The following is a 170,763-nucleotide window of genomic DNA, read 5'->3' as shown; positions in this document are numbered from 1 at the left end:
TAATCAATAAGCAAATGAACCAGAGCCTCCAGTAATCAAACCGCTCTAAATAACCCATTTCATTTGATGACGGACAGTCGTACTTCTTCGCAAAGCTGCCGCTCGGATCGAATGCCCATACAATAGCCAACAAGCAATATACGGATCATCAGTTCAGGATCAACAGATGGTCGGCCAGTTGAACTGTAAAACGACCCAAGGTGCTGGCGAATATCAGCGAGATCAACAAACCGATCAATCGAGCGCAACATATGATCTGCTGGAACATGTTACACAAGGCAAAACTCGTAAAACAGCGCCGACTGTGCTTCTTGTCTTGGACCCATCATCAATTCAATCCCCCAATTCACTACAGAAATTGAATAAGCCTTCCGAGCTCAAAGCAATAAGTGTTTTTCAACAGAATGGGCCCATTGCGGCCATTCGCCAAATGGCTCCCCAAAGTCCACACGAGGCTCTCTTGATCGGCGGAAGAGCCCCGTACAAATTGGGATCACCACAATTGTTAAGCTACTCAATCAAAAGCAACGCGTCATCCGCTAGTGACACCAGTTTACCACCGCAAATTGTGGCGACAGGTTTGGGAACTGTACCATGAGCATCGACGAGTAAGATGTCTGCTCGCTTTCCATTGTCCAAGGTGCCTCGGTCGGCGAGCCCCATTGCTTTAGCGGGGTTTTTACTGATCAGCGCCCATGCGTCGCCAAGCGAGATATCGTTCTCAGCGACCAATTTAAATGCCGCTTGTAACAATGAAGGATAGTGGTAGTCCGATGCCAAGATACTGCATAAACCGTTTTTGATCATTTCAGTGGCGTTCAGTGCCCCGTTATGACTTCCACCGCGCACAACGTTTGGTGCCCCAAATACAGTGTGCTCGCCTGCCTCCTTAGCTTCATTTAAAGCCTCCATTGTCATTGGGAATTCTGCGACCTTCCCGCCAAGCGATCGGTAAAATGTTCGATCCTGTTTGGTTACATCATCATGAGAAAGAATGGCGGTGTTTTGCTCGCGAGCCACTAGTGCCAGCCTTTCAACCGCGCGGGGAACCTCTTCCTTTTTTGCGGCGACCTCGTAAACTCTAGCAACATAGTCTTCGGGCGAGAGATTGCACCGCGCGGCCCACCCGGCGAGTTTTTCTTTGTTGCCCGCCTCCACGCGCTTTATTGTGGATGTCGTATGATCGTTAAATGCGAGAGCTGGAGTCGGTTGTTCACACAACCACCCTTCAACATCTGCAACGGCGTTAAGCGCAAAAGTCTCCCAACGGAGCTGAGCGCGATGATCAACTGAAAACCCTGCTCGCATTGACTTGATGGCCGTCATAAACTGTCGAGCGTTGTTAAGAGAACGCAATCCTGGTTCCCACGAAATGGTCAATCCATGGAAAGCGGTGGTGATACCATTGGACGCTAGCTGTAAATCTGTATCTTGCATGGCCAGTTGCAGATCAAAACTTACACCTGAGCGGGGCATGATCTGGCGTTCAAACGCATCACCATGGACGTCGACAATGCCGGGCAAAACATAAAGGTCTGTTGCATCAAGAATTAGACCGTTAGCAGCATCGGCACAATCCGATGATGCGATAAATCCGTTGTCGACAAAGACATCGTGTTTCGCCAATTGACCGTTTTGCAAGACATTGCCGTTTTTGACGATGATGGGCCGCATTTTCTTACTATTTTTCATTTGATCACGTTCATGTTTGGTGCGGCCAACGTTTTGAATTTCGCCGCGTGTGGAACACTCGCAATCCAGATCGCATTGTTAATTGTCATTCGGATGACATATCTCTGTTCTTTTTCTGAGACAATAAATTGCTATCCCCCCGACATCGAAGAAAAACATTCAGGGAGATAGATATGTTTCGTTCATTGGTTGCGGGCGCGTTGCTCGCGGTAACGTCAAATGTTGCATTCGCAGCGGACATCACATTTGCAGTTACAGACGTTGAAGGACTTGAGCAGCTTCAACAAGAGTTTGGTGCTGTTGAAGCAGCATTGGAAAAATCTACTGGTTTCGATATCGAATTGATCCCCGTGAGCTCACGTACTGCGGCTGTAGAAGCGATGAATTCTGGTCAAGTGAATTTCGTTTTGACAGGTCCGGCAGAATATGTGGTGATGAAAGAGCTCACCGACGCGCAGATCGTTGTGGCGTGGCAACGCCCCGACTATTTTGGCCAAATCGTTGTGCTTGCTGAAGGCGAGATTGCCACAGCGCAAGACCTTAAAGGCAAGATTGTTTCATTTGGTTCTGTTGGTTCGACATCTCAACAGCTTGGGCCAGCTCAAGCCCTTGCAGATTTGGGTCTTCAGTATGGCACGGACTATGACGCGCAAATCATCCAGCGAAATGTTGCCATTGAAGCGCTTATTCGCGGTGATATTGCAGCGATCGGCATGAATTTTGGACATTTGCATAAAGCACGCGAAGCATATCCTGAGGTAGCGTTTAAAGTGGTTGCACGTGGCCCAGATTTGCCAAACGACATTTTGGTCGCTTCTGCAGACGTTGACGCAGAGGTCTTAGAAAAAGTGAAAAAAGCATTCGTTGAAGACGGCGCTGCGATTATGGAAGCGGTACTCAAAGGCGAAGATAACGACAAGTACGCCGGTGGATTCTTCCTCCCCTCAGTAAATGACGCTGATTATGATTACGTCCGTTCAATGTACGGGACAATTGGTGTCGACGGCTTTTCAAACTTTGTTGGCGACTAACATGCATCGTCCAAACTTTGGGAAAACGCTATGTCGATAATGGACATATATGAAAATTCAGCTGGGCGCGAACGTATCGCGCCCGGCCCTTATCTTAAGCGTCATCAGGATGTTGGTGAGACTGCGCTGATTTCGGCGCAAAATCTTTCGAAGCGATACGGGAACTCGAGCGATATCTTTTCTAACCTCAATGTTCAGATATCTTCGGGGGAGACTGTAGCGCTTATCGGGTCAAACGGCGCGGGAAAGTCGACGTTGTTGAAATGCTTAATCGGACTTCTACCGCACAGTGCAGGCAGCGTTTCCGTTTTTGACGAAACATTTACTTCAGCTCCAAACGCGGCTCAAGCCCGCAAAATCCGCAGCGAAATAGGCTTTGTGTTTCAAAAACATTGTCTTGTTTCCCGGGCGACTGCTTTGACAAACGTAGTGCATGGATTGCTTGGCCGCCAAGGCAGTTGGCGCGGCTGGCATCAAATGATTGCCACCACCAGCTGGCGCAATCAAGCTTTAGAAGCCCTTGATTCAGTAAACTTGATCCACAAAGCAAATGAACGTGTCGATCAGCTTTCTGGCGGGCAAGCGCAACGTGTCGCGATTGCTCGGGCGCTCGTGCGTAAACCAAAACTATTTATCGCCGACGAGCCCGCCGCCAGTCTTGATCCGAAGTCTGGGCACGATGTGATGCAGCGATTTGTCGATTTAGCCAAGGCAAACAACATCACGCTGATGTTCACTTCACACAACATGCAGCACGCGTTGCAATATGCGGATCGCATAATTGCGCTTAAGGCAGGTCATATCCTTCTTGACCAAAAGAGTGACGACCTTACCGCACAAGATCTAAAGGTGGTTTTTGATGGTTGAGAAAACTACTGAACGCCGCATGCAAATTCCGCAAATTGATCGCGTGGGAAAAATCTCCGCGCTTCAATTTACGCTTTGGGTTGTTGTTGGCGCACTGATTTTCAGCTCCATTTACTCGGTGAGCCCATCGCCGCAGCGCATTGTTGATGGCGCACCGCGATTGGCGAGCCTTATGGGACGGATGTTTCCGCCTGAAACCGATCCGCAGTTTTTGCGCCGCGTATTTTGGCGTTTGCTGGAAACGATGCAAATTGCGATTGCCGGCACAGCGCTGGGAGTAGTGCTGAGCTTACCCATTGGATGGATGAGCGCTCGTGGAATTTCCCCGCTTCAGCCGCTGACATTTTTGTTCAAAGCGCTGATTTCGTTTTTCCGTACGGTGCCTGATCTGGTGTGGGCACTTATCTTTGTGATCACTGTTGGTCTGGGTGCTGTTGCTGGCACAATGACCATCATGGTCGACACAATTGGGTTTTGTGGACGTTTTTTTGCCGAAGCCATGGAAGATGCGGATAAAGAACCCCAAGAGGCGCTTGGAGCTATCGGCGCTTCAAAATTCTCAATCCTGTGTGGTGCTGTATTACCTGATGCGATGCCGTCCTTGATCAACACGACGTTGTTTGCCCTGGAAAAAGCGGTACGCTCATCAGTCGTTTTAGGTTTGGTTGGCGCGGGTGGTATCGGGCAAGAACTCAAATCTTCTTTCGATCTATTTCAATATCGTAAAGCGGCGGCGATCATGCTGGCGATCTTTATCATCGTGCTTTTGATGGAGTGGCTAACCGACCGTCTGCGACGTTCGCTGAACTAATCGATTGAGCAAAAAAGTTCTTTGCGGCGTTTTGCTGTGAATTAAACTCAAAGAAAATGGTTTTTGAAAATGTCTAACATTGGGTTCAGTATTGGCCACTTTGGTCAGCAGGGTGATCTTGATGCGTTATCGCGCAAGATTGGTACGCTGGTTGAGATGGGTGCTAGTATTTGTGAGTTAAACGCTTCAAGCCTTGATGTTGTTTCTGATTGTCGACTGATGCCACAGCGAGTTGTGGCACTTCGAAGCGCACTTGGGCAACACAAAACGGCATATTCTTTGCATGCTCCGATTGCCATAAATTTGATGGATGAAACGCATATCGACCTGCATATGCGTGCAGCCCATGCAAGTTTAGACCTTGCTGATGCATGTGGGTCAAACATTGTAGTGATGCATCCGGGCAGAACGCACCCCGGCGTGTGGGTGGATCGGGCGGCGGAATTATTGCGACGCGAAGCGGAAAAACTCGCGCGATTAGCAGAACGTGCGCAACAGCTGGGTTTGGTGATTGCCTATGAGAACCTCAATCCCAACCGGCATAATATCGCAGGAACAGAAACCTCATACGCGCTCGATCTCAATGCACTGGCGCAGCAGGTCAAAACTGTCGACCACCCGGCTTTGAAAGTGTGTTTTGATGTAAGTCATGCGATGCAAGGAGCTGTGCTTCAAGGTTATGACTTGCTGGATCAACTGCCAAATCTGGCCCCGTTTATTTGTCATATCCATTTCTCTGACGCGACGGGCATACCTGCGACAATTCAATGGAACAATGATGGGGAACGCTTGTTTTTTGGCATTGGTGATATGCATGCAGCACCGGGATTTGGGTTGCTTGACTTTGATGCAATTGCAGACGCGCTCGACGTCAGGCACGCACCCAATATTGTGATTGAATTGAAAGAAAATCACTTCCTGCACTCCGGCCAACATGCGTTTGATGTTGCACAACATTTTGCCAAGCGCTTGGCAAATAAACAATCCCCTCCACACCAATAGGTCCCAAACATTTGTGCCGATCCGAGGCAATTCTGTCCGCTCCGTCACATTAGTGTAGTGCACAAACAGTATGATCAATTCATCCGAACGAATTTGAGATTTTTAGATGAACTCGAAATGGCTAGATGTGCGAAATGCGTTGGATGTCGAAATCGCCAACGGCATCTTAAAACCCGGAGAGCGATTGCCGACTGAGCCGCAATTAGTGGCGCGATTTGATGCTGGGCGACATTCCATACGTCGCGCGCTGGCCGCTTTGGCGGTTGAGGGCAAAGTGCGCACGCATCAAGGTAGCGGCACGTATGTCGAAACGCCCGAACTCATAAGATACGTGATTGGGCGGCGAACAAGGTTTAGGCAAAATCTCATGCAGCAAGGCCTTGCACCAGGTGGTAAATTGCTAGGTCATAGCACTATTTTGGCATCGAAAAAAATTGCGTGGGCGCTAGGCATAGAACCTGATGATCCGGTGTACTGTTTCGAAAGACTGAAAACAGCAGACAATATTCCCGTTGCATTTGTTACCTCTTACAAATCGGTGAAAATGTTTCCCGACTTCATAAATCGCCGCGCTCAATTTAGTTCCGTCACGGAGACATATAAGAGCTACGGCATTGATGATTATGTGCGATCTGAGACAGCCATTTACACACGGCAAGCACGTGCGAACGAAGCAACTCCTTTGGCGCAGCATCCGCAAATGCCGGTGATGATCGTTACCGCTACCGACACTAAATTGGATGGCATACCGATCAGCCATTCACAAGTGGCGTGGGCTGGAGCCCGCGTCAGGTTTACCTTTGAATCGGAACCCGAAAACAATCCATCGGAGGCAAATGATGGCTGATCAACAGTCTCGTCATTCACAAATTCTGGGTATTTTGGCCCGCGCAGAAAGCGCAACATTAAAGAGTTTTGCGGAAGAAATCTTGGCCGAATTTATCGATGTTGAAGTGGTGCAAAACCGCACAGGCCTCGTGATGTTGCCAATGCAAGACACCGTAGAGGGCACTTCGTTTCATCTTGGCGAAGTGTTGGTGAGCGAGGCACACATTAAGGCGCTGGAGCTGGAAGGTTATGGCATGAGGAAGGGCCGCGACTTGGAAGCTTCGATGGCCATGGCCGTTGTCGATTTGGCGTGGCAAGCGAAATTGAAAACTGACCGCATCGAAGCGTTTATCGACACTCAAGCCAATCAACTTGCTCAAGCTGATGACGAGCAAATGCGTGCTGTTGAAGCAACGCGTGTGAATATGGAGACATTTTAGATGGCTGCTCCTCTGCGAAACGATGAAGAGATTGTTGCAAATTCGGCCTTTGATGCGCTGCTCAACGCAACGTCTCGACCGGGTGAGAAATACCCACTGCCAAACCAGGGTGAACACAGCATCATTATTGCTTTGCTTGACCGCGAATGCACTGTGTACGCAACCGATGCGGAAGTGAAAGCGCAAATAGTCGAAGCTGGCGCACAACTGGTACCAATTGAGCTGGCTGACTTTGTGTTTTGCACCGCGTCGGAAGTCGAGAAATTCATTCCGCACTTGCGAACTGGTTCGGATGCCTACCCTGATGATGGGGCAACGCTTATCATCAGAGCGTCAGCACAGACAGGCGCAAAAATAACACTCTCTGGTCCAGGTGTGCCGGGCAAAATTCAACTCATGGACTGGAATATTGGGCGCACCGCTTGGCGACGTCGCGATGAGTATGTTCGTTATCCGATGGGTTTTGACATGGTGGTTGTTTGCGACAATCACGTTTGGGCAATTCCACGTTCAACAGAAATAAAGGCAGAATAGATGGCCTATGTGGCAACGCGCGGCGGTGAGCACGCAATTGAGCAATCCGAACGGATGTTCCGGGAAGAGCTGGGAGACATTACGCTAGAGAAAGTAGCAAATGTGAGGGACACACTGCCCTACCTCGTCGATCGGGTTATGGGGGAAGCATCTTTGTATGATCGGGACATTGCTGCGCTTGCCTTAGCGCAAGCAGGTGGCGAGTTGCATGAGGCTGTGCTTTTGTTGCGGGCCTGGAGAACCACACAGCCCAGAATTACAATTGCATCACCTGTAACCCAAGGTGGTACGCATGTTTTGCGGCGCATATCGGCGGCCTTTAAAGACATTCCGGGCGGGCAAGTGCTTGGTCCATCGCTGGATTATTCACACCGTTTGCTTGCGACTGAAGTTTTAACTGGCGAAGATTACCAACCAGATCCCGTAGAGCGAGCTGTAAAGCCAGCACCGCGATATCAACCAAGCGTAAGCGCATGGTTGGCTGAACAAGAGCTGGTGGAACCGGCGGGCAATGATGATACAGCTGCAGACGACATTCCCGATCTTACGCGCGAACCACTTTTGTTTCCGGCGAAGAGAGCGCATCGATTGCAAAGCTTAGCACGTGCCGACACGGGTGGTGTATTGGCGCTGGGATATTCCGCCATGCGTGGATATGGGCAAGCGCATCCAACTGTGAACGAGTTACGCCTTTGCGAAGCTGAAGTTGAAGTAAAACATCCCTCAGGCACCAAATTCAGTGTTGGCCGGGTGAAGATTAGTCAAGCGGAAGTCGTCTCAAAGGCAAAAGGGAGCAAACTTGAACGTGGGTTTTCTGCGACCTTTGGATGGAATGAAGTGAAATGCATTGCTGCTGCGACACTCGATTTGAATGCTGACGGTGCCGAAAAAAACTCAGCTGTTGAGGAGGAGTTCTTCCTTTATCACACAGAAGGGGTCGAGAGCTCGGGCTTCTGCATTCACTTCAAGCTGCCCCACTATGTGACATTCCAGTCGAGCCTTGATGCGATGCGTGATGCAAAAAAACAAAAATATGAGCCCAAAATGGAGGCCGCGGAATGAACCTCAAATCACTCAGCAAGCCTTGGGAAGCTGTGAGCTATGGTTTTCTTGATGCCTCAGCGAAAAGAGAAATTCGTCGAAAAACCCTAAAGGCGGTCGCTGTGCCTGGCTGCCAAATGCCATATGCGAGCCGCGAAGTGCCAATGGCACGTGGATGGGGTACAGGTGGGTTGCAAATATCGCTAACGCTGATGAACCCCAACACTGTCGTAAAAGTTATTGACCAAGGTGCAGATGACAGCGTCAACGCAGCGTCAATCCGTAAATTCTTGACCCGAGTGACAGACGCAAAGTCCACTTGGGACACCCTTGAAGCCACATTGATTCAATCTCGTCATCGGGTGCCGGAAGAAAAACTGACCCGCGATCAAGTTCTTGTGCTGCAGGTGCCTAACCCCGAGCCTTTGCGATCAGTTGAACCCAATATGTCTATAGCCCGTCAAATGCACGCAGATGCGGACTACAGCCGCATGTGGCTGCAGTTATATGAGCAAATTGTTCGTTCGGGCCGTGTAATGCAAGGCGCAAGCTATCCATCAATGGTCAATGGCCGCCATGTAATGACGCCATCCCCAATTCCACGTTGGGATGTGCCCAAGCTAAATATGGCCGAGAACTTGACCATACTTTCTGCTGGCCGGGAGAAGCGCGTTTTTGCCGTGCCGCCGCACACAAAAGTCGAACCACTTGTGTTTTCAGACGTGCCTTATAAGGTCGAGGATCACCATGATTTGGTTTGTGAGCGGTCGTCACTGCGTGGCTTTTTTATGAATGAAATACCAAATGATGATGGATCGTCCTCATTTGAAGTTTCTGACAGCAATTTGGGCATCAAAAAGCTGAACGAGGCTGAGAGCACTTCGGCATCAATCGGTGAAACCTGGTATAAAGACGGGAGTTGGCAACAATGACATATCCGATCCCAATTACATTGGACGCCCCGAAACTTGTTTCAGACGCCCCTGTTTTGACCATGCGCAATATTGCGAAAACATACGGCGATGTGGTTGCCGTCGACAATGTTGATGCTATCGCCTATCGCGGCGAAGTGCTCGGCATTGTTGGTGAAAGTGGGTCGGGTAAGTCGACTCTTTTGCGGATGATGAACCTACAAGAGCGGCCTGATGAAGGTATCTATCAGCTCGAGATCAAAAGCGATGAACCAAATTTGTTTGAACTTGATCGGTTTGCTCAATTGCAGATCCGATCACGCCATATTGGCATCGTTTATCAGAACCCCCATCAAGGGTTGCTGATGAACCACTCAAGTTCGGGCAACGTCGCCGAGCGGTTGCTTATTGCAGGGGAGCGGCGGTTTGCAGTGCTGCGCGAAAAGGCCAGTGATGCCTTGGCGTCTAGCGAGTTCCCACTTGCGCGTATGGATGCGCCGCCCATCGAATTGTCGGGCGGTATGCAACAACGTGTGCAACTAGCAAAGGCCATTGCCCTTGAACCAGAGTTATTGTTGCTGGATGAGCCCACAACAGGCTTGGACGTTTCGGTGCAGGCTCTAGTGCTCGATACCCTTAAAAAATTGCAGCAACAACGAAAAATTACGATGGTAATCGTCAGCCATGATTTGGGTGTCATACGCACGATGGCTGACCGCGTTATGGTTATGAAATCGGGGAAAGTTGTTGAGCAAGGGTTAGTCGATCAAGTTTTCCAAGACCCGCAACACGCATATACGCAGCAATTGGTTCACGCGAAACTGTAGGTGATATATGGTACAACCAGTCCTTAAAATTAAGGGGCTCGCAAAGAGCTTCCAAATGCACCACCTCGATAGTCAGCTTTATGCATTTTCCGATGTGGACTTCACCCTAAATGCTGGCGAATTTGTGCTTTTGAAAGGCGCGAATGGCGTTGGAAAATCAACAATGTTGCGCACAATTTACAGAACCTATTTGCCGGTTGCCGGTGAAGTTTTGTTTTCGTCAAGGCGGGGTGAGATCGATCTGGCGCGGGCAGCAGATGTTGATGTTGCCTTGTTACGGACCGAGGAAATTGGGTTTGTGACGCAGTTTTTGGTGGCAAGACCTCGCGTTGCTGCGGAAGAGATTGTTGCCGAACCGCTTATTCTGCATGGTATTGAGCGATTAAAGGCAATTGAGGAAGCACGGCATTGGCTGGATGTGTTTGGCGTGAAGGAAAAGCTTTGGCGAGCCTATCCAACGACATTTTCTGGCGGTGAACAGCAAAAGGTCAATTTAGCGCGGGCTCTCATTTTGCCGCGGCGATTGCTGTTGCTGGACGAACCCACTGCGTCTTTGGATGCAGGAGCACGGACGGCACTTACGAAGCGGTTGGCTGAACTCAAATCTCAAAATGTGGCGATGATCGGCGTATTCCATCATCCCGGTGACGTGGCCGACCTCGTGGACCGCACCATCGACCTTTCGGTAGAAGTTAAAGACCAAAATATGGAGCCAACACATGTGGCTGTCTGATTTAAACATCGTAATGTTTGACCGCGTCATTGAGCGCGGTTCGGTGAAGATTGAAAATGGGCTGATTTCTGAAATAAGCGATAAGCCTGTCGCTGGCGGCTTTGCCGGTGATGGCCTGACGTTGATGCCGGGCTTCATTGATATGCACGGCGACATGATCGAGCGTGAACTTGAGCCTCGTCCGCGTGTTGACATGCCAACAGAAATTGCGTTCCGGGAGCTGGATCGCCGTTTGGCCGGAGCAGGTGTGATCACCGCCTATGCGGCCGTGTCGTTTACCTCTGGTGCTGCGGACGGGCAAATGCGGTCTTTCGAGCACACAGGCAATGTGATCCGTCAACTACACGCTGTGCGTGATCAATTACGGGTCGACCATCGCGTTCATGCACGTTTCGATATCACTTTTGAGAACGCATTTTCTGTGATCAAAACCCTCATCGAAGATAAAGCGCTTGATCTCGTGTCGCTGATGGATCACACGCCGGGACAGGGACAATATCGAAATATTGAACGTCATATTAGCCATGTTGCGCATATGCGGGGCATTTCTCGAGATGAAGCGCAAGCGTTGGTTGAACGCAAAATTGAGGACCGTCAGCAACCAGCGGACGTGCTGGCGACAACGCTTCACCAAATCTCCGAGCTTTGCCATGCCAACAAAGTGATTTTGGCGAGCCACGATGACGATACGGTGGAAAAAGTCTCGCTTATGCATTCTTTAGGCGTAGCGATTTCAGAATTCCCTGTCGACATCGTCGCGGCAAAAGAAGCACACGCCTGCGGTTTGGCAAACGCAATGGGCGCTCCAAATGCGCTGCGCGGGCAATCTTATTCGGGCAACTTGTCTGCGCGTGAAGCACATAGCGCTGGCGTGCTAGATATTTTGGCATCTGACTATCACCCCAGCTCTATCCTGCCGGCAATTCTGATTATGGCGGAAACCGATCCTGATGGTTTGTCGGGTTCTGTCCGGTTGGCAACTTCAAATCCTGCCAAAGCGCTGAAATTGAGCGATCGCGGAGTGATCGAAGTGGGGAAACGCGCTGACTTGGTCATCGCTGAAACCAGTTCGATGGGGCATGTCGTAACCAGCATGCGCGGCGGGCATGTCGTATATTCTGATGGTTTGATGCAATTAGGACGAGCCGCATAAAACTGGCGTCGAACGAATTGCTAAAATTCGTTCGACGTTTTGACATAAGTTTTACAATTCTGCGCAATTAGCGTCATTTGCAACTGCTAAACATCTTTCAACTCATTCGGACGAACTCGCCGATTGAACTGGGAGAATGTGATGAGCACTTTGAAAATTGCGGGACTAAGCAAGCACTTCGGATCAACAAAAGCCGTAGACGAAATAAATCTAGAAATCGATAGCGGTGAATTTGTTGGTGTGATTGGCCGATCAGGCGCGGGAAAATCCACATTACTTCGCCTCATCAACAGGCTAATTGAGCCAACCGCTGGTTCAGTTTCATTTGATGACGTGAACATCACCGAACTTCGTAGCAAAGAGCTGCGCCAGTGGCGCCGCAATTGCGCGATGATCTTTCAGCAATTCAATTTGGTAGACCGCTTGGACGTTATCACAAACGTTCTGGTTGGACGCATTTCTGAACATGGTATTTTGTCATCGACCACAATGCGGTTTTCAGACGAAGAGCGTACCATGGCAGTGAAAGCGCTTGATCGATTGGACATGATACCGTTTGCCCTTCAAAGGGCAGGCACGCTTTCTGGTGGACAGCAACAGCGCGTCGCGATCGCTCGTGCTTTGGTCCAAAATCCACGTATTATGCTCGCGGACGAACCAATCGCCTCTCTAGATCCGGGCAATGCGACCCGCGTGATGGATGCACTGCGCACCATCAATGAGGAAGACAAACTGACCGTTCTCGTCAACCTTCACACATTGGACACAGCCCGCGAATATTGCAGCAGGATTATTGCGATGCGCCAAGGGCAAGTCATGTTTGATGGCCCCGCTCAGCAGCTCACAGACGCTGTGGTGCGCGAGATTTATGGCGCAGACGGCTTGGAAGAAATCAACGAGGCCGTGACCTCAACGTCAATACAGAACCGCCCTCAGGTTGCTGCATAACTCTAACCCAAACCTATATCCTATCAGGAGACTAATATGAAGTTGCTCACCACCACGGCGCTTTTGGCGTTGATGACCTTCCCTGCCATGGCAGACACTTGGAAAGACGATTATCAAGTTGTCAAATTTGGTATTCTTTCTGGCGAAAACGAGCAAGATCGTCTTGAGCGCAATGAGCCTCTTCGTGCTTACTTGGAAAATAAACTTGGCATCGAAGTAGAGATCTTTACTGCTGGCAACTATGACGGCGTGATCCAAGCAATTTCTGCTGACCAAATTGAAATTGCACGCTTTGGTTCATCTTCATATGCCGCCGCATACACAGCAACAAATGGCAGTGTTGTTCCAACATTGACAACTTTGAAGCAAGATGGTGCAACCGGCTATTACTCAATCGTGGTAACACGTTGCGATAGCGGCATCAAAAGCCTTGAGGATGCCAAAGGCAAAGTTCATGCGTTCGCCGACCCAGACAGCACTTCAGGATACGCTGTTCCTTATTTCAACATGGTCAACAAAGAAGGTTTTAAACCTGAAGACCATTTCGGCACGGTGACATTCTCCGGTTCACACGAAGCTGGCGTAAATGGTGTTGTGAACGGTGCCTTTGATACAGCAGCGACTTGGTGGAACAATGAAGGCGCTGGCGTTTATCAGCGAATGGAAGCTAAAGGCATGATCGACGAAGGCGTTGTGTGCAAGATCTGGGAAAGCCCAGAAATCACATCTGGCCCATGGACGTTCCGTGCAAATCTACCTCAGGAAATGATCGCCGACGTTTCTGCGGCTATCCAAGCGTTCCCAAGCGAAGACCCTGAAGGCTATAAGCTTTACTCAGGTTGGACAGAAGACGACGCCAATCCAGCTGTTGGTTTCCAGACAGTAGACCATGATCGCTATCAGTGGATTGTTGATATGCGCCAGTGGATCAAAGAGCAACGCCGCAAAGGTTAATCACTTTGCGTTTAATCTTGGGCAAGGCCAAATGGCCTTGTCCGCTTCAATGGTGGATGAACAGTGACATTGCAAGCAACCGCTGAACACAAGGCTTCGCCGGATATGTCTAGTATAGACAAATTTGAAGAAGACTTTGCAGCAAACCGAAAACGTATGCGTTTAAGCTGGGCCCTTGGTTCGCTGATATTTATTGCACTATTTATGCTGACCGCTTGGATCGGCGATTTTTTCAAATATACGCAAGTCACAACGCCAAGCGGCGCGCGCGAGTGGCAGTGGATAATTTCTTCTGGCTTGCCTCGCCTTGGCGAATATATTGTTCAAACATTGCCCGACATAAGCTGGGCAACATTTGGCGCTGATATGTCGACTTGGTTTTGGCGCTGGCCCGTTTGGATGATGTTGCTGCTTGAAACCATACTGATTGCATTTATGGCGACGATATTGGGTGTTGTGGGTGGTTTTATCCTTTCATTTCCAGCGTCACGAAACCTTACCCCAAACAAATGGGTGTTGTGGGTGTCCCGTCGTTACTTGGAGTTCGCCCGGACAGTGCCGGAATTGGTTTGGGCCCTAATATTTGTTTTTTGTTTTTCAGTTGGCCCCATGGCTGGCGTGTTGGCAATTGCTTTGCATGCAACCGGATCGTTGGGCAAACTCTATTCTGAGGTCAATGAAAACATCGATATGCGCCCCTTGGAAGGGGTCAAAGCTGCAGGCGGCAGCTGGTTCGATCAAATTCGATATGGCGCCGTGCCACAGGTATTGCCCAACATTATCAGTTATACATTGCTACGCTTTGAAATAAACGTGCGCGCCTCCTCAATCATTGGATATGTAGGCGCTGGCGGCCTGGGCCAAGAGTTCCGAACGGCCATGAGTTTTCAAGAATATACCGACCTTTCAGCGCTTTTCGTGATCATTTTCTTCACGGTTGTGGTCATTGACTACCTTTCCGAAAAACTGCGCCACCGCGTGATTGGCATGGGAGAACGCACATGAATATGACCCAAAACGAAGTGCAAGCCTTTAAAGCCAAATATCCTGACATCTACCAACCGCCATTAAAAACGCGCGTCCTTAGAATATCGGTATGGGCTGGGATAATTGGCCTGTTCGTTTATTGCTTGATTGCTTTTGACTTTTCGCCCATGCGCATCTGGGTTGGGTTTGAACGTTTGGGACGGGTGATCAGCTTTATGTTTCCACCCTACATTTGGACAAGTTGGACAGAATTCGCACCGATTTTTGAAGGTCTTTTGGAAACCTTAGCAATCGCGTTCCTGGGCACAGTGTTGGGGGCCGTAATAGCGTTTCCGCTGTCGTTCTTAGGCGCCAAGAACATCAACAAAATTCCGTTTTTACGGCTAGGTGTGCGACGTGGATATGACATTATCCGGGCATTCGAAACATTGATTTTGGCTCTTATATTTATCCGTGCATTTGGATTGGGGCCGTTGCCCGGTATTCTGGCCATGGCCGTTTCGGAAATTGGCACATTTGCCAAACTGTTCTCAGAAGCTATTGAAAACACGTCCGAAAAGCCAACAGATGGGGTGAAGGCCGCGGGCGGTTCACGCTTCCAACTCGTGCGTTTCGGCATCATGCCTCAAGTTAGCCCGGTGATCATTTCTATTCTGCTCTACAACTTTGAATCAAACGTGCGTTCTGGCACCATTTTGGGCATTGTCGGGGCAGGTGGGATCGGCTTCCTCCTGTCAGACAGGATATCGGCTTACAAATGGGACGAAGCCTGGTCGATCATCTTTTTGATCATCGCCATGGTTTATGTGATCGACTGGATTAGCTCAAAGATTCGCAAAAGAATTATTGGCGAATTTGAAGAAGTAAAATAGAGAATTTTGCTGTCTCGGCAATGAATTGAACCGAACTCCCCGTCAGTAAATGTGACAGCAAGTTGAGCAAGAAAAGTTTAGTGATCGTTGTAATGAAATGCCCGTTTGCAGTTAGATTGTAATACAAACTGTCGGTGAAAAGTTCTCGCACAGATTTGAAATTTGATTGCTTGCGAGCAGAAGCGAACTTCTTCTTCTCGCCGGTTCTCGTCATCAAGAGCCTGCCACACCGCTCCCAAATTACTAGGGTCTGAACTCAATTCAATTTGTTGATTTAGTTTAACAAATCAGATTCAAGACCTCCAGATATGGAGGTTTTGATGGCACGATTTGATTTAAGTGAAGAGGAGTGGGTGGTTATTGGTCCTCTTCTTCCCAAACAAGGGCGCGGTCCTGATCGCAAGGATGACCGACAAATACTGAATGGTATTTTCTATATTTTGAGAACTGGCGCACCTTGGCGTGATTTACCTGAACGCTATGGCCCGCGAACCACAGTTTACAATCGCTATATAAGATGGGGTGAGCGCGGCGTCTGGCGAGGAATATTCGAAGCGTTCGCTCAAGAATGTGAGGATGTTCTGATCTTCATTGATGCTTCCATAGTTAAGGCTCACCGCGCAGCGGCGGGGTCAAAAAAGGGGAGCTGGTAGAAGGCATTGGTCGCTCACGCGGCGGTCGCACAAGTAAGGTTCACGCGGCTGTAGATGCCAAAGGACGCCCGTTTCGGCTGGAAATCAGCGGTGGCCAGCTTCATGACAGTCAGATGATAAATGCTTTTCTTAATTGGGAAATTCCACCGTTGGCCATTGTTGCTGACAAGGCTTACGGCAGCGCAAAAATCAGGCAACAGATTGCCGATGAAGGGGCATTGGCGGTTATTCCTTCAAAGAGCAACGCTCGTATTCCAATTCACCACGACAAAAATCTCTATGCCATGCGCAACATTGTTGAACGGTTCTTTTGCAAAATGAAAGACATGCGAAGGCTGGCAACCCGCTTCGAAAAGAAAGCCATAAACTTCTTATCTATGGTACAACTCTTTGCAATCAAGTGTTGGCTGAATTGAGTCCAGACCCTAGCTTTGTGTTCTAGTGGCGCAGTTGAGCCTTGCGACTGGACTTGCACTGCAAAGGAAGCATGCATGCTCTTAGGTTACGGCAAGTCGATTGCACGGGACAAAGCCGAACACGCTGTTGGTGATTTAATTAAAACAGTGCAGCCAACACAAAACTTAGTCGCCCTCGTCAAAGTGATGTTTAGGAATGCATGGAATCAGCGCCACGAACAAACTGATGCACTGGTGGCTTCCATTAAAGATCAAACAAAGAAACTGGATCAACAAATTGACGCGATTGTAGAGCGTCTAATGACAACCTCGAACAGCACAGTTATTGCGCGATATGAGCAAAAGATCGAAGAACTCGAAAGCGACAAAGCCCGATTTGTTGATCAAATCACGCACATCAAGCGTCCAAAACAAGACAGCTATAATGAAAAACTAGAACTCCCGCTGCAAATCATCACAAAGCCTTGGAAACTCTGGGTTTCTGGCAACATCAACTTGCGTCGATTGGTGCTGAAACTGGTCTTTGCAGACCGTCTTGAGTATGACCGAAAATTGGGAGCTAGAACTCCCCTTTTAACCTTACCCTTCAAGGCTTTGAGCATGGTTCAAGGAGGTGTTTCTAAAAATGGTGCCGGTTGAGAGACTTGAACTCCCGACCCTCTGATTACAAATCAGATGCTCTACCAACTGAGCTAAACCGGCAACGCGCGCTTGATACATCGTCACAGCAGCTGACGCAAGCATGATTTTTGCAAAAGTCGCAAATTTTTTCCCTATGTGAATTCTAATAGAACCATTTGCAAAAATTTGGGGCTTTCCCAATACCTTAGGAGTGTGGCACGGTGAACTCTCGGCCAGTAATTTATTCGTTCGGAGCAATTAGGTGCCAGCACTTTCGACCAACAAAATCTCCTTCGTTTCGTCTGGCACACCGCAGTCAACTGCGGCCAAAGCGGAGCTGATCGCCAAATATGGTGATTACCCCCCTGTGGAAGCAGATGTCATCGTTGCCCTTGGCGGCGACGGATTTATGTTGGAAACGCTGCACACGGTAATGGACCGTCAAATCCCGGTTTACGGGATGAATTTCGGCTCCGTTGGCTTCATGATGAACGACTTTGACATCGAAGGTCTTACACAACGGCTAGAACGCGCCGAACCGACACAAATTCATCCGCTAAGAATGACAGCAACAACAAAACAGGGCGAAACCCACACAGCGCTAGCGCTCAACGAAGTGTCGCTTCTGCGCAAGTCCTACCAAGCTGCCAAAATTGAAATTCTTGTCGACGGAAAAACCCGAATCGACGAGTTGATTTGTGATGGGGTACTTGTCGCTACACCTGCAGGTTCAACGGCTTACAACCTATCGGCTCAAGGGCCAATATTGCCGATTGAGGCCCCTCTTCTCGCGCTGACACCAATATCACCATTCCGGCCGCGACGCTGGCGTGGTGCCATTCTTTCCAATCGTGCTGAAGTGACATTTCGAATTCGAGAAATCGACAAAAGACCTGTCAACGCAGTCGCCGATAGCCTAGAAATAGTTGATGTGCTCGAAGTGCAGATTTCAGAATCACGTACACACGTCGTAACCCTGCTATTTGACCCAGGCCATAGTCTTGATGAGCGGATTTTAAACGAGCAATTCGACTATTAAAGTCAGGCAGCAGGCAACGCCAATTGTTGAGCAATCTCTTCATCCCGAAGATGGGTGATTTTAATGGCGACGTCACTGTCTGCCTCGTTGCAAAAACTTGCCATCACACCCCGTGCAGCTTCGCGCGCTAAGGCAACATTTTGCTCATTGAGATAGCCAAACACCGTTTCTAAGCTGTCCGGTATATTGCCTTCATGATCATCGATCAGCGCACTAATAAGTTGTGAAACTACAAAATGACGTCCAGCAACATCAACCTCAAGATCGGCCTCGCGCGCAAGAATAGTCAACCGCGCCATAAGATTGCGCAAAGAAGGCTCAAATCCACACCTTGTGTAAAGTGCATGCAGCGCTCGGCGTGTGCCTGAATGCAAGATACCATCCGCTTTTTGCGTTGGCAGTTCTGCAAGCACCGCAAGGGCGGTGACAAAAAACTGTGTTCGACCATTCACAATTGCATTTATCAAAAGGCGCGGCGTCAAACGCTCTGATTGGTAAAGCGCGTAAACATAATCGAACTGCTCAGCGCTCGGTTCACCAGCCACCAAACCAGTGGTTGCCTTGTCCAATTGGTCACGCATAAGCCGGTTGAGCCGTCGCTTTTGAATGGTGCCCTTCACAATGCGCGCGCCCATGAGGGCATCCGTTATTCGTTCCGTCAGCAAAAATCGTCCGGCAATCGGTAAGTCATTGCGGGCCAACAATAGCCCACGCATGGGCGCGTCATCACACCAGCGATCCGCCAGTTCGATCACAAGATCGGGCGGCAATACAAGGTCCAAACGCCCTAACAGCAGCTCATCGATTTGACGACATTGTTGATTGGCCAGAGCATTGCAAAGTTTTTCACCAACATTCGCCCTCGCCAGAATGGCTTCTGCGACGCGCACCGCATCCTTGCTGATAAGAGCAACCAAGTCGCCATCCAACAGGACGGGTGAGAACTGCACAACGGCGGCCGCAATAATTGGCTCATCTTGCGCCAATGCAAACATCAATGGGCGTGGGGCATTTGGGGAGCGCAATAATTCGTACGCCAAAGCGGCCCGAACTTTTACCGAACTATCATCCAAGAAACTTAAAACCGCAGCGTAAAGCGCGGCCTGCTCATCTGCAGGCCCTTCATGCTCTAGATAAGCACGCGCCGCAATTCTTGCAGCCTGTCCGCGTTCCTCACTATGGGGGGATTGCGACAATGAATGATACTCATGAAATCCAAGCACGCTAGCGCCTTTACACAACACAAAGAAAACTAAGGCGAGCTTACCCGCGAAGGTTTAATGAAGCGTTCACCATAAAATTTCGCGATTTTAGTTGCTATAGAACCGAGAGAAAAACGACTGCGTTCGCGCCGCCAAATCTTCTTCAACCACCTTATCCTGCTCTTTTAATGCAGGCGGCCCAATTCGACTGGGTAAAGCATCAGCGGCCGGCGTACGGTAAAGAGATTCAAAAGGCGTGACCGGTTTTTTTGCATTGCCAACGGAAAACGGTCCCGTGGGTGCAACTGCCATTTGTTGCGCTGCAAAGGCCGCAGAGCTTTGTGCGGCTTGTGATGGCCCCAACTCTTGGTGCTTGGCCACAAGTACTTGATAAACTTGCTTGATCGTCCGAGGTCGACCACCTTCATAAAAGATAGATTTGTTGGCTTTTGCCTGTGAGGGAAAGCGCTCTGCAGCAATAGAATTGGGTTGGCTTAAACCAAGGTCAAAGAACTTTTCAGCACCCCGCGCGCCCATAAAGTGCGCAATATACAATTCACCAGGTGATGGCATCCGACCAAATTTTTCTTGCAAATATTGCCCGTTACGCCGGGTAAATGCTGCCGCCAAATCCGCAGACATTTCCGGGTTTTCGCGAAGGGACAAAATGCCAGCCTTCAGCTTATTGTCGCGAACTTCGTATCCGTCCGATGTGCGCTCAATTTTATCCGCAATCGAGCCATACCCAAGCTTGGGACCCTCTTCTTTGATGACCTCCAGCCAAGTGCCCTCAATAAACTGAAATAGACCAACAGCACTCGATGTCTTGGCCTTGGCTTCCGGATTGAGCGAACTTTCACGCATTGCCGTTTGCAGCAAATAGTCAAAATCCACACCATTCTTGTCCCCGGCCTTAGATAAAGCCTGAGTAAGATGGAGGGGCACTTGAACCGGCTTTACACCAGACATGATATTTTCAACTTTTGTAGCATTGGATCAACTTTAACAAAGCATAAACGTCGTTAAACAATTGTTAACCACGCCAATATTGTACAACATCTTCCACTGCGGGGCGTGGCCGTTCTTGTGGCGCAACGGTTGGCGTACCAATGTGGATAAAGCCTGCAAAATACTCGTCGGTTTTCGCACCCAAAATTTTGGCTGCATCCACATCAAATGCAAACCACCTTGTAACCCAATGGGCAGCAAATCCTAGCGCATTTGCCCCGTGCAATAAATTGAAGCAAACACAACCTGCCGACAGTTCCTGTTCAATTTTTGGCACCTTTGCATGCAATTTTGCGGTTGAAATAACCCCAATGGTCAGTGGCGCTGGCAAAAACCGATTACGTTCTGCATCCAAAAGCTCGTTTGGAGTTTCAGGATTACGTTGCAACATCAGCTCGGCCAATTTCTCACCGGCTTTTGCACGCTCAGCCCCGGCAATAACAACAAGACGCCATGGCACAATCTTCCCGTGATCCGGAACCCGCGTTGCAATTTCAAATAGTTCGGCCAATTGGCTTTCGCTTGGTCCGGGTTCGGCCAAAAACGACGCGGTTATTGACCGGCGCGTCTTCAAATAATCCACAAGCTGGCGGTTTTCGCTCATTTGTTACTTCAAACCTCACACAATTTTGAAAATATCAACTGTTTATGCCATAGCTTAGCCGCAAACTAAATCCAAACAGGATTGAAATATGATTGTGAGTTGGTCAGCCAACTCTTTATCAGGTTTTAATTGCAAGCGCGGCGCACATGAACAACAAAATTTGGCTAGCAATCAGTGTTTTAACACTCGTTTTCGGTGTACCCTCTTATGCACAAGAAAGCGCACCCGTGCCTCCCACCAGGCCCGAAACATTCGACAATTCAAATAGTTCTACGTCAAATCCGAATCAGGACATCACCGCGCCGACCGCTGGGGACGCGACAGACCCTAAAAATAATTCAATGCCACAACAACCAAAAGGCGACCCACAACCCGTCAGCATTAGTGCGCGGGTTGCTGAGGATGGCCCATTCATTCCAAACGGAGTGGAGTGGCGGATTTATTCGATATTGCCCAATGAAAACGGTGAGCTTGAGCTTATTACACGCTCCAAAGATGCAACAGCCAGTTTCGGCTTAGCGCCCGGCGATTATATTGCACATGCTTCGTTTGGCAGAGCTCAGGCATCCGACACGATCAATGTTGTTGAAGGCCCCAATCAAATTGAACTCATTTTGAACGCTGGCGGGCTACAACTAAATGCAGCGGTCACCGGAGATATCTCCATTCCCAACCGATGGCTCCGTTTTACGGTTTACGCGGATAGCGCCGAAGGCGGACAGAGAATCGTTGCCCAGTCGGTTGCTCCGGGCAAAGTGCTGCACCTAAATTCTGGAACCTATAGCGTGGTTTCCCATTTCGGCGACGTCAACGCGACGGCCAAAGCAGATCTGCGCGTTGAACCCGGCCAACTCACATCCGCCACGCTTTATCATAAAGCCGCATTGGCAACGTTTAAACTTGTGTCAGAGCCGGGTGGCGAAGCGATTGCAGATACCGAATGGACCATTAAAACACCAGACGGTGTGACCATTCACGAAGAGAAAAACGCATTCCCACAAACAGTGTTGGAACAAGGCGAATACATCTTGATCGCCAAATTGGGTACGCGCGTTTTTAATCGCGAGTTCGAAATTGTTCCCGGCCTGCCCCGCGAAATCGAAATGCTGGTGATTTCAAACTGATCCAATCAGTTATGCACCGCGTATATGGTTCAACTGCGGGAGCAAAAATAATGAAAAAACTCAACATTTTCACAGCATTTTTAGTCGTTCTTCTAACATTTTCAGGTACGGCACTTGCTGGTCAATTTCCATCAATCAGCGCTAAAAACCTGAACGAAGTCAAAATGAATTTACCTGGCGACTTCGGAGCACGTCGTTCAATCGTAATGATTGCCTATTCGCAAAAACAACAAGATGACGTCAATACATGGCTACCGTTTTTGCAGCAGGCTGCAAAAAAATCAGGTGTTAAATTTTATGAGACACCGGTGATTTCATCGGGCTATGGATTGATGAGCGGCTTTATCAATAACGGCATGCGCTCTGGCATTACCAGCAAATCCACGCGCGCCAAGACCATCACGCTTTTTACCAATGTGGGCACATTTAACCGCAAAATTGGCGTTAGCGGCACCAACACCATTCATGCGGTGGTGATCGACAAAAATGGCAAGGTACTTGAAACGGTAAGCGGCACTTATTCCAAGGCAAAAGGCCAAAAAATAAACGCCGCCTTATAAAGTAAGCTCATTCAAAAATTGCTAGCGTAGGTCTGGCGGGGTTCCCTCTTCCACCAAACTAGCAATCGCGTCCTCGACGGGCATGACCTTTTGGCCTTGTTCCCCCAAGCGGCGAACGGAAACTGTACCTTCGTTTGCCTCGCGCTCGCCGAGGACTAGAATTGCCGGCACTTTGTTCGTCGAATGCTCACGCACTTTGTAGTTGATCTTTTCGTTGCGGAAATCGGTTTCAACCCGAATGCCTGCAGCTTTTAGCTTTTCAACAACCGCCAAGGCTGCCGGGTCCACATCGGAAATGATGGTGGCAACCACAGCTTGGGTCGGTGCCAACCACATCGGCATCCGCCCCGCATGGTTTTCAATCAAAATCCCAATGAACCGTTCCAACGTACCCAGTACGGCGCGGTGCAACATCACTGGTACCTGACGAGAGCTGTCCTCAGCAATATATGAAGCACCCAGACGTTCAGGCAACACAAAGTCGAGTTGCAACGTACCACACTGCCAAGACCGACCAATCGCGTCTTTTAGGTGGAATTCTAGTTTTGGCCCATAAAACGCGCCATCGCCTTCTGCAATTTCAAATTCACGACCAGTGGCACGCAATGCATCGCCAAGGCCCTTTTCCGCTAAGTCCCAAACATCGTCGGTCCCCGCCCGCATTTCAGGTCGGGTCGCCAACAAGATTTTGACTTCGGTAAAGCCCATATCCTCATAGACAGAATCAAGCAACGCGCAGAACGCTTCGGTTTCAGAAGTCACCTGATCTTCACGACAGAAAATGTGACCATCATCTTGGGTCATCTGACGCACACGCATCAAGCCATGCAACGCGCCATGCGCCTCGTTCCGGTGACAACACCCAAACTCGGCCATCCGCAACGGCAAATCACGGTATGATTTAATGCCCTGATTGAAAATCTGGATATGGGCTGGGCAATTCATTGGCTTTAGCGCCAACAATTTTGCGTCCTGTTCTACTTCCAAATGCTCAGAATCAGATGAAAACTCAATATCAGGCACCACAAACATGTCTTCGCGGAACTTTGACCAGTGGCCGGATTTTTCCCAAAGCTTGCTGTCCATCAATTGCGGTGTTTTCACCTCGCCATAACCAGCATTGCCCACCTTACGGCGGATATATTGTTCCATCTGGTTATAGATGGTGAAGCCTTTTGGGTGCCAAAACACTGAACCTTGGGCTTCTTCTTGCAAATGGAACAAGTCCATTTCCTTGCCCAATTTCCGGTGATCGCGCTTTTCTGCTTCTTCAATCATATGAAGATATGCATCAAGCTGCTTTTGGTTTGCCCAAGCCGTGCCATAAATACGTGACAACATCTTATTGTTGCTGTCGCCGCGCCAATAAGCACCAGCCACTTTGGTCAGTTTAAACGCAACGCCGATGTCTTTTGTTGTGCGCATATGCGGCCCACGACAAACATCCATCCATTGGCCTTGCTTGTAGATTTTGACATCTTCATCAGCCGCAATCGCGTCGATCAGCTCAACTTTGTACTCTTCGCCCTTGGCCTTAAATACGCGTTTTGCTTCATCGCGATCCCAAACTTCTCTGGTGAACTCAGCACCACGTTCAATAATCTGGCGCATCTTCTTTTCGATGACGACAAAATCTTGCTCTGTGAAATGCTGGTCGCGTGCAAAATCGTAATAGAACCCGTTCTCGATTGACGGTCCAATTGTTACCTGTGTGTCAGGCCACAACTCTTGTACAGCTTCCGCGAGTACGTGCGCGCAGTCGTGCCGGATAAGTTCCAGCGCGGCTTCGTCATCACGCAACACAAACTCAATTGTGCCGTCTTTTTCAAACGGTTGCGCCAGATCAACAATCTCGCCTTCCACCCGCATCGCGACCGTCTTTTTCGCCAGCGATTTTGAAATGGAATTTACGATGGTGGTGCCGGTGGTACCTGCAGGATATTCCCGAACAGCACCATCAGGAAACGACACATTGACCATGATCTTTCTCCACTTCAATCAATATCGCCACGCCAGCATTATTGCTGTGTGATCGGTCAGAAAAGTTGCTTTAACATGTTTTAGAATTATTTCCAGCGCCCAAATCGCCAAGGCGCGTACCAACGGCCAATTGAGGGCAAATTTTCTGGAATTGGGTCAAATCCATCACTGCCACCGGGCCGGCAGCGATAGATTCTAGCGGCGCCAATCCAACCACCCGGCCAAAAGCCATACTTTTTTATGGCTTCTAGGGTGAACTCCGAACAGGTTGGCGCATGACGACAGGTGCGGCCGGTAAAGGCGGAAAGACTGTAGCGATAGATAAGAATAAGCCCGATTGCCGCCCATCTGAATGGAAAGTCAATGACTGTGCCAACCAATTTGAGCATTATACAACGCGCTCTTTTTGCTGAGCTTCATATTGATCAATCGCATCCACAACCGCTTCGAACACGAGCAATGTTGATGTATGACGTGGCTTATAGTCTTTCACAGGCTCCAAATATTTCAAATCTTCCCACTTTTCGGTCGGCGGAGGACCATCCTCTTTTAGCATGGCAATCATTTGCGTTCGAACGGCGCGCAGCTCATCAATACTGGACCCGATAATTTGCTGGGCGACAATTGAGGCAGACGTTTGCCCCAATGCGCAGGCATTCACTTCATGCGCATAGTCAACGATATGGTCGTTTTCTATCGCCAATTGCACATCAATGCTGGACCCGCAAATGCGCGAAACGCGCCGCGCTTCAGCGTCCGGCGCCACCAGTGGCGTCGTTTGCGGCAAATTACCCGCTAGTTCCAAAATTCTGTCGCTGTAAATCTGATTTATGCTCATCAATTCGCCATCACAAAATGGGTATGCACTTGTTTATTGTCACACCATTACCTTATATAGGGCGAGAAGTGAGAAACACCAATGCTCGGTAATTTCGTTTAAGGCGTTACGAAATTGTAAACCGTTCAGCCGTTGTGTGCGTATTAAAGGTCGACGCCACCAGGAGATCACCATGGATGCGACCGCCAAACCATTAAAACCAGCTATTGACGTACAAGTTCAAAAAGATCGCCCTTCTCGCGCAGAAGCGGAAGCCGCGGTACGCACCCTAATTGCGTGGGCCGGAGATGACCCAAAGCGGGAGGGGCTTTTAGATACCCCTGGGCGCGTTGTGCGTGCATATGAAGAACTGTTCCAAGGCTACACCCAAGATCCCCTTGAAACCCTAAGCCGTACCTTTGATGAAGTGGGCGGATATGATGACATTGTGTTCGTCAAAGACATTCCGTTTTTCTCACATTGTGAGCATCATATGGTGCCGTTTGTCGGCAAAGCACACATTGCGTATTTACCGACCGATGGCGTTGTTGGCTTGTCAAAGCTTGCCCGCGTAACTGACGTTTTTGCAAAACGCCTACAGACCCAAGAAACACTGACCGCACAAATCATTGATGCCATAAATGAAGCGCTTAACCCGCGTGGCGCTGCCGTGATGCTTGAAGCAGAACACATGTGCATGTCCCTTAGAGGCGTGAAAAAACATGGCGCTTCCACTGTAACTCAACGCTTTACGGGTGTTTTCGCAGAAGAAATGATGGAGCAACAACGTTTCTTCTCCCTCCTGAATATGGGTAAAAGCTAGTTGCGCTTACCCATTTAGATTGCCGGAAAACAATGGCTGAATTTAACGACCAAACGACGCTGACCAAATCTGAAATTGAGGCGGGGGACATTTTTGCCCCTCGTTTCGACAATAACGGCCTAATTCTCGCTGTCACATGCGACGCGCAGACCAACGAAGTTTTGATGGCCGCCTATATGAACGAACAAGCGATCAGCCTGACGTTAGAAACCGGTTTCGTGCATTATTTTTCACGCTCGCGCCAAAGTCTTTGGAAAAAAGGCGAAAGTTCCGGCGAACTACAGCAATTGGTCGAAATGCGCACCGATTGTGATCAGGATATTCTGCAAATTCTGGCTCTTCAAACCGGCACCGGCGCTGCCTGCCATACCGGGCGAAAATCTTGTCTCTACCGTAAAGTTGTTGTTGAAAACGGCAAAGCTAAGTTAGCTGACCTTGGTATGCAGCCACTGTTCGATCCCAAGGACGTTTACAACAAATAATTGCTAAAACGCGCGGTGTTCTAACCACGCCACCATGAAGTAACCAGCTACAAATCCACCCAGGTGCGCTTGCCATGCCACAGAGCCGTCAACGCCCATTAAACCGGGTGCAACCCCGAAAACTACGTTTAATACCAGCCAGAAGCCCGCGAAGCCAAACGCCCGTTTGTTCTTAACTATTTCGATCAAACTCGCCAGTTTTCGACCCACCACAACGACCTCACCGGTCTCAGGGTTTAGTCTTGTTTGGGGTGGTTGAAACACGAAACGAGTCGCCCCGCCAATAAAGGCAGATACCGCGCCAGATGCCCCAATCAACACTGAAAATCCACCACCAGACATCGCAGCGAAAACAAGCGCGCCAACCGCCGAGCCAAACAGAAAAACCGCAATAAATCCAATATTGCCATATCGCTGTGCGACAGGACTGCCAAAAACCACCAGCCACGCTATATTGAAGATCAAATGTTGCCACCCAACATGCAAAAAAGCGTGTGAAAACAAAGAGTAATACCGCGCGAACTCGCCACCGCGAAGCTCCACAGGTAACAAATCGCGCTGGGTAATATATCCGAACTGCACGAAGAGCAGATCATAAGAATCAGCACTCAACATCAACGTCGCAGCAAGATGAATGAGAAACAGCAATCCAACGGTTATCGTCACGATAAACGGCAAATTGAATGCTGGCGGCTGCCCTTGTGGTTTTTGCGGGTCGTTTTGCTCGGGTGGGAAATTCATGTGTGCTCCTTATTTCACCCTTATGCCCGTTCTTTTTGGTTTTTTCCACAGCCGTCGTCCGCGTTAACCTTAATAAAGCTTTAAGGGCGATTTTTCCTGCCAAATGGTTCAGGTTGGTGAAGCAAATCTTAAAAGCCTAAACGAACTGATCGTCGATGAAACGGCGCCGGACAATTTGAATGCGGGGAATATGACTGACATGCAAATGCAAAGCACGCAGCGGTTGTACAATTATTGGAACGAACTACGTGGTACGCGCAGCGCACCGGAGCGTCGTGACGTCGATCCAACAAAGATACGCAATGCACTAGCAAATACCTTTATTTTGGAAGCCTCCCCCGACCACGACACATTTAATTTCCGTCTGGCTGGCTCCCATATCTGTTCGACCTATTGTCGCGAGCTAAAAAACCGATCATTCATCGATTTGTGGCACCGCCGCGACAAGGATGCGATTGAAACGCTGATCAAGGCTGTAACAGATGATCACGCGGCGGCATTGGTAACGTTTAACGGCACCAGCCAGCACAACGCCCAACTGACATTTGAAACAATTTTGCTTCCCCTTCGTCACAATGGGTCAACCAACAAAAGAATTATCGGCTCCATTACAGCATTTGAAGAACCATTATGGTTTGGCACTCAGCCCATCATGGAACAGCGGATCACCGGCTTACGCTTGATCTGGCCAGACGACCAAAAATCCGAGTTTTCCGGGCGAGACCTCAGCACTGACGTTGATTTTCATGACAGCGAAGATGTCATCGATATTCGTTCAAACTATGGTCAGTCATCAACAGTATTTGGTTTAAGTGCGCGACGTTATGCTCACCTTTCAGTAATTGACGGCGGCAAACGGTAAAAAATTACTTAGTCCCTTACATTCGGTTAACCAACCCGATGCTATCTTTGCCGACATCACAAATAGGTCGGCGAAGACTTTATGCATACTCAGGCTCTAAATTCCGAACCGTCATCAACTCAACCGCACACCGAACCTGCGCGGTTTCAAAGCGTCAAAGTTTCATTGCTGGGTCGCTACATGTTGGCTGACCGCCGTGAATTTCCTTGCCAAGTTGTTGAAATGTCGCCGGGCGACGCCCATGTCATTGCGCCGGAATTGGGCAATATTGGCGAGCGGGTTGTTGCCTATATCGACCATTTAGGTCGTATCGAGGGCGAAATCACCGATATGATTGATGGCGGATTTGTCATCAACGTCAACGCATCTCCTCGCAAACGCGAAAAATTTGCAGCACAACTAACTTGGTTTGCAAATAAAGATATTCTAAATCTGCCAGAAGATCGCCGTCACGAGCGGCAGGTGCCCGATATTCGCCATTCACGCATCATCTTAGAAGATGGTCGCAATTACAAATGTAAGATTATCGATATTTCACTATCTGGCGCGGCTGTCGAAATTGACGTCAAGCCTGCAATGGGTACACCCATCACCATTGGGCGCATGCGCGCGCGGGTCATTCGACACTTTGACGATGGCATCGCGGTTGAGTTTTCTTCCGTGCAAGAAATATTCACCGTCGTTCAGGCAAGCCTTCGATCTGAATAGTTCTATATATAATACAGTTCAAACCAAAGTCGCCCGCACAATCATGCGGGCTTTTTTGTGTGCGCCGCCAGCACATGCTTAATAAGGCCTAAATCTAACCCCTTGATTTTGAATAAAAGTCTCCCGTTTTATTTTTCAAGCCCGAAATTTTCGATCTCCATAGTGATCCTCGTCAGGGAGATTACAAATGGAAAATTTCAAACGGGTACTTCGCAATATGATGATCGGCGCAACATTGGTTGCTGCCCTTACATCAACAGCACAGGCGATTTCATCAAATGAGGCATTCGTTGCCGAAGTAAGCGAAACATCAATTCCAATGGGTCATGCACAATTTTGCAAGTCGCACCCAATTGAATGTAAACAAAATGCTAAGCTCGTTTCTTACGAAACGCTCACTCAAGGCAAATGGCAGAAACTTTTGGACGTAAATGCCAAGTTCAACGCAGAAATTCAGCCAATAAATGATATCGATCTATACCAAACCGTTGAGTTTTGGACATACCCAAAAGGTTTTGGTGATTGTGAAGATTATGTATTGGCTAAACGCAAAGCCCTAATCCAAGCAGGTTGGGCACCAAGCACTCTTCTTGTAACCGTTGTTAAACAGAAGTCAGGTGAAGGCCACGCCGTTCTTACAGTACGTACAGATCGTGGCGACCTTATCTTGGACAACCAGAACGGTCTCATCAAAGTATGGAGCGAAACACCATACTCATACATCAAACGTCAGTCTCAGGTTCATGCCGGTCGCTGGATGGAGCTAGCAGACAACAGATCAATCGTTCTTGCGAGCAACTAAGCTTCAGTACGATTTCAAGAAATTTCGGCCAATTTTCCAACCCTGACACCGGCCGGAACACAAAGACCAGCTTTCCCCGAAGCTGGTCTTTGGCTATTTTGGGCGGTATGTTAGTCCTCTGACCCATCCAAAATCTAGGCAGCCTGATGCAACCGATATTTGAAACTGAACGACTTATTGTGCGTCCACGCACCAAAGATGATTTAGAAGCGTGCTTGGCGATGGATCGTGATCCACTTGTGACCAAGTTTATCCCTGGCCCATGGGCAGTTCCTGACGAACATTTGGCGTTCGTTTTGGCCAGAATGAATGAAAACTATCCTGCTGGAATGGGTTATTGGGCAGTCACCGAAAAAATCGCACCAGACAATTTTCTGGGATGGATTATGCTGGTGCCCTGTGACGCTGAAAATGAAGGCGAAATCGGCTGGCGTTTCATCCGTCAAAGTTGGGGACTTGGCTACGCGACAGAAGCTGCTGAGCCGGTGTTGCGCTACGCCCTACAAACCTTAAAACTTTCAAACATCATTGCAGAAATCGATGCTGAAAATCATGGATCAAGAAAAGTTGCGCAAAAAATCGGGTTGCACACGACAGACCCAAGTAACGCCGACCTATTTCAGATCGGCGCAAAAACAGTCTGAAGCTCATTATGCTGGTTTAAGCGCTTTAAGGTAATGCTGACCGCGCTCAACATAATTCGCCGCGTGCGCGATACGGTCGGAAAATGTCGCCTCGTCCAGTGTTTTACGCACTTTTCCAGGCATACCTAACACCATAGAAAACGGCGGGATTTGCTGCCCTTCGGTCACAACGGCACCAGCACCAACAATCGAGCCACGTCCGATAACACTGCCGTTCATGATGGTTGCCCCCATACCGACCAACACGCCCTCTTCCAACACGCATCCGTGTAAAATGGCACGATGCCCAACGGTGCAATTATCACCGATGATACAAGGGTAGCCGGGGTCAGTGTGTAGAACGCTCAGATCTTGAATGTTGGCGTTCTCCCCAATGACGATTGGTTCATTGTCGCCACGCAATACCGCACCAAACCAGATATTTGACTTCGACTTCGCAACAACATTACCGATTAGGTCCGCGCTTTGCGCGACGAAAACGTCATCTGCCAGCTGAGGGACGATACCGTCAAATTCATAAAGCATGGATCAAAAGCCCAACACGCCCATATAGAACCAAAGTACCCCGAGCCCGATCACGAAGCTCCAACCAAATGCGATAAAGGCTGACAATAGAGCTTGGCTCATTTGCATGCCACCGGCACTGTCCCGGCTCCATCCCATATGCAGCATGATAAAAGGTCCGCAAACAAAACTCATCGAAAGATGAGCAATAGTGACAAAAACATTGTCACCGTCAAATCGCAGCGCTGCCTGTTGCTTCCAAACCGATTGGTAGAAATAGGTCGATGCACCAGCGAAGGCGATGCCTACTCCAATGATGTAAAGTGCTATCAAAAACTCGTTTGTCACTTCTATCCCTTGAATCGCTCGATGTTTACGTTTTGTTAAACATATTTCTGCGTCTATCATTTGTCACGTACGACTCATGAGAATGGTTAACACGCCAAATCGGGAAAAAATGCCAAATCAGAGCAACCAAAAATCTAAAAACTCACTATTTTCCAACATCTTAGGAATGATGGTGGTTTTGGCTCTTGCAGGTATTTTGATCGTATATGTCATGGAATATTTTGAAAAAAAATCCGCCAAATCCGACAATCAGGCAAATACAGAAATTTCGTTTTCAATTGCGGCGGCCGAAATGCAAGCGCCAAGTCAATGGATGCTGACCAACTTTGGTCCCGATGAAACCGTATTCAGTTCTGTAGATATGGAAATTCCCATCAGGCTTGATGGCGTAGAACACCAAATCAGCGTGACATTATTGCCAAGCTCTAAAGCCGCGCCCAGTGCCTATTTGTTGGATACGCTGTACATTCATAAATTCGACAATGCCGCATCGGGGCAATCCTATGGGCTCATCATCAAAAAACTGAAAGATGAAGCCGGATTTGAAGATGAGGAAATTTGGTATGATGCGCTAAGCGCTAGACCATTTGTCGCAAAGTGCCTCAATGAAGGCAATGCTCAGCTGAAAAGCAAGAATTGCATTACAACTATATTGGTCAATAAGCGCGTGTCCGCGCTTATAAAATTTGAACAAGGCCTGATGCCCCAGTGGCGCACATTCTCAGCAGCAATTAGCGAAAAGCTAAACCTGCTAAACAAACGCCCCTAAAGCCGGTCTTTATGCGTATTCTTCTAGATCAATATCAAGAATTGCCATTTGGAAATTAAACGAACGCTCGCCTTCGTCTTCATCCAAATACATCACACCGATAAACTCTTCGCCCAGATAAACCTCAGCAGAATCAGTCTTTTTCGGCCGCACACGAACTTCAAACGCCGGATTGGCGAATTTGGCCCGCAAATATTTCGTTAGATTTTCAATTTCTTCTTTTGTCATTTTTGACCACCGCTTTTGGCGTTAAACATTACAGGCGAACCTATCAAGATCGCGCCTTCGCTCAACCGCTAGATTGGTTTTCCCCATCTTAGCTGAATTTTTGATTCTCTTGGTGAAATGCCTTGCGCCATTCCCCATCTCGCTCGATCCAAAGCACCAAGCACACATTCTCATTACCGTGATTATCGGTGCGGTTATACGCTAAACAACAGCTATCATTCGATCCGAAATAGCCCCACAAACGCACAATGTTCTGCTTTTTTGTTGTAACCAAATCAGCACAATATTCAGCTCTGGCTAAAGTGCTACCTCTTGCATCAAAGCTGACAAAGTCGGTAGCTAAGGCACAATTGGTAAGATCCGAACTTGCAGTTTGCAACGCTTCTTCACGCTGCCAAATTTGCGCCAACATGTCCTGTTGGCTGGCTGACAATTCAGTCTTTTTGGCTTGGGCTATCATCGACAATCATCTGGTCCATTCTGGATGCAGGTTGAGCACAACCGGCTTCTCCCACAACCTTTGCAGGAACCCCAGCTACAGTCGTCTTAGCAGGCACATCCTTTAGAACTACTGAACCCGCAGCAACGCGCGCGCAATCGCCAATAGAAATGTTGCCCAAAATCTTCGCACCAGCACCAATCATCACGCCACACCCGATTTTTGGGTGGCGGTTGCCATCTTCTTTGCCCGTTCCACCAAGGGTTACCGCATGCAAGAGTGATACATCGTTACCCACTCGAGCCGTCTCGCCGATCACCAATCCCGTTGCGTGATCCACCATAATGCCGCGACCAATTTTTGCAGCCGGGTGAATATCAACCTGGAAAACCTGCGACGCTCGACTTTGCAGATATCGCGCGAAATCTCGCCTACCCGAATGCCAAAGCGCATGGGCAAAACGATAAGTCTGAATGGCCTGGAAGCCTTTGAAAAACAACACTGGATCGATCAAACGATTGCATGCCGGGTCACGCTCAAGTGTAGCGGCCAAGTCAGAGCGAATGGCTTCCACAACTTCAGGCTTCTCGCGCAGAACATCAAAAAATGCACGCCGAATAATTGCGGCAGGCATATCACGATGGTCCAGCAATTCAGACGTTCTATAGACAATTGCCTCTTCAACCCGCTCGTGGTTGAGAACGTTGGCGATAACAAAACCAGAAAAAGCTGGCTCATTGGCCATCATTTTCTCTGCGTCACCGCAAATTGCATTCCAAATCGGGTCAACAATTGTTGGTTTTTGTGATTGCAAAATTGTTTCGGCCATCGCTGGTCTCCAAATCCGTCTCAACTCTATATAGGCGTGATTGTGCCCAAATCTATATTCCGCTCAACTAAACGGCGTAATGCTGTTCAAAGAACGATAGCACAGCTTTCTTAAACTGTTTATCCCCGGTCGCGCGCATGTGATCACGACCTTCTATTACGAAAGCCTCACCGTTCTTCATCAACGCCGCCAACGGCTCTGGCCTGCCACCAACTTCATCTTCGCTACCGACGGCAACAAGAACTGGCATTTGAATGGCGCTGACTTCAGCTTCGGTGATTTTTTGACGCGATGAGCCCATACAGGCGGCCAGCGCTTTGCGGTCGCTTTTTGTGTGATCAGCAAAGACCCGAAACATCCGCCCTGTTTTGTCGGTTACGTCTTCAAGTCGAGGGGCCATAAGCGCTTCAACAATAACACCAGAAGAAGACATGCCAACTGTCATGTTTTCGCCCAAACCGCCGAACACGGCGCATTTGACCAGTTCCGGTGCGGTCATGCTGACATAGGCACAAATTCGCGCGCCCATGGAATATCCCATAATCGCAACATCTTTGACGCCCAAAAACTTGATCAGATTTACCGAATCTTTGGCCATCTCGCTCGAGGGATAAGCCTCAGAATCATATATCTTTTCGGACTTGCCGTGACCGCGATTATCAATCGTGACAACGCGATACCCTGCACTGACCAATTCTTCAGTCCATCCCGTATCAACCCAGTTGATTTTGCCGTTCGACCCAAAGCCGTGGACCAACAAGATTGTAGGGCCCTCACCATAGATAGAATAAGCGATTTCGTAGCCTTCAGATTGAAAGTGCGGCATTTTGGCCTCTATTTAGTTGCATTTAGGGGGCTCAATATCAGCAAAATGTGTTTTGGCAAATTGTCATCTTGATCCACAACAGGTATACGCTGTTAAAGGCATTGAGTTCGGATCTAGTTCCCTCTTCCTGTCACGAGACCATTTTTGAAAAAACGAGAGCAATATGGCACACGGCACAACACCACATTATCACAACGCAATGGGCATCCAAAAAATCGAAATTGGGTCCAAAGAGTTCAAATGTGTTGGCGCACTGCCACCATTCGATCATCCCCACATCTTTTTGGATATGGGCCAAGATAATGACATCGTATGCCCTTACTGCTCAACACATTACATCCATAATGGTAATCTTGGCGCCGCAGCTTCTTCTCCTAAAGAAGCCGTTTTCGACGCTCAGAAGGCATAGAAAACGAGGACTAAATGAGCCCCAATAAAGCAATTTCAATTAATGGGGCTGGCATTGCCGGGCTGACATTGGCCATCGCGCTGGCCAAATTCGGTTTTCGTGTGGTCGTCGCTGAGCAACAGTCAGAAATTTCAGAATTTGGTGCCGGGTTGCAAATCAGCCCCAACGCTCGGCGTGCTCTTAATGCCTTGGGCCTGAGTGAGCTAATCGGCGAAAAGAGCTTTGAGCCCGCTGGCATTGATATTTATAGCCACGGCAAGCCAAACCCAATTGCTGAGGTTACATTGGGCAAGTTTGCCGCTGATCGATATGACGGTACGCCCTACGCTGTCATGCACCGCGCAGATCTAGCCCAACAGCTTTACAAAGCTACCAAGAGCTTCCCCAATATCGAAGTCTTATTCGGCGTGACCAACACGCGGGTTGAAGATATTGGTGATGGCGTGTCGGTCATCATCGAACGAGAGGGCCATTCACCCTACCCCGTTACAGCCCGCGCCCACATTGGCGCAGATGGTGTTCGGTCCCACACGCGCATCGATATGCTAGGGGGCAAGCGTCCGCAATATTCTGGCTATGTCGCTTGGCGCGCAATGGCTGACTTTGATCAACTGAGCAAAATTGTTTCCACAGAACGCTCGTCGCTTTTCTGGGGACCAGACTACCACATGGTCGTCTACCCGCTGGCCGAACGTAAGCAGTTCAACGTCGCGCTATTCACTGAGTTTTCGTTGCCGCTTGAAGACAGCGACACGCCAGAAATTAGCAACAAATCGTTACGTAAAAACAGCATCTTAGCACGAATTTTAGAATCAATTTCTGATCCATGGACCGCTTGGCCCCTGTTTAGCGTGAAGACTTCAACTTGGTATAAAGGCAATGTCGCAATTTTGGGAGATGCAGCCCACGCGATGCTGCCTTTTCAAGCGCAAGGCGCCGCAATGGCAATTGAAGATGCAGCTTTACTCGCTGCAATTTTTGCGTCCGATGCGGACAACAAAACCGCTTTTGAAAAATGGCAATCCCTGCGCAAACCGCGCGCCGACGCAATTCAAGACGTGTCGCAAAAAAATGCTTACATCTTCCATTTATCCCCACCCCTAAGTTGGGGTAGAGACTTCGTCGTGTCAGGCAAAAATGCCGATGCACATTTGAAGCGACTTGACTGGATTTATAAGCACGACCCGTTCGAAGGCATGGTGGGTCCAACTTCATAAAAGCGGACTTTTGTCCTATTTAGTATCGTTTTGTACCGTAATTGTCGCGGAACGTTTCAGCACAAACGCGATACAATCCCGATACATTCATGCTTTAGTTTCAATTTACCCCTTAAACAAAGCACTTGCTATTCCCATATCGGGCGTGTCAATTGCGACGATAATCAAAGACGAATTTGGACGATAATGACTGGTGTGAAAAACCCCCGCCTGGCGCTGATCTTTATTTTGGTCACTGTGTTTATCGATATTTTGGGCCTTGGGATCATCGTTCCGGTTTTGCCTGATTTGTTGGAAGAACTGACAGCCGAAAAAGTATCAAGCGCCGCTGCATATGGTGGGTTCTTGATTGCTGCTTACGCGTTGATGCAATTCATATTTTCACCAATCTTGGGCAACCTATCTGATCGATTTGGCCGCCGCCCAATTCTCCTCGCCTCCCTGTTTGGCCTAACCCTTGATTACTTATTGATGGGGTTTGCACCGACCATTATGTGGCTTTTCATCGGTCGCATCGTCGCCGGCATTATGGGCGCAGCGGTCTCCACCGCTACGGCCTATATCGCTGACATTTCGGAAAAAGAAAAACGAGCCCAAAATTTCGGCCTTATCGGCGCAGCGTTTGGAGCGGGGTTTATCATTGGCCCGGCGATCGGTGGCCAACTTGGCGAAATCGGCACCCGAGTGCCCTTCTTTGCCGCAGCTGGAATTGCCTTCCTGAACTTCGTTTATGGGTACTTCATCCTTCCTGAAAGCTTGGGTATGCGCAAGCGCCGTCGGTTTGACGCCAAACGCGCTAACCCATTGGGAATGCTGATTTCTCTCAAGAAATTTCCTTACATCCTTTCCTTCTTGGCTGTCCTAATGTGCTTTTCGTTCGCGCTACAATCATACCAAAGCATTTGGAGTTTCTTTGCGAAAGAACGCTTCAGCTGGACAAGCGGCCAAATCGGCCTTTCTGTTTCTGCCTTTGGTGTCATGTTTGTCGTTGTTCAAGCCATTCTCATCCGGCCAGCGATAAAATGGTTTGGCGAAACATGGTCCGTCGCATTTGGACTGTGTTTTGCAATGATTGGCTATTTCGGTTTGGCATTCGTTGATACGACCATTGCGCTGTACGCATTTTTGGTGCCTGGCGCCCTTGGCGGCCTCGTCGTGCCCAGCCTAAACGGCATCATGTCGAACGGCGTTACAGACAACGCGCAAGGTGAATTGCAAGGCGGGGTAAATGCCATTAATTCCATGACCGCGTTCGTTGCGCCAATTGTTTTGACGCAACTGTTCGCCTATTTCAGCCACTCCCCCAACGCACCGATGTATTTCCCCGGCGTTCCGTTTTTCGCCTCAGGGCTAGCCATTATCGTGGGCGTTATTATCTTCTCGCAAGCAGTGGTTCGAGCAGGTCTTTTAAGCAAACCAAAGCTTGGCAACAAAGACCTCTAGTGCGCTGTTTAAGCTGACCATTTTTCATAAATGAGATTGGCGACCATCAAATCAAGATGTGCGCCACCACCATTTTTGAAAACTGTAATCTCATCATCAGTTTTGCGCCCAACATCTTTGCTCTGCGCAAAATCATAATAGTCCGCCAGCACATCACTTTCGCTGATTACGCCATCGGCAAGCGGAATGGCCAACTCGCCAATATCGTGGATGGTGGTTTCGCGCGAATCGACGAATAAGCGGCCCTTGCGCAACAATTCATCGTCCGCCTCGCGCATATCCAAGCGAAACGCGCCGATTAAATCCACATGGGTTCCGGCTTGCACCCATTCACCCAAAATGACAGGGCTGCGTGCCATTGTGGCAGACGTGACAATGTCAGCCTCCCCCAAAGCGACGGCTAAATCTGTAGCAACTTCGCAATTCTTGTGGTCTGCCAACGCTTTCGCATTCTCTAAATTTCGGCTCCAGATTTTGATGGTTTCAAGTTCTGGAAAAACTTCGCGATAGGCATCGACCAATGAAGCTGCAACGATACCGGAACCGACCACCAAAAGGCATTTAGCATTCTTGCGCGCCAACAATCGCGCACCCAAAACACTGTCGCCAGCCGTTTTCCATTTCGTCACCAACTGCCCGTCAATCAAAGCTTTGATCGCACCGGTTTCATCATCAAACAACACCACAACCGCCTCAATTGTCGGCATTGGCGGCGTTCTTTGCGCGTTTGAAGGATAAATTGTCACTGACTTGAGCGCCAGCCCGAGCCCGTCGATCCATGCAGCACGATTGAGCATGGATTGTTCGCCGCGCTCCAGCGCAAGATCGCCTAACCGTGCCTTGGCATTTTGATGGCCAGCATAGATAGCGTCCGCCACGTCGCTCCAACTCAGTTTGGCGTCAACATCTTCAATAGAAATGAACGGGATGTGCATGATCTGCTCCTCATAACTTGGTCTAAGTCGAAACCAAGCGGTCCCTAAATGCAAGCCACATTTGGGCAATAGGCCAGATTTGGATACATTATCCGGCCACTAAATTAAAAAGCCCGACTGCGTATAAAGCAGCCGGGCCAAATCAATTTCATAAAAACAATTTTGGAGAAGAAGCCTAAGCGCGGCCAAACTCGTCTTCTAAGCGAACAATATCATCTTCACCCAAGTAGGAACCTGTTTGAACTTCAACCAATTCAAGCAAAATTTTACCCTTATTCTCCAAACGATGCACAGCGCCCAGCGGAATATAGACTGATTGGTTCTCGCTTAGAGTTTGCACGCTGTCATCAATTGTGACTTCAGCAGTACCACTTACCACAACCCAATGTTCGGACCGGTGATGATGCTTCTGCAATGAAAGCTTTTTACCTGGCTTCACAAACAAGCGTTTCACCTGAAAACGATTGCCAACCACTAAAGAAGAATAACCTCCCCAAGGGCGGTAGCAAGTCCGGTGCGTTTCGGTCAACGGCGCGGTGCGTGCATCGCTGCGCAACACCTTAACAAGCTTGCCAACTTCTTGCGCGTCACTTAAAGCGCCAACAAAAACAGCGTCTTCACTAACGATAACCGCAACATCATCAAGTCCATTGACGGTGACTTGGCCAACCTCAGAATAAACAAGCGAGTTTTTGGTTTTCGACAGCATCACGTCGCCAACAGCAACATTGCCTTCGCTGTCTTGATCGCTGGCTTTCCACACAGCGTCCCAGCTGCCAAGGTCAGACCATTCGATCGCTGCTGGTACAACAGCGGCCTTTTTTGTTTTCTCAAAAATGGCATAGTCGATTGAAATATCGGGGGCTTTGGCAAAATGTGCTTCGTTAAGACGCACAAAATCCAAATCCTTGTCCGCATTCTCAACCGCAGGGCCAACTGCCGCCGCAACTTCAGGGGCCAAGGCCTCAAATTCAGCAATCATCACATCGCGGTCAAACAAAAAGCTGCCCGAATTCCAAAAATGCTGACCACCAGCCACAAGCTGTTCGGCAGTTGCCAGATCAGGTTTTTCCACAAACTTAGCGACCTTGTGACCACCTTCGCTCAACGCTTCGCCTTGTTCGATATAGCCATAACCGGTTGCCGGTTCAGTTGGTTTGATCCCAAAGGTCACCAAATAACCAGCCGCAGCCACTTTAGCGGCTTCTTCAACGGCAGCATGATAATTTTCGCCGTCAATAATGCGATGATCGGAGGCAAGTGCGTAGATTAATTTGTCTTCGCTCTCAATGTGATCAAGATATTTGGTCGCCGCTAGAATAGCCGCAGAAGTGTTGCGCGCAATCGGTTCAAGCAAAATCGCGCCAAGTTCCATGCCCATTTCCTGCGCCTGCTCGGCCACTAGAAAACGATATTCCGCATTGGTGATGATCACAGGCGCGGCAAATTTATCGCTGTCGCTGACACGTTTTAGCGTTTGCTGAAAAAGGCTATCGCTGCCCGCAAGGTTTAAAAACTGTTTTGGCCGTGATGAACGGGAAATCGGCCATAGCCGTGTCCCTTTACCACCTGCCATAATTACCGGAACAATGCGCCCTACTTCACCGGACATCAAAGCCACTCCAAGTTCAAAAATAAAGTTACGAGATAAGGCTTTTTGCCCATCATTGCAAATATCAAATCATAACAGGTTGGTGCGGCCACATTTGCGCGACGCACTTCAACCCGTTTCAACAAACTTAGCCATTGAAATGGTGATGAATTTATGACAAACCGTCGCCTATTGCATGCATCATGCAAAATGCGGACGTGGTGAAATTGGTATACACAAGGGACTTAAAATCCCTCGCCTTAATCGGCTTACGGGTTCAAGTCCCGTCGTCCGCACCAAACCACTAGATACTTTGACAAACCACCATTTTGCACGTCTAGTTGCTGACAACCTGTGAGGACTTATGCCAAATTTAGTCGTACTAGCCGCTTTTGATAAAAATGAAGAAGGCGAACTTGTTGCTGCGTTTGATCCTATGCAAATGCCGAGTGAAGGAAGTGCAATCTCCAAAGCCAAGAAAATCGCAGACGACCATGATGGTGTTATCGCGTGGTCCAGATCGGCTGACCCGATGATGGGTGACTATGGTGAATCTGTGGAACTGTTCAAGTCAGGTGAAGTGCCGGATTTAGAGTAGGGTTTATGGGCGAAACGTACCAAAATTTCGCCGCATAACCCACGCAATAAGCGCAATACCTAGTCGTCAGCGCCGTCCTTGATAGGCGGAGCGTAAGACACATCCATGTCCCATGGGAAATAGATCCAGGTGTCTTGGGACACTTCGGTGACAAAGCTATCCACCAAATCACGCGCCAAAGGCTTGGCATAAACTGTTGCGAAATGGGCATTGGGCAACATTGCGCGAACAGCCCTTCCGGTTTTACCCGTGTCAACCAAATCGTCGACAATCAAAACTTTGGTGTCTGCGCCGGTATCCAGCGCAATGATGTTGTCGGCAATGCGCTTAAGAACAACAAGATCGCCCTGATCTTTATTGTCGTAAGACGCAATGGAAACGCTTTCGATAACGCGAATGCCCAATTCGCGGGCAATAATCGCTGCTGGCACCAAACCGCCACGGGTGATGCAAACGATGGCATCGAATGGCCCCTCAGCGTTCAAACGCCAAGCAAGCGCACGCGAATCGCGATGGAATTGATCCCATGATACGGGGAAGGATTTGTTTTGCGGTGCGCTCATGGTTTAGCCCTTTAGATCTTTAGTTTTTGCAGCGTTGCCGCGTCTATTATGTCCCGCACCTTTTGTGTCGCTTCAGCTAAAAGCGCTTCATCTGAAGACCGCAACACAATTTGCGTCATGTATTTATCTAACCCCATTTGAGGGTAAGAGCCGATTTTGACCGTTGGGTAAGCATTTTGCAATGCCGCAAGTGGCTCTGAAAGCGAACTTTCCCCAACTTGAGAATCGCAGGAGGCGCTAAAGACCTCAATTCCCGTTTCAAGTTTAGGCGCAATCGCGTTCAACATGCCTTGCATAATCTTTGGAACACCAGCCATCACAAACACATTTTCCATGTGGATGCCCGGCGCACCTGAAACCGTATTTGCAATCAACTCACCGCCCTCAGGTATGCGCGCCATGCGCAAACGTCCTTCGTTCATAGGATAGTCGGCAAATCGGTCCTGCATCATCTTGATTGCGTGGTCATCAACATTCAATTCGACACCAAACGCATGCGCCACAGCGTCAGCGGTAATGTCGTCATGGGTGGGGCCAATGCCGCCAGTGGTGAATATGTACGTATATTTCACCCGCATCGCATTTATCGCGTCGGCAATTTCTTCAATTTCATCCGCCACGATTCGCGCTTCACACAATTCAATATTCATCTCGGCGCAAAAATCGGCCACGGTGCCAATATTTTGGTCCTTCGTACGCCCGGACAATATTTCGTCGCCAACAACAAGCATTCCCGCTGTTACACGTTTTTCAGATTGATTTGTGCTCATGTTTATCCCATTCCTTGCTTGACTGAATGGCCGAGCCAATCAACAATTGCAAGCCTAATCTAAATTGTGGCTAATGTCTGGAGGCCTGACTTGCGCTTACCTACTCCGCTGCTGCGTGGCACATTGATCAAGCGCTATAAGCGTTTCCTTGCGGACATTACGCTTGAAACTGGTGAAGAGATCACTGCCCACTGCGCAAACCCAGGTGCGATGCTGGGATTGAATATGCCCGGTTTACCCGTTTACATTTCAAAATCTGACAACCCGAAACGAAAACTGCAATATTCTTTGGAACTGGTGGAACTGCCAACCGGCTTGGTCGGCATCAATACGTCTTACCCAAACAAAATTATTGGTGAAGCCCTCAAGAGCAAACTGATCCCAGAATTGGGTGAATATGCGTCTTTTAAAGCCGAAGTTAAATATGGAGAGAACTCGCGGGTGGATTTTTTGCTGGATGAGCAATCGACACATAAAACATATTTGGAAGTCAAAAATGTCCACTTGTCGCTAGGAAACGCGTTGGCACAATTTCCAGACTGCGAAACAGATCGCGGCGTTAAGCACTTGAAAGAATTGTCAAATATGGTGGAGCAAGGTCATCGCGCGATCAATCTATATCTCGTGCAACGCACAGATTGTGACCGGTTTTCTTTCGCGCCCGATTTGGCACCCAAATATGCTGCGGCAGCATTAGCAGCTCAAAACGCAGGGGTTGAATTTTTGTGTTATGATTGCGACATAAATGTTGAAGAAATTTGCATCTCATCAAGGCTTCCAATTTTGTTGCCTACAAGCTAATTTGCGCCCAAATTAAGTTGAGAGAACTATGGTCACCTATTCTACAGCAAAACCAAATCAAAAGCGCACCCCGGGCATTATCCCCCTCCATACTGAGGAAGGTTTTGAAGGTATGCGCAAAGCCGGTGCCCTAGCAGCCCAGGCACTTGATCTGATGTACGAACACGCCCAACCCGGCGTTACAACGGCAGAACTAGATCGCATCGCCTACGAGTTTGCAAAAGACAATGGCGCAGTGCCAGCGACGTTGAATTATCGCGGCTATCGCCATTCAATTTGCACCAGCATCAACCATGTGGTGTGCCACGGCATTCCAAACGGCAAGCAGCTTAAAGGCGGCGACATCGTCAATATCGACATAACCTTGATTGTTGATGGTTGGCACGGTGACACCAGCCGTATGTACCCGATTGGCGATATTTCGCGCAAAGCGGAGCGCTTAATCGAAGTGACCTATGAAAGTTTGGCCCGCGCACTTGCTGTGGCGAAACCCGGCAACACGACAGGCGATATCGGCGCGGCCATTCAGGAATATGCTGAGGGCGAACGCACTTCTGTGGTGCGCGATTTTGTGGGACATGGTTTGGGCCGACTGTTCCATGACGAGCCCAACATTTTGCATTTCGGCACCCCGGGCAGCGGCGCAGAACTGAAACCTGGCATGATTTTCACCATTGAGCCGATGATCAATTTGGGACGTCAACACGTTAAAGTGCTAGCTGATGGCTGGACCGCCGTGACGCGAGACCGCACACTTTCAGCACAATGTGAGCATTCAATTGGCATTACAGAAAATGGGTGTGAGATCTTCACCCAAAGCCCAAATGGCCTTTTCAATCCAATGGAAGCCCGCACCAAATGAATGATGGGCAAAAGCCATCGGGCTTGAAGAATACTGAAGGGTTTTCAGAAAGCCCGCAGCCGCATTATCACGGCCATCGCGACAGGTTGCGGGCGCGGTTTCAGTCTTCAGGCGCACAGGACTTACAAGACTACGAGCTACTAGAGCTTTTGTTGTTCCGTATTTTGCCGCGCCGCGACACGAAACCAATCGCCAAAGCATTGATTGATCGGTTTGGAAGTTTTGCCGGTGTGCTGTCAGCTTCGCCACAAATGTTGCAAGAAGTCGATGGGTTGGGGCCAAACGCAGTGGTCGACCTCAAAGTGATCCAAGCCGCAGCGCAACGTTTCTCGAAATCAAAACTGCCCGAACGACCAACATTGGGATCGTGGACTGAACTGCTGGAATATTGCCACACCCAAATGGCATATGAAGACAAAGAACAGTTTCGGATTTTGTTTCTCGACAAGAAAAACAAGCTAATCGCAGACGAAGTTCAGCAGGTTGGCACTGTCGATCACACGCCAGTATATCCGCGTGAAGTGATCAAAAGGTCTTTAGAACATTCCGCTACTGCGCTGATATTGTTACACAATCATCCATCTGGAGATCCGACCCCATCAGGCGCCGACATTCAAATGACCCGCGCCATTGATGAAATCGCAAAGCCGTTGGGCATCACAGTGCATGACCACATTATCATCGCTAAAGACGGTCATGCCTCAATGCGAGGCCTTAAGCTTTTTTGATCAATTAGGTCCGCAAGATCGGGGGTAAAATGCCGCGAACGGATTTGTAAAAGTTAAATAGCGTCTTGTTGGTTTTCACCGCATATTTGGTTTTTTGCAAGACGGTCTGCAAAGCCATAAAGCCCCATCCGACGACAGTGCGTGGAATAAAACGATTGCACACAGGCTGTAATTCGTTGCACCAGCGTCGCTTCTCGTCAGACTCTCCAACACCGATATCCACCATTGTGTAGCCGTTTTCTTGATCCAGCTCGCTTTTCAAAATTTCAAGCAGACATTGATTACCGGGAGATCCCACCATGACTTCCTCGTCGGTACTCATGGATGAAATCAACATGAACAAATCTTTGCCATGCGCAATGCAATATCGAGATGCGATAAGCTCATCATCAAGGTAAAGCGCATAAAAAATTGGAGTTACCGACCGCGCCTTCTTAAATACGTCAAAATAGGACTTGCGAACTGTTTCGTCGGCAAATGGATTTTCAATATCCAACTGTTCAAAACGCTTGCGCTTTTGCTCAAACATCTGCGTCAGAGCAAGTTTCACCTCAGCAGGTTTTTCCAACTTAACCAGCTTAACTTCGCCCAAAGCGTCTAACTTTTGGCGGTGTTGTTTGTCCCGTCGACGGCGCTTACGATCCCGTTGTGATTTATCCGCTTCTTCCCAACCTTCAAATTTCGACCGGTAAACGTAATCACAAACAGGCTTATTGCCCTGCCCTTCAAACGCTTCAAATTCCACTTTTTCACCGGTCGGAATGCCGGGTAGGTAAACCGCATCAGAAGGTGGCAATGCTTGCAACAATTCTCGCCAAAAGCGCTGGCGTTTTTCGTCGCTCAATTTCGCCATTATCGGTTGGTTGATCAATGGTGCGTTACACGCCACATGCGAGCCAACAAACCATGTCAATACCGTAGCACCAAGACGACGTGTAACCAAAAGAGGCAGCACGACAAATGGTTGTTTGTCAAAATAGGCTGTAACGAAAAACTGTTTTTGTTTGGGGATTTCGTGTTGCTCAATCCATGAACGGACAAAATCAAAGCTCTGACCAGGCGATTGCAAACCAAACCGCTCCAACGCACGCCATTGCGGCTCGACGTCATTTATGTCTGAAGTGACAGTAAACATCGGTTTCCACACTGAAAGTTGCCCCTCTGGCATCACATCAGAATTCAACTGGTTGCGGGTCTCGGCCAAAATCAAATTTCTGCTCCACGAATAATCTGGGGCAACCTTGCAAAATAAACATTAAAAACAACACAAACTCTAGCAAACTTCGTGATGAATGGTTCGACCAATACGATATAGGGTTAATACTAACCAAAATTCTGCAGTATCGGGAACGTCTCCAGCAGCCAAAAACTGATGCGGGTAAAATCGCCAGTTAAAAACAGAATGCCGGTGACCACCAAAAATCCACCCATAATTTTTTCGACTAAACCAAGGTTTTTCTTGAACTTTGCGAAGAAATTCATGAACGGTCGCACGGCTAAAGCAGCCAAAAAGAATGGCACACCCAACCCAAGCGAATAGACAGCCAATAGGCCAGCCCCTTGCCATGCGGTTTCTGAATTTGCAGCAACCGGCAAAATCGCTGCCAGAATTGGGCCAATACATGGGGTCCACCCCAGCGCGAATGCCAGGCCAAGCAGATAGCCACCAAGCGGTCCAGATGCCTTTGATGGGCCTTCAAACCGGGCTTGGCGATAAAGAAATGGGAGCCTAAAGAGCCCAAGAAAATGCAACCCCATCACGATAATCGCGATGCCAGCGAGCGAGGTGAGCCACGTTAATGACGAACGCAAAAGCTCGCCAAACAGCGTCGCCGTCGCGCCCAACCCGACAAATATGGTTGAAAAGCCAAGAATGAAGAAAAGAGACGTCAAAACCGTGCGCCACCAAACAGCGCTGCCGGTGCTTCCTTCTTTGCGTAATTCCTCAAATGTCGTGCCGCCCATATAGCTGAGATAAGGGGGCACCAGCGGCAACACACAAGGCGACAAAAAGCTGAGAACGCCAGCACCAAAAATAACAGGTATACTAAGAGAAATCATAAGAACTCCATTCCAACCCTGTAATGCATCATCAATTCTATACAGGCAACCACCTCACTGTCGCACTCAAGCGAATGTGAATCTTGTTGAGAATCATCAATTTTAACTGTTTTGAGGCCGATTGGCCTCTGTTTGGCCATTGGAGCAATTGGCAGCACCAAAAACATGTGCTAACTCGCGCCGAACAAACCCCGTTAAGAACTGGACCTAAGCGATGACCGACTTGCCCATCAAGATCGCCCCTTCCATCCTTTCAGCTGACTTTGCACGCCTTGGCGATGAGGTAAAAGCAATTGACGATGCGGGATGTGATTGGGTTCATATCGACATTATGGATGGCCATTTTGTACCTAACATTTCATTCGGTCCAATCGTTATTGATGCCATTCGCCCCGTCACCAAAAAGTTCTTCGACGTTCATTTGATGATCGCGCCAACAGATATGTATCTGGAAGCATTTGCCAAGGCTGGTGCAGACGCCATCTCTGTTCATGCCGAAGCAGGCCCTCATCTAGATCGCTCGTTACAGGCCATCCGCAATCTTGGCAAAAAAGCAGGTGTGGCGCTTAATCCAGCGACCCCGGTTTCAGCCATCGAGAACGTGCTTGACCGTATCGACTTGATTGTCTTGATGAGCGTAAACCCCGGATTTGGCGGCCAAGCTTTCATTCCCCAAACGCTTGAAAAACTTCGCCAAGCAAAGGCGTTGGTCGGCAACCGTCCAATTGACATTGAAGTTGATGGCGGTGTAACTGAGGACAATGCTGAACAAATCGCAGCAGCCGGTGCAAATGTGCTTGTCGCAGGATCATCGGTCTATAAAGGAAATGTCCCGTCCACTTATGGTCCGCGCATTGAAGCAATTCGAAACGCGGCGAATAAAGGCCGCGCGTAAGGACATTAAATTGACGATCGCGAACACAACGCGCAACGCGCTCTATTTCATCTTTTTTACCCAACCCATCATTCTGGGCGCATGGCTGCCCCGTATTCCTGAAGTTCAGGAAAAGCTGATGCTTAGCCCCGCTGAGCTGGCCATGTCTTTGATCGGCGCGCCCGTTGGCACACTTTTTGTGTTGCTGTTTGCCGGTAAAATCGGCGATGCGTTGGGGGCAAAAAAGACAATGGCAATATTCTACCCATTGTTTTTTATTGCGATGTTTTTGCCGTTTCTCGCCCCAAGCCAATTCACGCTCGCCGTCGCCTTGGCGGCGTTTGGTTCAAGCATTTCAATTCTTGAATTGGGCATGAATATTTCTGCAGATCAGGTCGAAAAGCATCACGATAAATTGGTGATGAGCAAGGCACATGGCTTGTGGAGCTTCGGCCTTATGGCGGGGACCCTAATCGGTGCTGGCGCGGCGACGCTGGCTGTCGATCCGCTCATCGTCAATGTTGGACTGACCATTTTGTTTTTACCCACAGCATATTTTGCAATAAACAAATTATCGATTCCCAACCATCAAAAGCCAGTAAAATCAGAGAAGCGCACAGGCTTTGCAATGCCGCACCCTATATTGCTGGCGATATGTGCATTTACATTTGGCACAACGCTGGTTGAAGGTGCGGTTGCCGATTGGGCTGCTATTTTTATGCGCGACGCGCAAAATGCAGGGCCAGGGCTTTCCGGCCTCGCCCTTACTGTCTTCACACTTATTGTTGCTGTTACCCGCTTGTCAGGTGACCGACTGCGTAAAATCCTCAGCACAGAAAAACTTGCTTTTGGGTTGGCATTTGTTGGGCTAGCTGGTGTCGCGACAGTATATTTCTCGCCCAACATATTTGTTGCCTTTATCGGTTTTGGCATGATCGGCTTGGGCGCATCGCTTGCCTTCCCGCTTGCCGTTAGCGCCGCCGCAAATGCACCAGGGCGCTCAGTTGCGAGCAATGTCGCAACCCTAACATTTTTAGCCCTCACCGGCTTTTTGGTCGGCCCTATCAGCATCGGCTTCATCGCGGAATACACGAACATCCGCGTTGGCCTGCTTGTTCTGGGTCCAGCGCTAATGCTCAGCGCTCTCTTAGCCTTCTCATTGAAACCAAATCCATCCACGCCGACAAACGAAAGCCCTGCATCATGATCCCTCGCTATTCCCGCAAGCAAATGACTGATATTTGGTCACCTGAATCAAAGTTCAAAATTTGGTTTGATATTGAAGCCCATGCCGCCAGCGCCCAAGTCAAACAAGGCGTGGTGCCGCAAGAGGCGGCGGACGTCATCTGGGCAAAAGGCAAAGACGCGCAGTTCGATGTGGATCGGATCGACGAGATCGAGCGCGAAGTCAAACATGACGTCATCGCATTCCTGACCCACCTAGCGGAAATCGTTGGCCCAGAGGCCCGTTTCGTTCACCAAGGCATGACATCGTCGGATGTGCTGGACACATGCTTTAATGTTCAGCTGGTCAAGGCAACTGACTTGTTGCTTGAGGACATGGACAAGCTGCTCGCCGCCCTTAAAAAACGCGCCTTCGAGCATAAAATGACCATCACCATTGGCCGCAGCCATGGCATTCACGCAGAGCCAACAACTTTTGGCATTAAGCTGGCCCAAGCATATGCTGAGTTTGATCGTTGCAAAAAGCGCTTGATCAATGCCCGTGAAGAAATCTCAACATGTGCGATCTCCGGTGCCATCGGCACATTCGCCAATATCGACCCAAGCGTTGAAGAATATGTGGCGGAGCAAATGGGATTGTCTGCCGAGCCTGTTTCAACCCAAGTGATCCCGCGTGATCGCCACGCCATGTATTTCGCCACACTGGGCGTGGTTGCGTCGTCAATTGAACGCCTAGCGGTTGAAGTGCGTCATCTCCAACGCACCGAAGTTTTGGAAGCCGAAGAGTTCTTCTCTAAGGGACAAAAAGGCTCGTCAGCCATGCCCCATAAACGCAATCCAATTCTAACGGAAAATCTGACCGGGTTGGCGCGGATCGTTCGTATGGCCGTCACTCCAGCAATGGAAAACGTTGCCCTTTGGCACGAGCGCGACATCTCGCATTCTTCCGTTGAGCGGATGATCGGCCCAGACGCGACAGTGACGCTTGACTTCGCGCTCGTGCGCCTAACCAACGTCATTGAAAACCTGCTGGTTTATCCAGAAACCATGAAAGCGAACATGGACAAGCTTGGCGGTTTGCACAACTCACAGCGTGTATTGTTGGCCCTCACCCAAGCTGGCATGTCGCGTGAAGACAGCTATAGCGCCGTCCAGCGCAACGCGATGAAAGTTTGGCGCGGCGAAGGCGAATTCGCTGCCTTCCTAAAAGCTGACGAAGACGTTTCTGCATCACTTACAGACGCACAGATCGACGATATGTTCGACGATGCCTATCACATGAAACATGTGGACACGATTTTCACACGGGTATTCGGCGAAGCTTAAACTAAGTAGGCACGAACCAATATGACCGTCACACCTTGGTGTGGCGGTTTTTTTGCGCCCAAATTGCGCCCGTTCTCACGCTACGCAATTTGCTTGACGAATCCTGTGTTGCAACGCCTAACTCTTTTAAATCCCAGTTGAAGGAATGAAACTTGCCCGCACGCGACGTTTTTCTTGCCACACTTGTTGTCGCAATTTGGGGACTGAATTTTGTTGCGATAAAATTGGGTGTGCAGGAGGTCCCGCCCCTATTCCTTACCGGTTTACGGTTTTTGTTTGCCGCAATCCCCCTCGTGTTTTTCGTCAAAAAACCAGCCACGAATTTGCGCTCCATAATCGCCTATGGCCTGTGCTTAGGGGCCATTCAGTTTGGGCTGTTGTTCTTCGCCATAAAGCTGGGTATGAGCGCGTCACTGTCGTCAGTCGCCATGCAGCTTCAGGCGTTCTTCACCATCGGCATTGCATTCGTTGTCCTAAAAGAAGTGCCCAAACCTTGGCAGATTGTAGGCGCAATTATTGCATTTTTGGGCATTGCGATCATGGGCAGCGAGCAAGCGGCCAACGCACAGCTGGTTCCGTTTACAATGCTGATCATTGGCGCGCTGTTTTGGGGCATTTCGAACATCATCGCTAAAAAGGCTGGGCAAATCGACATGTTCAGTTTTGTCATTTGGACCAGCTTGGTGCCGCCAATTCCTTTGTTTGCCATGTCGTGGTTGGTCGAAGATCAAACCGCCATTTTAAACACCTTTACCAACCCGACATTGATCGGCACAGGCGCGATAATATTCCTCGCCTACCCGGCAACAATTTTCGGGTTTGGAATTTGGAACCAATTGCTCAAAAAGCATCCGGCAAGCCTAGTGGCACCATTTTCATTGCTGGTGCCGATTTTCGGCATCCTTTCTGGCTTCTTGATTTTGGGGGAAACAATGTCTCCCCTCGCAATCATTGGCGGCGCGGTTATTTTTGCGGGTCTGTTACTCAATGTATTTGGTGGGCGTATTTTTGCCCGCCGAGCCAACAAAAGTACTTAGGCGACTTGCGCGAATGAGCCCATAATATCTGGCCATCCAGTTGGTGCCGAAAGATCGCTGCGCACGGTCTGTGCAGTTTCCCCATATCGATCCAACTCAGAATGGGTAAGGCGAACGGCACAGCCATCCCCTGATGGTTCGAACGTCAACAAAAGCTCGGTATATGTGTCTGGGTCAAAATTCCATTCAGCATCCAGATGCCAAGCTAACGAGATACTTTTACCTAGTACAAAGCTCAGTACACGTCCCCACTCACAGCGCTGTTCACCGCAAACTTCATACCAACTGCCGCCTTCTTTCAATTCCATGACAAGGCCAGTCCTTGGGTTATCGCCGATCGAATGAGCTAAAGGCCAAAATTTATGCATTTGCTCAACAAAGAATTGAAATGCTTCGTGTGGTGATTTTTTAGTTGTTACATCAACGACTATGGGTTCAATCATATTTACTTTCCTCATCCTTGTCTGCTGCTTCAGCAAAATTGTGCATTGTCTGTGTCCAATAACGGTCTAGCCAGTTCCTCAACTCACCTAATGCTTGAGGGTTGGCCGAATAAATTCGCTGACGGCCAACCTTTTTCCCACACACCAAGCCTGCGTCATCCAACAGTTTTAAGTGTTGGGAAACCGCTGGCCTAGTCACCGGCAATCGGTCCGCGATTTCTTGCACGCCCTGCTGCTTTGCAGACACGATTTCAAAAATCGTGCGACGCGTCGGATCACCAAGGGCCATCCACATTTGATTTGATTGTTCTGTGTTTAATTCGTAAGTCATTACTAACCGTTAGTATTTACTTACGCATATGTCAAGCAACTTTCTGTTTGGTGTATTCTCAATTTTGCTTGCGCAGGTGTCACAAATTATGCACCAAAGGCAGTATGAAAATATCAGAAGCAGACATATTGATCATCCCCGGATATCAGGGTTCACCCGAAGGCCATTGGCAACATGGTTGGGTTCAAAAAATGGCTAATGCACGATTTGTCGAACAGGAAAACTGGAACAAACCAGATAAAGACAAATGGGTCGAAAACATTTTGCAAGCCATCATGATGGCGACCCGGCCAGTTGTTTTGGTTGGCCACTCTCTGGGCAATATTGCAATTGCCCATACAGCTAAGAAGCTCGTCGACACTAAAGTTGTCGGTGCATTGCTTGTCGCAGCGCCAGACCTAGATCGCAAAAAAGGCATACCAAAGCAAATCATGGGCTTTGCGCCAATTCCACGCGATCCATTGCCTTTTCCCTCAACGCTAATTGCATCTTCAAACGATCCGTTTTGCGAAGTCGAAGCGTCGGCAGAAATGGCAGCCGCTTGGGGCTCTGCCTTTAACAATGCGGGCGAACTCGGCCATGTTAATCCAAGCGCTGGTTTTGGTCCTTGGCCCGAAGGCCTTATGGCATTCGCCAACCTGATGAAAAAAATCTAAGCCGATGCGCTAATTGGTGCGTGCTGGCCATTGGGTGTGGTGACCATCAATTACATAAGTATGGCTGTGGCGCACCGCCTCATGCATGTGTGGATGTTTGTGGGGCTCCGGCCCCTCCCATCCCTCGTGGACATGTTGATGGTGTGGTCCGTGATAGTGCAAATGATCGTGATAAAGCTCATCATGCTGATGCAGAATTTGTGTTGGCTCATCGGTTTGCCAAGTCTGCTGCGACCAGAACATCATCACCAAGGACACCACAGCAAACAGCATAAACGCAAATTGGAAACCAAATTCGTTCGCCAGCCACCCGGCCAGTGGATAACTCACCAACCAACAGGCGTGGCTTAATGTGAACTGGGCGGCAAAAAGCTTTGGTAAATCCTCGTCGTTTGCCGAACGTCGCAGCACCCGCCCCGCGGGCGTTTGCACCAGTGAATAGCCTATGCCCAAAACAAACCATGTTAAAAGTAGCAGTTCGAACTGGCCCACATACGCGCCAAGCAAAAGCATAATGCCCAGCAACCATCCGCCACGCCGCATAATTGCCTGATCACCCAATCGGCTTACCAATCGTGGCACCATAAGCGCCGCAACAAGCGAGCCCAGCCCAAACGCGCCCATCGCGATGGCAACCATGCTCTCATCACCACCAAACTGCACACGCACCAAAACAATCGTATTGACGATCACCATTGCGCCAGCAGCGGAAACCACAAAAAACATGGCCAACATCCCCCGAAGGCGGGGCGTCTTTCGGTAAATTTTGAAACCTTGGGAAATCTTGTCTTTCACACTCAAGGCTTTGTCTTGCATGTCAATTATTTTCGGCAAAGTTGCTGACATCACCAATCCAGCCGAAATGACAAATGCACCCGCATTCGCGACAAAGAAAATGTCAAAACTCACGAACAACAGCAGCGCTGCTGCAATTGTCGGGCTTAATAGATTTTCCAAATCATAAGCCAAACGCGCCATGCTCAGCGCCTTGGTGTAATCTTCCTCATCTTTAAACAATTGAGGAATAATCGATTGAAAGGTCGGGGTAAATCCAGCCGAACAAGCATTGAGCACAAAGATCAAAACATAAATCTGCCACTCAAACACCACGAATGGCAAAAACAGCACACAGGCCGCACGGGCCAAATCCAATATGACCAAAAGCCGTTTTCGTCCCTCGGGCCTTACGAGGCCACCAACAACAGGCGCAAAAAATATATAGGCAATCATTTTGATTGCCAGCGCGGTGCCCAACACCAACCCGGCACGATCTCCCGCGATTTCAAATGCCAGCAAGGCCAATGCAATGGTGGTCAGACCAGTGCCCGCCAGAGCAATCAACTGGGCGCCGAACAGTTTTCTAAATGTCACATTTTGAAAGATCGCCATATAGCGCCCAAACTACCTTCACGTTTCTTGCGATGTCAGCACAGCGCAAAACAAAACGCAAAAGAAATGCAATATACTCGAAAGGAAATTTGTAGGCCGAACAGGCAATCTATGCCGCACTTACGATGCAACAACGCTAGTACATCTGATTGGCAACGCGGCCCCCGAAATACAGGGGCCGCGCTGAGTTTTACATTTTTGCTTTAACGTAACTGCGCATACCAAGGTAAAGGCTAACGCACATTGCTAACAGCACAATGGTGAACGGGAAGCCCGTTGAAACGGCCATTGCTTGCAACCCAGTAAGCGCACTTTTACCACCCACAAGTAGCAGTGTTGCCGCGACGACACCTTCAAAGACACACCAGAAAACACGTTGAGGAACTGGCGCGCCAGTCTTACCACCTGCTGTGATCGTGTCGATAACCAGCGAACCGGAGTCCGACGACGTCACAAAGAACACCAGTACGAGCATAATGCCCAATAGCGACGTCACAGAAGCAAGCGGCAATTGTTCAAGCATAACGAAGAGCTTGAGCTCTTGCGCAACACCAAGCACAGGGGCAGCAGCATCGGCCATCACTTGCGACACAGCCGTACCACCAAATGCACCCATCCAAATAACACTGGCCAGCATCGGGATGATGATAACACAAGCTAGGAATTCACGCACTGTGCGACCCCGCGAAACCCGCGCAATAAACATGCCGACAAATGGTGACCAGGAGATCCACCAAGCCCAGTAAAACGCCGTCCAGCCCTGTGAGAAGTTCGCATCTTCGCGTCCGAACGGATTAGAAAGCGGGATGATTTCGCGGGCGTACGCAATACCACCAGAGATGATCGTTTCAATGATGAGCATCGTCGGCCCAACAATGATGATGAACAACAGCAATAGAACAGCCAGGCCAATATTGATCTCAGACAAGATCTTAACCCCGCCATCAAGGCCACGGATCACTGAGATGGTTGCCAATGCGGTAATAATCGAAATGAGCACGATCTTAGCAATATTACCAGTGCCCCAGCCAAACAAGAAGTTGAAACCAGCCAATGCTTGCTCTGTCCCGAAGCCAAGCGAAGTCGCCAAACCGAACAAGGTTGCGAACACCGCAAGGATATCGATGACATGGCCCGGCCAGCCCCACACTCGCTCGCCCAAAATTGGGTAAAACGCGGAACGCAAAGTCAACGGCAAGCCATTGTTAAAGCTGAAGAACGCTAACGAAAGCGCGACGACGGCATAAATTGACCATGGGTGAAGTCCCCAGTGGAAAATGGTTGCAGCCATACCAAGATCACGCGCGGCAATTGCATCACCAGCTGCGCCGCCAAGCGGTGCCCAGTCGGCGCGACTACCAGCTTCCATTGTTGTTCCGCCAATGGAAGAGGCAAAATGCGACATGGGTTCTGAAACACCAAAGAACATAAGGCCAATGCCCATGCCCGCAGCAAACAGCATCGCGAACCAACCCAGATAGCTATAATCCGGTCGCGCCTCTTTGCCGCCCAGACGGATTTTGCCCATGGGTGAAACCATAAGGAACAGGCAGAAAAGCACAAATATGTTCGCTGCGCTGAGGAAGAACCAGTCAAATGTTGATGTAAGGAATGGGCGCAGCCATCCAAAAAATTCGGTGGCTTGGCCTTGCAACATCAGCGTGATGATAACGAAGGCGACGATGGCAACACTTGAAATGGCAAAGACTGGATTGTGGATATCAAAGCCAAATGGCCTCACATTGTCCTGCCCGATTTCAAAGTCAGTTTCAACGGGATGAGGCACATCCACGTTTTGGTCGTTAGGTGTATCAGTCAAGAATTCTCCTCACAGAATCGGCCTTAGCCCGTTAAGGCCGGGCTTTTCATTTAGCGATTCAATTATTGTTTTGCGGGGTATCCGCTATGCAACATGGTAGCAGGCTAGCTTATAAAAGCAACCGAGCGGCCGTTAGGGCGACTTAGCGATCATTTTGATCGCCACTGAAACAGATACAAAGATTGCTTCGCACTCAAAGCTGGATCGCTGTTTCTTCTTTTGCGGTCCGGATGACGATCATCGTGAAAAAGCGAGCAACATTGTTCTGATCGCGGAATAGATCGTCACAAAGCGCGTCGAATTCTTCCATGTCCTTCAAACGAAGCATCAAAACGACATCCGTTGCGCCGGTAACAGCATAGGCATGCGAAACAGCCTCTTGCGTGACCGCCGTGTCTAAAAAACGACGCATATGCTGTTCGCCGTGCAATTTCAGTTCCACCGTAACCATGGCCTTGATCAAGCGTTGTGCCTTCACGGGGTTTAGGATCGCGACAATTCGCTCGATTATGCCTGATTTGTGCAACCGCTGAACACGGCGCAAGCAAGTCGAGGGTGACAAGCCAACCTCATCCGCCATATCAACATTGGTGCGCGAAGCGTCGCGCTGCATAAGATTTAAGATTTTCCGGTCGATGCGATCCATTTTGCAAGTATATCCGCAATCAGTCGCCTTGCAATAAAATTGCAAACAAGCGCAATCTTTGACCACAAATTCGAACATGGTCGGGATAGGTGTTTGAGGCAACCCGAACGGAGCCCCGAATGGCAATTTTGACGACGATCTTTCGCAACACAAAGCAATCACTTGAAATCTATTGGATGCTCGTGCGGGTCATGGTGCCAATCATGATCATAACCGAACTTTTGTGGCGGATGGGTGCGATCAAGGCCGTAGCGCCCACCTTTGCACCCGTCATGAATTTGGTAGGGCTGCCCTCAGAACTCGGCCTTGTTTGGATGACCGCAATGCTTGTCGGCATTTGGGGTGCCATTCCCATAATTTTCACCCTCGTTCCAGTATCGTCCCTGTCTGGAGCGGATGTAACGGTATTCTCGGCACTCATCCTGTTCGCCCATGGGTTGCCTATGGAGCAAAAGATCATTCAGATGGCAGGTCCAGGCATGATCACAACCACAGTGCTGCGCGTCTTGGGTGGCCTGATCTACGCCTTCGTGCTGCACCATATCCTTGCCGCAACAGGCTGGTTGTCAGCGCCAGTTAACCCGGCTTGGATTCCGATGAGCGCCACACCTGATTGGATCGAGTTTTTCCGGGGTCTTATGGAAACCATGATCTGGATGCTTATCATCCTTGTCGGACTGTCTTGGGGCCTCGAACTCCTCAAAGTAACCGGCGTGCTGGCCTTGTTGATGAAGTCACTTTCGCCGTTTTTAAGGATTGCTGGCATTAAAGGCGAAGCTGGGCATCTCACCGCAGTCGGATTGTTTTTGGGAATTTCCTATGGCGCAGGCCTTCTCATCCGGGAAGCACAGTCGGGCACCGTCTCACCACGGCAGGTATTTCTATCATGTGTGTTCATGGGCTTCGCGCATAGCGTAATTGAAGACACCATTCTCGTGATATCAATTGGCGCTGATGTTTATGGCGTTCTTGCCGGTCGGCTCGTATTTGCCATCGTCGCCACTGCAGCAATTTCCATTCTGCTTCGTCATGTGTCTGACAAAACGTTCTTCACCTGCATGTTTAGGCAAAGAGACAATACGCTTCAACGCAAGGACGAGCAGTTACAACCAAGTCACAAAAAAGGCCCCGCCAAAGACGGGGCCTAAAAACTCGATCAGCAATTGAGCGACTAGTTGGTCGCTTTGACCTGCTCTTCAGCCTCAACGTATAGGCTTCTCATTTTCGCTCGAAGGTCATCGTCAGACATTGCCACATTTTTCGCATCGAAATCGCCGCGAACTTTGCGGAAAACGTCTTCGTCACCTGCTTCTTCAAAGTCAGATGCGATGACCGCTGCCGCATACGCGTCAATTTCAGACGCAGCAGAAATACCCATTTGCCCGGCAGCCCATTGACCCAACAGCTTGTTGCGTCGCGCTTCAATTTTAAACTTCAGCGCTTCGTCATGCGCATATCTGGCTTCTTCAGCCTTTTTACGATCATCAAGTCCGGACATATGTTGGTCTCCGATTAAAAGGATGAAGCCCAATGGCCTCGTTACAAACGAAATAGTGCGAATGGGCGAATAAATCAACGATACAAAGTTCGATTTCGCCCTCAATTATAGTTCAAATGTCCAAATTCGTCTTGATTGGTGTCAATTTCTTTGGATCACAGCCCTCAGCATCAACCATTCGGCGATAAATCTCTTGCTTTTTTGCCCCAAAAAGGCGCAATAAGCGGACAAAGCTTCAATCCTGATCAGAATCACGGGGAACCAGATGAACCGTCGTCGCAAAATTTACGAGGGCAAGGCCAAAACTCTATATGAGGGCCCTGAACCCGGCACACTTGTGCAACATTTTAAAGACGATGCCACCGCTGGAAATGGCGCCAAGCATGAAGTCATTGAAGGCAAAGGCGTTCTGAACAATCGAATTTCAGAACACATCTTCACGAAATTGAATGAGTTGGGCATACCGACCCATTTTGTGCGCCGCATGAATATGCGCGAGCAATTGATCCGTGAAGTCGAAATTATCCCAGTTGAGGTTGTCGTGCGCAACGTGGCCGCAGGATCGATCTGCCCACGACTTGGCTTGGAATCAGGTACACGCCTGCCCCGTTCCATCATCGAATTCTACTATAAAGACGATGCATTGAACGATCCTATCGTTTCTGAAGAACACATCACAGCGTTTGGTTGGGCCAACCCACAAGAGCTTGATGACATCATGACACTCGCCGTGCGGGTCAATGATTTTCTTTCTGGTCTCTTCATGGGCGCCGGCATTCAGCTTGTTGATTTCAAAATTGAATGTGGTCGCCTTTATCAAGACGACACAATGCGCATTGTTTTGGCGGATGAAATTTCCCCAGACAATTGCCGCTTGTGGGACGTAAAAACCAAAGAAAAACTGGACAAAGATGTTTTCCGTCAGGGAACAGGCAGTCTTGTGGACAGCTACCGCGAAGTCGCGCGTCGACTTGGCATTCTTGTTGAAACAGACAATGCTTTGACCACTGGCCCACGTTTGGTGAAATAACGGGCCTTTTTCCTATGGCCTTGGAGCCACTAAATAAATTGAATGGTTAGAACAATGAACGCACGTGTTTTTGTTACGTTGAAAAATGGTGTCTTGGACCCACAGGGTAAGGCAATTGAAGGTGCATTGGGCAGCTTGGGTTTTGATGGTGTTGACGGTGTCCGCCAGGGTAAAATCTTTGACCTGAATGTGAACGCATCATCCAAAGAAGAAGCCGAAGCTAAAATTGTGAAAATGTGCGAAAAACTGCTTGCCAACACAGTGATTGAAAACTATTCAATCGAGCTGCGGGATTAATTTCCACTTTTTTGCCACATTTGGCGGAACCTTTCAGTTATCAAATCGTTAACTTGCCAAGATATGAACACAATTCAATCTTGAGCAACGAGGACACTATGCTTAAATCAATCGCACTATCCATTATGTTTTTTCTCGCCATGGGTGTGTGGGTTGGCGCTTACGCGTCTTTGCCAGTTTAGCCCCACGCAAGTCGACAGCGTAAGGTTTACGAACAACTTTACGCATTTACACTAATAATTAATCACCCTTTACGAAAATCGCCAAGATCGCATTCTCGTGATCGTTCCATTCATTCAAATCTGGTAAATTGACCTCAACGCATTAGTATTGAGGAGCGTTAGAATGAGCCAGAGCCAACGTCTTGATTGGGTTGATGCCGCCAAAGGCATATCAATTCTTTTGGTTGTAATGTTGTACGCCACCAATAGCGCAGGTGAAGCCACCAACAATATTGGTGCGTTACACTATGTCATTGGATTTGCGACACCATTCCGTATGCCTGAGTTCTTTTTGATCTCCGGCTTGTTCCTCGCCAGTGTTATTGCCCGTCCATGGGCAAAATTCGCGGACCGTCGCGCCGTGCATTATTTATACTTCTATGTGCTGTGGGCCATCATTCACATCGTGCTTAAAGTGGGCATAGCATCACGCGACCCCGGAATGGCGCTAGAGGCTTTAGGGTGGGCCGTAATTCAGCCTTATGGCGTGTTGTGGTTCATCTATGTTTTGGCACTGACCAGCCTTGCAACCAAAGTTCTTATGGAATTGCGCATCCCGCACTGGCTCGCATTTGCAGGCGCTGCGGCTCTTAACTTGGCGCAACTGGATACGCAAAGTTACGCGCTCGACCAATTCGCGCGCTACTATGTGTTCTTTTACGCAGGCTATGCATTCGCCCCGTTCATTTTCAATGTCGTTGACAAAGCGATGAACGCGCCCAAAGCTGCACTGGCTATCTTGGCCATTTGGGCACTTGCAAATGGCGCATTGGTTTTCACGCCCGGCTTCGTCGCCGAACCGGGACACTTCACCATGGGATTGGCAGAAATACCGGTCATCAAAATTGTACTAGCGCTTATCGGAACGCTCGCCTTATGCGTTGGCGCAGGATTGCTCACCAAAGTAAAATGGATGGGCTGGCTCAGCTATATTGGCAAACGTTCGTTGGTCATTTATGTGGCATTCGTTTTACCGATGGGAATTGCCCGCACCATTTTGGTCAAGTTCAATTTAGTGACGGACACGACACTATTGAGCATCGTTACAATGCTCATCGCATTAATCACCCCATTGATCGCTTATTGGGTTGTGCAGAAGATCAATTTCGGACATTTCTTGTTCACCCGCCCAGCGTGGGCAAGCTTGCCGCAAAGCCGCTCAAAACCTGACCAACCAATCAAATATGGTTCGCCAGCTGAATAAGCACACAAGAAAACGTCACAAACTATAAAAAAGAGGCTCAGTTCAACACTGGGCCTCTTGCTTTTTGCCCTCAAATTCCGTCAAAGAAAGGCAATTCTCAGCGCCATCGATAAGATGCGCAGCTGATTGGTACAGCACGCACACCCAATGGGGACTGAACATGAAATCAGCTGTCATTCTCTTTCCCGGTCTAAACCGCGACCGAGATATGCTAACCGCACTTGAAAACATTACTGGAACCAAGCCCCATGCGATCTGGCATGGCGAAGCGGATATTCCAAAGGTCGATTTGGTTGTGATCCCCGGCGGATTTTCATATGGCGATTATTTGCGTGCTGGCGCAATCGCCGCACGCTCACCAGCCCTTAAAGCGGTTAAAAAACACGCCGATGCTGGCGGCCTAACTTTGGGTGTTTGCAACGGCTTTCAAATTCTCACTGAAGCCGGGCTTCTTCCCGGCGCGTTGATGCGCAACCGAGACTTGAAGTTTTTGTGCAAAACGATTCATTTAAAAGCAGAAAATACCATCAGCGCGTTCACCAACCAATATGCTGATCATCCCGTCGTGCCCTGCCCCATTGCCCACCATGATGGCAATTACACAATTGACCCAGACGGGCTAAAACAACTTCAAGACCAAGACCGCATTGCTTTCCGCTATTGCGACGCCGACGGCAACACCAGTGTCGCAGCAAATCCAAATGGCTCCATCGACAATATTGCTGGAATAATGAACGAGCGCGGCAATGTGCTCGGCATGATGCCTCATCCTGAAAACTTGATCGAAAATGCACATGGCGGCATTCAAGGCCGCTACATCTTTGACAGCCTTGTAAAAGCGGTGGCTTAAATGTTGAAAAATCAAGATATCGAAATCACCAAAGACTTGATCGCAGAACACGGCATCAATGATGAAGAATATGCCAAAATTCTTGAGCTGATCGGTCGCGAGCCGACTTACACTGAGCTTGGCATTTTCTCGGCCATGTGGAACGAGCACTGTTCTTACAAGTCATCAAAACTTTGGCTTAAAACGCTGCCCACCAAAGGCGAGCGCGTTATCCACGGGCCGGGCGAAAATGCCGGTGTTGTCGACATTGGTGACGGCCAAGCGGTGGTTTTCAAAATGGAAAGCCACAACCACCCTTCGTTCATTGAACCATACCAAGGCGCAGCAACTGGCGTTGGCGGCATTTTGCGCGACGTGTTCACTATGGGTGCGCGACCGATTGCGGCCATGAACGCTTTGCGTTTCGGCGCACCGGAGCACGAAAAAACACGCCACCTTGTGTCTGGCGTTGTTGAGGGTGTCGGCGGATATGGCAACTCATTCGGCGTGCCCACCGTTGGCGGCGAAGTTGAATTCGATGCGCGTTACAATGGCAACATCCTCGTGAATGCCTTTGCGGCTGGCTTGCTCGATACCGATAAAATCTTCTTATGCGCTGCTAAAGGCGTAGGGCTCCCCATCGTTTATCTTGGCGCGAAAACCGGACGCGATGGCGTTGGTGGCGCGACGATGGCATCTGCCGAATTTGGCGATGACATTGATGAGAAACGCCCAACTGTTCAAGTGGGTGATCCATTCACAGAAAAATGCCTGCTTGAAGCTTGCCTTGAACTGATGGACACCGGCGCGGTGATCGCCATTCAAGACATGGGCGCGGCTGGCCTCACCTGTTCTGCGGTGGAAATGGGCGCGCAAGGCAATCTCGGGGTTGAACTGAACCTCAACGATGTGCCAACACGCGAAGAGAACATGACGCCCTATGAGATGATGCTCTCAGAAAGCCAAGAGCGTATGCTCATGGTGCTTGACCCAGCAAAAGAAGATGTGGCCAAAGCCGTCTTCACCAAGTGGGAGTTGGATTTCGCCATCGTTGGTAAAACAACCGACGATTTGCGCTTCCGCTGCATTCATGACGGTATTGAAGTGGCGAACTTGCCAATCAAAGATCTTGGCGATGAAGCCCCTGAATATGATCGTCCACGGTCTGAATACCCTGCGCCGCCAGCGCTTGGCGATGTTCCAGCCGATCTAGACATTGAAAAATCACTGCTTACCCTTATTGGCAATGCAAATGGTGCCTCCCGTCGTTGGGTTTGGGAACAATATGATACGCTCATCCAAGGTAACTCCGTGCAACTTCCGGGTGGCGACGCGGGTGTTGTGCGTGTTGAAGGTGCTGACGGCAAAAAGGCCCTCGCCTTTTCCGTTGATGTAACGCCACGCTATTGCGAAGCAAATCCACGCGAAGGCGGCAAGCAAGCCGTTGCGGAATGCTGGCGAAATCTTTGCGCCGTCGGTTCGCTTCCATTGGCATCAACTGACAACTTGAATTTTGGCAATCCAGAAAAGCCAGAAATCATGGAACAGTTCGCCCAATCCATTCTCGGCATTGGCGATGCGTGTCGCGCGCTCGACTTCCCAATCGTTTCAGGCAACGTGTCACTTTACAACGAAACAAATGGCATCGGCATTTTGCCAACACCTGCAATTGGCGGCGTTGGCTTGATGGCCGACTGGTCAAAAATGATGACTCAAGACTTCAAAATGCAAGGAGATGTCATTCTTTTAGTTGGTAAAAATGGGACCCACCTCGGCCAATCCGCCTTGTTGCGCGATTGCCTTGACCGGGTTGAAGGCGATGCACCAGCCGTTGATTTGGAAGAAGAAGCCAAAAACGGCGCGTTCGTACGCAACCTGATCGACGACGAATTGCTGACAGCGTCGCATGATTTGTCCGACGGTGGCTTGGTCGTTGCACTCGCCGAAATGGCAATTGCTGGCAATATCGGCGCAAAAGTGGACGCAGCGACAAGCCTTGAAAATCTGTTCGGTGAAGACCAAGCACGCTATTGCATCACCGCAAAATCTGCTAATATCGACTCAATTCTGGCAAGCGCTTCAAAGCAAGGTGTAACAATCACCAAGCTTGGAACCGTGGGCGGCGATCACCTAACGGTGGGCGACGCTGTTAGTCTGAAAATTGATGATATGCGTGCGGCGCATGAAAGTTGGTTCCCTGACTATATGGCAGTGGAAGCGGCCGAGTAGCCGGACGAAACCAAAAGGAATTGGCATAAACATGTCTATTGGTACCGCAGAAATTGAACGTTTGATCACTGACGCTATTCCGGGCGCGAATGTACACGCCGAAACCGACGACGGCCATCACTATACAGCCACCGTGGTCGCAGATGCATTCAAAGGCAAATCACGCGTGCAGCAACACCAAATGGTCAATGCCGCCCTTAAGGCAGTGCTAGACGATGGCTCACTGCACGCCCTAGCGCTTAAAACCAACGCACCGGAATAATTCGGTGCGCACTGTCTTATTCGATGTGGATGGGGTGCTTATTCATTCGATGTTTCACCCCGATCCAGCCAAACGCCGGGTTTGGAGTGAGCATATCGAAATGGATTTCGGGATTGATCGCGACATTTTCAATCAATTTTTCCGATTTGAAAACTTTGCACCCATTATCCGAGGTGATCGACCCCTCGTTGAAGCTCTGGACGAATTCCTGCCCAGCATAGGCGCAAAAATCGATAGTCTTGACCTCATCGCCTATTGGTTTGAAAATGATACGCCCTTAAACTACACGCTTCTGCAAGGCATTAAGCGTCTGCAAAGAAGCGCCGACGTGCAGGTGCATCTGGCGACGAACCAAGAACATTTACGCGCTTTCCATCTTTGGCGCGAACTGCGGTTCAACCATATCTTTGACCGAATTTTTTATGCCGCACGCCTCAGGGCGGTAAAGCCTGAAGATAATTTCTTCATACGCGTAAATGAAAAGCTCGGCCCACAATCTGAAGAACCATTATTCTTTGACGACAGCCAAAAGAATATCGATGCGGCCAAGCAACACGGTTGGGACGCTGTGCTGTTTGAAACCGAATCTGACTTCTTCAACCATCCTTGGATCAAAGAACAATTGTCATGAAACACATCATGAACCCTTGGGACAACGGCGTCATCATCCGTCCTTGGGACGAAGAAGATAGTGCTGCCATGGCCGACATCCATCGCCGCGCGATATTGGCGACCACGGATGAGTTACTCACCCAAACCCAGCGTGAAAGTTGGGCCCATGGCTTGGATGGAAATGGTTATGTAGAGAGTGCAAAAAAGGGCGAGATTTTCACCGTCGCAGTAGACGAAAACGACAAACCGTTGGCCTTTTGCGGCTACCGGAATAATGAACTCTATGGCCTATTCGTTGATCCCGACCACCAAGGCAAAAATATCGCTAGCCGCCTCATGTCCCGCGCCATTGCCAATCTACTCCAGTCACGCCCAGAAAAACTTGTGCTTGAATCTAGCCTGGCCGCAGCAATGTTTTACGAAACCCGTGGGTTTAACATCATTGGTGAACGCACCGTGGATACCCGTGGGGGTGGCACCATGCCTGTTTTGGATATGGAAACCGACCCAATCGAATATTCGACCGATATAGGACCACATACTGGACGTGAATTAGAACTGATGCTTAAGGGCGAAAAGCGGCTCGCTTGGTTTCAAGATATGGACCCGATCGAAGCCTTTGCCCCCCACGTTGAAGCAGGCATCATTTGTCGATTTGAGTGGCATGACTGGACCAAAAACTTCTATTTAACGCAGAAAGACCACTTGCCAACAAACGTGATCTGGCCAGAACCTGCATTTTACTTTCTTCCCGGTGAGGAAAACCGAGTAGAAGAATTTATGGAAATTCGCGCAGACTACGAAGTAGACGGACCCGGATGGCACCTTCAGCGAGAGCGTCGCATCGGCGAGTTGTTGGACTATCCAGAACAAGCAATTCAAGCGTTCATTGCCCAAGTGCAATTACAAGCAAAAAATGGTGATGCCATCATTCTCGACAATTGAACGCCGATATTCTAAATAGTGGACAAACACTTTCACATTTAGTGTGTTCACATTTAGTGTGCGGCCCCTTCCGGCCACTACAAGAAGACCCAAAGGACATTTACTATGAGCGACATCAACGCATTCATCGACGAGCAGATAAAAAACAATGATGTATTTTTGTTTATGAAGGGCTCACCTGACTTTCCGCAGTGTGGCTTCTCTGGCCAAGTTGTGCAAATCATGAGCTATCTTGGTGTGGAATATGCAAGCGCGAACGTGCTGGAAAGCGACGAGCTGCGCGACGGCATTAAGGCCTACACAAATTGGCCAACCATCCCTCAGCTTTACGTTAAAGGCGAGTTTGTTGGCGGGTGCGACATTATTCGTGAGATGTTCCAAGCTGGCGAATTGCAAACCCACCTCACTACGAACGGCATCGCCGTAAAAGAAGCGAGCTAATTAATGTCACGTCACTGGACCGTTTATCTTTCTGGCGAAATTCACTCGGATTGGCGTGAAACCATTGAGGCTGGCGCACAAGCTGCTGGCCTCGCGGTTTCATTTACATCCGCAAACACCGATCACGCTTCAAGCGATGATTGCGGCGTGGCGATTATGGGCGCAGAAGACAAAAAGTTTTGGCACGACCACAAAGGCGCAAAACTAAACGCCATCCGCACCCGCACATTGATCGAAGAAGCAGACTTGGTGATTGTGCGGTTCGGCGACAAATACAAACAGTGGAACGCTGCATTTGATGCAGGCTTTGCCGCTGCAAATGGCACGCCACTGGTCATCATGCATGGTGAAGACCACCAACATGCATTGAAGGAAGTTGATGCGGCGGCCCTAGCCGTGATCGAAACGCCTCAACAAGCAATCCAAATTCTCGCCTACGTCATCAACGGCGATATGCCAAAAAATAAATAAATTAGATATCGGCGGGCTTGTGTTTAACATGTCCGCCAATCATCCTCATGGCACCCCATCCACCAAGGCGATCTGCCATGCGCATAAATCCAAAAACCAACAAAGTTGAATTCATAATTCTTATCGCTCTATTGATGGCCCTGAACGCGGTTGCCATTGATATTATGCTGCCTGCCCTGCCCATTATTGGAGCGGAACTAGGCGCAGCGAGCGCAAATGATCAGCAATTTGTCCTTACGCTTTATTTGGCTGGGTTTGGCATAAGCCAACTGTTTTATGGGCCTCTTTCTGATTCTATTGGGCGTCGTCCAACGGTCTTCATCGGTATCGTCCTTTTTATGATCCCTGTCGCAGCTGCGCCTTGGGCACCCGATTTCACATGGCTATTGGCATTGCGCTTCATCCAAGGGCTTGGCGCCGGGGCCTCGAGGGTCATAGCAATGGCCATTGTGCGTGACAGTTTTGAAGGTCGTGCGATGGCTCAGATCATGTCATTCATCATGATGATCTTCATGGCTATGCCAATTATCGCCCCTAGCCTTGGCCAAGCCATCATCTTGGTCACAACCTGGCATTTCACATTCCTATTTATGGCTATGATGGCGATCATAACTTTAACGTGGGCCTATTTTCGATTGCCAGAAACACTACCCGACGCTCAAAGAAGTCCGTTTTCATTCAAACCGATAATGCGCAATTTCGGCCTCGTACTTCGCACGAAATATTCAATCGCCCTCACATTCGCCAATATGTTCTTGCTTGGAACGTTGCTGGGATTTTTGGGTATTTCGCCCTTAATCTATCTCGACATCTACAATCTTGGGCCGATCTATCCGTTGATGATTGCACTCACCGCATCAAATTTGGCCATAGCATCGCTGATCAACGCCCGGATTGTCGTGAAATTTGGACCTGAGCGGATTGCCTTTATCGCCAATTGCGGCTTTGTCATTCTCGCCTCCATTTGGGCCATCGCAGCCTGGCAGATGACTACACTTCCACTTTGGCTATTTGTTGGGCTTCACCAACCAATCATGCTTTGCTTTGGTTTTGCAGGCACCAACCAAATTACTGCTGCCATGCAGCCCTTGGGCAAAGTCGCAGGAACAGCGTCATCAACCATTGGTTTTTTCCAAACAGCAGGTGGCGCACTTGTGGGCGCGAGCATCGGGTATTTTTATGATGGTAGCATTTTGCCGGTTTGTTTGGGATTTGTTGTCTGCGGCTTGCTTTCGCTTGCCCTGATGCAACTTGCAAAATCAGCGCCCCAACCAAAACAATCAGCGGCTCAAGCGAAATAAACGTCACCCACCCAAATAGCAATCGGCACGGTGAGGAATGAAACGACCGTTTGCACGGTCAATGTCGCAGAATATAGCCCTGCATCGCCGCCCATTTTCTTGGCCAAGACATAGCCGTTCATCGCAGCAGGTACAGAAGCCAAAATCAGCAACACCTGTGCTGACATACCGTTGAGGCCAAATATGAAGCAAAGCGTGCCAGTTAAAATCGGCACCCCCAACAAACGACCAAGCACCCCCGCCCACATTTCCTTGCTGGGGCTCAGCGCGGCTTTCAAACTTAGCCCAGCACCCAGCGCCAACAGGCTTAGCCCAAGCGCTGCCTTCCCCAGCAAATCAGCCATGGTGATAATTGGCTTCCACACGGGAACACCCGTCAAGCTGATCAGCAATCCAATAATTGCGGCTAAAAAGATGGGGTTTTTAAAAACCGTCAGCATAACGTGCTTCAAGCTGAACGATTTTCCGTCAGCAAACGCCACCAGAACAACAATGTTGACGAACTGATTAATCGGCACCAGAACCGCAAATGATAACGCGATTACCGCCGCACCAGCATCGCCAAATAGCTCCAGTACAATTGCTAAGGCAATGAAGCCATGATATCGGCTAACGGTTTGAAAAATGGTCGTATATTGTGGGTTCTTCGTTCCCCAAAACCGCACCAAAACTGGGCGTATCGCCAACAGCACCATCGTTGTTAAAAACACCGCCAACAACATGACAATGGAAACGGCGCCCAATTCGATTTGGCTGAAATCCGCATTGATCATGGTGCTGGCCAAAAGAGCGGGAAACAATATCCAAAAACACAGTTCGTCGACGATCTGCCATTTGTCCGCCGCAACAAAATTACTTTTGCGCAAGCCAAATCCAAGCATAACAATCGCAAAGATGGGCAGGATATTTTCAAAAGCGGTAAGCATAGGGAACCTTGATCATTAGAAGACCATCAAAGATGCGGGAAATCCCACCGCTACGCTGATCCCCTGCATGTGTCAAACCAATTGGTCAAACCTATTGCAAATCTCGTTTCCAACTGACATTGTTTGAAAAAATGATTATTGATGTCCGCCGCAATTCTTTGGCCCGACAATCACCAAAAATTTTAAAACCCACGGTCTGCAGCCTCTTTTCGTGGCTGAGATTTATTCCACACCGGAGAATGCATGAAATTCGCGAAGCTGAATATCCAAGATAACCGTTTTGAATTTATCGCCCTTGCGGCCCTTGTGATGGCGCTAAACGCGTTGGCGATTGATATTATGTTGCCCGCACTCCCCGAAATTGGGGACGCTATTGCGGTCGCCAGCGAAAACCACCGGCAATATGTAATTACCAGCTTTCTTATCGGGTTTGGCATCAGCCAACTGTTTTTTGGGCCACTATGCGATGCGATTGGGCGTCGGCGGACGTTCTTCATCGGCGTTGTCATTTACATCATCGCAGCTCTGCTGGGTTCGATGACTGAAAGCTTTACCGCAATGATCGCCATGCGGATCATTCAGGGCGTTGGCGCGGGTGCAACCCGTGTTGTCGCCCTTTCAATGGTGCGCGATAGCTTCGCTGGCCGGGCCATGGCGGAAGTCATGTCCTTAATTATGATGGTCTTTATGGTCATGCCGGTCTTAGCGCCAGCGTTTGGCCAATTGATCATTTTGGTGGGCCCTTGGCAGTGGATTTATCTCGCGATGGTGGTCATCGCCACTTTTACACTGGTTTGGGTCGCTGTCCGATTGCCAGAAACACTGAAACCGGAAAACCGTCGAGCCTTTCGCCCGACTATCATTGTGGAGGGTTTTCGCTTGGTCTTCACCAACCGGTCCGCCCTGATGTATGGCGTTGCCAACATGGTGAAAATTGGTGCGCTCTTTGGGTTTTTGACCGCATCTCAGCAAATTTATGGCGAATTGTATGGCTTGGGCGCCCTGTTCCCGGTAGCGTTTGGGTTCATCGCAATTGTCATGGCTAGCGCTTCGTTTTTTAACTCACGATATGTTGGCCGTTTTGGCATGCGGCTTCTTTCGCATTCTGCCCTGATCGGTTTTGTCGGGCTGAGTGCAATTTGGTCAGCTTTCGCCTATTGTGACGCCCTTCCCCTTTGGTTGTTCATTGCGTTGCAAGCGCCCATTATGTTCCTGTTTGGACTAACTGGCACCAACTTCAATTCGCTTGCCATGGAGCCATTGGGTAAAGTTGCGGGCACTGCTGCGTCAGTATTTGGATTTATGCAAACCGCTGGTGGTGCCCTGCTTGGCAGCATTATTGGCCAGTCATATAACGGAACTGTGCTGCCAATCGCCCTTGGATACCTCGTGTGCGGTGCGATCAGTTTGGTCTTCGTACTTATTGCTGAAAATGGCACTTTATTCCAAGCGCAACACGACCCCATATGATTTGCTAATGAGGCAATCAGATAAATTCATTTGTCGCCTGCGCCGCACAGAGGCAAGCTGATGCATAAGTCATTTGATGGGGATCAATAAGTGAGCAACACAAAATCAGCGGTTTCAACTGCCTTGCCAGTTATCATTGTTGCCGGCTGCATAATCGCCATGGCATCTTTTGGCGTCCGCTCAACGTTTGGGCTTTTTACGCTTCCTGTCACCGCAGAATTTGGCTGGGGCCGGGAAGTTTATGGCCTTGCCTTGGCTGTTCAAAACCTTGTTTGGGGGCTGATGCAGCCCATCGCCGGGGGCATGGCCGACAGATACGGCACGGCCAAAACCCTGTCGCTTGGCGCGCTGATATATGCAGCAGGTCTTTTGTTGATGGCGACCGGTGGATCAGAAGCTAGTCTTTATCTTGGTGGTGGCGTTCTTGCTGGCATTGGTATTGGTACAGCTTCATTCGCTGTGGTTATGGCTGCATTTGGCCGAGCCGTTCCCGCTGAAAAACGAAGCTTCGTCTTCGGCATTGCAACCGCCGCATCATCTGCAGGACAATTTGTGTTCGCCCCAATCGGCCAACAATTCATCAACGGGTTTGGTTGGCAGACCACGCTGATTTATTTCGCAGCCATACTAATGCTCATCCTGCCTCTGTCGTTTGCGTTGAGAGGAAAAACCGAACATGCCGAGGGTGACACCGAAGACATGTCGGTTGTCGAAACATTGCGTCGCGCGTTTAAGCACCGCTCTTACAATCTGCTGGTGGCTGGCTTTTTCGTGTGCGGTTTCTATCTCGCATTTGTGACCGTGCATATGCCAGCTTATTTGGTGCAATGCGGGCTTTCACCTGATGTTGGCAGCTGGGCTCTTGCCCTTATCGGCCTCTTCAACATTGTAGGGTCACTAACGTCGGGCTATTTGGGCGGCAAAGTGCCCAAACAGTTCCTATTGGCGTCAATTTATCTTTCGCGAGTTGTTGTAACCGGCCTCTTTTTGCTTATTCCCGTTAGCGAAGTCTCTGCCTATATATTTGCTGCATTTACTGGCCTTTTATGGCTCGCAACGGTGCCGCCGACAGCGGCCCTCGTATCCGGATTTTTCGGACCCAAATATATGGGTATGCTCTACGGCTTCGCGTTCCTTTCACACCAAGTCGGCTCGTTCTTTGGTGTTTGGCTTGGCGGCGTTGTTTTCGATCGCACCGGCTCATATGACCTTGTTTGGTATTTGGGCATATTGCTTGGCTTGGCCGCAACAGCTCTGCATATTCCAATTAGCGAGAAACGCTCAGATCGCTTTAAGGCGATGGCCCCGGCAGAATAGGTCAATCAGACTTTGCGGTTAACCCTGCAAAGTCAAACAACGTATGATCTAGCATATGCGACGGGTTGATGTTGGCCAGGGCTGACATCATCCGGTCTTTACGCCCGGGATCTGCTTTTTCCATATCAACCAGCATTTTTTTCATCATCACCCGCTGCAATCCGTCTTGCGAACCACAAAGGTTGCACGGGATAATCGGGAACTTCATGTAATCTGAGAACTTTTGTAAGTCTTCTTCGGCGCAAAAACTGAGAGGGCGAAGCAGTGTTAAGTCACCCTCGTCATTCAACAACTTTGGTGGCATCGCAGCCAATCGACCTCCATGAAACATATTCATCAAAAATGTTTCTAAAATATCGTCCCGATGATGGCCCAACACCAGCGCAGAACAACCCTTCTCCCGCGCCACGCGATATAGGTTTCCACGGCGCAACCGCGAACATAGGCCGCAATAAGTCGCGCCAGTTGGCACCTTTTCTTTCACCAAGGAATAGGTGTCTTTATACTCGATATGGTGTTCCACCCCCAGCGAACTTAGATAGTTCGGCAATATTTCCTTGGGGAACCCGGGCTGACCCTGGTCCAAATTGCAGGCGATCAGTTCAACCGGCAACTCGCCGCGCGCCTTCAAATCCAGTAATATGGCCAATAAACCATATGAGTCTTTTCCGCCAGAAAGTGCGACTAGCCATTTAGCCCCTGGCTCAACCATACCGAACAACCGCATCGCTTCGCTGGTTTGGCGCAGCAACCGTTTGCGCAATTTCTTGAACGTCACACCATTCGGCATGGCCTGAAATATAGGCTGTGAGGTGCTAGAAGCTATAGGTGCTTGTTCGTTCACGAAGTATCCATCCCATGGTTAGGCGCAGCGTTAGCGTTTTTACCTCGAAAAAGAAAGAGTTTAGCCGCAATTTGCCAGCACCAAACAACCAGTCGCCCATCTCACCAATTCAATCAAACTACTCACAATCACGTATAACGACTTGCAACTTAACGAATGTGAATGAAATATGACAGCGAGAACATATATGATGGGGGAGTCGCTTTATGTTTCGTTCTTTTTTTCCAATGCCAAAGATATTCTTTGGTTCGGCTGTCGTTTGGGCCGCTGTTTGCGTTTTGATCTGGTATGCACTGGGCAGTCAGTTACAAGCATTGATCAGCCTTGATCCGGTTCTAACACCCGACGCGGGTGAAGATGCTGCGCCATTCTTGACCAATCAGAAGGTATGGCTCTACCAATTCATCACAATGGCCACTTACGGCTTTTGCCTTCCATGGTTCTTTATCGACCGCAACAAGTGGTTCTGGTGGTCCGTCGTTGGAACTGCGACGATTGTTTTAGTTCTCTTTGCGCAAGTTCAGGTTAGCGCTTGGCTCAACGACTGGTACGGTTCTTTTTACAACCAAATCCAACAAGCGTTGGCGGAACCTGGATCCGTTTCTATCGAAAAGTTTTACGGTGATTTGATACCGGTTGCCTATATTCTATTACCCAACATCGCTGTGGCGGTTCTAATTGCGTTCTTCACCGGTCATTATATCTTTCGATGGCGCACAGCGATGAATTTTTACTACATGGAGTATTGGCAGGACGTTCGGACTGTTGAGGGCGCATCTCAGCGTGTGCAAGAAGATACAATGCGATTTGCATCTAGCGTGGAAGACTTGGGCGCAGATTTTGTTGGCTCTCTTATGACACTTGCAGTGTTTTTGCCCATTTTATGGACTTTATCCCAACAAGTTGCAGAACTGCCTGTACTGGGGGAAGTTTCAGGTTCTTTAGTTTGGGTCGCAATCGTCTCAGCGGCATTTGGCACCGTTTTGCTAGCAGCCGTTGGCTTCAAATTGCCAGGCTTGGAATTCAACAACCAAAAAGTTGAAGCGGCATATCGCAAGGAGCTAGTTTACGGCGAAGACAGTGCTGAATATGCAGAACCGAAAAAAGTTGCCGATCTGTTCGGCGATGTGCGTAAAAACTATTTCAGGCTCTATTTCCACTACATGTATTTCAATGTTGCGAGATATCTATATCTGCAAGGTGCCAATTTTTTCCCGCTAATCGCACTAGGCCCCTCAATAGCAAAGGGCGTCATCACGTTTGGCGTTCTTCAGCAAGTCTTCAACGCTTTCGGTAGAGTAGAAAACTCGTTTCAGTATCTTGCCAATTCGTGGACACAGATTATTCGATTGATTTCCGTCTACCAACGTCTTCGCAAGTTCGAAAAAGAAATTCCTCGTTGATCGAACGACACCGCAAACAAAAAGGCCGCCCAGTGGGCGGCCTTTTCAAATTCTCTAGTGTGTTTTCGTCTCGATTAACGAGAGTAGAATTCCACAACCAAGTTTGGTTCCATTTGAACCGGATATGGCACATCTGACAATGTTGGGACGCGTGTGATTGTTGCAGTCATTTTTTCATGGCTGTAATCAACATAATCGGGCACATCGCGCTCAGCCAATTGTGTTGCTTCCAACACAAATGCAAGCTGCTTTGATTTCTCGCGAATTTCAACAACATCACCAACGTTCAAACGGTAAGATGGAATGTTCACCTTTTTGCCGTTAACAAGAACATGGCCGTGGTTCACAAACTGACGTGCCGCAAAAACGGTAGCAACAAATTTGGCACGGTATACAACCGCATCCAAACGACGCTCCAAAAGACCAATCAGCAATTCACCTGTATCACCGCGTTGGCGTGTAGCTTCGCCATAAACACGTTTGAATGATTTTTCGGTAAGGTTGCCGTAATAGCCTTTTAGCTTTTGCTTAGCGCGCAATTGTAGACCGAAATCGCTCAATTTACCTTTACGGCGTTGGCCGTGCTGGCCTGGGCCATATTCACGACGGTTTACTGGGCTCTTAGGGCGACCCCAGATGTTTTCGCCGAGGCGACGGTCAATTTTATACTTCTGCGAATGGCGTTTTGTCATCGCTTGTCCTTTTCATTTTCTCTTTAAAGACAGCGCCCTCCTTTGATTTGCTAAACCTTTGATTCAACAAATCCGACAGACTGTGCGAAAAACACTTCAAGCCGTTTCCGGCTGGCCAAATCACTTTGACCAATATGAAAACCGACAGTCTCGGGTGCCCTTGATCAACCCATGGATTCATCAAGTGGTGCGGATTTAGACCGCCCTGCCCGTGAAGTCAATGATTATCAGCGGTTTTGGCCCATATTCAGCGTCATTTTTTACCCAACAAATCAGGCCGTCAAAATATTTTTTGCCTCCTATTGCATTTTCCTGTTGCCATTCCGATTTGGTGTGGTACTACTGTAGCACACTAAGTGAGTGAGACACATGAAGCAATGGAATGAAACACAGCCGATCTTTATTCAAATCAGAACACGTATTGGCGCGCTGATCTTGAATAAAACAGCAAAAGAGGACGAAGCACTGCCATCCGTTCGGCAGATCGCGACGGACCTTTCAGTCAATCCACTAACCGTCACCAAAGCCTATCAATCTCTTGTTGAATTGGGCGTCGTAGAAAAAAGAAGAGGTTTGGGCATGTTTGTTGCACAAGGGGCGCGAGAAATTTTGCTAAAGCACGAACGCGAAAAATTTCTGACCGAAGAATGGCCACGCATCGTCATCCAAATCAAGGCACTCGACCTTGACCTAAAAGAATTATTGAAAGAAGGGGCATAATAATGAGTAACCCTACTCCCCTGGTTAAAGCCAACGGACTGCGTAAAGGCTTTGGCAAACAAGAAATCCTACACGGGTTGGATTTTGAAATTCAGCCGGGCCGTATTGTGGGTCTAATTGGTCACAATGGTGCCGGTAAAACAACAACATTGAACGCACTTTTAGGTCTCACTTCATTTGAAGGCGAAATCACCGTCTTGGGCAAAAACCCATACGCAGAGCGCGCTGCATTGATGAATGAAGTTGCATTCATCTCAGATGTTGCGAGCCTGCCACGTTTCTTCCGCGTTCGCGAACTCTTCGACATGCTCGACGACATACATCCAAATTTTTCGAGGGAAAAAGCAAATGGATTTCTTCACGGAACAGACATACGCGCTGACGCAAAGATTAAAAATCTATCAAAAGGTATGGTCGCTCAGTTGCACCTTGCTATCGTCATGGCGATCGATGCTCGGCTTCTAGTCTTGGATGAGCCAACACTTGGCTTGGACATCACCTACCGCAAGCGTTTTTATAAAAGACTGCTTGAAGACTATATGAACGAAGACCGCACGCTCCTCATCACCACCCACCAAGTGGATGAAATCGAGTTTATGCTGACGGACCTAATGTTTATCCGAGACGGACATTTGGTGCTCGACAGCCCCATGGAAGATGTGGGTGAGCGCTACGCTCAACTTGTTGTTGGACCTGATAATTTGGCAGAAGCGAAAAAGCTCAAACCAATTTTTGAGGAAAGCAAATTCGGACAAGACATCCTGATATTTGATGGTGTTGATGCCGACAAACTAGACGCGTTGGGCCAAGTCAGTATCCCAACAGTTTCAGACCTATTCGTGGCGCTCATGCAACGCGAGACCGCTCACCAAGGAGAAATGATATGAGATCTTGGGTCGCACTCGTTAAACGAGAATTTCTAGAACACCGTGGTGCATTTTTATTCGCACCAGCCATCATTACACTAGTTGTAACAATCGTACTTGCCGTCTCGGTTATATTCAACCAAACCGGCATTGCAGCTGAAACTGAAATGCCGCTCGGCCTAAAACTCTATGAAGCCATGTATATGGGCATATTCGCGGCGTGGGCTTTTTACTTTTTCATCGCGCTGTTTTTCTATTTTTCTGATGCATTCCATGCAGACCGTCGAAACAACTCCATGTTGTTTTGGAAATCCATGCCAAAAACTGACTTGGAAATTCTAAGCTCCAAGGTCGTCGCAGGTTATACAATCATGCCTTTGGCGATTGGTGTCTGGATCATGGTGACCGGCCTTATTGGGTTTGTTTTTGCTAACGTAATCGGCATGCTCACAATATTCTACACAGCACCAGGTCCGCTTGAAGCGCTAAATAGCTACATGCAAATCACCATTGCCGGTGCCGTCTATTTGCTCATTGCTTTGTTCTGGTACGCCCCAATTATCGGCTGGGCAGCATTCTTGGGCACATTGTTTAAACGTTGGAGTATGCCGCTATTCTTCGTCATCCCAGGTTTGGCTGTACTGCTTGAACGCGTGATCAATATTCGTGACCTTGCCTATGAAAGCCAAATCCTAAAATTCATCCTGTTCCGCTTGGAAATGATTGGTGAAGAGCCTAATGATTTCGATCCAGAAGTATGGATTTTTAACCCGAACTCAGTTTCTGCGCTCGAACTTATCCAGTACGGAATTTCGCAAGTTGACTGGCTACAGATGGCTATCGGTGTCGCGATGTTGGCAGGTTTTGTTTACCTCGCCTCAGAATATCGCCGCCGCATAACTGACGCCTAATCGGCAACCAGTTCAAATCTAGAGGACGCCCTATTCGGCGTCCTTTTTTTGTTGGTATTTGGATTGATCCCGTTTTGGATTTTCACGTTCATGCCGCCGGTCCAGCGCCGCCACAACACCGCGAAAAGTTCTGACTTCCTGAATATTCATTTGCGCGCGGGCAAACATTGCCCGCATATTCGCCACCATCGATGGGCGCTTACCCGGCGTTTTAAAGAAATTCACCCGGTCCAGCGCACCTTCAAGGTGCTCCATCAAACCAATCAGGTCCTGTCGGGTCGCAGGCTGCCCCACATCTCCGTTAAATGGCAAATCACCAGCCCCATCAAACGCCCGTCGCCATTCATAGGCGAGAACCAACACCGCCTGAGCGATGTTCAGGGATGCAAATGCGGGTTCAACCGGCAAAGTGACGATTTTATCGCAAAGCGCGACCTCGTCATTATTTAGGCCCCACCGCTCACGACCAAACAGAATGCCAATTTTTTCATTGTTCTTGATTGGCGAAACCATTTCATCAGCGGCCATATCAGGACCAATAACTGGCTTATACATATCTCGCGAACGGGCGGTCGTTGCATAACAACGGGTTAAATCAGCAATCGCGTCCTCAACAGTGTCGAACACCTGAACACGATCAATCACATGGTTCGCTTTTGCTGCAGCAGAACGCGCCTTCTCGCTGGGCCAGCCGTCCCGTGGGTTAACAAGGCGCATGTCCCACAAACCAAAATTCGCCATCGCGCGCGCAGCGGTGCCAATATTTTCGCCCAATTGCGGCTCACATAATATGATCGCCGGGCCAGGTTTTAGGTCCAAGCCTTTTGTGCTGTCTGTGCCTGCCAATTTATCGCTCCATTCATTGGTCGAGATGAATGGGGCAATCGGGATAAAAGATCAAGCCAATTGATTATTTGGCGAGTTCTAGCCACTCTCGTTGCAAAATGGCGTAAATCAGCAACTCGTCCCATTCGCCCTTAAAGAGCGCTTGTTCTTTAAAGTGCGCTTCCCGCCGCATACCGAGCTTCTCCATCAATTTCCATGACGATGTGTTCACCGCTGAACATTTTGCTTCAATTCTGTGCAAGTTGGCCTCTTTGAACGCGGCATCCATAAGGGCGGAGGCAGCCTCGAACGCATAGCCCTTACCTTGAAATCTGGGGTTAAACACATAGCCAATTTCACCTTGCCGGGCTTCAACATTCCTAGAAAACAACAGCAGTTCACCCATCATCTCGCCGGTTTCTTTGAGTTCGACATGCAGGAATAACGGAAGCCCTTCAGGGGTAAATTCAGTGAACCCCATTCGTCGCTCCATAGAAGCTTCAATTTCTTGCCGACTACGAGGCTCGTATGGCAAATATCGGCAAACATCCGCGTCCTGGCTATATTCCATCAACGCGTCGACATCATCCAGTTGTGGCAAACGCAGAACCAAACGTTCGGTTTCAATTGGCAGTTGGATCGGTAAATTCATTTATTCAAATATCCACGTTCAGTTTTATGTTGCATCAACGCCAATTGCTCGGCAAGCTGAGCATATGAGTAACCAAGAGATCGAAACATCTTGCGCGTGTGGCGCAATAAAAATAAAAATTTCCGGTGAGCCGCGCACCACAATGTTGTGCGCGTGCAAAGACTGTCAAAAGGCAAGTGGCACCGGCCATACGGCCCTCGCCCTTTATCCCGATGAGATTACTCAAATTTCTGGGGAAACCAAGTCCTTTTCTGTGGTCGCCGACAGTGGCTCTAATGTGCAACGTCATTTTTGCCCCAATTGCGGCACGCCTATTTTTGGGGTAACCGACCGCGTGCCTGGCCACAAACTATTGCCAGCCGGATTGCTCTCCGACACCGACGTTTCTTACCAACCAAATTCGATGATTTTTGCGCAAACCCTCAAAAATTGGGACTTTGTGCATCCGCAATTGCCACAGTTTCAAAAGTACAAAGAGAAGTAGATATACCTGATGCTAAAAACCGGCCAATGCTTGTGCGGCGCTGTAACGTTTGAAGTTGAAGCTGACCCCGTTAGGATGGCGCAATGTCATTGCAACGCCTGTCGAAGAGCAACCGGTACGGGACATGTTGTGCATGCCTTCTTTAAGAAAGGTGACGTTAAAATTTCAGGCACAACGAAATCCCACAAATCCGTTTCAGATTCGGGTAACACCCGCACCCGACATTTTTGCCCGGAATGTGGCTCACGTCTGTTCGCAGAAAATGCCAAAACACCGGGAGCCATTGGCGTATCAGTGGGGGCATTCGACGAGTCTGACTGGTTCAAGCCAGAAGTTATTCTGTATAATTCCTTGCGCAAGAAATGGGACATAATCGACGAGAAAATCGAAAAGCATGAGTTTATGTAAATGACCGAAGAACGCGAAGCCCTAGCCACCCGCATCCGGCAGGTGATTGGCGAAGACCCCAACGTAACAGAAAAGAATATGTTCGGCGGCATCGCCTTTATGCTCAATGGCAATATGCTAGTCGGGCCCCACAAAGACGGCACCCTAATGGCCCGCGTCGGCCCAGACCGTTATGAAGAAGCACTGGCCCGCCCCGGTGCCAGCGTTATGGATTTTACGGGCAAGGTGATGAAGGGCTTTGTGCATGTGGCGCCCGACGCCATTGATGACGACAAATCACTCGCAAATTGGATAGCCTTGGCGACAGAGTTTGTTGGCGCTCTGCCGCCGAAATAGAGCTATAAACCAGCGTTACACTTCACCATCATATTCGCCGCGTGCGGGATAGTTGTTGGCAATCGCAAAATCCAGCGCACCGAGCAGTTCTTTGAAATTTGGACGCACAAACGGCATCGTTTGCACAATACTGAAATAAAGCGATTGATCCGGCGAAACCAGAAACACGCCCGGCTCTGAAAACAAGTCAGGTTCTTCAACACCAATCGACGTTTTCCCCCGCGAAGTTGAGATGAAAAGCCCCCAGTCTTTAGCGTCGGCCAGCGAAACGCCATAACCAAACCGCAAATTCTTACTTTCGATCTTGTCGGCCATCATGCGCGTCCGGTCTTCTTTGTCCGAACTAATGGCAACGATATTTACGCCACGTTCTGCAAATTCAGGCACCAACCGATCTAGCTCGGTAAGATATTTTGCGCAAATAGGACAATGATAACCGCGATAAAAACACACCAACGTGCCGCGCTCGCCTTTTTCTGCCTCAAGGTCAAATTGTCCATGATCTAGCGTTGCAACGCTCAGGTTCGGCGTTTTCTGTCTCGGCATCAACATATCTATCTCCTTACAAGTGTTGCACTTCGAAAGTGTTCCACTTTCCAAGTGTTGCATCCAGCAATAGCAGACGATAAAGTCGCATTGGTCTTAATTTTCCAACCAAAGAGCCGAAATGTCCAAACTTGACCGCTTAAGTTCCTTGCTTGATCACTTTCGCCTGCGTGCAGAACCAGTGCCCCTATCCGCCTCCAACCTTGCAGCGTTTCATGATCGCGACACAAAGCAAAAATTGCTGGAATTCACCCCACGCAATAAGGGCATTGATCCGAAAGGCCGCGAAATCTTGTTTTCGCTCCATATTGATTTTGGCAGCGAAACCAATCCTTTGCGCACAGCTCTTCCCCATCAGGTGTTAGAACATATTGTGGCCGATGACGATCTGGAAAATCTCATTTCCCTGTTGTCCCTAGAGCACAACGCGAACCGCTGCGGGTCTGGTGCCGTGCTGAGCCGTTTGGGTGAGGTTTTGGTTGTGCGCATTTTACGCCTGCAAATTGACCGGGGTGCCACAACACCTGGGCTTTTGGCAGGCTTAGCAAACCCACGCATTAGCACCGCAATTGTAGCCATGCATGAAAAACCCGGCAAGCCTTGGCAAAATGCCGATTTGGCTGCGGTTGCTGGCCTATCACACAGCCGATTTAAACAATTATTCTCGTCCCTTGTGGGCGAAACACCTGCCGGATACCTGCGACGATGGCGGCTTATGCTTGCCCGAATGGACATAGAAAGAGGCGAGCGCGTAGATCGCGTTGCAAACCGATATGGCTATAAAGCACCCGATGCATTTTCACGCGCCTATCGAAAGCAATTTGGCACCCGTCCAAAAGTAACGGCAATCGCTACGCGGTAAACCTCACCTTACCGATATAGGGCAAATTACGATTTCGTTGTGCATAATCAATGCCATAGCCAACCACAAATTCATCCGGAATTTCAAAGCCAGTCCAAGTCGCTTTAACATCAACTTCACGGCGGGTAGGCTTGTCGAGCAACGCACAAACTTCAAGTCTCTTGGGTTTGCGCGAATTCAGCATACCCAAAACGTGGGTCAGCGTGTGCCCAGTATCAACGATGTCCTCAACAACCAGCACATCACGGCCTTCAATCTCACCACGTAGGTCTTTTAAAATACGAACCTCACGGGACGATTCTGTGCTGTTGCCGTAAGATGAGGCCTCTAAAAAATCAACCTCGACAGGCAATTCGAGTTCGCGAACCAAATCAGAAATGAACACAAATGAGCCACGCAACAGACCAACAACAATCAGTTTGTCGGTACCCGCAAATGTATGCTCGATTTCCGACGCCAACGCTTCAACCCGCGCCGCAATGGATTTGGCAGAGATCATCTGATCAATGACGTAATTTGAATGGTCCATGGTGCCCCTCTTACTCAAAAAGAGCTTAGCAGAGCAACTCGATAAGTCACCAACCTAGACAAACGATCCACAACCAGATTGCCGTCCCATTGGCCGGTTAAAAACTGATCCCGGCGCATGGCCGGGATGGTGCGGGGGCTATCGCTTTAAGTGACAGCCCACCCCCGAATATTTCCCACCGTTCGACTTGGCATTGCATCACGCGCAAATCGTTCATTCTGCACAGCCCCACACTGGGCCGCCCCGCACTTGATGCGAGGTCCACTAACTTCTGCCGCACTTAGGAGACCTTACTAAAAATCAAACTGGCGTTAACCCCGCCAAACCCAAAGCCATTGGAAAGAACGTGCTTCACGTCCCATTCCGTTGGCTTGTTTGGCGACAGTTCAAACCTATCCGCTGCCGGGTCCGGGTCATCAATGTTCATCCCAGCAGGCACCACATTGTCACGAAGTGCCAAAATTGAATAGATCGCTTCAATGGCCCCAGCCGCACCCAACAAATGGCCAATCGACGATTTTGTCGAGGTGACAGGTAAATCTTTGCCCCGTCCGTCAAACACCGCCGAAATGCCTGCAATTTCAGCAGCATCACCCACAGGCGTCGAGGTACTATGCGCATTGATATAGCTGATATCCTTTGGCTCCAAATCGGCCATCCGAAGGGCCTGTTTCATCGCGCGTTGTCCGCCCTCACCGTCTGGTGAAGAAGCGGTCAAATGAAAGGCATCCCCTGTCGTGCCATATCCAGACACGATGGCTAAAGGCGTGGCACCACGTTTTTGTGCATGGCTTAAACGCTCAAGCACCAGCACTGCAGAGCCTTCAGACAAAACAAATCCCGCATGCCCTGTATCAAAGGGTCGCGACGCCCGCTCTGGTTCATCATTAAACGTGGTAACCAACGCTTTGGCCGCACCAAACCCACCGATGGAGACCGGATCGACACATGCCTCCGCGCCTCCACAAACTGCAACATCTGCTTCACCACTTAAAATCAAACGCATGCCATCGCCAATCGCTTGCGCAGATGCTGCACATGCGGTTACCGGCGCACCAATTGGCCCTTTGAGCTGATGCAAAATTGAAATGTGCCCTGCCGCGAGATTTGCGAGGAACGACGGCACAACGAATGGAGATAACCGACGTGGGCCACGCGTATCAATAACTCTGGTGGCAGCGGTCATTGCCGGAAACCCGCCAACGCCCGTCGCGATAATCGTAGCGCTACGCTCTTTTTCTTCGTCAGTTTGTGGTGCCCATCCAGCTTGCCCCAGCGCTTCATTGGCCGCCGCAATTCCATATTGAATAAAGATATCCATTTTTTTGATGTCTTTGGGCGTTATGTGGTCTTCTGCACTAAAGCCGTGAATATCATCGGCTTTGGCGGGCACTGTGCCCGCGATCTTTGCCCCAAATGGCTCCGTATCAAACCGGGTATGTCGAACAATACCGCTTTTGCCAGCCAGCAAGCGCTTCCAATTCACATCCACACCAACGCCCAATGGGGTGACTGCGCCCATGCCCGTTACAACGATTGGGTCTGCGCCCGCTCTCAAATGTGTCATTGTTAATCCCATCTTGATTTCAAATTTATTGCCAGCACACGACGTCAAAAATCAACGTCGCACGCCAACTCATTTCATTAGGCAGTAGAAATTCTCTCGCAAACACACAGTGTTACCGATAAAAATTGTATTCGCGCCATCATAAGACATCACCGCTAGAAAGTTCGGCCGTGATGCGGCGTAAAATATCCAGAGCTTGGCTAACCTCTTCCGGGCTCACGCGTTTAAAAGCGATATGCTGCGCCTCGCGCCAGTAAGGCGTCATCTCTGACATGAGGTTCATTCCCGCATCGGTCAACTCAACAACCCGCGCATTGCCCTTTTTCGCCCTTACAAGTTTCACCAGTCTCTTTTTTTCCAGCAGCGCCAAATTTCTCGTCAACGTCGTGCGCTCAATCGCTAAGAACTCAGCCAAAGCAGAAACCGAATTGTGATCGGTACCCACGAGCGAGGCCATCAACGAAAATTGCTCGGTGGAAACATCAAACGCACGCATATGCTCTGCAAAGCGCCGGGTCATTACCCGAGCCGCAGCACGCGTATTTCGCAACAAGCATTTTTCAATTTCAGACTCCATATCAAAAAGGTAGTGTGTATCTACACAATGTCAAGACTATAGTCGCACCCCAATAGTTACCACCAAGCAATCCACCCAATTCATGACCAGCACTTTGCGTTTCTTCAATGTAGTGCTATAGGGGCTGCGAATGCCTGTACCCCACATACAGGCCTCCCCATTCAACCAACGCTTCGCGGAGTATCCCATGGACAAAATCAAGGTAGCGAACCCAATCGTCGAGCTAGACGGCGACGAGATGACACGGATCATCTGGCAGTTCATCAAAGACAAACTCATCCACCCTTATCTTGATGTGGATCTCCACTATTACGATTTGGGTATTGAAGCGCGTGACGCCACAGATGATCAAATCACTGTTGACGCAGCGAACGCGATCAAAAAACATGGCGTTGGCGTAAAATGCGCGACAATCACGCCAGACGAAGACCGGGTTGAAGAATTCGGCCTTAAGCGTATGTATCGCTCGCCAAACGGCACCATCCGTAACATCCTTGGTGGTGTTATTTTCCGCGAGCCTATCATTTGTAAAAACGTGCCGCGTTTGGTCCCAGGTTGGACACAGCCAATTATTGTTGGCCGTCATGCTTTTGGTGATCAGTACCGCGCCACAGATTTCAAATTCCCAGGCAAAGGCAAGCTATCCATCAAATTTGTTGGTGATGATGGCGCTGAAATCGAACATGAAGTGTTCGACGCGCCAAGTTCAGGCGTTGCTATGGCAATGTACAACTTGGATGATTCAATCAAAGACTTCGCCCGCGCTAGTTTGAACTACGCATTGCAACGCGGCGTGCCTTGCTACCTTTCAACCAAGAACACCATTTTGAAAGTCTATGACGGCCGCTTCAAAGATTTGTTCCAAGAAATCTTTGATGCAGAATTTGCTGATGCATATGCTGAAAAGAAAATCTGGTACGAACACCGCTTGATCGACGACATGGTTGCATCTGCTCTTAAGTGGTCTGGTGGCTATGTTTGGGCATGTAAAAACTATGATGGCGACGTTCAGTCAGACATCGTTGCGCAAGGCTTTGGATCTTTGGGTCTTATGACTTCTGTTTTGATGTCACCAGACGGCAAAACGGTTGAATCTGAAGCGGCACACGGCACAGTGACACGTCACTATCGCCAGCACCAAAAAGGTGAAGCAACGTCAACCAACTCAACGGCTTCAATCTTTGCATGGACTCGTGGCCTCGCCCACCGTGCGAAATTGGACGACAATGCTGCATTGGCTAAATTCGCCACGACGCTTGAAGAAACTGTGATCAACACAATTGAGAGCGGTGGCATGACAAAAGACTTGGCGCTACTTGTTGGCCCTGAGCAAGAATGGCTCACCACTATCGGCTTCCTAGAAGCGATTGACGCAAACTTGCAAAAAGCGATGAGCTAACCCTCATCCCTTTTTTGAAATGATAAAACCGTTCGTACATTGTGCGGGCGGTTTTTTTATTCCGGCAATAATCGTTTTTGCGCCAGTTCCTCAAAATCTTTTTTCAAATGAGGGTTTCGGCTAAGCAGCTGATTAAACTCGTGGGCATCTAGTTCCAACAAATCGCAAACTGTGTTGGTCTTTGCCCAAAGCTTATTAGAGTCTTTGGCCAACAAAGCCGTTTCGCCAAAATGATCGCCTGGCCCAAGCAACAAACTGCGACCGCCGGTTTTGACTTGAACCTCACCTACAACCACAAAAAACATAGCATCCGTAACATCACCATCTCGAACAATTGTCGTGCCGCGACTAACATGGCGTGATTTCAGTATGTTCATAATTTCCGCAATCTCAGCTGCCTCCAACTGCGCGAACATCGGGACTTTTGAAAGCATGTTCCACGTCACAACAAAGTTGCGTTGATTGACTTCCATGGCAAACCCGGAGGACAAAATGCCAACTGGTAAAGCAAAAACCCCAACACCAAAAATCATCACTAAGCCAGCAAACAACTTCCCATAGGGTGTAATCGGCGTCACGTCGCCATATCCAATGGTGGTCAGCGTCGCCATCGCCCACCACATGGCTGATGGAATGTCGCCAAACTGTTCTGGCTGTGCGCTACCTTCAATCGCATACATGCCAGATGCAGAAACCAACATCAGCGCAATCAAAATCAATAAAACACCAGTTAGTGAGCGCGCCTCTCTGCGTAAAACCCGACCAAACAATTGGAAAGCGGAAGAGTATCGCGCAATGCGCAGGAACCGCAGCATACTCAGAACGCGTAAAATTCGCAGGTCCAATCCGTTTTGGAAGCTAAAGTAGAATGGCAATATGGCAACCAAATCTATAAGGGCCATCGGCGTGAGCATGTAGCGTAACCGCCCCCATAGCGGATGCCCATTGCGGCGCAATGGGTGCTCGACAGAAACCCAAACCCTTGCGACATATTCCAATGAAAATACAAAAATTGATCCGTAGAGGACAACGTCTAGCACCGCCCCGAATTGCGTACGAAAACTCTCCACCGTTCCCATTACAAAAGCAAAAGCATTGAGAAAAATTAGGGAAACGATGATCACATCGCTAATAGTAGATGCACGATCACCACCCGCCGACGGCTCCAAAATTTCAAATATTCTACGCCGCCAATATAAGATCCCAGTACGTTGCATCTATCCAACCTTGTTCATTCACGCCATTATGCAGATCAAACTGCTAACATCAGGTTGCTCGGCTAAGTCTTTCACCCGGTTACCGCTTCGCAGATATGAGGTAAGAGAATGCAAATTCAAAATGCCCAATGCCTATGTGGCGAAATTCAAATTGCGGCGAGCCAACTGCCGATCCACACAACAATCTGCCACTGTAAAATGTGTCAGCGCTCAACTGGCTCCGCATATCTACTTGAACCGATATTCATGCGCGAAAGCATAAAGACTGTCAGCGGCACTCCAAAAATCTACACGCACATTTCTGATCTCAGCAACTTGGCACTCAACATCAATTTCTGTGGAACTTGCGGCACAAAACTATTTCAAACATTCGAACGCTTCCCAGAAGTCGTCGGCGTTTTTGGCGGCACGTTTGATGATCCCGATTGGTATGCGCGAACAAAGGACAACGCGCGACATATCTTTACCAGGTCCGCGCTTAAGGGCGACATTTTACCCAGCGGTTTCCCATTATATGACCAGCACACATCCGACCCGACCACTGGGAAGAAGCACCAGCCCAACATTTTAACGGAACACACATTGGTCGAATAACCAATTTCAAGTGCGCCAAATCAACATTCTTCGAAAAACTGACGCTTGAAATCGCGCAAGGGACCGCCATATGAACATTTATAAGCAAGCATCATGAGCCACAAAGCGTTACGAGGAAATATGAAAAACCAAACAATTGCCGCTACCATCTCTGTTCCATTACTCATTGCAGGCATGGTTGTAGCCAACGCCGAAGAACGAAAATTATATGAGTTTTCCGGTTTTAGTTTTGTGGAAGTACATGAGGGTATCGACGTCAACATTGTCCAAGGCGATACATTTTCTGTAGAATCGATAGCCAACAAGCAAAGTCACCTTGATAAGCTAAAAATCACCCATCGAAGCGACAGGTTAATTATTGAGCAAAAGACCGACTGGAGCATTTTGGGTCTTCTTTCGATTGTAGACAATTGGAACAAAGAACTTCAGGTCAACGTCGTCATGCCTAAACTTGTTGAAGCAGAATCCAATTCTGGCTCCGACTTACATATCGAAGGGTTTAACGAGAAGCGGCTGACACTATCAGCAAAATCTGGATCAGACTTGGTCGCCAAAGGCCTAACTGTCGATCAATTGTATTTGGAGGGAGCAAGCGGGGCGAATTTAACCGCCGAAGGCACCTGTACTGAATTAAACGCTGAAGCTTCCTCAGGTGCAGATGTTTTGGCCAAGGCAGTGACCTGCGAAACGGGGCAAGTTGAAGTCTCAAGCGGCGCAGATATGAGCGTGACAATTTCAGGACATGTAAAAGCTGATGCTGTGGCTGGCGGCACGGTAACCGTCCAAGGGAATCCAAAGACCCAAGACATTGAAGAACAAGCAGGCGGCGATGTAATCATCGTGCGGTAAAGCCTCATATTTGCCCAATTCAATATTTAACCTCCCACAAAAGCAGTGTGGGAGGCTGAACTGAAAAAACGTATTCTATTTCCAGTTCTTGTCATCGCTGGCCTTTGGGCATGGAACAGTTCTCTGCTGGCGACGCCTCCAGAAAACCCGCAAGCAAAATTACTCAGCCATCGTGGGGTTCACCAAACTTTCAATCGAGAAAACCTGAAAAACGATACCTGCACCGCACAGCGTATCTATGAGCCAACCCACGACTATGTTGAAAATACCGTTCTCTCATCAAAAGAAGCGTTTCGCGTTGGCGCAAATGTCGTTGAAATCGACATCCACCTCACTAAAGACAACAAGTTTGCGGTTTTTCATGACTGGACTTTAGACTGTAGAACCAATGGCAACGGTCCTTTGCGCTCAAAAACCTTGGTCGAACTTCAACAGTTAGATGTTGGTTACGGTTACACCGCAGATGAAGGCGCAACATATCCACTGCGTGGTCTTTATGTCGGCGTAATGCCAGAGCTGGAGGTATTTTTAACTCGCTTCCCAGACCAAAAATTTCTGATCAATTTCAAAAGCAATGACCGAGCCGAAGGCGAGGCGTTAGTTCAGTTTTTCAACGAACGTCCCAATCTTAAAACCCAGCTATTTGGCGTTTATGGTGGCGCACGCCCAACCGATCTTGTGGTCAAAAACCTGCCGGGCACCAAGGGTTATACGAAACCTCAAATCAAAAACTGCTTGGTACAATATGCGGCCGTAGGCTGGTCTGGCTATGTGCCTGCGGAATGTCAAAAGAGTTTTGTTATCGTTCCGGCCAACTTCGCGTGGGCGCTTTGGGGATGGCCTAACCGTTTCCAACAACGAATGGCAGATGCAGGCTCGACAGTAATACTTTTGGGCACGACCAGCATCAACGCAATCGGATCAACCGGCATCGACGCGGTTGAGCAACTCGGCATGGTGCCAAAAGATTTTGATGGGTATGTATGGACCAATCGCATTGAATCAATTGGTCCATATTTCAAATCAGTCGCTGACTAGCCAGCAATCGCGGAACGAATTGCATCGATCGCCGCACTCGCTTTCGCCCCGTCAGGTCCACCGCCCTGCGCCATATCCGGACGACCTCCGCCGCCCTTGCCGCCAACGGCTTCAACGCCAACTTTGACAAAATCAACAGCGCTGAACTTGTCTTTCAAATCATCAGTAACCCCAACCGCGATCCCGGCTTTGCCATCCTCGGAAACACCGGCAATCGCAACAATACCAGACTTTATCTGGTCTTTGCCCTGATCAACCAGCCCACGCAATTCGCGAGTTGGGATACCCTCGACAACACGACCCACAAAGGCAATGCCGCCAATATCTTCTGGTCCGGCTTCGCCTTCAGCGCCACCACCCATCGCGAGTTTCTGGCGCGCTTCGGTTAGCTGTTTTTCAAGTTGCTTGCGCTCTTCAATCAATGCATCAACCCGAGCAGCTGCATCACGCGGCGCAACTTTTAAACGTTCAGCAATGTCTTTCACTGTTCGCTCTTGATCAGAAAGATAAGTGCGAGCGCCATCTGCTGTCAGCGCCTCAAGACGGCGAACGCCAGAGGCAACGGCGCTTTCTTGCACCACTTTCACCAAGCCAATTTCACCCGTGTGGCGCACATGTGTGCCCCCGCAAAGCTCCATCGAATAGGTTGAGCCAGCTTTGTCACCTTCGACGGCTGTACCCATGGAAACAACCCGAACCTCGTCACCGTACTTTTCGCCGAACAGTGCCATCGCGCCTGCTTCTCTCGCGTCATCAACACCCATCAGGCGGGTTTCAACAGGCGAGTTTTGCAAGATGATGGCGTTGGCAATCCGTTCGATATTGGCAATTTCTTCTTGGCTAACCGACTTGGTATGCGAAAAGTCAAACCGTAACCTGTCCGGCGCAACCAATGATCCTTTTTGGGCAACATGGGTGCCCAAAGTTTCACGCAATGCTTCATGCAACAGATGTGTCGCAGAGTGGTTTGCTCGGATAGCACCACGTCGTTTGGTATCTACGCGCAAGTCAACTGCATCACCGAGCTTGAGCGTGCCGGAATTGACTTTGATCGCGTGCGCAAACACTTTGCCCACATGTTTTGTCGTGTTGGTTATGTCAGCGTCAAAGGCCTCTGTTACCGCTTTCCCGCGGTCGCCAGTTTGGCCACCACTCTCTGCATAAAACGGAGTTTGATTGACAACCAAAAGACCTTCATCACCGGCATTCAACTCAGCGACCTGCGCGCCATCTTTTACAATTGCGGTGACTTCGCCTTCGGCACGTTCGTGCTCATATCCTAAAAATTCCGTGGTGCCTGCTTTGTCAGCAATTTCAAACCAAATCGTTTCGTTCGCCGCATCGCCGGAGCCGCTCCAATTGGCGCGTGCTTCTGCCTTTTGCGCTTGCATGGCCGCATCAAACCCGGCTTGGTCGACCTCAATGCCGCGTTGTCGCAATGCGTCTTGCGTCAAATCAAGCGGGAAACCATAAGTGTCGTAAAGTTTAAAGGCCGTTTGTCCCTCAAGCACATCGCCTTTAGCCAGCTCCGCGCTTTCATCTTCAAGGATAGAAAGCCCACGGCTAAGGGTTTTTAAGAAACGCTCTTCCTCTAACCGTACAGTTTCGGCGATCATCTGTTCACCCTGCACCAACTCGGGATAGGCCTGACCCATTTCACGCACCAGCGAAGGCACCACAGAGTGAATTACCGGCTTGTCAGTTCCCAACAAAGTCGCATGGCGCATCGCTCGGCGCATAATGCGGCGCAGCACGTAGCCTCGCCCTTCGTTGGAAGGCAGCACACCTTCGGCGATCAAAAATGACATGGAACGCAGATGATCAGCAATCACGCGGCGGCTTTGGTCACCTTTATCGCCAATATCAGTGTTGGTCGCATTTGCCACCGCACCAATAAGCGTTTTAAACATGTCTGTTTCATAATTGTCGTGCGTACCCTGAAGAAGCGCGGCAAAGCGTTCTAGGCCCATACCTGTATCAATGGAAGGGTTCGGCAAGTTGGTACGTTCACCACTCGCATGCTGCTCATATTGCATGAACACCAAGTTCCAGATCTCAATGAACCGGTCGCCATCTTCTTCTGCAGACCCAGGAGGACCCCCCCAAATATGGTCGCCATGATCATAAAAGATTTCTGAAGATGGCCCACATGGGCCAGTATCACCCATCGACCAAAAATTGTCAGCCGTCGCAATGCGGATAATTTTGTCGTCAGGCAGACCAGCGATCTTTTTCCAAAGGTCAAATGCCTCATCATCGTCGTGATAGACTGTCACCAGCAATTTATCGACAGGTAGTTGATATTCCTTGGTGATCAAGTTCCACGCCAATTCGATAGCGTTTTCCTTGAAGTAATCCCCGAATGAGAAGTTACCCATCATCTCAAAGAAAGTGTGGTGGCGCGCTGTAAAACCCACATTGTCCAAATCATTGTGCTTGCCACCAGCCCTCACGCACTTTTGAGCTGAGGTTGCTGTCGTGTAGGGGCGTTTTTCAAGACCGGTAAATACGTTTTTGAATGGCACCATACCCGAATTGGTAAACATCAGGGTCGGGTCATTCTGTGGCACCAAGGGTCCAGACGCAACTTCTGCGTGTCCATTTTGCTTGAAATAGTCGATGAACTTCGAGCGGATTTGGTTGACGCTACTCATAATGCCTGCCGGATGGTTGAGCGCCTCAAAACAGTTGAGGCTGTTGACGTTTTTGCCGTTTTACATGGCGCAATCCCCCATGTCTAGCTTGTCAAAGAAACGACATCAACAACAACAAACAAAAGCGCCGACCAAGGGCCGACGCTTTGCGTGAGGAATATTCTAAACAGGCGCAAAGTTGTATATAAAATGACAACTTAGTGCGTGTGTTTTACTTCTTGTCCACGTCAATCAGTGTTGGATCATCATCACTTTCAACGCTGAGCACTGGCTCCACCATATTGTCTGTCGAAAGCCCGGCGCTTTCGCGCACGCCTGCTTCTATTTCGAATGCGAGATGCGGGTTATCCTTTAGGAACTGCCGCGAGTTCTCCCGGCCCTGCCCCAAACGCTCACTATTATATGAGAACCAAGAGCCAGATTTCTCAACAATCCCGGCCTTCACACCCAAATCGAGCAACTCACCAGTTTTGGAAATGCCTTCGCCATACATGATGTCGAATTCGACTTGGCGGAAAGGCGGCGCGAGTTTGTTTTTCACAACCTTCACACGCGTCTGGTTACCAACAACTTCGTCACGATCTTTAATCGCACCAATGCGGCGGATGTCCAAACGAACTGAAGCATAAAATTTAAGCGCATTACCACCAGATGTCGTTTCAGGAGAACCGAACATCACACCGATTTTCATCCGGATTTGGTTGATGAACAGAACCATGGTTTTTGAGCGAGAAATAGACCCTGTCAATTTACGCATAGCTTGGCTCATCAAACGAGCTTGCAAGCCCGGAAGTGAATCACCCATTTCGCCTTCAAGTTCTGCTTTAGGCGTAAGCGCTGCAACAGAATCGATAACCAAAAGATCAATCGCACCAGACCGCACCAATGTGTCGGTAATTTCTAATGCCTGTTCACCGGTATCTGGCTGCGATATCAGTAATTCATCGATATTGACGCCAAGTTTGCGCGCATAAATCGGGTCAAGCGCATGTTCAGCATCAACGAAGGCACAAATGCCCCCGGCTTTTTGTGCTTCTGCAATAGCGTGAAGCGCCAAAGTGGTTTTACCTGAGCTTTCAGGGCCAAAAACCTCAACAATACGACCACGCGGCAAACCGCCAATGCCCAATGCAATATCGAGCCCCAAGGAGCCAGTCGGCACGGATTCAACTTCAATGGCTGAGTTCTCACCCAGCTTCATGATTGAACCCTTACCAAAATTCCGCTCGATCTGCGATAGTGCAGCTTCCAGCGCTTTGTTCTTATCCATAGAACCCCCCTCGACAACACGAAGTTGAGAATTAGCCATTACCTTCTCCTTATTCCAAAACCAACGTCGTCATGCAATGCGTCGGGACAATCTATTTCATTATTTTGTACTATATTTGTTCTCATATATCGAAAGAAATGTCAAGAGGCATAACTCATTGATATAGAATAACATATTTCCATTCATTCTATCTTTGTTCTTAGTTCTGGCAAGTTACTGGCTGAACATATGCGACTCGTCGCGAATGAAATCCATGAAGCAAACCCACTATTTGGCTTGAAACAACTAGAATCACCCTTATATGAGAACGATCATTCTAATAATTTATGGCGCAGGAACAGTATGAAAACTGAACGACTAAACGGATTAGGTTTGGCCAGATTTTTGGCCTTTGCGGGCATGGCAATCGTGAATTTCAAGGTCGTTATGCAAACGCCTGAGATCATATATTCTGGATTTTTGACTGAAGCGCTCATTTTGTTGGAGGGAAAAGCGGCGGCCGTTTTTGTTGTTTTAGCAGGTGTAGGCATCACACTTGCAGCGCGTAATTCAGCACAGCCCAGTTTTCAAATCACGATGCTAAAACGAGCGGTCTTTTTGCTGGCTATCGGCCTGATCAACTTGTCTATCTTTGATGCAGACATCATTCACTATTACGCATTTTATTTTGCACTCGGCATTTGGCTTTTGCCGCTTGGCACAATGTCGCTATTGGGCGTCACAGTTCTCATTATTCTGGCATTCCCTGCACTCAATCTCTTCCTCAACTATGACGTGGGATGGAACTGGAAAGACCTGAGCTATTCCGGGCTTTGGACATGGGAAGGTTTCATACGCAACCTTTTCTTCAATGGCTGGCATCCGATTGTCCCTTGGTTGGGTTTCTTCAGCTTCGGTGTGTTCCTAGCAAAAATTGATTTGTCGCTGCGCATTAACGCCATCCGTCTGACCGTCACGGGCATCATGTTTTTGGCGATAATCCCGATGATCAGCGTGCAGACCATATCCGTACTAACGCCAATTCTTGGTTCTGACCTGTCGCAAATGTTCGCGACAAGCCCCATTCCGCCCGGCCCGTTTTATATGTTGAATGGCATTGGTGCGGCGATGTTTGTGATCGGTGTTTGTCTATTGGTGCCCGAAGTTGCGTATAAAAATCCGCTCATGCGCACACTAAGCCAAACCGGACAGCAAACCCTCACGCTGTATTTTGCTCACATTTTGATCGGGATGAGCATCTTAGAAACGTTCAAGCTTACGGGCACCTCAAATCACGTGATGGCGCTCTGGTTTGCTCTTGAGTTTGTCGGACTGTCCGTGCTGTTCGTCTACTTTTGGCGCAAACGGTTTAAACGCGGCCCGTTGGAAGAATTGATGCGGCGCACGACGGGATAAGTAAAAACCAACAACTGTGGTGGCGGCTACTCGCCGGCACCACTCAATACGGTTTTTACTTTTTGCGCCAATTGTTTCAGCGAAAATGGCTTGGCTAGGAAATCAACGCTGCTATCGTCTTCAAGCCCCTTGCGAATGTTCTCTTCGGCATAACCGGAAACAAAAATCACCTTAATCTCAGGGTACCGCTCGCGCATATGGGTTAGTAATGTTGGGCCGTCCATTTCCGGCATCACCACGTCAGAAATCAACAATTCAACTTCGCCATCTATCTCTTCAAGCACCTCAAGGGCTTCGACACCACTATCCGCTTCATGCACCACATATCCCGCAGACGCCAACGCCCTAGAGGCAAATGCGCGGACGCTGTCCTCATCTTCAACGATAAGAATACGTTCTTTGCCCGTAAGGTCACGCACCACCTTAGGTTTAGCGGTCGGTTCATGCTCCACCACAGGTTCGGGTTTTTGCATATAACGCGGTAGGAATATTTTGAACGTCGTACCCATACCAACTTCGGTGTCGGCATAAATAAAGCCACCCGTTTGCTTCACAATTCCATAAACGGTGGAAAGACCTAGGCCGGTGCCTTTACCGATGTCTTTTGTGGTGAAAAACGGCTCAAAAATCTTTTCCAGCACTTCTTGTGGAATACCGGTTCCCGTATCGGCGACCTCGACCAACACATAGTCAGCCGCTGGCATACCCCGATAATCAAAGGTCGCGGCTTCTGCTTCTTCAACATTGCGCGTACGAATTTTAACGTCGCCACCTTCCGGCATCGCATCTCGGGCATTGACCACCAGGTTGATCACCACCTGTTCGAGCTGGATATGATCCGCCCGTACCGGCCAAATATGGGGCGCATGGTCAACTGAGAGGTTGATGCTATCGCCAATCAAACGTTTGAACAGCACCGTAAGATCATCAACCAAAAGCGATACTTCCAGCACTTCCAATCGCAATGTTTGGCGACGGGAAAACGCCAACAATTGACGCACTAAACCAGCTGCGCGATTTGCGTTTTGCTTGATTTCCATCGTGTCTTTAAACGAAGGATCATTTGGTCGTAAATTAAGCAGCAACAGATCGGAAAACCCGATCACCGCTGTTAGAATGTTGTTCAGATCGTGCGCAATACCGCCAGCAAGTTGGCCCACAGCCTGCATTTTCTGGCTCTGCGCAAATTGCTGCTCCAGCACCCGTTGCTCAGTAGTATCCAGCGCATAAACAATCACACGTTCATCACTGTCATCGCCATCCGCAATGCCGGTGACGTAAAGCCGCACGCTGCGATCTTCGTTGGCGGATAGGATCGTATCAACCGGCTCAATCAGCGCCTGATTAGATTTCGCAGCTTCCAGCGCCACAGAAAACTTAGCCTGTGTTTCAGGGCTCAATAAGGCTGTTAGAGGCAAACCCTCCGTAACTTTTTCGCCATGCTCATTGCCGAACGTGCGCATAAAGGGCGCGTTGGTGCGCACCACTTTTCCGTCACCATCAAGCCCAGCAATGGCGAATGGCGTATCGTTGAAGAATCTTGAAAACCGGACCTCAGCATTACGAAGCTCTTCAGATGCATCAACACCGGGTGACCGGTCGAGCACCAACGTTCGCGTTTCGCCCAAATCCCCTTCGGCAAGCCTTGCCGCACGGTGCAGCAATCGCACAGGCAAGTTGGTGCCATCACGTTTAACCAAATCAATATCAATGATTTCAGTTTTGATCTGCCCGTCACTTCGCCCCCCGAGCAGAAGCCCAGATCCATCGCCGCGAACAATTTCTGACAGACTTAGGGCGCCGACATCAAATTCGGCCAAATCATAGCCCAGCCAATTCGCTAATGTGGCATTGAGATATTGTAGTTTTCCGCGCCCATCAGTTGAAAAGAAACCAGCCGGTGCATGATCAAGATAATCGATCGCTTTTTGCAGCTCCAAAAAGATGCTTTCTTGCCGTTCTCTGTCGCGGGAAATGTCTTCAACTGACCATAAAACCAGTTTCTTGCCGTTCGTTCCGTCAACTTCAGGCAAACCATGCACAGACACGCGATACCAAACAGGGCCGTTCTTTGCCTCACCGATTGTCGGTCCATCAGTTAGCCGGATATCTTCAACCGCGCGACGGCCATCCTGTGCAGCGCGCGACAATCGATAGATCGCTTCGCTCGCTTCCGCAGCACTTGCGAAAAGCCGAGGCACGCTCACAACAGAATTCCGATCAAGGCCTGAAATCAGCTCGCCATAAGCGGCGTTCGCATAGATAATTCGGCCCTCACGGTCGGCAACAACCGCGCCATATTCCAAACTATCGACAATCGCACTTTGTAGCGCAGGTCCGTCATTTGTCTGCGAGAGTTTAAACAGTCCCGCCGCCAAACCGAACAAACAGAACACGCCAATTACCGCAAGAATGCCCAAAACCAATAAAAGCGTATCAGACGAAATCTGACTGCCATAAACCGAGTAGGTCACCGCAAGTCCGACAAAGAGAGCGGACAGCAAAATGACGCGTAAAACACCAGTCCCTCCAAGCCGTGCGCTTGTTGTAGGTTGTGGATAACTATCTTGTGTCAGCGGTGTCATGGACATTGACCTGCCCCTATTTGTTTTGCACTTCAACTTCGTGCTCATCTACGCCAGAATCGCGGTTTAGTTTTGTTCAAATAACATCATCAAACCAGCCCGATTCAAGCGACCTTTAAGACATTATTCATTAATTCACCGCTTAGCGCAGCAACTTTTCGCGTTTTCAGGATTTAAGTTTTTTGTGTCACGATTTGTTGGAGCTCCAAGATCGAGATTTACGCAACTGCATCACGTACCCAATGACTTGTGCCACGGCTTTAAAATGCTCTGCGGGAACCGGTTCTTCGATTTCAATGCTCGCATGTAAGGCGCGGGCCAAAGGTGGGTTTTCAACAATTGGAATTTCATGCTCGCCAGCAATTTCACGAATTTTTAGGGCAACAGCATCCATGCCTTTAGCCACACAAACCGGTGCTGGCATGCCTTGCTCGTATTTTAAGGCGATCGCATAGTGCGTCGGGTTGGTGATCACAACACTTGCTTCGGGCACTTCCGCCATCATGCGGGAACGTCCACGCTCGGCACGCAACTGACGGATTTTGGCTTTCACTTTAGGATCGCCTTCCATCTGTTTGTATTCGTCGCGCACTTCCTTGATGGTCATCTTTTGTTTTTCCCACCACTTGTTGCGCTGATAGAGAAAATCAAGGCCCGCAATTACAGTAAGAACCGCCAGCGTACCAAGAACGATCTTGATGCCCAGTTCCTGAAACACCGGCAAAATCATCGATGGATCTGCGGTGATGATCGTATCTAGCCGATCTCGCTCCGGCCACATCACCCAAAACATAATCAAAGAAACAATGGTCAGCTTAATAAGTCCCTTGCCAAAATTGACGAGGGCCTCACTTGAAAACAAACGCTTTGCCCCAGCGAGAGGCGAAACTTTGGAAAATTTCGGCTTTATCGGATCAAGCGACCAAACGGGCCGATGCTGTGCAAGGTTTGCAGCCAACGCGAAAAGCGCCATGATAAGCAGCGGTACAATCGCAACAATCAGCACGGTGCCGGAAAGGTTTTGCCAAAAGGTCGCAAATGCTGGACCACCGACTTCAACCAAGTCAGCATTGGCGAAAATAGTCTTTAGCTGCGCAGTCAGATTTGAAGCAGTAATCGGCGCCATCATCGAAAACACCAACGCTGTGCCCACCATCATGAACCAAGTCGTTACCTCTTGGCTTTTAGCGACGTCGCCTCGCTTGTGCGCATCTTCGAGCTTTTTGTCGGAGGGGTCCTCGGTTTTCTCGGACTTATCCGGTTGATCAGCCATAAATGCGCCCTACCCGATCAGCTTGAGCAAAAACTGCTCAATATGTTCCATGTACCAACTCATCATCATGGTGAGCAGGAATACAAACAGTAAAAGGCCAATACCAATATTTGCGGGCATGGCGATAAAGAAAACCTGCAATTGCGGCATTAGACGCGCAAGCAGGCCGAGGCCAAAGTAAAACACCAGCCCAAAAATAATAAACGGCGCGGCCATTTGCACCCCGACGACAAAACTACTCGCGATAACCCCAACTGCCATATCGGCAGCATCTTTGAGATCAAACCCGGCACCAGGCGCAAAAAGAGTGTAACTTTCATAAATCGCTGCCAGCACAAGATGGTGCAGATCCAGGGCAAATATTAAAGCAATGCCCAGAACAGCAATAAAATTACCAAAAATAGCGCCCTGCACACCGCCTTGCGTTGGATCTGCAGTTTGGGCAAACGAAAGGCCGGTTTGAAACGCGATGACGGTACCAGCTACCTGCGCGGCAGACATCAAGAGCCGCGTAACGCCGCCAATGATCAAGCCAACAGCGATCTCTGAAAACAACAGTGCAAGCGCCGGGTAAAACGTGACGGTTTGAGTTGGGTAGTTTTTCGAAATCAGCGGGTACATGATAAATGTAAATGTAAGGGCCACCGTCAGCCGCATACGCATGGGCATCCGTTGAGAACTGAACCCCGGCATCAACATCAACATTGTGCCCAGCCGTGCAAATATCAAAATGTAAATCAGGGCTGTTTGCGGGAGCCAGTCAATGCTCATGGTTTAACCACCTGAAATGATTAAATCAGCTATCCGATTCATATAGCCATCCATCATCGACCCCATAAAGGGGAGCAGTAAGATCATGGTGATGAAAATGGCCAAAATCTTTGGCACGAAGACCAATGTCATTTCTTGGATTTGCGTGAGCGCTTGAAACAGCGCAATCACAACGCCAACCACAAGACCAACAATCATCAAAGGTGATGAAACATAGATCAATGTCCAAATGCCGTCCTGTGCCACGTCGAGCACTTGTGCGCCGGTCATTTTTTAGTCTCCGCTTTCAACATGGAATGGCCGTTAAATCGGCATCCGCATTATCTCTTCATAGGCGCTGATTACCCGGTCACGAATCGTTACCATGGTTTCAAGCGCAACTTCAGTTTCCGAGATTGCGGTCACGACATCAACCACGCTGGCCTTTCCATCAACAAGATCCATTGCTTTTTGGTCGGTGGCTCGGCCAGTTTCAAGCACACTACCCATGGAATCAGCAACCAACTTGCTAAAGTCTTGCCCACCAGTTGTATCGTCCATGCCCATGCTTGGCGCAGATTTGGCAGCATGGTCCATAAGTTTAGTTGCGCTAGCATAGGCGTTAGACGCCGCTGAAAACGGTACGCTCATATTTATTCCCCAGTTTACTTTAAATGCTGGCCGTTCCGTTCCCCAACGAAATGACCAACGATTGGCTCTCCGCTATTGCGTGTTATCCACGCAAAATGTCCAACGTGCCGCCAAGCATCGCCCGCGACGTCGAAATTACATTCAAATTCGCTTCGTAGGTGCGCTGCGCTTCGCGCATATCCATCGTTTCAATCAGTGAATTCACATTCGGATAAAGCACATATCCGCGCTCGTTCGCTGCTGGATGACCCGGCTCATAGCGGCTTTGAAAGTCGCTCATGTCATAACCAACTTTGCCGATTTTGACTTCGTGCGCGGAAAGATCGCGATTATAAACGGCTTGAAACGTGGGTACACGACGACGATATGGATCTGCCCCCGGCTCCTTCGCCGCTGAACTGGAGTTCGCCATGTTCTCTGCGATAATGCGCATCCGCGCCGATTGAGCATGAAGGCCCGTCGCAGCAATTTTTAGCGAGTTCATGAAGTCAGTCATATTTTACTCCTCAGCCCGTTTGTTAAAACGCGCATTATGCCTTGCCCAAAGCTGTTCGAATGAGCTTGATCGAACGTTTGTATAGGACGGTGGCAGCCTGATATTCCATCTGGTTGCCGGCGACTTTCATCATTTCATCCTCAAGCACAACTCGGTTGCCCTCGGGGGTAATTTCAAAACTGTTCAGTTTGCGTTCGCCAAACTTACCGGCGCCCTGCCCCTCAACATTGAAATGCTGTGAGTTCGTCGATTTGGTGGTCACATTCGACATTTGCAAAGAGTTAACCTGATCAGAAAAAGCAAATGGCGTTAGATCACGACCCCGGTATCCCGGTGTTTCCGCGTTCGCAACATTCTCCGCCAGCAATGACTGGCGCGTCTGGTGCCATTTCATCTTTTGACTAAGCGCTTCAAACAGCGGTAACTTGGCAATCGACATATTCTCACCTTTCTACAGCTAGGCAGATATTGCCGCCCATTTGGTTAACGCCCTATTAACGATATCTTTCATATTGCGAAATTACCCCTATTTCAGCCTTGCCCTAGCCGTATTTGCTTGTATAGCTGTGCCCGAAAACGTAATTTTGAGACATTCTGGCGCACCGACGTCATTTTAACGTCAGTATGGGGACGACGAAGCAATGGGCTTTATCAACGAACTTTTGGGCAATGTAGACAATAATGTTTGGGTTCTAGCGGGTGGTTTAGCGATAACTGTCGTTGCTATTATCCTGGTGGTTTGGCTACTCAAATTCGCGTTCAACGCCAGCCGAAACGGCTTGGGTGGACGCATCAAACGACTAGGTGTCGTCAGTACTGCAGCCGTGGACAACAAACGCCAATTGGTGATTATTCGTCGAGACAATAAAGAACATTTGATCATGATTGGCGGCCCAACCGACGTCGTGATCGAAACGGGCATCAACCCGGACGAAACCGTTTCGCAAAAAGTGCCCAATAAACGCGCGGTATCAACTGGCGAAGTTACCACCGCTCCAAAGAAGCAAACGCGTGTTGAACCTGTTCCAGCGCAAGCCGCCCCAAAAAGCCCTCAGCCCGTAACAGCGAGCCAACCTAGCCAAGAGCGGCAACAACCAATGCCGCGCCCAACGCCACGGATTGTGCCATCGCCCGAGCCTAAAAACGTTGTACTCGACCCCGAAACAAACGTTACGGCGATTGAAAAACTACGTGAACTCGGCAAATCCACACCAGAATCAACTGTTTCAACTTTGCGATATCCGGGCATTTTGCGACCGGTTACCCGCCATAAAGGCGTGGATAGAAATGAGTTGGACGAAATTAATACCGACCAAGCCAACGACTCAGATAAATTGACTGTTCAAGAAGCACCCAAAATTGATGTGGTGCAAGGAGCAGACAGTGGCAAGGATGACACCAAAGACGCGCCTAAAAAACGCGGTGGTAAGCCAGCCAAAGGCGAATAGTCAACGCATTGACGTTGCCTATGTCTGCGCAACACTAAAAAGCTGTTTTAAGCTATCTGTTGTCTGTTTTGGTGTTCTGCTTGTCGGATCATTATTGGCATACCCTGCTTTTGCGCAGGATATTTCGGTTGATTTCAACGATCAGAACACGCTGACAGAACGTGCCGTCCAGCTTATCGGCCTTATAACGGTTCTCTCGCTTGCCCCTTCCATCCTTGTGATGGTGACCTCGTTTACGCGTATCGTGGTGGTGCTTTCGCTGCTGAGAACGGCGATTGGATTGCAAACTGCGCCACCAAACTCGGTGATGATCTCGCTGGCGCTCTTTCTCACAGCCTTCGTTATGGCACCCACTTTGCAACAGTCATATGATGACGGTATTGAGCCCGTCATTAGTGGCCAATTGCAAATTGAAGAAGCATTCCCCCTCGCCGCTGCGCCAGTTCATGAGTTTATGCGCCAGCATGTGCGCGATAAGGACGTACAACTGTTCCTAGACCTCACCGAGGGCGAAATCCCTCAAAATCCTGAGGACTTGGAACTCACAATTCTTGTGCCAGCTTTCATGATATCTGAATTGCGCCGCGCATTCGAAATCGGCTTTTTGCTCTTCGTGCCGTTTATCGTTATCGATATGGTTGTCGCCTCGGTGCTCATGTCCATGGGTATGATGATGCTGCCACCGATTGTGATTTCGCTGCCGTTTAAACTGATCTTTTTCGTGCTGGTGGACGGATGGCATCTGGTCGCCGGATCACTGATCAGAAGTTTCGGCTAAAGCACGTCGGGCTGTGGTGCCAATGCGCCTGTTTCGACGTACTGGGTTTTATAAGCGTTCAAGAACGAATTGAGCGAGTCGATGTCTGCGATCTGACGCGCTAGCTTTTTAAACTCAGTGGTGCCGTACGCGGTTTTTCCTGTCACAAACTCAAATATCGGCCATTCAGGCGTTTCTGACATCCGACCAGAATATTTTGCCCGCAACCTCGTCAAGCCGATCTCATCGCTCGCAAGAGTGTAGGCGACAGCAGCTTTGACCAAGTGATTTCGCACGCCCGTGGATAGAGTGCCTTCCGGTAATCCGTCGGAATAAACACGTTCCAGCATTTCCCCGGCTTCCCGATACCGACGGCCAGCCCAATGCGCATCAACTTCAAGCAAGTTCGCATCGCGGCCTTCCAATCCCCGTAAAATATCAACTGCTAATTCATCACGTCCGGCATCAATCAACGCCCTGGCTTCCAAGATACGTCTCTGCCGCTCAAGCGTTGGCACCAAATTGGCCAGCCGCGTCTTGTAAAGCGTTTTAAGAGCCAAGTCTGGGCGATGGTCCGCAATCTGAATAATCGCTAAGTCGGCTGAAATTTTTGCACGCGCGACCCCTTCCAAACGATTGTCGATCTGGTATTCCAGCAATCCTGCAGCCTGCTCCAACAAATCAACCTTGACCAAGCGACGTGCAAGATTTCGGATCATCTCGTCGCCTTTCGCGCCAACCGGTGCCAACTGGCGGAAGTCATAAAACAACGCCAATGCAGCAATAGGGTCCAATCGATCCGCTTCACCGTTCAAATAAAGGTTTGCAAAAACCTGTGTCGCTTCTTCATAAAGCGCGGTTTCGTCCGGCGTGTCCTGGTATTCAGCAGCCATGAGCAACAGGGTTTCAAACCCACCACGATAGTCGCTCGTACGGAATTGGAATTGGCCCAGCATATGCTGAATTTTCGCAGACAACCTGCCGCCACGCCAAATCAAAGACTGATTTTCCAGCGTTTGTTTCGCCTTCTCAACATCAATACGCTTGGTCTTGTCCAAAATGAGCAATGTACGATAAACGGCTTCAGCATGGGTCGGACGAACATCGGCTGTCATCACCCCACCGTACGTATCCAGCGCCTCTTCATAGCGCTCTTCAATCTCGTCAATCCGCCCACTAAGCAAATCAAATAGGCTTAGGTCCTCTTTGCTCAGGCTTGCAAAATCAATGCCACCCAAATAGCGCACAGCGAGACTGGCATCGTTTTCCTCAATTGCAGCGCGAGCCGCCGAGAAAAAGAACTCATTTTGCACCCATCTCGGATAGTCTGTAACCGCATCCTCGGACTTCAATGCACTCACCCGTGCAACATCATACTCACCCCGTTGAACGCGGGCAATTGTTTGCCAAATAAGTGAATCGGTTGAATCTGCAACGCTGTCGTCTAGCAATTGCTCCAGCCCATCATCCGGGCGATGCGCCAACACGCTCGCCGCACCATTCGCAATTTTAGTACGTTCCAGCAATGCAGGTCGCTTGGTGCTTTCCAACATGAAACCCGTTACACCCAGCGCTTCGTGGGCTAGACCCTCAGACAGATAAAACCGAGCCAATTCAAGCCGCGCAACCTCAAGACTTGGTCCTTCCAACTCCGCAGCGCGATTTGAAATTTCTTCAAACTTTTCTCTATATTGCTGAGGGTTATGCACATCAAAACCAACAAGATCCAAATAACCAATTCGGTTTTCCGTTGGTTGGTTGCTACCGTTGCCTCGGTTTTCATAACCGAGCGAAAGCTGCAACTTATCCTTCGCATCGATAACAATCCGGTTTTCTTCAATGCTAACAAATAGCTCATCGTGATAGGGCTTTAGAACGAACCCGTGAACCGCTTTTAGCGCTTTAAAATCCACATATTCCAAGTCGCGAACAAGAGCTCGTGACGGGGGATAAGCCGTAACCACATGCAGCAAATCGCCAACATTGGGGTCTCGAATTTGGTGAACGCGACCTGGCCGCTCAATATCTGCGACAATCCGCACCCGTCCCGCCGGTGTGGTTTTTTGCGATAAGGTCATCGGTTCAGTTGGCGCAATCAAAATATCGCCCAATGACAATACCCAAGACCGCCCCTCAGAGCCCAATGTCGCTAACCGCTCAGCATTCATATTCAAGCGTACAACTTGCGTGTCACCAGCGCTATCAACTTCAACAGCATCAGCAATGCCCCCCAACATCGCCATATCCGCAGGTTGCGAAATTTTGACATGAGTATCAAAGACCATCCAAACCGCGCCACCACGCTTATAAACGGCTGCGGGGGTATCTTGTTCAAACGGGAAAATCAGTCGTACGGTTCCACCGATACGATTGATAAATGGCGTAATTTCATTTTGCCGTGATTTGGAAGGACCACGTTCCAACAAGCTATCCTGCACGACCTCGGCAGAAGCTTCTTTGGGCTCTTCAATTGCCAATTCCAAATCTTTAGGAATGAGCCCATCCACCAGATCCGTCAGCGGAACGCTTATATCTTCGTTGTTGGAAAAATCTAAATCCAACGTATATCGACGTTTTTCTTCGTTGAAAAATCGAGGGTCAACTTCTTCAGCCAGTGCAAAATTCAATATCAAACCATCATCAGAAATGATTTTTGAAATACCGGTAATTTCTGGCGGCAGATCAGATTCGAATTCGTATAGATCTATGTCAATCGGCCATTCAAACTTCACACTCGCCGTGCGGTCTTCAACGCTATACTCAGCCTCAGTCGGCATTGACCAGTCAAAAACCAGACGCGAAAATGTTGGATGACGACCAAGCCGTATGTCCAATGTGGGTTTTGATTCTCTAGCAATTTTTGCTTTACGCCGCCGCTCAGCCATCAGCGATGCTTGCTCAGCACGCAATGCCAGCTCTTTTACCACTTCTTCGGGTAAAGCTGGGTCCAACCCCGTCCAATTTGGCGGGATAAGGTCCAAAAACAGCCGCTCGCCAGCTTCTATTTTGTTAATTCTGAAGTCGCGCTTCAACCCAAACCGTATCCCTTTCCTGTCAGGATCAAGCCTTGCAACTGCGATATAGTCGCCCAAAAACTCTGTAACATCAGGAAGTTGGGTTTCAATCGGTGCAGAAAACTCAAGCGCCATAACACCAGCCGTTATTGTGACGGTGTATGAGGGTAAATTAAGCCGATCTTCAAAGCGAACAATCAGGCGACCAAACCCCGTCTGACCTTGAGCAATCAGTTCAACACGTTCAGAACGCTGTTGCGCGAAGCCAGGTGTAGCCAAGACAATGCAAAGCACCACCAGCCCCAAGAAGCCGATGATGCTGCGTAGATCAGAATTTCTTCGCGCATTTCTCTTGATCATAAACCACATTGGGTCCCGATATTCCACAATGTCTAAACTACCGTGGTTGGCTTAACGGCGCCTTACCAAATCGGTAAGCTATTGCCCCACGATTTGTGGCAATTGCTCGCCCGCATTGCCAACAGAGGTTTGACTAAATTCAGACAGGTTTGGATTTGCAAGATTGAGCGTAAGCGCCTCGGCTTTTTCGGCTTCCATTGCCGCCATAACAGGCGCAAATTTCCTCGGATTCATCATCTGCACCATGCGCACCAATACCCGCATATCAAGCCGGTTGAAAATCCGCGCTGAATCTTTGGGCTTCATGCTTTCATAAGTGGCCACAAGCGATTTGAATTGATCGGCTTCTTGGCCCTCTTTTTGTTCAACTAAAGCCGAAATTCGGGATTCAATTTCCTGCAATTCTTTCGCTCTTGTTTCCAACCGAAGTTCAGCCGCTCGGATAATGGCTTCTTGAACCGCCAATTGCTCTTCGCGAATATCAAGCTGTTTGCGTCGCTCGCTTAACCGTTCCAAAAACTCAAGCTCGGTGTTCGAAACGCCGGTTCTCTCGCTCAGCTTTTCAATTCGACCTTCTTTGTTGATCGTAATGGGTTCGCCGTCTTTCGGGCGGTTAGGATTTAGAGCCGCATCTGTTGCGCCCATAACGGCATCATCCCCCTCCGCCATCTCTTCAACGGGTTCGGGCTCCATTTCCACCTCACCGGCACCAACTTCGTCTGCAAGTGCATTTTCAGTCTCTTGCGCCAGAGCGGCCCGATTCCCAAGGATATATAAATCGCCGGAAACAAGTCCAAAAAGCTTAAAGAGCAGCAGCGCCGACGCTGCCACCATGACGATGGGTAGAAGACGAACAGAATTCACGCAGCTTCTCCATCACGTCGCGATATCTGATCCAATTGATCAAGAGCGGCTCTCGCTTTAATTGGTCGTGCCGCAGGTTCCGGCGATGCTTTGCGCGCAGTTTGCGCGATCATTGCAAGCTTGTGCATAACGGATTGACCAGCATTTACGTGATGGGCCAACTCAATCGAAAAGCTTTCCGCTTCGCTTAGCCGCGTATGGATCATACCATCGCATTCAATAGCGGTTTGCCGTAGCTGTGTAATCGCGCCATTTGCCTGATCGGTTGCCCGAACAAGGTCAGTAATCATTGTCTGCAAAGCCGTACGGTCTGCCCGTAACCGTTTCAGACGGATATTCAAGATGTAGCAATATCCAACGGTAACGACCAACAGGATCGCAACAGCCGCCTCAACCAGTAAACCCAATGTAAAACTGCTCATGCCTGTGATCTTTCTTGTTCGTCCATAGCTTCAAATACGCTCATTGTTACTTTTGGTGGATTGAGTGGGCGCGTTACGCGCACCGATACATTTTTACCAATATGCCCCATCACCCCCTCGGTCATGATGACATCACCACACTTTAGGGAAACAGGGTCATTTGGCGTCCGCTCAAACATCAATGTGTCACCCACCTTGAGGCTAAGCATTTCGGACAAGGGCAATTCCCATTCATGCAAAACAGCCTCGATATCCGTTTCTGCCGCAAAAATTTCGGATGCAAGGTGCCCTTCCCAAATCGGATCACGGCCGAACTTCTCGCCCATGAACATTTGCAGCAATTGTTCGCGGATCGGTTCGATGGTCGCATAGGGCAACAAAATTTCGACTTTACCACCGCGGTCATCCATATCGATGCGCAGTTCGATCAAAATCGCAGCATTCGCAGGGCGCGCAATCGCGGCAAAGCGCGGATTGGTTTCCATCCTTTCCACGGAGAAACTAACAGGCGTCAAAGGCTCAAACGCCTTGTGCATGTCCTCTAGAATCAATTCGATCATCCGGTTGGTCAACGACATCTCGATCGTGGTATAGGGACGCCCCTCCACCCGAATTGTGTTTGTGCCACGACGACCACCGAGCAACACATCAATCATTGAATAAATCAGGTTACTCTCAACCGTCATCAGCCCAAAATTGTCCCATTCCTCGGCCTTAATCACCGTCAAAATGGCCGGTAGCGGAATGGAATTCAAATAGTCGCCAAATCGAACCGAAGTGATACTGTCTAAAGACACTTCAACATTATCAGACGTAAAATTGCGCAAGGTTGTGGTCGTCAAACGCACGAGGCGGTCGAACACAATCTCCAACATGGGCAGACGTTCATAGGACACCAGTGCCGAGTTGATCAGCGCCTGAACGCCTGTTAACTCGCCTAGTCCTAGATCAGCACTATCAAAGCCAAGCAGGTTATCAATTTCGTCTTGGTTCAGAATACGATCAGCGGCGGCGCTGTCATCACTGTCGTCGCCGCCTTCAATCATCGCAGCCCACTCAGCAGCAGCGGTCTCGCCATCATCAACGGCTTCTATCGTATCTGCAGTTTTGTCGTCGTCGCCGATGCCGAACTCTTTTAGGAGGTCGTCTGTCTCACTGCCTGACATATTGATAAACCCTCCCTATTGAACCAGAATTTCTTTGAAAACGATGCTTTCCACCTGTGTGGGGAAAAGGGACAGATTTACCCGTCGTCGCAATTCTTCTTTAAGGCGGTAAATACCTGCCGAACCATCCAAGTCCGCTTTGCGCAATTCACGCAAATAGACCTGAAACGTATCCAAAACCCGCGGCATTAGGGCTTCCACATTTGGCACCATCGCCTCATCGGCCAACTCCAACGCCACCACGACCTTCAAAAACAGGTCTTTTGACTCGCCTTTGGAGTTCAAATTCACCGTGATCGTGGGCAGATCATAAAAGAAGGTCTGGCGCACTTGCTGTGTTTGCTCTGACGCAGTCTCATCACCACCACCTGAAAACAATAAAAAATAGGCTGCAGCGCCACCACCAAGCAGCAAAACAACGGCGGCTCCAATGATAACCATCATTGGCGGGCCCTTCTTCTTGCCCTCGTCGCCGTCTTCTCCATCAATGTCTAGGGCTGTATCGTCTGCCATATTCTCACTCTGTAGGTGCTGCGCAGTTTGCACAAAGTCATCACTATGATCCACGTAACGATGAGAAGGTTAACGAAGCGTTACCGTTTGCCAACTAGCAGGCAATATTTGCCGGGTCATTTTTACCCTACAGAACACGAATGCATGACCGAAATTCAAACAATTTGAAATAAAGTTATATAAATCAATAAGTTAATAGTTGGCACGATCCTCGCATTATACAATGCAGACGAAAAGCTTGGGGAAGTTGCTCGTTGAACAAAATTGGGGAGATCGTGCAATATGGAAAATGCACAGCTCATAGGCTTATCAAGACAAATTGCGCTACAGCGGCAGCTGGATGTCGTCGCCAACAATATGGCGAACATCAATACCACTGGGTTCAAGAATGTTGATATTCTATTTGAAGAATACATCATGCCGACAGCACGGCATAACGACTTTAAAGCCATGGACCAACAGCTATCCTACACACAGGACTGGGCGACCATTGGCGACTTTTCTGCTGGCTCCATTGAACTAACAGGCAACGAACTGGACATGGCAATCCAGGGTCAAGGTTTCTTTACTGTTCAAACGCCAGACGGTGATCGATACACACGCAACGGCGCTTTTCAATTGAACCAGCGCGGCGAATTGGTCACCGCAGAAGGATTTCCAGTTCTTGCAGATGGCGGATTTTTGACCTTTGGCCCTGAAGAAACGGGCATCACCATTTCAAAGGACGGACGTGTTTCATCATCAGCTGGCGCCAAGGGCGTCATGCGGATTGCGGAATTTGAAAACACCCAAGATTTGGAACGTGTTGGCGACACTATGTTTGCTGGCGAGAACCCGATTTTCGATAATCCGTCCAGCCTCGTCCACATGGCCATCGAACGCTCAAACGTTTCCGGTGTTTCAGAAATGACTGAAATGATCCGCGTAACCCGCGCTTACACCTCAATGGCCAGTCTTCAACAAAAACAAGACGAATTGCGCCGCACGGCCATTAAACGTCTTGGCGATCTAAACGCTTAACGCACTGTCCCCCGCGAAAGGAACATAAAATGAAAGCTTTATATACCGCATCAACCGGGATGGCCGCTCAAGAGCGTAATGTTGAGGTTATCTCAAACAACATCGCCAACATGCGAACCACCGGCTACAAACGCCAGCGCGCCGATTTTCAAGATTTGCTTTATCAAGTCTATCGCCGCTCCGGCTCACAAACATCAGAAGCAGGAACGCAGCTACCAACCGGCGTTGAAATCGGTTCCGGTGTTAAAACGGGTGCAACCCCCCGTATTATGAGCCAAGGCAGCGTCGCCCCAACGGAAAAAGAATTAGACCTTGCCATTCGAGGCGAAGGGTTCTTTTCCATCTCACTACCCGACGGCCGCACAGGTTATACCCGCGACGGCTCGTTCGAGCGTGATTCACAGGGCCAGTTGGTCACGATTGAGGGCTACCAAGTGCAGCCAGGGATCACAATTCCAGCAACTGCCCGGTCGGTCTCTATTTCCGCAGATGGTGTTGTAGAGGCCTATCTTGACCAAGAATCAAGCCCCACAGCCATAGGCCAAATCCAACTCTCTCGGTTCGTGAATAAAGCGGGCTTGGAAGGTATTGGTGACAACCTTTATGTCGAAACTGCAGGCAGTGGCGCAGCACAAACTGGCGTTGCAAATGCGGATGGCTTCGGCAACTTGCTACAGGGCCACCTTGAGTTGGCAAACGTGAATGCCGTAACCGAAATTGCTGATTTGATCGCTGCCCAGCGGGCTTATGAAATGAATGCCCGCGTTATTTCTGGTGCCGATGAAATGCTTCAAGCAACAGCGCAACTCCGTTAGGGATTTGATTAAAATGATCAATCAATGCAAAGCGCTTTTCACTGGTCTTGTTTTTGCGGCCCTTAGCTCCACCATTGTAGTTGCAGCTCCGGTCCTCAAACCATCAATTATGGTGAACACGAAAATCGTCACGATCGGTGACATGTTTGAAGATGCGGGTCGTTTAGCTGAAACAGGTTTATTTATGAGCCCAGCACCGGGCACAGTTGGCGCTGTTCCTATAGCTTCCATTAAACTGGCAGCCCAGCGCGCCGGCTTGGAGAACTTTGACACGAAAGGCATTTCCCATGTTCGTGTTGAACGATCTGGTATGCCGATTAATATCGAGTTTTTGAGCGATCTGTTTGGCCAAGAAATCAACATACTCGGTTTGCTTGGCGAGGACCAAGAAGTTGTATTTTCGCCCTATCGTGGTTTGGAGCCAGTGTTCGCCGATCCGTCTGTTGCAACACCGATCACTCTATTGGACTTTGACTACCAGCCCCAAACAGGCGTTGTTTCGGCTCGATTGGCATTGGCAGGCCATCAACAACCGCTCAACATTAACGGCAAAATTGAAATTTCAGCCCCTGCGGCGCATTTACGCCGAACAATGGCCCGGGGCGAAATCGTCGACATCAACGACATCGAGTTCTTGTCGGTGCCAGTTCGCTTCTCTCAAGCGCAAGGCGACCTTCAACTTTCTGAACTGTTGGGAAAAAGTCTTACACGCTCAGTACGAGGCGGCAGCTTAATCCGTCGCAGCGACCTTTCAGAACCCGTATTGATCCAGCGCAACGACATGGTGACAATCCTTTATCGTCACGGTTCTCTTCGACTTACCGTAAAGGGCCAAGCGCTGAATTCAGCTACAGAAAACCAAGTTATTTCCGTCCTCAATCTCATGTCAAAAAAGACAGTTCAGGGCATCGCAACCGGCGCTGGAACAGTCGTTATCTCAAACGATCCAACCCACATCGCAAGCCGGTAAGTTAGGAGCCTTAAAATGAAAATGTTCAAAATCATCACCCTTATTGCATTAGCTGCTGGTCTATCTGCCTGTACAACGGCAAACCGTTTAGCCAATATTGGCAAAGCACCAGCCCTAACTTCAATCGAAAACCCTAGAGCGCAAGCAGGCTACAAACCAGTTAGCATGCCAATGCCAGAGCCAGAACGTGTTGCATATTCGCCGAACTCACTGTTCATTTCCGGCACACGCGGCTTTTTCAAAGACCAACGCGCCAGCAAAGTCGGTGACATCCTAACCGTGCGCGTTACAATTTCGGACAAAGCACAGTTTTCCAACAAGTCTGCCCGTTCACGTTCAAGTTCGAACGATGCAGGTGCAAGTGGTGTTGTCGGCTCTTTGTTCGGTGGCTTGGCGCCAGGGGTTAATCCATCTGCAGCAATCGGTCTGAAATCTGGCGTGACAGACAGCGGCAACGGATCAGTTGATCGGTCTGAAAATCTTGAAACACAAGTTGCAGCGGTCGTTATTCAAGTTCTGCCAAATGGCAACCTTGTGATCGAAGGCCGACAAGAAGTGCGCGTGAACTTTGAAGTGCGCGACCTGATTGTAGCGGGCATAGTTCGGCCAGAAGATATCGGCGCCGCGAACACCATACCTTCCACTAAGATTGCCCAAGCGCGCATTTCCTACGGCGGACGCGGTCAGATCACCGATGTTCAGCAACCGCGCTATGGCCAACAATTCATGGAAGCCATTCTACCGTTCTAACCAACAAAAGGGTCTAGACCCTAAGATTGCCAATCGATTTCCCCAATTTGTCGATTGGCTCTCCCCAGAAGGGCACGGCTTTCCCCAATTTGCCGTGCCCTTCTCTATTTTTAAGCATTTGATCTTGCTGCTATTTGGAAAAGTTAAAAATCAACACGCCACCAACAATCGCCACACCGCCAATAAGCAGCGACAGGCTTATCTCTTCTCCCAGAACCAGAATACCAAGGCTGGAGCCAACAAAAGCAATGATGGGTCCGATTTGGCTGAGATAAACTGCACCGGCAATTTTCTGCAATAAGAAATAAAACGCAAATCCCACCGCAAATATCAGAATTTGCAGCACCAACGACTGTGTCATCGCAATACTTGGATTGACCGCAATCGGCGCGCCCAGAAACACGACGATAAGAACAGCAAACAAACCTGCAAAGATCAACATAAGTGGGGCCAATGCATAGGGTGAAGCCCCTTTCGGCCACGCCCAAGATCGATAAATGTTCCCCAGCGCTAAAAAGACCGGCCCTAACATCGCGACCAACACCCAAAATGGCGACGGTCCTGCACCTGTCAGTTTACCTACGCTGAGGGCCAACGCACCAACAAGCGCTATGACGACGCCGCCTGCGCGAGAAATCGCGAACCGCTCAGTTCGAATGATTACGCTGAAAATATACGTTAAGACCGCCGAAAACGCAGTGACCAACGCAACAAACCCAGCCCCCACATGCACAACAGCCAAAAAGAAAAATATGTTGGGCAAGGCAAACATAAGACCGCTAACCAATGAATAGGCGAGCACAGGCCGCGTAAAATCCATACGCACCCCAAACAACCGCAATCCAGCCATCATCAACAAACCACCAGCTGTTGCTGAAAGGGCTAGGAAGGTGATGGGATGCCAGCCTGCCAATATAGCGACCTTGCCATTAACAGTAGTGCCGCCAAAAAAACTTCCCACAATCACCAATAAGGTGAAAGGAAGCAAAGGCTTAAAATCAAAACTGCGATTTGAAATGTCATCAACATTTGCCGACGCACCACCAACCGCACCATGCTTGATACTTTCCTTGGTGGCCGCCAACGTGATATGGCCGGTCATAATATTCTCCAAATATCTTATTGGATTATATCTTTATATAAAGTATCTTAATGTCAAGATAAATTGAGGGATTATGGACCGCGCTCAACTCGCCGCCGAACAATGGCAAAAAGAATGGCCTGAAATCAACAACTTACCTATGCTCACCTTGGGGCGACTAACGGAATTGTCAGGTCGCATTATGCAAGACGAAATTGAACCATTGTTCAGTCAACACGGCCTTCACCCGGGCGAATTCGATGTTTTAGCCACATTGCGACGCTCAGGTGCGCCCTACGCCCTCACCCCAACCCAACTCTATGAAGCAACGATGGTATCCTCGGGCGGTATGACCAATCGGCTCGACCGACTTGAACGGTCCGGCTTCGTGGAACGCCAAAAAAACCCCAATGATAGACGCGGCACCCTGGTCGCTCTAACGAAAAGCGGGTTTGAGAAAATGAGCGAGCTTGTCCCCATTCATGTGGCAAATGAAGAACGCATTCTTTCGTCCCTAACCACAGCTGAAATCGAACAGCTAAATGCGCTCACCGCAAAACTGCTTGATGGTCTTGGCCGTGTTAGTCTTGGCCTTAATGGTCTTGGCAAATGATATAACTATTTCAGAATATGCCGTTTTTGGGAAAGTTCCGCCAACAGCGGATCAATATGGGAAGAAAACTCATCTTTTCGAGCCAACTTGATCTGCTGCAACACCTGCATCGCATGTTCTGCCGTAAATCTTTCGAAATAACGTCCTGCGTCTAACCCGTCAGCCCACACATTTGACAATCGCCGGTTGATATATTCCTCAACCATATATTGTTGCTGCTGTATAGATTTCGCAAATGTGCCCAAATTCCAAGCCATCTTGAGGGCATACAGATCAACCCCTGCTTTACGCGTACCGGTTAGGCCAAACTGCTGGGTATATTGTCGGCTTTTTGCTTCAAATTTTTGCGGCGCATAATCATATGTCACATCCTGCCAACCAAGGCCGCGCAACGTCGCAACAAGCCCACTTGGGGTAACACGTTCTTGAAACTCAAGCCCAAATCTGTTGGAATCTGCCAGTACTTTTAAAACGAGATCAGAGCAAGAAAGCCACTCTTTAATCTGCTTGGCGTTGCTGTCACGCGGGCCTCGGCCTACGCCCAAAAACCGCCGTAAGCCGTATTTCGACTCGATATACCGCCACGCTTTCATCATTGATTCAGCACCAAACGCCGTTTCTGGAGCACTAAGACCAGGCGCGCGCAGCACCAGAAAATCACGATATCTATTGTGGCTGTTGTAACAAAGGTCGATCACCGGCACGAACCGAACACCACCTGGATGCACCATGTCGGTGTAATAGCCCTTTACCGCACGCGGATAAGCTTCAATGGCGGTCAGTTCAGACCCAACAAGCGCACAATGCGTGAATTTTTGCGGTGAAGCAAAAGCATCAAGGTCAAAGAGATGTTGAACCGCAACATTGACCCCGGACTTAACCCCATATGAACGATAAAAAACCACGTCATAGGGTTGAGAAACAGGCCAAAGTCGCTCTTTCTCAACCTCCCTAAGTGCAGGAAGTTCATATTGTTCTTTATGCATAATTACTGGACCAACCAAGGCTGCAAAGCCTTTCCAAACGCAAATACTGTAGCCCAGTATGCGCCAGAACACATTCAATTTGCAACAAATTGCAAAAAGATTGCTTAATCAGCCAAAACAGCGATGGTCTTAACGATCAGTCGTCGCGGTAAACTTTTTCTCGGCGTTCGTGCTTTTCTTGCGCTTCAAGGCTCATCGTTGCGATAGGTCTTGCATCCAGACGCGCCAAGCCAATCGGCTCTCCCGTCACTTCGCAATACCCGTAAGATTTATCATCAACGCGAGACAAAGCCGCATCAATTTTCGAAATCAACTTGCGTTGACGATCTCGGGTTCGCAACTCTAGCGCACGATCACTCTCAGAAGATGCACGATCAGCGATGTCCGGATGATTCTGACTTTGCTCTTGCAGCGTTTCAAGCGTCTCTTTGCTTTCGCGCAAAATGTCATTCTTCCAAGCGACGAGTTTTTTACGGAAATAGGCCAGTTGGCGATCATTCATAAACTTCTCGCCATCGGTCGGGCGGTAGGTGTCACCATCCGCGAAACCCGCCTCGTCCAGATCGACTTTACTATCTAAATCCATTGACACGGTAATAACTCCCTCAGTCTCTGCGCGACATATATAGTGTCCAAGCTCACCAACGGCAAGTGAGTTTGTGACACTGCATCTAAGGGGTAATTATTACAGGCAAAAGACAGTAAAAAAACCGTCGATTATATCAGCTAACCATCAGAATTTGTTCAACTTTGCCAATTCCACACGAACGCGCAATTCAATGTCATCAATAATCGCATCAAGTTCAGGATCAGCCTTATTTCGCGCTTTTGTAACTAAATTTAACATATTGTCTAAACGAGATTCGGAAATTTGCCCGACCAAAAGATCTGTTTTCACCTGTTCCAATCCGTCCAATAAGTCATGGCCACGGCGTATGGTTTTCTTCTTCGCAAAAGTGGGATCTTCGACAGATTGCAAAGCGAGCAACGCATCAATACTTCCAACATCAGATGTTGACGCCGACGCGCCAGTTTTTGCAGGGGCTGAGTTGTCGTTCGGTAGAGAAAATGACTCACCCCCCGGGTTTCCGTCAGGCTTCTTCTTTTTGCGTTCAACTTTATTCAAGCGATTTGCATCAGTAATGCGCATGCAAAAACATCTCCAATTTTTGAATTCCGCTGCTTAACAACACGGTAGGCATATTTTGCCATCCCTTTCGTAAAGCATAGCAGGACTCGGCAAATTTTTCCGCAATTTTTATACTCACATCCTTGCCAAAATACACAAAACTTCAAAACCCCATAAAAATCATATACTTACCAAAACTCCACAGCTTGGCACGATTTTCGCATTTATACAGGCAGTATTGATGGCAGCGTGCTGGGGAGCATCGCCATTAATTGGAAACTGGGGAAGTAAATGAGCAAATTGGCAGCATTAAGTATTCGAATAGGTCTTGCAGTCGCACTGGTATTTTGCGCCGCATTTTCTGCGCACGCCGCACGAATTAAAGACATTGTCGATATTGAAGGCGTACGGGAAAACCAACTGGTCGGATATGGCTTGGTTGTTGGCCTCAACGGCACAGGCGACGGGCTCAACAACTCTCCGTTTACTAAGCAAAGCTTGCAAGCAATGCTCGAGCGGATGGGCGTCAATACGCTGGGTTCTTCCATGCGTACAGCGAATGTTGCCGCCGTGATGGTCACGGCCAATCTCCCAGCATTCTCTTCTCAAGGTTCTCGCATAGATATCAACGTCGCCGCACTAGGTGACGCGAAAAGCCTGCAAGGCGGCACATTGTTGGTCACGCCGCTCATGGGCGCGGACGGTGAAGTCTATGCCATCGGCCAAGGTCAAGTCGCCATTAACGGCTTTCAAGCAACTGGAGACTCGGCGACAATTGTTTCTGGTGTGCCCACAACCGGCCGCATATCTTCCGGGGCGATCATCGAGCGCGAAGTCAATTTTGCCTTGGGCAGCCGCAGATCGGTTCGCCTTGCTTTGCGAAACCCCGATTTCACCACATCCCGCCGCATCGCACTTGCCATTAACAACCTCATCGGTATGCCAACCGCGGTTCCATTGGACAATGCAACGGTGGAATTGACGTTACCGCGTGGCTTTAACGGCAACATTGTTGACCTTGTTACCGACATTGAGCAGCTTGTCATCACGCCAGACCAAACCGCTAAAATTGTAATTGACGAAAATTCAGGGATCATTGTAATGGGTCGCGAGGTCCGGGTATCCACTGTTGCGGTCGCACAGAGTAACTTAACGGTAACCATCACATAAACACCCGAAGTTGATCAACCAAACCCACTTTCTCTTGGTGAAACTGTTGTGGTGCCCCGCACCCAAGTCGACGTTGATCAATTGGATAGCAAATTGGCGTTGGTCAGACAGGGCGTCACCCTTCAAGAATTGGTGGATGGACTGAACGCGCTGGGCATATCTCCGCGAGATATGATTTCGATCCTGCAAGCCATTAAAGCCGCTGGCGCTCTGCAAGCTGAAATTGAGGTGATGTAATGCCCTATTCAAAAGTTCACATTCCACTTGAGCGCCCTGCACATATGCCAGAGCGAACATTCGAACGGCTTAAGCAAAAGGCAGTTGAACTTGAGGGTGTATTTCTGAACACCCTGATGTCTCAAATCTCTACATCTGTCGAAACGGACGGCCCATTTGGTGGCGGTCACGCAGAAGAGACTTGGCGCGGTATGATGGCAACAGAACATGCAAACAACATGGCGCAGGCCGGCGGCATAGGCCTTTCAGACAGTATCTTACGCGATTTGATCGCTACGCAAGCAACAACAACAAACTACCAATCAATCCCAGCGGCGGGAGCTTATAAATAATGACCCCACAACAATTACGTGCCCAAGCCTTATCTGCCAGCAAAACATTACCCATGTTCGATGCGCCTGAAAAAATATGCGCTGATGCGGAAATTACGCTACGTGCGCTGGTAGACATCATGAACAACGAAACAACATTGTTGCGTAAAGGCAGTTTGATGGAAGCAGGTGAGCTAGCCGCCGACAAAGCAGAGTTAGCACAAAAATATGTCGGGCTTGCGCGCACGATCCAGTCCAACGTAACCGAGTTAAAAGCCAAAGTGCCGCACCTGCTCAAACCGCTTCAAAATGGACAAGCTGCATTAGCTACTCAAATGGCGGAGAATATGCGTGTTTTGGCCGTCGCCAAATCCTTATCAGAAGACATTGTCAGCAGCGTCGCATCGCAACTTGGACAAACAACACAAACATCAGCATATGGCCAAATCGGCCAGGATCGAACCTCCTCAGAGCCCTCTATGAAGGGCGTTTCTGTTAACACAACGCTTTAACTTGATTTTAATTCTAATTAAATAACGCCGATCAAAATTACTGTCTCTCAAGGTGATTCGTGATATTTGTGAGTTGGATAAAAGCCAACTTACGGAGAAGACCAATGACCCTAAAAATAGAGTCAGCAGCCGGTTTTCAAGGTGGCGCATTTGAAGCCGGAAATGCCAGCTTGAGAAGCGAGCAGTATAGCAGAACCGACGCGGTGGCGGCAAAAGCTGTTGCGGGCAATCAAAAGCTCGCGCCCACCTCGCCGCAAAAAGTTACGTCCGTTTCTGAAAAATCCATAGACCAGTTTCCAAAACTTGTGGGTCCTGAAGCACCCGCAAGTTTGCTGTTTGAAGCCTCCTTGGTTGCCAGCGCTAAAATCAAAGAAAATCAGCAGGCGAACGAAAATGATCAGCCCACTGCTGCCATCTTCCCCCGCATGATCAACAGACGTTGGGTTCCCTCACCTTCTACCATGCGAATGTTAGAGGAGCTTAAATAAAACAATCGGTTAACCATAGTTCAGTAACGGCTCGTTAACCGTAAAACCACCCGATATCTCCGCGTTAAGATTTGATTCAGTCGCGATGGGCTTTATGGGTGACATGCTGGAAAAGCGCGTATTGCTCTTCCAGAAAAACGCAGACCAGAAAGGTCTGTTTAAAGCCAGAATGGAGTATTTAGTATCATGGCTATTCAACTATCAGCTGCAGTTCGTCAGAACCTTTCCGCCCTTCAAAGCACAGCGGACATGTTGGGCAAAACCCAAAACCGCCTATCGACTGGTTTGAAAGTTAACTCAGCTCTCGACAACCCAGGCTCATTCTTTACATCACAAGCACTGAATTCACGTGCTTCCGACTTGTCTTCTCTTCTAGATGACCAAGGCCAGGCTGTTCAAACTCTTAAAGCGGCTGACGAAGGTATTCAGGCAATTACAAAACTTGCCGAAGCCGCTAAGGGTAAAGCCAACCAAGCCCTACAGTCTTCTTCTACTGCTGACCGTCGTAAATTTGCGGGTGAGTACAACGAACTCCTGAACCAAATTGAAACATTGGCAAAAGATTCTGGCTATTCAGGCAAAAACTTGCTTGCTGGTTCAGGCAACGATTTGTCAGTGGTCTTCAACGAATCTGGTTCATCTAAATCGACTGTTTCTGCAGTTGATTTCACAGATTCATCAAGCGCGCTGGGCTTGTCAGATTTGACAATTGGTACATCTGGTACCGTGGCGACCACCGAAACTGCTCTTATGGCAGGTAAAGAGGGCACCACTGATAAGCTAGAAATCAAAGTCGGCGGCGTGCTAAAAGGAACGCTTGATTACGGCAGCGATGCCTCAGCATCTGATATTGTTGCAGGCATTAACGCAATTGATGGTATAACTGCATCATCAGACGGTACCAACGTCTCAATCACCTCAGAAAGTGGCCAGGTGAGCATTGATGATACCGTTACTACGTCGTCAGATTTGGGAACAATCGCCTCAACAAACTTTACGGCTGGTTCGTTTGACTCAGATTCATCAATCAACGCGACACTATCAAGCTTGACTGATGCTTTGGGCACATTGCGTTCACAGGCTTCAACATTCGGTACCAATCTTACCGTTGTTGAAAACCGCCAAAACTTCACGAAGTCAATGATCAACACATTGCAAGAAGGTGCTGGCAAGCTAACATTGGCCGACAGTAACCAAGAAGGTGCGAACCTTTTGGCCCTGCAAACACGTCAATCTTTGGCATCAACATCGTTGTCGTTCGCGTCTCAGGCAGACCAAAACGTTCTACGATTGCTCTAAGTTTCTAGGCAATTTATTAGAATTTCAAGACGGGTCCTCGGATCCGTCTTTTTTTGCACCTCAAATCGCATTAACTCCCCGTTAGCTATAATCATGCATTTTCTAGGCAGAGGTTCCAGGAAGGAACCCTTAAGTACCTAGAAAAGGAATTTAGTAAATGGCTGAAATGATTCATCTTTCGTCCGCCGTGCGTCAAAACCTGCTTTCATTGCAGGGCACCGCAGACATGATGTCAAAAACCCAAAACCGTCTAGCCACTGGCCTAAAGGTCAACTCAGCTTTAGACAATCCAGGTTCATTCTTCACCGCTTCTTCATTGAACAACCGCGCATCTGACCTCACCGGGTTACTCGATGACATGGGTCAATCAATCCAAACCTTAAAAGCGGCTGACGAAGGCATTCAATCAATCACAAAATTGGTTGAAGCGGCCAAAGGCAAGGCAAATCAGGCCCTACAGTCTTCATCAACTGCTGACCGTCGTAAATTTGCCGGTGAATACAACGAATTACTCTCGCAAGTTGAAACATTGGCAAAAGATGCTGGCTATTCAGGCAAAAACTTGCTTGCCGGCACCGGTAACGATTTATCTGTGGTATTTAACGAAGATGGCACATCAAAACTTGGCGTATCTGCGGTTGACTACACTGATACAACCAGTGCTCTTGGTCTCTCTGATCTAACAATCGGAACTTCCGGTACTGTTGCCACAACTGAAACTGCCCTTATGGCAGGTAAAGAAGGCACCACTGATAAACTAGAGATCAAGATCGGCGGCGTGTTAAAAGGAACGCTTGATTACGGCAGTGACGCCTCAGCTTCAGACATTGTTGCAGGCATTAACGCCATTGACGGCGTCACAGCAACATCAGACGGAACAAACGTCTCCATCACCTCTGAAAATGGTCAAGTAAGTATCGACGATACCGTGACCACGTCATCTGATTTGGGCACAATTGCTTCAACAGATTTCACAGCAGGTTCGTTCGACGCAGATACCGGCATTAGCTCGTCATTGACCAGCCTATCCTCAGCATTGAGCACATTGCGTTCACAAGCTTCAACTTTCGGTACAAATCTAACCGTTGTTGAAAACCGACAGAACTTCACCAAGAAGCTCATCAATACGCTGGAAGAAGGCGCTGGTAAGCTAACGCTCGCCGACAGCAACAAAGAGGGCGCCAACTTGCTTGCATTGCAAACTAGGCAACAACTCTCCTCAACATCCCTATCGTTCGCGTCTCAAGCAGACCAAAACGTATTGCGGTTGTTCTAAGAACAAGACAATCAAGTATTTCGTATGTCTCAAAAGGCGGTGTTTCGGCATCGCCTTTTCTTTTTAACTAACTGAAAAATATATACTTTCGCAAAATGCAACGAATTTATTCCCAAAATGCGAGTCTGTTAACCTTTCATTATCCATAGAATGGCATCCTCATCTCAAGGTCCCAGAATGGGGCTCGGTATAGCCTAGAAGAGGAAAACCAATGTCTGAGATGATTCATCTTTCATCGGCCGTACGCCAAAATCTACTTTCGCTGCAATCCACAGCGGACTTGATGTCGAAAACACAAAATCGATTGGCTACTGGTCTTAAAGTAAACTCCGCCCTTGATAACCCAAATTCATTCTTCACCGCATCTTCGCTCAACAATCGCGCTTCCGATTTAAGTGGATTGCTGGATGATATGGGTCAAAATGTTCAGACGCTTAAAGCGGCTGATGAGGGCATCCAATCCATAACAAAACTGGTTGAAGCGGCAAAAGGTAAGGCGAACCAAGCCTTGCAGTCGTCTTCAACAGCGGATCGTCGTAAATTCGCCAGCGAGTATAACGACCTGCTAGGTCAAATTGAAGATCTGGCGAAAGATGCCGGTTATTCTGGTAAAAACCTGTTGGGCGGCGGCACTGCAAACGACTTGTCGGTAGTGTTTAACGAAGACGGAACATCAAAACTTAGCGTTTCAGCAGTCAATTATACAGATACGTCAAGCGCACTTGGTCTTTCTGATCTAACCGTTGGAACAGCTGGAACAGTTGCTACAACCGAAACTGCACTTATGGCAGGTAAAGAAGGCACCACTGATAAGCTAGAAATCAAAGTCGGCGGCGTGCTAAAAGGTACGCTTGATTACGGCAGTGACGCCTCAGCTTCTGATATCGTAGCGGGCATCAATGCCATCAGCGGCATAACCGCAACAACTGACGGCACCAATGTGTCGATCACGTCTGAAGATGGACAGATTAGCATTGATGATACCGTTACTACATCATCGGATTTGGGCACAATTGCTTCAACAGACTTCACAGCCGGTTCGTTTGACACAGACACCTCAATCGACACTTCAATAAAGTCACTAACGGCCGCTTTGAGCACACTTCGCTCACAGGCCTCAACATTCGGTACAAATATGACGGTGGTTGAGAACCGTCAGAACTTCACGACAAAGCTCGTCAATACGCTAGAAGAAGGGGCCGGGAAACTGATCCTTGCTGATAGTAATAAGGAAGGTGCGAATTTGCTGGCTTTGCAAACACGCCAGCAACTTTCCTCAACATCCCTATCATTCGCATCTCAGGCAGACCAAAACGTACTCCGTCTATTCGGATAACGTTTATCTAGGCTCAGCCAGAAAACGGCCCGTGGGAACGGGCCGTTTTTTTATGCACAGCTTTCGCCCACCATTGTCCCAATTTGGCACCATCCAAAACGCGCGTTAACCTTTCGGTAAGGTTAACAATTCATTGTCATTGAAGAATCAAGTACAAGAATTGTTAACTTTTAGCCAGGATGGTTTGCCATGTCAGACATTACCCTCTCCCAATCCGTAAGACAGAACCTTTTGTCGTTGCAAAATACGGCGGATCTTTTGGGACGCACACAAAACCGTTTGGCCACAGGCAAAAAGGTGAATTCGGCACTGGATAACCCGAATTCATTCTTTACCTCCCAAGGATTAAACAACAGATCCAAAGACTTATCGACTTTACTCGATTCAATGGGCCAAGCCGTTCAAACCATCAAAGCGGCTGACGACGGCATGACCTCAATCGTGAAACTGGTCGAAGCGGCCAAGGCTAAGGCCAATCAGGCCCAGCAATCTTCACTGATTACAGAGCGTCAAAAATATGCCGTTGAGTATAACGAACTGCTCAACCAAATTGAGACCATCGCAAAGGACGCCGGCTATTCGGGTAAAAATCTACTGGCCGGACTTGGCAATGATTTGCAGGTTGCTTTCAATGAAGACGGATCTTCACGCTTAGATATTCAGGCCGTCGACCTCACCGAAACCTCAGGTTTGATGGGCTTGCCGGACTTAACGGCAGGCACAATTTCAACCGGCACCGTAACAGAAGCGAACCTAATTGCCGGGCGCGAAACCGATGATACTTTAACGCTGACAGTTGGCGGAAAAGTCCACACAATCCCTTATGGCGCGGCGGCCACCGCTGCGGAAATTATGTCCGCACTAAACGCCCTGCCCGACGTAACAGCTTCAAGCGACGGCACAACGATGACAATCACCGCCGCCGGTGGTGACTTTACGCTGGACGATACAAACTCGACCGCGAACATGACGGCGGTGACCGGTGCGGGATATGTGCAAGGCGACTTTGATCTTGATACATCTGTTGGCAGCACTTTGTCGGCCATCACGAAATCATTGAGCACCCTGAGGGGCCAAGCATCCACGTTCGGCACCAACCTCACAGTTGTTGAAAACCGCTCTAGCTTTACAAAATCCATGATCAACACCCTCACAATTGGGGCTGATATGTTGACGTTGGCGGATAGTAACGAAGAAGGGGCGAATATGCTGGCGCTGCAAACCCGACAACAATTATCGTCCACGGCCCTCTCCATGGCATCGCAAGCAGATCAAAACGTGCTACGATTGTTCCAGTAGAACCAAGCACTCGTTTCTAAGGGTAAATTATGGCGCTCAAGGTTGAACTCAAACCTAACGAAAAACTGATCATTGGTGATTGCGTAATCACCAATGCCGATCAGCGAACGCGTTTTTATGTTTCGGGACGTTCACCGATTTTACGTGAAAAAGACATTCTTACATTTGAAACTGCTGACAGCCCGGCAAAACGGGTCTACTTCGCCATACAACTTATGTATCTCGAGGATGATGTGGAAAAAGTACAGGCCGAATATTTCACGTTGGTGAATGACTTTGTACGCGCAGCACCGTCAACAGTTGCCATTGTTGATGAGGTCAATAATGAGATATTAACCGGTTCGCTGTACAAAGCTATGAAAAAGGCTAAGAAGCTTATTGAGTACGAACGGGAGTTGTTAAGTAATGCAACAACAGGCGGCAGCAGCATACCAACAGACAGCCAAGAAAACAGCTAACCCCCGTGAGCTGGAAGCAATATTGCTTTCAAAATCCGCGGCTCAGCTGCAGCGTATTCATGATGATTGGGAAAATAAAAAGAGCGAACTTGAAGGTGCCCTCACCTACAATCGTAAGCTTTGGACTGTTTTTCTAACCTCTGTTACCAAAGATGAAAATCCGCTTCCTGTTGCGATCAAGCAAAATGTCGCCAACTTGGGCATCTTTGTGATGAATCAGACAGTTCAAACTCTTGCACGACCCGAGCCAAGCAAGTTGAGCGTTTTGGTCAATATCAACCAAGAGCTAGCTGCAGGTCTTCGCACGCAAATGCAAAACGCCCAAGAATAATTTTATAAACTTGGGATCTCTCCTATTTTGGCGCTAAAGCGCCAAAATTCCAATTACTGAACGTAGTTGACCAAAGACAATCTACTTACCATTGCCGTCGTTTGAAAGCTCGCTTGCATCCGCGTCTGCAGCGCCAAAATTTTCATCGCAACTTCTTCGATGGGCGCTTTTTCGATAGCGGTCAACATGCCCTGAAGCATTGATTCTTGCTGCTTTTGCCGCTCTTTCACCCGTCCATTAGTTGTTTTTACCAAACCCAATTCCATTTGGATCACTTCTAGTGACCCCTCTTCGGAATTGTGAGATTCGGCTAGGCGTTCACTCACAGATTGGTTCAAGGCCTGATATTTTGCTTTTGCGTTGGGATCAGTCGCCGAGAAGCCTTCTGCAGCAAAAACCGCCAGCGAACGAATAAGACGTGTGGGCCCTGCTTCGTTTGCTTGAACCCCATATGAAACTTTGGTTGAATTATCAACGCGCGCATCCACTGATTTGCGAGGGTCTGTTGCGCTTTGACCCGTGTACCACGTCACCGTATCTGCATCCGTTGCAGCAACCAAAGCTGTAGCCGTGTTATATGGAGGACCGTCGACACGTTGCGCGGTTTCACCGTTCATCGCAAAGAAATTATCCGATGCCGCGAACGCAGATGCTGCCGTCAAATCCGTCACGGCCAATTCGCCGATCTTTGTATCTAGCGCAGTTTTAAAGTTCGCTGCCGTTGCTGCTACAGATCCGCCAATTTGAAATTCCCCGGCCTTTGTTGGCGCTTCAGCCGTTGCCTTCATCTCAACTGAAATTGTTCGCCCGTCTGGCATATCAAGCGAAATCATAATCCGCTCATTATCGGATGGGATACCGGTAAATTGCACCGAAGCTGATGGTGGGGCGCCTGCTGGCCCCGTCAAAGTTGTAGCTGCACCATCAGACGATAAGGCATCAATTTTAAAGCCAAACGGATGCGTGCCATCTTCGGCAAACGAAACTGTCGTTCCCGCAATCCCGGTCGTAAGACGCCCCATGGAAGTTGCGCCCAAATCGGCTTCTTTCCTTTGGGACAAAACTGTACGGAAGCCTGCTTTCCCATTTTCACCGTTCATAATGGCATCCATGCCTTTGATCGGTTTATCTTCGGTTTTATTGCCGCCAAACAAGTGTCGGCCATTCAAATCCGTGTTCAATACGTCAATCATTTCCGACATTCTTGCTTCCGCAAGATATTGGGCAGCCGTCATATTGACGCCATTGATCTCATATGAACCTTGCTGAGCGGATGAACGCGCTTCGCTTTCAATTTCATCAACGCGCTTCACCATGTCATTCATCATATTGATGCGGATATCGACCAAATCAATATTCTGTTTGAATGCGGTGATCCCCGTTAAACGTGAGCGCAAAGTGATATTCACCACCCTGTCACTGCCGAGTTCGGAAAGTGATTGAGCTTTATTGCCGCTCGAGAGTTGTTGTTGCAAATTGCTTAAGTCCGAACGCAAATTTGCGATCGAGCGGTAATTAAATGAGGCTGGAAACATTGCATTATTAATATTCATAATTTGTCCTACCCACTAAATCTGCATCAGGACGTCGACCAATTCCTTGGCGATCGTAACAACCCGCGCATTCGCAGCATATGCACTTTGTAATTCCAAAAGCGTGGCCATTTCTCGGTCAATATCCACGCCATATTCTTCTTTTGCCCGTGCCTCAAGCGTATCCATCACAACTTTTTGGCTAGCTTGAACTTGGTTGGCCGCCGAAACAACATTGCCCTGATAGTTCAAAACCTGCTGCAAAACATTGTCGACGCTGCCTGCAATTCGAAGTTTGCCACCGTGTAAATCCGAGCCAGTTTCTGTCAAAAACTGCATATTGTTGAGTTGATCGACAAAATGGTTGGCTCGCTTCGCGTCGCCAACGGAAGTTGTCGTTTCATATTTTACCAACAATGTCGCATCAGCCACAATATTCTGATTCAGTGAAATTCGTGCTGCAAACCCACGTTTTTGCGTTTTGCCATCGAGCGAATTCGTAAACGATGTGCCGCCAACATCTACAAATAGGGAGAGTGCTGCACCCGCACCCTGATCTGCTGTTACGGTGTGAAACGAATTGACGCTATTTATGTTTGTCGTGTTGCCCGCACCGTCATCCAACACTCGAATTGTGGTGCCCGCAGGATTGCTTACGGTAACCGCAGCACCAAGCGACGCGTTTAACGAGGCCGCAACAGGTCCAATACCGCCTGAAAAGTCCAGGCCAATTGTGCGATCTCCGTTAGAAGCCGTGCTGTCCATCGGTAGTTTTGAGGCATCGTCAACACGTAAAACATTGACCTTTTTGGTCGTGCCACCTTCTTCATATTCTATGGTGAAATAATTGCCGACCTGTATGTCAGCGACGTCAATATCATACCCATCTGCACCACCACTTGAAACGGCTGTTCCCTTGGTTTCTATGGTGCTCATCACCTGAGCGATACTTGCAGCAACCTCATCCAGTTGATCCTGCAAATTGACGAGCGTTTTATCGCGCAGATCAAGGAGGCCCTGCAATTTGCCGCTGTTCATTATGCCATATTCAACCACATCCATCTTCAACCCAGATGGAGTGACAACACTTAGTTCGCCAACACCAGATTTACTGTCGTCCCGGTCATAACGCGCATTCGCAGATAGGTTTCCCGCACTTTCAAACTCGAATTGCGCGGCCCTGGCATCCAAAAGCCCAACGCCGGCACGCGTGTGCAAAGCAACCGAGCCATCGTCACGATACTGCGCTTTAACGTCGACCATTTCAGATATGCGTAAGACCAAACGGTCACGTTCATCAAGCAAGTTGAGACGTGTTTCGTTGTCACGCGTCGTGTCTGTTAAATCCTGATTTAGATCTTCAAGCGATGACAGGTTTTGATTGAGCTCTGCCACATAAACCATCATCTGGCTCTCGGTCTGCGAACGCATCGCCTGTGTGGAATTGGACAAAAAGTTCAACGTTTCAGCCATTGACTGAGCGCGGTCCACCACTTGAGACCGTGATACAAAGTCCTCAGGGCTTGTGGTTAAGGTTTTCAGAGAGGATTTCAGATTTGCCAATTGAGTATCCAGCGAATTAATGCTGCCGGGCTTACCTAACAATTGGTCCACTTGGTTCATGAACTCGGCGCGGACGCCGACTTCTCCCATTTTGCCCATTTCTCGATATGTCTGTGTTTCTAAGGACTGAACATATGCACGCTGCACTTTTGCCGCACGCACGCTTATGCTGCTAACGCCAAGGTCTTCGATGCGTTGCAGATTCTGTCTGTGATAGCCCGGCGTACCAGCGTTCGCGACATTGCGCGAGACAACAGTCAAGCCACGCTGGCTCAAATCCATCCCAGCAAGCGCATTCGCTAATGTTACACTTAAGCCCATATCAACCTACATTTGGTCTCGTTCAATCCTCAAAAAACAGCGAAATGCTATCGCACCATATTCAGTGCTTCTTGCAGCATTTCATCGGCACTTTTCACAATTCTCGTGCCCGCCGCATAAGCTTGCTGGGTCACGATAAGTTTTGTGAATTCTTCAGAAATATCAGTATTTGAACTTTCCAGTGCCGCGCCCGTCACGTTGCCGTCAATATCAAGGATCGCATCACCAGACTCTGAGGTCGCAGAATAGATCCCCCCATCATGCCGACGCAGTGAATTTTCCGAATTGAACTGCGCGGTGACAACCTGCGCCAATTCAACCTTTTTACCGTTATTGTAGTTCGCAACAATCCGGCCTTCACGGTTCACTTCAACTGACACAAACTCGCCAGCTGGATAGCCGTTTTGTGAGAGCTTGGTCACTTCGGTGGTGCCGTTTGCATCCGAAAACTGGGTAACCCCATTTGAACCATGTTGTAACGAAACATCACCAATGGTAATCCCGTCAATCGTCAAACCTGTCAGGCTGACTGAAGGAATAGCTGGTGCCAACGAACCATTTGTGGCGAAATCGTAAGTCGTTCCGACGTTCGTCCACTGCGCATTCGCACCCGTCGCATCTGCGTCAGACTGATAGAACAAGTTCCACTTGTCCGTGCCGCCATTCGCATATGAATCTGTTTTTGCCCAACGCAACTGCACGTTGGCTGGCGCACCGTTTTCTGCATAAACAGTGATCGCGCCACCAGCAATCGAATTGGATAAGAACAATGCGTTGTCGTCTGCAGCAATTGTGGCGATCGTACCGCCAGTATAGCTAGCGGGCACAATCAATTCCGAGTTCGCATTTACCGGATCATAAGCTGCGTTCTTAGGAAGTTGCGGCAGGTTCAATTGATAATTGAATATCGCTGTTCGTTGCGAAGGCAAGAACGCGTTATCCAATTGTATCACCTCAGGCACCGAACCCGCCACGTTCCCGGTTTTGCTATCAATGGGGAGGCCTTTTAGATAGGCGTTCGACCCGTTGACCAAATATCCTTCTTTATCCACGTCAAAGTCGCCCCGACGTGTATAAAAATCAGTTCCACCGAACACCGCATTGCCATCATTTACGCCGATTTTTTGCTCAACAACAAAAAACCCTCCGCCATTGATCGCCATATAGGTATTTCTATCCGCAACCGTGATGTCGCCTTGAACGTCGTTTGTCGCACGGGACTGCGCCAAAACCGCACCAGCGATTTGGCGGTTAGAAGGTGCGTCTGGGATCAAATCCACAAAGTCAGTTTCAATCCTCTTATAGCCCGTCGTTTGTGAGTTCGCGATGTTGCCCGAAATATGCTCAAGCGCGAAGGACTGAGCCTGCAGCCCCGTCACAGCGGTAGCTAACGCACCATAAATACCCATTACATTCTCCTTCAGAACACGATATACGCTTCGATTACCTAAATGAATGCAATTTCAGTGCCAACTATCTAAGTCACTGTTTTTAATCAATATATCGAAATATAATGGCTAAAAATTCCTGACTAGATGGCAGATTCAGCCCACCTGGCGGCAAGATTTTCCCACCAAGTGCGCTTAGCTTCACTAAGGACCGATCCAGGCCAGCTTGACTTGCGGGGCCCCTTAAACTCAGTTATGAGCAATATATAGTTTCGACCACGCGTAAGAGGGGGCATTGCCCCTTGGTGACACATGCTTTTTGCTTCAGCTGAAGAATACAGAGATAGCCCGCGCAAAGCAGTTACAGCCTTTGGCATGTCTGGTGTCGGCAAAACAATGGTCGCCAGCCAGTTGCGGCATTGCGGATGGTTCCACTATTCAGTCGATTACCGCATCGGCACCCGCTATATGGGCGAGCATATCGTCGACAATTTCAAGCAGCGGGCCATGCAAGACCCGCTCTTGGCTGAATTGTTACGCTCAGATAGCATCTTTATCGGTTCAAACATCACATTCCATAACCTGTCGCCACTCTCAACTTACCTTGGTAAGCCGGGAGATCCGAATAAAGGTGGTATCGAATTCGCCGAATATAAACGCCGGCAAGCCCAGCATCGCGTTGCAGAAATTGCAGCGCTTGAAGACACAGCCTATTTCATCGAGCGGGCGCAACACATTTATGGCTACAACCATTTCATCGTTGATACATCCGGCTCATTCTGCGAAGTCCTAAATCCAAACGACGCGAACGACTCTGTTTTGCAAGCTGCAACAGCCAACACAGCGCTCCTCTACATAAGAGGAACGCAAGAAGACGAACAGCGGCTTATTTCAAGCTTTGTCAAAGCGCCAAAACCGATGTATTATAGCCCCGATATGTTGGACAGCGCGTGGGCCGAATATAAGGCCGAAAAACACATTGCGAATGACAATGATGTTGACCCAGACGATTTTGCCGTTTGGGGCTTTGCAGCGCTTGTGCGCCATCGCTTGCCCATTTATCAGTCGATTGCTGACAAACATGGCTACACAGTTGAAGCAAGAGACTTTGAAACCATTCGCGACGACAAAGATTTCGACGCAATGATGATGATGGCGGTTGCACACCGCCTCAACGGTTAAGTTATTAACGCTTACCGCCTAACTTTCCCCGACCCAAAATCCATATCCATATTCTGATCCGTCAGAGCAAACCTTAAACCGGAGTATTCCCATGCCCATCAAAATTCCCAATGATCTGCCTGCCCGCAAAACGCTGGAAGCAGAGGGCGTTATGGTAATGGACGAAGATCGCGCCACCCGGCAAGATATTCGACCGCTGCAAATCGGTTTGCTCAATTTGATGCCAAACAAAGAGCGCACTGAAACCCAGTTTGCGCGTTTGATCGGCGCCACCCCGCTGCAAGTTGACCTAACCCTGGTGCGCATCACCGATCATCAATCCAAAAACACACCTCAGGATCATCTTCTCAGTTTTTACAAAACTTGGGACGAAGTGAAACACCGCAAGTTTGACGGTTTCATCATCACCGGCGCACCAATCGCGCATTTGGAATTTGAAGATGTTGGCTATTGGGACGAAATGAAAGAAATCATGGATTGGACCCGCACCAATGTGCATTCAACCATGTTTGTTTGCTGGGGCGCACAAGCCGCCTTGCACTATTTCCACAACGTTCAACGCTTCCGTCGCCCCAAAAAGGCATTCGGCGTTTACCGGCACCAAGCCATTGCGGATGCGTCAAAATATCTTTTGGGTTTTTCCGACGATTTTGGCATTCCCGTGTCGCGGATCAACGACATTGACGAAGCCTCTGTTCCAAAAAACTTAAAAACCTTGGTCAGCTCAAGTGAAGTTGGCCTTTGCCTCCTGGACGACGCAGAAAACCGTCAGCTCTTCATGCTCAACCACCTTGAATATGATCACCGGTCTTTGGCCGAAGAGTATTTGCGCGACAAGGATGCGGGATTGGATATCAAACCACCCATCAACACATTCCCAAATGATGACATAACCAAAGAACCACTCAACCGCTGGCGTTCCCACGCTTATTTGCTGTTCGGCAACTGGATCAATCAACTCTACCAAACCACAAAATACAATTTGGATGAGATCGGCGAATAGCCAAACCCCACCTAAATCTCACCAGCAAAAATAGCCAAACGTTTGTTCATTGCCGCAAACGTTTGACTCTCTCCCTTCCCAAAGTTTTGATCAAATTCACATGGCTCATTCTGCCATGCGCACCGACATGTTCAAAAAAACGGGCTAGCACCTCTTGTTTATATATCTATTAGACATATATCCACACATATCTAATAGATATAAATAGGACTATTCCCATGAAACGTATTTGGTTTGTCGCGATCCCAGTATTTTTGATTGTCATCGCTTTCATCGCTGCCTCGTCTGTTCTATCGCCGGAATTGCCGTCACCGTCCGGCAAGCATCAAGTTGGTTATCAGCGCCTCACTATTGCCAAGGGTGAACGCTGGGTTGATGCGCAGGTTTTCTATCCAGCAAGTTCCCCCACCAACATGCAACCTGTTGCGATGCCGCAAGATCTGGCTGAACAGCTCTCCAAATCGTTCGGCATACCTACTATTGCGATGACAGATGAACGCGCTTTGCTTGCCTATACGGACGCGCCTGTTGCTCCCGGCAAGCATCCTGCTTTGATCTTCAACCATGGTCACGGCATGTATGCGACCCAGAACAGTCACAACATTTTGGAGCTAGCCAGCCAAGGTTACATCATATTTGCATTGAACCACCCAGGACACAGCCTATTGAGCAAGAATGGCCAACAAACCGTCACAAAAAACGACGATGTGAGCAACTACACAGAGGAAGAAGCGAAAACACTTCTCACCCGGCAAGCACTTGGCAACGACCAATTGCGCGCGACAACCAGTCTCGATGAATGGAAAACCAAAATGGAGGTAATCCAACAAGAGGCATTTGCCGATATTGTTGACCAGTTTCCAGTTTGGATTGAAAACAACAAGCTGATGCTTGATGCGCTGCCAGAGCTAAACAATGGTGAACAACAAAGCCAACTCGCAAACGCCATAGACCTCGCCAAAGTTGGGTATTTCGGCCACTCCTTCGGCGGCGCTGTCGCCACCCATATGGGCATGAACGATAGCCGCGTCAAAGCAGCGTTCAACCTTGATGGTCCCGTATTTAGGTGGTCCCTATCCGATAACCCAACCGCTAGCTTTTGCTTTGCTTATGGCGATAGCAACAATCAAGCAGGTGTTCGATCAGACTTTTCCTGGGCCAATCAACAAGTCGCCATCGCAACAAACGGATGTGAGTATGTTTTTCAGGGCGCAGCGCATATGAATTTTAGCGATCTCAATGAAATCACCATTCTCAAATGGTTCGGCCAACTCGGACCAATCGGTGCTAAATTGATGCGAGAAAACCTGAACCAATCATTGCTTCAATTCTTCAACCAACACTTGCGTGATCAAACAGAATCCCTGAAGCTTAGCGGCACACAAATGAAACAGCATTGAAGCAATAATGCAGGACAAAATCATACTGGGTCTTTTGGCCTATCAAGATGCCAGCCTTTACGACCTAAAAAAGACGATGGAGCAGTCTACGGTGATGTTTTACAACACCTCGATCGGCTCCATACATCCTGCATTGCAAAAGCTTGAACGGCAAAAATACGTGACCGTTCGCGAAGAAGCGAACGGAAAACGCATCAAAAAAGTCTATCGCAGAACCCAAGCCGGCGTTGAAGCTTTTCAATCCTGGATAAGCGAACCCATCGCGGTGTTCAAAACCAAAGATGAAAGCATGCTGCGGCTTTTCTATTTTGGCCATATTGAGGGCGACGTCAGCCAACATATCCAACTTTACATTGACGAAGCCGACCACTGGATCGCCATGCTAGAAGCCATGCTTGCCGCTCAAGACCTTTCCAAGGTGCCAAAATCACACCGAAAAATCGCGTTCTTCCAGCTCGCCACAATGCGTTATGGGCTAGATACGATTAAGTTTGGCAAACAATGGTACAAACAGCTTCTCACCGATTACCAGCAGCAACAATTCGACTAAGCAGACATCAATTCTAACTTTGGCGACGCAGCCCAATCCGTTTGATCAGCTCAATCGCTTCCTCACTTGGTTTTTGTTCTATTCGGCGATAGTCCGAACCATCAGTATTTCGGCTGATCATGCCCTTGCCGATCATCGTGCGCCGCAACAATGCAGCATCTCCAAAAACATGGGCCGCATTCAATATCTGATTGACCTTTTTTTCTGCCATATTGGTGTCCGCAGGCAGTAAGGACCAGAAAACCCAAATGCAAATTTCTTGCACTTTTAAGCGAGATGGCCAGCGCTGTAACACACCCTGATCATCAAACTGATTAAGGCAACGTTCGATCACTTTATAATCAACCACCGGGTTGGGCACATCGTTTGCGATGCTTTGGTGCGCCTTAAAAGTAGCGTGCAAATGTTGGTAGTTCTTGTACCCATTCGCCTTTGCCAGCAAATTTAACAGCCGAACATGCGACAGCGGTTGCTCGTTGGCTTCCAATTGTTTGGAAAGTGCTTTTGAAAATTGAGAAATATCGTCCGCGACAAGCGGGATTGATTGCTTTGACATATCACATCCACTAGTGGCCGGTTTATCGTCGCTGGTCGCTGATTTATCGACATGGCACTGAATGACTGATCAAATGCAATGATTGTAATGGCAGGTTTAGTTTCCCTGAACTTCAGGGACAGCAACACCTTGGTTCTGCCGACCACCCTCAGGCTAACACGCTGAACGCGGCCACGGCAAGCTGTTGTGGGTGATCACAAAGCGCTTTTTGCCTGCCTTGACTTCGCGCCCTTGCTCGACACCAAGATAATGGCTGACACAATAATAAGGAGCGCAAATATCCGCGTCGGCCCGAACGGCTCGCCCAACCAAAGCACACCAATCAGCGCACCACCCACAGGCACCGCAAAATTGATCTGCGACATGTGCCGCGCGTCCAATCTCACAATAAGGAAAAAGTAAATCAGCGCCGCCATCGCAGTGGGGAAAACACCCAGATATACAAGCGCGACCAACGACTCGGTATTGGGCGACGCCAGCGTTCCAAAATCGACAAAAACCAAACTTGCAATACCGATACATGCAGCGCCGACCAGCATAGAGCCTGCCGCCATCTCCAACGGTGGTTTTTTAGGACTGCGCTTGACGATGATGGTGTTCGCCGCATAGCAGACAGCAGCACCAACCAACGCCAATTGCCCCATAATATGGCTGCCAATCGCAGATAGTGCGCCAAACCCAAACAGGGCAATCACGCCAGAAAACCCAACCACGACGCCCCAAGAGGATCGTGATGTGAGTTCCTCGCCGGGCAACACAAAATGCGCAAGAACAACGGTGACGATTGGCGCACCCCCCATCAAAATGGCGGCCAAGCTGCTATCCACATTTAACTCGCCGAACGAAATCAGGAAAAACGGCAGCGCATTTCCCAATATCCCCGTCACGGCATAAAGCTTCCAGCTTTGAAGGTCTTTGGAAAGCGACTTTCGCATGAAGGCCAAAACGCCCAGCAACAATAATGCACCAATCGCCATCCTGCCGAAAACGAGCAACATCGGGTCGATCGTCGCCACGCCGATTTTGATAAAGGCGTAAGAAGAGCTCCAAACAGCAGCGAGCAAAAGCCACAGCAAAATGTTGATCATTTCGATTTTACATCCCCAAAAAGCACGCTTGATACGCTACACTAAATGTAGCATACTGCGCTACAATAAATGTAGCAAGAGGTTTTGCATTGGGCCAAAATTCTGAACTATCAAAACTATTCAAACCCGGCCAAGCGGTGCGTGGGTCAAAAACCGGGGAGCCGATTATGGTTCTGTTTGACCTGTTGGGGCGCAGATGGTCGATGGGTGTTTTGTGGAATTTGAGCGACGGCCCCCGCACGTTTCGCGACTTGCAAACCCGGTGCGGCTCCGCGTCGCCAACAGTGCTCAACACAAGGTTGAAAGAACTGCGAATTGTCGGACTGATCGAAAAAACCGAAAAGGGCTACGCACTCACCCCTAAAGGCGAAGAGCTATACAAACTGCTTGATCCACTCGGCGATTGGGCGGCCATCTGGAAAAATGACTTAAGCAACACAGCTTGAATCAATCTGTGAACAGCACGATTCAACGCCTCATCATTAACGCGTAGTGCTTTGTTATTACACCGCTTTATGTGGAAGCAACAAAGCGTGAGAAGGCACTAATCAATGGCACCTTCCCACTACTCAACTATTTTGCGGCGGTTTCCATTTTCAACACAGTCTCTTGAGACTGCTCATGAAAATGTCTGGAAACTTCAACAAACCCATACCGGTCGTAGAAGGCGCGACCAATTTTGTTCATTTCAAACACCTCGACAATCAACTGCCCCTTCAACCTTGCTGCATGGTCTGTCATTGCTTTGCCGTAACCATTGCCATGTTGTGCTGGGTCCAAAAACAGCCCGCCAATTTCATTGCCAAGTAGCGCAATAAAACCGATCGGCTGACTGTTCGTTTCAAGTACCCATGTCTCTGCGTTGGGCAAATACATTGTCCGCATATCCGATGCGACTTGGCGAACAAAAGCCTCGCCTAAAAACGGATGCGCGAGCGCATTGGCAGTTCGCCATATGCCAATCAAAGCATCGGTGTCGCGCTCTTCATATTTTCTGATTTCAAATTGACTTGAAGTCATCGTTCAATTTCCAATTTCATTTATTTGTTGTCGAACTGGGCGCGTGCAGACGCTACGCCCAACCGCGTGACGCGGTACGGCTTTCCGTTATTCGACTTGATGAGACGCCGCTTGCGCAGGCGCATAAAAACTTTAAGCGTGCAATCAGTCAGCACATGACCGTCACGTGTAAAGCAGATGATTTTTCGAATTTTGCCGTGCTCATTGCGTTCGTGGTGGATGGCTCCACCTTGCGTGAGAACGTGCAAAACACGCTGTTCGTATTTTGAGATATTCAACGGAGCTATCCATTTGATGTGAGAACACAACAAAGAGTTTGCTCAGCGCATCACGCCTGAGCAGTTTCTTTGGTTCAAATGTTCCTCAAACAAGGAACTAGCGGGCTACCGCATTCTCTAACATCAAATCTCCGTCGCCTTCGGGGTTGCAATAAAGGCGCTCCACATCACTAGCAAAGTCCCAAACGCCCAACAAGTAGACCGACAAGAACATTTTCGTCCGTTGCAAACTGGCAACTATGGATAAACTCGTGCCTGGGCACAAATGCAGCCAACCCCTTGCTGTTGCGTCAAAAATACCTACTTTAGGACCAAGACCAAAGCGCAGCAGCAAGGACAAGAACCTTATGAGCAATTGGGCCGACGAAACCCTTATCGCGCTCGACAATGTGGTGGACAATGTTCAAAACATTTTCACCCCCACTTTGCGCCTTGGCGTTACGGGACTATCTCGTGCCGGCAAAACGGTATTCATTACCTCGTTGATCCACCAATTAATCGAAGGCAACAATTTGCCGCTCTTCAAGCCTCTGGCCAATGGTCGGGTGATCGGGATCAAACTCGCCCCGTCGCCCAACCAGGGCATACCGCGCTTCGCTTATGAGGAACATCTCGCCGCCCTTACTGGCAACGATAGACATTGGCCCACGTCGACCCGGCAAATTTCAGAACTGCGCTTAACCGTAAAATATCAAAGTGCAACTTGGATGGGTAACATCACCGGACCACAAGAAGTCCATATCGACATTGTTGATTACCCGGGCGAATGGCTGCTCGATTTGCCATTGATCAACAAAAGTTATGCTCAATGGTCCATGCAGGCATTTGAAAACGCCAGCGAACCTGCCCGACGCGACATCGCCCGTGGCTGGAAAACCCTCGCTAATGCGGTGAAACCAAGCGCTGAATTTGATGAAGCTGATGCACAAAAGCTCTCGTCTGCATTTAAGGCTTACCTTAGCGACTGCCGTGAAGATACCCACGCTCTTTCTGCCTTGCCCCCGGGCCGGTTTTTAATGCCGGGTGATTTGGAAGGATCGCCTGCCCTTAGCTTCGCGCCGTTGCCCCCACAATCGGGCGCGAAACCCAACACCAGTTTTTACGCCACCATGGAAAAGCGATACGAGGCTTATAAACACTTGGTCGTGCGTCCATTCTTTCGGGATCACTTCGCGCGCATCGACCGCCAAATTGTACTGGTGGATACCCTCTCTGCCTTAAATGCCGGACCGGCGGCGGTGAAAGACCTTCAATCCGCCATCGCCGAAATTCTGAGCTGTTTCCGCGCCGGATCAAACAACATTTTCTCTGCCCTGTTTTCGACCAGAATCGACAAAATATTGTTCGCAAGCACCAAAGCAGATCACTTGCATCACACAAGCCATAACCAACTTGAAATGATCCTAAATCACCTTGTTGCCAACGCTGCAAAAGATGCGCAGTTCAAAGGCGCGGCAACGTCGTCTCTTGCGCTTTCTTCGGTACGCGCAACGCGCGAGGGACAAGTCGAGCATGAAGGTGAAATGCTGGAAACCATAATCGGCACCCCACAAACGGGAGAAAGCCTTTCGGACAAAACCTATGACGGCAAAAAGGAAATAGCCCTATTTCCCGGCGAGTTACCGGACAAACCTGAATCTGTCTTTGATCCCGACGCCTCCCATATCGGGCAGCTCAAATTCCTCCGCTTTCGCCCCCCAGCGACACAAACCGATACAAATGGTCATCTAAAATTGCCGCATATTCGTCTTGACCGTGCGATCCAGTTTTTGATTGGAGATAAGCTACAATGAAAAAACCAGTAGCAATTGAACTCGACGCGCAGCCAAGTCAAAAATCAAAAACACAGGTAAAATCCAAACCGCAAAGGTCTCCTTTGGCGTTTGATGTGGCACTGGCCAAAATCGAGGCCAATCCAGACTTCAATGCGGACTTGGCTGAAACAGAACAAGTCGCCTTGCCCAAACGCTCGCTATGGTCAAAGCTCTTTTGGACAGCCCTTGCATTTTTGGTTTCGCTCGGCACCGGCTTAGCACTGGAACGACTGGTAAGCGACCTGTTCGCCCGCTACCCAGCGTTGGGATGGGTTGGTCTTGGTGCCGTGGCAATTATGGTTTTGGCCCTAGTTGCCCTCATCATTCGCGAAATTTTTGGCATGATGCGCTTGCGAAAACTCGAGCATTTACGCGTCGCCGCGCTTTTGGCCCATGAACAGCACAAATTAAAAGACGCCCGCAATGTCGCCGCAGACATACGTGAGCTTTACGCCGCACGGCCGGACTGCGCACGCGCGTTGGCCGTTTATGATGCAGGCGCACCAGGTGTTCATGATGCAGAACATGTTCTTCCCTTTGCGGAACGTAGCTTGCAGCACCCGCTCGACAGAAAAGCACGCGCTATGATTGCCTCGTCGGCGCGGCGTATTGCGCTGGTCACCAGCGTCAGCCCCCGCGCCCTCGTCGATATTGGCTTTGTGCTTTTCGAAAGCTTCCGCCTCTCCCGCCGAGTGGCAACACTTTACGGCGCACGTCCGGGCTTTTTCGGGTTTTTGACCCTCTCCAAAGCAATCCTAAGCCATTTGGCTCTAACCGGCGGCATTGCGTTGGGTGACAGCGTTTTACAGCAACTGTTGGGCCACGGCATCGCCGCACGCGTATCGACCAAGCTCGGCGAAGGGGTGATCAACGGGCTAATGACCGTGCGCGTCGGCATCGCCGCCATGCGCGTCACCCGTCCACTGCCATTTCTTGACGCCAAAGCGCCCACCGTCAGCGAGTTTTTACCCGAACTGCTAAAGCTGGCGAAGAATGAAACGAGCGAAAAAGGCTCCTAATAGCTATCTTTATGCTTTAGCCATTCCATGCCGTAGACAAGCTCGTCTTCATCCCGACCTTTTGGCGTGAGATCAAGAAAGTTATAAACGCCATTCATCAAATCCAGGCCGCGACTGTGGGCCGAATAGGTATGATAGACATCATCTCCATCCCGAGCGAAAACACTTATGCCCGGCATTTCATCCGCATTACTTTCAAACGGCTTGAAATTATACTGCTTGTCTTTTTGATCCGGCTTAAACGAAACGTGAAAGTCAAAGTTGAAACTGCTCGGTGCAGATGACACCCAGTCAAATGTCCAGCCCATGCGTTTTTTGAACGGCATAAATACGCTGAGCGCCGCTAAAGATATCACCTTGAAGGACACGTCCCGCGCGCCAAAATGCGCGTCATTGCCGTTGAAATTGTCCGCCCAGAAAGAACAGCTTTTGCACCCCTGTTTCCAGTCTGGCCCATACATGAAGTGATAGATCAGCAATTGCTGTTTATCACCGAATAGGTCGAGAAGACTTTCTTCGCCTCGTTCCGTTTCAAACCGGTAATCTTGATCAATCTTGACCCAAGGCATGTTGCGGCGTTTGGCGCTTAGTTCATCCTTTAGTTGCGTAAACTCTTTTTCCTGCGCCAACAGATCTCGTCGCTCATTTTCCCATGTTGCGCGGTCAACAATTGTGTTCGGTTTCATTGCGCTCTCCCTTAGAACTTAGACTAACATCAAACTTGCTCCCATCAACATGTCGAACCAGAACTGGTAAATTCGACAGCGCACATTTATTCTTCTTTCAACGACATAAAGAAAGCATTCGATTATTTAATCTACTTGACGATCCCAAAATTGAGGCGTAACTGCCTTTTCATGATCAATTCTTCCCGCCTTGAAAAACTCCGCACGCCCTATTTCATGCTGATCTTGATGGCCATCACCATTCAGATTGGTTTCGCGTCGTGGAGCGCAATTTTGAACAACTTTGCCCATGATCAAGCAGCCTTCACCGGCGCAGATATGGGCTTGTTGCAATCCGTGCGCGAAATCCCCGGCTTCTTGGCATTCACGGCGGTGTTCTTTTTATTTATATGGCGCGAGCAGACCTTTGCATTGATCTCTCTGGTCGTGTTCGGCTTCGGCATTGCCATCACCGGCATGTTCCCAAGCGTCACCGGATTGTTGATCACCACCTTCATCATGTCGCTTGGTTTCCACTATTTTGAAACCATGAACCAAAGTTTGCAATTGCAGTGGCTTCCCAAAGCAACCGCGGCCAAGCAATTGGGCACAATTTTGGCCGCCAGTGCTTTTGGCCAGTTGCTGATTTATGGGCTGGTGATCTTGCTTTGGAACGTCCTCGCGCTGCCCTACATCGCAATGTTCTATGTCTTCGGCGGGCTCACGCTGGGCCTGACATTGTTCATGATTTTGTTCTTCCCGCAGTTCAAACAGCCCGTCATTCAGAACAAAAAACTGATCCTTAGAAAACGCTACTGGCTTTACTACGCGCTCACCTTCATGTCCGGAGCACGTCGTCAAATTTTTGTGGTGTTCGCGGCCTGGATGATGGTCGAAAAGTTCGGCTTTCACGTCCATGAAGTGGCATTTTTGTTCATCATCAATGTCACGTTCAACATGCTATTTGCCCGCCGCATTGGCGCGGCCATTGGCCACTTTGGCGAACGCGCCGCCCTAACTTTTGAATATGTCGGGCTGATCTTGGTGTTTGTCTCCTATGCGCTCGTCAACAACGCGTTTTTGGGCGCCTCGCTATATGTGATCGACCACTTCTTCTTCGCCCTCGCCATTGCCATGAAAACCTATTTCCAAAAGATCGCCGACCCCGCCGATATGGCCCCCACCGCAGCGGTCGCCTTCACCATCAACCACATCGCCGCCGTATTCATCCCCGTAATTTTCGGCATCATATGGTTGTACAATCCAGCCTATGTGTTCTTCGCAGGCGCTGGCTTTGCCGTTATATCGCTAGGCCTATCCCAACTCATCCCCCGCCACCCGGAAGCAGGCAATGAGACACTGTTGGTGAAACGCAACACCTAGTTTCAATCCCTTTTTGCCCATTGTTATTCAAAAATTTTTCGTCTAGCGTTTAATCCATGATCTGCCAGTTCTTGGCAGTCAGTTCCTAACTCAACCTAGTGAGGCACCAATGGCGCGCGGTAATTTTCCAAGAAACCTAGTCTTTAATCTTGAGAAAATGATGGTCCATGCGCACCTTGAATTTAGGAATACTCGCCCACGTCGATGCGGGCAAAACTAGTCTCACAGAACGCCTGCTTTTTGCGGCAAATGTCATTCATAATATTGGCACTGTCGATGGCGGTAACACCCAAACCGACACGTTAGAGCTCGAACGCCAACGTGGCATCACGATCAAGGCGGCGGTTGTTTCGTTTGAAATCAACGACCTAACTGTCAACTTGATCGACACCCCCGGCCACCCCGATTTCATCGCCGAAGTCGAGCGCGTGCTCAACGTGCTTGATGGCGCGGTGCTCGTTATTTCTGCGGTTGAAGGCATTCAGCCTCAAACCCGCATCCTGATGCGTGCGCTAAAGCGCCTTGGCATCCCAACGATGATTTTTATCAACAAAGTTGACCGTATGGGCGCAGATTGCCGAACATTGTACAATGACATTGCCAACAATCTCGCGCCTTTGCCAATTGCGTTGGGTGCTCCAGCGAATACAGGCACCAAAGCCGCAAGCTACGCGCCATTTGACTTTAACGATAACCAATTTCGCGAACAGCTCATCGAAAATCTTTCGGAACCTGATGAGCAACTTTTAGCCGATTATATCACCGACCCCAAGAGCATCACCCCCACGCGTTTAAAACACGCGCTGGCTCGGCAAACAGCGTTAGGCAATGTAACACCCATCGTCTTCGGCTCCGCCATGTCTGGCGCTGGCATTGATGCGATACAAGACGCCATCGCAACCTTACTGCCCGCCAAAACTGGCAACGCCGAAGCGCCACTTGCTGGCACAATCTTTAAAATTGACCGTGGTTGGGGCGGCGAACGCGTTGCTTATGCATCCATCACCTCGGGCAAGATCAACAACCGAGATATCATCCCTTTGCCCCACGGCGAAGCCCGCATCAAAGGCATTCAATTGTTCGAAGCAGGCAAAACACACCCAGTCCAGTTTGTGGAAGCAGGACGCATCGCCATGCTTTCAGGCCTTAGCGAAGCCAAAATTGGCGACACGATTGGTGTGGCGGCAAGCCAAAACAACAACCACCATTTCGCACCACCAACGCTTGAAACCCGCGTAACGCCGAACAACCATAGTGACACCAGCAATCTCTGGCTGGCCCTCAACCAGATGGCAGACCAAGACCCGCTGATCAACTTGCGCAAAAGCGATGAAGACCAACAAATCTTTGTTTCCCTTTACGGCGAGGTACAAAAAGAAATCATCCAACAAATGTTGCTGGCAGATTTCAACATTCCCGTGGCGTTCGAAAAATCCACCATCATTTGCGTCGAGCGCGTCACCAAAACCAGCACCGCCATTGAGTTGATTGGGGAAGACCAAAATCCATATTACGCAGCCGTTGGACTTCGAGTGGAACCCCGCGCCGAAGGCACCGGCAATGCGATATCGCTAGAAGCTGACATCGGACAAATGCCAGCTGGTTTTTACCGCACGATTGAATCAGCAATCGACGAACACCTAAATCAAGGCGTTTTTGGTTGGCAAATTGCAGACTGCCACGTCGCAATCACCCACACGAAATGGCAATCCCCGGCAACCACCGCCACCGACTTTCGCGAACTGACGCCGCTGGTACTTGCCAAAGCATTACAACACGCCGAACCAGTTGTTTGTGAACCAATCAACCTGTTTCATTTGGAATTGCCGATGAGCGCAGTCGGGTCAATCATGCCAGCGATTGCAAAGGTTGGCGCGCAGATCCAGACCTCACGCCCGAAAGGAAACAGCACCATCATGGAAGGCTTGATCGCTGCTGGCCAAACACAAAACATCCAGCAATTATTGCCAAACTTAACCGGTGGCGAAGGCGTTTTGGAATGTAGCTTTAGCCACTTCACGCCGATGTCGGGCAACCCACCTCACCGCACCCGCACTGGGCCAAATCCATTCGACCGCGAAGAATATATGCACCGCGTCCGGCACAAACTGGGGGTCACTTAGTCAACGGCGCTAGATCAGCGGATCATAGGCCCATTGCAATAGTGCTTGACGTTGGCGGGGGCGGCAAAAGACGTCGCCCGGATCGCAGTTCGCCCGAATTTGCCCGGCATGCCGCGCAAAACCTCGCCAGCGTTTGATCTGTTTTTGGTCAATTTCAGGCAAACGACGGCCCATGAAATAGCGGCAATACCACTGGAACCAACCACGCGGATCGGGGCCATATATCCATCCCTTTTGCTGCCAAACAGATAAAGGCTGACGGCTCTTAATAGCAAAATAGTTCATCTCAATGTTCGGGCGATCAGATATCCGCGCGCCCTCAAACCAATCAGCGGGAAATTCGTCTCGGCAATCGTTGCAATATTTACCCTCAAACACCCCCATGGCGAGCATTTCTTTAGGTGTGAAGTGCGGCGTAAAACTTGAATCAAACCCCTCACCCATCGGCGCAACTAATTCATAAGAATAGTCCTTTTGCATTCTGTCATTTACTTCAACCCAGTCACCAAGCGCCATCACCGTCTCCTATGCTTATAAGTTGGTACGTGACAAACGACATTTAGATCACATTTTTTGGCACGCCTAAACCACCGATCAGCATGGCTACCGGTTTGGTCAAAATTGCAGGGCGCGAGGCGTTTGAAATCTCGTCACTTGGTATAAATGTAATGAGACGTCAAACGCCTCGCGCAAATGGTCTTTTGCATCAATCTGGAATTGCCCCAGGGAGCTAAACCCTTCTATCCCCTTTACCTGCGCTCCACCAAAACTGCTAAGATCGCCATGATCATTTGGTGCTAGAGGGAAACAGTGCCCAATAAGCGACTTACGGCTGCCCTCGGTGTCGGACTGGACAAGCCAAATAGTGCGAACCCTAACGTCTTGTGGTCCGGCCATCCCCATTGATTTGGTCAGCGCCCCGCCTGATGCGGTTTGCCTTCCACCGCCCGCCATTCGTCAACAGCCTGCACGGTTTTTATCAAAGGTGAGATATTGTGGCATGGTCCTTAGTGACGAGGATAAGTTTTGTGCTTTTTTGGGGGCAATCCCTGGTTAGGTAGTTTTATATCTTGAATAGTCAAACACGATAAACTGTCCGCAGAAGTGGTAGTAAACTCCATTGCATTTTCTACAAAAAATTTAGCCACTACTAACGTAGATTCTTTTGATTTGAGTTTCTGAATTAAATTTAACTTTTGCTTGGATGCCTTCGGATATTTTACTCGCAAGCCTATATTTTGGATGCCGAAAGCAAAGTGTTTTCTGCAATTTTTTAAGTCATACTGGAGTATATAATGGGCAACTTTACACGACTAATTTTCGCGATATCGTTATGTTTTCTGCCGCAACTTGCCCTCGCTGACAAAGAGTTTTCGATCTACGACTATGTCGTTGAGCCCAAAGAAGAAATTTACGGCAAGCCCCTTCATAATTATGTCAACGATTGGTGGGAATGGGCATATTCCATGCAACAAGCATCCAGCCCAATCCATGACATGGATGGAACATTTTGCGGTGTTAATCAAAGTGGCCCAATTTGGTTTCTCGCTGGTGGATTCGGCTCTGCGCAACTCCATCGGCAGTGCACAATCCCTGCCAACAAACACATATTTTTCCCTGTTATCAACGCCCTGACATTCACACCACCTGGTGAAGAAATGAGTTGTGCAGTCGCAAAACATACAGTGGCCGTCGCAAGCATAGGGTTCAAACATATGCAGGTGTTTGTAAATGGTAGAAATGTCGAGTACGTCGCGCGTTTTAAAATGGGCTCAAAAGAGTGTTTCAACCTGTTTGAACGCGTACCAGCGAAATTTAACGCGCCCTCAGTCGCACCCTCTGCAACAGACGGCTATTGGATAATGCTCAGACCCTTGCCTGTGGGAGCAAATACTTTGCAGTTCATGGGGTATCATGCTGACAGCAGTGGAGCTTATGCTGAGATGTTGCAAAGCATTTATTATGATTTGGACATACTTGCCGAATAGTAGGTGCGGAGTTGGTATCATCTAGATAAAGCCTCAATAAGCCGCGCTGAAATCCCAAACGGATACTCGGGTCAAGCCCGAGTATGACGATGATGGGTGGCGGTGTCATGCAGCCTCAAAGTGGGGCACCAATTGGCGGGGGTGCCCGGGCTGGTAGCGAAGCGACCAACGGCGGCATATAAAAACAGTGCAGCGACCCCTGATACCTTGTGTTTCCCTCCCCCTTGTGGGGAGGGGTTAAGGGTGGGGGTTAGAAAAAGTAGGCGTGCCCCTCCGGGTACGGATCGGTACGAGGGACAGCGGCGCGAGCGCAAGAGAAAGAGAACGGCGCAAAGCCATCAATGGCAGTTCGAAATGACCCCGGATCAAGTCCGGGGTGGCCGAGTATAAATTGTGAGCCATTCCTTGGGCGGTTTCGCGCAACTTTTCTCGGGCGCAAACGAAAAATTCACACCGACAAAGGAGCACTTACCGGCGGGGGTGCCGGGGGTCAGGAGCAAAGCCACCAACACGGCGGCTAAAAAAACCACCGTGAGCGAAAACTAGGCAACTTTTTCTTCTGGTTTAGCACTTGGTGCAAGGGCAACTTTAAGCCCATCCAATTCATCGCTCATCAGTATCTGACAAGAAAGACGAGAATTGTCCTGAACATCGGGAACCGTGTCCAACATATCCTCCTCTTCGTCCGTTGCTGGATGGAGCTTGTTTGCCCATTCAGGGTCAACGAAAACGTGACAGGTCGCGCAGGCGCAAGCGCCGCCGCATTCAGCTTTAATGGGCAATTCCCAATCGCGGATGACTTCCATCACCCGCCAACCATCAAGGGCTTCCAGTTCGTGCTCTTTACCGTCGTGATCTGTCACATAAACGCGCATTATTTTACCCCAAGCTTCTTCTGCAAGCTGGTCGAAGAAGTTGTGTATTGAAACACAACCTTTTGATCCGGATGGATAATTTTCTTCGCTGCATGGGCCATCAATGCCGCCTCATGGAAACCAGAAAGGATCAATTTAAGCTTACCGGGATAGTGATTGATGTCACCAATCGCATAGATACCTTCTTCGGATGTGGCGAACTTCTCAGTGTCCACATTGATCAGGTTTTCATGCAGGTTAAGCCCCCAATCAGCTACCGGCCCTAGTTTCATGGTCAAGCCAAAGAACGGCAACAAGCGCGAAGCAGGCAGTGATTTCACGCCTTCTTCTTTGCTTTTAATGTTCACGGCGCTCAGCTGGCCATTTTCGCCTACAAGGTCGCCAATTTGGCCAAGCTCAAACTTGATCTTGCCGGCTTCAACCAGCGCACGCATCTTATTCACACTGTCCGTATGGGCGCGGAAGCTGTCGCGACGGTGTACAAGTGTTACAGATTTAGCAATATCAGCAAGGTTCAATGTCCAGTCCAGCGCACTATCGCCACCGCCAACGATTACGATGTCATGGTCGCGGAATTCTTCGCGACGACGCACGGCGTAGAACACAGACTTGTTCTCATATTCTTCAATGCCGGGCACTGGAGGGCGTTTGGGCTGAAAAGACCCGCCGCCAGCGGCGATAACCACAACCTTACATTTGAATGTTTGGTTGTCGTCGGTCTGAACGATGTAAGACCCGTCAGCTTGCTTCTCAAGCGCCGTTACCATTTGATTGTAATGGTAAGTTGGGGCGAACGGCTCAGCCTGCTCCAACAAATTATTGGTCAGTTCTTGGCCAGAAATTTCTGGAAAACCCGGAATGTCATAGATCGGCTTTTCAGGATAAAGCTCGGCACATTGGCCGCCCGGCTTGTCCAAAATATCGATCAGGTGGCATTTAATGTCCAGCAAACCCAATTCAAAAACGGCAAAAAGACCAACAGGGCCTGCACCGATGATCACCACGTCGGTGACAATCTCACGCTCGCTCATTTTTCGTACTCTCTTCGTATTTTATCGCGGGCGCTGGACCACCCAGTAAGTTTATTATTTTGCCCGCCGCAAAAACGGACGTGTTCCAACAGGCACCTCAGCGGATGCCCCAATAGGTTGCATGAAGATCGATACCTCACCAAGGTCATTTTCTTCAAGTGCTTTTCTGGTCGCTGCATTTCCAACAGTCAAGGCGTCAAATCCACATCTTTGGAAATATGGAACCTGATCGGTCAGAATGTCGCCACGGGCGCGCAGCTCACCAGTATAGTCATAACGCTCCCGCAAAAGCCGCGCGTAAGAATATCCCCGGCCGTCTGTGAACGCTGGAAACTCGACCACAATGGAGGCGAAACGCTTCGCGTTCTCACCAAGGGCGTCAACATCGTCGCCAGCCTGCAAGAGGATACCGACAGCACCTTGCTGGGCGTCAACTTCGCTTTTATTGTCAACATATACGCTTAGTGGAATATGGACATGATGCAGATCATTCAGCGCTTCATCTTCTTGAAGGTCACGCCAATTATCGGCGATAAACGCGCCGTCTTTAAACAAATTCATTTGGCTTTGTTCCAACTCTGCACCCGGATTAGCTATTTTGCCACTCACATCAAAATGAATGCCACATTCGGTTTTGTCCTTGCCGCGCCAACGGCCAGAACGTGGGTCTTCCCCGTCCTTCACCATCGATGTGCATGGCGCACAACCGATGGAAAGATACCCCTTCAAGAACAATGGATGCGCAGGCAAATCGTGCGCTTCCCGATAGGCTTTCACATCATCATTGTCCCAGTAGGCCAGCGGATTGACTTTTATCCGGTCGTCCGTGGTCAACTCAAAATGCGGCAACACACCACGATCATTGGTCTGGAACCGCTTACGGCCCGTCACCCAGCCGCCATAGTTCTTAAGCGCTGCATCAAGTGGTTCGGTCTTACGAATATGACAACAGCTATCTGGGTCCGTTTGCCAAAGGTCACCCTTAGCGTCAAAGCGCTCAACGTCTTTGGTGTCAGGCTCCAAAAAGCGCACATTGGTCAGACCAAGATGCTTTTTCATCATCTCAACATATTCAAGTGTCTCGGCAAAATGCTTGCCTGTTTCCAAAAACAAAACCTCTTGATGAGGATTGATCTGGGCAACCATGTGCAACAACACCGAACTATCCGCGCCAAACGAGGAGACCATAGCAATCGAATTTGGAGATATGTCCTCGTTAAGCGCATGCCGCAGAACGGACAAGCCGTCCTTCTCGTCAAACATGCCGTTCAACGCAACCAGTTCCAAATCCGTTGGACGTGGCTTTACTGTTGCTGCGTGGGCTAAATTTGAACTAACCATAAAGCGCCTCCTTAAAAGGTGCGTCACCCAATCGACGATAAGCATCAATAAAGCTTTCGTCTGCATTTTGGCGCTCTGCCATGTAGCGGTTGAGCAATTTCTCAAGCGCGCCCGGCACTTCTTCTGCGACGACGCCACGGCCCAAAATTGTGCCGACAGATGCGTTCTCGGTTGCATCTCCACCAACGGTAATTTGGTAAAGCTCAGTGCCTTTCTTCTCAACACCAAGAATACCAATATGTCCCACATGGTGGTGCCCACAGGCATTGATACAGCCCGAAATCTTGAGCTTTAACTCGCCAAATTCTTCTTCGCGATCCGCAAACTTCTCAGAAATTGCTTGGGCAATCGGAATAGAACGGGCATTGGCCAACGCACAATAATCAAGGCCGGGACATGCGATAATGTCCGAAAGCAATCCTGCATTACCTTCTTGCAATCCTTGCTCAACCAAAACGTCATAAATCGCGCGAACATCGCCAATCGCGACATGGGGCAACACTAAATTTTGCTCGTGGCTCACGCGCAATTCGTCAAAGCTATATTGCTCTGCCAAATCAGCGATTGCTTCCATTTGCACGTCAGTTGCATCGCCGGGCACACCACCGATGGGTTTCAAAGAAACCGTAACGCTGACATAGCCTTCTTCGCGGTGCGGATGCAGGTTGCGCTTCAGGAACCGCGCATAAGCGCTATCCGTCGCTTCAAACTGTGCCACATCAATTGCGGTGTCGGTTTGCGGTGTAAAACTAGGCGCTGCAAAATACTCGGTAATGCGGGTCAATTCGCCTTGGGGCAGCTTCAAGACGCCCTCTTTGATTTCAGCAAATTCAGCTTCAACCTGTTCCCGAATGGTCTCAATGCCCGTTTCATGCACAAGGATCTTGATCCGCGCTTTATACTTGTTGTCGCGACGGCCGTGCATGTTGTAAACGCGCAAAATGGCTTCCAGATATGGTAACAAATACTCGTCGGCAACAAAATCGGAAATCTCTTTGCCCACCATCGGCGTACGGCCTAAACCGCCGCCAACAAATACCCGCCAGCCAACTTTGCCCGCGTCATTCGTGGTCGCCATCAAGCCAATATCATGGAACTTAACTGCCGCACGATCTTGGGGCGCACCCGTGATCGCGATTTTGAATTTACGTGGCAAAAACGAAAATTCAGGGTGCAAAGAAGACCATTGGCGAATAATTTCAGCTACAGGACGCGGATCAATAATCTCGTCTGCCGCTGCGCCTGCAAACTGGTCTGTCGTCACGTTGCGAATGCAATTGCCAGACGTTTGAATGGCATGCATTTCAACACTGGCCAGCTCAGCTAAAATGGCAGGTACATCTTTGAGTTTGGGCCAATTGAACTGAATGTTCTGACGGGTCGTAAAGTGACCGTATCCCCGGTCATATTTACGCGCGATATGCGCAAGCTTACGCAACTGGGTCGAATTCATGGTGCCGTAAGGCACCGCGACGCGCAGCATATAGGCGTGCAACTGCAAATAAAGACCATTCATCAAACGCAACGGACGAAATTGGTCCTCCGTTAGCTCGCCGGTCAGGCGGCGTTCAACTTGGTGCGAAAACTGCTCAGTACGCTGACGGACAAAAGCCGCATCAAATTCATCATAGCGATACATGATCGGCTCCTTCTAGACTTTGACGCGCAAAGCCACCAACGGTTGGGCCATCTGCCCTAATTTGCTCTCTTAAGCGATTGGCCCACACGGTGCCAGTTTCGCTCACTTCAACATCAATGGCCTCAAGGCTCACCAATCTGATGTTCAGCGCAGCCTTTGCCATAAACGCTGCGAGATCTGTTTGCTCTTCTGCACCAAAAAGCTTGGCTTGCTGAAGATCAACACCGAAGTCTCCATTTTCGTAAAGGTACACAACAGCACCCGAGATTAGTTCATTTGCAGTAATTGCGTTCATCTGAATATCCTTTACGCCACCTGAATTTCAGGGAGCGCGCCCCCAGTTGAATTTTGATCTAAAACGGGTTGATCCATTTGGATCTGCCACTTGCCGCTGGCCACGGCTTCCCCAACAAAAACGATTGCTGGACCGTCAGCCAATTGCGGCACTTCATTTGAAATTTCTGCCAAACTGGACAAGTATCGCGTGCTGTTCGTGCGGCCCGCATTGACCACGATGCCCAATGGCGTTGTTGGTGATAACCCTTCGGCAACCAGCTCTTTCGCCACATCCTGCATAATGGATTTGCCCATATAAATGCCAAGCGTTAGGCCTGATTTCGCTAAGGTCGCCCAATGGGTCACGGTTGTGTCATTCGCGCCGTGCGCAGTGGCATAAACCACACCAGAGGCGACATTGCGCAAGGTGACGGGCAAGTGCGCATCAGATGCGGCAGCGGCGGCGGCGGTGATACCAGGAACAATTGCATATTCCACGCCAGCTTCATCCATCGCTTCAATTTCTTCAGCCGCGCGACCAAAAATCATCGGATCGCCAGCTTTGAGCCGCACAACCTGCTTACCTGTCTGCGCAAGCTCAACAATCAACTTGTTGATACGTTTCTGCGTAAAGGAATGACGGCCTTTGGCTTTGCCCACCGGCACCCGCTCAGCGTCCCGTCGACCCATTTGCACAACAGCTTCTGGCACCAACTGATCATGCACAATGACGTCCGCACTTTGTAAAACCCGTTGCGCCCGAAGCGTCAGCAAATCTTCAGCCCCCGGCCCCGCACCGACCAAATGCACAAATCCTTGACGCTGAGCACCAACGCTTTGGACAACATTGGCGTGTTCCACCAGCAACTGGTTGGCCAATTGATTGGCCTTATCTTGCTGGCCGTTGGCCAACGCATCTTCGACCTGGGACGATGCTAAAAGTTCTTGATAAAATTTGCGGCGGCGATCACCAGAACTGATCAGCTGCTCAACCAAATGTCGCAAGCCACCGGCTAGACCAGCCAATACGCCAAGATGCAGCGGCAACAAAGCTTCAATTTTAGCCCGTACCAAACGGGCCAAAACAGGTGCTTCGCCTTCGGAGGAGATTGCAATCGAAATCGGCGCACGATCAACTATGGCGGGGGTAAAAAAATCGCAAAGCGCGGGCTGATCGACAACGTTAAGCGGTAAACCAGCCTCTTTCGTCAGTCGTTTAGCTATCTCAGCGTCCGGGCCTTCATCACCAACAAAAACCAGTGCGGCATTGTCCAAGTGATGCATGGCGAATGCTTCTTGAAGAATCTCGATATGTGCATCGGTAGCCGTTAGCGCTGAAAAATCAACTTCGATCTTGCGCGCAACAACAAGCACATGCGCATCTGTCTTTACCGCAAGACGCGCCTTGGCCAGTGCTTCCACACCACCACCAACAATAACGATTTTCTTGCCCCGAACCTTGTAGGATACAGGGAATATGCCCAGACGTGTCATTTTGCGACCTCGATTAATCGATGAAGCTAAAATAAGACACTCTTCGCATAAAGCCAAGTCATTGAAATTGTTAGATTTTTACATTTTCTACTAAATCGACACAGTGCAAAACGCCAACTAGGCAATTTGGACCAGCATGAGAAATTTCATCTCAAAAATGACACGATTTGTAGAAAAATTCTTCCCGAAATCAATTTGGGAGAAATCTATGCCTGATTTTCAGGGACATGAACAACGAGGCCGTCAAGTTCATCTGAAACCTTGATTTGGCAAGACAAACGGCTCTCATCTTTCACATCAAAGGCGAAATCCAGCATATCTTCTTCCATAACAGAAGGGCCACCAGCTTTCGCGGTCCAGTCTTTATCAACATAGACATGACAAGTTGCACAGGTACACGCACCGCCGCATTCTGCCACAATGCCAGGAACATCATTGCGTATGGCATTTTCCATGACCGTTGATCCAGTTTCTGCTTCAACGTCATGGCGCGTGCCATTGGCTTCTACATAGGTGATTTTAGCCATGATGGGTGTTCCTTAAATTGCTCTTGGCGCGTTCTATATCGCCGTTGACCAATTTGATCAAGCAATCAACCATTAAACTGGTTTTGCCACAGCACACAACACATTTGCAAAGACTTGGTGTTAGTCCGCCAACAGTTGATTGATGTAAATTACAGTCGATTGAATACCCTGTCGCAATCCATCAATTTGGCCGTCGGGTATTTCTTCACCCTTAATAAGGTAAGCCTCGGCTGTCGCCGCCAACTGACCAATTTCAAATGCACCTACCCCGCCAGAAGCACCCTTAATTGTGTGCAACCGCATACGGAGCTGTCCGTCATCTTCCGACTCAGCGAAGGAATCTAAGTGAATTTCAAGTTGGGTTTTAAAAAGCCGAAGAATTTCAATCTCTAGCGACTTACTGCCCATGGTCTGACGGGCCAAATAGACCAGATCAATCAATCGTTCCTGACCATACTCATTAATATTGTTTTGTGCATGAGGTGCGAACGCCGTTGCGCTTGCCATACTGCATCCTAACTTTTACTCAACTCAACTATTCACAACTTTATCATAAAGGAGTGAATGCTCGATTAAGCGCCCAAATTCAGGCACAATTGAGTGCAAACAAGGTCAACAACCATGACGCGTTAATCATTTTTTAATAAAAATGTAAATTCGTCGTCGAAAAGGTGTATAAAAGCGTGATACCAACGTTCGGCGGCGTTGGAGAATTGGCTAAAAGTGCATTATTTTTTAATGCGTTACGAATTTCCGGGGGACGCTCCGGGGCGCATCCAAATTTTGCGATGCGGCTTGCCAGAGCTCACCTACGCCGCAATGTTGGGACGTGTGCGGACGCAAAGGTAGTACTGAGTATGGCTAAAAATAACGGTTCAACACCTAAGGACCCGGCATCGCTTGCATTTTCAGCGGTCGAAAACGCGCTGGGACAACCAGCTGCCACGAACACAGCCAAAAAGGCTACATCCAATAAGGACGCCGCACCCGAAATAAACGCGGCCAACCCGAAATCAAAAGCTGCACCCGCTAGCCGTACGCGGTCCGCCGAGCGCATCGCTGCACGCGCAGCTGGTATTGCGAACGACGACCGTTCCAGCGCAGCGGGCATTCTTTATTCACTACAAGCCAAGCCAACTTCTGCGCCCTACTGGGTTGCCTCTGTGGCTTCGATTGTATGGGCCGCAATTATTGGAACGTTGGGCTTTTTCCGCTTTGGTCCAAGCCTTAGTGACCCAGCTTTATTCAGCGAAACATTGCGTACACCAGAGTTTGCCGCCTATGCAGCGTTGCTGGTTATTCCCATCTTGGCGTTTTATGCGCTGGCTGTCATGACCCGTCGCGCTCACGATCTGCGCCTTGCCGCTTCTTCTATGACCCAAGCCGCTATGCGTTTGACGGAACCAGAAGCCGCAGCATCCCAACAAATCAAAACTGTTGGCCAAGCAGTGCGCCGCGAAGTTAACGCTATTGGTGACGGACTTGAACGCGCCCTCTCCCGCGCCAGCGAACTCGAAGTTATGGTCCACAATGAAGTGAATTCTTTGGAACGCACCTATGCGGACAATGAATTGCGGATGCGCGCGCTGATCGAAGAGCTCGCGTCTCAGCGCAATGCCGTTGTGACGAATTCAGAGCGCGTCCGCGAAGCCATTTCTGACGTTCATTCGGATTTTGCCACAAAGCTAGATAGTGTTGGCACCTCATTTGTTGATCAAATGAAAACTGTTGGCGGCAATATCACGTCAACAATCGACACCCAGTCAAAAGACGCGACACAAGCTGTGCAGTCAGCCGGACTTATCATTGATAATGCTATTGCCGACCGCGCCAAGAATTTCGATGAAACAATTCAAAATCGACAAGCCGATTTGGTTGCCTCATTGGATGACAGCGCGGAAAAACTGAACATCATTGTTGATGAACGCACTGCAAACCTTGCTGCATCAATTGCTGAAAAATCAAACGAGTTCGACAACATATTGACGAACCGTACGGGTCAATTATCCGCAGCGATTGAAGACAAATCAAACGCATTTGACGGTATTCTTTCTGAACGGACTTCCTTGTTGGAAAGCTCGTTTGATGAGCGAAACCAAACGCTAGACAAAACAATTTCCGGACGAACTGCACAATTGGATCAAGTTCTATCCAGCCGTACCGACGGTTTTGGCGAACTAGTGTCAAACCGTGTTGATGAGATTTCTCAACTGCTTGGCCAGAACACAAATGCATTTACGGCCCTGTTCGATGAAAAATCCGATTTGCTGACGTCGGCCCTGAATAGCGGGACAGAAGGTTTCAATTCAAACGTTGCCGAGCGCATTTCAGCCCTTACAGGTACGTTTGAAGGCGGTGCTTCGGCTATTTCTGCAGCCGTTGATGCGCAAAGCGCGAGACTGAGCGGCGTATTGCGTGCCTCTGGCGAAGCGGTGCTGGTCGAGATGAGCCTACGCGGTGAAGAAATCTCAGACCAAATGTCAAGTGTTGGCGACAGGCTGGCACAAAGCGTGCTTCAAAACGCTGCAAGCGCACAGTCAAGTCTGACCGAATTTGGTACACGTTTTGACGAAACGCTGGCGATCCAATCCAACAATCTGGAAAGCAGTGTTCAATCTGCCCTATTGCAAATTGGTGGCGTTCTAGAAGAACGCGCAGACGATGCCCGCATATTGTTGCAAAATGCTGGTGATGCGACCGCTGCGCAACTTACAGCCCGCGCTGATGACGCTCGCCAATCCATACAAAGTGCCGGCGAAGCAACTGCAGCTCAACTTACGGCTCGCACCGAAGAAGCACGCGCTTCAATGCAAACTGCTGGTGAAAAAACTGCTGCACAACTTACGGCCCGGACGGAAGAGGCACGCGCATCGTTGCAAAATGCTGGAGATGCTACTTCGGCTCAACTTACAGCCCGCGTAGACGAAGTCGCTGTGGTTTTGGACAGTCGTCTTAAATCCATGGACGAAATTGTGAGCGAAAAAGGCGGCAAGTTGATTGATACAATTGATCAAAACAGCACAAGCATGACCCAATCGGCAAAATCATTGGAAGACACGCTGAACGCTCAGACAACCGCCATCAACGATCGCCTGCAGTCTAGCGCGGCGCAGTTGAGCGCTGAAATGCATCAGCGTACTGAAGAACTCACCTACGCCTTTGACCAATCTGGCAACAAGTTCCGCGACAATATCGACAACAGCTTGCGCGACGTTAACGAAACGATGGAAACACGCACCCAGCAGGTTTCTTCGATGATCGAAGCTAAGGTTTCTGAGGTTAACGAGCATTTGGGCACCGAAATTGACGGCGCTATTGCCCGCTTGTCAGATGCTGAGCATGGGGTTGCTGGCAAAGTAACAAGCGCAATTTCGAATATCGAACAAAGCACAGATAGACTTGCCGGACGGGTTGAGAAGGCCGTCATTGAGTCCACGCAAACATTTGATGATGCAACAAACAAACTAGATGAAACCATTGTTAGCCGCGTATCAAGGTCCGCTGAAACACTTGGCCGCGCGACCCAGCACTTGACGTCGGCTATTGAGAACAGCGTTTCGAATAGCGAACAAAGCCTAACCACTGCTGTTGATGGATTGACATCATCGCTTACGAACAGCGTCACGAACACTGAACAAAGCCTCACAAGCGCGGTTGACGGCCTGACAGGACAAGCTGAGGAACGGATCGCCAATAGCGAGAAGCGCTTGAGCGAAACTGTTGAGAGCTTGGCTTCCAATGTTGAAACGCGGGTTTCTGATGGCGAGCAGCGACTTGCAGCCACATTGAATAGCCTGAACAAATCAATTGAGGGCCGGATTTCGGATAGCGAGCAACGTCTTGTCGCCTCTTCGACCCAAGCGGCACAAAATATTGAGGCAAGCTCTACGCAGAGCGAAGCAAGACTTGCTTCAACTGCTGAAAACCTTAGCCGCACAATTGACGAAAAACTCAGCACCCTACCGGATGCAATTTCTGCGCGCGCTGATGCAACGGCAGAGCGCTTGAATGAAATCAACGCTTCTGTTTCCACAGCCCTTGGCGCAACAATGTCCAACATTGATGAAGGCGCAAACCGCATTTCTGCAAGCTTGCAAGAAAAACTGGTCGGCATGACGGCTGACATTTCAGCCGATGTTGAAACAACCGCCACCCGCATGGATACTCTCGTGCGTGGTGCGATGGCTCAACTGGGCGAAGTCAGCGCCAAAATTGAAGACTTGGTTGAAGTACGCGGCGTAGCCACAGCACAAGAGTTGAGCGACAAGTCGTCAGCAATGAACCGCGTTGTCGCGCTTCAGTCTGAAACATTGTCTAAACTCATCGACCAGAAAACCAACGAGTTGGATGAACGTCTTGCCAACCACCAGAATGTCTTGACCGCTGCGCTTGAAAACTCTGCGACGGGTGCAGAACAAGTCATAGCTGCTTCAACGTCTCGTATTGAAGAAGACGTGACCCATGCTCTAACCAAACTCAATGATTCAAATATGCTATTGCAGCAAGTGCTTGAAACATCAGGCAACAACTTAGCGACACTTGAAACCAGCATCGGCCAGCACACTGTACGTTACTCAGATGCAGTGCGTCAGGCCGTGTTGGGCACAGACGACGCTGGTCGTTTGATGGGCGATCATGTATCTGCGCTGCAAGCAACCATTAGTGGTTTGTTGGCAGAAGTTGGCGAAGTTAAACACACGCTTGAAGGCCAGGCGCATGGGTTCACCGATGCAGCGCGTGACCTAACCAACGCCAGCATGATTTCAATCGATACGATCGAGGGTGGCCGTACGGCGCTGGATGCATTGGCACACGGCTTTACCAACCGCGCTGAAGAGATCGACAACCGGCTTCGCGTATTTGCAAGTTCTCTTTCAGAAACCGTTTCCGAAGCCGAACAACGGATAGCAGCAACACAAGAAGCTTTGGACGAAACTGTTCGCGGCGCATCAAGCTCTGTTTCAAACAACTTGCGCACATTGACCGAAACAGCAGGCATCGAAGCACAACGCGCACAAAGCGCTGTGCAACAAACGCAAAAAGCGTTGGTGGACGAAATGCAAGAAGCAATTCGTCATGCAACAGCCCAGTTCAACGAAACGGCTCAGGCTATGCGTACAACTGCGGGCCAGATGAACGAAGAACTGCAAGCCACCCGTGGCGAACTGCAACGCGGCATGTTGGAACTGCCTGAGGAAACCAAAGCAAGCGCGGCTGCCATGCGCCGTGTGGTCGCTGAACAAATCGAAGCGTTGAGCGAATTGAACAACATCGTCAATGCGCAACCAAGCTCACACAGTTTCACATCGGCCCCTGCTCGTCGGGAGCCAATGCCTGAACCGGCACCGCGCAGAGAACCACCAAAGCAAGCGCCGTTAAGACAGGAAGCACCTCGTCAAGAGGAACGCCGTCCAGTGGAACAGCCACGTCCGGCTCCACAACCAACACGCCGCCCGAGTGCGCAAACACCGTCACGGGATGACGATATTTCATCAGAGCAAATTGCTGCCCTGCTGGAACGTCAAATTGAAGCGGAACAGCAAAAACAACAGGCACGTCCTGCTGCACAAACTCTGCGTTCAAATGTTGAGCAACGTACACCTGTCACCCCACCAGCGACAGCGGCCAAAGCGTCTACAGGCGAAGACAGCGACAATTGGGTGCGTTCACTATTGCGCAATGCCTCTGCCAATCAGCAACAAGCAAACGTTCAACCTCGCGAAAGCAACTTGAACAGCTTGACCAGCGAAATGATTGCAGCTGTTGATCAAACTGCACTTGAAGATGCGTGGATGCGTTATCAGAATGGCCAAACAGATGTATTCTCACGCCGCCTATATACACTGGCTGGTCAGGGCACATTTGACGACATTCGCAAGAAGTTAAAGCGCGACGATGATTTTGCAAACACAGCTCGCGAGTTCATGTCAGAGTTCGAACAATTACTGCGTGAAGCTGCAAACGGACAAAATCCTGTCGTGGATACACAGGCGCAACTGACGTCTGACAGAGGCAAAGTCTACACCATGTTGGCCCATGCCAACGGTCGCTTGGGATAAGCTTAAACCAAATTGAAAAAAGAAATTTATGGCCCGCGTTTTAAAAAACGTGGGCCATTTTTTTTATATGTTCAGATAGCTAAACTTCTGATCTGGGATTAATCAGCATGAGTGACGCCAGCACACATAGACCGCCTGCCAATGCAACAATTGCAGAAATCCCAAACGCCAACGCGCCAAACTGGGAAAATATAAAACCAGACCCAAACACCAAAGTCGCCAACAGGGCCTGAGACAAGACCTGCACGGTGCTTTGTGCTTCAGCCGCAAAACTTTCAGCGGTCCAGTTCGCTACGAAATTCAATGTGCCCAAATAGGTAATGCCGAACGAAATCGCATGCAACATTTGCAGCAAGAAGTAGCCATATGTTGGTATTTCTAGGCTCATGCCGACCCAGCGCGCGCAAGTCACGCAAGCTGCGAACAACAGTAGATGGCGAGCTGAAAATCGCCGAGCGATACGTGCGAATGCTAAAAACACCAACACCTCGGCACCAGAGCCAATCGCCCATAGTGGCCCAATCACCTCTTTGCCTATACCCTGTTGATCCCACAATAGTGACCCAAATGTATAAAGCGGTCCGTGCGACGCAACGATTAGGGCAGAACCCAAAATCGCGAGAATAAACCAGGGGCGGAACATATCTTTGAAGGCTTGCGCCTGCAATTTGTGCGGTGGTGGAGCGTCTTTAGCCTCTGCCTTTAGTTTAGCATCTTCGGGTGCTGTCGCGCGAAAGGCGGGAAGCTGAAAAGCCATCCCCCCGCGCACAAGGCAAAAAATGACATATAACGGCAGGAACAACGCAATCCCTGCCCAACCTAAAAGCCAACCCGCAATGAGATTTACAGCAACATAGCCTACGGTTCCCCATACACGAATCATCGCAAAATCACTGCCACGCCGTCTTGTCATACGGACCGTTGCAGCGTCTAGAATTGGCGAAAGCGTCATCACCGGCAAAACGCATAACGTCCAAACAACGACAATAAGCCAAACATCATCCAAGAAGAACAAAAGCAGCGGTGCCAACGCCGCAACAATACTGCAGGCCAGAATAACCTGACGCCAATCAGAAGCTTTATCGGCTAACCGACCAACAAATACATTGATGAGAACCATCGTCCAAATGGGAACAGCGTTCAGAATACCAATATCAGCATCACTAAACCCTTTGTGCCTTAGCCAAAGGGGTAGAAATGGCACAGCCGCGCCGACCGCCAAATACATTGAACCATAAAAGTAAGAGGCACGCGCTTCCGAAGAAGTGAAACGAGAAGTTAGACCAGCAGACATGTGAAAACCCTAAAAGGCACCGAATTGCAGTTAATCGATGCCCTGATTTGTCAAATCTCGCAAGCTAATTCACCAATATGCGCGCAGATTTAAGCAGCCTTGCTTGCTTTTTGCACCATTGGCGCAAGGTAATCAAAGAACATCTGCGCGCACTGCCGCCAAGTAAACCGCATCGCATGATGACGTGCATTTGCTCGATCAAGGTGCAACGCTGCTGTTGTTGCTTGAGCCAAATCCTTGTGCATGACCCCGGCAGCTGGATCAGTCAGCACGTCAATCGGCCCGATAACAGGGTAGGCGGCAACTGGTGATCCACATGCCATCGCCTCAATCATTACATTGCCGAACGTGTCGGTTTTCGATGGAAAAACAAAGACATCCGCACTTTGATAATGCGCACTCAATTCAGCTCCAGACTTTTGCCCGGTAAAAACTGCCTGCGGATAACGTGATCGTAGCTCCACCAATTGTGGTCCATCCCCCACGACAATTTTTGTGCCCGGCACATCCAAGCGTAGAAACGCTTCAACATTTTTCTCCACGGCAACACGACCAACACACAATAAGTGCGGGCCAGGCAAGTGTTTAAACAACGACTTTTCTGCTGGTTTAAAGCGATTTACATCGACGCCGCGTGTCCAAGGCACGACATCTTTGAAATCTCTTGAAGTGAGATCCGCAACGACGCCCTTTGTTGGCGCCATCGTGCGAACGGCAGGCTCATGAAACCACCGCAAATAGGCGTAGCTCCATTCGCAAGGCACAGGCAGTCGCGCAGCAAGATACTCTGCAAATCGGGTGTGGAAGCTGGTGGTGAAAGGAAGGTCTCTGTTGATCAAAACATGTCGGGCCAACAAACCAAGCGGGCCTTCAGTCGCTATGTGGATAAAATCTGGTTCGACTTGGTCGATGATCTCTTCAACTTGTCCAAGAGATGCAAGCGAAAGCCGGATCTCTGGGTAGGTCGGCATGGGCATTGTCCAAAAACGCTCGGGTGTAAGATAGGTTACGCGATGACCCATCATCTCTAATTCATCGCCAACCTTGTCTAAACAGCGCACAACACCATTGACTTGGGGATGCCATGCATCCGTGACGATGAGAATATTTTTCATGCGGCCTTGTGCGAGTGGTCTGCTCGCGTCCCTGATTTTGGCGCAGCCATGTCAGTCCAACGAATCAATTCGAACGTGCCATCATGATGTTCGACAATCGCCGTGCAACTTTCGACCCAATCGCCTGTGTTGATATATCGAGTACCGTAATGGTCGTGCATGTCAGCATGATGAATGTGGCCGCAAATTACGCCGTCAACGCCCGTTCTTTTGGCTTCAAGGGCCAGAGCTTCTTCATAACGACCAATAAAACTAACCGCATTTTTAACTTTGTGTTTGGCCCAAGCCGACAGCGACCAATAACCAAACCCAAGCTTACGACGTATGAAGTTAATGCCAATATTGAGCCGCAACGCAGCGTTATATGCCCAATCGCCTAAATGCGCCAACCACTTGGCATGAAGCACAACGACATCAAATTGGTCACCATGAATGACCAAATAGCGTTTGCCATCTGCTGCGTGGTGAATAACTCGATCCACAATTTCGATATCACCGAAATGCGTGCCAACATAATTGCGCAAAAACTCGTCGTGATTGCCAGGCAAATAGACAATCCGCGCACCCTTACGGGCCTTACGCAAAAGCTTTTGCAGCAAAATATTATAGCTTGTTGGCCAGCGCCAGTTTTTCTGCAACCGCCATCCATCAATGATATCGCCCACCAAATATATGGTTTCGGCATCATGACATTTCAAAAAATCCAGCAACTGGTCAACACGAATCGTCTTCATGCCCAAATGCAAGTCGGAAATAAACAACGCTTTTACATGTTTTGGCTGGTGTACTTCAGTCATACCTACGCTCGCTAATATCTACTGCGCTGAGTTTTTTAATCCGATTCAGGATTCAGTTTTGTGACAGTCTATATGATGACGTCACACAAATAAAACAACAAACCGACTAACCATTACCAATATACGCAAAAACAAAACTTAGTTCAATTTTGACTTCATGGCGACAACGCGCTGATAACTTTGCGAAATCCGCTGAGCGAAAATTGGATCGCGAGCTGCTTCCTTTTCTAAAACGCTCAAAATCCGTTCCGGCAGGCCAAGAGAAGGCTTTATGGTGTTCGAGAACAACAAGATATCATTTCCAGCTCTAACTGCGCGGATAATTGCATCTTCAAAGCCGTAATGCTTGGTGATTGCGCCCATCTCCATATCATCCGAGATAACCACCCCGTCAAATCCCATACCTTGGCGCAAAACCGTCGTTAAGGCGACCGACGATAGGCTGGCGGGGACCTGCCCCTCACCGTCCTGTACAAAGCCCTTGTGATAAAGATGGCCAGCCATAATCATGTCGGCTTTGTTGTTCGCGATAAGCGCTTCAAATGGCTCATATTCTGCCTTGGTCCAGCTTTTGGTGATATCGACGAAGCCCAGATGGGAATCCCCAGCACTAGAGCCGTGTCCTGGGAAATGCTTGAGCGACGTCAAAAGGCCCGCCTTGTGGTGCCCATCAATAAACGCCTCAGCAAATTTGGTCACAATGTCGGTGCGCGATGAATATGAGCGACCATATTTGGCAATAATCGGGTTGTTCTTATTGACGATCACATCAACAACGGGGCCAAAATTGACATTGAACCCCAGTTTCGCCATCCGTTTTGCCAAGTCTGAATATAGTTCGGTTGCGCCATCCTTATTCATGCCGAGCGCGACTTCTCGTGCTTTGGGGATTTCCGTAAACCCAACTGAACTCGTAAGCCGTTCGACAACACCGCCTTCTTGATCTATCGCGATCAACGGGCTGAACTTTGCGCCGGCACTATTTAGCGCTCGGTTCATTTTGGTCACTTCGGCTAAGCTTTTTACATTGAACTTGAGATACATCACCCCGCCAATTTGCCCAGCCTTCACCAATGCTGCCAAACGTTTATGACTATCGGAACCGGCCTTATCGTGCGGAAAACCAATCATGATCATTTGACCGGCCATTTCGCGGATGGTCTGCGCCATGGCGGATGAGGCATTTAAAAACATGCAAACGAGCAAACTCGCAATCAAAGCAACGCGCATAATATCTCCAAAAGAATTTGAGTTTAATTTGTGCAAAACAAAAGAGGCAGAGTAAGGGCAATCATGCGGACGACTTGTTCAAAAAGTCTGGTATGTCCGCACGCTCCAGATATCGGCAAAATTCTTCATTTGATTGCGGACGCCCAAACAAATATCCCTGACCGATGCCACACCCGGCGAGCCTTAACACCCAAGCTTGATCAGCGGTTTCAATACCCTCTGCCACAACCGTTTTGTTCATGGCTGAAGACAAGGACAATACTGATTGTACAATCGCCATGGATTGCTCGTCGTCAGGCAGATTACGAACAAATGACTGGTCGATCTTCACTTTATCAACGGGCAAACGACTAAGGTAACTCAATGAGGAATAGCCGGTTCCAAAATCATCCAGTGCAACTCCAACGCCCATATCCACGATTTCATCAAGCGTTTGAATGAACCGATCTTGCTTGGTCACAAATACGCTCTCAGTGATCTCAATATCCAAACGTTCCACCGGCAGGCCGGACACCTCCAACGCATGTCGAATAGCACCGACAACATCGCCATACTCGAATTGGACAGCCGAAACATTTACGGCAACCTTGTAGGGTTTTGGCCAAGCCATCGCGTCAATACAAGCTTTCACCAAGACCCAACGGCCAATTTCAATGATCATACCACTATCTTCAGCCACAGAAATAAAGCGGTCAGGACTGACACGGCCGAGTTCTGGATGCAGCCAGCGGACCAACGCTTCGGCCCCGACGCATTCGCCGTCAGCCAAATCCACCTGCGGCTGGTATTGCAAATAAAGTTGGTCATGACCAACCGCATCTAGCAGGGCCATTTCAACCCGCTGCCGCTCGTGAATGCGGTCATTCAGCTCACATTTAAACAAGAAAAAGCTATTGCCGGGAATTTCTTTTGCCTCAGATAAAGCCATATCTGCCTGAGAAATCAATACATTGGGGGAAAAGCCAGAATTTTCAGTGTCGGTTGCACCAATGCTGACGCCAATAAGGGCACGGTGGCCGTCCAAGGCGTAAGGCTCTGTAACATTCGCGATAATTTTCTCTAAAAGTTTGCTAATTTCGATCGTGGACATCACCCCCGGATACGCACCTGCGAACCTGTCCGCACCAAGTCGAGCCACACTATAGAGCCCACTTTGGGCCAATCTGTTTGCGACTTCGATTAGAACACCGTCACCGGCGGCGTGCCCGAGCGTTTCATTGACGTTTTTGAACCTATCCAGATCAAGCAGAACGACCGTTAAACCGTTCTCGCCGCCATCTTCGCTTGTAACAAAATTGCCAAGTTCTTCCTCAAGCCTTGATCGGGTAAATGCCCCGGTCAGCGGATCATGATTGGCCAAAAAGTCCATGCGTTTTTGATGATTGTGCCGATGGGTAATATCGCGAAATGTCAGGCAGGCGACATATTCAGTTGCACCTTTAGAACGCTGCCCATCGACACGGCTTACAGACGAAACAGTCACTGAATATTCAATAACGAGGGATGGGTCGCCATTTTCATCTTTGTTGAGAACATAAATTGGCGCGATGATTGGCACCACTCTGGTCGCTGCGTCAGCAAAGGCTTGGTTGACTTCTTGAAAAAGTCTTTCTGGCAATACACCACAGGACGCGCCAACCAAATGGTCACGCATACTCAGCATTTTTTCGGCAGGCGCACTTGCCGCAAGAATTTTTCGGCTGCTGTCAATAATCACAACGCCGTCAAAATTATCGGAAATGATACGATCGAGTATTGTTTGCATTCTTACATTTTGGCCGGACACTTGCCGAACCAAAATCTTTTGCATGTCCATGGCGTAAAACTGCATATAGATGAACACAGACAACGCGCTCAAATGGACCCAAAACACATCGATAATCTGGCAGAACTGGCTCTGCAATATGAAGGCAAAAAACTCCACGCCGACGGAAAACCCACCGAGTAAGAATGCCAAGGGCAAAAACCGTATCCGCCTAAAGCGAGCCACAAAAAAGATCAGTGGCACGATCAAAAACCAAGGGGCCAATACGTTTATTTGCTGCAACTCCCGGCCTTGCAGGCGCGTTTCAGCAGCCATCAATTGAACCAAGGGCCCTGGAATACGACCATAGTGGGGGACATCGAGTGTGTCGCCTAAGTCTAGCGAAGACGCTCCAATAACAACTTTTTTACCTTCAATCCTCGTTCGGTCAACCTGGCCGTTTAACAAGTCTATGATCGATATACGGTCGATCGAACCTAAGTCGATTGAAAAATCGATGAAATAGGAATTATTATTTTTCTCATGCTCTTTGGGCGCAAAAATTGTTGGCAGTGAGGGCACAATATCGCCGTCAACAATACCATATTTGGAAAACATCCAAACTTGCCCATCCTTGTCTGGCTCAACATTTACAAGTGCCAAATCAGAATGCGCGTAAAAAATATCCAACGGTTTATTGGTGATCAGTATGGGATCACCATTCGTGTTAAAACCCAATTGCTGCAACGCGGCTAGATAGGTAAACCCACCAGCACGCTCTAGCGCATTTGCAAACGCCAGATCATTTTCGGCTGTCGAAGTGTTGGAAAAGTCGATGTCAAACGCGACATCTGCCGCATCATTTTCAATAAGCTTATCAAGGACATCTGCATAAATCGTTCTGGGCCAAGGCCACTGACCGATTTCTTGTAAGCTACGGGCATCTATGTCGACAAAAACCAATTGGCCGGAGGCTGGGACTTGATGTCCACTAAAACGCCATTCTTTGAAGGTGTTGTCCACCCCAAGGAAAAACCCGTTTTGCCCGGTCAAAAACAAAACAAGTGCCAATAAAAATAGAACCGCAAAATTTCTCAGCGACGCTCGCATAAAATGTGCAACTCAACCCAACAAACAACGTAGACTTAACAATGCACCATTTGCGTTACGACGCTCTTAATCAAACCCAATGGATTATAAGTGGCTGCTCTACTTTTTCTTGCCCTTCTTATCATTCTTATCCTTATCGGACTTGTCTTCCTTCTTAGGCTTGTCTTCCTTCTTGTCGCTCGGGCCTTTATCTTCTTTCTTTGGCTTATCATCGCTCTTGCGTTTATCGTCACCCGTGCGCTTATCGACGCTCTTGGGTTTTTCCACGCCTTTGGGTTTTTCTTCGACCGCTCGCTTGTTTTCACTCTTGCCTTTGTCATCACGCTTGGACTTATCGTCGCTTTTACGTTTATCGTCGTCTTTGCGCTTGTTTTCTTTCGGGGTTTCCTTTTTCGCCTTGGCATTTTCCTGCCGCACAGTTTTCACATTCTCTTTTGCGGCTTCTTTAACGGTTTCTGCCGCTTGAATTGCGCGCTCATCTCCGGATTTTTTAGCTACTTTCAAAGCTTTTTCCGCAGCCTTTACGTCCTTTTTCGCTGCTCGTTCGGTAGATCTCGCATCGTCGCGGTCGGTATCTTTTGACGCATCAGAACTCTGTTTTGCCTTCAATGCCGCAGCAACGTTCTTGGCATTTCGCCCATCCTTAGCCACATCCATTGACGCTTTTGCCTGCGCAATCGCCTTTGCTTTTCCAGATTTTTTCGCCGCTTTCATCTGCTTGGCCGCCGCGAATTTCATATCTTTATCGGACATTTTTGTGCCCTGCTGCGCAGCAATGGTTTCCACATTTTCCAACACAACAGGAGACGATGGTCTGGCTTTCTCGACCTTTTCGATGATCTGTTTAACCGAAAGAACTTTCCCAGACTTCATCGCCCGAATGGGTTCTTTTTTGCCACGACCTTCAACCATAAGCACCGGTTGTTCATCTTTATCAATCGCAACATTTTGGTTGGGCATAACGTCCACTTTCATGTCCGCTTTATCGTCGCGCGCCTCAACACGTCCGCGCTCTACCTTGATGGACGCTTTCCCGTCGCGCGCACTCGCTGTAAACTTGGTGCCTTTAACCACGGCTGCGAGCAGTGGTGAACGCACTTCAAAATGTTCAACGTTTCGTTTTTCAACATCAACTGTAATTTCGCCGAAATCTTGCGACACAACCGTGCGGCTGGCCCCTTCCCGATCAGAAATTCGGATGCGGGTATCACCTTTAATGTCGATTGTTTCTTTGCCACGGGAAAACACCACGCGCGCACGTTTGGCGGTTTGGATCGCACTATCGTCAGAAACAACATGACCACGTTTGATCTGCAGCCATGCACCATTCTCAAAAACGAACACACCACCACGCAGTTTTGTCGCCACCCAATCGTCAGCAAATGCTGCACTTGTGCAAATGCATACCAAAACCAATACCGAAAAAATGCGTCCAAAAATTCTCATGTGTGCCCCTTCGACCCAGAAACTGGGTTCAAGCAGACATATTCACTAACCGCTATATAGATGGAGTTAAATGCCCCAAAATTTTGAGGATTTGGGTAAACCGAGTATTAACTCATCTTTGGACACAAAAAAGGGCACCGCGAAGTTCGCGATGCCCAATCAGTAAATGCATATTGCAAAATTACTTATTCTGACGATTTTCAATTAGATCATCAACAACGCTCGGATCGGCCAAAGTTGAGGTATCCCCCAGCGCGCCATAATCATTCTCTGCAACCTTACGCAAAATACGGCGCATGATTTTTCCAGATCTCGTTTTGGGCAAACCGGGCGCAAACTGCATAAGATCAGGCGAGGCAATCGGACCGATTTCTTTGCGGACCCAATTGCGCAGTTCAAGTTTTAACTCATCGCTTGATTGTTCCCCGGCCATCAACGTGACGTAACAATAAATGCCCTGCCCTTTTACATTGTGGGGATACCCCACCACGGCGGCTTCAGACACCTTATTGTGCGCAACAAGAGCACTTTCGATTTCGGCAGTGCCCATGCGGTGCCCAGAAACATTGATCACATCGTCTACACGGCCGGTGATCCAATAATATCCGTCAGCATCGCGACGACAGCCATCACCTGAAAAGTAATAGCCCTTGTAATCAGAGAAATACGTTTTCACAAACCGACCGTGGTCACCATAAATCGAACGCATTTGGCCGGGCCAACTGTCCTTGATGCACAACACGCCCTCGGCTTCGACTGAGGTAATTTCCGTGCCCTTTTGCGGGTCCAATATCACTGGTTGAATGCCAAAGAACGGATTTGTAGCTGATCCCGGTTTTGTTGGTGTGGCACCTGGAAGTGGCGTCAGCAAATGACCGCCAGTCTCTGTTTGCCACCATGTATCAACAATGGGACAATTCCCCTTGCCGACAATCTCATTGTACCAATTCCAGGCTTCTGGATTAATTGGCTCGCCGACAGTTCCTAAAATACGAAGCGAACTCAGGTCACAGTTTTCGACATATTCATTGCCTGCGCCCATTAGTGCGCGAATGGCCGTTGGAGCTGTATAGAACTGGTTGACCTTATGTTTTTCGCAAACCTGCCAGAAACGAGATGCGTCGGGATAGTTGGGTACACCCTCAAACATTAGCGATGTCGCGCCGTTGGCCAATGGCCCATAGATGATGTAGCTGTGCCCGGTGACCCATCCAACGTCGGCAGTACACCAGTAAATATCGCCATCATGATAATCGAATGTATATTCGTGGGTCATGGCTGCATAAACAAGATAACCACCTGTCGTATGCAATACGCCCTTTGGCGTGCCAGTTGATCCAGACGTATAAAGAATGAACAACGGATCTTCAGCGTTCATGCGCTCTGGCTTGCAAAAATCATCAACTCCGGTTGCAGCTTCGTGCCACCAAACGTCGCGGCCGCCCTTCATGGCGATTTCATTACCTGTATTTTCAACGACCAGAATTTTCTCTAGGCCCAACGCGTGCTTAGCCGCTTCATCAACGTTCGCTTTTAACGGCACTGTTTTGCCACCACGACGACCTTCGTCAGCGGTGATCACAATACTAGATTTGCAATCTGTGATCCGACCAGCCAGCGCCTCAGGTGAGAACCCTGCAAAAACAATTGAATGCACTGCACCAATGCGCGTACAGGCGAGCATAGCATAAGCAGCTTCTGGGATCATCGGCAGATAGATAGTGACGCGATCACCTTTAGTGACGCCAAGATCCTTAAGCACATTGGCAAACCGGCAAACACGACGATGCAATTGCCGGTAAGTGATGTGCATATCTGTGCCCGGCTCATCGCCTTCCCAAATGAGGGCGACTTGATCGGCCCGGTCAGGCAAATGACGATCGATACAGTTTACCGACACATTCAACTCACCATCTTCGTACCACTTGATCGATACGTCCGGGTGCTCAAAACTTGTGTTTTTGATTTTGGTCGGCGTCTTCATCCAATCAAGACGTTTTGCAGCCTCCCCCCAAAATCCATCCGGATCATTGACCGACTGCTCATACATTTTCTTGTACTTTTCAGCGTCAATCTTGGCGTGTGAGACGATATTCTTTGGTGGATGATAAATGTTGTCACTCATCGAGCCACTCCTCCTCATTTTAAAGTCTACTAACAGGGGCATTTCTGCCGGACTTACGGTTGGCAATGCAAAACGCGCACTACACGTTGTCCCCACAACACCGTATTCAAATGGCTAAAGGGTTGCATGCTCCGGGTCAATATCTCCGATTGGCTTTTTGGTTCCAAATACTAGATTAGCCCAATTTTGGGACAATTTGGCAATGGAAAGAATTGTGAAACACACCTGCATTAGAATGCAGGCTGAACGAATGAGGAAAATTCGCAATGCAAATCGCCGAAATCGACAAAACGACTTCAGAGACGGTGGGGCCAGCTCAGCAGTCAGATTTAGGTTGGCTTCACCAGCATGTGCATCAAGCAATTGATGAACTCGATTTCTATTGCGATGAGTTCAAAGCCTTTGAAAAAGCACGCGTAAACCAGAATTTCTTGCAAGCGTTGTTTGACGACGACCCAGATCACCTTACTATTCTAAGAAAAGATGGCGTTCGCGCAGGCTTTATGGTCTCAGGCCCAGACAATGGCGTGGTCTTTTTGTATTGGAGCTACATCTTGCCCGAGTTCAGAAAATCTAAACTGGCGATTTTGGGCAACAAATATAAAATTGAACTGTTTAATAACGGGCACTGGCACAAAATGGTCACATACACCAGAACGGAAAATCGAGGCGCGTTGTTGCTGCTCAAACGCTATGGCTGGACTGAGGCTGCGCATTTGGAGAAACACATTTTTGGCGAAGACTACAAAATATTTGAAGTTCAGTATGAAAAGACCATTCCCGGCTACAAACCATTTGTCGTAACGGGCCGATTGGGGCGTGCCATAAGGCAAATTAAGAGTTGGATTTCACAATCAAAATAGTAGGCAGAAATGACTGAGTTTATCACCATCTCCATGCGCCCAATCGTTGTGCGGCGCGCTATCATCATTGCGCTAATTGTTGGCACAATCATCGCCATCATCAACTATTACGACAAAATGATGGGAGCCAGCCTATCCGCCGGCGACGTCATGAAAATTGGCGCAACGTTTTTGGTACCCTACGCGGTTTCAACGATGTCCTCTGTGATGGCCATCAAGGACAATGATTGCGCCTAGTTGTTTGGACCCTGCGTCTGAAGCGACTTAATCTTGCGCAAAATGTTAGCCCGCGCGTCACGAGCAAAAAACAACCCATTGCCCAACAATCGGGGCAACATCCAATGCGCGTAGTTCATCACTTTTGGCACCTGTGAGACAACACCGGCTTTACCCACCATCCCATTTTTGAATTGGTGCAGGCCTAAAAATCCATCCGTGCCGCCAAGGTCATACCACTTGATCCGCTTTTGCCGCGCTAACCATCGCATGACCTCCCAATGCATAAAATA

General features: G+C 49.1%; 174 protein-coding genes, 2 tRNA genes and 3 pseudogenes. 98 read left to right on the top strand and 81 right to left on the bottom strand.

Annotated elements, in window-relative coordinates; all coding sequences use genetic code 11:
• Window positions 1-68: 68 nt before the first annotated feature.
• Both ACSHWX_RS04425 and ACSHWX_RS04420 read right to left on the bottom strand, forming a co-directional pair.
• Window positions 69-329, bottom strand: a pseudogene (locus tag ACSHWX_RS04425) (transposase); the annotation flags it as partial.
• A 181-nt stretch (window positions 330-510) separates the two neighbouring features.
• Window positions 511-1,692: an alpha-D-ribose 1-methylphosphonate 5-triphosphate diphosphatase gene (locus tag ACSHWX_RS04420; protein WP_435666978.1), complete on the bottom strand. Its 1,182-nt coding sequence runs from the start codon at window positions 1,690-1,692 to the stop codon at window positions 511-513.
• A gap of 173 nt (window positions 1,693-1,865) precedes the next feature.
• Here ACSHWX_RS04420 and ACSHWX_RS04415 point away from each other — a divergent pair, with 173 nt between their 5' ends.
• From ACSHWX_RS04415 to ACSHWX_RS04330, 18 genes are all read left to right on the top strand, one after another.
• On the top strand, window positions 1,866-2,723 hold the full coding sequence (locus ACSHWX_RS04415; RefSeq protein ID WP_435666977.1) for a PhnD/SsuA/transferrin family substrate-binding protein: 858 nt from the start codon (window positions 1,866-1,868) through the stop codon (window positions 2,721-2,723).
• Window positions 2,724-2,753: 30 nt separating this feature from the next.
• Window positions 2,754-3,590: a phosphonate ABC transporter ATP-binding protein gene (locus tag ACSHWX_RS04410; protein WP_435666976.1), complete on the top strand. Its 837-nt coding sequence runs from the start codon at window positions 2,754-2,756 to the stop codon at window positions 3,588-3,590.
• A complete protein-coding gene (gene phnE / locus ACSHWX_RS04405; protein WP_435666975.1) occupies window positions 3,583-4,401 on the top strand; it encodes a phosphonate ABC transporter, permease protein PhnE in 819 nt (272 codons plus the stop codon). Before ACSHWX_RS04410 ends, phnE (ACSHWX_RS04405) begins: the two co-directional genes overlap by 8 nt.
• Before the next feature lie 69 nt (window positions 4,402-4,470).
• On the top strand, window positions 4,471-5,403 hold the full coding sequence (locus ACSHWX_RS04400; protein WP_435666974.1) for a sugar phosphate isomerase/epimerase family protein: 933 nt from the start codon (window positions 4,471-4,473) through the stop codon (window positions 5,401-5,403).
• Window positions 5,404-5,509: 106 nt separating this feature from the next.
• On the top strand, window positions 5,510-6,250 hold the full coding sequence (gene phnF, locus ACSHWX_RS04395) for a phosphonate metabolism transcriptional regulator PhnF (protein WP_435666973.1): 741 nt from the start codon (window positions 5,510-5,512) through the stop codon (window positions 6,248-6,250).
• A complete protein-coding gene (locus ACSHWX_RS04390; protein WP_435666972.1) occupies window positions 6,243-6,671 on the top strand; it encodes a phosphonate C-P lyase system protein PhnG in 429 nt (142 codons plus the stop codon). Before phnF ends, ACSHWX_RS04390 begins: the two co-directional genes overlap by 8 nt.
• Window positions 6,672-7,205, top strand: a complete 534-nt coding sequence (gene phnH / locus ACSHWX_RS04385) for a phosphonate C-P lyase system protein PhnH (RefSeq protein ID WP_435666971.1) — start codon at window positions 6,672-6,674, stop codon at window positions 7,203-7,205.
• Window positions 7,206-8,267, top strand: a complete 1,062-nt coding sequence (locus ACSHWX_RS04380) for a carbon-phosphorus lyase complex subunit PhnI (protein WP_435666970.1) — start codon at window positions 7,206-7,208, stop codon at window positions 8,265-8,267.
• Window positions 8,264-9,178 carry an alpha-D-ribose 1-methylphosphonate 5-phosphate C-P-lyase PhnJ gene (locus ACSHWX_RS04375; RefSeq protein ID WP_435666969.1) on the top strand — a complete coding sequence of 305 codons (915 nt, stop codon included), beginning with the start codon at window positions 8,264-8,266 and terminating at the stop codon, window positions 9,176-9,178. The genes ACSHWX_RS04380 and ACSHWX_RS04375 overlap by 4 nt, the downstream gene beginning before the upstream one ends.
• Window positions 9,175-9,984 carry an ATP-binding cassette domain-containing protein gene (locus tag ACSHWX_RS04370; RefSeq protein ID WP_435666968.1) on the top strand — a complete coding sequence of 270 codons (810 nt, stop codon included), beginning with the start codon at window positions 9,175-9,177 and terminating at the stop codon, window positions 9,982-9,984. The genes ACSHWX_RS04375 and ACSHWX_RS04370 overlap by 4 nt, the downstream gene beginning before the upstream one ends.
• Before the next feature lie 55 nt (window positions 9,985-10,039).
• Window positions 10,040-10,717, top strand: coding sequence for an ATP-binding cassette domain-containing protein (locus ACSHWX_RS04365; protein ID WP_435666967.1), 678 nt, complete (start codon window positions 10,040-10,042; stop codon window positions 10,715-10,717).
• The gene (locus ACSHWX_RS04360) at window positions 10,704-11,870 is read left to right on the top strand and encodes an alpha-D-ribose 1-methylphosphonate 5-triphosphate diphosphatase (RefSeq protein ID WP_435666966.1); all 1,167 of its coding nucleotides are present in this window, start codon (window positions 10,704-10,706) and stop codon (window positions 11,868-11,870) included. Before ACSHWX_RS04365 ends, ACSHWX_RS04360 begins: the two co-directional genes overlap by 14 nt.
• A gap of 141 nt (window positions 11,871-12,011) precedes the next feature.
• On the top strand, window positions 12,012-12,818 hold the full coding sequence (gene phnC, locus ACSHWX_RS04355) for a phosphonate ABC transporter ATP-binding protein (RefSeq protein ID WP_435666965.1): 807 nt from the start codon (window positions 12,012-12,014) through the stop codon (window positions 12,816-12,818).
• Window positions 12,819-12,854: 36 nt separating this feature from the next.
• Window positions 12,855-13,772, top strand: coding sequence for a phosphonate ABC transporter substrate-binding protein (gene phnD / locus ACSHWX_RS04350; protein ID WP_435666964.1), 918 nt, complete (start codon window positions 12,855-12,857; stop codon window positions 13,770-13,772).
• Between the two features lie 63 nt (window positions 13,773-13,835).
• Complete coding sequence (gene phnE / locus ACSHWX_RS04345) at window positions 13,836-14,777, top strand: phosphonate ABC transporter, permease protein PhnE (RefSeq protein ID WP_435666963.1); 942 nt, start codon at window positions 13,836-13,838, stop codon at window positions 14,775-14,777.
• Entirely contained in the window at window positions 14,774-15,631 is an 858-nt protein-coding gene (gene phnE / locus ACSHWX_RS04340) for a phosphonate ABC transporter, permease protein PhnE (RefSeq protein WP_435666962.1), read from the top strand. The genes phnE (ACSHWX_RS04345) and phnE (ACSHWX_RS04340) overlap by 4 nt, the downstream gene beginning before the upstream one ends.
• Before the next feature lie 320 nt (window positions 15,632-15,951).
• Window positions 15,952-16,700, top strand: a protein-coding gene (locus ACSHWX_RS04335) for an IS5 family transposase (protein WP_435666961.1) whose coding sequence is annotated in 2 segments (ribosomal slippage) — window positions 15,952-16,278 and window positions 16,281-16,700 — 747 coding nt in all. Because the reading frame shifts where the segments join, the coding sequence is not laid out codon by codon here.
• Window positions 16,701-16,775: 75 nt separating this feature from the next.
• Window positions 16,776-17,339, top strand: coding sequence for a hypothetical protein (locus ACSHWX_RS04330; RefSeq protein WP_435666960.1), 564 nt, complete (start codon window positions 16,776-16,778; stop codon window positions 17,337-17,339).
• Here ACSHWX_RS04330 and ACSHWX_RS04325 read toward each other — a convergent pair.
• Window positions 17,327-17,402 (bottom strand) — tRNA-Thr (locus ACSHWX_RS04325). The two genes, ACSHWX_RS04330 and ACSHWX_RS04325, sit on opposite strands and share 13 nt — an antisense overlap.
• 181 nt (window positions 17,403-17,583) lie before the next feature.
• Here ACSHWX_RS04325 and ACSHWX_RS04320 point away from each other — a divergent pair.
• Window positions 17,584-18,360, top strand: a complete 777-nt coding sequence (locus ACSHWX_RS04320; RefSeq protein ID WP_435666959.1) for an NAD kinase — start codon at window positions 17,584-17,586, stop codon at window positions 18,358-18,360.
• Window positions 18,361-18,362: 2 nt separating this feature from the next.
• Here the strand turns inward: ACSHWX_RS04320 and ACSHWX_RS04315 are convergent, their stop codons facing one another.
• The 3 genes from ACSHWX_RS04315 to ACSHWX_RS04305 all read right to left on the bottom strand — a co-directional run bounded on the left by ACSHWX_RS04315 (window position 18,363) and on the right by ACSHWX_RS04305 (window position 21,174).
• Window positions 18,363-19,583 carry a DUF2336 domain-containing protein gene (locus ACSHWX_RS04315; protein ID WP_435666958.1) on the bottom strand — a complete coding sequence of 407 codons (1,221 nt, stop codon included), beginning with the start codon at window positions 19,581-19,583 and terminating at the stop codon, window positions 18,363-18,365.
• A gap of 87 nt (window positions 19,584-19,670) precedes the next feature.
• The gene (locus tag ACSHWX_RS04310) at window positions 19,671-20,531 is read right to left on the bottom strand and encodes a transglycosylase SLT domain-containing protein (RefSeq protein ID WP_435666957.1); all 861 of its coding nucleotides are present in this window, start codon (window positions 20,529-20,531) and stop codon (window positions 19,671-19,673) included.
• Between the two features lie 64 nt (window positions 20,532-20,595).
• Window positions 20,596-21,174: a nitroreductase family protein gene (locus ACSHWX_RS04305; RefSeq protein WP_435666956.1), complete on the bottom strand. Its 579-nt coding sequence runs from the start codon at window positions 21,172-21,174 to the stop codon at window positions 20,596-20,598.
• 146 nt (window positions 21,175-21,320) lie between these two features.
• Between ACSHWX_RS04305 and ACSHWX_RS04300 the strand changes: the two genes are divergently transcribed.
• Window positions 21,321-22,298: a hypothetical protein gene (locus ACSHWX_RS04300; protein WP_435666955.1), complete on the top strand. Its 978-nt coding sequence runs from the start codon at window positions 21,321-21,323 to the stop codon at window positions 22,296-22,298.
• A gap of 50 nt (window positions 22,299-22,348) precedes the next feature.
• On the top strand, window positions 22,349-22,858 hold the full coding sequence (locus ACSHWX_RS04295; protein WP_435666954.1) for a hypothetical protein: 510 nt from the start codon (window positions 22,349-22,351) through the stop codon (window positions 22,856-22,858).
• Between the two features lie 21 nt (window positions 22,859-22,879).
• Here the strand turns inward: ACSHWX_RS04295 and thrS are convergent, their stop codons facing one another.
• From thrS to ACSHWX_RS04280, 3 genes are all read right to left on the bottom strand, one after another.
• Window positions 22,880-24,838 carry a threonine--tRNA ligase gene (gene thrS / locus ACSHWX_RS04290; RefSeq protein WP_435666953.1) on the bottom strand — a complete coding sequence of 653 codons (1,959 nt, stop codon included), beginning with the start codon at window positions 24,836-24,838 and terminating at the stop codon, window positions 22,880-22,882.
• Between the two features lie 86 nt (window positions 24,839-24,924).
• Entirely contained in the window at window positions 24,925-25,227 is a 303-nt protein-coding gene (yidD, locus tag ACSHWX_RS04285; RefSeq protein WP_435666952.1) for a membrane protein insertion efficiency factor YidD, read from the bottom strand.
• Window positions 25,227-25,676 (bottom strand): iron-sulfur cluster assembly scaffold protein, encoded by a 450-nt coding sequence (locus tag ACSHWX_RS04280; RefSeq protein WP_435666951.1) that lies wholly within the window; start codon window positions 25,674-25,676, stop codon window positions 25,227-25,229. The genes yidD and ACSHWX_RS04280 overlap by 1 nt, the downstream gene beginning before the upstream one ends.
• A gap of 172 nt (window positions 25,677-25,848) precedes the next feature.
• Here ACSHWX_RS04280 and folE point away from each other — a divergent pair, with 172 nt between their 5' ends.
• Both folE and hisI read left to right on the top strand, forming a co-directional pair.
• Window positions 25,849-26,478, top strand: a complete 630-nt coding sequence (folE, locus tag ACSHWX_RS04275; RefSeq protein ID WP_435666950.1) for a GTP cyclohydrolase I FolE — start codon at window positions 25,849-25,851, stop codon at window positions 26,476-26,478.
• A gap of 32 nt (window positions 26,479-26,510) precedes the next feature.
• Entirely contained in the window at window positions 26,511-26,960 is a 450-nt protein-coding gene (gene hisI / locus ACSHWX_RS04270) for a phosphoribosyl-AMP cyclohydrolase (protein ID WP_435666949.1), read from the top strand.
• A gap of 3 nt (window positions 26,961-26,963) precedes the next feature.
• Here the strand turns inward: hisI and ACSHWX_RS04265 are convergent, their stop codons facing one another.
• Window positions 26,964-27,701 carry a rhomboid family intramembrane serine protease gene (locus tag ACSHWX_RS04265; RefSeq protein WP_435666948.1) on the bottom strand — a complete coding sequence of 246 codons (738 nt, stop codon included), beginning with the start codon at window positions 27,699-27,701 and terminating at the stop codon, window positions 26,964-26,966.
• A gap of 103 nt (window positions 27,702-27,804) precedes the next feature.
• Here ACSHWX_RS04265 and ACSHWX_RS04260 point away from each other — a divergent pair, with 103 nt between their 5' ends.
• The 4 genes from ACSHWX_RS04260 to ACSHWX_RS04245 all read left to right on the top strand — a co-directional run bounded on the left by ACSHWX_RS04260 (window position 27,805) and on the right by ACSHWX_RS04245 (window position 30,717).
• Entirely contained in the window at window positions 27,805-28,563 is a 759-nt protein-coding gene (locus ACSHWX_RS04260; RefSeq protein ID WP_435666947.1) for a PAS domain-containing protein, read from the top strand.
• An 81-nt stretch (window positions 28,564-28,644) separates the two neighbouring features.
• The gene (locus tag ACSHWX_RS04255; RefSeq protein ID WP_435666946.1) at window positions 28,645-29,271 is read left to right on the top strand and encodes a PilZ domain-containing protein; all 627 of its coding nucleotides are present in this window, start codon (window positions 28,645-28,647) and stop codon (window positions 29,269-29,271) included.
• A 187-nt stretch (window positions 29,272-29,458) separates the two neighbouring features.
• The gene (locus tag ACSHWX_RS04250) at window positions 29,459-30,073 is read left to right on the top strand and encodes a transglutaminase-like cysteine peptidase (protein WP_435666945.1); all 615 of its coding nucleotides are present in this window, start codon (window positions 29,459-29,461) and stop codon (window positions 30,071-30,073) included.
• Between the two features lie 146 nt (window positions 30,074-30,219).
• A complete protein-coding gene (locus ACSHWX_RS04245; protein WP_435666944.1) occupies window positions 30,220-30,717 on the top strand; it encodes a GNAT family N-acetyltransferase in 498 nt (165 codons plus the stop codon).
• Window positions 30,718-30,723: 6 nt separating this feature from the next.
• Here the strand turns inward: ACSHWX_RS04245 and ACSHWX_RS04240 are convergent, their stop codons facing one another.
• Window positions 30,724-31,242 carry a gamma carbonic anhydrase family protein gene (locus ACSHWX_RS04240; protein WP_435666943.1) on the bottom strand — a complete coding sequence of 173 codons (519 nt, stop codon included), beginning with the start codon at window positions 31,240-31,242 and terminating at the stop codon, window positions 30,724-30,726.
• A gap of 3 nt (window positions 31,243-31,245) precedes the next feature.
• On the bottom strand, window positions 31,246-31,569 hold the full coding sequence (locus tag ACSHWX_RS04235; protein ID WP_435666942.1) for a DUF6949 family protein: 324 nt from the start codon (window positions 31,567-31,569) through the stop codon (window positions 31,246-31,248).
• Window positions 31,570-31,678: 109 nt separating this feature from the next.
• Between ACSHWX_RS04235 and ACSHWX_RS04230 the strand changes: the two genes are divergently transcribed.
• Entirely contained in the window at window positions 31,679-32,338 is a 660-nt protein-coding gene (locus ACSHWX_RS04230; RefSeq protein WP_435666941.1) for a hypothetical protein, read from the top strand.
• Between the two features lie 9 nt (window positions 32,339-32,347).
• Here the strand turns inward: ACSHWX_RS04230 and ACSHWX_RS04225 are convergent, their stop codons facing one another.
• The 4 genes from ACSHWX_RS04225 to ACSHWX_RS04210 all read right to left on the bottom strand — a co-directional run bounded on the left by ACSHWX_RS04225 (window position 32,348) and on the right by ACSHWX_RS04210 (window position 34,660).
• Window positions 32,348-32,566, bottom strand: coding sequence for a DUF3126 family protein (locus ACSHWX_RS04225; protein ID WP_435666940.1), 219 nt, complete (start codon window positions 32,564-32,566; stop codon window positions 32,348-32,350).
• Window positions 32,567-32,654: 88 nt separating this feature from the next.
• Window positions 32,655-32,999, bottom strand: a complete 345-nt coding sequence (locus ACSHWX_RS04220) for a hypothetical protein (RefSeq protein ID WP_435666939.1) — start codon at window positions 32,997-32,999, stop codon at window positions 32,655-32,657.
• Window position 33,000: 1 nt separating this feature from the next.
• Window positions 33,001-33,834: a serine O-acetyltransferase gene (cysE, locus tag ACSHWX_RS04215; protein ID WP_435666938.1), complete on the bottom strand. Its 834-nt coding sequence runs from the start codon at window positions 33,832-33,834 to the stop codon at window positions 33,001-33,003.
• Between the two features lie 67 nt (window positions 33,835-33,901).
• Window positions 33,902-34,660 (bottom strand): alpha/beta fold hydrolase, encoded by a 759-nt coding sequence (locus ACSHWX_RS04210; RefSeq protein WP_435666937.1) that lies wholly within the window; start codon window positions 34,658-34,660, stop codon window positions 33,902-33,904.
• A 163-nt stretch (window positions 34,661-34,823) separates the two neighbouring features.
• Between ACSHWX_RS04210 and ACSHWX_RS04205 the strand changes: the two genes are divergently transcribed.
• The 3 genes from ACSHWX_RS04205 (at window position 34,824) to ACSHWX_RS04195 (ending at window position 37,729) form a co-directional block, all read left to right on the top strand.
• Complete coding sequence (locus ACSHWX_RS04205) at window positions 34,824-35,069, top strand: zinc-finger domain-containing protein (RefSeq protein WP_435666936.1); 246 nt, start codon at window positions 34,824-34,826, stop codon at window positions 35,067-35,069.
• Window positions 35,070-35,083: 14 nt separating this feature from the next.
• Window positions 35,084-36,286 carry an FAD-dependent monooxygenase gene (locus ACSHWX_RS04200; protein ID WP_435666935.1) on the top strand — a complete coding sequence of 401 codons (1,203 nt, stop codon included), beginning with the start codon at window positions 35,084-35,086 and terminating at the stop codon, window positions 36,284-36,286.
• A 186-nt stretch (window positions 36,287-36,472) separates the two neighbouring features.
• Entirely contained in the window at window positions 36,473-37,729 is a 1,257-nt protein-coding gene (locus tag ACSHWX_RS04195) for a TCR/Tet family MFS transporter (RefSeq protein WP_435666934.1), read from the top strand.
• Window positions 37,730-37,737: 8 nt separating this feature from the next.
• On the opposite strand, the gene ACSHWX_RS04190 is transcribed toward ACSHWX_RS04195, so the two are convergent.
• On the bottom strand, window positions 37,738-38,664 hold the full coding sequence (locus ACSHWX_RS04190; protein WP_435666933.1) for an ornithine cyclodeaminase family protein: 927 nt from the start codon (window positions 38,662-38,664) through the stop codon (window positions 37,738-37,740).
• 175 nt (window positions 38,665-38,839) lie between these two features.
• Complete coding sequence (locus tag ACSHWX_RS04185) at window positions 38,840-40,276, bottom strand: mannose-1-phosphate guanylyltransferase/mannose-6-phosphate isomerase (protein WP_435666932.1); 1,437 nt, start codon at window positions 40,274-40,276, stop codon at window positions 38,840-38,842.
• 191 nt (window positions 40,277-40,467) lie between these two features.
• Between ACSHWX_RS04185 and ACSHWX_RS04180 the strand changes: the two genes are divergently transcribed.
• A tRNA-Leu gene (locus ACSHWX_RS04180) sits at window positions 40,468-40,554 on the top strand.
• A gap of 65 nt (window positions 40,555-40,619) precedes the next feature.
• Window positions 40,620-40,853 (top strand): hypothetical protein, encoded by a 234-nt coding sequence (locus ACSHWX_RS04175; protein ID WP_435666931.1) that lies wholly within the window; start codon window positions 40,620-40,622, stop codon window positions 40,851-40,853.
• 59 nt (window positions 40,854-40,912) lie between these two features.
• Here ACSHWX_RS04175 and gpt read toward each other — a convergent pair whose 3' ends face one another.
• Entirely contained in the window at window positions 40,913-41,416 is a 504-nt protein-coding gene (gene gpt / locus ACSHWX_RS04170) for a xanthine phosphoribosyltransferase (RefSeq protein ID WP_435666930.1), read from the bottom strand.
• An 11-nt stretch (window positions 41,417-41,427) separates the two neighbouring features.
• A complete protein-coding gene (locus tag ACSHWX_RS04165; RefSeq protein WP_435666929.1) occupies window positions 41,428-42,186 on the bottom strand; it encodes a competence/damage-inducible protein A in 759 nt (252 codons plus the stop codon).
• 90 nt (window positions 42,187-42,276) lie between these two features.
• Between ACSHWX_RS04165 and sfsA the strand changes: the two genes are divergently transcribed.
• From sfsA to radC, 3 genes are read left to right on the top strand one after another with little or no spacing between them, the layout of a single operon-like run.
• Window positions 42,277-42,987 (top strand): DNA/RNA nuclease SfsA, encoded by a 711-nt coding sequence (gene sfsA / locus ACSHWX_RS04160; RefSeq protein WP_435666928.1) that lies wholly within the window; start codon window positions 42,277-42,279, stop codon window positions 42,985-42,987.
• 28 nt (window positions 42,988-43,015) lie between these two features.
• Window positions 43,016-43,849 carry a type I methionyl aminopeptidase gene (gene map, locus ACSHWX_RS04155; protein ID WP_435666927.1) on the top strand — a complete coding sequence of 278 codons (834 nt, stop codon included), beginning with the start codon at window positions 43,016-43,018 and terminating at the stop codon, window positions 43,847-43,849.
• A complete protein-coding gene (gene radC, locus ACSHWX_RS04150; protein WP_435666926.1) occupies window positions 43,846-44,577 on the top strand; it encodes a RadC family protein in 732 nt (243 codons plus the stop codon). Before map ends, radC begins: the two co-directional genes overlap by 4 nt.
• A 4-nt stretch (window positions 44,578-44,581) precedes the next feature.
• On the opposite strand, the gene ACSHWX_RS04145 is transcribed toward radC, so the two are convergent.
• Both ACSHWX_RS04145 and ACSHWX_RS04140 read right to left on the bottom strand, forming a co-directional pair.
• Complete coding sequence (locus ACSHWX_RS04145) at window positions 44,582-45,787, bottom strand: GNAT family N-acetyltransferase (protein WP_435666925.1); 1,206 nt, start codon at window positions 45,785-45,787, stop codon at window positions 44,582-44,584.
• A gap of 113 nt (window positions 45,788-45,900) precedes the next feature.
• A complete protein-coding gene (locus ACSHWX_RS04140; protein WP_435666924.1) occupies window positions 45,901-46,638 on the bottom strand; it encodes a cytochrome c biogenesis CcdA family protein in 738 nt (245 codons plus the stop codon).
• A 214-nt stretch (window positions 46,639-46,852) separates the two neighbouring features.
• Between ACSHWX_RS04140 and rpe the strand changes: the two genes are divergently transcribed.
• From rpe to ACSHWX_RS04120, 4 genes are all read left to right on the top strand, one after another.
• Window positions 46,853-47,533: a ribulose-phosphate 3-epimerase gene (rpe, locus tag ACSHWX_RS04135; RefSeq protein WP_435666923.1), complete on the top strand. Its 681-nt coding sequence runs from the start codon at window positions 46,853-46,855 to the stop codon at window positions 47,531-47,533.
• 10 nt (window positions 47,534-47,543) lie between these two features.
• A complete protein-coding gene (locus tag ACSHWX_RS04130; RefSeq protein ID WP_435666922.1) occupies window positions 47,544-48,719 on the top strand; it encodes an MFS transporter in 1,176 nt (391 codons plus the stop codon).
• Window positions 48,716-50,023 (top strand): adenylosuccinate lyase, encoded by a 1,308-nt coding sequence (gene purB, locus ACSHWX_RS04125; protein WP_435666921.1) that lies wholly within the window; start codon window positions 48,716-48,718, stop codon window positions 50,021-50,023. The genes ACSHWX_RS04130 and purB overlap by 4 nt, the downstream gene beginning before the upstream one ends.
• 152 nt (window positions 50,024-50,175) lie before the next feature.
• Window positions 50,176-51,060 (top strand): EamA family transporter, encoded by an 885-nt coding sequence (locus ACSHWX_RS04120; protein WP_435666920.1) that lies wholly within the window; start codon window positions 50,176-50,178, stop codon window positions 51,058-51,060.
• Here the strand turns inward: ACSHWX_RS04120 and ACSHWX_RS04115 are convergent.
• Both ACSHWX_RS04115 and ACSHWX_RS04110 read right to left on the bottom strand, forming a co-directional pair.
• A complete protein-coding gene (locus ACSHWX_RS04115) occupies window positions 51,057-51,503 on the bottom strand; it encodes an SRPBCC domain-containing protein (RefSeq protein ID WP_435666919.1) in 447 nt (148 codons plus the stop codon). The genes ACSHWX_RS04120 and ACSHWX_RS04115 overlap by 4 nt on opposite strands.
• Window positions 51,496-51,834, bottom strand: a complete 339-nt coding sequence (locus ACSHWX_RS04110) for an ArsR/SmtB family transcription factor (protein ID WP_435666918.1) — start codon at window positions 51,832-51,834, stop codon at window positions 51,496-51,498. The genes ACSHWX_RS04115 and ACSHWX_RS04110 overlap by 8 nt, the downstream gene beginning before the upstream one ends.
• A 104-nt stretch (window positions 51,835-51,938) precedes the next feature.
• Here ACSHWX_RS04110 and ACSHWX_RS04105 point away from each other — a divergent pair, with 104 nt between their 5' ends.
• On the top strand, window positions 51,939-52,490 hold the full coding sequence (locus ACSHWX_RS04105) for an RBBP9/YdeN family alpha/beta hydrolase (protein ID WP_435666917.1): 552 nt from the start codon (window positions 51,939-51,941) through the stop codon (window positions 52,488-52,490).
• Window positions 52,491-52,499: 9 nt separating this feature from the next.
• Here ACSHWX_RS04105 and ACSHWX_RS04100 read toward each other — a convergent pair whose 3' ends face one another.
• The 3 genes from ACSHWX_RS04100 to ACSHWX_RS04090 form a co-directional block, all read right to left on the bottom strand.
• On the bottom strand, window positions 52,500-53,879 hold the full coding sequence (locus ACSHWX_RS04100; RefSeq protein ID WP_435666916.1) for an MFS transporter: 1,380 nt from the start codon (window positions 53,877-53,879) through the stop codon (window positions 52,500-52,502).
• Window positions 53,880-54,069: 190 nt separating this feature from the next.
• Complete coding sequence (locus ACSHWX_RS04095; protein ID WP_435666915.1) at window positions 54,070-55,698, bottom strand: BCCT family transporter; 1,629 nt, start codon at window positions 55,696-55,698, stop codon at window positions 54,070-54,072.
• A gap of 193 nt (window positions 55,699-55,891) precedes the next feature.
• Window positions 55,892-56,344: an Lrp/AsnC family transcriptional regulator gene (locus ACSHWX_RS04090; protein WP_435666914.1), complete on the bottom strand. Its 453-nt coding sequence runs from the start codon at window positions 56,342-56,344 to the stop codon at window positions 55,892-55,894.
• Window positions 56,345-56,463: 119 nt separating this feature from the next.
• Between ACSHWX_RS04090 and ACSHWX_RS04085 the strand changes: the two genes are divergently transcribed.
• Window positions 56,464-57,492, top strand: coding sequence for a nucleoside recognition domain-containing protein (locus ACSHWX_RS04085; protein WP_435666913.1), 1,029 nt, complete (start codon window positions 56,464-56,466; stop codon window positions 57,490-57,492).
• A gap of 23 nt (window positions 57,493-57,515) precedes the next feature.
• On the opposite strand, the gene ACSHWX_RS04080 is transcribed toward ACSHWX_RS04085, so the two are convergent.
• A complete protein-coding gene (locus ACSHWX_RS04080; protein WP_435666912.1) occupies window positions 57,516-57,842 on the bottom strand; it encodes a DUF1476 domain-containing protein in 327 nt (108 codons plus the stop codon).
• A 265-nt stretch (window positions 57,843-58,107) separates the two neighbouring features.
• Here ACSHWX_RS04080 and purC point away from each other — a divergent pair, with 265 nt between their 5' ends.
• The 11 genes from purC (at window position 58,108) to ACSHWX_RS04025 (ending at window position 67,684) form a co-directional block, all read left to right on the top strand.
• Window positions 58,108-58,872: a phosphoribosylaminoimidazolesuccinocarboxamide synthase gene (purC, locus tag ACSHWX_RS04075; protein ID WP_435666911.1), complete on the top strand. Its 765-nt coding sequence runs from the start codon at window positions 58,108-58,110 to the stop codon at window positions 58,870-58,872.
• A gap of 54 nt (window positions 58,873-58,926) precedes the next feature.
• Window positions 58,927-59,169, top strand: a complete 243-nt coding sequence (gene purS, locus ACSHWX_RS04070) for a phosphoribosylformylglycinamidine synthase subunit PurS (RefSeq protein ID WP_435666910.1) — start codon at window positions 58,927-58,929, stop codon at window positions 59,167-59,169.
• A gap of 345 nt (window positions 59,170-59,514) precedes the next feature.
• Window positions 59,515-60,594 carry an acyltransferase family protein gene (locus tag ACSHWX_RS04065; protein ID WP_435666909.1) on the top strand — a complete coding sequence of 360 codons (1,080 nt, stop codon included), beginning with the start codon at window positions 59,515-59,517 and terminating at the stop codon, window positions 60,592-60,594.
• A gap of 160 nt (window positions 60,595-60,754) precedes the next feature.
• Window positions 60,755-61,444 (top strand): phosphoribosylformylglycinamidine synthase subunit PurQ, encoded by a 690-nt coding sequence (gene purQ / locus ACSHWX_RS04060; protein WP_435666908.1) that lies wholly within the window; start codon window positions 60,755-60,757, stop codon window positions 61,442-61,444.
• Window positions 61,445-63,652 (top strand): phosphoribosylformylglycinamidine synthase subunit PurL, encoded by a 2,208-nt coding sequence (purL, locus tag ACSHWX_RS04055; protein ID WP_435666907.1) that lies wholly within the window; start codon window positions 61,445-61,447, stop codon window positions 63,650-63,652.
• 31 nt (window positions 63,653-63,683) lie between these two features.
• The gene (locus tag ACSHWX_RS04050; RefSeq protein ID WP_435666906.1) at window positions 63,684-63,914 is read left to right on the top strand and encodes a BolA family protein; all 231 of its coding nucleotides are present in this window, start codon (window positions 63,684-63,686) and stop codon (window positions 63,912-63,914) included.
• Window positions 63,915-63,918: 4 nt separating this feature from the next.
• Window positions 63,919-64,545: an HAD-IA family hydrolase gene (locus ACSHWX_RS04045; protein WP_435666905.1), complete on the top strand. Its 627-nt coding sequence runs from the start codon at window positions 63,919-63,921 to the stop codon at window positions 64,543-64,545.
• Window positions 64,542-65,471 (top strand): N-acetyltransferase family protein, encoded by a 930-nt coding sequence (locus ACSHWX_RS04040; protein WP_435666904.1) that lies wholly within the window; start codon window positions 64,542-64,544, stop codon window positions 65,469-65,471. Before ACSHWX_RS04045 ends, ACSHWX_RS04040 begins: the two co-directional genes overlap by 4 nt.
• A gap of 105 nt (window positions 65,472-65,576) precedes the next feature.
• On the top strand, window positions 65,577-65,912 hold the full coding sequence (gene grxD, locus ACSHWX_RS04035) for a Grx4 family monothiol glutaredoxin (RefSeq protein ID WP_435666903.1): 336 nt from the start codon (window positions 65,577-65,579) through the stop codon (window positions 65,910-65,912).
• A 3-nt stretch (window positions 65,913-65,915) separates the two neighbouring features.
• Window positions 65,916-66,383, top strand: coding sequence for a YtoQ family protein (locus tag ACSHWX_RS04030; protein WP_435666902.1), 468 nt, complete (start codon window positions 65,916-65,918; stop codon window positions 66,381-66,383).
• A gap of 77 nt (window positions 66,384-66,460) precedes the next feature.
• Window positions 66,461-67,684: a multidrug effflux MFS transporter gene (locus ACSHWX_RS04025; protein ID WP_435666901.1), complete on the top strand. Its 1,224-nt coding sequence runs from the start codon at window positions 66,461-66,463 to the stop codon at window positions 67,682-67,684.
• Here ACSHWX_RS04025 and ACSHWX_RS04020 read toward each other — a convergent pair.
• The gene (locus ACSHWX_RS04020) at window positions 67,672-68,610 is read right to left on the bottom strand and encodes an AEC family transporter (RefSeq protein WP_435666900.1); all 939 of its coding nucleotides are present in this window, start codon (window positions 68,608-68,610) and stop codon (window positions 67,672-67,674) included. The genes ACSHWX_RS04025 and ACSHWX_RS04020 overlap by 13 nt on opposite strands.
• A gap of 243 nt (window positions 68,611-68,853) precedes the next feature.
• On the opposite strand from ACSHWX_RS04020, the gene ACSHWX_RS04015 reads away from it, so the two are divergent.
• On the top strand, window positions 68,854-70,080 hold the full coding sequence (locus tag ACSHWX_RS04015) for a multidrug effflux MFS transporter (protein ID WP_435666899.1): 1,227 nt from the start codon (window positions 68,854-68,856) through the stop codon (window positions 70,078-70,080).
• A gap of 90 nt (window positions 70,081-70,170) precedes the next feature.
• Entirely contained in the window at window positions 70,171-71,397 is a 1,227-nt protein-coding gene (locus ACSHWX_RS04010; protein ID WP_435666898.1) for an MFS transporter, read from the top strand.
• A 1-nt stretch (window position 71,398) separates the two neighbouring features.
• On the opposite strand, the gene ttcA is transcribed toward ACSHWX_RS04010, so the two are convergent.
• Complete coding sequence (gene ttcA / locus ACSHWX_RS04005; RefSeq protein WP_435666981.1) at window positions 71,399-72,223, bottom strand: tRNA 2-thiocytidine(32) synthetase TtcA; 825 nt, start codon at window positions 72,221-72,223, stop codon at window positions 71,399-71,401.
• A 224-nt stretch (window positions 72,224-72,447) separates the two neighbouring features.
• Here ttcA and sbmA point away from each other — a divergent pair, with 224 nt between their 5' ends.
• Window positions 72,448-73,644, top strand: a complete 1,197-nt coding sequence (sbmA, locus tag ACSHWX_RS04000) for a peptide antibiotic transporter SbmA (protein ID WP_435666897.1) — start codon at window positions 72,448-72,450, stop codon at window positions 73,642-73,644.
• A 74-nt stretch (window positions 73,645-73,718) separates the two neighbouring features.
• On the opposite strand, the gene rpsD is transcribed toward sbmA, so the two are convergent.
• A complete protein-coding gene (gene rpsD / locus ACSHWX_RS03995) occupies window positions 73,719-74,336 on the bottom strand; it encodes a 30S ribosomal protein S4 (RefSeq protein ID WP_435666896.1) in 618 nt (205 codons plus the stop codon).
• Between the two features lie 369 nt (window positions 74,337-74,705).
• Between rpsD and ACSHWX_RS03990 the strand changes: the two genes are divergently transcribed.
• Genes ACSHWX_RS03990 through ACSHWX_RS03980 form a run of 3 tightly spaced genes read left to right on the top strand, consistent with a single transcriptional unit; the run spans window position 74,706 to window position 76,833 of the window.
• Window positions 74,706-75,056, top strand: a complete 351-nt coding sequence (locus ACSHWX_RS03990; RefSeq protein WP_435666895.1) for a GntR family transcriptional regulator — start codon at window positions 74,706-74,708, stop codon at window positions 75,054-75,056.
• 2 nt (window positions 75,057-75,058) lie between these two features.
• Window positions 75,059-75,943, top strand: a complete 885-nt coding sequence (locus tag ACSHWX_RS03985; protein WP_435666894.1) for an ABC transporter ATP-binding protein — start codon at window positions 75,059-75,061, stop codon at window positions 75,941-75,943.
• Window positions 75,940-76,833, top strand: coding sequence for a hypothetical protein (locus tag ACSHWX_RS03980; RefSeq protein ID WP_435666893.1), 894 nt, complete (start codon window positions 75,940-75,942; stop codon window positions 76,831-76,833). The genes ACSHWX_RS03985 and ACSHWX_RS03980 overlap by 4 nt, the downstream gene beginning before the upstream one ends.
• A 30-nt stretch (window positions 76,834-76,863) precedes the next feature.
• On the opposite strand, the gene ACSHWX_RS03975 is transcribed toward ACSHWX_RS03980, so the two are convergent.
• Together ACSHWX_RS03975 and ACSHWX_RS03970 are read right to left on the bottom strand one after the other, a co-directional pair.
• Window positions 76,864-77,679, bottom strand: a complete 816-nt coding sequence (locus ACSHWX_RS03975; RefSeq protein ID WP_435666892.1) for an RNA methyltransferase — start codon at window positions 77,677-77,679, stop codon at window positions 76,864-76,866.
• Between the two features lie 64 nt (window positions 77,680-77,743).
• On the bottom strand, window positions 77,744-78,310 hold the full coding sequence (locus ACSHWX_RS03970; RefSeq protein WP_435666891.1) for a GNAT family N-acetyltransferase: 567 nt from the start codon (window positions 78,308-78,310) through the stop codon (window positions 77,744-77,746).
• A gap of 64 nt (window positions 78,311-78,374) precedes the next feature.
• Between ACSHWX_RS03970 and ACSHWX_RS03965 the strand changes: the two genes are divergently transcribed.
• The 3 genes from ACSHWX_RS03965 to ACSHWX_RS03955 are packed head-to-tail and all read left to right on the top strand — an operon-like array spanning window position 78,375 to window position 79,538.
• Window positions 78,375-78,794: a GFA family protein gene (locus ACSHWX_RS03965; protein WP_435666890.1), complete on the top strand. Its 420-nt coding sequence runs from the start codon at window positions 78,375-78,377 to the stop codon at window positions 78,792-78,794.
• A gap of 9 nt (window positions 78,795-78,803) precedes the next feature.
• A complete protein-coding gene (locus tag ACSHWX_RS03960) occupies window positions 78,804-79,202 on the top strand; it encodes a GFA family protein (RefSeq protein WP_435666889.1) in 399 nt (132 codons plus the stop codon).
• Window positions 79,203-79,538 carry a TfoX/Sxy family protein gene (locus ACSHWX_RS03955; RefSeq protein ID WP_435666888.1) on the top strand — a complete coding sequence of 112 codons (336 nt, stop codon included), beginning with the start codon at window positions 79,203-79,205 and terminating at the stop codon, window positions 79,536-79,538.
• A 15-nt stretch (window positions 79,539-79,553) separates the two neighbouring features.
• Here the strand turns inward: ACSHWX_RS03955 and ACSHWX_RS03950 are convergent, their stop codons facing one another.
• Window positions 79,554-80,090 (bottom strand): peroxiredoxin-like family protein, encoded by a 537-nt coding sequence (locus ACSHWX_RS03950; RefSeq protein ID WP_435666887.1) that lies wholly within the window; start codon window positions 80,088-80,090, stop codon window positions 79,554-79,556.
• Window positions 80,091-80,205: 115 nt separating this feature from the next.
• On the opposite strand from ACSHWX_RS03950, the gene ACSHWX_RS03945 reads away from it, so the two are divergent.
• Window positions 80,206-80,946, top strand: coding sequence for an AraC family transcriptional regulator (locus ACSHWX_RS03945; protein WP_435666886.1), 741 nt, complete (start codon window positions 80,206-80,208; stop codon window positions 80,944-80,946).
• Here ACSHWX_RS03945 and hpt read toward each other — a convergent pair.
• The 3 genes from hpt to ACSHWX_RS03930 form a co-directional block, all read right to left on the bottom strand.
• On the bottom strand, window positions 80,936-81,475 hold the full coding sequence (gene hpt / locus ACSHWX_RS03940) for a hypoxanthine phosphoribosyltransferase (RefSeq protein WP_435666885.1): 540 nt from the start codon (window positions 81,473-81,475) through the stop codon (window positions 80,936-80,938). The two genes, ACSHWX_RS03945 and hpt, sit on opposite strands and share 11 nt — an antisense overlap.
• Before the next feature lie 280 nt (window positions 81,476-81,755).
• Complete coding sequence (gene fabF / locus ACSHWX_RS03935; RefSeq protein ID WP_435666884.1) at window positions 81,756-83,042, bottom strand: beta-ketoacyl-ACP synthase II; 1,287 nt, start codon at window positions 83,040-83,042, stop codon at window positions 81,756-81,758.
• Window positions 83,043-83,181: 139 nt separating this feature from the next.
• Window positions 83,182-83,562 (bottom strand): MarR family winged helix-turn-helix transcriptional regulator, encoded by a 381-nt coding sequence (locus tag ACSHWX_RS03930; protein WP_435666883.1) that lies wholly within the window; start codon window positions 83,560-83,562, stop codon window positions 83,182-83,184.
• 244 nt (window positions 83,563-83,806) lie between these two features.
• Here ACSHWX_RS03930 and ACSHWX_RS03925 point away from each other — a divergent pair, with 244 nt between their 5' ends.
• Window positions 83,807-85,018, top strand: a complete 1,212-nt coding sequence (locus tag ACSHWX_RS03925) for an NADP-dependent isocitrate dehydrogenase (RefSeq protein ID WP_435666882.1) — start codon at window positions 83,807-83,809, stop codon at window positions 85,016-85,018.
• Between the two features lie 56 nt (window positions 85,019-85,074).
• On the opposite strand, the gene ACSHWX_RS03920 is transcribed toward ACSHWX_RS03925, so the two are convergent.
• Window positions 85,075-86,235: a cyclic nucleotide-gated ion channel gene (locus ACSHWX_RS03920; RefSeq protein WP_435666881.1), complete on the bottom strand. Its 1,161-nt coding sequence runs from the start codon at window positions 86,233-86,235 to the stop codon at window positions 85,075-85,077.
• Window positions 86,236-86,343: 108 nt separating this feature from the next.
• Between ACSHWX_RS03920 and ACSHWX_RS03915 the strand changes: the two genes are divergently transcribed.
• The 3 genes from ACSHWX_RS03915 (at window position 86,344) to ACSHWX_RS03905 (ending at window position 88,716) form a co-directional block, all read left to right on the top strand.
• Entirely contained in the window at window positions 86,344-86,829 is a 486-nt protein-coding gene (locus ACSHWX_RS03915) for a GFA family protein (protein ID WP_435666880.1), read from the top strand.
• A gap of 120 nt (window positions 86,830-86,949) precedes the next feature.
• Window positions 86,950-87,678: a head GIN domain-containing protein gene (locus ACSHWX_RS03910; protein ID WP_435666879.1), complete on the top strand. Its 729-nt coding sequence runs from the start codon at window positions 86,950-86,952 to the stop codon at window positions 87,676-87,678.
• Between the two features lie 45 nt (window positions 87,679-87,723).
• A complete protein-coding gene (locus ACSHWX_RS03905) occupies window positions 87,724-88,716 on the top strand; it encodes a glycerophosphodiester phosphodiesterase family protein (RefSeq protein WP_435666878.1) in 993 nt (330 codons plus the stop codon).
• On the opposite strand, the gene alaS is transcribed toward ACSHWX_RS03905, so the two are convergent.
• On the bottom strand, window positions 88,713-91,370 hold the full coding sequence (gene alaS / locus ACSHWX_RS03900; RefSeq protein ID WP_435666877.1) for an alanine--tRNA ligase: 2,658 nt from the start codon (window positions 91,368-91,370) through the stop codon (window positions 88,713-88,715). The two genes, ACSHWX_RS03905 and alaS, sit on opposite strands and share 4 nt — an antisense overlap.
• Before the next feature lie 211 nt (window positions 91,371-91,581).
• Window positions 91,582-92,679: a recombinase RecA gene (gene recA, locus ACSHWX_RS03895; protein WP_435666876.1), complete on the bottom strand. Its 1,098-nt coding sequence runs from the start codon at window positions 92,677-92,679 to the stop codon at window positions 91,582-91,584.
• Window positions 92,680-92,982: 303 nt separating this feature from the next.
• Here recA and ACSHWX_RS03890 point away from each other — a divergent pair, with 303 nt between their 5' ends.
• Complete coding sequence (locus tag ACSHWX_RS03890; protein WP_435666875.1) at window positions 92,983-94,035, top strand: DUF418 domain-containing protein; 1,053 nt, start codon at window positions 92,983-92,985, stop codon at window positions 94,033-94,035.
• A 26-nt stretch (window positions 94,036-94,061) separates the two neighbouring features.
• Here the strand turns inward: ACSHWX_RS03890 and cckA are convergent, their stop codons facing one another.
• From cckA to flgB, 7 genes are all read right to left on the bottom strand, one after another.
• A complete protein-coding gene (cckA, locus tag ACSHWX_RS03885) occupies window positions 94,062-96,620 on the bottom strand; it encodes a cell cycle histidine kinase CckA (protein ID WP_435666980.1) in 2,559 nt (852 codons plus the stop codon).
• Between the two features lie 187 nt (window positions 96,621-96,807).
• Complete coding sequence (flhB, locus tag ACSHWX_RS03880; RefSeq protein WP_435666874.1) at window positions 96,808-97,893, bottom strand: flagellar biosynthesis protein FlhB; 1,086 nt, start codon at window positions 97,891-97,893, stop codon at window positions 96,808-96,810.
• Window positions 97,894-97,902: 9 nt separating this feature from the next.
• Complete coding sequence (fliR, locus tag ACSHWX_RS03875; protein ID WP_435666873.1) at window positions 97,903-98,664, bottom strand: flagellar biosynthetic protein FliR; 762 nt, start codon at window positions 98,662-98,664, stop codon at window positions 97,903-97,905.
• Between the two features lie 3 nt (window positions 98,665-98,667).
• Window positions 98,668-98,934: a flagellar biosynthesis protein FliQ gene (fliQ, locus tag ACSHWX_RS03870; RefSeq protein ID WP_435666872.1), complete on the bottom strand. Its 267-nt coding sequence runs from the start codon at window positions 98,932-98,934 to the stop codon at window positions 98,668-98,670.
• Window positions 98,935-98,967: 33 nt separating this feature from the next.
• A complete protein-coding gene (fliE, locus tag ACSHWX_RS03865) occupies window positions 98,968-99,294 on the bottom strand; it encodes a flagellar hook-basal body complex protein FliE (protein ID WP_435666871.1) in 327 nt (108 codons plus the stop codon).
• Window positions 99,295-99,376: 82 nt separating this feature from the next.
• A complete protein-coding gene (flgC, locus tag ACSHWX_RS03860; protein WP_435666870.1) occupies window positions 99,377-99,790 on the bottom strand; it encodes a flagellar basal body rod protein FlgC in 414 nt (137 codons plus the stop codon).
• Window positions 99,791-99,824: 34 nt separating this feature from the next.
• Window positions 99,825-100,229, bottom strand: coding sequence for a flagellar basal body rod protein FlgB (flgB, locus tag ACSHWX_RS03855; protein WP_435666869.1), 405 nt, complete (start codon window positions 100,227-100,229; stop codon window positions 99,825-99,827).
• Window positions 100,230-100,431: 202 nt separating this feature from the next.
• Here flgB and ACSHWX_RS03850 point away from each other — a divergent pair, with 202 nt between their 5' ends.
• Together ACSHWX_RS03850 and fliP are read left to right on the top strand one after the other, a co-directional pair.
• A complete protein-coding gene (locus ACSHWX_RS03850; RefSeq protein WP_435666868.1) occupies window positions 100,432-101,238 on the top strand; it encodes a hypothetical protein in 807 nt (268 codons plus the stop codon).
• Entirely contained in the window at window positions 101,174-102,016 is an 843-nt protein-coding gene (gene fliP, locus ACSHWX_RS03845) for a flagellar type III secretion system pore protein FliP (RefSeq protein ID WP_435666867.1), read from the top strand. Before ACSHWX_RS03850 ends, fliP begins: the two co-directional genes overlap by 65 nt.
• On the opposite strand, the gene ACSHWX_RS03840 is transcribed toward fliP, so the two are convergent.
• The 5 genes from ACSHWX_RS03840 to ACSHWX_RS03820 all read right to left on the bottom strand — a co-directional run bounded on the left by ACSHWX_RS03840 (window position 102,013) and on the right by ACSHWX_RS03820 (window position 108,334).
• The gene (locus tag ACSHWX_RS03840; RefSeq protein WP_435666866.1) at window positions 102,013-105,369 is read right to left on the bottom strand and encodes a hypothetical protein; all 3,357 of its coding nucleotides are present in this window, start codon (window positions 105,367-105,369) and stop codon (window positions 102,013-102,015) included. The genes fliP and ACSHWX_RS03840 overlap by 4 nt on opposite strands.
• Before the next feature lie 78 nt (window positions 105,370-105,447).
• Window positions 105,448-106,233 carry a MotE family protein gene (locus ACSHWX_RS03835; protein ID WP_435666865.1) on the bottom strand — a complete coding sequence of 262 codons (786 nt, stop codon included), beginning with the start codon at window positions 106,231-106,233 and terminating at the stop codon, window positions 105,448-105,450.
• Window positions 106,230-106,655: a DUF6468 domain-containing protein gene (locus ACSHWX_RS03830; protein WP_435666864.1), complete on the bottom strand. Its 426-nt coding sequence runs from the start codon at window positions 106,653-106,655 to the stop codon at window positions 106,230-106,232. Before ACSHWX_RS03830 ends, ACSHWX_RS03835 begins: the two co-directional genes overlap by 4 nt.
• Window positions 106,652-107,821, bottom strand: coding sequence for a flagellar motor switch protein FliM (gene fliM, locus ACSHWX_RS03825; protein WP_435666863.1), 1,170 nt, complete (start codon window positions 107,819-107,821; stop codon window positions 106,652-106,654). The genes ACSHWX_RS03830 and fliM overlap by 4 nt, the downstream gene beginning before the upstream one ends.
• 15 nt (window positions 107,822-107,836) lie before the next feature.
• Window positions 107,837-108,334 carry a flagellar basal body-associated FliL family protein gene (locus ACSHWX_RS03820; protein ID WP_435666862.1) on the bottom strand — a complete coding sequence of 166 codons (498 nt, stop codon included), beginning with the start codon at window positions 108,332-108,334 and terminating at the stop codon, window positions 107,837-107,839.
• Window positions 108,335-108,616: 282 nt separating this feature from the next.
• Here ACSHWX_RS03820 and flgF point away from each other — a divergent pair, with 282 nt between their 5' ends.
• From flgF to flgH, 4 genes are read left to right on the top strand one after another with little or no spacing between them, the layout of a single operon-like run.
• Entirely contained in the window at window positions 108,617-109,354 is a 738-nt protein-coding gene (flgF, locus tag ACSHWX_RS03815; protein ID WP_435666861.1) for a flagellar basal-body rod protein FlgF, read from the top strand.
• A 29-nt stretch (window positions 109,355-109,383) separates the two neighbouring features.
• Window positions 109,384-110,169, top strand: coding sequence for a flagellar basal-body rod protein FlgG (flgG, locus tag ACSHWX_RS03810; protein ID WP_435666860.1), 786 nt, complete (start codon window positions 109,384-109,386; stop codon window positions 110,167-110,169).
• Window positions 110,170-110,182: 13 nt separating this feature from the next.
• Window positions 110,183-111,139, top strand: coding sequence for a flagellar basal body P-ring formation chaperone FlgA (gene flgA, locus ACSHWX_RS03805; protein ID WP_435666859.1), 957 nt, complete (start codon window positions 110,183-110,185; stop codon window positions 111,137-111,139).
• Between the two features lie 15 nt (window positions 111,140-111,154).
• The gene (flgH, locus tag ACSHWX_RS03800) at window positions 111,155-111,889 is read left to right on the top strand and encodes a flagellar basal body L-ring protein FlgH (protein WP_435666858.1); all 735 of its coding nucleotides are present in this window, start codon (window positions 111,155-111,157) and stop codon (window positions 111,887-111,889) included.
• Window positions 111,890-112,019: 130 nt separating this feature from the next.
• On the opposite strand, the gene ACSHWX_RS03795 is transcribed toward flgH, so the two are convergent.
• Entirely contained in the window at window positions 112,020-112,991 is a 972-nt protein-coding gene (locus ACSHWX_RS03795; RefSeq protein WP_435666857.1) for a DMT family transporter, read from the bottom strand.
• Between the two features lie 73 nt (window positions 112,992-113,064).
• Between ACSHWX_RS03795 and ACSHWX_RS03790 the strand changes: the two genes are divergently transcribed.
• On the top strand, window positions 113,065-113,583 hold the full coding sequence (locus tag ACSHWX_RS03790) for a MarR family winged helix-turn-helix transcriptional regulator (RefSeq protein WP_435666856.1): 519 nt from the start codon (window positions 113,065-113,067) through the stop codon (window positions 113,581-113,583).
• Between the two features lie 5 nt (window positions 113,584-113,588).
• Here the strand turns inward: ACSHWX_RS03790 and ACSHWX_RS03785 are convergent, their stop codons facing one another.
• From ACSHWX_RS03785 to ACSHWX_RS03775, 3 genes are all read right to left on the bottom strand, one after another.
• The gene (locus ACSHWX_RS03785) at window positions 113,589-114,569 is read right to left on the bottom strand and encodes a hypothetical protein (RefSeq protein WP_435666855.1); all 981 of its coding nucleotides are present in this window, start codon (window positions 114,567-114,569) and stop codon (window positions 113,589-113,591) included.
• A gap of 136 nt (window positions 114,570-114,705) precedes the next feature.
• A complete protein-coding gene (dksA, locus tag ACSHWX_RS03780; RefSeq protein WP_435666854.1) occupies window positions 114,706-115,155 on the bottom strand; it encodes an RNA polymerase-binding protein DksA in 450 nt (149 codons plus the stop codon).
• Between the two features lie 147 nt (window positions 115,156-115,302).
• Window positions 115,303-115,719: a flagellar assembly protein FliX gene (locus ACSHWX_RS03775; protein ID WP_435666853.1), complete on the bottom strand. Its 417-nt coding sequence runs from the start codon at window positions 115,717-115,719 to the stop codon at window positions 115,303-115,305.
• A 270-nt stretch (window positions 115,720-115,989) separates the two neighbouring features.
• Here ACSHWX_RS03775 and ACSHWX_RS03770 point away from each other — a divergent pair.
• The 10 genes and pseudogenes from ACSHWX_RS03770 (at window position 115,990) to flaF (ending at window position 124,415) form a co-directional block, all read left to right on the top strand.
• Window positions 115,990-117,105, top strand: a pseudogene (locus ACSHWX_RS03770) (flagellar basal body P-ring protein FlgI).
• The gene (locus ACSHWX_RS03765; protein ID WP_435666852.1) at window positions 117,105-117,437 is read left to right on the top strand and encodes a rod-binding protein; all 333 of its coding nucleotides are present in this window, start codon (window positions 117,105-117,107) and stop codon (window positions 117,435-117,437) included. The pseudogene ACSHWX_RS03770 and the gene ACSHWX_RS03765 overlap by 1 nt, the downstream one beginning before the upstream one ends.
• Window positions 117,437-117,928: a hypothetical protein gene (locus ACSHWX_RS03760; RefSeq protein ID WP_435666851.1), complete on the top strand. Its 492-nt coding sequence runs from the start codon at window positions 117,437-117,439 to the stop codon at window positions 117,926-117,928. Before ACSHWX_RS03765 ends, ACSHWX_RS03760 begins: the two co-directional genes overlap by 1 nt.
• Before the next feature lie 104 nt (window positions 117,929-118,032).
• Window positions 118,033-118,416: a hypothetical protein gene (locus ACSHWX_RS03755; RefSeq protein WP_435666850.1), complete on the top strand. Its 384-nt coding sequence runs from the start codon at window positions 118,033-118,035 to the stop codon at window positions 118,414-118,416.
• Window positions 118,417-118,602: 186 nt separating this feature from the next.
• Window positions 118,603-119,715, top strand: coding sequence for a flagellin (locus tag ACSHWX_RS03750; protein WP_435666849.1), 1,113 nt, complete (start codon window positions 118,603-118,605; stop codon window positions 119,713-119,715).
• 157 nt (window positions 119,716-119,872) lie between these two features.
• On the top strand, window positions 119,873-120,991 hold the full coding sequence (locus ACSHWX_RS03745; protein ID WP_435666848.1) for a flagellin: 1,119 nt from the start codon (window positions 119,873-119,875) through the stop codon (window positions 120,989-120,991).
• A gap of 211 nt (window positions 120,992-121,202) precedes the next feature.
• Window positions 121,203-122,327, top strand: a complete 1,125-nt coding sequence (locus ACSHWX_RS03740; protein WP_435666847.1) for a flagellin — start codon at window positions 121,203-121,205, stop codon at window positions 122,325-122,327.
• Between the two features lie 189 nt (window positions 122,328-122,516).
• On the top strand, window positions 122,517-123,626 hold the full coding sequence (locus tag ACSHWX_RS03735; RefSeq protein ID WP_435666846.1) for a flagellin: 1,110 nt from the start codon (window positions 122,517-122,519) through the stop codon (window positions 123,624-123,626).
• Window positions 123,627-123,655: 29 nt separating this feature from the next.
• Window positions 123,656-124,084, top strand: a complete 429-nt coding sequence (flbT, locus tag ACSHWX_RS03730) for a flagellar biosynthesis repressor FlbT (protein WP_435666845.1) — start codon at window positions 123,656-123,658, stop codon at window positions 124,082-124,084.
• The gene (gene flaF, locus ACSHWX_RS03725; protein WP_435666844.1) at window positions 124,032-124,415 is read left to right on the top strand and encodes a flagellar biosynthesis regulator FlaF; all 384 of its coding nucleotides are present in this window, start codon (window positions 124,032-124,034) and stop codon (window positions 124,413-124,415) included. The genes flbT and flaF overlap by 53 nt, the downstream gene beginning before the upstream one ends.
• A gap of 53 nt (window positions 124,416-124,468) precedes the next feature.
• Here flaF and ACSHWX_RS03720 read toward each other — a convergent pair whose 3' ends face one another.
• Genes ACSHWX_RS03720 through ACSHWX_RS03710 form a run of 3 tightly spaced genes read right to left on the bottom strand, consistent with a single transcriptional unit; the run spans window position 124,469 to window position 129,240 of the window.
• Complete coding sequence (locus tag ACSHWX_RS03720) at window positions 124,469-125,968, bottom strand: hypothetical protein (protein WP_435666843.1); 1,500 nt, start codon at window positions 125,966-125,968, stop codon at window positions 124,469-124,471.
• A gap of 15 nt (window positions 125,969-125,983) precedes the next feature.
• Window positions 125,984-127,831: a flagellar hook-associated protein FlgK gene (flgK, locus tag ACSHWX_RS03715; protein WP_435666842.1), complete on the bottom strand. Its 1,848-nt coding sequence runs from the start codon at window positions 127,829-127,831 to the stop codon at window positions 125,984-125,986.
• Window positions 127,832-127,878: 47 nt separating this feature from the next.
• Entirely contained in the window at window positions 127,879-129,240 is a 1,362-nt protein-coding gene (locus ACSHWX_RS03710; RefSeq protein WP_435666841.1) for a flagellar hook protein FlgE, read from the bottom strand.
• Window positions 129,241-129,531: 291 nt separating this feature from the next.
• On the opposite strand from ACSHWX_RS03710, the gene ACSHWX_RS03705 reads away from it, so the two are divergent.
• From ACSHWX_RS03705 to ACSHWX_RS03690, 4 genes are all read left to right on the top strand, one after another.
• A complete protein-coding gene (locus ACSHWX_RS03705; RefSeq protein ID WP_435666840.1) occupies window positions 129,532-130,401 on the top strand; it encodes an ATPase in 870 nt (289 codons plus the stop codon).
• A gap of 91 nt (window positions 130,402-130,492) precedes the next feature.
• On the top strand, window positions 130,493-131,404 hold the full coding sequence (locus ACSHWX_RS03700) for a homoserine O-succinyltransferase (RefSeq protein ID WP_435666839.1): 912 nt from the start codon (window positions 130,493-130,495) through the stop codon (window positions 131,402-131,404).
• A 218-nt stretch (window positions 131,405-131,622) separates the two neighbouring features.
• On the top strand, window positions 131,623-132,804 hold the full coding sequence (locus ACSHWX_RS03695; protein ID WP_435666838.1) for an alpha/beta hydrolase family protein: 1,182 nt from the start codon (window positions 131,623-131,625) through the stop codon (window positions 132,802-132,804).
• A gap of 7 nt (window positions 132,805-132,811) precedes the next feature.
• Window positions 132,812-133,354 carry a PadR family transcriptional regulator gene (locus tag ACSHWX_RS03690; protein WP_435666837.1) on the top strand — a complete coding sequence of 181 codons (543 nt, stop codon included), beginning with the start codon at window positions 132,812-132,814 and terminating at the stop codon, window positions 133,352-133,354.
• A 13-nt stretch (window positions 133,355-133,367) separates the two neighbouring features.
• On the opposite strand, the gene ACSHWX_RS03685 is transcribed toward ACSHWX_RS03690, so the two are convergent.
• On the bottom strand, window positions 133,368-133,910 hold the full coding sequence (locus ACSHWX_RS03685) for a DUF2087 domain-containing protein (RefSeq protein WP_435666836.1): 543 nt from the start codon (window positions 133,908-133,910) through the stop codon (window positions 133,368-133,370).
• Window positions 133,911-134,104: 194 nt separating this feature from the next.
• Window positions 134,105-134,998, bottom strand: a complete 894-nt coding sequence (locus ACSHWX_RS03680; protein ID WP_435666835.1) for a DMT family transporter — start codon at window positions 134,996-134,998, stop codon at window positions 134,105-134,107.
• A gap of 167 nt (window positions 134,999-135,165) precedes the next feature.
• Between ACSHWX_RS03680 and ACSHWX_RS03675 the strand changes: the two genes are divergently transcribed.
• Window positions 135,166-135,444, top strand: coding sequence for a winged helix-turn-helix transcriptional regulator (locus tag ACSHWX_RS03675; RefSeq protein WP_435666979.1), 279 nt, complete (start codon window positions 135,166-135,168; stop codon window positions 135,442-135,444).
• 127 nt (window positions 135,445-135,571) lie between these two features.
• On the opposite strand, the gene ACSHWX_RS03670 is transcribed toward ACSHWX_RS03675, so the two are convergent.
• On the bottom strand, window positions 135,572-136,018 hold the full coding sequence (locus tag ACSHWX_RS03670) for a GNAT family N-acetyltransferase (protein WP_435666834.1): 447 nt from the start codon (window positions 136,016-136,018) through the stop codon (window positions 135,572-135,574).
• A gap of 20 nt (window positions 136,019-136,038) precedes the next feature.
• Window positions 136,039-136,296 carry a YjhX family toxin gene (locus ACSHWX_RS03665; protein WP_435666833.1) on the bottom strand — a complete coding sequence of 86 codons (258 nt, stop codon included), beginning with the start codon at window positions 136,294-136,296 and terminating at the stop codon, window positions 136,039-136,041.
• Window positions 136,297-136,643: 347 nt separating this feature from the next.
• Between ACSHWX_RS03665 and ACSHWX_RS03660 the strand changes: the two genes are divergently transcribed.
• Both ACSHWX_RS03660 and ACSHWX_RS03655 read left to right on the top strand, forming a co-directional pair.
• Entirely contained in the window at window positions 136,644-138,089 is a 1,446-nt protein-coding gene (locus tag ACSHWX_RS03660) for a YcjX family protein (RefSeq protein WP_435666832.1), read from the top strand.
• Window positions 138,086-139,129: a YcjF family protein gene (locus ACSHWX_RS03655; RefSeq protein WP_435666831.1), complete on the top strand. Its 1,044-nt coding sequence runs from the start codon at window positions 138,086-138,088 to the stop codon at window positions 139,127-139,129. Before ACSHWX_RS03660 ends, ACSHWX_RS03655 begins: the two co-directional genes overlap by 4 nt.
• Here the strand turns inward: ACSHWX_RS03655 and ACSHWX_RS03650 are convergent.
• Window positions 139,126-139,815 (bottom strand): DUF899 domain-containing protein, encoded by a 690-nt coding sequence (locus tag ACSHWX_RS03650; protein WP_435666830.1) that lies wholly within the window; start codon window positions 139,813-139,815, stop codon window positions 139,126-139,128. The two genes, ACSHWX_RS03655 and ACSHWX_RS03650, sit on opposite strands and share 4 nt — an antisense overlap.
• Before the next feature lie 171 nt (window positions 139,816-139,986).
• On the opposite strand from ACSHWX_RS03650, the gene ACSHWX_RS03645 reads away from it, so the two are divergent.
• Both ACSHWX_RS03645 and ACSHWX_RS03640 read left to right on the top strand, forming a co-directional pair.
• On the top strand, window positions 139,987-141,177 hold the full coding sequence (locus tag ACSHWX_RS03645; RefSeq protein WP_435666829.1) for an MFS transporter: 1,191 nt from the start codon (window positions 139,987-139,989) through the stop codon (window positions 141,175-141,177).
• A gap of 167 nt (window positions 141,178-141,344) precedes the next feature.
• Window positions 141,345-143,300, top strand: a complete 1,956-nt coding sequence (locus tag ACSHWX_RS03640; RefSeq protein ID WP_435666828.1) for a GTP-binding protein — start codon at window positions 141,345-141,347, stop codon at window positions 143,298-143,300.
• A 9-nt stretch (window positions 143,301-143,309) separates the two neighbouring features.
• Here ACSHWX_RS03640 and ACSHWX_RS03635 read toward each other — a convergent pair whose 3' ends face one another.
• On the bottom strand, window positions 143,310-143,816 hold the full coding sequence (locus ACSHWX_RS03635; RefSeq protein WP_435666827.1) for a hypothetical protein: 507 nt from the start codon (window positions 143,814-143,816) through the stop codon (window positions 143,310-143,312).
• Window positions 143,817-144,595: 779 nt separating this feature from the next.
• Between ACSHWX_RS03635 and ACSHWX_RS03630 the strand changes: the two genes are divergently transcribed.
• Entirely contained in the window at window positions 144,596-145,288 is a 693-nt protein-coding gene (locus ACSHWX_RS03630; RefSeq protein WP_435666826.1) for a hypothetical protein, read from the top strand.
• A 542-nt stretch (window positions 145,289-145,830) separates the two neighbouring features.
• Here the strand turns inward: ACSHWX_RS03630 and ACSHWX_RS03625 are convergent.
• The 8 genes from ACSHWX_RS03625 to ACSHWX_RS03590 form a co-directional block, all read right to left on the bottom strand.
• Window positions 145,831-146,163, bottom strand: a complete 333-nt coding sequence (locus tag ACSHWX_RS03625) for a 2Fe-2S iron-sulfur cluster-binding protein (protein WP_435666825.1) — start codon at window positions 146,161-146,163, stop codon at window positions 145,831-145,833.
• Window positions 146,163-147,194: an NAD(P)/FAD-dependent oxidoreductase gene (locus ACSHWX_RS03620; RefSeq protein ID WP_435666824.1), complete on the bottom strand. Its 1,032-nt coding sequence runs from the start codon at window positions 147,192-147,194 to the stop codon at window positions 146,163-146,165. Before ACSHWX_RS03620 ends, ACSHWX_RS03625 begins: the two co-directional genes overlap by 1 nt.
• A 54-nt stretch (window positions 147,195-147,248) precedes the next feature.
• Entirely contained in the window at window positions 147,249-148,535 is a 1,287-nt protein-coding gene (locus ACSHWX_RS03615; protein ID WP_435666823.1) for a phosphoadenylyl-sulfate reductase, read from the bottom strand.
• Window positions 148,528-150,174 carry a nitrite/sulfite reductase gene (locus ACSHWX_RS03610; RefSeq protein ID WP_435666822.1) on the bottom strand — a complete coding sequence of 549 codons (1,647 nt, stop codon included), beginning with the start codon at window positions 150,172-150,174 and terminating at the stop codon, window positions 148,528-148,530. The genes ACSHWX_RS03615 and ACSHWX_RS03610 overlap by 8 nt, the downstream gene beginning before the upstream one ends.
• The gene (locus ACSHWX_RS03605) at window positions 150,161-150,469 is read right to left on the bottom strand and encodes a DUF2849 domain-containing protein (protein WP_435666821.1); all 309 of its coding nucleotides are present in this window, start codon (window positions 150,467-150,469) and stop codon (window positions 150,161-150,163) included. The genes ACSHWX_RS03610 and ACSHWX_RS03605 overlap by 14 nt, the downstream gene beginning before the upstream one ends.
• An 11-nt stretch (window positions 150,470-150,480) precedes the next feature.
• On the bottom strand, window positions 150,481-151,944 hold the full coding sequence (gene cysG, locus ACSHWX_RS03600) for a siroheme synthase CysG (protein ID WP_435666820.1): 1,464 nt from the start codon (window positions 151,942-151,944) through the stop codon (window positions 150,481-150,483).
• A 206-nt stretch (window positions 151,945-152,150) separates the two neighbouring features.
• Window positions 152,151-152,471, bottom strand: a complete 321-nt coding sequence (locus ACSHWX_RS03595; RefSeq protein ID WP_435666819.1) for a 2Fe-2S iron-sulfur cluster-binding protein — start codon at window positions 152,469-152,471, stop codon at window positions 152,151-152,153.
• A 120-nt stretch (window positions 152,472-152,591) separates the two neighbouring features.
• Window positions 152,592-152,978, bottom strand: coding sequence for an Hpt domain-containing protein (locus ACSHWX_RS03590; RefSeq protein ID WP_435666818.1), 387 nt, complete (start codon window positions 152,976-152,978; stop codon window positions 152,592-152,594).
• A 350-nt stretch (window positions 152,979-153,328) separates the two neighbouring features.
• Here ACSHWX_RS03590 and ACSHWX_RS03585 point away from each other — a divergent pair, with 350 nt between their 5' ends.
• Complete coding sequence (locus tag ACSHWX_RS03585; RefSeq protein WP_435666817.1) at window positions 153,329-158,530, top strand: hypothetical protein; 5,202 nt, start codon at window positions 153,329-153,331, stop codon at window positions 158,528-158,530.
• 79 nt (window positions 158,531-158,609) lie between these two features.
• Here ACSHWX_RS03585 and ACSHWX_RS03580 read toward each other — a convergent pair whose 3' ends face one another.
• The 7 genes from ACSHWX_RS03580 to acs form a co-directional block, all read right to left on the bottom strand.
• Window positions 158,610-159,824 (bottom strand): MFS transporter, encoded by a 1,215-nt coding sequence (locus tag ACSHWX_RS03580; protein ID WP_435666816.1) that lies wholly within the window; start codon window positions 159,822-159,824, stop codon window positions 158,610-158,612.
• Between the two features lie 89 nt (window positions 159,825-159,913).
• Window positions 159,914-160,939, bottom strand: coding sequence for a glycosyltransferase family 4 protein (locus ACSHWX_RS03575; RefSeq protein ID WP_435666815.1), 1,026 nt, complete (start codon window positions 160,937-160,939; stop codon window positions 159,914-159,916).
• On the bottom strand, window positions 160,936-161,736 hold the full coding sequence (locus ACSHWX_RS03570) for a UDP-2,3-diacylglucosamine diphosphatase (protein ID WP_435666814.1): 801 nt from the start codon (window positions 161,734-161,736) through the stop codon (window positions 160,936-160,938). The genes ACSHWX_RS03575 and ACSHWX_RS03570 overlap by 4 nt, the downstream gene beginning before the upstream one ends.
• A 138-nt stretch (window positions 161,737-161,874) precedes the next feature.
• The gene (locus ACSHWX_RS03565; RefSeq protein WP_435666813.1) at window positions 161,875-162,966 is read right to left on the bottom strand and encodes a glycoside hydrolase family 3 N-terminal domain-containing protein; all 1,092 of its coding nucleotides are present in this window, start codon (window positions 162,964-162,966) and stop codon (window positions 161,875-161,877) included.
• Window positions 162,967-163,027: 61 nt separating this feature from the next.
• Window positions 163,028-165,820 (bottom strand): EAL domain-containing protein, encoded by a 2,793-nt coding sequence (locus tag ACSHWX_RS03560; protein ID WP_435666812.1) that lies wholly within the window; start codon window positions 165,818-165,820, stop codon window positions 163,028-163,030.
• 99 nt (window positions 165,821-165,919) lie between these two features.
• Window positions 165,920-167,266: a FecR domain-containing protein gene (locus ACSHWX_RS03555; RefSeq protein ID WP_435666811.1), complete on the bottom strand. Its 1,347-nt coding sequence runs from the start codon at window positions 167,264-167,266 to the stop codon at window positions 165,920-165,922.
• 181 nt (window positions 167,267-167,447) lie between these two features.
• Entirely contained in the window at window positions 167,448-169,391 is a 1,944-nt protein-coding gene (acs, locus tag ACSHWX_RS03550; protein ID WP_435666810.1) for an acetate--CoA ligase, read from the bottom strand.
• Between the two features lie 266 nt (window positions 169,392-169,657).
• Here acs and ACSHWX_RS03545 point away from each other — a divergent pair, with 266 nt between their 5' ends.
• Window positions 169,658-170,254 carry a hypothetical protein gene (locus ACSHWX_RS03545; RefSeq protein WP_435666809.1) on the top strand — a complete coding sequence of 199 codons (597 nt, stop codon included), beginning with the start codon at window positions 169,658-169,660 and terminating at the stop codon, window positions 170,252-170,254.
• A 9-nt stretch (window positions 170,255-170,263) separates the two neighbouring features.
• Window positions 170,264-170,491: a hypothetical protein gene (locus ACSHWX_RS03540; RefSeq protein ID WP_435666808.1), complete on the top strand. Its 228-nt coding sequence runs from the start codon at window positions 170,264-170,266 to the stop codon at window positions 170,489-170,491.
• On the opposite strand, the pseudogene ACSHWX_RS03535 reads toward ACSHWX_RS03540, so the two are convergent.
• Window positions 170,488-170,763 (bottom strand): annotated as a pseudogene (locus ACSHWX_RS03535) (hypothetical protein); the annotation flags it as partial. The gene ACSHWX_RS03540 and the pseudogene ACSHWX_RS03535 overlap by 4 nt on opposite strands.

This window comes from Maritalea sp. (assembly GCF_051251695.1).
GTDB lineage: Bacteria > Pseudomonadota > Alphaproteobacteria > Rhizobiales > Devosiaceae > Maritalea.
The sequence above is the reverse complement of the archived record's forward strand: the minus strand, read 5'-3'. Positions and strand labels throughout refer to the sequence as shown.

What these genes read in the sequence shown, in the direction of transcription:
- purC (WP_435666911.1), top strand. Translation starts at nt 58,108, where the DNA reads ATGAACCGTCGTCGCAAAATTTACGAGGGCAAGGCCAAAACTCTATAT.
- radC (WP_435666926.1), top strand. Translation starts at nt 43,846, where the DNA reads ATGAATGATGGGCAAAAGCCATCGGGCTTGAAGAATACTGAAGGGTTT.
- ACSHWX_RS04100 (WP_435666916.1), bottom strand. Translation starts at nt 53,879, where the DNA reads ATGGCGATCTTTCAAAATGTGACATTTAGAAAACTGTTCGGCGCCCAG.
- ACSHWX_RS04085 (WP_435666913.1), top strand. Translation starts at nt 56,464, where the DNA reads ATGGCAATTTTGACGACGATCTTTCGCAACACAAAGCAATCACTTGAA.
- ACSHWX_RS04310 (WP_435666957.1), bottom strand. Translation starts at nt 20,531, where the DNA reads ATGTCTGGTGTAAAGCCGGTTCAAGTGCCCCTCCATCTTACTCAGGCT.
- rpsD (WP_435666896.1), bottom strand. Translation starts at nt 74,336, where the DNA reads ATGACAAAACGCCATTCGCAGAAGTATAAAATTGACCGTCGCCTCGGC.
- ACSHWX_RS04030 (WP_435666902.1), top strand. Translation starts at nt 65,916, where the DNA reads ATGTCACGTCACTGGACCGTTTATCTTTCTGGCGAAATTCACTCGGAT.
- ACSHWX_RS03640 (WP_435666828.1), top strand. Translation starts at nt 141,345, where the DNA reads ATGCGCACCTTGAATTTAGGAATACTCGCCCACGTCGATGCGGGCAAA.
- ACSHWX_RS04040 (WP_435666904.1), top strand. Translation starts at nt 64,542, where the DNA reads ATGAAACACATCATGAACCCTTGGGACAACGGCGTCATCATCCGTCCT.
- ACSHWX_RS03925 (WP_435666882.1), top strand. Translation starts at nt 83,807, where the DNA reads ATGGACAAAATCAAGGTAGCGAACCCAATCGTCGAGCTAGACGGCGAC.
- ACSHWX_RS04050 (WP_435666906.1), top strand. Translation starts at nt 63,684, where the DNA reads ATGTCTATTGGTACCGCAGAAATTGAACGTTTGATCACTGACGCTATT.
- ACSHWX_RS04375 (WP_435666969.1), top strand. Translation starts at nt 8,264, where the DNA reads ATGAACCTCAAATCACTCAGCAAGCCTTGGGAAGCTGTGAGCTATGGT.
- ACSHWX_RS03655 (WP_435666831.1), top strand. Translation starts at nt 138,086, where the DNA reads ATGAAAAAACCAGTAGCAATTGAACTCGACGCGCAGCCAAGTCAAAAA.
- flgA (WP_435666859.1), top strand. Translation starts at nt 110,183, where the DNA reads ATGATCAATCAATGCAAAGCGCTTTTCACTGGTCTTGTTTTTGCGGCC.
- ACSHWX_RS04110 (WP_435666918.1), bottom strand. Translation starts at nt 51,834, where the DNA reads ATGACTTACGAATTAAACACAGAACAATCAAATCAAATGTGGATGGCC.
- ACSHWX_RS03740 (WP_435666847.1), top strand. Translation starts at nt 121,203, where the DNA reads ATGTCTGAGATGATTCATCTTTCATCGGCCGTACGCCAAAATCTACTT.
- ACSHWX_RS03745 (WP_435666848.1), top strand. Translation starts at nt 119,873, where the DNA reads ATGGCTGAAATGATTCATCTTTCGTCCGCCGTGCGTCAAAACCTGCTT.
- ACSHWX_RS03705 (WP_435666840.1), top strand. Translation starts at nt 129,532, where the DNA reads ATGCTTTTTGCTTCAGCTGAAGAATACAGAGATAGCCCGCGCAAAGCA.
- flgC (WP_435666870.1), bottom strand. Translation starts at nt 99,790, where the DNA reads ATGACTGACTTCATGAACTCGCTAAAAATTGCTGCGACGGGCCTTCAT.
- ACSHWX_RS03980 (WP_435666893.1), top strand. Translation starts at nt 75,940, where the DNA reads ATGAGATCTTGGGTCGCACTCGTTAAACGAGAATTTCTAGAACACCGT.
- ACSHWX_RS03670 (WP_435666834.1), bottom strand. Translation starts at nt 136,018, where the DNA reads ATGACTTCAAGTCAATTTGAAATCAGAAAATATGAAGAGCGCGACACC.
- ACSHWX_RS03540 (WP_435666808.1), top strand. Translation starts at nt 170,264, where the DNA reads ATGACTGAGTTTATCACCATCTCCATGCGCCCAATCGTTGTGCGGCGC.
- ACSHWX_RS04080 (WP_435666912.1), bottom strand. Translation starts at nt 57,842, where the DNA reads ATGTCCGGACTTGATGATCGTAAAAAGGCTGAAGAAGCCAGATATGCG.
- grxD (WP_435666903.1), top strand. Translation starts at nt 65,577, where the DNA reads ATGAGCGACATCAACGCATTCATCGACGAGCAGATAAAAAACAATGAT.
- ACSHWX_RS03555 (WP_435666811.1), bottom strand. Translation starts at nt 167,266, where the DNA reads ATGAGAATTTTTGGACGCATTTTTTCGGTATTGGTTTTGGTATGCATT.
- flaF (WP_435666844.1), top strand. Translation starts at nt 124,032, where the DNA reads ATGCAACAACAGGCGGCAGCAGCATACCAACAGACAGCCAAGAAAACA.
- ACSHWX_RS03690 (WP_435666837.1), top strand. Translation starts at nt 132,812, where the DNA reads ATGCAGGACAAAATCATACTGGGTCTTTTGGCCTATCAAGATGCCAGC.
- flgH (WP_435666858.1), top strand. Translation starts at nt 111,155, where the DNA reads ATGAAAATGTTCAAAATCATCACCCTTATTGCATTAGCTGCTGGTCTA.
- purS (WP_435666910.1), top strand. Translation starts at nt 58,927, where the DNA reads ATGAACGCACGTGTTTTTGTTACGTTGAAAAATGGTGTCTTGGACCCA.
- purL (WP_435666907.1), top strand. Translation starts at nt 61,445, where the DNA reads ATGTTGAAAAATCAAGATATCGAAATCACCAAAGACTTGATCGCAGAA.
- ACSHWX_RS03610 (WP_435666822.1), bottom strand. Translation starts at nt 150,174, where the DNA reads ATGTATCGCTATGATGAATTTGATGCGGCTTTTGTCCGTCAGCGTACT.
- ACSHWX_RS04300 (WP_435666955.1), top strand. Translation starts at nt 21,321, where the DNA reads ATGAACAACAAAATTTGGCTAGCAATCAGTGTTTTAACACTCGTTTTC.
- ACSHWX_RS03615 (WP_435666823.1), bottom strand. Translation starts at nt 148,535, where the DNA reads ATGGTTAGTTCAAATTTAGCCCACGCAGCAACAGTAAAGCCACGTCCA.
- ACSHWX_RS03765 (WP_435666852.1), top strand. Translation starts at nt 117,105, where the DNA reads ATGCCCTATTCAAAAGTTCACATTCCACTTGAGCGCCCTGCACATATG.
- phnC (WP_435666965.1), top strand. Translation starts at nt 12,012, where the DNA reads ATGAGCACTTTGAAAATTGCGGGACTAAGCAAGCACTTCGGATCAACA.
- ACSHWX_RS03945 (WP_435666886.1), top strand. Translation starts at nt 80,206, where the DNA reads ATGTCCAAACTTGACCGCTTAAGTTCCTTGCTTGATCACTTTCGCCTG.
- flgB (WP_435666869.1), bottom strand. Translation starts at nt 100,229, where the DNA reads ATGTCGATTGCCAAGTTACCGCTGTTTGAAGCGCTTAGTCAAAAGATG.
- hisI (WP_435666949.1), top strand. Translation starts at nt 26,511, where the DNA reads ATGGCTGAATTTAACGACCAAACGACGCTGACCAAATCTGAAATTGAG.
- ACSHWX_RS03590 (WP_435666818.1), bottom strand. Translation starts at nt 152,978, where the DNA reads ATGGCAAGCGCAACGGCGTTCGCACCTCATGCACAAAACAATATTAAT.
- gpt (WP_435666930.1), bottom strand. Translation starts at nt 41,416, where the DNA reads ATGAGCGCACCGCAAAACAAATCCTTCCCCGTATCATGGGATCAATTC.
- ACSHWX_RS04020 (WP_435666900.1), bottom strand. Translation starts at nt 68,610, where the DNA reads ATGCTTACCGCTTTTGAAAATATCCTGCCCATCTTTGCGATTGTTATG.
- cysG (WP_435666820.1), bottom strand. Translation starts at nt 151,944, where the DNA reads ATGACACGTCTGGGCATATTCCCTGTATCCTACAAGGTTCGGGGCAAG.
- purQ (WP_435666908.1), top strand. Translation starts at nt 60,755, where the DNA reads ATGAAATCAGCTGTCATTCTCTTTCCCGGTCTAAACCGCGACCGAGAT.
- rpe (WP_435666923.1), top strand. Translation starts at nt 46,853, where the DNA reads ATGACCGACTTGCCCATCAAGATCGCCCCTTCCATCCTTTCAGCTGAC.
- cckA (WP_435666980.1), bottom strand. Translation starts at nt 96,620, where the DNA reads ATGACACCGCTGACACAAGATAGTTATCCACAACCTACAACAAGCGCA.
- fliQ (WP_435666872.1), bottom strand. Translation starts at nt 98,934, where the DNA reads ATGACCGGCGCACAAGTGCTCGACGTGGCACAGGACGGCATTTGGACA.
- ACSHWX_RS04210 (WP_435666937.1), bottom strand. Translation starts at nt 34,660, where the DNA reads ATGCCGCACTTTCAATCTGAAGGCTACGAAATCGCTTATTCTATCTAT.
- ACSHWX_RS03950 (WP_435666887.1), bottom strand. Translation starts at nt 80,090, where the DNA reads ATGTTGATGCCGAGACAGAAAACGCCGAACCTGAGCGTTGCAACGCTA.
- yidD (WP_435666952.1), bottom strand. Translation starts at nt 25,227, where the DNA reads ATGCTCAAATTGGTTGGCACAGTCATTGACTTTCCATTCAGATGGGCG.
- ACSHWX_RS03645 (WP_435666829.1), top strand. Translation starts at nt 139,987, where the DNA reads ATGATCAATTCTTCCCGCCTTGAAAAACTCCGCACGCCCTATTTCATG.
- ACSHWX_RS03755 (WP_435666850.1), top strand. Translation starts at nt 118,033, where the DNA reads ATGACCCTAAAAATAGAGTCAGCAGCCGGTTTTCAAGGTGGCGCATTT.
- thrS (WP_435666953.1), bottom strand. Translation starts at nt 24,838, where the DNA reads ATGGTCAATGTGTCGTTTCCTGATGGTGCTGTTCGGGAATATCCTGCA.
- ACSHWX_RS03785 (WP_435666855.1), bottom strand. Translation starts at nt 114,569, where the DNA reads ATGCATAAAGAACAATATGAACTTCCTGCACTTAGGGAGGTTGAGAAA.
- ACSHWX_RS04380 (WP_435666970.1), top strand. Translation starts at nt 7,206, where the DNA reads ATGGCCTATGTGGCAACGCGCGGCGGTGAGCACGCAATTGAGCAATCC.
- ACSHWX_RS03680 (WP_435666835.1), bottom strand. Translation starts at nt 134,998, where the DNA reads ATGATCAACATTTTGCTGTGGCTTTTGCTCGCTGCTGTTTGGAGCTCT.
- ACSHWX_RS03595 (WP_435666819.1), bottom strand. Translation starts at nt 152,471, where the DNA reads ATGGCTAAAATCACCTATGTAGAAGCCAATGGCACGCGCCATGACGTT.
- ACSHWX_RS04175 (WP_435666931.1), top strand. Translation starts at nt 40,620, where the DNA reads ATGCCAAATTTAGTCGTACTAGCCGCTTTTGATAAAAATGAAGAAGGC.
- ACSHWX_RS03650 (WP_435666830.1), bottom strand. Translation starts at nt 139,815, where the DNA reads ATGAAACCGAACACAATTGTTGACCGCGCAACATGGGAAAATGAGCGA.
- ACSHWX_RS03795 (WP_435666857.1), bottom strand. Translation starts at nt 112,991, where the DNA reads ATGACCGGCCATATCACGTTGGCGGCCACCAAGGAAAGTATCAAGCAT.
- ACSHWX_RS04250 (WP_435666945.1), top strand. Translation starts at nt 29,459, where the DNA reads ATGGAAAATTTCAAACGGGTACTTCGCAATATGATGATCGGCGCAACA.
- ACSHWX_RS03605 (WP_435666821.1), bottom strand. Translation starts at nt 150,469, where the DNA reads ATGAACGCAATTACTGCAAATGAACTAATCTCGGGTGCTGTTGTGTAC.
- ACSHWX_RS03710 (WP_435666841.1), bottom strand. Translation starts at nt 129,240, where the DNA reads ATGGGTATTTATGGTGCGTTAGCTACCGCTGTGACGGGGCTGCAGGCT.
- ACSHWX_RS03565 (WP_435666813.1), bottom strand. Translation starts at nt 162,966, where the DNA reads ATGCGCGTTGCTTTGATTGCGAGTTTGCTCGTTTGCATGTTTTTAAAT.
- ACSHWX_RS04225 (WP_435666940.1), bottom strand. Translation starts at nt 32,566, where the DNA reads ATGACAAAAGAAGAAATTGAAAATCTAACGAAATATTTGCGGGCCAAA.
- ACSHWX_RS04025 (WP_435666901.1), top strand. Translation starts at nt 66,461, where the DNA reads ATGCGCATAAATCCAAAAACCAACAAAGTTGAATTCATAATTCTTATC.
- ACSHWX_RS03660 (WP_435666832.1), top strand. Translation starts at nt 136,644, where the DNA reads ATGAGCAATTGGGCCGACGAAACCCTTATCGCGCTCGACAATGTGGTG.
- hpt (WP_435666885.1), bottom strand. Translation starts at nt 81,475, where the DNA reads ATGGACCATTCAAATTACGTCATTGATCAGATGATCTCTGCCAAATCC.
- ACSHWX_RS03910 (WP_435666879.1), top strand. Translation starts at nt 86,950, where the DNA reads ATGAAAAACCAAACAATTGCCGCTACCATCTCTGTTCCATTACTCATT.
- ACSHWX_RS04410 (WP_435666976.1), top strand. Translation starts at nt 2,754, where the DNA reads ATGTCGATAATGGACATATATGAAAATTCAGCTGGGCGCGAACGTATC.
- ACSHWX_RS03970 (WP_435666891.1), bottom strand. Translation starts at nt 78,310, where the DNA reads ATGAATTTACCGATCCAACTGCCAATTGAAACCGAACGTTTGGTTCTG.
- ACSHWX_RS04165 (WP_435666929.1), bottom strand. Translation starts at nt 42,186, where the DNA reads ATGAGCACAAATCAATCTGAAAAACGTGTAACAGCGGGAATGCTTGTT.
- ACSHWX_RS04185 (WP_435666932.1), bottom strand. Translation starts at nt 40,276, where the DNA reads ATGTCCGGTGAAGTAGGGCGCATTGTTCCGGTAATTATGGCAGGTGGT.
- ACSHWX_RS03955 (WP_435666888.1), top strand. Translation starts at nt 79,203, where the DNA reads ATGACCGAAGAACGCGAAGCCCTAGCCACCCGCATCCGGCAGGTGATT.
- ACSHWX_RS03850 (WP_435666868.1), top strand. Translation starts at nt 100,432, where the DNA reads ATGGGCTTTATCAACGAACTTTTGGGCAATGTAGACAATAATGTTTGG.
- flbT (WP_435666845.1), top strand. Translation starts at nt 123,656, where the DNA reads ATGGCGCTCAAGGTTGAACTCAAACCTAACGAAAAACTGATCATTGGT.
- ACSHWX_RS04370 (WP_435666968.1), top strand. Translation starts at nt 9,175, where the DNA reads ATGACATATCCGATCCCAATTACATTGGACGCCCCGAAACTTGTTTCA.
- ACSHWX_RS04280 (WP_435666951.1), bottom strand. Translation starts at nt 25,676, where the DNA reads ATGAGCATAAATCAGATTTACAGCGACAGAATTTTGGAACTAGCGGGT.
- sbmA (WP_435666897.1), top strand. Translation starts at nt 72,448, where the DNA reads ATGTTTCGTTCTTTTTTTCCAATGCCAAAGATATTCTTTGGTTCGGCT.
- ACSHWX_RS04115 (WP_435666919.1), bottom strand. Translation starts at nt 51,503, where the DNA reads ATGATTGAACCCATAGTCGTTGATGTAACAACTAAAAAATCACCACAC.
- ACSHWX_RS03830 (WP_435666864.1), bottom strand. Translation starts at nt 106,655, where the DNA reads ATGAGCAGTTTTACATTGGGTTTACTGGTTGAGGCGGCTGTTGCGATC.
- ACSHWX_RS03735 (WP_435666846.1), top strand. Translation starts at nt 122,517, where the DNA reads ATGTCAGACATTACCCTCTCCCAATCCGTAAGACAGAACCTTTTGTCG.
- purB (WP_435666921.1), top strand. Translation starts at nt 48,716, where the DNA reads ATGATCCCTCGCTATTCCCGCAAGCAAATGACTGATATTTGGTCACCT.
- dksA (WP_435666854.1), bottom strand. Translation starts at nt 115,155, where the DNA reads ATGGATTTAGATAGTAAAGTCGATCTGGACGAGGCGGGTTTCGCGGAT.
- ACSHWX_RS03585 (WP_435666817.1), top strand. Translation starts at nt 153,329, where the DNA reads ATGGCTAAAAATAACGGTTCAACACCTAAGGACCCGGCATCGCTTGCA.
- fliR (WP_435666873.1), bottom strand. Translation starts at nt 98,664, where the DNA reads ATGAGCATTGACTGGCTCCCGCAAACAGCCCTGATTTACATTTTGATA.
- ACSHWX_RS03760 (WP_435666851.1), top strand. Translation starts at nt 117,437, where the DNA reads ATGACCCCACAACAATTACGTGCCCAAGCCTTATCTGCCAGCAAAACA.
- ACSHWX_RS04200 (WP_435666935.1), top strand. Translation starts at nt 35,084, where the DNA reads ATGAGCCCCAATAAAGCAATTTCAATTAATGGGGCTGGCATTGCCGGG.
- ACSHWX_RS04305 (WP_435666956.1), bottom strand. Translation starts at nt 21,174, where the DNA reads ATGAGCGAAAACCGCCAGCTTGTGGATTATTTGAAGACGCGCCGGTCA.
- acs (WP_435666810.1), bottom strand. Translation starts at nt 169,391, where the DNA reads ATGAGTGACAACATTTATCATCCACCAAAGAATATCGTCTCACACGCC.
- fliE (WP_435666871.1), bottom strand. Translation starts at nt 99,294, where the DNA reads ATGAGCGTACCGTTTTCAGCGGCGTCTAACGCCTATGCTAGCGCAACT.
- ACSHWX_RS04105 (WP_435666917.1), top strand. Translation starts at nt 51,939, where the DNA reads ATGAAAATATCAGAAGCAGACATATTGATCATCCCCGGATATCAGGGT.
- ACSHWX_RS04265 (WP_435666948.1), bottom strand. Translation starts at nt 27,701, where the DNA reads ATGAATTTCCCACCCGAGCAAAACGACCCGCAAAAACCACAAGGGCAG.
- flgF (WP_435666861.1), top strand. Translation starts at nt 108,617, where the DNA reads ATGGAAAATGCACAGCTCATAGGCTTATCAAGACAAATTGCGCTACAG.
- ACSHWX_RS04330 (WP_435666960.1), top strand. Translation starts at nt 16,776, where the DNA reads ATGCTCTTAGGTTACGGCAAGTCGATTGCACGGGACAAAGCCGAACAC.
- ACSHWX_RS03685 (WP_435666836.1), bottom strand. Translation starts at nt 133,910, where the DNA reads ATGTCAAAGCAATCAATCCCGCTTGTCGCGGACGATATTTCTCAATTT.
- flhB (WP_435666874.1), bottom strand. Translation starts at nt 97,893, where the DNA reads ATGGCTGATCAACCGGATAAGTCCGAGAAAACCGAGGACCCCTCCGAC.
- ACSHWX_RS04420 (WP_435666978.1), bottom strand. Translation starts at nt 1,692, where the DNA reads ATGAAAAATAGTAAGAAAATGCGGCCCATCATCGTCAAAAACGGCAAT.
- ACSHWX_RS03620 (WP_435666824.1), bottom strand. Translation starts at nt 147,194, where the DNA reads ATGAGCGAGCGTGAGATTGTCACCGACGTGGTGATCATCGGTGCAGGC.
- ACSHWX_RS04360 (WP_435666966.1), top strand. Translation starts at nt 10,704, where the DNA reads ATGTGGCTGTCTGATTTAAACATCGTAATGTTTGACCGCGTCATTGAG.
- ACSHWX_RS03820 (WP_435666862.1), bottom strand. Translation starts at nt 108,334, where the DNA reads ATGGCAGACGATACAGCCCTAGACATTGATGGAGAAGACGGCGACGAG.
- fliM (WP_435666863.1), bottom strand. Translation starts at nt 107,821, where the DNA reads ATGTCAGGCAGTGAGACAGACGACCTCCTAAAAGAGTTCGGCATCGGC.
- cysE (WP_435666938.1), bottom strand. Translation starts at nt 33,834, where the DNA reads ATGGCCGAAACAATTTTGCAATCACAAAAACCAACAATTGTTGACCCG.
- phnF (WP_435666973.1), top strand. Translation starts at nt 5,510, where the DNA reads ATGAACTCGAAATGGCTAGATGTGCGAAATGCGTTGGATGTCGAAATC.
- ACSHWX_RS03750 (WP_435666849.1), top strand. Translation starts at nt 118,603, where the DNA reads ATGGCTATTCAACTATCAGCTGCAGTTCGTCAGAACCTTTCCGCCCTT.
- ACSHWX_RS04195 (WP_435666934.1), top strand. Translation starts at nt 36,473, where the DNA reads ATGACTGGTGTGAAAAACCCCCGCCTGGCGCTGATCTTTATTTTGGTC.
- phnD (WP_435666964.1), top strand. Translation starts at nt 12,855, where the DNA reads ATGAAGTTGCTCACCACCACGGCGCTTTTGGCGTTGATGACCTTCCCT.
- ACSHWX_RS03545 (WP_435666809.1), top strand. Translation starts at nt 169,658, where the DNA reads ATGCAAATCGCCGAAATCGACAAAACGACTTCAGAGACGGTGGGGCCA.
- phnE (WP_435666975.1), top strand. Translation starts at nt 3,583, where the DNA reads ATGGTTGAGAAAACTACTGAACGCCGCATGCAAATTCCGCAAATTGAT.
- ACSHWX_RS04205 (WP_435666936.1), top strand. Translation starts at nt 34,824, where the DNA reads ATGGCACACGGCACAACACCACATTATCACAACGCAATGGGCATCCAA.
- ACSHWX_RS03775 (WP_435666853.1), bottom strand. Translation starts at nt 115,719, where the DNA reads ATGCGCATTACTGATGCAAATCGCTTGAATAAAGTTGAACGCAAAAAG.
- fabF (WP_435666884.1), bottom strand. Translation starts at nt 83,042, where the DNA reads ATGACACATTTGAGAGCGGGCGCAGACCCAATCGTTGTAACGGGCATG.
- ACSHWX_RS04390 (WP_435666972.1), top strand. Translation starts at nt 6,243, where the DNA reads ATGGCTGATCAACAGTCTCGTCATTCACAAATTCTGGGTATTTTGGCC.
- ACSHWX_RS03635 (WP_435666827.1), bottom strand. Translation starts at nt 143,816, where the DNA reads ATGGCGCTTGGTGACTGGGTTGAAGTAAATGACAGAATGCAAAAGGAC.
- ACSHWX_RS03915 (WP_435666880.1), top strand. Translation starts at nt 86,344, where the DNA reads ATGCAAATTCAAAATGCCCAATGCCTATGTGGCGAAATTCAAATTGCG.
- ACSHWX_RS03630 (WP_435666826.1), top strand. Translation starts at nt 144,596, where the DNA reads ATGGGCAACTTTACACGACTAATTTTCGCGATATCGTTATGTTTTCTG.
- ACSHWX_RS03720 (WP_435666843.1), bottom strand. Translation starts at nt 125,968, where the DNA reads ATGAATATTAATAATGCAATGTTTCCAGCCTCATTTAATTACCGCTCG.
- ACSHWX_RS04015 (WP_435666899.1), top strand. Translation starts at nt 68,854, where the DNA reads ATGAAATTCGCGAAGCTGAATATCCAAGATAACCGTTTTGAATTTATC.
- ACSHWX_RS03985 (WP_435666894.1), top strand. Translation starts at nt 75,059, where the DNA reads ATGAGTAACCCTACTCCCCTGGTTAAAGCCAACGGACTGCGTAAAGGC.
- ACSHWX_RS04230 (WP_435666941.1), top strand. Translation starts at nt 31,679, where the DNA reads ATGCCAAATCAGAGCAACCAAAAATCTAAAAACTCACTATTTTCCAAC.
- ACSHWX_RS03930 (WP_435666883.1), bottom strand. Translation starts at nt 83,562, where the DNA reads ATGACCCGGCGCTTTGCAGAGCATATGCGTGCGTTTGATGTTTCCACC.
- ACSHWX_RS03960 (WP_435666889.1), top strand. Translation starts at nt 78,804, where the DNA reads ATGCTAAAAACCGGCCAATGCTTGTGCGGCGCTGTAACGTTTGAAGTT.
- ACSHWX_RS03575 (WP_435666815.1), bottom strand. Translation starts at nt 160,939, where the DNA reads ATGAAAAATATTCTCATCGTCACGGATGCATGGCATCCCCAAGTCAAT.
- ACSHWX_RS03560 (WP_435666812.1), bottom strand. Translation starts at nt 165,820, where the DNA reads ATGCGAGCGTCGCTGAGAAATTTTGCGGTTCTATTTTTATTGGCACTT.
- ACSHWX_RS03840 (WP_435666866.1), bottom strand. Translation starts at nt 105,369, where the DNA reads ATGATCAAGAGAAATGCGCGAAGAAATTCTGATCTACGCAGCATCATC.
- flgK (WP_435666842.1), bottom strand. Translation starts at nt 127,831, where the DNA reads ATGGGCTTAAGTGTAACATTAGCGAATGCGCTTGCTGGGATGGATTTG.
- ACSHWX_RS03675 (WP_435666979.1), top strand. Translation starts at nt 135,166, where the DNA reads ATGGTTCTGTTTGACCTGTTGGGGCGCAGATGGTCGATGGGTGTTTTG.
- ACSHWX_RS03965 (WP_435666890.1), top strand. Translation starts at nt 78,375, where the DNA reads ATGAGTAACCAAGAGATCGAAACATCTTGCGCGTGTGGCGCAATAAAA.
- ACSHWX_RS03625 (WP_435666825.1), bottom strand. Translation starts at nt 146,163, where the DNA reads ATGCGCGTTTATGTGACAGATCACGACGGTAAAGAGCACGAACTGGAA.
- map (WP_435666927.1), top strand. Translation starts at nt 43,016, where the DNA reads ATGGTCACCTATTCTACAGCAAAACCAAATCAAAAGCGCACCCCGGGC.
- ACSHWX_RS04255 (WP_435666946.1), top strand. Translation starts at nt 28,645, where the DNA reads ATGCATACTCAGGCTCTAAATTCCGAACCGTCATCAACTCAACCGCAC.
- ACSHWX_RS03570 (WP_435666814.1), bottom strand. Translation starts at nt 161,736, where the DNA reads ATGACTGAAGTACACCAGCCAAAACATGTAAAAGCGTTGTTTATTTCC.
- ACSHWX_RS04245 (WP_435666944.1), top strand. Translation starts at nt 30,220, where the DNA reads ATGCAACCGATATTTGAAACTGAACGACTTATTGTGCGTCCACGCACC.
- ACSHWX_RS04260 (WP_435666947.1), top strand. Translation starts at nt 27,805, where the DNA reads ATGGTTCAGGTTGGTGAAGCAAATCTTAAAAGCCTAAACGAACTGATC.
- flgG (WP_435666860.1), top strand. Translation starts at nt 109,384, where the DNA reads ATGAAAGCTTTATATACCGCATCAACCGGGATGGCCGCTCAAGAGCGT.
- ACSHWX_RS04365 (WP_435666967.1), top strand. Translation starts at nt 10,040, where the DNA reads ATGCACCACCTCGATAGTCAGCTTTATGCATTTTCCGATGTGGACTTC.
- phnH (WP_435666971.1), top strand. Translation starts at nt 6,672, where the DNA reads ATGGCTGCTCCTCTGCGAAACGATGAAGAGATTGTTGCAAATTCGGCC.
- ACSHWX_RS04190 (WP_435666933.1), bottom strand. Translation starts at nt 38,664, where the DNA reads ATGCACATCCCGTTCATTTCTATTGAAGATGTTGACGCCAAACTGAGT.
- ACSHWX_RS04140 (WP_435666924.1), bottom strand. Translation starts at nt 46,638, where the DNA reads ATGATTTCTCTTAGTATACCTGTTATTTTTGGTGCTGGCGTTCTCAGC.
- ACSHWX_RS04415 (WP_435666977.1), top strand. Translation starts at nt 1,866, where the DNA reads ATGTTTCGTTCATTGGTTGCGGGCGCGTTGCTCGCGGTAACGTCAAAT.
- ACSHWX_RS03790 (WP_435666856.1), top strand. Translation starts at nt 113,065, where the DNA reads ATGGACCGCGCTCAACTCGCCGCCGAACAATGGCAAAAAGAATGGCCT.
- folE (WP_435666950.1), top strand. Translation starts at nt 25,849, where the DNA reads ATGGATGCGACCGCCAAACCATTAAAACCAGCTATTGACGTACAAGTT.
- ACSHWX_RS03695 (WP_435666838.1), top strand. Translation starts at nt 131,623, where the DNA reads ATGAAACGTATTTGGTTTGTCGCGATCCCAGTATTTTTGATTGTCATC.
- ACSHWX_RS04400 (WP_435666974.1), top strand. Translation starts at nt 4,471, where the DNA reads ATGTCTAACATTGGGTTCAGTATTGGCCACTTTGGTCAGCAGGGTGAT.
- phnE (WP_435666962.1), top strand. Translation starts at nt 14,774, where the DNA reads ATGAATATGACCCAAAACGAAGTGCAAGCCTTTAAAGCCAAATATCCT.
- ACSHWX_RS03580 (WP_435666816.1), bottom strand. Translation starts at nt 159,824, where the DNA reads ATGTCTGCTGGTCTAACTTCTCGTTTCACTTCTTCGGAAGCGCGTGCC.
- ACSHWX_RS04295 (WP_435666954.1), top strand. Translation starts at nt 22,349, where the DNA reads ATGAAAAAACTCAACATTTTCACAGCATTTTTAGTCGTTCTTCTAACA.
- ACSHWX_RS04090 (WP_435666914.1), bottom strand. Translation starts at nt 56,344, where the DNA reads ATGGATCGCATCGACCGGAAAATCTTAAATCTTATGCAGCGCGACGCT.
- ACSHWX_RS04065 (WP_435666909.1), top strand. Translation starts at nt 59,515, where the DNA reads ATGAGCCAGAGCCAACGTCTTGATTGGGTTGATGCCGCCAAAGGCATA.
- ACSHWX_RS04240 (WP_435666943.1), bottom strand. Translation starts at nt 31,242, where the DNA reads ATGCTTTATGAATTTGACGGTATCGTCCCTCAGCTGGCAGATGACGTT.
- ACSHWX_RS03990 (WP_435666895.1), top strand. Translation starts at nt 74,706, where the DNA reads ATGAAGCAATGGAATGAAACACAGCCGATCTTTATTCAAATCAGAACA.
- ACSHWX_RS03920 (WP_435666881.1), bottom strand. Translation starts at nt 86,235, where the DNA reads ATGCAACGTACTGGGATCTTATATTGGCGGCGTAGAATATTTGAAATT.
- alaS (WP_435666877.1), bottom strand. Translation starts at nt 91,370, where the DNA reads ATGAGTAGCGTCAACCAAATCCGCTCGAAGTTCATCGACTATTTCAAG.
- ACSHWX_RS03700 (WP_435666839.1), top strand. Translation starts at nt 130,493, where the DNA reads ATGCCCATCAAAATTCCCAATGATCTGCCTGCCCGCAAAACGCTGGAA.
- ACSHWX_RS03890 (WP_435666875.1), top strand. Translation starts at nt 92,983, where the DNA reads ATGAAAACTGAACGACTAAACGGATTAGGTTTGGCCAGATTTTTGGCC.
- recA (WP_435666876.1), bottom strand. Translation starts at nt 92,679, where the DNA reads ATGGCTAATTCTCAACTTCGTGTTGTCGAGGGGGGTTCTATGGATAAG.